The sequence below is a fragment of the Actinosynnema sp. NPDC023587 genome, assembly GCF_040640215.1.
In the GTDB taxonomy this organism is placed as follows: Bacteria; Actinomycetota; Actinomycetes; order Mycobacteriales; family Pseudonocardiaceae; genus Actinosynnema.
In genome coordinates this window covers 1-230,686 of the sequence record NZ_JBFABG010000009.1, presented here as the reverse complement: position 1 = coordinate 230,686, position 230,686 = coordinate 1, and the positions used below count along the sequence as shown (strand labels likewise).

The window sequence follows — 230,686 nt, the reverse complement described above, 5'->3', positions numbered from 1 at the left end:
GTTGTCCGCGACGTCGAGCCGCCGGACCTCCTTGGCCGAGGCGCGCACCTGGTCGTCCCGTTCCATGGGCGTCCCGCCGGTCCCCCGCAACGCCGCTTTGTACTCGCCCTTCACCCGTGCGCGCTCGGCGTCGAGCCGGGTGTAGAGCCCCGCCACGTAGCTCCGCTCCGACCGCAGTTCGTCTTCGTACCCCTGATTTGACACAGGCCCCTCACAGCGTTTAATCTGGGCGTAGGTTCGGCGCGTTCTCCACTGGTTCGTGGAGTGCACGTCGACTTTTTATCGTCCACCCCTTGTCAAGCCCCAGCGTGTTTCCGCTGGTCTGGCGACTTCGGGGGTCCGGCCCACGGGTTTTCCGAAGGGCGACCCGGCCACCTCTCCGACCTCCGTGTCTCCGATGGCCTCCCTCGGCCTCGGGCCGATCCGGTCGAATTCACCTCAACGGGTGCGATCGGACTCCGCGAACCGCTCCGGGCGGGATACTGGCCGCCCCTGCGCGCGGACCACCGACCCGGAGGAGAACCCATGCTCAGCCCGAATCCGGAACTCGTCTGGCAGGGCCGCGTCCACCTGGGCGACGAGCCCGGTGTGTTCGGCGACGCCGGGTACTCCGGCCTGACCGTCGAGTTCCCGGTGACGTTGGCGAAGCTCGACCCGACCGGCCCGGACACCACCGCGCTGGTCGTGGAGACGGAGAACGTCGAGACGTTCACCGGCTACCCCGGCCACGTCCTCACCGCCACCCTCTACGAGGAGGACCCCGGCCGGCCGGACCACTTCGTGCCCACGGTGCTCGCCACCGGGTCGCTGACCGGCGCGGACGGCAACCGCAAGGAGTTGGCGATCGACCTGGCGGGCAAGGCGTCGCCCGCCTTCGTCGGCGTCCGCGTCCGGGTCGACACCGAGGTCCCGCCCGGCCTGTACGACGACTTCGTGGTCGTGCGCCTGTCGAACGGGTCGGCGGGCACCGCGTTCGTCGCCTCGCTCGGCTTCCACGCCTGACCTCCGGTGGTGGTGGGACGACCGACGTGGTGGTGCGCGCCCCACCCCCGCCCGGGAGCCTGCGGCATGTCGCGCGGGCCGAGGCCGTCCCTACCGTTCTCGGCGGGGCCGAACCGGGCCTCGCACCGAGAAGGGGGTCTTCCGTGGTTTCGAAATTCGGCCGGGTGGGCGCGACGGCAATGTCGGCCGCGCTGCTCGCCGGACTGGTCGGCACCGGCGCGGTCGGGGCGGCGCACGCCGCTCCCGCCCGCGAACCGCTGCGCCAGGCCGTCCGCGCGCTGGTCACGACCGGTGTCGCCGGCGCGCAGGTGCGCGTGCACGACCGCGCGGGCGGCTGGGCCGGCACGGCGGGCGTGCGCGAGCTGGGCAGGTCCGACCAGCCGTCGGCGACCGGCCGGTTCCGCGCCGGCAGCACCACCAAGGCGTTCGTCGCGACCGTGGTCCTGCAACTGGTCGGCGAGGGCAGGGTGCGGCTCGACGAGCCGGTGGCCCGCCACCTGCCCCGGTACGGCCTGGACCGGCGGATCACCGTCCGGATGTTGTTGCAGCACACCAGCGGTCTGTTCAACTACACCGGCGACCCCCGGCCGGACGGCACGATCGAGACCGGCATCCCCGCGTTCGGCCGGCAGTGGGCGGACGACCGCTTCCGCACCTACCGGGCCGACGACCTGATCCGGTTCTCGCTGGCCAGGCCCGCGCTGTTCGCGCCCGGCGCGAAGCACTCGTACTCCAACACCAACTACCTGCTGGCCGGGCGGCTCATCGAGGAGCTGACCGGCACGTCGTACGCGACCCAGGTCGAGCGGCGGATCATCCGGTTCCTGCGGCTGCGCGACACCAGCCTGCCCGGCACCCACGCCGGCATCCCCGGCCGGCACGCCCACGGCTACCACGGCTACCGGGTCGACGGCCGGCTGAAGACGGTGGACGTGACCCGGCAGAACCCGTCGTGGGCCTGGGCCGCCGGCGAGATCATCTCCACCACCGAGGACCTCGACCGCTTCCTGGGCGCGCTGCTGGGCGGGCGGCTCCTGCCGGCGCACCTGCTCGCCGAGATGCGCGCCACGCGGCCGGCGTCCGGCAACGACGGCTACGGCCTCGGGCTGGCGGTGCGCGAGTTCGCGCCGGGCTGCTTCGGCATCGGCCACACCGGCGGCGTGCAGGGCTTCACGACCTACATGTACAGCTCGCTCGACGGCGCGAAGCGCATCGTGATGTCGGAGAACCACGGCGTGTACGAGTTCGTCGACCCGGTCGCGAACCAGAAGATCCAGAGCGCCGAGCACGAGGTGGTCGCGACGGCGCTCTGCGGGTGAGCGGGGCGCGCCGGGCCGCCACCTCGTCGGGGAGGGCGGCCCGGCGCGCGACCACCACCGCGCGGTGGCCGGGAACCCGCTGTCGGACACCGGAGCAGGTCGACCCGGCCGAGACCGGGCAGCTCTCCCGCGCGCCGCCGGGGTCACGTGTACCAGGTGGGCTCCGGGATCTCGTCCAGCAGCGCGTACCGGCCGACCTCGGCCCGCTTGTGGGCGATCGGGTCGTGCAGGCTGTGCGTGCGGATGTTGCGCCAGAAGATGTCCAGCCCCACCTGGTTCGCCGTCGCCCGCGCCCCGGTGACCTCGAAGATCCGGGAGCCGATCTCCAGCCCGGTCTCGACCGCCCGCTCCTTGGCCGCCGCGATGACGACGGCCGCCTCACCGCGTTCGCGCCCGGTGACCTCGTCCGGGTGGGCGTTGATCGCCTCGACGAGCCCGGCGGCCCGCTCGGCGAGCGCCTCGGCGGCCCACAGCTTGGCCTGGAGGCCGCCGTAGGTCTCCAGGACGTGGAACTCCTCGGTCGCCGACGCCTTGACGTCGACCCCGTGGGGCCACGCCCGGGTGGTGGACCTGGTGTAGGCGGCGGCCACGGCGAGCGCGCCCCGGGCGATGCCGAGGTAGAGGTTCGTGAACACCAACTGGATCAGCGGCACGTTGAGCGTGTTGTAGACCTTGGGCGTGAACTCCTTGTCGACGTACCCGGCGGCCGAGGCCCACGGCACCCGCACGCCCTCCACCCGCACGCCGCCGCTCTCGGTGAGCCGCTGGCCGAGGTTGTCCCAGCCGTCCTCGAACACGAGGGCGTCCTGCCGCGACGGGACGATCGCGAAGATGTGCTTGTCCGTGCCCTCCAGCACGCCTTCCAGCACGGTCACGTCGGAGACCTTGCTCCCGGTGGAGAACGACTTGCGGCCGGTGTACACCAGGTCGTCGCCGTCCTCGGTGATCACCAGGTCGTTGTCGCGCGGGTTCACCGCGCCGCCGAAGAACCACCGGTCACGGGTGGCCTGCTCCTCCGCCGCGACCACCTGCTCCGGGGTGGCGACCAGCCGGGCCGCCCAGAACCAGAGGTAGTGGTACCCGAGGAGCTGGCCGATCGAGCCGTCCCCGGCGGCGACCTCGCGGATCACCCGGTAGGCCGTCGTCCAGTCCTGCCCGCCGCCGCCGTGCTCCACCGGGCCGAGCAGGGTGACCAGCCCGGAATCCTTGAGCAGCGCCACTTCGGCGTGCGGGGTGGCCCCGGCGCGGTCGCGCGCCACCGCGTCGGCGGCGAGCAGCGCGGCCACCTCGCGGGCGCGGGAGAGCCACTCGTCGGCGGTGGCGGGGGTGGTGCTCCAGGTGTGCTGGGCGGAGGTCGTCACGGTCGGACTCCGATCGGCTCGGGGGTGGCGGCGGATGCGTCGGAGGAGGCTTCGAGGTCGCGGACGATCGGCAGCACGTGCCGGCCGAAGTAGGCGACTTCCTCGTGGTAGTGCAGGAAACCCAGCAGCAGCAGGTCCACGCCCCGGCGGCGGTACTCCACGATCCGGTGCGCGACCTGCTCGGGCGTGCCGATCAGGCGGGAGCGGAAGCCGTCGTTGTACTGGACCAGGTCGTCGAAGGTCGAGTCGGCCCACATGCCCTTGCCGTCGGCGGTGGCACCGCCCGCCTGCCGCACGGCGTCGCGGAACCCGCGCACCGCCCGGACGTCGGCCTTGGCGACGATCTCGCGCAGCGTCTCGCGGGCTTCCGCCTCGGTGTCGCGCGCGATGAGGAAACCGTTGAGCCCGAAGCGGACCCGGCGGCCGTGCGCGGACGCCGCGACCTCCGCGACCTGCTCGGTGACGCCGTCGAAGTCCTTGCCGTTGCTGAAGTACCAGTCCGACACGCGGCCCGCCATGGCGCGCGCGGCGGTGGAGTTGCCGCCCTGGAAGATCTCCGGGTGCGCCCGGCCGGGCACGGCCAGGGGTTTGGGCTTGAGGTCGTAGCCGCGCAGCCGGTAGAAGTCCCCGGCGAACTCGGCGGACTCGTCGGTCCAACTGGCCCGCAGCACGCGGATGAACTCCTCGGAGCGCCGGTACCGCTCGTCGTGCTCCAGCCAGGGTTCACCCAGGGCGGTGAACTCGCCCTTGAACCACCCGCTGACCACGTTCACCGCCGCGCGCCCGCCGGAGATGTGGTCGGCGGTGGCGATGAACTTCGCCAGCACGGCCGGGTGCCACAGGCCCGGGTGCACCGCGGCGATCACCTTCAACCGCTGCGTGGCCAGCAGCAGGGCCAGGCTGAAGCTGGTGGACTCGTGCTGGTGGGAGGCACCGTAGCCGGCCAGGTAGCGCACCTGGCTGAGCGCGTACTCGAAGCCGTTGCGCTCGGCGAGCACGGCGAGCTCGCGGTTGTAGTCGTAGGACCAGTCGGTCCGTTGCTCGATGTCGCTGACGACGAGGCCACCGCTGACGTTGGGCACCCAGTAGGCGAACTTCAGCGGCTCCCGCTCCCGTTCTTCGGGCACGGCGGAACTCCAGGGGGATCGGAACGAGCGCGGACTGTCCGAACAGGACAGGACGGGGTGGGGATCGCGGCCTGTCGGGGACAACAGCGCTGGGTGGTCACGCGGAGGAGGTCCACGTGCCTGCGCCTGGTCAACACGGTCATTCGCGGCACAGTGCCACTCCAACAGGAGCACACCGCCCGGTCAACGCGGAGTAGTCGACTTCTCACAGTGTGAACACACCCGACCACGATGCGTCACACTGGGCGGTTGGGCTCCGTGGTCAGCGCGGGTCGAAGACCACGATCGGGATCACCCGTGCCAGTGCCCGCTCGAACGCGGCGAACCGGGACGGCGCGGCGCGGAAGTGCTCCACCAGCTCGTCGCGCTCCGCGCCCTCGGCGACGCGGGCCCGCACCCGGTGGGTCTCGGTGCCGACCTCCACCGACACCGCCGGGTCGGCCAGCAGGTTGTAGTACCAGGCGGGGTTGGCCGGCAGCCCGCCGTTGCCCGCCGCGACCACCCGACGACCGCCGACCGCGAGGAAGGTCAGCGGGGTGACCCGGTCGATCCCCGACCGCGCGCCGGTGTGGTGCAGCAGGAGCAGGGTGCGCCCGGTGTGGCGACCGCCCACCACTCCCCCGTTGACCCGGAACTCCTCCACCACCCGCAGGTCCCGGTCCCGGCGTTCGTCCGTCACGGCGGCCTCCTCGGGTCCGGGTCGTCCCGACGATCCTGGCACGCCCGCGCGCCCCGGACGTGCGCCGTCCCGGAAACCGGGACCCCCGGCCGGGCGGCCGGCGAGGACGTCGGCGGTCACCCGGGCGCGCCGGTGGTCACCGGGTCACCGCGCGCACGAGGTCGCGCAGCCACCGGTGCGCCGGGTCGGCGTCGAACCGGACGTGCCACAGCAGCGACACCGTCACCTCGGGCGCGGGGAAGGGCAGCTCGAACCGGTGCATCCCCGCGCGCAGGTTCGCGGTGTGCCGGTCCGGCACGGTGGCGACCAGGTCCGACGCGCGGGCCAGCGCCAGCGCCGCGCCGAAGCCGTCCACCACGGTCACCACGTCCCGCCGCCCGGCCGGCCGCAGCGCCTCGTCCACCAGCCCCTCGGTGAGCCCGCGCCGCGACACGTGCACGTGCCGGGCCGCCGCGTAGCGGGCCGTCGTCACCTCGCCGGAGCCGAGCGGGTGCTCACCGCGCACCACGCCGATGAACCGGTCGGTGAACAGGGGCGTGCCGACCACGTCCGATCCCAGGGGCTGGTCCACGACCCCGGTTTCCAAGTCGACGTCCGCGCCCCGCAACACCCCGGCGTCCTTCGGTGCTTTTTGCAGGAACCGCAGCCGCACGCCGGGTGCGGCGGCACCGACCTCGGCCACCAGGGCGGGCCCGAACCGCTCCACGAACCCGTCGCTGGTGCGCAGCGAGAACGTCCGGTCGAGCGTCGGCAGGTCCAGCCGGGGGGCCGGCCTGAGCACCTCCTCGGCCTCCCGGACCAGGCCGCGCACCCGGTCGCGCAGCTCCAGGGCGCGCGGGGTCGGCACCAGGCCCCGGCCGGCCCGCACCAGCAGCGGGTCGCCGGTGGCCCGGCGCAACCGGGCCAGCGCACGGCTCATCGCCGACGGGCTGAGCGCGAGGCGTTCACCGGCCCGCGTGACGCTGCCCTCCGCCAGCAGGACGTCCAGCGTGACCAGCAGGTTCAGATCGGGCCGGGCCATCCGCCCAGGCTCCCACACCTGGCGTCCGGTGCACACGTCGATTGACATCTTTGCGCCTTCCGCCAGGTCACGGTGCTCCCTAACGTCGGTCCCGCACCCCTCCGACCCCGGGAGTCCCCGTGAGAACGACCGCCGCCCCGCCGACCCGCTCCTGGGCACCGGCCGCCCTGGCGCTGTGCGCGCTGCTGCCCGCGCTGGGCATCAGCATCGCCAACGTCGGCCTGCCCGCCATCGCCGCCGACCTCGGCAACTCCTTCGCCGAGGTGCAGTGGGTGGTGATCGCCTACCTGCTGTCCGTCACCACGGCGATCGTGGGCGCGGGCCGGCTCGGCGACCTCACCGGACGGCGTCGCCTGCTGATCGGCGGCACCGCCGTGTTCACGCTCGCCACGCTGCTGTGCGCCCTGGCCCCGAACCTCCCGCTGCTCGTCGCCGCGCGGGCGCTCCAGGGCGTCGGCGCGGCGGCCATGATGGCGCTGACCATGGCCCTGGTCGGCGACACCGTGCCGGCCGAGCGCACCGGGCGGGTCATGGGCCTGCTCGGGACGATGTCCGCGATCGGCACCGCGCTGGGTCCCGCGCTCGGCGGCGTCCTGGTCGCGGGCTTCGGCTGGCGCTCGGTCTTCCTGGTCGGCGTGCCGCTCGGCGTGCTCGCGCTGGTGCTCGTGGTCCGGGCGCTGCCGCACACCGCGCCGGGCACCGCGCTCCGGCGGTTCGACGCGGCGGGCACGGCGCTGCTGGCGCTGACCCTCGGGGCGTACGCGCTGGCGATGACGGTCGACGGCGGCACCTGGGCGCTGGGCGTCGCCGCCGGCGGGCTCGTGCTGTTCGTCCTGGTCGAACGGCGCGCGCCGGCACCGCTGCTGGACCTGTCGCTGCTGCGCGACGCCGCGTTCACCGCGAGCCTCACGACGAACGCGCTGGTGTCCACGGTCATGATGACCACGCTCGTCGTGGGGCCGTTCCACCTGTCCCGGGCGCTGGGGCTGGACCCCGTGCTGGTCGGTCTGGTGATGTCCGCCGGGCCGGTGGTGGCCGCGCTGACCGGGGTGCCGGCGGGTCGCGCCACGGACCGCTTCGGCACCTCGGCGATGGTCGTCGTCGGGCTCGGCGGCGTGCTCGCCGGGGCGGCGGCGCTGGCCCTCACGCCCGTCTCCGCGGGCTTCCCCGGCTACCTGCTGCCGCTCGTCGTGGTCACCGCCGGTTACGCGGTGTTCCAGGCGGCCAACAACACCTCGGTCATGAAGACCGCCGCCGCGAGCCGGCGCGGCCTGGTGTCGGGGGTGCTGAACCTGTCCCGGAACCTGGGGCTCGTCACCGGCGCGTCGGTCATGGGCGCGGTCTTCGCCTCGGCCGCCGGCGACGTGACCACGGCGTCCGCGACGGACGTGGCACGCGCGACCCACTGGACGTTCGCGGTCGCGGCGGTGCTCGTGGCGGGCGGGCTGTCCGCGGTCGTCGGGGTCCGGTGGTGGACGCGGTCCTCCCGGGCGACCCGATCACCGGCCTGAGCGGAGCGCGCGGCCGGGACCGCGCGCGGCGCAGCCCGGAATTGTGGGGTGAACGACCGTCACGGACGCCCGGTGCCCGTCCTAACCTGCACTCACCGGTTCTTCGAGGGCCGGGGGGAACGATCCACAGTTCAGGGGAGGACTACGAGATGCGGTTCAACGACATCGGGCGCAGGGCGGCGACCATCGCCGCGGTCGGCACGATCGCGACGGGTCTGCTCGGCGGTTCGGCGATGGCGGCGGGCGAGCCCGCCGGCGGCGTCGAGGTGCTCGGCAACGCGCCGTCGTGCGTGAAGGTCTGGGTCACCCAGGGCACCATCACGCAGACCGGCCACGCCCGCAACGACTGCGGCCGGTCGCTCAACCTGAAGATCATCTGGGCCTACGGCGCGGATGGCTCGTGCGGCACGGTCGGTGCGGGCGGGACGAGGACCAGCCAGGTGGCCAAGGCCCCGCGCCGGTTCGACGGCGCGAGCACCTGCTGACCCGAGGGGGACGACGGGCCGGCCTCCGTGGAGGCCGGCCCGTCGGCGCGTCCGGACCGGCTCGACGTCTTCGGGCCGGGTGCGGCCGAAGACGAGCGCGGCATCACCCGTCCGCGTGATGTCAGGGATGTATGGCGAGGAACAGGAACGCCGCGAACAGCACCAGGTGGACACTGCCCTGCATCCGGGTCGCCCGACCGGGTACCACGGTGAGGACGCTGACCACGACGGTGAGGCCGAGCAGCACCATCTGCGTCGGCCCGAGACCGAGCAGCAGCGGCCCGTCCAGCCAGATGGACGCGAGCGCGATGGCCGGGATCGTCAACCCGATGCTGGCCATCGCCGAGCCGTAGCCCAGGTTGAGGCTGATCTGGACCCGGTCGTGGCGGGCGGCCCGGCCGGCGGCCAGGGTTTCGGGCAGCAGCACCAGCAGCGCGATGACCACGCCCACGAACGACGGCGGGAACCCGGCCGCCTTCACCGCGGCCTCGATCGCCGGCGACTCCACCTTCGCCAGTCCCACCACGACCACCAGCGCCACCATCAGCAGCCCCACGCTGATCCAGGTCTCCTTGAGCGACGGCGGGGACGCGTGCTGCTCGGCGTCGGGTTCGCCCTCGGCGGTGACCGGGAGGAAGAAGTCCCGGTGCCGCACGGTCTGGGTGAGCACGAACATCCCGTACAGCGCGAGCGAGGCCACCGCCGCGAACGCGAGCTGGGTCGAGGAGAACTCCGGACCGGCCGTGCTCGCGGTGAAGGTCGGCAGCACCAGGCACAGCGTGGCGAGCGTCGTCACCGTGGCCAGGGCCGCGCCGCTGCCCTCCGAGTTGAACAGCGTGACGCCGTAGCGGTACGCGCCGATCAGCAGTGAGAGCCCCACTATGCCGTTGGTGGTGATCATGACCGCGGCGAAGACCGTGTCGCGCGCGAGCGAGGCGGTGTCCGGCCCGCCGGAGATCATCATCGTCACGATCAGCGCGACCTCGATCACGGTGACGGCGACCGCGAGCACCAGGGACCCGAACGGTTCGCCGACGCGGTGCGCGACGACCTCGGCGTGGTGCACCGCCGCCAGCACGGTGCCCGCGAGCACCACCGCGACGATGGTCACCAGCACCGTCCCGAGATCCCGCCCCCAGGCCAGCGCGAGCACCACCGCGCCCAACACCGGAACCACTCGGGTCCAGGACACCTTCCGCAGGCGAGACACAGCGATCATGCGCCAACCCTGACATCTGCGGCCGTTTCGCGCACGTCACGCGCGGTACCACGGACGCGTCGCGCGCGCAGGTCGACGCCGGCGGACCAGCGCCGGGTACGGTGCGGAGATGTCCCCCGGGCATTACGGGCCGGCGGCCGGCCCCCTCGGATCAGGTGGGTCACGGGCAGCCCCTCACCCTTCGAGGAACAGCGCGGCGAGTCGCGGGAGCCGCCGGCGCGCCTCGTCCTCGTCCTCCGGGTCCCACCGCTCCCCCGCCGGCGTCCGCGAGCGGGTCGTGGTGCTCAGCGCCCCGTCCACCACCGCGTCGAACGAGTCGACCTCGCCCCGGACCGCCCGGTAGGCGTCCTTGACCAGGTAGCCCACCGCCTCGTAGCCGATCCAGCCCTTGTTCCCGGTGCCCATGCGGACGACCACGGGCAGGTCCGCGAGCGTGTCGGGGTCCGCCACCGCGCGGGTGAACGTGTCGCGGCCGAGCAGGACGAGGCCGTCGCGGAAGTCCGTGAAGCCGTCGTCACCGCAGCCCCCCTCGATCAGGTAGGCGGCGTTCCACAGCGGGTACCGGTACGCGGAGTCCTTCACCTCGACGTGCGTCACGGCGAACGCCGCGATCTCCTCGGGCGTCAGGCCCACGAGGACGTCGACCAGCGCGCGCGGCAACGGGTCGTCCGCACCGTCGCGGTCGTCCGCCCGGTCGCCGACGGCGGTCCGCGCCCGGTCGATGATCCCCCACCACGTGTCGATTTCCATGTGGACGATCCTACGATCGGAGTAGACCCGGCGGGGGCGCGTCCCGCTCCCCCGCCGCCGAGCCACCGTCCGTCCGTCCTGAGTGGACGGTGCCGCGCCGGTCGGCGGGTCCGGGTCAGAAGGGCAGCGCGAGTGCCCAGTGGATTCGGACGGGGTGCCGGGGCGGGCCGTCCTGCGCGCCGCCGGCGATGCCGGCCGCGACGATCCGGTCGAGGGTGTCCATCCCGTGCACCACGCGGCCGAACACGCTGTACACCGGGGAGATGGCGGCGTGCGAGTGCACCACGAAGAACTCGCTGCCGTTGGTGCCGGGTCCCTGGTTGCCCATCGCGACGGTGCCGCGCGGGTACGTCTCGGCCCCGGTCACCTCGTCGTCGAACCGGTAGCCGGGGCCGCCCTCCTCGGCGCGGTGGATGTCACCGCACTGCAACACGCCCAGGCGGGGCGAATCGGTGAGGCGGAAGCACTGTGTGCCGTGGTAGAAGAGGCTGCGCACGAGGTGCTCGAAGTTGTGCGCGGCGCAGGAGGCGACCGACCGGTCGAGGCGGATCACCACCGTGCCGTAGTTCGTGTGCAGGACGGTGGTCCCGGAGCCCGTGGTCGGCGCGGTGGCGCGGGGCGGGCGGACCGGCTTGGCGGGCGGGTTGTCCGGGGTCGGGGTGAACGCGCAGTGCTTCACCGGTCCGGATGCCGAGGGCCGGGCACCGGCGGTCGGTGTCGCGACGCCGAGGAGTGCGGTCAGCAGGAGGACAACGGGTACGGCATACCTTCCCATGCGCCGAGGCTAGCGCTCCTCGACGGACCGCGGACCGCACGAACGCGGAGCGCCAGCGGGCCGCACGAACACTGTGGTTTATACCACATTCCGACTTTCGTCACAATGTCATGGTCATCACCGGTGGAGGGGGCCAGTTGCACCCTGGCCCCGCGCGCCGACGTGGAGCACGCTTCGAGTACCGCGATGTCCTTGGGGGGACACCGAAAATGTGTCGATTGCGTCCTTCTTCGTCTGCGGTGGGCCAGTTCGTCTATCGAGAGGACAACTGTCGCAATGCCGTCTTCGTCTTCGTCACCATCCTGGTTACGCCGCACGCCGGTCCGCCGGGCGGCGCTCGCGCTGCTCGCCGTCGGCGCGCTGCTGACCGCCGTCACGCCCGCTTCGGCGGACGCGCCGGGCCCGTCGTCCACAGTGGACAAATCCGCCAAGGTCGCCCGACCGGACTCGCCGACCAGCGGCAGGCTGGTGCCCGCGCTGCGCGGTGACGCGGCGCGGGAGGCCACCGGGCCGCTGAACGAGAAGTTCCGGAAGCTCGGCGAAGCCCGCCACGAGCGGCGGGCGGGCGGGCCGGTCGGTGCCACCTCCCTCCCGCCGTGGAGCGGGGCCCTGCACGCCGCCTGGGGCGCGTTCCCGAACGTCAACTCGGACGGCGCGATGGCGACGCACACGCTCAACCCGGGGATCTCGATCCCGTCGGGCAACCCGGACGTGGTGTACGCGCCGACGCTCGACCCCAGCGGCAAGACCTGCATCGAGGTCACCACGTTCTACTGGCAGGGCGGCAACGGCGTCGGTGCCTGGGACTGGTGCGCCGCCTCGCCGGGCTTCGCCGCGGTGGCCTGGATCGACGCCGCGTTCATGAGCACCTACTCGGACACCCACCTCGGGCCGCCCGCCTACACGGTGAAGGACATCCAGACCGACCCGGTCACGAACTCGTGGACGGCGTACCTGTTCAACTACTCCACCGGCTACTGGGACGCGCTCTTCACCAGCGCCGACGCGGGCAAGCTCACCAACCCGGGCGGCGGGTGGAGCATGTTCGAGGTCTACACCGAGTACAACTCGGCCACCGGGGAGGGCTACTACTGCACCGAGACCGCCGGCACCCTGTTCGCCGCCGTCGGGATCTCGATCAACGTCGGCGGCACGTGGAGCCTGCTGACCACCTCCAACTCCTCGGTCACCCCGCCGGGCAGCGTGTCCAGCGCCAGTCTCGGCTGCACCGGCCTGTCGTTCGCGCTGCCGTCGGCCAACGACTACTGGGAAGTGACGAACTGACCTCGGGCGGGTCCTCCCGCCGCAACGGCTGAAGCACGTGCGCGGCTCGGCGGTGGCGTGCCACCGCCGAGCCGCGTGGAGCCGCGCCCCGGTCTCGTACCGGGCCGTGCCGGGCTCCGCACCGGTGCTCACGCGCCGGAACCCGGACCTCTCCGGCACCCGGAGCGGTCAACGCGAAACCGGTCAGGCAGCGCATCACCCCGGACGCGAACCCGCGCCGGGACGGCACGACGCCGTGGCCGATCTCCACCGCGTCGTCCCGCAGCGGCCGGAACAGGCCGATCGACCCGACGACCAGACCGCTGTCGTGTTCGACGACCAGGCGGTGGCCGTACCGGCCGCCGGCTCAACCTCGCCGAGCTGATCGGGCTCGGTGCGGTGCTGGTCGTGGGCTTCCTGCTGGTGCGTGCCGGGGCGCGACGATCGGCGCGGCGTGGCCTTGGCGGACGTCGACGCGGACGCCCTGCGCACGACCGTCGCCCTGGTGACGCAGGAGGTCCACGTGTTCGCGGGCACGCTGGCCGAGGACCTGCGCCTGGCCCGGCCGGACGCCGGCGAGCCGGAGCTGTGGGCGGTGCTGGACACCGTGGGCGCTGCGGAGTGGGTGCGGGCGCTGCCCGACGGGCTGGACGCGGTCGACGGCGACGGCGGGCACGGCCTGACCGTGGTGCAGGCGCAGCAACCGGCCCGGCGGGTGCTGCGGGACCGGACGGCGATCGTGGTGGCCCACCGGCTGACCCAGGCCGGGTCGGCGGACCTGGTCGTGGTGCTGGACCAGGGCCGCGTCGTGGAACAGGGCGCGCACCACGACCTCGTCACGACAGGCGGGCACTACGCCCGGCGGGGGCGCTCCTCGGCGGGACGGGTCGGGGTGACCGCGCCGGCGGTCCGGGTCGTGCACTCGGGGCACGTCGTGCCGGTGTCCTCGGGCACGGACAGCTCCGCGAAGGCCGCACACGCCGTCAGGCGCGCACGGACCGCGCTGTCGTGGTCCCCCAGCGCGCAGTGGGCGCGCGCCAGCCCGTGGTGGGCGCACGCCCGCCGGTACGGGTCGTCCGCGTGCAGGGCGCGGCGGAAGGCGTCCAGGGCGCGTTCCGGGTGGCCGGTGCGCAGGGCCAGCAGCCCCAGTTCGCGGTGCACCTCGGCGCGCAGCTCACCGTCGTCGAGGACGTCGCCGATCGCCGCCGCGTCGTCGAGGAGCGCGCGGGCCTCGGCGTGCCCGCCCCGCTCGGCCAGCACCGAACCCAGGCCGCACAGCGCTTCCGCCTCCTGGCGCGCGCCGCCGAGTCGGCGGAACCGGTCGAGCGCGTCGCGGTAGTGGCCCTCGGCGAGGTCGGTCGCGCCGGTCGCGCGGTGGACGTGACCCAGGTTGAGCGCGTTCGCCGCCTGGCCGTAGCGGCTGCCCAGCTTGTCGGCCACGACCTGGACGCGCCGGCAGTGCGCCAGGGCCCGGCTCGTGTCGCCGGTGCGCAGGGCGAAGCCGGCGACGGCGGTGCAGGCGGTGATCTCGCCGAACGGGTCGTCGACCCGCTCCCGGATTTCGAGCACGCGCTCGCCCTGCGCCAGGGCTTCCCGGTACCGACCGGCGAGGTAGTGGGTGATGGCGATGTTGGTCGAGGTCCGGACCACGCCCACCACGTCGGCCAGGTCCCGGCGCACCGCCAGCGCCTCGCCGTAGACGTCGAGCGCGGCCTCGTAGTCGCGGCTGGTGTGGTGCGCGGTGCCCAGGCTGTTGAGCAGTTCCGCCGCCGCCGCCCGGTCGCCGGTGGCCCGCGCCGAGGCCAGGCCGACCCGGTGGGTGGTGATCCAGTCGTCGACCAGCCCCCGGGTGGACATGTGCCGCCACAGCAGCCGGGGCAGCCGCGCGGCGTGGGTGTGCAGGCCGAGCCCGGCGGCGAACCGCACCGCCGTCACGAGCGCCGCCCACTCCCGCTCCAGCCACCGCGCCGCCGCCTCCCGGTCGGCGAACGGGCCGACCCGCCCGAGCGCGGCCAGGTCGGTCTCCACCGCGTCGACGGCCGCCGCCGCGCGGTCGGCGTACCAGCCGAGCACCCGTCCGGCGGTCGCGGTCCGGTCGCCCGCCAGTTCCGCCGCGTAGATCCGCAGCAGGTCGTGCACGCGGTACCGGTCGACGTCGACCTCCTCCGCGAGGTGCGCACCGACCAGGACCGCCAGGTCGGCGTCCACCGGCCGGCCGACGGACGCGGCGACGACCTCGGGACCGAAATCGGCGGTGGGCAACGAGCTCAGCGCCCGGAACAGCTCCGCCGCGCTCGCCGGCAGCGCCCGGTAGGACCACTGGAACGCCGCGCGCACCGCCGCCGACGCGTCGCCCGGCGGGGACAGCAGGTCCAACCGCCGGGTCACGTCGGCCAACTGCTCGACCACCGCCGCCAGCGGGACGCCGGGCCGGCGCACGGCGCGGTGCGCGGCGATCCGCAACGCCAGGGGCAGCCCGCCGCACAGCCGCGCCAGCCGCACGACGGCCTCCGGCTCGGCGTCCGCGCGGTCGTCGCCGAGCACCCGGCGCACCAGCAGCACCCCGTCCGCCTCCCCCACCGGGCCGACCGCGACGACCCGCGCGCCGCCGTGCACGGCGAGCGCCGCCGGTTCGTTCCGGCTGGTCACGATCACCGCGCAGGCCGGCGAGCCGGGCAGCAGCGGGCGCACCTGGTCCCACGAGGCGGCGTCGTCGAGCACGAGCAGCACCCGGCGCTCGGCCAGCACGGTCCGGAAGAGCGCGGCGCGTTCCGCCTCGTCCTCCGGCACCCGCTGCGCGTCCACGCCGAGCGCGCGCAGGAAGCGGCCCAGCACGACCACCGGCGGCTCCGGCTCCCCGGCGGCGTGCCCGCGCAGGTCGGCGTGCAGGTGGCCGTCGGGGAACCGGTCCGCGACGCGGTGCCCCCACCACAGCGCCAGCGCGGTCTTCCCGACCCCGGGCGGGCCGACCAGCGCGACCACCGGCGCGTCGAGCCGCCGCACCAGGTCGGACCGGCCGACCAGCGCGCCGGCGGCGGGCAGTTGCCGGGGCACCGCCACCGCACCGCCGGCACCGCCGTCGAGCAGCCTGGTGTGCAGCCGCTCCAGCGCCTCGCCGCCGGTCCGCCGCACCGCCGTCGCGGCGTCGGCCCGCCGCCCGGCCCGGTGCAGCGCCAGCACGTGCAGCCGGGCGGGCCGCTCCCGGTCGGGGTGCCCGGCGACCAGCGCGGCCAGCTCGTCGACGACCTCGCGGTGCAACCCGAGCTCCAGATCGGCTTCGAGGCGGTCCTCCAGCGCGGCCAGCCGCTCCTCGACCAGCTCCGCGACGATCCGCGACAACCCCGGGCCCCCGGTCGTGCCCCGCAGCGGTTCGCCGCGCCACAGCTCCAGCGCCGCGCCCAGCACCCGGCGGCGGGCCGCCGGGTCGGGCGTCTCCCGGGCCCGCGCGACGAGCGCCCGGAACCGGTGCACGTCCACCGCGTCCGGGTCGACGGCCAGCCGGCAGCCGCCCTCCACGACGACCTCGGCGACCAGGTCCCGCAGCCGCGCCGCGCCGCCGGCCGGCTCCTCCCCCAGCACGTCGGCGAGCTCCGCGTGCGGGACGCGGCGGCCCGCGTGCAGCGCGAGCACCGCGAGCAGGCAGCGCAGCCGGGGGTCGGGCACGGGCACCGGCACGCCGGAGTCCACCACCTCGACCGGGCCGAGCAGCGCGATCGACAGCCCGCCGAGGCGGTCCGCGCGGTCCTCGGCGAGCAGGTCGCGGTGCAGCCGGCGCAGTTCCGGTCCGGGGTCCGCGCCGGTCTCGTCGGCCAGCCGGGCGCGCGTCGCGAGGTAGTGCTCCAACGCCTCCGCGCGCCGCCCGGTCCGGTGCAGCGCGAGCATGAGCTGTCCGGCGATCCGCTCGTCGAACGGGTGCGCGTCGGCCAGCGCGGACAACGCCGGCAGCACCTCGGCGGACCGGCCCAGGTCGACCAGGAGGTCGATCCGGTCCAGGTCGGCGGCGAGCCGCCGGCGGTGCAGGCCGGTGCGCACGGTGTCCAGCCACGGCGAGTCCAGACCCGCGAACGCGTCGCCCCGCCACAGCCCCAGCGCCCGGTCGAGCAGGTCCAGCGCGGCCGGCCCGTCCGCGTCCGTCGCCCGGCGCACGAGCTCGGTGAACCGGTGCGAGTCGACGCTCTCCGGGTCGGCGTCCAGCACGTAGCCGCCGTGCCGGCGGGTGATCGTGACGCCGGTGTCGGCCGGGAGCGCCTTGCGCAGCCGGTACAGGTAGCCGTAGAGGGTCGTGCGCGCGCTGTGCGGCGCGTGCTCGCCCCACACCCGCTCGACCAGGACTTCCAGCCGCACCACCCGACCGACGTCCACGAGCAGCGCGGCCAGCACGCACAGTTGCCGCGCGTGACCGAGGTCGACGCGCACCCCGTCGACCGTAGCTCCGACGTCCCCCAGCACACCGAAACGCACGTCCATGCGGTCCAACGTCCCAGATCCGGAGCGGGGCACCGCCGAAAACCCGGCTCCGGTAGGCCGTTCGGGGCAGCCGGATTCCAGATTCGCCCCAGATCCGCTCCAGCGGTCCGCTCGGCAAGGGACCGGCACCGTCCTCACAGGACGGTCGCGGGCCTCCGCGTACCCCCACGGGGGTAGTCGGGAGCATCCCGAGGAAGGGCGACCGGACGCCCGGGTTGTCGCTAGCGTGGGCCGGTGCGCTCCCAGTCGATCCTGGTGGACGTGTTGCTGGCCGTCGTGTTCACGTCGCTCATCACGACCACCCTCCTGTCCTACGGCGACCCCGACGCGCTGACCGTCGTCGTCAGCGCGCTCATGGTCGCGCCCATCGCGCTGCGGCAGCGCGCGCCGGTCGTCACGATGTGCGTGATCCTCGCGGCGATGGCCGGGTACCTGCTGTTCGGCCGCGACCTGTACCCCAACGTCGGGGTGGGCGTGCTGGTGGCGATGTTCACGGTGGCGATGCTGCGGCCCCGGTGGGTGGCGGCGGTGATGTTCGCGCTGGCGAACCTCGTGACGGTGCTGCTCTACGCGCACTCGACCCCGTCGCTGACGGCGGCGGACGTGGTGTACTCCTCGGCGCTCCTGCTCGGCGTGTGGGCGCTCGGCGAGAGCACGCGGCGGTGGGGCGACCGGGTCGAGCGACTGGCCGAACGCGCCGCGCAGGCCGCCGCCGACGAGCGGATGCGGATCGCGCGGGAGCTGCACGACGTGGTGGCCCACCACATGTCCGTGGTGTCGCTCCAAGCCGGTGTAGCGCAGTACGTGCTGGACAGCGACCTGGACACGGCGCGCGCGGCGATCGCGACGGTCGGCGACACCAGCCGGGAGGCGTTGACCGAGCTGCGGCGGCTGCTCGACGTGCTGCGCATCGACGGCCACGGCGAGCTCGCCCCGCAACCCGGTCTCGCCGACCTGGCCGGCCTGGTGGAGCGCACCCGGCGGGCGGGCGTGCCGGTCGACGTGGTGGTGACCGGCGAAGCGCGCACCCTGCCGCCGGGACCCGACCTGTGCGCGTACCGCGTGGCGCAGGAGGCGCTGACCAACGTCCTCAAGCACGCCGGACCGGCCACCGCCCGGATGGCGCTCGACTACACCCCCCACACCCTGGCGGTGGAGATCGTGAACACCGGCCGGTCGCCGGCACCGCAGCCCGGCCACACGCCGCACGGCCTCCAGAACATGCGGGAACGGGCCGAGCTGTACGGCGGGACGGTCGTCGCCGGCCCCGTGGACGGGGGCTTCAGCGTGGTCCTGCGGCTGCCCACCGGGCGTGACCGGTGACCACGCGCGTGCTCGTCGCCGACGACCAGCCGCTGATCCGGGCCGGCCTGGTGGCCCTGTTCACCGCCGCGCCCGGCTTCACCGTCGTCGGGCAGGCGGCGAACGGCGAGGAGGCCGTCGCGCTGGCCGCCGAGACCCGGCCCGACGTGATCCTGATGGACGTCCGGATGCCGGTGGTGGACGGCATCGCCGCCACCCGGCGCATCCTGGCGGGCCCCGCCGACCCGCTGCCCCGGGTGGTCGTGCTCACCACGTTCGACCTGCCCGAGTACGTCTGCACGGCGTTCGGCGAAGGCGCGTCGGGGTTCCTGCTCAAGGAGACCCCGCCGGACCGGATCATCTCGGCGGTGCGGGCCATCGCGGCGGGGGACGTCCTGCTCGCCCCCGCCATCACCCGACGCCTGGTCGAGACCTACACCGAGCGGCACCGGGCGACCTCGACCACGCCGTCGCGGCTGGCGGAGCTGACCGCCCGCGAGACGGAGGTGCTGCGGCTGGTCGCGTTCGGCCTGTCGAACCAGGACATCGCCGGCCGGCTGGTCCTCAGCGAGGCCACGGTCAAGACGCACGTCAAGCGCCTGATGTCCAAGCTCCGCCTCACCAGCCGCGCCCAGGCCGTCGTCGCGGCCTACGAGTCGGGCCTGGTGACCCCTCTCGGCCGACGCGACCTGTGACGCCGGCCCGGCCCGGTCAGTACTCGTAGGGCTCGGTGGCCCCCCGGCCCCAGTCCGGGTGCGTGCGGGCTCCGCTGCGGGCCACGCCGTTGAGCATGAGCACGATCGAGACGCCGAGCACGAGGTTGATCAGCGCCGTCGCCAGGCCGGGGCCGCCGAAACCGCCGATGCCCAGCGGCAGGATCACCGCGATCGCGGTCAGCAGCAACCCGATCCAGGTGAAGAACCGGCGCGCCCGGGGGGTGCTGACGATCAGCAGGTTGAGCAGGCCGGTGGCCAGCAGCGCCGCCAGGGCGGCCCCCAGCGCGTAGGTCGCGGTGTTGGCGTTGCCCCACACCCCCTCGCCCTCCGGGGCGAGCACGGCGACGCCCAGCAGGCCGCGCGAGACCAGGATGCCGACGACGGCCAGCAGCGCGGCGACGACGGCGGTGGCGACACCGCCGGCCCACAGCCGGCCCGCGCCGCCCGACGCCGACGACGGGACGGACGTGTCCCAGGCCCCGGTCACCGCGCACCTCCCGCGCCGGGCGCTGAGCCGTTCGGGACGCAGCCCGCTCGCCTGGGCAGCACCGACATCGCGACCATCCCCTCGTGACGGATCTCCGGACGCTGCCGGACAGTGTCGCGCCGACCGGCCTCCGACGCCCGCCGACCACCCCTCGTCCCGTAACCGGAATGGGTGAACACGCCCGACGTGACACCGTCCACGGAGCGGAGGGACCAGGTGCCGCACCGGATTCGGGCGCTGTGCCCGATTCACGAAAGGGTGGAAAAACTTCGGGGTGGTCCGGTCTCGCACGCCCGAGGTGGCCGATCGGGCCGGCGTCCGGAGTGGACGGTGCCGACCGGGCCGCGACCAGCACCGACAGGCCGCACCACGCCGTTCGCGATCATTCGTCCTCAGTGGACTCCGGGAGGTCAGTGACAGGACCTCTGCCGTGAGTGTCTTTTTCCGTCGACCGCGCCGGACGAGTATTCGTACTGCGAAACGGTTGCTTGACCTGTAGGGAGCGAAGAGGCATGGGCAAGTACGATCACCTGTTTGTCGAGAACATGCTGGAGTGCGCCGACGACCTGGTCAACGAGGGGGCCGCGGCCGGTGGCGAGCGCCCGGCCAACATCGGCAACCCGTTCGGGCTGATGCGCGGCATCGACGTCGACCTGAGCAAGGTCCACATGGCCTACAGCTGGATCAACCCGACGACCGAGCAGGTCCACTGGGTGAACGACCACGAGCACACCTACGACGAGGTGCTGATGTGGATGGGCAACGACCCGGACAACATCCACGACCTCGGCGCGGAGCTGTACCTCGACATCGAGGGTGAGCGGCACACGGTCACCACGACCGGTGCGGTGTTCATCCCGGCCGGGGTCCGGCACTGCCCGCTCGGCTTCAACCGGGTCGATCGCTCGTTCTCGTTCATCGCGCTGTCGCTGAACCCGGAGTACGCGTCGGACGAGAACGTGCCGGCGCACTCCTGAGCGGTTCCCCGCGAGTGCGGGCCCGGCGGTTCCTCCGCCGGGCCCGCACTCCCGTCGCGGCGCTGACGCGCCGCCGGTCCGGTGTCCGGACCACGTCGACGTCCGTGGACGCGGAGAACACGGGCACGGGTGCGGGCCGGGCGGGAACACCGCCCGGCCCGCACTCGCGTCAGGGCACGACCGGGCCGCTGCCCGCGCCGGTGGCCCGCACCGCCGAGGAGATCTCGGCCAGGTCGTCCGGCCACAGGTGGAGCGTGGTGGCCGGCAGCCACCCGTCGACCTGGGCGGGGGTGCGCGCCCCGGCGATCGCCGTCGACACGCCCGGCACGGACGTCGTCCAGGCGATCGCGACCGCGCCCACCGGGACGCCGTGCCGCGCGGCGATCGGGCGCAGCGCGTCCTGCAACGCCAGGTTGCGCTCCAGCGCGGGCGACTGGTAGTCCGGGTTGCGCGAGCGCCAGTCGTCGGCGGGCAGGCTCGCGGCGCGTTCGGCGGTGAACGCGCCGGTCAGCAGGCCCGCGCCCATCGGGCTGTAGACCAGCACGCCGGTGCCGTTGCGCGCGCACCACGGGATCACGTCCGCCGCCGCGTCCCGGCGGATCAGCGACAGCGGCGGCTGGAGCGTCTCGACGTGGCCGACCGCCTCGCACCGGTCGAGCAACCCGACGTCCAGGTTGGACACCCCGGCGTGGCGGACCTTGCCCGCCGCCAGCAGTTCCAGCACGGTCCCCCAGGACTCCTCGATCGGCGGGCCGTTCGGGTCCGGGGCGTGGATCTGGTACAGGTCCAGGTGGTCGACGCCCAGCCGGCGCAGCGAGTCGTCGCACTCGCGGCGGATCGACCCGGGGGTGAGGTCCTGGCCCTCGACGCCGTCGTCGTCCCACACCAGGCCGCACTTGGTGAACACCAGCGGGCGGTCGGCCGGCGGCAGCGCGGCCAGCGCGCGGCCCACCACCTCCTCCGCGTGCCCGAAGCCGTACACCGGCGCGGTGTCGATCCAGTTCACGCCGCCGTCGAGGGCCCGGTGGATCGCGGCGACCGACTCGTCGTCGGACTGCGCGCCCCAGCCCATCACGCCGGGGCCGCCGGTCACCCAGCTCCCGAAGCCGACCGCGCTGATCGTCAAGCCGGTGCCGCCCAACTCGCGCGCACCCGTTTCCCGTGCCATCAGGATTCCGTTCGGTAGGGCCGCGTCGCGTCCGGTGGTACCACCGGCAGCACGACGCGGGACAGGGCGGGACCGCCGTGGTGCACGGTCTGCAACGCGCTGATCATCTCCGACGAGGTGCCGGCCGGCTCTCCGGTGTTCGGGTTGCGGTCGAAGTGCGGGAAGTTGCTGCTGGACACCTCGACCCGGATGCGGTGGCCCGGCCGGAAGACCGTGCTGGTCGCGCCCAGGTCGATGCGGTACTCCACCACCTCGCCCGGGGTGACCGGCTTCGGCACCCCGTCCCGGTACCGGGCGCGCAGGATGCCGTCGCTGATGTTCTGCGCGTACCCGCACGGACCGACGTCGACCAGCTTCGCGGTCCAGTCGGTGTCCAGCGCCGTGGTCGCGGCGTGCAGCACGACGCCGATCGGGCCGGTCACGTCCAGCGGCTCGGTCAGCGGCTCGCTGGTGTAGACGAGGACGTCCTCACGCGCCTCGACCGGCCGCTGGTCGTAGACCCCGCCCTGGGTGTGCACGGGGCTGCAACACAGCGCCCCGCCCAGGGTGGGCACCGGGTTGCGCGGGTTGTAGACGTAGCTGTCCGGCGGCTGGTCGCCCGGCGTCTCGCGGGACAGCCGCCCGTCACCGTGCAGCGTGTTGGCCCGGCCGTCGCTGTGCAGGTACCAGTCCTGGTACTCGGTGCCCGGCAGCGGCCACGAGTCCGCGACCCGCCACCGGTTCGCGCCCATGGCGTACAGCAGCACCGACGGGTCGTCCCCGCCCGCGCCGCGCAGCCACCGGTCGAACCACCGGAGCTGCAACCCCTCCACGTCGAGCGCGCCGGCCGTGGACCGACCGCCGAAGTTCATCGAGCCGACCGGGTTGCCCCGGAAGAGCCCCTCGTGCGGCCACGGCCCGACCAGCAGGCGCTGCCGGTCCCCCACCGGGCTCCGCGCCGCCATCCCGGCGTAGTTCGCGAGCGTGCCGCCCAGGAACGTGTCGTACCAGCCGCCCATGTTGAACGCGGCGACGGTCATCTCCGGGTACGCCCGGGAGACGTCCAGCCGCTCCCAGTACTCGTCGTACTCGGGGTGGCGCAACCACTCCCGGTAGTACGGGGCGACGTCGTCCAGGTACGGGTGGTCGGCCAGCGGCAGCACCCGCGCGGTGTCCGGGAACCCGTCGGAGGCGTCGGTCAGCGCCTCGCGCACCGAGGCGGGCGCGGACGGGTCGCGACCGGCGTTGTGCGCGGCCAGCGACAGCGTCCAGCCCAGGCTGAAGCCGAGCTGGAACGCGCCGCCCCGGTACACCCAGCCGTGGTGGTAGCTCGACGCGGTGACGTTCGGCGCGATGGCCTTCAACGCCGGGTGCCCGGACATGGCGGCCTGCCACTGGGTCACCCCGTCGTAGGAGCCGCCGAACATCCCGACGTTGCCGTCGCACCACGGTTGGGCCACCGCCCAGTCCACCGAGTCGTACCCGTCGTCGCGCTCGTGGACGAACGGCGTGAACGTGCCGCCCGACGCACCCCGGCCCCGGGTGTCCTGCATGACGACGGCGTACCCCGCGGACGCCGCGCGCAGGGCGAAGGTGCCGTACATGCCCAGACCTGTGCGGTCGTAGGGGGTGCGGAAGATCAACGTGGGACAGCGCTGCCCCACCGGTCGGTACACGTCGGCGCGCAGCACCGTCCCGTCGCGCAGGGGAACGGCGACGGCGCGGTCCACGGTCAGTGATTCAGTCATTGTCCGCCAGCCAGTGGTCGAGGACGTTGCGGGTGAGGGTGGACAGCCCGTTGTCGTAGCCGTTCGCGGACAGCCCACTGCTGAAGGAGATCGAGCCGGTGGCGAACACCGAGCCGCCTCCGCGCGTCGTGAAGTACACGATGTCCGAGCGCACGTCGGGGTTTTCCGTGGCACCCATGCCGGGGTGCGTGCCGCTGAGCTCCTCCACGGCGAACTGGTAGCCGTCGCCGAGCCCTTCGGAGGTGGCCAGCACGACCGCGTCCGGCGGGCTGCCCAGCGCGGGGTCGTAGCGGTCGATCTCGTTGCCGGCCGCTCCCCCGTTGTCCAGCGACGCGTCGCCGAACACCTGCGGCACGTCGTCCAGCAGCGGTGTCGCCGGGTCGCGGTGGGCGTCCGGGCCGACCCGGTACCAGCCGGACGGCCCGCCGCCCTGGGCGCTGAAGCCGACCCCGAACACCTTCTGCGGCGCGCGGTTGCGCCCGGCCCACAGCCCGCCGCGCTCGCCGGTGGTGGCGTGGTGGTACTCGCCGGGCCGGGCCTGCCAGCTCCGGGTGCCGTTCTCGCCCCGGCGCAGCTCCATCACGTGCGGCAGCTCCGGGTGGAAGGAGACCACCCAGTAGTAGCCGTTGCCGCCCAGGTAGGCGAGGTTGCCGCCGCCGTCCACGTACTGCTCGATCGCGTCGATCATCGGCTCGGAGGCGTACTCCGGGTGCGACCCGGTGAGCACGCCCCGGTAGCGGCGCAGCAGGTCGACGCCCTCGGCGTGCAGGTCGTGGTCGGTGATCACGTCGAACGAGTAGCCCAGCGCGGTCAGCCAGTCGAGGATGTAGAGGTCCGAGGCCAGCATGAACGGCGAGAGGTGGATCCGGAACCCCGGCGCGAGGGTGAGGATCGGCCGCCGCCACGAGGTGTAGCAGACGCCGCTGCCGTCGGTGTGCCGCGCGTAGGCGGAGTGGCCCAGGTCGTAGCGGTGCTCCAGGAACACCGTCCCCGGCGGCACCACCGGCACGTACCCGAGCCCGCGCTCGTTCGAGTACGCCAGGTAGGTGGCGGTGGGCAGCATCAGCGCGAGCCGGCCGGTGGCCACCCCGGCGGGCGGGCGGACCACGAACGGGATGGACTGCTCGCACGAGCCGTCGACCGCCGCGACCCGCAGCGCGTACACGCCGCTGTGCAGGTCGGCGGGCACGGTGAACTCGTGGCTGGGCGTCCAGTCGGCGTCGGCCAGCGCGTCGTCGTGGAAGTGGATCGCGGCGTACCCGCGCGGGTCGACCGCGTAGTGCTCGACGCGCCCGGAGAAGTGCCGGCCGGTCACGCCGCGCACCGGCAGGTTGACCAGCCGCCCGTCCAGGCCCGGCCGCCCGACGCACGGGACCACCAGGCCCGCCGCGGTCTCCCCCGGCTCGAACGCCCAGCGCAGCGACGCGTCGTGGTCCTCGGACACGGCGGCCAGCAGCGCGGCGCGGGTCAGCGGGTGCGGCCAGAAGCCGGGGCGCTCGATCTTGCCGTTGTAGTGGCCGGAGTCCGGGGTGCGGGCCCCGAACAGCAGGTCGCCGTGGTCGGCCGGGGTGAACGCGGCGGTGACGCGTTGTTCGACCACCTGCGGGCGGTCGTCCACCACGATCGGGCTCACCCGGCTGTTGACGCTGGTCACCAGCGGTCGGGTGACCAGGGTGGCGCGCCCGGTCGCCGGGTCGTAGCTCGCCGCCAGGCCGTGCCACAGGTGCGCGGCCAGCGGGGTCTCGGCGCGGACGGCGGTCTCCTGGGTGCCGTCGCCCAGCCAGAGCGTCGGGCGGCCCACCTCGTCCAGGCCGAGCGCGTAGCCGCGCGACCCGTCGTTCCAGCGCGCCAGCACGGCCTGCGGGCCGCCGGTCACGTGCGTCGGGTGGACGTAGGCGGCGACGGTGAACCCGCCCTCGCCGGTGGTCGCGCCGTGCGGGTCGCGGACCGCGATGTGCGAGCCGACCCGGGTGCGCTGGGTGTGGCCCCGGTGGCGGCCGAGCCAGGCGTCGGGAATCCGCTCGACGCGGACGCCGGGGCCGGCCGGGTCGTCCACGGTGTGCCGCAGCCGCAGCAGCTCGGTGGTGTACTCGGCGACGTCCTCGGCGCTGACCATGAACGTGATCGCCTCGCCGGGGGCGGCGCTGACCCGGTCCGCGTAGCCGAGCAGGACCGGCGCGTCCTGCCGCAGCTCCGGGCCGTCCACCGCGTCCACCGGGGGGTCGCCCCAGCCGAACACGTCGAACAGCTCGCGCCGCAGGCACGCCTCGCGCGCCTGCTCCGGTCCGGTGAACACCCGTCGGTCGGCGAGCCGGTAGGTCTCGCCGCGCCGGGCGGGCGGGCGGACCAGCCGCCACTGCCCGCCGGCCGTGTCGTGCACGCACACCCGGTCGGCCGGCGGGCGGGTGTCGAGGAACCGCGCCAGGCGGCTGAGCGGCTCCTGGTGGACCGCCTGGGGATCGCGCAGCCAGGCGGTCACCAGCTCATCGGTGAGCAGCGGGCGGAGCTGCTCGGCGAGGCGCTCGGCGAACCGCGCCCGGATGGCCACAACTGAGGAGTCCATGCTCCGACGTTAGGCAGCGCCGCCGCGCACGGGCAGCCCGTCAGGTCGGCGGCCGTGTCACTGAGCGGAGGTGATCCGCCCCGCTCACCCGGCGGCGGAACTCGCCGGGGCTCATCCCGCACTCCCGCTTGAAGAACCGGCCGAAGTAGGACGGGTTGTCGAAGGACAACCGGTCCGACACCTGGGCCACGGTGAGGTCCGTGTGCGTCAGCAGCCGCTTGGCCTCCACCGCGAGCGCGGCCCGGATGATCTCCGCCGGGCGCTTGCCGGTGGTCCGCTTCACCACGTCCGCCAGGTGCTTGGGGGTGACGCCGATGCGGCTGGCGTAGCCGCGCACGGACTGCTCGTGCGGCAGCTCCTCGCTGACCAGCCGGAGGTAGCGCCGGGCCAGGGCGGTACCCCGGTCCTCCTCCACGGCGCTGGTGCCCGCGTCGCGGTGCAGCCGGCGCATCTCCACCAGCAGGATGTGCAGGTAGGCCTGGAGCACCGACAGGTCCGCGCCGCCGGGCCGGCGGTACTCCCGCTCCAGCGCCGCGATCAGCGACGTGACCGGTGTGATCTGCTCGGCGGCCAGGTGCAGGGCGTGCCCGGTGCCCAGCGGGTCGAGCGCCAGGGACCGGCGCGGTGACACGCGGTCCCCGTACTGGGGCACCAGGAACTCCTCCTGGAACACCATCACGTGCCCCTCCAGGGGCTCGTGGTGCTCCCAGAACTGGACCTGGCCCGGTGCGATGAAGTACAGCGTCACCGGGGCCACCTGGTAGGGCACGAAGTCGATCACGTGCGTGCCCGACCCGCCGGTGACGCAGACCAGCTCGTAGAACTCGTGGCGGTGCGGGTAGGGGGCGTCCGACCAGGGCGAGAGGTCGGCGAACGACCCGATGGCGAACCCCGGCGGACCGTCGGCGATCAGCGGGTCGTCGAAGCGGTGGATCGGCAGGGGCACGGCCTGCACGGAGCCTCCCGGTGTCACTCGTGCGAGCCGGCGGGGCGCGCGGCCCCGTACGCGGCGGGCGAGGTGATGCCGGGGTTGGCGGCCAGCAGGCTGCGGGTGTACTCGTGGCTCGGCGACGCCGCGATCCGCTCCGGCGTGGCCACCTCGATCAGCTTGCCGTCCTTCATCACGCCGACCCGGTCCGCGACGGACAGGATCAGGCTCAGGTTGTGGGTGATGAACAGGAAGCCGAGGTCGTGCTCCCGGCGCAGGTCCAGCAGCAGGTTCATCACCTGCCCCTGCACCGACACGTCCAGCGCCGAGGTGGGCTCGTCGGCCACGATCAGCCGGGGCTCCGGGGCGAGCGCGCGGGCGATGGCCACCCGCTGCCGCTGGCCGCCGGAGATCTGCGCCGGAATCCGGTCGATCACCGCCTTCGGCAGGCCCACTTCGTCCAGCAGGCGCTCGACCCGCTTGCGCAGGGCCGGTCCGCGCAACGTGGTCAGCTCGCGCAGCGGTTCGGCGATGATCCGGCCGATGGTGTGCCGGGGGTCCAGCGAGCTCTGCGGGTCCTGGAACACCAGTTGCACGGTGCGCCGGAACGCGCGGGCCTCGCCTTCCAGACCGCGCGGGGTGTGGAGCTGACCGGCCACGCTGATCGTGCCCTCGGTGGGGTGGTCCAGCGCCGCGACGATCTGGCCGAGCGTGGTCTTGCCGCTGCCGGACTCGCCGACCAGGCCGAAGAACTCGCCCGGCCGGAGGGCCAGGCTCACCCCGTCCACCGCGGCCATCCGCTCGCGCCGGCGCAGGCCCAGCAGGCCGCCGGAACTCCCGCTGCGGGTGACGAACGTGCGCCGCACGTCCTTGATCTCCAGCAGCGGCTCGACCGGCTCGACCGCGGTGACCACCTCGGCCGGGGCGGGCGGCGGCAGCTCCACCGGACCGGCACCGGGGTTCCAGCACGCGACCTCGACCGGACCGATGGCCATCGGCGGCGGCTCTTCGGTCACGCAGCGCTCCACGGTGTGCGCGCAGCGCGGCGCGAACCGGCAGCCGGGCAGCGCCGCCCCGGCCTCCGGCACCGAGCCGGTGATCGCGGGCAGCCCGTCGACGCGGCGCACCCCGACCTGCGGCACGCACTCCACCAGCGCGCGCGTGTAGCGGTGGCGGGGCGAGTCGAGCACCTCGGCCGCCGGGCCCGCCTCGACCAGCCGACCCGCGTACAGCACGGCGATCCGGTCCGCGATCTCCGCGGCGACCCCCATGTCGTGGGTGATGAACACGCACGCCATGCGGTGTTCCCGCTGCACCTTGCGGAACAGCTTGAGGATCTCGGCCTGGGTGGTGACGTCCAGCGCGGTGGTCGGCTCGTCGGCCAGCAGCAGGTCGGGTCCGGCCATCAGCGCCATCGCGATCATCACCCGCTGCTGCATCCCGCCGGAGAGCTGGTGCGGGTACAGGTTCGCGACCCGTCGCGGGTCGCTGAACCCGACCTCGCCCAGCAGTTCCAACGCGCGGGCCAGCGCACCGGCCCGTGCTTCGCCCCGGCGGGTGCCGCCGGGCTCGTGGGCCTCCACGAGTTGTGCGCCGATCCGCTGCGCCGGGTTGAGCGAGTCCAGGGCCTCCTGGAACACCATGCCGATCCGCCGGCCGCGGAACGTGCGCATGTGCGCGGCGCTCAGCCCGGTCAGGTCGACGTCGTCCAGGCGGACCTCGCCGGTGGTGCGCACCGGCGTGACGAACTCCAGCAGCCGGATGACCGACAGGACGGTGACCGTCTTGCCGCTGCCGGACTCGCCGACGACGCACAGGGTCTGCCCGGAGTCGAGGGTGAGGCTGAGCTCGTGGACCAGTTCGGTGTCCACCCCACCGGTGGGCACGGCGACCGAAAGGCGGTCGATCTCCAGTAGCGACATGGGTGTCATCCCTTCCGCCGGCCGGTGCGGCCTGAGAATCCGGTGATTCTGCACACGGATGACCTCGGGGTACAAGGATTCCGGGAAAGTGTGCAGCCAGCGACAAACGTCTGTCCACAGTGGTGGCCGGGTACCGGCCCACTTCGCCTCAGTGACATAAATGCCGACATCGGCGTCTGTGCGGTCTCCGCCGGCCGGGCTACGTTCTCGGCCACCGACCTGCGGAAATCAGGCGCGAGGAGCCGCAATGGAGCGCACCGAATCACGTCGTCTCAGGCACAGGATCGCCGCCCTCGCAGTGGTCGGGCTGGTACTCACCGCCTGCGCCACCCCGAAGGGCAGCACGACCGGCGACGCGGGTCCACCCGCACGCGGGGGAAATCTGACCGTCCGACTGGCCCAGGACCCGGGCTCGCTCGACACGGTGAAGAACTCCAACGCCGGCACCACCTACATCGGTCACGAGGTGTTCGAGCAACTGGTCACCATCGACGCGAACTACCAGCCGCAGCCCGTGCTGGCGGAGTCGTACCGGAAGGCCGACGACGGACTGGGCTTCACCTTCACCCTCCGCAAGGGGATCGTGTTCGCCGACGGAACACCCCTGCGGGCGGCGGACGCCGTGGCGTCGCTGCGCTACTGGGTGGACAACGGCAGCTACGCCGGGTCGCTCAAGCCCGTGCTCAAGGACATCTCCGCGCCCGACGAGAGCACCGTCCAGGTGACGTTGAGCGCGCCGTTCAACCTCGTCGCGCTGATGGCCGCCAGCCACGGCACCGGGATTCGCAAGGAGTCCGACGTCGCCGCCGCCGGGCCGACCGGCATCCCCCGGGAGAAGTCGGTGGGCACCGGGCCGTACAAGGTGAAGACCTGGACGCCGGGCCAGGAGATCGTCCTGGAGCGCAATGACAGGTACCAGGCACCCGAGGGCGAGTCCAGCGGGTACGCCGGGGCCAAGAACGCCTACCTCGACACCCTCACCTACAAGGTCGTGGGCGACTCCGACGCCGTGCTCAACGGCCTCCAGACGGGGCTGCTGGACGTCGCCGAGCCGTCGCACGACCAGTACGACCAGATCAAGCGCAGCGACAACCTCAAGATCGGCGTGGAGGCCGCGGCGAACATCCAGTACATCGCGCTCAACCACAACTCCGGGTCGATCTTCGCCAAGCCGCAGGCCCGGGACGCGATGAACCTGATCGTCGACAAGGCGGCGGTGATGGCGTCGCAGGGCGTGCCCGAGCTGGTGTCCGCGAGCAACGGCGCGTTCGCCACGCAGACCAACAAGGGCATGTACTCCGAGGCCGGCAAGGGCAAGTGGGAGCAGCACGACCCGGAGCGCGCCAAGCAGCTCTTCGCCGAGGCCGGGTTGCGGCCCGGTCAGACCATCCGGATGATCACCACCGACGAGTTCCCGCAGTTCAAGGACGCGCTGGTGCTCGTGCAGAGCCAGTTGCAGAAGATCGGGGTCACGGCGAGCATCGACAGCTACGACTTCGCCACGCTGATGGGGCGCAAGAACAACGAGCCCGACAGCTGGGACGTGCTGGCGCTGATGGACGACGCCAACCCGCCGGTCCCGTCCTACAGCGACAACGTGCAGGGCATGGACAACATGGGCTACCCGCGCGACCAGCTCGCGCCGCTGCTGAGCGACTACAACTCGGCCGACACGCCGGAGGAGCAGAAGCAGGCGATCGACGAGGTCCAGGAGTTCACCTCGCGGAACCTGCCGACCATCACGCTCTACAACGCCAAGTCCTACGTGGCCTTCAGCTCCAAGGTGCGCGGCTACGAGGGCTGGGGCATGGAGTTCGCCGACGTCTGGCTGGCGGGGTAGCCCCGGTGGCGGCCGTCGTCCTGCGCCGGTTGCGCGACCTGCTGGTCGTGCTGTTCGTGGTCGGCACCGTGCTGTTCTTCCTGCTGCGCTCGATTCCCGGCGACCCGGCCCAGGTGCTGCTGGGCACCAAGGCCGCGCCGGAGGCGCTGGACCGGCTGCGCCGGGAGCTCGGGCTGACCGGTCCGCTGCACGAGCAGTACCTGCACTGGCTGGGCAACGTGCTGACGGGCGATTTCGGCACGTCGATCAAGTACCAGCTACCGGTGCCGCAGATGATCGTCGACCACATCGCGCCGACCCTGACCCTGGCCGTCCTCGGCACGGTGATCAGCTTCCTGCTGACCGTGCTGATCGTCACCTGGGTCACCGTGTCGCCGCACAGCGGAGCGGCCCGGTTCGTCAACCGGGTCGCCCAGTTCGGGCTCGCCCTGCCCGAGTTCTGGCTGGCGCTGGTGGCGGTCTTCCTGTTCGCCCTGACCCTGGGCTGGTTCCCGACCAGCGGGTACACCCCGCTGTTCGAGGACCCGGCGACCGCGATCTCCCAGCTCGCGCTGCCGGTGGCGGTGCTCGTGGTGGGCCAGACCGCGTTCCTCACCATCACCATGGAGGAGAGCGTGCTGGGCGAGCTGTCCCAGCTCTACCTGCGCACCGCGCGGGCCAAGGGCGTCGGCGAGCGGCGGATCGTGCTGCGGCACGTGCTGCCCAACTCGATGCTGCCGGTGCTCACCACCGTGGGGTTGAACTTCGCGTCGCTGATCGGCGGCGTGGTGGTGATCGAGAGCATCTTCGTCATCCCCGGTCTCGGCACGATGCTGCTCGGTGCCGTGTACGCCCGGGACTTCCCGCTCATCCAGGGAGGGGTCATGTTCATCGCGTTCCTGTTCGTGCTGGTGAACCTGCTGGTCGACCTCGCCTACGCGCTGGTCGACCCGAAGGTGCGGGTGTCATGACGACGGTGGTGCCGACCGTCCGGGCGTTCGTCCGGCGCAACGCCACGCTGCTGGTCGCGGGCGGGCTGCTGGCCGCGCTCACCCTGCTGGTGCTGGTGCTGCCGCTGTTCCTGCCCGACCCGAACGCGCCCGACCCGGTGCGGCGGCTGCTGCCGCCGTCCGGGGAGCACCCGATGGGCACCGACAAGTACGGCCGGGACCTGTTCGCCCGCTGGGCGTCCGCCGGCCGGGTGTCCATCGGGATGACCGTGCTGATCACGGTGTGCGCGGCCTCGCTGGGCACGTTCATCGGGCTGGTGGCGGGCTACTTCGGCCGCGCCGGCACGGTGATCATGCGGGTCGTGGACGCGTGGATGGCGTTCCCGTCGATCATCCTGGCGATCGTGTTCGCGGTCGTCGTCGGACCGGGGATGCTGAGCGAGCTGCTCGCCGTGACGATCATCTTCACGCCGTACACGGCCCGGATCATCCGCAGCCGCGTGCTCGGCCTGACCACCCGCACCTACGTCAAGGCGGCGCGGGTGTCCGGGATGGGGCCGTGGAAGACCCTGGCCGTGCACATCCTGCCCAACACGCTGCCGCTGGCGGTGGTGCAGTGCGTGCTGCTCTCGGCGGGTGCGATGCTCATCGACGGGTCGCTGAGCTTCCTCGGCCTCGGCATCTCGCCACCCACGGCGACCTGGGGGAACATGGTCGCCGACGGGCGCACCTACCTCCAGGACCACCCGACGATGGTGATGTTCCCCGGTCTGACCATCGCGCTGTTCGTGTTCCTGCTCAACCTCGCCGGCACCAGCCTGCGCGCGTTCGTCGACCCGAGGGCGCGGATGCTGCTCGCGCAGCGGCGGCGGCGATGAGCGGACCACCCGGCCGGCGCGGGTGACCGGCCCGCCGCGCACCCGGCGGCTCCTGCTGTTGCTCGGGGCCCTGTCCACGTTCGGCCCGCTGTCCATCGACCTGTACCTGCCGGCGCTGCCCGCGCTGGCCCGCCAGTTGGGAACCACCGACGACGCCGCGCAGTGGAGCATCTCGGCGTGCATGATCGGGCTGGCCCTGGGTCAGCTCTTCATGGGCCCGTTGAGCGACAAGATCGGCCGCAAGCGGCCGTTGTTCATCGGGGTGGCGACCTACACGGTGGCGTCGCTGCTGTGCGCGACCGCGCCGTCGATCACGGTGTTGATCGTGCTGCGGCTGGTGCAGGGCCTGGCGGGGTCGGCCGGGATGGTGGCGGTCGAGGCGATGGTGCGGGACCTGTACGAGGGTCGGCAGATGGCGCGCATCCTGTCGCTGCTGATGCTGGTCGGCGGGTGCGCGCCGATCGTCGCGCCGGTGCTGGGCGGCCAGTTGCTGCACTTCACCGACTGGCGCGGCCTGTTCGTGCTGCTGGCGGTGATCTCCGCGCTGCTGCTGCTGGCGGTGATCGCGCTGCCGGAGACGCTGCGCCCGGAACTCCGGCACGCGGGCGGCCTGCGCCGCGTGCGCGCCGGGTTCTCGGCGGTGGTCCGCGACCGGATGTTCGTCGGCTGCACGCTGGGCACGAGCATCGGCAGCATCGCGCTGTTCATCTACATCTCGGTCAGCTCCTTCGTGCTCGAAGGCGGCTACGGCGTGAGCCCGCAGGTGTTCTCGCTGATCTTCGCGGTCAACTCGGTGGGCCTGGTGCTGGGCGGGTGGTTCAACTCGCTGCTGCTGCGCCGGTACGCGCCGGAGCGGCTGCTCGTGGCCGAATCGCTGGTCGCGCTCGGGGCCAGCGCGGTGGCCCTGGTCGCGGCCGTGCTGGACGCCCCTCTCACGGTGTTCCTGCCGGCCCTGTTCCTCACCATCCTCAGCGGCGGACTGGCCTCCCCCAACGCCACGGCGCTCGCCCTGACCCGCCACCCGGCCAACGCGGGCACCGCCGCCGCGCTGCTGGGCAGCACGGGTTTCCTGTTCGGTGCGCTGTTCGCGCCGCTGGCGTCGCTGGGCGGGGCCACCGCGATCGCGATGACGTGCGGCATCACCCTCGCCCGCATCGGCTCGTGGCTGGCGTACGCCCTGGTGGCCCGCCCGCAGCGAACCGGCTGAGACCCGGCCCGGCGCACGTGGGCACCCCGGTTCCCGCTGCCCGCTGCTGTCCACTGTGGACCCCTCGGCTCCGGCGCGCGCCCGAGTCGTGCCCACCACGCGCGTCCACGGTCTGCCACGGCCCGGCGACGAAGGTCCGACGCCGGTGAACCGCCCGGCCGGCCCGGTGCGTTGTCGGAGGTGAACGCAGCCGGGACGAAGGGGGACCAGTGTCCGGGAGACTCGCCGAACTGCTGCGCCAGCACCGGGCCAGGACCGGGTTGACGCAGTCCGAGCTGGCGGCGGTGTCGGGGGTCAGCCTGCGGGCGATCAGCGACATCGAGCGCGCCCACGCGATCCGCCCCCAGCAGCGCACGGTCGACGCGCTGGCCGCCGCGCTGGCGCTGCACGGCGAGGCCCTCGACCGGTTCCGGCGCAGCGCCCGCCCGCGCCGGACCGGCCGGTCCGCCGTGCGGGCCCGGCGGACCGCACCGGACGACGCGCCGATCGGCCGCGAACGCGATTCGGCCCGGCTGGGCGCACTGCTGACCGGCGGCGCGGTGGTCGTGCTGCACGGTCCGCGCGGTGTCGGGAAGTCGACCCTGGCCCGGCACGCGGCGCGGCTGTGGCGGGACCGCTTCCCGGACGGGCGGGTGGTCGTCGACCTGCGCGGGTCCGAGGCGGACCCCACGCCCCCGGCGGTGGTGTTCGGGGCGGTGCTGGACGCGCTCGGCGCGCCGCCGCGCAGCGGACCGCGCGGCACCGCCGAACTGGCCCGGCTCTGCCGGCTGCGGCTGCGCGACCGCAAGGTGCTGCTGGTGTTCGAGGACGCCGCCGACGAGGAGCAGGTCCGGCCGCTGCTGGTGCACGGCGCGGGCTCGGCGGTGCTGGTCACCGGCGGGCAGGAGCAGGCGTGGCCCGGCCTCGCGGTCGGGCCGTTGGAGGAGGCCGCGGCGGGCGCGCTGTTCGCCGCGGTCGTCGGTGCCCGCCGGGTCGAGGCCGAACCGCTCGCGGCCCAGCGGATCGTGCGGGCGTGCGGCGGTCTGCCCGTCGCGTTGCGGGTGATCGGGCTGGGCCTGGCCCGCAGCCCCCGCTGGACGCTCGGCGACGCCGCCCGGAAGCTGGACCGGGAACGCGGCCGGCAGGCCCCGTTCGCCGTGGCCTACCGCCGGCTCGGCGGCGAGGCGGCGCTCGCGCTGCGCCGGCTCGCGCTGTCCCCCGTCGCCGAGGTGACCGCCGAGACCGCCGCCGAGGCGACCGGCCTGTCCCCGGCCGCCGCCGAGGGCGCGCTCGACGACCTGGTGGAGACGGGTTTCCTGGACGCCGACCGCCGCCTGCACGACCTGGTCCGGGCGTTCGCCCGGTCCCGGCTGCACGCCGAGGAGGACCCGGGTGCCACGCGGCCGGCCGAGGTCCGCGTGGTGCGGGCGCTGCTGGCCGGGTCGGGCGGGCAGCGGACCCGCGTGCTGCGGGCGGGCATCGACCTCGGGCTGTGCGACGACGTGTCGGCCGCAGTGCGCCGCTGGGACGACGCGCACGCGTGGACCACGGTGTTCGCGCTCGGGGTGCACGCCGCGCGGATGGCCGGTGACCGGCACGCGGAGGCCGCCCACCTCAACCGCATGGGTCGGGCGTGCGCGCTGGAGGACCGGCTCGACACGGCGATCGAGCTGCACGTGCGGGCGCGCGAGGTCGCGGCGGAGGTCGGCGCGCCGGACGAGGAGGCGTCGGCGCTGATCCACCGGGGCGTCGCCGAGCTGCGGGCGGGCCGGCCGGGCCGCGCGCTGTCCTGCGTCGACACCGCGCTCCCGCTGGTGGCGGCCGACGAGGACGACAGCCGCCTCCACCTCGCCCGGTCGCTGCGCGGACGGCTGCTCGACGCCGTGGGCCGGCACGCCGAGGCGGTGACCGCGCACCACGGCGCGGTGGCGAGGCTGCGCGGCGACCTGGGCTGCGACACGCCCTCCTTGGCCATCGCGGCGGCGCGCTGGGGCAACAGCCTGGCCGCACTCGGCCGGTGGCGGGAGGCCTGCGCGGCGTTCCGCGAGTCCGAGCGCCTCTTCCAGGCGTCCGGGATGTCGTTCGACGCGGCGCGCGCCGGCCTGCGGATCGCGTCGGCGCTGCTGCGGCTGGGCCGGCGGGGCGACGCCCAGCGCCGCCTGGAGGAGGTGGACGTCGTGCTGCGCGACGGCCTGTGGCCGCGCCCGGCGAGCCTGCTGCGCGCGCTGGACGAACTCGCCGACGCGGGCGGGAAGCTGTGGGCGCACCGCTTCCGCGAACACGCCGCGACCGCCTACGACCACGGCGGCGACACCACATCCGCGCTCGCCCTCCGCGACACGCCCGCCCGGGAGGCCCCCGCCGAGCGGGCCCCCGCCGACCGCGCGGCGGGCGGATGACGCGGGACCGGGTCACCACTCGGCCGCGGTGACCCCGCACCCCGCCAACGCCTCGGCCACCGCGATGGTCGCGTGGTGCACGCGGGACTTCACCGTGCCGACCGGCACGCCGATCGCGGTCGCCGCCCGCTGCCGGGTCCGGTCCAGGTGGTAGACCTGCCGCAGGGCCTGGTGGTGGGTCGGGGTGAGCCCGGACAGCGCCTGGTCGACCACGCACCGCCGCACCACCTGGTCGGCGAAGTCGGCCGGGCCGGGCAGCAGGTCGAAGTCGTCGTCGCCGAAGGTCAGCGGCCGGACCCGGTCGCGCCGGCTCCAGTCGACGACCAGGTTGCGGGCCACCCGGAACAGCCAGGGGCGGACGGAGTTGCGCTGCGCGGCGAGCGCGGTCTCGTTGCGCCAGGCCCGCAGCACGCACTCCTGCACCACGTCCTCGGCCCGGTGCGGGTCGTTCGGCAGCAGGCCGCGCACGTAGCGCAGCAGCGCCGTCGCGTGCTGGTCGTACACCGCCGCCGCGAAGTCGCCGTCGGCCCGCGTGCGGTCGTCCGTGCTCTGGGACATCGCTGTGGCCTCCCGGCGTCGCGGCTCCGCCCAGTGCACCCACCGCGCGGCGCGGTGGCCACGCGGAACGACCGGCAGAACCGGTTCTGCCGGTCGTCCGGGTCGGCGGGCCCCGGACGTGGGAAGGGGTGGTCGGCGGGCCCGTCTCCGAGACCCGCCGACCACTCCCCCGGGGCGCGCGGTGCCCTGCCACCGCTGCCCGGGAACCGGACCGGCACTCGCACCGGGGGCGGGGAGCGCAGCGGTCCGATCCGTCACCGAGTCCACCAGGGAACGGGCGTCCGGACCAGGCAGGACAACCGGCAGAACCAGCGCCGCCGGGTCGTGCGGGTCGGTGGACCCGGTCGAGGCGGTGGCGACCGGTCCGGTGCGGTCGTGCGGGCCGGCCGACGCGCACGGCCTCAGCCCACGACCACCGGGCCGAGCCGCAGCACCCCGTCGTCCAGGGGGACGCACCGGACTCCCCCGTGGCCGCGCAGCGCCCGGAACGCGCCGGGCGCGATCACGACGTCCATCCACGCGCACGGGTTCGCCGGCCGGTGGGCCTCGAAGCGCACCGGGCCGTCGCCGGTGTCCAGGCTGAACACGTCGTGCCGCGCGAGCCGGTCCACGTCGAACCCGCGCAGCACGATGTTGCGCCGCACGAGCAGCGGATCGGGGGCGGGGGCCAGGCCGAGCCCGGCGGCGACGCCCTCCAGCGCTTCGACGGCGAAGACCGTCACCGCCGCCGACCGGTGGGCGGCGTGGTTGAAGTACCGGTCGCCCACGAGGCCGAGGCGTGCGCGGACCACCACGTGGTCGCGCGCGGCCGGCTCGGGATCGGGTCGGGGCCCGTCGGCCGGCCGGCCCTCGAAGGCGTGCACGGCGGCCACGTGCAGCGCCACGACCTGGGCGGTCAACGCTCGCCGAGCTGCCACTCCGGCCGCACGTAGTGGCAGGTGTACCCGTTCGGGTAGCGCTCCAGGTAGTCCTGGTGCTCGGGCTCGGCCTCCCAGAAGTCGCCCGCCTGGGTCACCTCGGTGACGACCGCGCCCGGCCACTTACCGGAGGCGTCGACGGCCGCGATGGTCTCCTCTGCGGTCTTCTTCTGCTCGTCGGTCTCGTAGAACACCGCGGAGCGGTAGCTCGCGCCGAGGTCGTTGCCCTGGCGGTCGCGGGTCGTCGGGTCGTGGATCTGGAAGAAGAACTCCAGGACCTGCCGGTAGCTCAGCCGAGCCGGGTCGAAGACGATCTCGATGGCCTCGGCGTGGCCGTCGTGGTCGCGGTAGGTGGCGTTGGGCACGTCACCGCCCGTGTAGCCCACCCGGGTGGAGATGACGCCGGGGTGGCGGCGGAACAGGTCTTGCACCCCCCAGAAGCAGCCACCCGCCAGAACGGCCTTCTCGGTCACCGTGGCCATGTTGTCGCTCCACTCCTCAGCCGGTCGGTACGCACTTCCTCGAACGCTCTCACGCCCCGCCATCATCCCGCCGCCGGTGTGATCCACGACCGCCCGGTGCCCGGGGTCGGCGGCGATCGCCGCGACGACGGGTCGCGGGGGCCGGTGGACAATCGCCGGTAGGCCCCGCCGCGTCGCGCCGCGAGATCGTCACCCGATGGTGTCGAAGGCGGTAACGCGCAGGTAGCGGGCGTGCGCGGGCGGGTCGGCGTGGAGTTGCGGCGGCCCGGGTGCCGGGTACGTTCACGGCAGGCGCACCTGCTGCGGAGGGGGACGCGCCGGGCGTTCCGGGACCGCCCGGGGCCCTGTTCCGCGGACCGCCGCCGGGTGTCGCGCGCGGTCCCCGGCTCCCCGGCGCACCGCCCGCGCGGAAAGGTGGACGACCACGTGAGCGACATCAGGAACGTCACCGTGCTGGGGACCGGCGTGCTGGGGTCCCAGATCGCCTTCCAGACCGCCTACAGCGGCTTCGACGTCACCGCCTACGACATCGCCGAGGACGTGCTGGAACAGGCCCGCGAGCGGTTCGCGACCCTCGTCGAGACCTACCGGGAGGAGGTCCCCGGCGCTGCCGACGGCAGGGCCGAGGACGCCCTGACCCGGATCTCCACCACCACCGACCTGGCCGAGGCCGCGCGGGACGCGGACCTGGTGATCGAGGCCGTCCCCGAGCAGCCCGCGATCAAGGAGGACGTCTACCGGCGGCTCGCGGCCCTCGCGCCGGAGCGGGCGGTGTTCGCCACCAACTCCTCCACGCTGCTGCCCAGCGCCCTCAAGGACTTCACCGGGCGGCCGGACCGGTTCCTGGCGCTGCACTTCGCGAACCGGATCTGGCAGTTCAACACCGCCGAGGTGATGGGCACGGCGGACACCGACCCGGCCGTGTTCGAGCAGGTGCTCGCGTTCGCCGCCGACATCGGCATGGTGCCGGTGCCGGTGCGCAGGGAGAAGGCCGGCTACGTGCTGAACTCGCTGCTCGTGCCGTTCCTCAACGCCGCCGCCGAGCTCGCGGCCGGCGGGTACGCGGACCCGCACGACGTGGACAACGTGTGGCGGATCGCGACCGGTGCGCCGATGGGGCCGTTCCAGATCTACGACATCGTCGGCCTCAACACCCCGTACAACATCCTCTCGCACGGCGACGAGAAGGACCGCGCGCTGGCCGCGTGGATGAAGGAGAACTACATCGACCAGGGCAAGCTCGGCGTCGCGGTCGGCGAGGGCTTCTACAAGTACGGAAGCTGACCGGCACAGGGGAAGGGCACCGGATGTACTACAGCAACGGGAACTACGAAGCGTTCGCCCGACCGCGCAAGCCCGAGGGCGTGGACGACAAGTCCGCGTGGTTCGTCGGTGCCGGTCTCGCGTCGCTGGCGGGCGCGGCGTTCCTGATCCGCGACGGGCAGATGGCCGGCGAGCGGATCACCGTCCTGGAACGGCTGGACCTCCCCGGTGGCGCGCTCGACGGGATCAAGGAGCCCAAGAGGGGTTTCGTGATCCGCGGCGGCCGGGAGATGGAGAACCACTTCGAGTGCCTGTGGGACCTCTTCCGCTCCATCCCCTCGCTGGAGGTCGAGGGCGCGAGCGTGCTCGACGAGTTCTACTGGCTCAACAAGGACGACCCGAACAGCTCGTTGCAGCGCGCCACCGTCGAGCAGGGCCGCGACGCGCACACCGACGGCCTGTTCACGTTGAGCGACAAGGCGCAGAAGGAGATCATCAAGATCTTCCTGGCCACCCGCGAGGAGGTGGAGGGCAAGCGGATCGACGAGGTGTTCGGCGAGGACTTCCTCAAGAGCAACTTCTGGCTGTACTGGCGGACCATGTTCGCGTTCGAGGAGTGGCACAGCGCGCTGGAGATGAAGCTGTACCTGCACCGCTTCATCCACCACATCGGCGGGCTGCCGGACTTCTCCGCGCTGAAGTTCACCAAGTACAACCAGTACGAGTCGCTGGTGCTGCCGCTGTACAAGTGGCTGCTGGCGCAGGGCGTGGTGTTCCACTTCGCCACCGAGGTGACCGACGTCGACTTCGACATCACCGCCGGGCGCAAGCAGGCGACCCACCTGCACTGGGTCCGCGACGGCGTGCCGGGCGGGGTCGACCTCGGGGTGGACGACCTGCTGTTCATGACGATCGGGTCGCTCACCGAGAACTCCGAGAACGGCGACCACCACACGCCCGCGCGGCTGAACGAGGGCCCCGCGCCGGCGTGGGACCTGTGGCGGCGGATCGCGGCCAACGACCCGTCGTTCGGGCGGCCGGACGTGTTCGGCTCGCACATCCCGCAGACGAAGTGGGAGTCGGCGACCGTCACCACCGTCGACCGGCGCATCCCGGACTACATCCAGAAGATCTGCAAGCGCGACCCGTTCAGCGGGCGGGTGGTGACCGGCGGCATCGTCACGGCCAAGGACTCCGCCTGGCTGATGAGCTGGACGGTGAACCGGCAGCCGCACTTCAAGCTCCAGAAGCCGGACGAGATCGTGGTCTGGGTGTACTCGCTGTTCGTGGACCGCCCCGGCGACCACGTGCCGAAGACGATGCAGGAGTGCACCGGCGAGGAGATCACCCGGGAGTGGCTCTACCACCTGGGCGTGCCGGTCGCGGACATCCCGGAGCTGGCCGCGACCGGGGCCAAGACGGTGCCGGTGATGATGCCCTACGTCACGTCGTTCTTCATGCCCCGCCGGGCGGGCGACCGGCCGGCCGTCGTGCCGGAGGGGTCGGTGAACTTCGCGTTCATCGGCCAGTTCGCGGAGACCAGCCGGGACTGCATCTTCACCACCGAGTACTCGGTGCGCACGCCGATGGAGGCGGTGTACACGTTGCTGGGCGTGGACCGCGGCGTGCCCGAGGTGTTCGGGTCGACCTACGACGTGCGGTCGCTGCTCGCGGCGACGAGCAGGTTGCGCGACGGCAAGGAGCTGCGCGTGCCCGGTCCCGCCGTCCTGCGGCGGTGGCTGCGCGGGAAGGTGGACGCCACCGAGGTGGGTGAGCTGCTGGCCGAGTTCGGCCTGGTGCCGGAGAAGCCCTGAGCACGGGTACCGCGCGGACCGGTCGCGTCCGCCACGTGGATGAGGAAGAGGGGCAGCGTGTCCGTCAAGTCGAGTTTGGCCGTCGCCGCCGCGCTCGCGGGTGCGGCGGCGGCCGGTGCCGCGCTGCTGTTGCCGCGCGAGGATTCCGAGCCCCTGCCCTACCCGGACAGCGAGCCCGACGCCACCTTCGACGACGCGCAGCGGCTGTCGTCGGTGACGCTGCCCCGGTGCGCCCGGGGCAGCGCGCGGTACCACGTCGGGTCGGCGGAGCCGGGTCCGCTGGTGGCGATGGACTTCACCGCGCCGGACGAGTGCGTGGACGACTTCCTGGCCGCGCTGGGCGTGGCCACCGCGGGGCGGCGGGTGCGCTGGAACCCGGTGACCGCCGGCGGCGCGCCACCGATCGAACCCCCGGCCGGGTCCGGGGCCCCGTGGGAGTTCCTCCCCGGCCAGCGGGTGGAGCTGTGGTCGGTCGAGGTCGGGTCCGGGGCGCGCCGGCGGCACGTCGTCGTCTGCGTGAACCGGTCGACGTTCCCCCAGCAGGTCTGCCTGCGGTCCTACCCCGTCGGGGAGGACGGCCGGCCGGCCGGTCAGGCGAGGGCGGCGACCAGGCCGGTCGCGGCGGCGAGGACCAGGCACAGCGGCGAGTAGACCCGCCGGTCGAGCCGGGCGAACTCGGTGCCCCCGCGCGCCGACGAGACCAGCCCGCCCGCGCCGCGCAGCAGCAGCACCGCGGCGACGCCGGCCGTGCCGACGACGGTCAGCCACGCCGGGCCGGGCGCGCCGACCACCCCGCCGCGCGCGGCCACCAGGTACCCGGCCAGCGCGAGCAGGGCGGCGACCGCGAGGGTCAGCCCCGGCGACGGCAGCCGGTCGGCCGGGACCCCCACGACCCGGCTCGCGAACTCCTCGCGCGACCGCAGCGGCCACGGCGAGAACGCCCACACCACGTGCAACCCGCCGACCGCCACCAGGACCACAGCCGTGAGCAGGGCCACCAGCGTCATCACGAACCTCCCGTGCGCCTGTCCGTACGGCACCGTACGGAACGGTCGCACGCTAACGCACGGTTCCTGAGGACGGCCTCAGCCGGCCTCGATCCGCTCCAGCACCCGGCTGAACGCCCGGCCCAGCACGTCCAGCTCCTCGGCCGAGAGCACGTCGAACAGGTAGCGGCGCACGGTCCGGACGTGCGCGGGCGCGGCGGCCTCGATCGCCGTCCGGCCGGCCGGGGTCAGCCGGACCATCGAGCCGCGCGCGTCCTCGGGGCACCGCTCGCGCGCCACCAGCCCGCGCTTCTCCATCCGCCCGATCTGGTGGGACAGCCTGCTGCGCTCCCAGCCGACCAGCGCGCCCAGCTCCCGTGCGCGCACCAGCCCGTCCGGCGCTTCGGACAGCGGGGCCAGCAGCGAGTAGTCCGCGTTCGACAGCCCCGAGTCGCGGACGAGCTGACGTTCCAGGGCTCCGTGCAGCTCGCGGTTCAGGTCGAGGTAGGCGTGCCACACCCGTGCTTCGCGCTCGTCCAGCCAGCGGGGTTCGTCCACCGGGCCCACGGTAGCAAGTTGTTGATGTGTCATCAATATTTGTTGACACGTCATCATCCGCTCGCTAACTTGATGACGTGTCCACGAACGGAATGCAACTCGGCCTCCTCAGCTTCGCCGACCGCCACCCGGACCCGAGGACCGGCGAGCGGGCGAGCGTCGCCGACGCGCTGGCCCGGCAGTTGGAGCGGATCAAGCTCGCCGACGAGCTCGGCCTGGGCTTCTACGGCCTCGGCGAGCACCACCTGGACAACTTCGCGATCTCGAACCCCGCGACCGTCCTCGCCGCCGCCGCGAGCATCACCCGGGACATCACGCTCAGCAGCGCGGTGACCGTGCTCAGCACCGAGGACCCGGTGCGCGTCTACCAGCAGTTCACCACGCTCGACCAGCTCAGCCGGGGCCGCGCGGAGCTGCTCGCCGGGCGCGGCTCGTTCACCGAGTCCTTCCCGCTGTTCGGCGCGCGGCTGGAGGACTACGACGAGCTGTTCGAGGAGAAGCTCGCGCTGCTGCTCCGGCTCGACCGGGAGGACCCGATCACCTGGTCGGGCAAGTTCCGCGCCCCGCTGGAGAACGCGCACGTCTACCCGCGCCCCTACGGCGAGCGGCTGCGGATCTCGGTCGGCACGGGCGGCAACCCGGAGTCGTCGGTGCGCGCCGGCCTGCTCGGCCTGCCGATCGTGTACGCGGTCATCGGCGGTCAGCCGGAGCGGTTCGGCCCGCTGGTCGACCTCTACCGCCGGGCGGGCGAGGCGGGCGGCCACGCGCCGGAGGACCTGCACGTGACGATGAGCGCCATCGGCCTGATCGCCCGCGACTCCCAGGACGCCAAGGACACCTACTACCCGTACTGGCTGGAGACCATGAAGTACGGCGCACGCGCACGCGGCTGGTCGGTCCCCTCGCGGGCCGACTACGACGAGTGGACGCGCGGCGCGCAGTCGATCTTCGCGGGCAGCCCGGCCGAGGTGGCCGAACGCCTGATCACGGTCGGCCGGCTGACCGGCGCGAACCGGTACGCGATGCACATGGACTGGTCCGGCGTCCCGCACGGGGCGGTGATGACGGCGATCGAGCTGCTGGGCACCGAAGTGCTCCCGGCCGTGCGCGCGGAACTCGGCTGAGCCGCCCGCACCACCCCCCGACCGCCCGCGACCCCTCCGGAAGATCGCCCACGGGCCTCGGCGGACCAGTCGGCCGGCGTCGAGGTCACCGGCCCCTCCCCTGGTCGCGGAACAGGAAACCGGCCACCGCGCGGCCGACCACCTCGGGGTCGTCGCCCGGGTCGCGCGTCAGCGCGCCGGTGTTCCACAGGGTCGCGAAACCGTGCACGACCGACCACGCCGCGACCGCCGCGAGCCCCGGTTCCCCCTCGCCCGCCACCCCGCCCTGGAGCAGCGCGCCCGCCCGCTCCCGCGCGGCGGCCACCGCCGGGTCGTCCGGGTGGTGGAGGTCGGGCCGGAACATCACCTCGAAGTGCGCGCGGTGCTCCACCGCGAACCGCACGTAGGCCGCGCCCAGGTCGACGAAGTCCCCGCCCCCGTCGCGCGTCGCCGACAGCGCGTCGGCCAGCAGCTCGAACCCCTCGGCCGCCAACGCGGTCAGCAGACCGGCCTTGTCGCGGAAGTGGTGCACGGGGCCGGCGTGCGACACCCCCACCCGCCTCGCCAGGTCGCGCAGACCGACGGCGGACGCACCGCGCTCGGTGATCACGTCGACGGCGGCGGCGAGCACGGCGCGGCGCAGATCGCCGTGGTGGTAAGGGCGTCCGGAGGTCACGGCCCCACCCTAGCCGGTATCTAGACATTGACAAGTTCCCGACCGGGGGCGCATCTTGTCACTGTCTAGTTCGCATCGCCCCGGAGGTCGACCGTGGAACCGCTGATCATCCTCGTGACCGTCACGCTCGCCCTCGCCGCCGCGCGCGCCCTCGGCCTGACACGGCTGCCGCCGTGGCCGTTCGCCGTGCGGACGGGCCTGGCCGCGATGTTCACCGCGACCGGGATCGCGCACTTCGCGGGACTGCGCGAGGAGCTCATCGCGATGGTCCCGCCCGCGCTGCCCGCGCCCGCCCTGCTGGTCACCGCGACCGGTGTGCTCGAACTGGCGGGCGCGGTCGGCCTGCTGTGGCACCGCACGGCCCGCCGGGCGGCGATCGGGCTGACCGCGCTGCTGGTCGTGATGTTCCCGGCGAACGTTTACGCGGCGACCACCGGCCTGTCGCGCGCGTTCGGCGACCAGCTCCTCCCCCGCACGATCATGCAACTGGTCTTCCTCGCGGCGACGGTCGCGGTGGTCCTCACCCGCGACACCGCGACCTGCCCTCCCCCACCGCCGGACAGGTCGAGGCCGGCGGGGTGTCCTTCGCCGAGCGGCAGATGCGCCGGGGGAAGTACCACGACCAGCCGGCGTTCCCGTTCGTGCCCGGCGACGACCTCGTCGGCCGGCGGTTCGCCGCGCTGACCACGACCGGCGACCGGGCCGACCACGTGGTGCCGGCGGCGGACCTCGTGCGAGTCGATCTTCCTCGCACATCGGGGCAGCTGCCGGGTGATCAGGTGCCGAAGGCCCGGACCACGGCCGCCATGTCCTCCGCGCCGCCGTGCTCGGCGGCCACCCGGTACTGCTCGTGCAACGCGCGCATGACCCGGTCGTCGGTGCCCGCCTCGCGCATCGCGTCGAGGATCAGCCCGGCGTCCTTGACCGCGCCGTCGATGCCGAACGACGGCGCGAACTCGCCCGCGATCATCGCCCGCCCCTTGGCCTGGGCGTAGGCGCTGTCCGCGGCACCGCCGGCGATGGCGTCCAGGAACGCCGCCGGGTCCAGCCCCAGCCCGCGGCTCAGGGCGACCGCCTGCGCGGTGGCCGCGGTGATCGACAACACCCACGAGTTCGCCGCCAGCTTGAGCCGCTGGCCGTCGCCGGGCTTCTCCCCCGCCCACACCGTGCGCGCGCCGATCGCGTCGAACACCGGGGCCACCCGGTCGCGCAGCGCGGTCGGACCGGCCGCCAGCACGGTCAGCTCGCCCTCCTCGGCGGGTTTGCGGGTGCCGAGCACGGGCGCGTCGACGTACCCGGCCCCGCCCGCGAGCCCGGCGAGGCGCTGCGCGCCGGTCAGCCCGACCGTGCCGCTCTGCACCCACACCACGTCCTCGCCGAGGTCCAGCCCGCCCACCACCTCGGCGGTGGAGTCCGCGTCGAACAGGACCGTCAGCACCACGTCCGCACCCTCGACCGCCGTCGCCGGGTCGGCGGCCACCACCGCGCCGTCCGCCGCCAGCGGCCGGGCCTTGTCCGCGCTGCGGTTCCACACCGCCACGGACAACCCCGCCCGCAGCAGGCTGCGCGCCATCCCCGCACCCATCATCCCGGTGCCCAGCACCGCGACCGACTTCGCCACCCGGTACCCCTTCCCTCTGCCGACCGCAAATCTGCCACCGCGACGGGCGACCCGCATCTTTCGTCTTCACCGGGTCGGACCAATTCCGCCCGCACCCGGGCGGACAGCGCCCGCTACTCCACCCGCCGGCCCTACGGTGGGCCCGAACGCACGCGTGCGGGGGGCGGTATGGACGACACGACAGGTCCACGGGGTCGGGCACCGGTGGTCGCCGGGTGGGCGGTCTTCTTGCTGGGGCTCGCGGTGCCGCTCGTCCTGGGCCGGCTGGTCGGGTTCCGCCGCACCGGCGTGGGCCGGCCGCGCGTCGCGGCGCTCCCGGTGCCGCTGGGCGGCGCGGCGGCGGCGCACCTCGGCGGCCGGGTCCGCGAAGGCGACCACCGCCGGTGGGCGCGCCCGTCGACCGCTCCCCCGCCGGGTCGGCCGTTCGTGCTCTCCCCGGACCCGACCGCCCGCGCGGAGACCCCGGCCGACGATCCCGTCCTGGCCCGGCGACGACGGCTCGGCGAGATCATCCAGGCGCTCGGCGCGGTGCTGGCCGTCGTCGCGCTGTGGCGGCTGGGGTTCGCGGTGTGGCGGCTGGCCCGCCACGACTGGGCGGCCGACTGCCCCCACCTGTACGTGGTCGGGCCGGCGGTGTTCGCCGGGCTGTGCGGCGTGGTCGCGGCCCGGCTGGGCCGCCGGATCAGGCTGCGGGCCGCTCCGCGCGGGTCCGGGTGAGCAGGTGGCCCGCCAGCGCCGCGATCGGGAACATGAGCACGCCGTAGACCGCGGCCGGGACGGCGAGCCGCTCGCTGCCCACCACGGTGACCGCGATCGCGATGGCCGGCGTGCTGTTGTGGATGCCCACCTCGAACGCGGACGCCACCGCCTGCCGGCGCTCGACCCGGAACAGCCGGGGCAGCAGGTACCCGGCGGTGAGGCTGCACGCGCAGAACAGCGCGGCCACCGGACCGGTGTCCACCAGGTAGGTGCCCAGGTTCTCCCGCTCGGCGAGCAGCGCGCCCGCGATCACGGCCACCAGCACCACCGCCGAGACGATCCGCACCGGCCGGTCCGCGCGGTCGGCGAACGCCGCCGACCACCGCCGCACCGCCATCCCCAGCACCACCGGCACCAGCACGATCGCGAAGACCTGGGCGACCTTGCCGAACTCCAGGCCCACCGCGCCGTCGCCGATGGCCGGCCGGAAGTGGTCCAGCGCCAGGTTCACCACCACCGGCAGGGTGACCACGGCCAGCACCGAGTTGACCGCGGTGAGCGTGATGTTGAGCGCCACGTCACCGCGGAACAGGTGGCTGAACAGGTTCGCCGTGGTGCCGCCGGGCGAGGCCGCGAGCAGCACCATGCCCACCGCGAGCACCGGGTCCAGCCCGAACGCCGTCACCAGCCCGACGCAGACCAGCGGGAGCAGCAGGAGCTGGGTGGCCAGGGCGACCGCGACGGCCCGGGGTTCCCGGACCACCCGCGCGAAGTCCGCGACGGTCAGCGACAGGCCCAGCCCGGACATCACGATCGCCGGCGCGACCGGCAGACCGACACTCGTCAACGCGGTGCCCACGGGCCACCCACCTCTCCCGTCGCACCGCGACGGTGAGGGGCGACGGGCGCATCCTCCCCGATGTCCGGTTCGACGGGGAGTAGTCGTTACCGAAGAGCGGTCAGCGGGTGACGGTCAGCGGGTGGCGGTCAGCGTGCGACGGTGAAGCGGCGGCCCTCGTGCGCCGGCTGCTCGATCTCGTCGACCAGCGCGACGGCGTAGTCCTCGGTGCTGATCCAGCTCACGCCCTCGGCGTCGCTGACCAGGTCGTCGACACCGGTCCGGTACCGGCCGGTGCGCTCGCCGGGCTCGATCGTGGCGGCCGGGCTCAACGCGGTCCAGTTCACGTCCGACACGCCGCGCAGGTAGTCCAGGGCGTCGCCGTGCGCGTGCATGATCTGGAGCAGCCAGTCCGGCAGGCCCGGCTCGTCCCAGACCCGGCTGCCGTCGGCGGCGCGCAGGCTGCCCGCGCCGTTGACGACGATCAGCCGGGGCGCGCCGTCGACCGCGCGCAGCGCTTCGACCAGCGCCTTCGCCGCGGGCTCGATGGTGGCCTGGTGGCCGGGGCCGTCGCCGCCGCCGACCGCGCTGACCACCACGTCGTGGCCGGCCAGCAGCTCCGGCAGGCTCGCGGCGTCGAGCACGTCGCCGGCGCGCGCGGTGAGGCCGGCGTCGGTGCGGTCGAGCTTCGCCGGGTCGCGGACGATCGCGGTGGCGGTGTGGCCTCGGCGCAGCGCCTCGTCGAGGATTCGCGAGCCGATGGTGCCGGTGGCTCCGATGAGCGCGATGTGTGCCATGACTGAGCGGTCTCTCCTCAATGGACGGTGGACGCCGTTCGACGCCCGTGGGGCATAGTCAAGCCACCGGCCGGCGGACCGGCGAGGTGGGAGAAGGACACGTCATGGTGAAAAAGCGACACATCCCGGAGGTGCCGTACCGCAACCCGGCGGGCACCGAGCTCGGGATCGAGGTGCTCACGCTGGGCGCGCTGCGCTCCCGCGCGAGCGGCGGGCACGACCTGACCCGCCCCCAGCGGCCGGAGTTCCACCTCCTGATGCTGGTGACCGCCGGCACCGGGACGCACACCGTGGACTTCACGCCCTACCGGCTGCGCCCCGGCAGCGTGGTGTGGGTCCGCCCCGGCCAGGTGCAGCAGTTCCGGTCCTGGGCCCGGCTGGAAGGTCCGCTGCTGCTGTTCCGGCCGGACTTCCCGCCACCGGACGCGGCGAGCCCGTTCGGGCCGTCGCACTGGCAGCTCACCACCGAGAACCGGGTGCTCGCCGGCACCGCCGCCGACCACCTGGCCGTCGAGTACGCCGCGCTCGCGCACGCGCCGCCCGCCGCCGCCGGACGGCTGCTGGCGCACCTGCTGGGCGCGCTGCTGCACCGGCTGTCGTCGGCGTCGGACCCGAGGGGGCCGCGGTACAACGACGCGTTCCTCCGGTTCCGCGAGGCGGTCGAGCGGGATTTCGCCACCCGGCACCGGGTCGCCGACTACGCGCACGCCCTGGGCTACTCGCCGCGCACGCTGACCCGGGCGACGCAGGACGCCGTGGGGATGGGCGCGAAGGAGTTCCTGGACCGCCGGATCGTGCTGGAGGCCCGCCGGCTGCTCGCCCACACCGACCTGGCGGCCGCCGCGATCGGCGCGCGCCTGGGCTTCCCGGACCCGGCGAACTTCGTCAAGTACTTCCGCCACCGCACCGGCACCGCGCCCGGCGGGTTCCGCTCGGACTTCACCGCGTGAGGGAGGGACCCGACCCGCGCGGTGTCGGGGTGGAGACCGGTCCGGCCGCCGGGGCGCGACGGCCGGACCGGGGTCAGATGTCGCCGACCAGCACTTCGGCGGCCTTGATCGCCGCATCCTGGTGCGGCTGGAGCTCCTGCTGGCCCAGGGTGTCGAAGGAGAACGGCTCCCGGAACGGCTCGGTGACGCCCGCCAGCACCTCGATCACGGCGTTCGCGCAGAACGGGACGTAGGCGGCGGCGTACCCGCCCTCGTGCACGCACACGACCCGCCCGTCGCACAGCCCGGCCGCCGCGTCGAGCACCATCCGGGCGATCTCCCGGTACCCGCGCGGGGTGACCATCATCCGGCCCAGGGGGTCCAGCGCGTTGGCGTCGAAGCCCGCCGCGATCACGATCAGGTCGGGCCGGAACCGGTGCAGCGCGGGCAGCACGACCCGGCGGACCGCCTCCAGGTAGCCGCCGTTGCCGGTGCCCGGCGGCAGCGGCAGGTTGAGCGTGTAGCCGAAGCCCGCGCCGGCACCGCGCTCGGTGACGAACCCGGAGTTCGACGGGAACATCCGGTCTTGGTGCAGCGAGAGCGCGAGCACGTCCGGGTCTTCCCAGAACACGGTCTGGGTGCCGTTGCCGTGGTGGACGTCGACGTCCACCACCGCCACCCGCGCCACGTCGTGGGTGCGCCGCGCGGCGCGCACGGCGATGGCGATGTTGGCCAGCATGCAGAAACCCATGCCGGAGTCGGGTACCGCGTGGTGGCCCGGGGGGCGGACCAGGGCGTAGGCGTTGTCCACCTCACCGCCCAGCACGGCTTCCACGGCGCGGATCGCGCCGCCGGTCGCCAGCCGCGCGATGTCCAGCCCGCCGCGCCCGAACGGGGTGCCGCCGTCGCCGCCGTCGCCGCCGGTGTCGTTGGCCTCGGTGAGCCGGGCCAGGTGGCCGGGCGTGTGGACGAGCAGGATCTCCTCGTCGGTGGCGGGGCGTGGTGCGAGGCGGGTCAGCCGGTCGATCAGGCCGGTCGCCACGACCAGTTCGTGCACCCGCCGCTTGGCTTCGGGGTTTTCCAGGTGTCGGTACGGCTGGATTCCACGACGCGGGTCGGCGGGCGCGAGACTCGCGTGGGTACCCGTGTCGTGCCAGCCGTAGAGCTCGTGGTACACGTAACCCGTCGACATGTCCGCGATGGTCCTCGTGCGGCGGTCCCCCGTCTTGTCCGCCAGTGACCGGCCGTTGACTGCCGGCGAACGTGCGCCGGGGACCAAGTCCGGTACGCCGCACGCCAAGATTTATCCGCGCCCGAGCCGAATACTCGGGGGTATGACCCACAGTCCCCATCCGCTCGACCCGTTCACCGCCGACGAGATCTCCCAGGTCAGGGATGTGCTCGTGCGCGCGGGGAAGGTCGGTGAGACCACCCGGTTCCCCAGCGTCCTGCCGGTGGAGCCGGCCAAGGAGGCGGTGCGGGCCCACCGGACGGGTGATGCGGTCACCCGCCGGGCGCGGGCCGTGCTGCTCGACACCGCCACCGGTGTCGCGGCCGAAGCGGTGGTGAACGCGACCGGGGGCGTGCTGGAGTCCTACCGCGAGCTCGAACCGGCCGTGGACGGCCAGCCCGCGATCCTGTTCGAGGAGTACGACCGCAGCGCCGAGCTGGTCAAGGCCGACCCTCGCTGGCAGGCGGCGATGCGCCGGCGCGGCGTCGAGGACTGGTCGCTGACGTTCATCGGCCCGCTCTCGCCCGGTTTCTTCGACGAGCCGCTGTTGCGCGAGCGCCGGGTGCTGCGGGCGCTGACGTTCCTGCGCGACCACGTGGACGACAGCCCGTGGGCGCACCCCGTCGAGGGGCTGCTGTGCGAGGTGGACCTGATCGCCAACGAGGTGCTGGCGGTGACCGACGAGGGCGACATGCCGACGCCGGTCGAGCACGGCAACTACACCGGCGAGCCGGCCCGCACGACGCTCAAGCCGATCTCCATCACCCAGCCCGAGGGCGTGAGCTTCACCGTCGAGGGCAGCGAGGTGAGCTGGGAGGGCTGGCGGCTCCGGATCGGCTTCAACGCCCGCGAGGGCCTCACGCTGCACCGCATCTCGTTCGGCGGGGACCCGGTGCTGCACCGGGCGTCGATGGCCGAGATGGTCGTCCCCTACGGCGATCCCGCGCCGTGGCGCAACTGGATCAGCTACTTCGACGCGGGCGAGTACCTGCTGGGCAAGAACGCGAACTCGCTGCGGCTGGGCTGCGACTGCCTGGGCGTCATCCACTACTTCGACGCCGTCCTCGCGGACGACCACGGGCACCCGGTCGCCATCCCCCAGGCGATCTGCATGCACGAAGAGGACTACGGCGTGCAGTGGAAGCACACCAACATCCTCACCGGCGCGTCGGACGTGCGGCGCTCGCGCCGTCTGGTGGTCTCGTCGTTCAGCACGATCGGCAACTACGACTACGGCTTCTTCTGGTACTTCTACCTCGACGGCACGATCGAGCTGGAGGCCAAGGCGACCGGCGTGGTGTTCTGCGGCGCGGGCGGCGAGAGCCCCTACGGCGCGGAGATCGCACCCGGCCTGATGGCCCCGGTGCACCAGCACCTGTTCTGCGCTCGGTTGGACACCGAGGTCGCGGGCCCGGCGAACACCGTGGAGGAGGTCGACTTCGTCGGCGTCCCGTCCGGGCCGGACAACCCGCGCGGCAACGCGTTCACCACCACGACGACCGTGCTGGACCGCGAGTCGACGGCGGCGCGCCTGGCGGACCCGCTGCGCGGTCGCACGTGGGTGGTCAGCAGTTCCGACGAGGTGAACCGGCTGGGCAAGCCGCGCGCCTACCAGCTCGTGCCCAGGCCCGGCCCGACGCTGCTGGCCCAGCCGGACTCGACGGTGGCGGCGCGCGCCGGGTTCGCCTCGAAGCACCTGTGGGTGACCCGCTTCCACGAGGACGAGCGCTACCCCGCCGGCGAGTACCCGGACCAGCACCCCGGCGGCGCGGGGCTGCCGAAGTGGACCGCGCAGGACCGGCCCCTGGTGGACGAGGACGTGGTGCTCTGGCACGTTTTCGGCCCCACCCACCTGCCCCGCCCGGAGGACTGGCCGGTCATGCCGGTCGATTACAGCGGATTCATGTTCAAGCCGCTCGGATTCCTCGACCGCAATCCCACGCTCGACCTGCCGGATTTCGCGGCGTGCTCGCACTGCCCGCCCGGTGAATGCCGCTGCGCGCACTGAAATCCCCCGGACCGGTCGGCGAACCGGCCCTGAAGCCCCCGATGCGCCGCGCAGGCATCGGGGGCTTCGGGCTTTCCCGGGCCGGTTCCCCGGTCCGTTCGCGGGAACGGACCCGGGCGCGTTCGCGGGAACGGGCGGTGCGGACCGCCCGCCCGAACCGCTCCCGCAGGTCCAGACCATTTCCGTGGAGCGGTCCCACCGCCGGCTGAATCCGGCCACCACGGCCGCCCGGACGGCACCACTCGTGAACGACGTGCAACGGTGCATATGCATGGGCATGTCCGGAGAGTGACTCCGGCGTTACCAAATCGTGCACAGCGGGCGCGCCCCGCCATTGTCCGATCCCTTTCGCGCGGATATCCGGTGAGCCGGCCCCTGACCGGCGGAAAAGCCCGTCGCGACGACCGCGCGACACCGGCCACCGGACTCGTCCTGGAACCTTCCTCGCTTTCCTGGTCGGGCGCTTCAGTATTTCTACGGACCGGTGATCCACTCCGGCCGGACCACGCTGACCCGACCACCCCGACGCGGCGACAGGAAACGGTGGATCCGGTGAGTGTGCTGTCCATCGAGGACGTGACGGTCGACAGGTACGGCCTGACCATCGTGCGGGGCGTGTCGCTCCGGGTGGACGAGGGTTCGGTGACCGTGCTCCTCGGCGCGAACGGCGCGGGCAAGACCACCCTGCTGGAGGGCGTCTCCGGGGCCGTCCCGATCGCCTCCGGCCGCATCCGGCTCGACGGGGAGCCGGTCGAGAAGCTGCGGGCGTGGCGGCGCGCGCGGGCCGGGCTCGCCCACGTCGAGCAGAACCGCACGGTGTTCCGCGAGCTCTCCGTGCTGGACAACCTCCGCGCCGCCTGCCGCCACGACGACACCCCGGACCGGGTCTTCGAGCTGTTCCCCGAGCTGCGCAAGCAGGTGCACGCCCCCGCCGGGCTGCTCTCCGGCGGCGAGCAGCAGATGCTGGTGGTCGGCCGGGCCCTGCTGGGCCGGCCCAGGGTGCTGCTCGTCGACGAGATGTCGCTGGGCCTCGCGCCGATCGTGGTGGACCGGCTGGCCTCCGCCGTGCGCCGGCTCGCCGACGGCGGCGTGGGCGTGCTGCTGGTCGAGCAGTTCGCGGCTCTGGCCCTCGGCATCGCCGACCGGGCCTACGTCATGGCCCGCGGCGCGATCGTGCACTCCGGCGACGGCAGTCGGCTGCGCGCCGACCAGGGCTACCTGCGGGCGCTCTACCTGGGCGACGCGCACACCCAGAGCGGAGTCTGAGAGTGGACCTCTTCCGTCGCCGACCGCACCCCGCGGTGCTCGGCCTGCTGTTCGCCGCCGTCGTGGCCGCCGCCGGAGCCGGGTTCGCGAACAACCACTTCACGTTCCTGCTGACCGGCGCGGCCGTGTCGACCGTGTTCATGCAGAGCTACGGCCTGATCACCGGGCGGGCCGGGGTCATCTCGTTGTGCCAGTTGAGCTTCGCCGCCATCGGGGCCTGGGTGGTCGGCTGGGCGAACGTCGCCGGGGTGCCCGGCGGCTTCGTCGTGTGGCTGCTGCTGGGCGGCGTGGCCGCGACGGCGGCGGGCGTGCTGATCGGCCTGCCCGCGCTGCGCCTGCGCGGGGTGAACCTGGCGGTCGCCACGTTCGCCTTCGCCATGGCGCTCGACGTCGTGTTCACCGGCATCCCCTACCCCGGCCAGGGCGACTACGACTTCGTCCGGCGGCCGGCGGGCTTCACCACCGACAGCGCGTACTTCGTGTTCACCGTCATCGTGGTGGCGCTGCTCTTCCTCGGCCTGCGGTACCTCGACCGCACCCGGGCCGGCGGCGCGCTGGTCGAGATCCGGCACTCGGAGCGGGCCGCCGCCGCGCACGGCATCAGCGTCGCCAGGGGCAAGCTGACCGCGTTCGCGCTCAGCGCGTTCGTCGCCGGTGTCGGCGGCGGGCTCATGGCGGGCCAACTGGGCATCGTGACGGCGGGCAACTTCGCCGCCTTCGCCTCCGTGTCGTTCTTCGCCATCGCCCTGTTCGTCGGCAGCGACAACGTCGAGGGCGCGATCGCGGGTGGCCTGATGGGCGCGCTGTTCCCCGTGCTCCTCGACGCGCTCGGCGTCCCCCAGGACCTCGCCGTCCTGTTCTTCGCCGTCGGCGCGGTGCAGGTGCTGCGCCTGGGCGGCAGCCAGACCGACCTGCTGCGGGCGCGGCGGCGGCGCAGGAAGGTCGCCCGGATGGGATCACTGCCCATCCCCCACGCCAACCCCAAGCCGATCGTGCCGCTGCGGCTGCGCGCCCCGCGCGACACAGCCGACGCCACGCCCGCGCTGGAGGTCCGCGACCTGCGGGTCCGGTTCGGCTCGCTGACCGCCGTCGACGGCGTGAGCCTGGTGGTGCCCCGGGGCCACGTGGTCGGCCTGGTCGGTCCGAACGGCGCGGGCAAGTCCACCCTGATCAACACCGTCACCGGCTTCACCGCCGACTACAGCGGCCAGGTGCTGCTCAACGGCCGCGCGGTGGACGGCCTGGCGGCGCACCGCCGGGCCCGGCTGGGGCTGCGCCGCAGCTTCCAGCAGTCGCGCGTGCCCGAGCAGCTCACCGTCGGCATGTTCGTCCAGGTCGCGGCCGGCCGGTCGCTGTCCGGCGAGGAGGTCGACGAGCAGTTGGCGCTGTTCGAGTGCCCCGCCGCCGACGTGCCGATCGCCGTCGTCGACGTCGCCACCCGCCGGCTGCTGGAGGTCGCCGGGCTGGCCGCCGGCCGGCCGCCGGTGCTACTGCTCGACGAACCCGCCGCCGGGCACTCCGGCGCGGAGACCGAACTGCTGCAACGCCGGCTCGCCGAGATCCCGGAGCGGTTCGACACCGCCGTGCTGCTGGTCGAGCACGACATCGAACTGGTCCGCTCCACCTGCGACTCGGTCGTCGTCGTGGACTTCGGCGAGGTCATCGCCTGCGGTCCGCCCGACGAGGTCCTGGCCGACCCGGCGGTCATCGCCGCCTACCTGGGTTCCGCGACCCGCTGAAACACCCATCACCCCGAAAGGACGAACCCTTGACGAGCAAGCACCTCAAGGCGGGAGCCGTGTTCGCCGCTGCCGCCCTGACGGCGTCTGCGCTGGCCGGCTGTGGCGTCGGCAGCGGTGGCGACACCATCAAGATCGGTGCCGTCGCCGGCCTCACCGGCCAGTTCATCACCGCCGAGGTGCCCAAGACCGCCCAGCGCGTCTTCGACGACGCCAACGAGGCGGGCGGCATCAACGGCAAGAAGATCGAGTACATCGTCAAGGACGACGCGGGCAACGCCCAGCGCACCGCCCAGGTCGCCCGCGAGCTCGCCGACGCCGGTGTGGTGGCGATGGCGGGTTCGGCCAGCTTCACCGACTGCGACGTCAACGACGGGTTCTACCGGCAGTCGAAGATCAGCTCCGTGATGGCCGTCGCGGCCACCCCCAAGTGCTTCCAGAGCCCGAACATCGCGCCGGTCAACGTCGGCCCGTTCACGCTGATGACGGCCGTGCTGCTGCACGCCACGCAGAAGTTGAACGACAAGCGGGTCTGCAACTTCACCGTGGTGCTGCCGGGTTCGGAGGACGCGGTCAAGGAGGCGCTGGCCCGCTGGGAGCAGCTCAGCGGCCAGAAGCTCGTGGTGGACGACCAGACCGTGCAGCAGAGCGGCGACCTCACGCCGTACCTGCTCAAGGCCAAGCAGGAGCGCTGCGACGCGATCCTGTTCAACCCGGCCGAGCAGCTCGTGGTGCCGTGGTTGCAGGCCGCCAAGACCCAGGGCATGGACGACGTCGACTTCCTGCTGCTGGCCCCCGCCTACACCGACAGCGTGGCCAAGGCCGTCGGCGGGCTCGGCCTCAACGTGTACGCGGGCAGCGAGTTCGAGCCGTTCACCTCGGACAGCCTGGCGAACAAGGGCTGGCGCAGCGCCGTGTCGCGCGGCGACGCCCAGCCGACCGCGTTCTCCCAGGGCGGCTACCTGTCCGCGAAGTTCCTGGTCGAGGTGCTCAAGACGATCAAGGGCGAGATCACCCGCGAGTCGGTCGGTGCCGCGCTGCGCGACATGACCCCCATCGAGGACCCGATGCTGGGCACCCCATGGGAGTTCGGTCCCGGCGAGACCCACGCGCCCAACCAGGCATCCAAGATCGTCCGCCTGACCGGTCTGCGGTGGGTCGTGGTCGACGACACGTTCATCACCGTGCCCAACGACTGACCCGGGAGCTGCTGTGCTGCAACTGTCCGCGGCCGTCGCGGGGCTGGTCACCGGCGGGGCGTACGCCCTGATGGGCCTGTCCACCCTGCTCACCTACCGCCTCGTCGCCGTGGTCAACTTCGCGCAGGCCGCCGTGGGTGCCTTCGGGGCGTTCGCCATGGTGGGCCTGCACGAAGCGGGCCTGCCCCTGTTCCCGGCCGTCGCGTGCGGGCTCGTCACGTCCGCCGCGCTGCACGTGGGGCTCGGCGTGGTGATGGTGCGCTGGTTCGCCGAGGCGAGCGAGGGCGTGAAGGCCGCGGTGACCATCGCGACCTTCACCGGGCTCGTCGCGGTGGGCCTGCGGCTGTTCGGCGCGCAGCACCCGCGCAGGTTCCCCAGCCCGTTCGACAGCCCGGCGTTCACGGCGGGCGGCGTGGTGGTGACCTGGACGGCGGTCGTCACGATGGTCCTCGCGGTGCTGTTCGCCGTGCTGCCCACCGTGCTGCTCAAGCGCACGCGGATCGGTCTCCTGCTGCGCGCGCAGTCCGAGCGGCCCACGACCGCCGAGCTGATCGGCATCCGGGTGCCCCGGCTGTCGATGGTGGTCTGGGGCACGGCGGGCGCGGCCAGCGCCCTGGCGATCATGATCGTGGCTCCCCGGCTCGCCGGGGACTTCGGCTCGCAGGCCCTGCTGATCACGCCGGCGCTGGCCGCCGCGCTGGTCGGCGGTTTCCGGAGCTTCGCCTGGACGTTCGTCGGCGGCGTGGCCCTGGGCGTGCTCCAGGGCCTCGCCAGCACCGTCGTCGTCCTCCAGCAGTACCGCGGAGTCCTGCCGTTCCTGGTGATCCTCGTCGTCCTGCTGTGGACGCGCCGCCGGGACCGCTGGGACTCCGCGGCCTGACCGGACCGAAGGGGGTTCCCATGACCCACGTCGACGACCCGCGCCCGCCGACGCCCTCCGGGGCGGCCGGCGGGCCGGCCGGTGCGCGCGAGGGGTGGTTCGACGCCGAACTCCTCTTCGTGCCGCCGGGGTCCCCCACCGGGGCCCGGCTCCGCTCGGTCACCGGGACGGGCGGCGACGGGCCCGGCACGCCCCCAGCCGGGTCACCGACAGCCGGGTCACCGGCCGCCGACGCACCGACCGCCGGGCCCGGCGACGGGTGGTTCGACCCCGGGCTCCCCACCGCTCCCGACCGGTTCCCCGCCGAGGGCCCGCACCCGTTCCTCGCCCGCGCGCTCGCCGAGCGGGCGGTCCGGGCCCTCGCCTCCACCGACCAGAACAGCCGGGAGGGGTAGATGCATCCCACCGCGACCCGCGCGGCGGTGCTGCGCGAGTTCAACGCACCGCTCGACCTGACCGAGGTGCCGCTGCCGGGGGAGCTCCCGCCGGGCTCGGCGATCGTGCGGATCACCAGCACCACGCTGTGCGGCACCGACGCCCACCTGTGGGCCGGTGCGCTGCCCTTCGCCTCCCTGCCGATGATCCTCGGCCACGAGATGACCGGCGAGGTCGTGGCGCTCGGCGCGAACTCCGGCCGGGACGCCTGCGGCAAGCCGGTCGGGATCGGCAGCCGGGTGGTCTGGTCGGAGTCGGTGTGCGGGCACTGCCAGGGCTGCACGGTGCTGCGCGAGCCCGTGCTGTGCGACGACCGGGGCTACGGGTTCGGCCAGCGCTCCGACCGCTGGCCGTACGCGATCGGCGGGCTCTCCGAGTACGTCTACCTCGCGCCGGGCGCGCACCGGATCGTGGTGCCGGCCGACCTGCCGGACACCTGGGCCGCCGCCGCCGGGTGCGCGGTGAAGACGGTGGTGCGCGCGTTCGCCAACGCGGGCGGCGTGCGGCCGGGCTCCACGGTGGCCGTGCAGGGCGCGGGCCCGCTGGGCCTGGTCGCCACCGCGTTCGCCCGCGCGGCGGGCGCGGGCCAGGTGATCACCCTGGGCGGGCCGCCGAACCGGCTGGCGCTGGCCGCGAAGTTCGGCGCGGACGCCACCATCGACGTCACCGACGTGACGGACCCGGACGAGCGCGTCGCCCAGGTCGAGGAGCTGACCGGCGCGCTGGGCGCGGACCTGGTGCTCGACTTCGCCGGCGCGCCCACGGCCAACCGCGAGGGCGTGCTGATGTGCGGCAAGCGCGGCACGCACGTGGTCGTCGGCATCGCGGGCCCGCGCGCCGCGCCGGTGCCGATGGACGTGGTGCTGGGCCGGGAGATCACCGTCGTGGGCTCGCTCAACGGCGACGTGGGCGACCTCGCCCGCGCGCTGCGCTTCCTGTCGGCGTTCGCCGACCGCTTCGAGTGGAACGCCATGTTCTCCCCCGCCGTCGGGCTGTCGGGTGCGGAGCAGGCGATCCGTGACATGGAGTCGATGGCCGCGGTCAAAGCCGTCGTCGACCCCGGACTGGACTAGGAGACAACGCGATGACCGATCCCACCGCGCTGGTGACCGTCGCGACCGGGTACATGGCCGCCAAGCAGTTGTTCGCCGCGAGCGAGCTCGGCGTGTTCAGCGCCCTGGCGTTAGGCCCCGCGACCAGCCTGCAACTCGCCGAACGCGCCGAACTCCCGGAGCGCACCGCGCGCATCCTCGGCGACGCCATGGTCGGCCTCGGCCTGCTGGAGCACCGGGAGGGCAGGTACGCCAACACCCCGGTGACCGAGGCGTACCTGGCCGGGCAGGGCGGGCTGGACCTGCGCCCGCACCTGGCCTTCTGGGACGCGCTGAGCTACCCGCACTGGCTGCACTACACCTCGTCCATGCGCTCCGCCCGGCCCGGCCCGTTCGAGCTGGACGAGGCCAGGATGGGGGTGTTCATGAACGGCGTGCAGACCTACAACGCGCTGCACGCGGTCATGCTGGCGGAGAACTACGACTTCTCCCGGCACCGGCACGTGCTGGACCTGGGCGGGCTGTCCACCGCGTTCCTCGGCGAGGCCGCCAAGCGCAACCCCGACCTCACCGGCGCGTTCGTCAACACCGGGGAGTTCGTCGACCGGGTCCGCGGCTCGCTCGACGCCGGGCTGGAGGGGCGGATCTCCTTCCACGAGGCCGATCCGCTGACCGACGAGGTGCCCGGCCGGTACGACGCGGTGCTGCTGGAGCACGTGGTCCACCGCTTCGACGCCGAGCAGAACAAGACCATCCTGCGGGCCGCGCGCGGTGTCGTGGAGCCCGGCGCGACGCTGCTGGTGCTGGACTTCCTGCTGGACCCGACCGACGGCCGGCGGCTGGACCCGGTCATGGCCGGCGAGTACCTGGTCGTCGACGGCACCGTCGTGCACCCGCAGGACGAGGTGGGCGGCTGGCTGGCCGAGACCGGCTGGCGGTGGGTGGAGACCCGGCCGCTGCCGGGCAGCCCGCGCGTCGTGATCGCGGAGGCCGTGTGATGGTCGCGCTGATCACGGGAGGAGCGGGCGGTATCGGCGGTGCGATCGCCAAGGCGCTGGCCGGGCGCGGGCACCGGGTCGCGGTCGCGGACGTGGACCCGGTGGGGCTGGCCCGCACCGCGGAGGAGTTCGGCGGCCTGGCCGTGGCGATGGACGTCCGCGACCAGTACTCGGTGCGCGACGGGGTCGCCAAGACCGTCGCCGAGCTGGGCCCGATCGACGTGCTGGTGCACGCGGCGGGCGTGGTCGGCGGTGCGGCACCGCTGATGGCGCTGCCGGTCGAGGCGATGGACGCGGTGCTCGCGGTGAACGTGCGCGGCACGTTCCTGATCACCCAGGCGGTCGGCCAGGCGATGATCGCGGCCCGGCGCGGCGGTTCGATCGTGCACATCAGCTCGGCGGGCTCGATGCAGCCGACCGTGGGCCTGGGGCACTACGAGGCCACCAAGGCGGCGCTGAACGCGCTGACCCGCTCGGCGGCGCTGGAGCTCGCGCCGCACGGCATCCGGGTCAACGCGGTCGCGCCGGGCCCGGTGGAGACGCCGCTGACGGCGGCGTCCATGGCGGACCCGGCGGCGCGCGCGCCGTGGCTGGAGCGGATTCCCCTGGGGCGCATCGCCAACACCGACGACCTGGTGCCGACCGTGCTGCTGCTGGCCTCGCTGGAGGCCCGGCACATCACCGGCACCGTGCTGCCGATCGACGGCGGCCAGTTGCTGAGGAGCTGAGATGGCTCCGGTGGACCACACCCGCGCCCCGGTCGTCGGCTACACCGACCGGTTGAACCACCGACCGGGCGACCGCGTCCGCGTGCACGCCAGCGCGAGCACGCCGGACGCGCGGGTGCGGGTGCTGCGGGTCGACCACGACGGCACCGCGCCCGTGCGGACGCCCGTCGACGTCGACCTGCCGGCCTGGGTGTCCGTGCCGCACCAGGACTTCGACCACGGGTCGTACGGGCTGGTGCCGCGCCCGCCGACGCTCGGCGCGGCGGTGTCGTTCGCGGTGTGGGTGTGGCCGACGGCGTTCCCGCCGGACCGGGCGGGGCTGATGAGCCAGGGCGAGGCCGAGGGCGGGCCGCACGCGGAACTGGCGCTGCGCGGGGACGGCACGCCGGAGTTCGCCGTGCGCACGGCGGGCGGGATCGTGCGGGTGGGCGGTCCGGCGCTGCGCCCGCGCCGCTGGTACCTGGTCGTCGGCGGCTACGGCGAGGCGGGCGCGCGGATCGAGGTCCGGCCCCGCGACCGGCTCGCCGACGAGGCCGTCGTGGTGGTCACCGCGCCCCCGACCGGTCCGCTGGTGCGGGGCTCGGCCCCGCTGCTGTTCGCCGCGCGCCGGGTCGGCGGGCGGGTCGGCGGCCACTTCGACGGCAAGCTGGACGGGCCGACGGTGTTCACCGAGCTGCGCACCGAGCTGGACTGGCTGGCCGCCGACACGCGCGCGGCGTGGCACCTGGGCGCGCGGGCGCACTGGGAGCTGTCCCACGACATCGGCGGCGACACGCTGCTGGAGCTGGTCGACGGGCGGCACGGCACGCTGCACAACCAGCCGCTGCGCGGGGTGACCGGGCACGACTGGACCGGCGAGGTGCTCGACTGGCGCTTCGCCGACCGGGGCTACTCGGCGGTGCACTTCCACTCCGACGACCTGGCCGACTGCGGGTGGGACCCGGTGCTGGAGTTCGCGCTGCCCGAGGACCTGCCCGGCGGCTGCTACGCGGTGGAGCTGGAGACGGCGCACGGCGTGGACCGGCTGCCGTTCTTCGTGCGGCCCGCGCGGCCCACCGCGCGGCTGGTGTTCCTGGTGCCGACGTTGAGCTACCTGGCGTACGCGCTGGAGCACGTGCACCTGCCGTTCCCGCCGGAGGACCCGGCGGAGGTCGCGGCCCCGTTCGCGCGGGACAACGACCTGCACAGCCTCTGCGACCGGCACCGCGACGGCAGCGGCACGGCCACCGCGTCGCTGCGCCGGCCGCTGCTGGGCGTGCGGGACGACCACGTGTTCCGGCACGCCGGCGGACCGCACCAGTACAGCGAGGACCTGCACCTCGTGGGCTGGTTGCGGCGGCAGGGCTTCGCGTTCGACGTGCTGACCGACCACGACCTGCACGCCGACGGGCCGGCCGCGCTGGCGGACTACCGGGCCGTGCTCACCGGCAGCCACCCCGAGTACTGGACGGGCGCGATGCTGGACGCCGCCGAGCGGTACCTCGGCAATGGCGGGAACCTCGGCTACCTGGGCGGCAACGGCGCGTACCGGGTCATCTCGATCCACCCGGCCAAACCGCACCTGGCGGAGCTGCGGCGCGGTTGCGCGGGCGTGCGGATGTGGGAGTCCGAGCCGGGCGAGCTGCACCTGTCGACCACCGGCGAGCCGGGCGGGCTGTGGCAGGAGCGCGGCCGGGCACCGCACCGGCTGTTCGGCGTCGGCACCACCGCCGCCGGCCTGCGCGGCGGCGGCGCGTACGAACTGGCGGGTCCGCACCCGCTGCTGGACGGGCTGTCCTCGCCGCTGGGCGGGTTCGGCGCGGTCCAGGGCAGCGCGGCGTCGTTCGAGACCGACGGGATCGACCCGCTGCTGGGCAGCCCGCCGAACGTCGTGCTGCTCGGCCGGGCGGCGCTCGGCGAGGCGTACCTGTCGGCGGACACCGGGCCGACCACCCCGCACCCGCTCGGCGACCCGCTGGACCGCCGCCGCGCCGACCTGACGCTGCTCGCCGCCCCCGGTGGCGGCGAGGTGTTCGCGACCGGCTCGATCGGCTGGTGCGGCGCGCTGTCCCACGACGAGGACGACAACGACGTCTCCCGGCTGACCGCCGCCGTGCTGCGGCGCTTCGGCGCGGGACCGGACCGGGAGGACGACCCCGATGCCGCTGCACCCTGAAGCCCGAGCGGTGATCGACGCGACCGACGCCCAGGGCGGCCTGCTGCCGCTCGACGGGACGTCGCCCGCCGAGATGCGCGCCGCGTTCGCCAAGTCGTGGCAGGTCCCGCCGCACCAGGAGCCGGTGGACGCGGTCGTGGACCGGACCATCCCCGGCCCGGCCGGCGACATCCCGGTGCGGATCTACACCCCGCACGGCGACGGCCCGTTCCCGGCGCTGGTGTGGTTCCACGGCGGCGGCTGGGTGATCGGGTCGCTGGAGGAGAACGACTCGACCTGCCGGGTGCTGTGCAACGCGGTGGGGATGGTGGTGGTCTCCGTGGACTACCGGCTCGCCCCCGAGCACCGCTACCCGGCCGCCGCCGAGGACGCCTACGCGGCGCTGCTCTGGGTCGCCGACCACGGCGCGGAGATCGGCGCGGACGGGCGCATCGCGGTCGGCGGGGAGAGCGCGGGCGGCAACCTGGCCGCCGTGGTGTCGCTGATGGCCCGCGACCACGACGGCCCGGCCATCTCGCTGCAACTGCTCGCCGCACCGGTCACCGCACCGCCCAGCGACCGGCGGTCCTACGTGGACTACGGCGAGGGCCACTTCCTCGACCGGGTGAGCATGGAGTGGTTCTTCACCCAGTACCCGCGCGACCCGTCCGACCTGGACGACCCGTACCTGGCCCCGCTGGCCGCCTCGCACCTGGGCGGGCTGCCCTCGGCGCTGGTGATGACCGCCGAGTTCGACCCGCTGCGCGACGAGGGCGAGGAGTACGCCCACCGGCTGCTCGACGCGGGCGTCCCGGTCACCCTGGTCCGCTACGAGGGCCAGATCCACGGGTTCTTCGCGCTGCTCGTGGACCAGCTCAGCATCTCCGCGACCGCGCACGCGCGCGCCGCCGCCGCGCTGCGCGCCGCCTTCTCCCAGGAGGCTCTCCGGTGACGGGCGGCGGACCGGGCCGAGGCGCTCGCGGGTGAGGTCGCCCCCCGGATGACCCTCCGCGCGGCGGTCGAACCGGCCGGGTCGCGCGAGGCTCCGGCGCGACGGCCGTGCGTCCGGTTGCCGCACGGGCGACCCCGGTCGACTCCCGGCGCGGCCCGGCGCGTGGTGCGGGTGACCTGGTATTGCCCGGGTCAGGTGACACACCGTAGGTTGTGCGCCTACCGAGGGAGACACGATGGACACCACGAAAGTGGCCTCGGCGGTGCGCATCGGCTCCGCCCTGGGCAGCGGTGCCGCCGTGGAGTGGGCCGAGGTGTTCGCCGCCCTCCGCGTGGCGGTGCCCGACATCTGCGCGGTCCAGGTGACCGGCTGGGACCCGGTGTCCAGGGGTTTCGTGGTGATGGCCGAGGACGGCTACCACCGGGCGATCAGCCAGGAGCTCGCGCACGAACTGCCCCGGACGCGGTGGGGCGGGCAGTTGTTCGCCTCCCCGGTGCCGCTGCTGATGGACGACATGCCGCACAACTTCCGCGACTCGCCGCACTACCTGGAGCGGCTGCGCCCGGCCGGCTTCGAGGACGGTCTCTCCGCGACCCTCCGGATGGGCGGCACGCACCAGGTGGTCGGCGTGCTGCACGCGAACGCGTCGGTGCGCGGTGCCTTCGACGAGGAGGCGCGGCGCTTCGTGGCCCAGGTCGGCTCCGCGCTGGCCCGGCGGGTGGACCCGTTGTACTGCCCCACGTTCGACGCGTGGTTCGATCCGGAGTGGACGGCGAGCTGGGTGTACCCCGGGCACGGCGCGGTGACCGGCCGCGCGCCCGCGCCGGTGGCCGACGACCCGGCGCTGCGCGCGCTGGCCGAGTCGTTCTCCGGGCTGGGCGTGCGCACGGTGCCGTTCCTGTGGCCCGCCCGGGACGGCTGGTACCGGGTGCGGCTGCTGCGGGTGGTCGACGGCCCGCGCAACGGCGTGGTGGTGGCGTGCGCGCCGTTCGAGAACCCGTCGGGGCTGACCGCGCGCGAGCTCGACATCGCGACGGGCCTGGTCGCCGGCCTGTCGAACCAGGCGATCGCGGAGAGCCTGGTGGTCAGCCGGCGCACCGTGGAGACCTACGTCGAACGCCTGCTGGCCAAGCTCGACTGCGCGTCACGGGGCGAGGCGGCCGGCATCGCGGCCCGCGCCGGGTTCGTGCGGCCGTCGCCGGACGCCACCGGGGTCGGTTCCCTGGCCAGGCTGACCAGGGGAGCCGACCCGTACTGGGTCTGAGGCCGGTCAGCCGGACGACCCGGTCCCCCTGCGCCATGACGCCGGGTCATGGTCACCTCCCGACCTTCCTTCGGCCAGGTCCACGTCGCGGTGACACCGGCCGTCGCCGGACCCGCCGAGGCCGACGCGGCGCACACCGCGATGACGATCTCGCGCACGGAAACCCTCCCGGGAACGGGCGCGGGGCGACGGCGGCGGTCGGGCGGACAGCCGGTCGGGTGCCCTCAAGGCCGGATGCGGGAGGGCATCGTACGGCCCGGTCGGAAATCCCCTTGCCCGACGGCACGACCGGTGGACACCATCGCCCCGTGACCGACCTGACCCGGCACTACACGGCGGTGTTCGCGGAGGACGACCGCCTGCACCGGACTCCGCACGGGAGGCTGGAGTTCCTGCGCACGCGCGAGCTGGTCCGCCGACACCTCACCGGCCCCGCGCGGGTGCTGGACGTGGGCGGCGGGACCGGCGTGCACGCCCGCTGGCTGGCGGCGGACGGGCACCGCGTGCACCTGGTCGACGTCGTGCCGGCGCACGTCGACACCGCGTCGGCGCTGCCCGGCGTCACCGCCGAGGTCGGCGACGCCCGTGACCTGCCCGTCCAGGACGGCGACGTGGACGTGGTCCTGCTCCTGGGGCCGCTGTACCACCTGGTGTCGGCGGCCGACCGGGCGCGCGCGCTGGCCGAGGCCCGCCGGGTGCTGCGACCGGGAGGGGTGCTCGTCGCGGCGGCCATCAGTCGGTACCTGTCGGCGCTGGAGGCCGGCACCACGGGCGCGCTCACCCCGGACCTGGTCGCCCCGATCGCCGAGGTGATCGCCTGCGGCCGGTACGACGGGCACGTCGGGTTCACCGAGACGCACTGGCACACGGCCGGGGAGCTGCGCGACGAAGTGGCCGCCGCCGGTTTCCGGGACGTGGCGGTCCACGGCGTGGAGGGACCGGCGTGGCCCGCGCTGGACGTGGCCGGTACCGACGGGTTCGACGACCTGGTGGACGCGGCGCTGCGGTGCGCCCGCCTGGTGGAGGACGACCCGCTGCTGATCAACGCGAGCGCGCACTTCCTGGCGTTCGCGCGACGCTGACCCGACAGGGGTGACCCCGACGGCGCTGCCCCTACTGCGCTGACCTTACTGCGCTGCCCCTACTGGGGTGCCACGTCGTGCCGCTCGAACGGCAGCGGCCCGACGTGCGATCGCACGTCGGGCCGCCCGGATCGGTGACTGCGGTCAGCCGTGGTGCATCCAGATGCCCTTGATCTCCGTGTACGCGTCGATCGCGTAAGGCCCCATCTCGCGGCCCCACCCGCTGGAGCGGAAGCCGCCCCACGGGGCCGCCGCGTCCGGGACGCACGGCATGTTCACGAACACCGCGCCCGCGCGGATGCCGTCCGCCAGGCGGTGGGCGGTGCGCAGGTCGTTGCTCCACACCGACGCGGCCAGACCGTACGGCGAGTCGTTGACGCGGTGCAGCAGCTCGTCTTCGTCGTCGTAGTCCAGCACGGCCAGCACCGGGCCGAAGACCTCTTCGCGGGCGATGGTCATGCGGTCCTGCACGCCGCCGAACACGGTGGGCCGGAAGAAGTGGCCCGGACCGTCGCCGCGCTCGCCGCCGGTGACCAGTTCGGCACCCTCGGTGACCGCGCCGCGCACGAACGACTCGACCCGGTCCCGGTGCTCGGAGCTGACCAGCGGGCCGAGGTCGGTGTCCGGGTGCAGGCCCGCGCCCAGGCGCAGGCCGGACGCCGCGGTGGCGAGCTTGGAGGTGAACTCGTCCTGGCGGGCGTGGTCGACGTAGAGGCGGGCGTAGGCGGCGCAGACCTGGCCGCTGTTGAGCAGCCCGCCCGCGACGGTGCCGGCCACCGCGGCGTCGATGTCGGCGTCGCGGGCGATGACGGTGGGCGTCTTGCCGCCCAGCTCCAGCGTGATCCGCTTGAGGTCGGTCGCGGACGCGGCGACGATGTCGCGGCCCACGGAGGTGGAGCCGGTGAACGACACCTTGTCCACGCCGGGGTGGCGGACCAGCGCCTTGCCGGTCTCCGGACCGCCGGTCACCAGGTTCACCACGCCGGGCGGAAAGCCCGCCTCGACGCACAGCTCGACCAGCCGCACGGTGGTCAGCGGGGTCTGCTCGGCGGGCTTGATGACGGTGGTGTTACCGCAGGCCAGAGCCGGTGCGAGCTTCCACGCCATGATCATCAGCGGGAAGTTCCAGGGCGCGATCAGGGCGCACACGCCGACCGGCACGCGGCGGTCGAACTGGAGGGTGTCGGGGAAGCCGACCGACCGCACCGACCCGTCCAGCTTGGTGGTCCAGCCGGCGAAGTACCGGAAGTGCTCGGCCGCGCCGGTCACGCTGACCGCCCGCGCCACGCCCAGCGGCTGGCCCTGGTCGCGGGTCTCCAGCTCGGCGAGCTTCTCGGCGTCGGCCTCGATCAGGTCCGCGAGCCGCCACAGCAGGGTGGCGCGCTCGGTCGCCGGGACGGCGGTCCAGCCGGGCAGGGCTTCACGCGCGGCGGCGACGGCGGCGTCGACGTCCGCCGCGCTCGCGTCGGCGACGACCGCCAACTGCTCACCGGTAGCGGGGTCGGTGGTGGCGAACTCCCCCGCCCCGGCGGTCCACCGGCCGCCGATGTAAAGACCTGTCGCGCGCATGTCGACTCCCCTCACTGGCTGATCACGGCCCAGTGTGGGCTGCCGCGCTCCCGGCGCGCTTGCACGCGGGCGCACGGCGTTTGACCGTCAGCGCGCCCGGTGCTCCACGCTGCGACGCCGGTATTCCGAGGGCGAGAGGCCGTACTCGGTCTTGAACGCGCGGCTGAGGTAGGAGGCGTCCACCAGCCCCCAGCGGGCCCCGATGACGCCGATGGCGAGCTGGTACTTGCCCGGGTCGGCCAGGTCCTGCCCGCAGCGCTCCAGCCGGCGGTGCCGGATCCACCCGGACACCGTCGTGCCGGCCTCGCTGAACAGCTTGTGCAGGTAGCGGGTGGAGATGTGGTGCGCCGTCGCGATGTCGCCGGGCGAGAGCTCCGGGTCCTCCAGGTGCGCCTCCACGTAGGACTTGATCTTGACCAGCATCGCCGCCCGGGACGTCTCGGCGGGCACGTCGGCGTAGTCGACCTGGTCGGCCAGCGCGGTGCCGAGCAGGTCGACCACGTTGCGCGCGAGCCGGACGCTGCCGTGCACCTGGGGGTCGTCGATGTTGCGGGCGAGCTGCACGAGGGTGGTGCTCACTATCCCGCTCACGCCCTGCCCGCCCGCGAACCGGATCGCGGTCAGCCGCTCGACCTGGCCGGAGGGCAGGCACAGCATGGACCTGGGGAACATCAGGACCAGGGTGGACGACACGTCGTCGAACGCCAGCGCGTAGGGCCGGGTGGTGTCGTAGATCGCGAAGTCACCGGGCCGCAGCGCGGCCAGCCGGCCGTCCTGGGTGAGCTTGGCGGTGCCGTGCAGTTGCAGCGAGAGCTTGTAGTAGTCCGGGGCCGCGCGGGAGATGGTGCGCGCGGTCCGTCGCACGGTGTGGGCGTCCGCTGACGCTTCGTACACGGCGACACTGCCCAGGTTCTGACCCCGCAACCGGCCCCGGAACGCCGCGTGCTCGCCGGCCGTGGCCTCCAGGGGCACGAACGTCTGCGACACCGCCGACTGCCAGAGATCGAACTGCTGCGTCGCCGGCACGCCGGCGGTGGTCAGCACGTAGGACATCATTGCCCTCCCGGACCTGCTGTTGCACAGTGGTCTGCGTAACACTGCGTGACAGGCACAGTCGTCTCCATTCGCCCATTCGTCAAGGGCTCGTTGCCGAAGCGTAAATCGGCCAACCGGCCGGTGCACGCTGAGTCAAATGCCGTGCGTCCGTGGTCAACCCTACCGGCGCAGCGGACTGTTACACCTGGAGAGCCGGCACGACAGTCCGTGCAGGCAACGGATCGTATTCGATCCGCTACACGATTCCCGATGCGGAGGTGACCATGGGTGAAGTCGTGTTGGCCGCGAAGATCACGCATGTGCCGTCGATCTGGCTCTCCATCAACCCCGGAAAGCACCACGGCATCCGCAGGCCCGCCGAGGTCGGCCTGGCCGAGGTCGGCCGTCGAGCGCGCGAGCGCGGCGCGGACACCTTCGTGGTGGCCGACTCGCACTGGATGAACAGCATGAGCTTCCACATCAACGGGAAGGCTCGGCACCAGGGCAGCTACGCGTCCCACGAGCTGCCGCACTTCATCCAGGACCTGGAGTACGACTACCCCGGGAACCAGGAGCTCGCCCGGCTGATCGGCGAGGAGATCAACGCCGGCGGCCAGAAGTCCCTGGTCCACGACGTGAAGGACCTCGGCCTGGAGTACGCGACGCTGGTGCCGATGCACTTCATGAACCGCGACGACGACCCGCTCGAAGTGGTCCCGGTGGGGTGCAACATCTACTCGTCGATCGACGAGAACCGGCGGGTCGGCGAGGCGATCGCGCGCGCCGTGCTGCGCAGCGACCGCAAGGTGGCGTTCCTGGCCAGCGGCTCGCTGTCGCACCAGTTCCCGCCGAACGAGATCTCGTCGCAGTACCTGGACAAGATCAGCAACCCGATCAACGAGCAGGCCGACCGGCTGGTGCTCGACCAGTGGACCACGGGCAAGATCCCGGAGTTCCTGGCCGCGCTGCCCGCCTATAACGAGCGGTTCACCGGCGAGGCCGCGATGGCCGACACCGGGATGCTGTTCGGCATCCTCGGCTGGGACAGGTACAACGGTCACGGCGAGCAGTTGTGCGACTACTTCCCCAGCAGCGGCACGGGTCAGGTGATCGTGGACTTCCCGATCCCGGACGGGCTGAAGTCGTGACGCACCCCCTGGGCCTCGCGCCGACCAAGATCATCGCGGTGCACCTGAACTTCCGCAGCCGCGCCGCGGAGCGCGGGCGGTTCCCGGAGGAGCCCTCGTACTTCCTCAAGCCGCCCTCGTCGCTGTCCTGGTCGGGCCGCGACCTGGTCCGGCCGGAGGGCACCGAGCTGTCCGCCTTCGAGGGCGAGATCGCGATCGTGGTCGGCAAGCGCGCGTCGCGGGTCGGCCGGGACGAGGCGGCCGACCACATCGGCGGCATCGCCGCGGCCAACGACTTCGGCGTGCACGACCTGCGGTACGCGGACCGGGGCTCCAACCTGCGGTCCAAGGGCGCGGACGGCTACACGCCGATCGGCCCGGTGCTGCTCGACCCGCGCGAGGTCGACCTGGCCGACCTGCGGCTGCGCACGTGGGTCAACGGCGAGCTGGTGCAGGACGACAACACCGGCGACCTGCTGTTCGACTTCGCGTACCTGATCGCCGACCTGAGCCGCAACATCACGTTGGAGCCGGGCGACATCATCCTCACCGGCACGCCGACCGGCGCGACCGTCGTCTCCCCCGGCGACGTCGTGGAGGTCGCGGTCAACGACACCGAGCGGCTGCGCAACGCGGTCCGCGAGGCCGAGCCGCTGGCCAAGCCCGGCGCGCGGCCGAAGGTCACCCGCGAGGACAGGGCGGCGGCCGTCGGCGGCAGCGTCCCGGCGATCAAGCCGGAGACCGAGGCGGCGTTGCGGTCGGTGTCCACCGCGACGCTGTCCAGCCAACTGCGCAAGCGCGGCCTGCACCACACGTTCCTCACCGGGCTCAAGCCCTCCCGGCCCGACCTGCGGATGGTCGGCACGGCCCACACGCTGCGGTTCCTGCCGCTGCGCGAGGACCAGTTCGCCGAGCGCGGCAACGGCATGAACGCCCAGAAGCGGGCCGTGGAGTCCCTCGGGGACGGCCAGATCCTGGTGATCGACGCCCGCGAGGACCACGGCGCGGGCACGCTCGGCGACATCCTGGCGCTGCGCGCGCTCAAGCGCGGCGCGGCGGGCGTCGTCACGGACGGCTGCCTGCGCGACAGCCCGTCGTTCACCGGCATCGACCTGCCCTCCTACAGCGCGGGCCCGCACGCGGCCGTGCTGGGCCGCAGGCACGTGCCGTGGGAGGTCGGCGTGGACGTGGCGTGCGCGGGCGTCTTGGTGCGGCCGGGCGACGTGCTGGTGGGCGACGCCGAGGGCGTCATCCTGATCCCGCCGGCGCTGGTGGACGAGGTCGCCGCGGACGCCGTGACGATGGAGCGCGAGGAGCGGTTCATCCTGGAGCGGGTCGCCGCCGGTGACGGCGTCGACGGCCTCTACCCGATGGGCCCCGCCAAGCGCGCCGAGTACGAGGAGTGGTCGGGATGACCACCGCCCCAGTCCGGTCCAAGACCCAGTACGCGTACGAGACGTTGCGCGACCGGATCGCGGAGGGCCGGTACGGGCCCGGCGTGCGGCTGGTGTTCGACCGGATCGCGCGGGAGCTGGGCATCAGCCCGGTCCCCGTGCGGGAGGCCGTGCGCCGGTTGCAGGCCGAGGGCTGGGTGGTGTTCGAGCAGAACGTCGGCGCGCAGGTCGCCGAGTTCGACCCGGACGGCTACCGCCACACCATGGAGGCGCTCGCGCTGCTGGAGGGCCGCGCGGTCGCCACCGCGCGGATCACCCGGGCGCTGCTGGACCGCGCCGCCCACCTCAACGACCTGATGGCCGCGTCCCTGGTGGAGTTCGACCCGCTCGGCTTCACCCGGCTCAACCGCGAGTTCCACCTCCTGCTCTGCGGGGCCACGCCCAACCCCCGGTTGCGCGAACTGGTCGACAAGGAGTGGTCGCGGCTGGACATGACCCGGCGCACGACCTTCAGCCTGGTACCCGGCCGGGCCCACGAGTCGGTCGCCGAGCACGCCGAACTGCTGCGCCTCCTGCGCGCCGAGGCACCCGCCGAGGTCGTGGAGCGCTTCGCCCGCGAGCACAAGCTCAACACCCTCCGGGCCGTGGACACCAGGTCCCCGGCCCCGCTCTCAGGGGAGTTCCCGACATGAGGTTCCGTTCCGACCCGGCGCAGATCCGCGGTTCCATCGCCCCCGTCGTCACGCCGTTCACCGCCGAGGGTGCCCTCGACACGGACAGCCTGCGCGCGCTGGTGCGCTGGCAACTGGAGTCCGGTTCGCACGGCGTGTCCATCGGCGGCTCGACCGGCGAGCCCAGCGCGCAGACGATCGAGGAGCGGGTCACCGCCATGCGCGTGGTGGCCGAGGAGCTCGGCGACCGCGTCCCGTTCCTGCCCGGCACCGGCGCGGTGACGCTCCAGCACACGCTGGAGCTGACCGACGAGGCGCAGAAGCTCGGCGCGGACCTCGCGCTGGTCATCACGCCGTACTACAGCCGGCCCACCCAGGAGGGCCTCATCGCGTGGTACGGCGCGGTGGCGAACGAGTTCCCGGACATGCCGATCGTGATCTACAACGTGCCGTCGCGCACCGCCGTGGACATCGCGCCGGACACCGTGGCGAAGCTGCGCCGGGCCCACGACAACATCGTGGGCATCAAGGAGACCACCAAGGACTTCGAGCACTTCTCGCACGTGCTGCACAAGTGCGGCCGTGACTTCCTGATGTGGTCGGGCATCGAGCTGCTGTGCCTGCCGCTGCTGTCGATCGGCGGCATCGGGTTCGTCAGCGCGCTGGCCAACATCGCACCCGCCGCCGTGGCCAGGATGTACGAGCTGTACGTCTCCGGCGACCACGAGGGTGCCATCGACCTCCACTACCGGCTCGCCCCGCTGGTGGAGCTGCTCTTCGTGGAGACCAACCCGGCCCCCGCCAAGCACGTCCTGGCCGACCTGGGCCGGATCTCCAGCGGCTACGTCCGCCCGCCCCTGATCGAGCCGACCCCGGCCGGTCTGGAGAAGATCGCCAAGTTGCGCGCCGAGGCCGCCGACCTGCTCATCCCGTCTGGAGTGACCGCATGACCACCGTGAACAAGCCGGCGGACCTGCCGACCGAACTGCTGCACCACATCGACGGCAAGGACGTCCCGTCGGTCGACGGCTCGACGTTCCCCGTCTCGGACCCGGTCACCGACACCGAGTACGGCACCGTCGCCGCCGGCGGCCCGGCCGACGTCGACAACGCCGTCGCCGCCGCGCAGCGGGCGTTCCACGAGGGCCCGTGGCCCCGGCTGTCCGACCGCGAGCGCGCCAAGGTGCTCAACCGGATCGCCGACGCCATCGAGTCGCGCGCCGACCGGCTGGCCGAGCTGGAGACCTTCGACACCGGCCTGCCGGTGACCCAGGCCAAGGGCCAGGCGCACCGCGCGGCGGAGAACTTCCGCTACTTCGCCGACGTGATCGTGGCGCAGCACGAGGACGCCTACCTGGTCGGCGACAAGCAGGTCAACTACGCGATCCGCCAGCCGGCGGGCGTCGCGGGCCTGATCACGCCGTGGAACACGCCGTTCATGCTGGAGACCTGGAAGCTCGCGCCGTCGCTGGCGTCGGGCTGCACGGTGGTGCTCAAGCCCGCCGAGTGGTCGCCGCTGTCGGCGAGCCTGCTGCCCGGGATCATGGCCGAGGCGGGCGTGCCCGACGGCGTGTTCAACCTGGTGCACGGCATCGGCGAGTCGGCGGGCGCGGCCCTGGTGGCGCACCCGGACGTGCCGCGCCTGTCGTTCACCGGCGAGAGCGGCACCGGCCAGATCATCATGCGCACGGCGGCCGAGAACCTGAAGGAGGTGTCGATGGAGCTGGGCGGCAAGTCGCCCTGCGTGGTCTTCGCCGACGCCGACTTCGACAAGGCCGTCGACGCCGCCGTGTTCGGCGTCTTCTCGCTCAACGGCGAGCGCTGCACCGCCTCCTCGCGGGTGCTGGTGCAGCGGGAGATCTACGACGCCTTCGTGGAGGCCCTCGCGGCCCGCGCGAAGGCCGTGCGGGTGGGCCTGCCGTCCGACCCGGCCACCGAGGTCGGCGCGCTGATCCACCCCGAGCACTACGCGCGGGTGCTGGAGTACGTGGAGATCGGCAAGCAGGAGGCCCGGCTGGTCGCGGGCGGCAGCCGCCCCGACCACCTGGACTCGGGCAACTTCCTGTCCCCCACGGTGTTCGCCGACGTCGCGCCGGACGCCCGGGTCTTCCAGGAGGAGATCTTCGGGCCGGTGGTCTGCGTGACGCCGTTCGACACCGAGGAGGAGGCCGTCGCGCTGGCCAACGCCACCAAGTACGGCCTGGCGGGCTACGTGTGGACCGGGGACCTCAAGCGCGGCCACCGGGTGGCCCGCGCCGTGCAGTCCGGCATGGTCTGGATCAACTCGCACAACGTCCGCGACCTGCGCACGCCGTTCGGCGGCATCAAGGCCAGCGGGGTCGGCCGGGAGGGCGGTGCGCACAGCATCGACTTCTACAGCGACCTGCGCGCGGTGCACGTGGCCGTCGGCGACCTGACCCCGCCGAGGTTCGGAGTTGCCCGACCGTGAACACCCGTTGACCTCGGGCGCACCCACCGGCTCCGGCTATGGGACCGGCGGGTGCCCCGCGGCTAACGTCCGATCATGGGCATGGAGGGCAAGGTCGCGCTGGTGACCGGAGCGGGCTCCGGGATCGGTGCGGCGGCGGCGCGCCGGTTGGACGCCGCCGGGGCGCGGGTGGCCGCGCTGGACGCCGATTCCACGGCGGTGGAGCTGGTGGGCGGCGCGCTGCGGTGCGGCATGGCGGTGCGCGCCGAGGCGTCCGACCCGGCCCAGGCCGAGTCGGCGGTGACCGCGGTGGTCGACCACTTCGGCCGGCTGGACCTGCTCGTCGTGACCACGCCCGCGCTGCCCTGCCCCGGCCCCCGCGTCACCGGGGGCCTCACCACGCTCTCCGTGGACGACGAGGCGTGGCACGGGGTGCTGGCCACCCAGCTCGACGCCGCGTTCTACACCACCCGGGCCGCGTTGCGGGCCATGCGGGCCGGGGTGATCGTGGTGGTCGCGGTCTCCTGCCCGCACCTGCCCCACCAGTCGGCCGCGGCGGCGGGCGTGCGCGGCCTGGTCCGCGCCGTCGCGGCGGACGCCGCGCCCGCCGGTGTGCTGGTCCGCTCCGTCACCGCCCGCTGCACCCCCGATCCCGCCGAGGTCGCCGACACCGTCGCCGCCCTCGCCGTCACCACTGGAGGACCGACATGGGCTCTCGATTCACCGGCCGGGTCGCCCTGATCACCGGCGCGGGCACCGGCATCGGCGCGGCCACCGCGCGGCTGATCGTGGCCGAGGGCGGGAAGGTCGTGCTGACCGGCCGCCGGCCCGCACCGCTGGCCGAGGTCGCCGGCCCCCTGGGCGACGCGGCGGCGGCGCTGCCCGCCGACGCGGCGGACGGCGCGGCGATGGCCGCCGTCGTCGCGGAGGCCACCGAGCGCTTCGGCCGGATCGACGTGGTCGTCGCCAACGCGGGCGGCCACGGGCTCGGCACCGCAGGCGAGACCACCGACGAGGGCTGGCAGCTCGCCCTGGACGCCAACCTGACCAGCGCGTTCGTCACCATCCGGGCCGCGCTGCCCGGCCTGGTCGACGGCGGTGGCGCGGTCGTCCTGGTGTCCTCGCTCGCGGGCCTGTTCGCCGGGCCGGCCGTGGCGGGCTACACCGCCACCAAGCACGCCCTGGTCGGCCTGAGCCGCTCCGTCGCCCGCGACTACGGCAGGCACGGCGTCCGCTCCAACGTGGTGTGCCCCGGCTGGGTGCGCACGGCGATGGCCGACGAGCAGATGGACCGCTTCGGCGAGTCGCGCGGCATCAGCCGGGACGACGCCTACGCGCTGCTGACCGAGAACACCCCGCTCGGCCGTCCCGCCGAAGCGGAGGAGGTGGCGTCCGTGATCGCGTTCCTGGCCTCCTCGGACGCCTCGATCGTGAGCGGCGCGACCGTCACCGCGGACGCGGGCGCGAGCGCCGTCGACCTGCCCACCATCGAACTGGCCTGAGAGGACATCAGATGTCGGAGTGGAAGACCGTCGACGACTTCGCCAAGGGCATCGACGGCAACCGGCTGCCGCGCACCACGGCCCTGGTCGGCCTCACCTGGACCATCCGGCAGGACGAGGGCGGTGAGGTCACGCTGACCTTCACCGACGAGTCGCACGCCGCGTGGACCGCCGGCGCGGCGTCGGGCACCGACCGGTACGAGGCGGTGGAGGGCGCGCCGGGGATCTTCTTCCTGACGCTCATCGACACCAAGACGCCACGCGAGTGCGCCGTGCTGATCGCCGACGTGGAGAGCCGGCGGACGCTGAGCGTCGAGTCGACCATCGCCGAGGAGAAGGTCGACGGCGTCCCGCAGGTCTCGCAGGTCTTCAAGCCCGGCGTGCTGGACACCGGCGACGGCGTCGGCCCGAAGGGCGAGCCGGCCGCCGAGACGCGCGAGCTGATCGGCTTCCGCGCGCTCTACCGGTACAGCCCCAACCACCTCTACGAGCACGTGTACCTGAGCTCGGAGCGCTACGCCTGGCAGTGCCTGGTCGGCGAGCAGCGCGGGCACGGCGACGTGGACCTGGCGACCGCGTACAAGATCGCGGACAACCGGTACGTGTTCACCTTCCGCGAGTTCCGCATCCCGGTCGCGACCACGTGGCTCTACGACATGGACGCGATGCGCACCACCGGCACCTTCTTCGGCCTCAACGGCGAAGGCGAGATCCGCAGCGCGCCCGGCGGCGCGCACATCATCCCCCTCGGCCGGGTCGACTACCCCGGCGAAGACCAGCCCGTCTAAGGATGCCCATGACCGCACTGGAAGTCGTCCGCGCCCACTACGCCGCCTCCGACCGGGGCGACCTGGAGGGGATGCTGGCCCCGCTCGCGCCCGACGCCACCTGGACCGAGGCCGCCGGCTCCACCTACGGCGGCACGTACACCGGCCGGGACGCCATCGTCGCCAACGTGTTCCAGCGGATCGGCGCGGACTGGGCGTCGTTCGACGTCACCGTCGCCGAACTGCTCGACGCGGGCGACACGGTCGTCGCGCTGGGCAGCTACACCGGCGTGCACCGCGCCACCGGCAAGTCCATGACCGCCCGCTTCACCCACGTCTGGCGGGTGGCGGACGGTCGGGTCACCGGATTCGAGCAGGTCGCCGACACCGCGCTGATCGTGGGCGCGGAGTCCTGAGACGGGAGCGGGCCGCCCTCGGCGGGGGTGGCCCGCTCCTCCCGGGGAGTTCCCCCCTCGGACGGGAGCGGGCCGTTCCGGGCCGGTCGGCCCGCTCTCTTTCACCCCTCACAGCACCGACAGGTCGACCTCCCGGGCCATCGCGCGGTAGCCCGCGTCGTTCGGGTGCAGCCGGTCGCCGCTGTCGTAGGCGGGCAGCAGCGCGTCCGGGTCGGCCGGGTCGGCGGTGGCCCGGTCGAAGTCCACCACCGCGTCGAACTCGCCGGACGTGCGAATCCAGGCGTTCACCTCGTCCCGCACCGCCTCGCCCGCCTCGGTGTGGTAGATCGCTCCCTTGTACGGCAGCAGGGTCGCGCCCACGACCCGGACGCCCTTCGCGTGCGCCTGCCGGATCAGGTCGCGGTAGCCCGCGACGAGCTCGGCCGCGGTCACCACCGGGTCGGGCTTGGCGCAGTCGAACGGGAAGTCGCTGAACCCGATGTCGTTGATGCCCTCCAGCAGGATCACCGTGCGCACGTCGGGCTGCCCGAGGGCGTCGCGCGCGAACCGGGCGGTGGCCTTCTCCCCGAAGCACGACGAGTCGTTGAGCACCCGGTTGCCGCCGATCCCGGCGTTGACCACGTTCTTCTTGCCGCGCAACCGTTCCGCGAGCTCGTCCGGGTACCGGTTGTCGGCGTCCGCGGTGCCGCCGGCACCGTCGGTGATGGAGTCCCCGAACGCCACCACCACGTCCCGGCGCGGCGTCCGGTCGACGGTCTCCACCCCGCTGAGGTAGAACCAGGACCCGGACTCCTCGCCGAACGCGGCGGCCGAGCTGTCGGCCCGGTGGTCGCCGGTGGCCCGGTAGCTGGTCGCGGCGGCGAACAGGTGGCCCGTCGCCGGGCCGGTCCGGCCCGCGAAGTAGAGCGTGACGGTGAGCCGCTGCAACGGTTCCACCGGCAGGAAGGCCACGTCGCTGACCAGGTCGCCGCCGGTGCGCACGGTGGTCGAGCGGTGGCCGCCGAACGTCAGGTGCCGCACCGAGCCCGGCCGCACGGCCGCGCCCCCGGCGGACCGGGCGACGGTCGCCCCGGTGACCTTGAGCGGTGTGCTGCCGTAGGCGTTGGACAGGCGGATGCGCACCGCCGGGCCGCCGCCGCTGATCCGCACGACCTGGCGCACGGTGTGGTTGTCGAAGCCCTCCGTCCCCCAGGAAGGACCGAACGCGTCGCTCGGCTCGTGCGGTGACGCGGCCCAGGTCGCCGCCCAGCCGGGGTGCGCGGACGCGGCGGGCGCGAACGTCACCCCCAGCACGGCGGTGAGCAGGACTACCGCGATCTTCTTCATCGAGTGACCCCCGTGATCGATTTCCGACCCCGGTCAACCCGCGTCGCGGCCCGCTTGTTCCCCGGTTCCACCGGGATGGGCGGCCGGTCCGGGCCGCGATGTCGCGGTCGGCCGACGCGGCGGGCAGCGTGATCAGCGGTTGTCGGCCCGGGTGCCCGCCGAGGCACGGGTGCGCGCCGCGTCCGAGGACCGGGCGCGGGTTCGGGGCGCGGGTTCGGGGTCCGGGTTCGGGGTCCGGGTGGAGCCCGCCGCACCCAGGTCGGGGGACGTCGCCGAGGGGCTCGACATCGTGGGCCGGTTGGAAACCCGCGTGGGCCGCTGCGAGCGGGCCCGCGCGCACTGCGAGCAGGCGCTCGCGCGGTACTGCCGGGAGACGCTGGTGCTGTGCCGCCGCCTGGGCCGGACGCCCGCCGGGCCGAGGACGCGGACCGGGTGGAGGCGACCTTGTCCAGCCGCCGCCGAGCCCGGCCCGCCGGTGGCTACCGCTGCCGGGGCACCGACACCACGCCGTCGGGCGCGCGGCGCTCGGGGATCACCCTCGGCCGCCGCCGCCCGGCCGCGAGGCCGTTCCCGATGTGGTGCACCGCCTCCCGCCGCGTCCACCCGTCCACGCCGAGGTGTCCCGCCGCCGCGTCGAGCAGCACCTCCCGCGCCGCGTGCTCGTCCAGGAAGCCCGCGCCGACCAGTTCGCCGAGCCGGCACGCGGCGGTGAACAGCACGTGCGCCCGCGTGCCGGGGCGCGCCGACCGGACCCGCCCGGTCTCCCCGTCCACCACGGCCGCGCGGTAGGCGCGCACCCGGCGCGGGTCGGGCGGGTCGAGCGGCGCGGGCGGGTCGGCGGGTTCGGCGCGCGGTGCGGGCACCGGCGGGGCGAGCGCGGCCACCAGCCAGTCCGGCGCGGGTGCGACCGGCAGGTCGCGCACCACCTGGTACAGCCGCGACCCGCTCGTGGTGTGCCGCAGCGAACCCCGGGCCGCCACGTACCCGCCGGCCGAGCGGGTGTCGACGTGCCGGCCGAGCTTGCCCGCCGTGTTCCGCAAGGGGGTCTCGGGCGCGCGGAAGTACCGGTGCTCTCCCCCGCCCGGCGTGGCGACGGTGTAGGTGTCGCGGGGGTCGTCGGCCCCGTGGGCGCGCGCGAGGTCGGCGAACACGTCCCGCCCGTGCGGCACGCCCTGGTCGAGGTCGACCACGAGGAGCCCGGCGGCCCGGCAGGAGATCCCGATGTTGTAGGGCCGGTGCGACCACCACGCCAGCACCTGGTCCAGGTCGAGCGTCGCCCGGCGGTCCCAGTCCTTGAGCGCGGGCACCTTCCCGAAGGGCCGCAACGGGAACACCGGCCAATTCCGGTCGACCGCCGCGATCGCCGCCGCCAGCCGCGCCTTCGCCACACCCATGGTCGACCCCCTCCGCCGCACGGTCGCGGGGGAAGCGCGCCGCCTCCATTGTCCGTGCGGACGGCCGGGTCGTACAGGTGCGTCCGGGTGTTCAGCCCGTACCGAAGCCCGCGCCGCCGGGGGGTGTGCGGGGTCCGCGTGCGCGTGCGGACCCCGCACAGCCGATCAGCGGACGACTTCCCGGGCCCAGGAAGCGACCGCCGAGTAGTACCGGCCCGCGTTCGGGGCCAGGTTGATCGAGTGCCCGTAGTCCTCCACGACGTGCGTGCGCAGGTGGCGGTAGTAGCGCGATTCCTCGGCGTGCAGCGTGGCGGCGGTGGTGCAGTTGCTGGCCAGCAGACCGCACACCGTGCTGTCGTACCGGCCCGCCACCACCATCACCGGCACGTCGATCAACTTGCTGTAGGGCAGCAGCACCGCGACACCGAGCCCGTCCACCGCCTCGGTCGGCGCGAAGACGTCCTTGCCCCGCTCCTCCGCCGCCCTCAGCCCCGGCGGCAGGACACCCGGCGCGTGGAAGTCCCGGTACCGCGTGCCGGGCGAGGTGGTCAGGTAGCCGAGCGGGTAGGTCAGCCCGAACTTCGGGTCGAGGTTGGCCGGGATCATGCTGCCCAGCACGGTCACCACGCCCGCCGGGTTGGCCCGGTGGGTCAGGCCGGTCACCAGGACGCCGTCGACGTCCCGGTGGGTGCCGGCCGCCAGGATCGCGATCGACGAGCCCAGGGAGTGCCCACCGATGATCACCTTGCGGTAGGCCGGTCCGTAGGCCCCGGACCGCAGGCCCCGCACGACCTGGTGCACGGCCTCGGCCTGGACGAAGCTGGTCAGGGTCAGCCCTGGCGGCTTGGAGCTCGCGCCGGTGCCCAGCCGGTCCACGGCCAGCGTCGCGAACCCGGCCGCGTTCTGCGCGTCGCGGAACGAGTGCGCGCCGTCGTCGTAGTGCCAGTAGGAGCTGTTGTAGGTCGAGCCGGGGATCAGGAGTTGGACGGCGGACGCGCCGCCGGCGGGTGAGCACAGCTCCCCGTGCACGGTCTCCCGGTGCCCGAGGACCGTGACCGGGGCGTACACGTCGCGGCAGGAGGACGCGGCGTCGGCCGGCGGTGCGGTGAGCAGGGTCGAGGCGACGAGCAGCGCCGCCGCGCCGGCGGCGAGTGAGTGGCGCAAGGTGGGGACGACCTCCATCGTTGTTCAGCGGGACACGACGGTCGTCGGTCGCGGTCGGGGTGCCCGCGACCGACCGGCTGACGGGGCGCGGGTCACCGGCACAACGGCCCGGTGGAACGGCGCTCCGGTACGCGGATCGCGAACTCGTCCACCCGACCGCGAATGCGGCACGTCATCCCGGAAGTCGCGGAAGTCGGGTCACTCCCCCGGCCTAAAGCGGCGTCGTCCTCCGACGATCCGCGAGCGATCCGGGACAACGCCCGGTGAGCCGATTCAGTGCGGCCGGCGACCACTTCCCGGGACTTCGGCACGACTTCCGGGCACGCGAAAGCGACCCCGTCACGAGACCGCATTTTCGCGGCGCGACCGAATCGTCCGCGCAGCTCGGCGGCGGTGCGGCAGTTCCGCACCCACCGCGCGAGAACTGCGCGGACCTCACGTTTTCCGATTTCGGCGGTCATCGCGATAGCCTCCAGCCGGATTGACCGCGAGCACTCTATGCTCCGTTCAGACGCCGTGGGGATCGCGCATTGGAGTTAAGTTGCCACACCGGCTGGTGCCGACTCGCGCGGAGCTGTTGGATGTCCGGGTTGCCGAGGGACTGGAGTGCGCCGTGACCGACTTCGACTGGGTGCCCGAGGGCGTCGACACCACCGTCCCCAGCGTGGCCAGGGCGTACGACTTCATGCTCGGTGGCGCGCACAACCTCGCGGTCGACCGCGCGATGGCCACGCGGGCCGCCGAGCTGCTGCCCGCCGCGCCGCGGATCGTCCGGATCAACCGGGCTTTCCTGCGGCGGGTCGTCACCCACCTGGTCGAATCCGGGATCGACCAGTTCCTGGACATCGGCTCCGGCATCCCGACCGCGGGCAACGTCCACGAGGTCGCCCCGGACGCCAAGGTCGTCTACGTGGACAAGGACCCGGTCGCGGTCGCGCACAGCGAGCTGCTGCTGTTCGGCAACGAGAACGCGATCGCGGTGCAGGGCGACCTGCGCGACCCGGCGGGCCTGCTGTCCCGCCCGGAGGTGCTGGGCCTGCTGGACTTCGACCGGCCGGTCGCCGTGCTGATGCTGATGGTCCTGCACTTCGTCCCGGACGAGGACGAGCCGTGGCGACTGGTCGCCCACTACCGCGACCACGTCGCGCCGGGCAGCTACCTGGCCGTCTCGCACGTCACCGACGACCACCAGGCCGAGGCCATGCACGGCGTCGCGCGCACCGCCGCGCAGAGCCGGGACAGCCTGAGCAACCGCTCGTACGACGAGGTGGCCCGGTTCTTCGAGGGGTTCGAGCTCCAGGAACCGGGGCTGACCGGCTGCGGGTTGTGGCGTCCCCAGGGGCGCGGCGACATCTCCCACAACGCCGACGAGAACACCCTCATCTACGCGGGCCTCGGCCTCAAGCCGGCCAGCGGGAGCCGCTGACATGACCGCTGCGCTCCCCCAGGACGCGGCGGGACAGCGCGCCCGCGCGAAGCTCGCGAAGAAGTGGACCTACCTGCTCAGCTCGCGGACGTTCATCCCGCTGAGCACGGCGGAACTGGAACGCCACCTGCTCGGCCTGGTCGAGCGGCTGTGCGCGGCGGTCGGCAGCGAGCCGCTGACCCAGAAGATCGGCCGCGAGGTCGGCGCGGCGCTGGTCGACCTGAACTGCACCGCGCCGGAGGGCCTCCAGTGCTCCGTCGAGGTGGTCGGCAAGGGTTTGCTCGGCATGACCGGGCTCGGCGCGCCGGACCGGTTGCGCGACCGCGTGGTGGACGTGGTCGGCGCGCTCGCCGCCGGGTTCGTGGAGCGCATCCGGGTGGCCACCCTGGAGCAGCAGGAGCAGCTCGGCCGGTCGCTGTACAAGGCGATGCGCCAGGCCCAACTCGACCTGGAGGTCGCCAACGCCCGCCGCGACGTGGTGGAGGGGTACACCTCGACCGGCATCGCGACCACCGACTCGCGGGCGAACCTGGTGCGCGCCAACGGGGCGCTGGCCCGGATCGTGGACCACCCGCAGGCCGAGCTGGTCGACCGGTCGCTGTTCGACCTGGTGCACCCGGACGAGCGGGACGGCCTGCGCGAGGACTTCGCGCAGCTCACCGCCGGCGGCACCACGTCGATCACCCAGCCGCGCAAGCTGGTGCGCGCGGACGGCGAGACCGCCTGGGTGACGCTCACCCTGTCGCCGCTGCGCCGCCACGACGGCGGCGACCAGGTGGTCGTGCTCGCCGAGGACGCGACCGACGTGAACCTGCTGCAAGGCCAGCTCAACCACCAGTCGCTGCACGACGTGCTGACCCGGCTGCCCAACCGGCAGTTCTTCACCAGCAGGCTGGAACAGGCGCTGCGCACCGCCGACCCGGCCACCGGCCTCACCGTGTTCCACCTCGACCTGGACGGCTTCTCGCTGATCACCGGAGGTCTGGGGCGCGAGGTGGGCGACCACCTGCTCAAGGTCGTCGGCGCGCGGCTGGAGGAGGTGGTGGCCGGGGAGAACGCGATGGTGGCGCGGTTCGGCCACGACGAGTTCGCGATCCTGGTCGAGAACACCGGGTGCACGCCGGACGTGGTGACCACGGTGCGGATGATCAACGACAAGCTGTCCGAGCCGTTCGAGTCCCACGGCCACCGGATCGCCTGCACCGCCACGATCGGCGTGGTGCACCGGCCGCCCCGGGACGCGTCGCCGCACGACCTGCTCGACTCCGCCGACCTGACGCTGCGCCGGGCCAAGGGCAACGGCCGGCGGCAGTGGGAGCTGGCCGACCCGACCCGCGACGGGCTGGACCGCCGGATGTTCAGCATGGCCGCGACGATGCACGGCGCGTGGGAGAACGGCGAACTGCGCGTGGAGTACCAGCCGGTGGTGCGGCTGGCCGACGAGCGGATCGTGGCGGCGGAGGTGCTGTTGCGCTGGGACCACCCCCGGCTCGGGGCGGTGCCGCACGAGCAGTGCCTGGCGCTGGCCGAGGACACCGGACTGGTGGTGCCGCTGGGCTCCTGGATGCTGCGGGTGGCGTGCGAGCAGTCCGGCGCGTGGCGGCGGGAGCTGGGCCGGGAGGTGCCGGTGCGGGTGTCGCTGACCCGTGGCCAGGCGGCGGACCCGGAACTCGTCGGCGCGGTGCGGGAATCGCTGGCGGCGGCCGGGCTGCGCCCGGAGTCGCTGTGGCTGGGCGTGCCCGCCGACCTGGTGCTGGGTGACGAGGAGGCGGCCGACAACCTGCGAATCCTGGCCGAGAGCGGGGTGGGCGTCGAGGTGGACGGTTTCACCGCCGCGCCGGCGGACCTGGTGCGGGTGGCGGACTTCCCGGCCCGCGCGGTGCGCCTGTGCCGCCCGCTGACCGATCAGCCCGCGCCGGGGGTGGCGCAGGTGCTGGCGACCCTGCTGGACGTGGTGCGGGAAGCCGGCGTCGGGGTGTCGGTGGCCGGGGTGTCCACACCGGACCAGGCCCGCTGGTGGCGGCGGGCGGGCGCGGAGACCGCGTCCGGTCCGCTGTTCGCGCCCGCCGGACCACCGGACGCGATCACCGGCTGACGCGGTACCGGACCACGTCGTGCGACGGGCGACGGGCGTCGGGCGACGGGCCGCGGGCGGGTGGCGGCGTTCGAACATCTGACCGAATTCCTCGTCCGGAATCCCGCGTTTCGCCCGGATCGGCTACCCGGATGGACTAGATTCGTCCCGTCATGCGACTCATCGGACGGGATCACCCGAGCGGGGTGCTGCGCACCGAGATCGACCGCGCGGCGCGCAGTCACGGCGGCCTGGTCCTGGTCACGGGCGAACCGGGCATCGGCAAGACCACTTTGGTGACCGGCGCGGCCGACCAGGCCCGCCGGCAGGGCGCGCTGGTGCTCGGCGGCTCGTGCTGGGACTCCGACTCCGCGCCCGGCTACTGGCCGTGGGTGCAGGTCGTGCGCGCGCTGCGCCGGGCCGCCGACCCGGACGAGTGGGCGGCGGTCGACCGCGAGCGGCTCGAAGCGCTGCTCGGCGAAGCGCCCGCCGGCCAGGCCCCGGAGAGCTTCCCGCTCTACGACGCGGTGACCTCCGCGCTGGTCGCGGTGTCGCAGCGGCGGCCGGTCGTGGTGGTGCTGGAAGACCTGCACTGGGCCGACGTCGCGTCGGTGAAGCTGCTGGAGTTCGCCGCGCGGCACACCTGGTTCGAACGGGTGCTGCTGGTCGGCACGTACCGCGACGCCGAGGTCGAGGCCGACGGCCACCCGTTGCGGCCGCTGATGACGCCGCTGGTGAGCCGGGCGACGTCGGTGACGTTGACCGGGCTGTCCGCGATCGAGGTCGGCGAGCTGATGTCGGACACCGCCGGCCGCGCGCCGGAGGCCGACCTGGTCGCCGAGGTGCACCGGCGGACCGGCGGCAACCCGTTCTTCGTGGAGCAGACCGCGCGGCTGTGGCAGAGCGGCAGCCCGGTCACGGCGGTCGCGCCCGGCGTGCGGGACGCGTTGCGGCACAGGCTCTCCCTGCTGCCCGGTGCGGTCGGCGGGCTGCTCGGGTCCGCCGCCGTGCTGGGCCGCGAGTTCCACCGCCAGGTCCTCGCCACGACCGCCGCGCTGCCCGTGCCGCACGTGGACCGGCTGCTCGACCAGGCCGTGCAGGCGCGGCTGGTGCGGACGCTCGGCGCGGGCCGGTTCGCCTTCGCGCACGACCTGGTGCGGGAGACCCTGTACGACGCGCTGGAGGACGTGGCCGACCGGCACGCCGCCGTGGTGACGGCGCTGACCGGCGCGCCGGCCGGCCAGGCGCTCCCGGCGGAACTCGCGCGGCACGCCCACCTGGCGGGTGACCGGCTGCCCGAGGAACAGGTGGTGGACCTGCTGGTCGAGGCCGCGCGGGACGCGAACTCCCGGATGGCCGTCGAGGAGTCCTGCGGGCACTACCGGCGCGCGCTGGAGCGGTCGACGTCGCCGCACCGCCGGATCAGCCTGGAGATCGCGCTGGCGAACGAGCTGTTCCACTGCGGTCCGTCGAGCGCGGCGGCCGTGCACTTCGACCGGGCCGTCGACCTGGCCCGCGAACTGGACGCGCCCGAGGCGCTCGCCCGCGTGGCGCTGACCCGGTTCCGCTTCGTCGACGCCACCGAATCCAACCTGGCCCTGGTCCGCGAGGCGCACGCCCGGCTGATCGGGCCGCCGCCCGACGAAGCGGCGGAGGTGCTCGCCCGCGCCCTGAGCACGCGGGTCGCCGAACTCGCCCGCGACGGCCACGACGACGTCGCCCTGGCCGACGGCCTGTGGGCGGTGCACGACACGATGTGGGGCCTGGGCACCGCCGCGCGCCGGCTGGCGCTGACCGGCGAGCTGACCGAACTGGCCCGGCGCAACGCCGACCACGCCTCGGAGAGCTTCGCGACGTCGCTGCGCTGGGTGGCGCTGGTGGAACTGGGCGATCCCCGCTACCTGGACCAGTTGCGGGAGTTCGTGGCGAAGGCGGAACGCCTGAAGGGGCCCCGGCACGAGTTCTCGTCCGCCGTCGACCAGAGCATCGTCGCCGCGTTCCGGGGTCGGTTCGCCGAGGCGGAAACCCTGCTGGGGCAGGTGGAGGGGTTCGGCGCGGAGGACACCAGCGGCTTCCGGATGATGAACGTGCACCTGCGGTGGGCGCTGTACCTGCTGCAAGGCAGGTACGACGAGCTGGACCGGCTCGACCTGGACGGCTACCCGTACCCGGACCTGCTGCGCGGCATCGTCGCGGTCGGCCGGGGCGACCTGGGCGTGGCCCGCGCCGCGGTGGCCTCGCACGACCCGCACGATGACCGGTTCCAGCGCATGTTCGAGCCGCTGTGGCAGCGGTTGCGCGCGCACGTGGCTTACGCGACCGGTGACCGCGCGCTGGCCGCGTCGGTGCGCGCGGAGCTCGCCGACCACCGGGGCCAGTGGCTGGTGTCGATGTACGGCTGCGACCTCAGCGGTCCGGTCGACCTGTGGTTGGGCCTCGCGGACCTGGCGCTGGGCCGGGTGGAGGAGGCGGTGGCCGAACTGACCGCCGCGCACCGCTCGGCGGAGGCGATGGGTGCCCGCCCGTGGGCGGTGGAGGTCCGGCGGTACCTCGCGGAGGCGCTGCGCGCCCGGGGTCTGCCCGCCGACGGCCTGGAGGGGGACGTGGTGCGCGACGCGGCCGTGCTCGGGATGCGCCACCTGGCCGATCGCGGCCCCACCGACGAGTTCCGGCGCGACGGCGAGGTGTGGTCGTTGACCTACCGGGGCAAGGCCGTGCGGGTGCCGGACTCCAAGGGGCTGCGGGACCTGCGCGTGCTGCTGGGCAGTCCGGGCGTCCCGGTGGCGGCGGTGAGCCTGCTCGACCCGGAGGCCGTGCCCTCGGCGCGGTTGGGCGGCGACCCGGTGCTGGACGACGAGGCGAAGGCCGCCTACCGGCGGCGGCTGGCCCGGTTGGACGAGGCGATCGACGGCGCACCCGACGACGTCCGGGCGGCGGCGCTGGACCGGGAGCGCGCGGCGCTGCTGGAGGAGCTGCGCGCGGCGGCTGGGCTCGGCGGCCGGACGCGGCGGCTGGGCGACGAGGCCGAACGCGCCCGCAAGACGGTGACCGCGCGCATCCGGGACGCGCTGCGCAAGCTCGCCGACCGCCACCCCGACCTCGCCGCGCACCTGCGGGACCACGTGTCGACCGGTTCGACGTGCGTGTACTCCGGCTCCGCGCACTTCAAGCTCTGACCGGTGGCGCACCCCCTGCGACGGGCCCACCTGCCGGCGCAGGGGTGACGCCCGGCGCGCTCGACGAGGTCTCCCCGGGCGGAGTCCGGGACGTGGTGGTGGCGGTGTGCCTGGCGGTGGGGATGTCCCGCGCGGAGGCCGAGGTGCGGGTGGGCTCGGGTTGTGGGTCCTCGACGACGCAGCCATTGTGGCCCGGTCGACCCCTCCGGCCTGGCGCACCAGGGGTTCACGACGCGGCTGCCTCGCCGCGCTCGCGCGGGGCGACAACCTCACCCGCCGACAACCCCACCGCGCCCGCGCCACGACGGCCCCCGCCACCAGGTCGCGGCGTCTCGTCGCGTTCGGCCGCCGTCAGGACACTCCACTCAGGACAGCGCCGGAAAGTCGCTGCGCGCCTTGGCCAACACAGGGACGCAACCCAGGTCAGAGGCGAACCCGTGCCCCGGCTTCCGCTGTCCCGCAACGAGAAAGCGCCGGAGGCCGCGCCCGACGAGCGGGCACGGCCGCCGGCTGCGGTCACTTCCGGTTGTACAGCCGGATGGTCAGCGAACCGAACACGATGACGAACCCCGCGCTGTAGCCCAGCGTCCACAGCATCGCCGAGCCGTCGAACCCGCCCGACATCAGCGCGCGCACCGCGTTCACCAGTTGCGTGATCGGGTTGACCTCGACGAACGCCTGCAACCAGCCCGGCATGGTGGCCGGGTTGACGTACACGTTGGACAGGAACGTCAACGGCATCAGCACGAACATGCTCACGCCCATCACCGACTTCTCGCTGCGCATCAGCAGCCCGAACATCGTCCAGACCCAGGAGAACGCGAACGAGAACATCACCAGCACGGCCACGCCGAGCACCACGCCGACGAACCCGCCGTCGGGCCGGAACCCGAGGATGAGCCCGACGATCATGATCGTGATCGACGCGAGCACGTACCGCAGCAGGTCGCCCAGGATGTAGCCGACCAGCGGCGCGGGCCGCCAGACCGCGAGCGTCCGGAACCGGTCGAACACGCCCTTCTCGACGTCGGTGTTCACCGCGACCCCGGTGTACATGGTGATCATCACGACGCTGGTCACCGTGACGCCCGGCAACAGGTACTGGAGGTACTCCCCCGGCGAACCGGCCAGCGCACCGCCGAACAGGTAGGTGAACATCAGGATCATCATGATCGGGAACGCGGTCACGTCGAACAACTGCTCGGGCACGTGCTTGATCTTCAGCACGGCCCGCCAGCCGAAGGTCAGCGACGCGGCCAGCGGTCCCGGCGGTCTCGGCGGGGTCTTGTCCAGCAGCACCTCCGCCAGGTTCTCCACCTTGGGCGCGGCGAGCACGTCGACTTCCTTGGTGACGGTCATGCCGCCGCCTCCTTCTTGTCGGTCAGGGCCAGGAAGACCTCGTCCAGGCTGGGCTGGCCGAGGGAGAAGTTGTCCACGGTGATGCCCTCGCGGGCGAGCTGCCCCAGCGCCTCGGCGGCCTGCTCGGTGGCCCGGCCGGAGAGCCGGGCGGTCAGCGCGAGCGGGTCGGAGTCCAGCAGCACCTCGGCGTCGAACACGCGGGCCAGCAGCGCCCGCGCGTCCTCCCGCCGGTCGGCGTCGCGCAGCCGGACGTGCACCGCGCCGACCCCGACGGACGCCTTGAGCTCACCCTTGGTGCCCTCGGCGATCACCCGACCCCGGTCGATCACCGCGATCCGGGACGCGAGCTGGTCGGCCTCGTCCAGGTACTGCGTGGTCAGCAGCACGGTAGTGCCGTGCGCGACGACCGCGCGGACGATGTCCCACACCTGGTTGCGGCTGCGCGGGTCGAGGCCCGTGGTGGGTTCGTCCAGGAACAGCAGGCGCGGGGTGTTCAGGATGCTGGCGGCGATGTCCAGCCGCCGCCGCATCCCGCCCGAGTAGTGCTTGACCTGCTTGCGGGCGGCTTCGGAGAGCCCGAACGCCTCCAGCATCTGCGCGGCGCGCTCCTTGGTGTGCTTGCGGCTGTGCCCGATGAGCCTGCCGAGCAGGATCAGGTTCTCGGTGCCGGTCAGGTCCTCGTCCACGGACGCGTACTGGCCGGTGAGGCTGACCAGCTTGCGCACCGCGTTCGGGTCGGCGCGCACGTCGTGGCCGAACACCCGCGCCTCCCCGTCGTCGGGGCGGAGCAGGGTGGCCAGCATCCGCACGGTGGTGGTCTTGCCCGCGCCGTTGGGGCCCAGCAGGCCGTAGACGGTGCCGGCGGGCACGGTCAGGTCGACCCCGTCCACCGCGCGGGTGTCGCCGAAGACCTTGACCAGCCCCGAGGTTTCGATCGCGTTCACGGTTCTTCCTCTCTCATGAGACGTAGGGGTGGGCGTGGCGCGCGTCGCGCAGCGCCGCCGCCCACCAGGTGAGCTGGTCGAGCATCGTGGTGGCCGCCCGGCGGCGGGGCTCGGAGTCCAGCGGCTCGTCGTCCAGCAGGTTGATGCCGACGCCGTTGCGCATCGTCATCACGTGCAGTTCGGTGAAGACGGTGCGGAGCTGCTCGACCGCGTACACGCCCTCGGAGCGGTAGCCGTAGGAGACGAACCCCGCGGGCTTGGCGTGCCACTCGTCGTAGGCGTAGTCGATGGCCTGCTTGAGCGAGGCCGGGAAGCTGCGGTTGTACTCGGGCGTGACGACGACGAACCCGTCCGCCCGCGCCACCCGCGCCACGAACCGGCGCATCTCGGCGGTCGGCTGGTCCGGGTAGGACCCGGGGAACTCGAAGTCGACGAGGTCGACCACGTCGACGTCCACGTCGTCCCGGCGTCCGGCCAGCTCGGCGGCCCAGCGCCCGATCCCGTCACCGGCCCGGCCGTGGCGCGTGCTGCCGATGATCACGGCGATGTGCAGCGGCTGCATCCGGCACCTCCTCACACCCCTCAGGCGCGAGACGGCCCGCCAGATCGGATCTGGCGGGCCGTCTGGCAGCCGGGAAGCGGGAAGGGCGGCCCGCGCGGGACCGCCCTTCCGTGGAGTGCCGGCAGCTCAGATGCGGCAGGTGTCCAGCGAGCTCACCAGGATGGCGCGGGCACCGACCCGCCACAACTCGTCCATGATGAACGGCGCGTCGTCGCGCGGGACGAGCGACCGCACGGCCACCCAGCCCTCGCGGGCCAGCGGCGAGACGGTGGGCGACTCGATGCCGGGCACCAGCTTGAAGGCCTCTTCCTGGGTGCTCACCGGGCAGTCGAAGTCGAGGATCACGTAGCGGCGGGCGATCAGCACGCCCTGGAGCCTGCGGTGCAGGATCTCCACCGACCGGACCGCCTCCGGCACGTCGTCGACGGTGACGCCCTGGATGAGCACCGCCTCGGACTTCAGTATCGGCTTGCCGAACGTCTCCAGGCCGGAGGTCTTGAGCGTGATGCCGGTTTCCACCACGTCCGCGATCGCGTCCGCGACGCCGAGCTCGACGGCGGTCTCCACCGCGCCGTCCAGCCGGACGAGCTTGGCCTTGATGCCGTGCTCGGCGAGGTGGTTGTCCACCAGGTTGGGGTAGCTGGTGGCGATCCGCTTGCCCTCCAGCCCGGCCGAGTCGGAAATGCCGCCGGGGCGGGACGCGAAGTAGAACGACGCCTTGCCGAAGCCCAGCGGGAGGATTTCCTTGGCGTTCACCGTGGAATCGAGCAGCAGATCCCGACCGGTGATGCCGACGTCCAGCGAGCCCTCGCCGACGTACACCGCGATGTCCCTCGGGCGCAGGAAAAAGAACTGCACGTCATTCGCCGGGTCGGCCACGATCAGCTCACGCCCGGACCGGTGGACCCGGTACCCCGCCTCGGCCAGCATTTGCGCCGCGGGCGCGCTCAAGGAGCCCTTGTTGGGCAGGGCGAAGCGAAGAGGAGCCATGTCGCGAAGTCTCCCACACCGCGCCGGGAGCCCTGACCTGGGGCCGACGTCCTGTCCCACGGAATGAAACCCGGCCGGTGCGGACCGCGCGACCGATCCCGGCGAACCGGTCGGACCGGTCCGGACGCGCGCCCCGGGCCGGTCGCCCCGGGCGTGCGAAGGCATCGCCTTTCGACTCCCGGGGGCCTTTCCCGGAATAGCCGGGGAGCGACCGGGCGAAAGAATTGCCGCATTCCGCCAATTCACCCGGAGGAAGTACGGCCGCGCCCGGTCGGGCCTTCCGCGAAGAGCGGGGTTCACCCTTGACCGGACGTCCGCACCCGCTGCCGGACATTCTCCGACACGGCCCGACCGGGCTCACTCCCCGCCGCCGCGACGGGTGACGAGCCGGTCCGGTGGCCGGGCACCCGGCGCAGAACCTCGCGCTGGTCGCCGACGCCACCGGGTCGGCGCTGGGCCTGTTCGGCGGGTTCTACGACGACCTGGCGCACGACGACCTGGCCCACGACGTGCGGTGCCTGGACGGCGTGGACGGCACGCCGACCTGCCTCATGCCGCCGGCCTCGTCCACCGGCCGGCCGTTCTCGCGGTCCGGCGGCGGGAACCCCTCGGCGAGGACGCCGATCGACCCCGGGTCGGGTCGATCGGCATCGGGTGGGGTCAGCGGCGGTTCAGGAGCTGCTCGAACGGCACCACGTCGGCGAACTCGTCGACGGGCCCGGCGGGCGCGCGGCCCGCCAGCACGCCCGCCAGCTCGGCCGCCGCGCGGTCGATCCGCTCGGACAGGCCCTGCGGCGAACCCCAGTCGGCGGACGCCGCGTAGATCGCGGTCGGCACGACGGCCGCCCGCAGGTAGGCGAACAGCGGTCGCAGCGCGAAGTCCAGCACCAGCGAGTGCCGTTCGGTGCCGCCGGTCGCGCCGATCAGCACCGGCTTGCCGACCAGCGACTCCGGCTCCAGCACGTCGAAGAACGACTTGAACAGGCCGCTGTAGGAGGCGTTGAACGTCGGCGTGACCACGATCAGCGCGTCCGCGCCGACCACGTCGTCCACGACCGCCTTCAACGACGCGCTGGGGAAGCCGGTGACCAGGTTGTCGGCGATGTCCCGGGCGACGTCGCGCAGGTGCACCGAACGCACGGTGACCGGCGTGCGCGCGCCGACCCCGGCGGCGAGCCGGTCGGCCAGCAGGTGGCTGGAGGACGGCTCGCCGAGACCGGCGGACACCACGGCGAGCGTGGTCATCGCACGGCCGCCGTGAGCAGCGACCCGTGGGTGGGCGCGTCCGGCACGTGGGAGGGGCGGCCCCGGGCGAACTCGGCGCGCAGCACGGGCACGATCTCGCCGAGCTGATCGAGCTGCTCCAGCACGGTCTTCAGCGGCAGTCCGGCGTGGTCCACCAGGAAGAGCTGGCGCTGGTAGTCGCCGAAGTGCTCGCGGAAGGTCAGCGTCTTGTCGACGACCTCCTGCGGGCTGCCCACGGTCAGCGGCGTCTGCTCGGTGAAGTCCTCCAGCGACGGTCCGTGGCCGTAGACGGGGGCGTTGTCGAAGTACGGGCGGAACTCGCGCACCGCGTCCTGCGAGCGGGGGCGGATGAACACCTGGCCGCCCAGTCCGACGATCGCCTGGTCGGCCGCGCCGTGCCCGTAGTGCTCGTAGCGCTCGCGGTAGAGGTTGACCAGGCGGGCGAAGTGCTCCTTGGGCCAGAAGATGTGGTTCGCGAAGAAGCCGTCGCCGTAGTACGCGGCCTGCTCGGCGATCTCCGGGCTGCGGATGGAGCCGTGCCACACGAACGGCGGCACGCCGTCGAGCGGGCGCGGGGTCGCGGTGAAGGACTGCAACGGCGTGCGGTGCTTGCCCTCCCAGTTCACCACGTCCTCCCGCCACAACCGGTGCAGCAGGTGGTAGTTCTCGATCGCCAGGTCGATGCCGTCGCGGATGTCGCGACCGAACCAGGGATATACGGGTCCGGTGTTCCCGCGCCCCATCATCAGGTCGACCCGGCCGTCGGCCAGGTGCTGGAGCATCGCGAAGTCCTCGGCGATCTTCACCGGGTCGTTCGTGGTGATCAGCGTGGTGGCGGTGGACAGGATCAGCCGCTCGGTGCGGGCCGCGACGTAGCCGAGCATCGTGGTGGGCGACGACGGCACGAACGGCGGGTTGTGGTGCTCGCCGGTGGCGAACACGTCCAGGCCCACCTCCTCGGCCTTGAGCGCGATCGCGACCATGGCCTTGATGCGCTCGGCCTCGGTCGGCGTCCGCCCCGTGGTGGGGTCGGGCGTGACGTCCCCGACGGTGAAGACCCCGAACTGCATAGCCGCTCCTCGATCCAAGTAGTTGCGAGTTCAACTACTCGGTGGAACAGTACCCCGGCCGCGACTATTCCGCCGGTGCCAGGTGGCGCGGACCAAGTCGCACCGGGGCGGGCACCACCACCGGGGCGACGAGGTGCGGCGCAGCCGGGGCGAGGGGGTGCGGCGCAGCCGGCAGGTCGTGGCCCGCGCGGGTGGAGCACCTCCCACCCGCCTTGTTAGATGAACATGGCATTCATTAACATGTCGGCGTGACCGTCACCTTCGACGCGCCCGCACGCGACTTCAGCCGCTACCTGACCGCCCGCCTGCTGTCCGTGGCCGGCAGCCTGGTCGCGGTCGTGGCGTTGCCGGTGCTCGTCTACCAGCTCACCGGTTCCGCCGGGTGGACCTCGGCCGTCGCGATGGCGGAAGCGCTGCCCTACCTGGTGTTCGGCCTCCTCGCGGGTGCGGTGGCGGACCGGGTGGACCGGCGGCGGCTGATGGTGGCGATGGACGTCGTGGTGGCGGTCGGCCTCGTGACCGTCCCGCTCGCGTGGTGGCTCGACGCGCTGACCGCGCCGCACGTCGTGCTCGTCGCGTTCCTCGCGCAGACCGCGTTCGTGTTCTTCGACGCCGCGAACTTCGGCGCGCTGCCCTCGTTGGTGGGCAAGGAGAAGCTCACCGCCGCCTACGCCAAGCTGTTCGGCCGGTCCACTGTGGTCGAACTCGTCGTGCCCGGTCTCGCGGGCCTGCTGGTCGCGACCGTCGCGCCGGCCGCGCTGCTCGCGGTCAACGCGGTCACCGCCGTCGGGTCCGCGATGCTGATCCGGGCGATCCGGGGCGCGCTGTCCACCCCGCGCACCGACGCCACGACCCTGGCCGGCGACATCGGTTCCGGGCTGCGCTTCCTGTGGGACCACGACATCATCCGCACCCTGACGCTGATCGGCGCGACGCACTCGGCCGCCGCCGGCGCGTGGGTGGCGGTGCTGGTCCCGTGGGCGGACCGGGTGCTGGGCATCGCCCCGTCCGGCGATCCCCGGCTCGCGGCGCTGTTCAGCTCGTGGGGCGTGGGCGCGCTGCTGGCCTCCCGGCTGCTGCCCGCGCTCACCGCGCGGTGGGGCGGGGCGCGGCTGGCGCTGGGCGCGCTGCCGGTGTCGCTGCTGTGCGCCGGTTCCGCGCTGCTGAGCACGCACTGGGTACCGGCGTGCCTGGCCGCGATCTCCTGGGGCGCGGCGCACTCCACCGTGGTGCTCAACTCGATCACCTACCGCCAGCGGATCTGCCCGCCGGAGCTCCAGTCCCGGGTGAACACCACGGCCCGGATGCTGTCCTGGGGCCTGGGGCAGCCCGCCGGCGCGGCGCTCGCGGGCGGGGCGGCGGTCGTCGCCGGGCCCCGGGCCGGGCTGGCGGCGGGCGCGGGCGTGCTGCTGGTCGGGGTCGCACTGGCCTGGGCGACCCCGACCCTGCGCCGCGCGGCTAACTCCGGTGGTGCGAATTAGGCCATTTCCAGCGGAATCCGTAACCGCCCGGACCGAAATCGAGCGCGACGCCCAGCAGCGAGCCGCCGGCGTCCATTTCCACCGGCCGCACGTCTTCCGCCGAATCGCCCGAATTCCGGTATGATTCGCAGTGCACCGGCCGGGCCAGGGGGTCGAAGGCGACTTCGAGCACGTATTCGCGCACCGGCAGCCGGAATGTCCGCCCGCAGTCGGTGGTGACCGGGTACGGCGGCCGGTTCACCAGCTCGTGCTCGATGACGATGCTGTCGCCCCGGCGCAGCGCCCGGTCGAACAGCAGCTCGGCCACCACCAGCCCGGCGGCGGGCTGGGCGACCAGCCGGCCCACCGTGCAGTGCCGCAACGGGCGCAGCAGCGGCAGCGGGCGATCCCGTTCCTCGACGCGCACGACGACCACCCAGCGGTCCGCGCCGTCGGCCTCGGCGCGCAGGACGTGCCGGGACCGGGTGCCGCGCGCGCCGCGATCCGGGCCGATGGTGACGGAGTCGTGCTGGCTCAGCCTGGTCAGCCGGGCGTCCCAGCTCGTGTCGACCTGCCGGACGGCCCAGTCCACCTCGTCCGGGTCGGACCACAGCGCGGTGCTCGGGGCCGGGTGGTCGGGCACCCGCTTGAGCCACCGGCCGCGCGGCCGGGGCGGGCCGAGCAGACCGGCCAGGTAGCCGGTCGGCAGGGCCAGGATCTCCTCCAGGTGGCCGATGGCGGCCAGTGACGAGCGGCGTTCGGGTCTGCTGCGGCCCGACTGCCAGTAGCTCAACGTCGCCAGGCTGACCTTCACCCCGTGCTGCGCGAGGTGCTCCCGGATGCGCTCCAGCCCCAGCCCGCGCTCCGCGATGGCGGCCCGTAAGGCCCCGGCGAATGTGTCCGTTCTCGCTGTGTCCATAGCAACTCCCCCTTGCTGCTCGCACAACGGTATTGCGCGAACCGCGCCGGGGGAATGGCCTTTTGTCCCCTTTTCATGCCCGGATGCCCGGTGCGGTCGGCCCGCCGACCACGAACAGGGCCAGCGGCACGTCCCCTTCTCCACCCCTGACAAGGGCTTTCACCGCGTCGTCGGCGAATCCGGCGACCGCGCAGCAGCTCAGCCCCAGCGCGGTGGACACCAGGTAGAGGTTCTGCACCGCCACCCCCGCGTCCAGGTGCACCGTGCGGTAATGGCGAGGACCGTATTTCGCCAGCCCGGGTCCCACCCGTCCGGTTAGGACGATCACGGCGCGGGCCCGGCGGGCGAACTCGTCCTGGGCGAACACGCCGGTCAGGTCGGCGGTTCCGGTCGGGCACAAGGCGTGCTGCTCGCGCAGGTACTCGTGCACGTCGCCGTCCAGCACGACGTGCACGCGCAGCGAGGGCAGACCGCCCGCCGTCGGGTTCGTGCCGAGGACGTGCGGGGGCACGCGGCGCTGCACCCCGACCGCGTAGCGCAACAGCGAACCCAGGTGGCGGCGGCTCAACGGCCCATAGGAGTAGCGCGACCGGCGGGACAGCAGCGCCGCCGCGAGCGTCATCGCCGGTTCCTCCGGCTCCGGCAGGGTGATCACAGGAACGGCGGCGGGGCCGGGAGCACCGACCCGGTGTCGCCCCAGCGCGGCAGACCCAGGTAGCGGAACGCGGCGGGCGCGTTCGGCACCAGGCCGGTCGCGCACACCCGCACCACCCGCAGGCCCGCTTCGGCGACGTCCTCGGTGGTCAGGTCCACGGTGGCGATCCGGTTGCCCGCCAGGCCCTCCCGCAGCGCGGCGAGGTCTCCGCGCGGTTGCGGTCTCGTCATCCGCTCCGGGCGGGTGAAGCGGGGCAACAACTCCTCCTGCACCCGGGGGTCCAGCCAGACCTGCACCTGCGCGCCCAGGTCGCGCACCTCGGCGTACCGCTCGCCGACGTCGTCGCGGTAGCGCCGGTCCGCGCGGTGGGGCAGGTACAGGCCGGCCGCGAGGATGCCGGCGTCGATCGAGCGGAACACCCACCCGTCGGCTTCCAGCAGGCCCTGCGTGAAGATCCAGGTGTGCACGGCCTCCAGGACGGCCTTCCCGCACGCCTCCACGGGGTCGAAGCGCGCCGCGCCGCCGCCCGCGACGATGCCGGTGGCCCGGTCCACCACGACCGCGCCGACGCACGAGACCGGGTGCTCGGTGGGCAGCTCCACCAGGTGCACGTCCAGCGGGCAGTCGGCGAGCTCGGCGGCCAGCCCGGGGACCTCGTCCACGGCGATGCCGACCGTCGGCGCGCCCCCGTGCCACCACCGCTCCAGGGCGTCGCGCTCGACGAGTTCGAGCAGCGCGCGGGTGAAAGCGTCCTCCGCGTCGACGCCGGTCGCGATACCGGCGTAGTTCAGGTGGTGCAACCGGGGTTCCGCTCTGCGTTCGCCGGAGTGGTAGTTGAGATACACCCACGATGCGGGAAGGAGGCATATTTCACCCGATTCCTCGCCCTCCACCCAGGCGATCGGCACGTCGTCGGTGAACGGCCGATACGGGAAACCCGGCGCAGCGTGCTGATCCGGTGTGAAGAACGGCAGGTCGGTCGGGCCGAAATGCGGGATTCCGGCCGCTGCCAGCTCGCCGGCGGTCGCCGTGCGCAGACCGGGCGGGACCCGGTTGCCGCAGTAGCGCTCCACCGCCTCGCCGACGGCCGCCGCCCGCGCCGCGTCCACGTCGCCGAAGGTCGTGCCCAGGCTGACCCGGTCGGCGGGCCACGCGCCCAGCCGCCGGGCGTCGGCCACCTCGGCGGTGACGGCGCGGTAGCGGCGCGGCGCGCCGGGCACCGCCCCGACGTCGACCAGCCTGCGCACGATCCCGGTCAGCGGGTCCACCAGCAGCGGCGCGATCACGATGCGATCTCCTCGGGTAGGTCGACGGCCCGGACCTCGCCGGAGCCGGTGGGGTGCCAGGGAATCCGGGCCCGCGCGCGGTGCACGGCCCGGTCGCTGGAGTGCAGCCGGACGGCGCGCACGGGGTCCTCCCCGGTGTGCGGGTTGCGGGCGTGCCTGGGCCAGTGGTGCCCGGCGACCTCCAGGCGCAGCCGTGCGCCCTCGGGCACGGACCAACCGATCGGCGGGAGGTCCAGCGCGACCCGCCGGGGCGCGCCGGGCCGGTGCCGGACCCTGGTGACCGCGTGCGCGAGGTGGATTCCCCGGTGGGACAGGCGGACCACCCAGTCGGCGTCCGGCGCGTCGGCCACCGCGTCGAGCACCACCGCGACCCCGCCGCGCAGTTCGCCGGCGGGCAGCGCGGGGGTGAGCAGGACGCCGCTCGGGTCGTCGGTGATCGGCGCGCCCGGCGGGACGGACCGGAACGGGCGGGCGGGGTCGGCGCGGAACTCGCCCCGGACGACCTCCAGGTCGACCGGGACGGCGGCCCCGGTGTGCCGACGCCAGCCGTCCACGGCGTAGAAGGCCTTGTCCCCCTTGAGGGTGTCCAACGCCCTGGCCCACGCCAGGTAGAGCGCGCCGATCCGCCGACCGGCCAGCGCCACGCCGGGTTCGGCGGCGTCGAGCTCGTGCGCCCACGGGCCGAGGACGAGTCGGGTGGGTCCGCCCCAGCGGCGGGCCAGCCGTTCGGTGTCGGCGGCGAACGGGTCGCGCAGGCCGCCGACCGCGAGCAGCGGCATCGTCAGGCGGGGCACCGCGTTCCACAGCCGCGCGGTGCGCTCGGGGGCGGCCCACAGATCGTCCCAGCCGGTCACCAGGTCGACCACCGGCGTCGCGCCGAGGTCGGTGGACGCCGTGGTCGCCGCGTGCTCGCCCCACCAGCCGGCCCGGCAGGCGAGCCGGGCCGCGCCACCGGGTTCGCGGGCGGTCTCCCCCAGGCCCAGCGCGGGAACGGCGGCCAGCACGCCGACCACGACGTCCGGCCGGGCGATGGCGGCGGTCACCGCGCAGTACGCCGCGTAGGACGAACCGGCGGCGATGATCCGGCGGAAACCCAGGCGCAGCAAGGCGTCCACCACGGCCGCGCCGTCCACGGCCTCGGTGCGGTAGGGCCGGAAGCCACCGGCCGAGCCGTACCGGCCGCGCACGTCGCCCACCGCGCAGGAGAACCCGCGCCGGCTCCACGCCTCGGCTTCGGCCAGGTGGTGGTGCCGCCCGTAGGGGGTGCGGATCAGCACCACCGGCGCGTCCCGGTCGGCGGTGACGAGGGTGTGCGCCAGCCCCGCCACGGTGAAGTCACGGCGCACTGGCGGGCACCGGCAGCACCGGGTGGTCGGCCAGCGCCCCGGTGTCCAGGTCCAGGACGCGCAGCCGGCGGTGCGCCGGGATCGCGCCGGGGGTCAGCGAGTTGCCCGCCACGGGCACGTCGGCGGCCCAGCGGGCGAGGTCCTTCACGGCGAGCGCGGCGACCAGCAGGAACTCGGCCGGGTCCGGGGTCTCGTCGCCGCGCACGGCGTTCTCCCCGGCCCAGTACGCGCGCAGGTGGCGGTGCCCGGAGCCGGCGGCGGCGAGCCGGCGGGCGCGGACGTCCCGGTGGGGCACGCCGATCGGCTCCAGCAGCACGTGCCTGCCCTCGCGGCTGATCCGCTGCCAGCCGATGCCGTGGTCGGCCAGCGCGTCGAGCTCGCGCCACCGGTCCGGTGCCGGGCCGTCGTGCCACGCGCACACCGCCGCCGGGCCCAGCTCCAGCACCTCGGCGAGACCGGCTCCGGCGCGCGGGACGACGGGGTTCGCGCCGGCCCGGCGCAGCGCGTCGACCAGGTCGGCGCTGCGCTCGGCGAGCACGGCGACGGTGCGGCGGCCGACCGGCCAGCCCGCCCGCCCGCCGAGGTGTCCGGCGTGGTCGAAGGCGCTCAGCTCCGCCGGCGCGGGGGCGTCGGCCCCGGTGAGGGCCGCGCGGACGCCGCCGATCGCCTCGTCGGACAGGGCGACGGCGAACAGCTCGCCGGCCGCGTCCCGCAGGGCCGCGCCGGACGGGCCGGTGAACAGCGCCGTGCCGGGCTTCAGGGTTTCCACGCGGACCTCCAGGTGGCCGAAGAAGGGGTCCGGGGCCGCCGGAGCGGCGGCCCCGGAGTGGGTCACTCGTCGTCGCCGCCGTCGAAGGGGTTCTCCACCAGGGCGTTGCTGTGGCTGGCGGAGTTGTGCGGCAGCTCGCGCTCGGTCTCGACGCTCACGAAGATCTGGTCCACGGGACGTGTCCTCTCTCTGGGGTTGCGGTCGGATCGACCTCCACCAACCTAATCCGGAACGACAACCATTTTCAATACCCCGTTGGTGGTGATCCACAACACTTCGCCCGCGACGCCGTAGACCTCCCGGAGGAACGCCGCGTCGACCACATCGGACGGTGCGCCGTCCGCGTGCACGACGCCTTCCCTCAGCGCCACCACGCGATCCGAGTACCGCGCGGCCTGCCCCAGGTCGTGCAGCACCGCCACCACGGTCAGCCCGCGCTCCCGCTGCAACGCCCGGACCAGGTTCAGCACGTCGAACTGGTGCCGGATGTCCAGGTAGGTCGTGGGTTCGTCCAGCAGCAGCACAGGCGCGTCCTGGGCCAGCGCGAGAGCGAGCCGGACGCGCTGCCGCTGGCCGCCGGACAGGCGCTCCAGCGGTGCGTCCGCCCACTGCGCGACCCCGGTGTCGCGCAACGCCGCGCGCACCTGGTCGTCGTCGGACTCGCCGAGCATCCCCAGCGGACCCCTTGCCGCATAACGACCCTGGCGCACGAACTGGCGCACGGTGAGCCCCTGCACGTACGGGGTGGCCTGGGGCAGCAACGCGATCCGGCGCGCGATGTGCCGTCGCGGCAGGGCTTTCAGCGGTCCGCCGTCGAGCAGCACGTCACCGGAGGACGGTTCGAGCAGGCCCGCCAGCACCCGCAGCAGGGTCGTCTTGCCGCTGCCGTTCTCGCCCAGCAGGCTCAGCCACTCCCCCGCGCCCACCGCCAGGTCGACGCCCTTGAGCACCTCGTTCTCGCCGAACCGCACGCGCACGCCGTCGGCGCGCAGCGGTACCCCGTCCCGTGGTGCCGCACCCGGCGGGCCCGCACCCGGCGGTGTCACCCGATACCTCCTGTTCTCCGCGCCACGACGATCAGCACTCCCGCGCCGAGCAACGCCGTGATCGCTCCCGCCGGCACCCGCACCCACTGCCCCACCGCGTCCGCCGCCGCCACCGCCGCCGCACCGGTCAGCGCGGCGGCCGGTACCGCGTCGCGGTGGACCGCGCCGACCAGCCGGCGCGCCACGTGCGGCGCGAGCAGGCCGACGAACGCCGTCGCCCCCATCGCCGCCACCGCCGCCGAGGTCGCCAGCGCGGCCAGGAGCAGCACCGCGCTGCGCCACGGCACGACCGCCAGGCCGACCGCGCGCGCGTGGTCGTCGTCCACCGCCAGCACGTCCAGCACACCGCCGAGCAGCGTCGCGGCCACCACGACCACCAGCAGCACCGGCCACAGCGGCGCGAGGTGCTCCCAGGTGCGGCCGACCAGCGAGCCGAGCAGCCACCGCGACACCGCGCCCGCCAACTGCGGACGCGCGGTCAGCAGCACGAGCGTGGTCCCGACCAGCAGCGCCGACACCACCACGCCGCGCACCGCGACGTCGCCGGAACGGCCGGCCACCACCCACAGCACACCGCCGCCGACCACGCCGCCGAGCAGGGCGGCACCGGCCATCGGCACCGGCTGCGACGCGCCGACCACCGTCGCCAGCACGGCCCCGAGCACCGCGCCCGAACCCACGCCGGTGATCTCCGGCGACGCCAACCGGTTGCGGACCGCCGACTGGAGGATCGTCCCGGCCACGCCCAGGCACGCGCCCGCGCACAACCCGACGAGCACGCGCGGCGCGCGCAGTTCCAGCACGACCATCCGGGCGTGCCAGTCGTCGCCGACCAGCGCCGCGAGCGTCGCCCCCGTCGACCCGACGCTGATCTGGACCACCGCGCACAGCACCACCACGACGACGAGCCCGCCGAGTCGCACCCCGGCCCGGTTCACGCGCGCCTCCGCACCAGCAGCCCGACCGCGACCGCCGCGAGCGCGGTCAACCCGCCCACCGGCAGCTCGACCGGGTAGAGCGCGGTCCGCGCGACGAGGTCCGCGACCACCACGACGAGCGCGCCGACCGCCGCCGTCACCGCGGGCGACGGCCGGCCGAGCCGGGCGGCCAGGCGGGGTGCGAAGAACCCCACCCAGGCCACCGGTCCCGCCGGCCCGACCACCACGGCGACCAGCAGGGAGGCCACGCCGAGCACGGCCATCCGGACCCGGCCGGGGCGCAGGCCCGCCGACATCGCCTCGTCGTCGCCCAGCCGCAGCACGCGCACCCGGGGCAGCACCCAGAGCACCGCCGGCACGGCCAGCAGCAGCCCGACCGCGACCGGCCCGAGGGTGCGCCACGTCGTGCCGGTCAGCGACCCGAGCAGGTAGCGCACCAGCACGCCCTGCTCCCGCGAGTCGGTCACGGCGGTGGCGGCCAGCATCACCGCCTGGCACGCCGACCCGACCGCCGCGCCGATCAGCAGCACCGCCGCCGGACCCCGCGCACCGCGCACCGCCAGCAACGTCAGCCCGCCGCCGACCGCCGCGCCGAGCAGCGCCGGGGTCAGCGGCGCGAACGGCAGCGCGATCCCCCACGCGACGCTCGTGCCCACGGCCGCCGCCGCGCCGCTGGACACGCCCAGCAGCTCGGGCACGGCCAGCGGGTTGCGCAGCGACTCCTGGAGCAGCAGGCCGGCGGTCCCCAGGCACGCCCCGGCGACCGCGCCGAGCACCAGCCGGGGCGCGCGGAGCTGCCAGACCACGACGTGCTCCAGCTCGGTGCCGGTGAACAGCACGACCGGGTGCCCCAGCACCAGCGAGCCGAGGACGGCCACCACGGCGACGGCCGCGAGCAGCCTCAAGCGGGCACCTTCGCGAGCGCTTCGTCCACGACGGTCGCGAGGCTGCGCAGCCCCCGTCCGGAGCCCCACAGCTTGGCGTGCACCTCGTGGACCCGCTCCTGTCGCACGGCCGGGATCTGCTGCCACACCGGGTTGTCCGCGAGCTGGCTGCTCAACGTCCTGTCCTCGGTGGAGAACAGCAGCGAGTACACGAACACCACGTCGGGCTGCCGGGCGAGCAGCTCCTCGACGCTGTAGTTGCTCGCGGTGTCGAGGTCGGTGCCCTTGGCGGGGAACGGGTAGGTGAAGAGCTGCCCGAGCAGGTGGCCCTTGAGCGAGGCCGTGGTGTCGACGCCGACCGCGTCCGCGCTGCCGTACATCAGCAGCACCTTCGTCGACGCCTGCGCGGTGCCGTGGGTGCGGGCGACCGCGTCGGCCAGCCGGCCCCGGAATTCCTCCTCCGCGCGCACGGCCCGGTCGGCGCGCCCGGTGAGCGCGCCCAGCGCCCGCAGGTAGCCGACGGACTCCTCCCACGTGGCGGGATCGGCTGTCCACAGCGGGGCGAACTTCTCGATGGCGGGCCGCAGCGCGTCGTGCACGCCGGGCAGGCCGATCACCAGGTCTGGCTTGAACCCGGCGATGGCCTCGACGTCCTCGCCGCCGAACGTGCCGGGCACCTCGGGCACGGCCCGGCCGGCGTCGCCGAGCAGCGCGGGGTGGCTGATCAGCACCGGGTTGCTGGTGCCGACCGGGGTCAGACCGAGGTCGGCGGCGAGGTCGTCGCACAGGCCGTTGAGGCAGACGATCCGCTCGGCGGGTCCGGTCAGCTCGATCCGCTGCCCGTGCGGGTCGGTGACGCTCAGCGCGTTCGCCAGCGGCGCGGCGGTGCGCACCACCTCGGCGACCCGGGGGGACTCCTGCGCGGGTGCGGACGCGCACGCGCCGAGCAGCGCGGCGGCGACCAGGACGACGGGGGTGGCGAGCTTGGTCATCGGACGTCCTCCAGCCAGGACAGCAGGGTGGCGGCGTCGCGGCGGAACGCCTCGGGCGAGTCGTCGGGCACGAACTCCAGCAGCACGTCGCGGTCGCGCCCGTCCTGGGCGAGCACCGCGAGCAACGGCCGCCAGAGGTCGTCGCGGGCCGCCAGCGGGAGCCGCTCGGTGAACCCGTCCGGGCCCCACGAGAAGGCGTGCACCGCGACCAGCCGGGGCAGCAGCGCGGCGAGCTCGCCCAGGCACTCCGCGACCTCCGGCGACTCGCGCGGCTGCCAGTGCGCGACCAGGTCGACCTCCTCCAGCAGCCGCACGGCCGAGCCGAGCTCGTCGGTCAGCGAGGAGACGTGGTGCTCGGCGGTGACCGCGAGACCGCGCGCGGCGGCCAGGTCGACGCAGCGGCGCAGGTCCTCGGTGATGGCGGCGCGCTCGGCGGGTGCCACGTCGGCGGAGGACTTCACCCCGGCCCACACCCTGATCCGGGGCGCGCCCAGCGCCTCGGCCGCCGCCAGCACGGGCGCGAAGTCGGCCGGGTCGCTGTGGCCGGGCTTGTAGTACGAGCCGTAGGTGCCGACGGCCAGCCCGTGCTCCCGGCACAGCCGGGCGGCGCGGGCCGCGCCGGTCAGGTCGCCGGGCGGCACGTGCACGTCACCGCCCCACTCGACCACCCCCAGCCCGGCGTCGGCGGCGAGGCCGACGACGACGTCGACCGGCCTGTCCCGGAAGGTGACCGAAGCCAATCCTGCGGTGATCATGTGCGCCCTTCACTCGTGCGGGTGAGGGTGCCATACTTACTGAATATGAGAGTCGTTATCAAGCCCAGAACGGGCGACACCGCACCGCCATCCGGCGGACATGGCGAACGTCCCCGTGACCGTTCGGGTTCTGGTGGTCGTCGCCACACCAGCGCGGAGGGGTCCGTGGGCGCACACCAGCCGCCGTGCCCACGAGGGCCGGCTCAAGGCGGGCGCTCCGACCCATCGGGAGCCGCCCACCGCCCGCCCCGGACGCCACCCGGACCAGCGCGTGTCTGCACAGCCGGGTCAGCCGAGGGGCCGTGTTCACGCAGGTCGTGGCAGGAGTCGAGTTCCGGCGACCGGGTCCCGGACGCCCGGCGACGAGACATCCCGGCCACCATCCCCGAACGCCGCGACCGGCAGGGCAGCCGGCCGCGCCGGCGGGCGGCAACAGGGGGCGGCCCGCTGTCGACCGCACCGCCGGCCGACTGCGGGAGACGGCGTCCCGCCGGCTGCGGCGGGAGCCGACCGTCGCAGCCAGCCAGCCGGCGGTGCGGTTCGGGACGGCTCGCGGGGTCAGCCCCGTTCGACCAGGTGCCCCACCACGTCCGGACCCGGGTGGGCGTGGCCGGAACCGTCCCGGCGGGTGTCGACCTCGGGCAGCTCCACCGGCGCGCCGTTCACCGCCGCGCCCGCCGGGCGCGGGCCCACCCACGCCAGCACCAGCCCGTCCTCGCCCTTGAGGAACCGGTGCGCGCGCACCCCGCCGGTCGCCCGGCCCTTCGCCGGGTACTCCGCGAACGGCGTCACCTTCACGCTCTGCCCGGTCGAGGTCACCACCATCGGCTCGCCGTGCTCGTCGTCGTCGGTCCGCACCGCGCCGAAGAACACCGCGCGCGCCTCGCCCGGCAGGGTGATCCCCGCCATGCCGCCGCCCCGCAACCCCTGCGGCCGGACCAGCGACGCGCTGTAGCGCAGCAACGACGCCTCCGACGACACGAACACCAGCGCCTCCTCGGCACTGCCCAGCCAGGTCGCGCCGACCACCTCGTCACCCTCCTTGAGGGTGATCACCTCGAACTCGTCCGACCGCACCGGCCACTCCGGCGCGCACACCTTCACCACGCCCTGCCGGGTGCCCAGCGCCAGCCCCGGCGAGTCCGCGACGGACAGCGGCGCGATGCCGACCACCCGTTCGCCCCGGGTCAGGTCCACCAGCTCGCCGGCCGCCATGCCGCCGCTGAGCGACACCGTGCCGCTCTGCTCCGGCAGCACCGGCAGCGGCAGCACGTCGGTCTTGAACGCCCGCCCCCGGTTGGTCACCAGCAGCACCTGGCCGCGCGCCGTCGTGTGCACCGTCGCCGCCACCGCGTCGTGCTTCACCCGGCCGTTGCGCCGGCGGGCCTCCGAAGCCTCCTCCGACTCGGCGGCCGTGCGCGCCACCAGCCCGGTCGCCGACAGCACCACCTGGCACGGGTCGTCCGCCACCTCCAGCGGCCCGGCCGGCTTCGACGCGGCCAGCACTTCCTTGAGGTCGCCGTCGAGCAGCACCGTGCGGCGCTCCTGCTGGAGGTCCTTGGCCACCTTCGCCAGCTCGCCGGAGACGACCTTCTTCAGCTCGCGGTCGTCGTCGAGGATCTTCGTCAGCTCGGCGATCTCCCCGCGCAACCGGTCCTGCTCGGCCTCCAGCTCGACCGAGTCGTACCGGGTCAGCCGGCGCAGCGGCGTGTCGAGGATGTAGGCCGCCTGCACCTCGGAGAGCGTGAACGTCTTGACCAGGCCGTCCTTGGCGGCCTGGGCGTTCTCGCTGGCCCGGATCAGCTTGATCACCTTGTCGATGTCGAGCAGCGCCTTGAGCAGGCCCTCGACCAGGTGCAACCGGTCCTCGCGCTTGCGCCTGCGGTAGCGCGTGCGGCGGGTGACCACCTCGTACCGGTGCGCCAGGAAGACCTCCAGCAGCGGCTTGAGCCCCAGCGTGCGCGGCTGCCCGTCCACCAGGACCAGGTTGTTGATGCCGAAGGACTGCTCCATGGGCGTCAACCGGTACAGGTCGGCCAGCAGCGCCTGCGGGTTCACGCCCACCTTGCACTCGATGACGACCCGGATGCCGTTCTCCCGGTCGGTGAGGTCTTTGACGTCCGCGATCCCGGTCAGCCGCTTGGACTTGGTCACCTCGTCGGTGATCTTCTCGATGATCTTCTCGGGCCCGACGCCGTAGGGCAGCTCGGTGATCGTGATCGCCTGCCGCCCCCGGCTGCCCTCCAGCAACCCGGTCTCCACCTTCGCGCGCATCCGCACCACGCCTCGGCCCGTCTCGTAGGCCTTGCGCACCTCGTCCAGGCCGAGCAGCACGCCGCCGGTCGGCAGGTCCGGACCGGGGATGAACTCCATCAGCTTGTCCAGCCCCGCGTCGGGGTGCGTCACCAGCCACCGCGCCGCCGCGACCACCTCGCCGAGGTTGTGCGGGATCATGTTCGTCGCCATCCCGACCGCGATCCCGGACGTGCCGTTGACCAGCAGGTTCGGGAACGACGCGGGCAGCACGGACGGTTCCCGCAGCGACCCGTCGTAGTTCGGCCGGAAGTCGACCGTGTCCTCGTCCAGCTCGCCGACCAGCAGCATCGCGGCCGGCGACATGCGGGCCTCGGTGTAGCGGCTCGCGGCCGGGCCGTCGTCCGGCGACCCGAAGTTGCCGTGCCCGTCGACCAGCGGGGCGTTGAGCGAGAAGTCCTGGGCCAGCCGGACCATCGCGTCGTAGATCGCCGTGTCGCCGTGCGGGTGGTACTTGCCCATGCAGTTGTGCACGACCTGGCCGGCCACGACGAACGCGTGCTCGTCGGTGTCGACCTGGATGTCGAAGGTCTCCCGGGCCGCGACCGGCTCGACCGACACCACCGCGCAGCGGGTCATCGGCTCGGCCGGGTCGTCCTCGCGGGCGTGGCGGATGACGTCCACCAGCTCCTCGTGGCGGGTCTTGGTCCAGCGCAGCAGCGCGGCGGCCAGGGCCGCCGCCGGGCGGCCCGCGACCCGGAACCCGGCCGGCCCGCGCCCGGTGCGCAGGCCCGCGTCCGCGAGCACCGCGCGCACCTCGTCGCCGAGGTCGGCGAACCCGATCCCGCGCCCGTCGTGGACGTGCCCGGCGGCGTCGAACAGGCCCGCCAGGAACGGCGTCCAGCGGGCACGGGCGGCGAGCACCGACCGGGGCGTGCGCGCGGTCGCGGCGGCCAGCGCGGCGTCCGGGGCGAAGGTCAGCACGTGGTGGTCCACGCCGTCCTCGCCCTGGTACTTGTCGCGCGACACCGCGAGGTCGCGGGCGATCGCCCAGCCGTGCGCGCTGTCCAGCGGGTCGGCGTCGGTCAGCGCCAGGCGCACCCGGCCGTCCTCGACCACCCCCGCCGCCGCGACCAGGCCCAGCACGTAGTCCGCCACGTCGCCGCCGTCCGCGACCAGGGCCGCGTGCCGGTCCGCGCCGTAGGCCAGGGTGTGCCGGCCCGCCAGGTCGCGGGCGTCGGTCCACTCGTCCGGGCCGGTGCGGAAGCGCTGGCCGGGCGTCACCCGCATGGTGTCGCCGTTCGCCCAGGTCACCCGGACGAGGTCGGACACCGGGTTGCGGTAGGACCGCACGACCTCGACCGGGCGGCCCGAGCCGTCCAGCACCCGGTCACCGACCTCGATCTCCTCGATCGGGCGCAGGCCCTCCGGCGTCGACACCAGCGCGCCGCGCACGAAGCAGTCGCCGACCACGCGGGACGACTTCACGTACGGGCCGGCCGGCCGGTGGCCCTGCTCGTTCATCGAGAACAGGATTCGGCGGTGCACCGGCTTGAGGCCGTCCCGCGCGTCCGGCAGGGCCCGCGAGTGGATCACCGAGTAGGCGTACTCCAGGTAGGAGTCCTCGATCTCGGTGGTCAGCGAGTTGTCGAAGACCCGCGCGCCCGCGCGGTCGAAGGCGGACGGGTCGACCCTGGTCGTGGGGGTCTTGCGGCGTGCCACTGGAATCTCTCCTGCGCTCAGACGTCGATCGCGGACTGGTCGACCCGGGCGGCCGATTCGACGAGCCACGCCCGGCGCGGCTCCACCTTCTCACCCATCAGCAGCTCCAACGCGGCCTCCGCGGCCTCCGCGTCGTGCATGGTGATGCGCCGGACGGACCTGGTCGCCGGGTTCATCGTGGTGTCCCACAACTCCTCGGCGTCCATCTCGCCCAGCCCCTTGAACCGGGGCACCGGCTTGACGATCGTCTTGCCCGCCTTCTCCAGCCGGGCGACGGTCTGCTCCATCTGCCGCTGGGTGAAGGTGAAGCGGGTCTCCGGGTTGCGCCCCCTGGTGACCACCTTGTGCAGCGGCGGCATCGCGGCGTACAGCCGGCCGTCCTCGATCACCGGCCGCATGTACTTGGCGAACAGGGTGATCAGCAGGGTGCGGATGTGCGAGCCGTCGACGTCCGCGTCGGCCATCAGGATCACCCGGCCGTAGCGCATGGTGGTCAGGTCGAAGGTCCGCCCGGTGCCCGCGCCGAGCACCTGCACGATGGAGGCGATCTCGGCGTTGCGCAGCGTGTCGGCGAGGCTGGCCTTCTGCACGTTGAGGATCTTGCCGCGCAGCGGCAGCAGCGCCTGGTACTCCGAGACGCGGGCCATCCGGGCCGAACCCAGCGCGCTGTCGCCCTCCACCAGGAACAGCTCGCTGCGCGCCACGCCCGTGGTGCGGCAGTCGACCAGCTTCGGGGGCATGGCCGCGCCCTCCAGGGCGGTCTTGCGGCGGGCCGCGTCCTTCTGCTGCTTCTGGGTCAACCGGACGCGGGAGGCGTCCACGACCTTCTGGAGGACGACCTTCGCCTCGGACTTGGTGCGGCGGTCCTCGGTCCACGCCTTGAGGTGCTTCTCGACCACGCCGAGCGCGACCTTGGTGATGCCGGTGGTGGACAGCTCGTCCTTGGTCTGGGAGGTGAACTGCGGTTCGGGTATCCGGACGTGCACCACCGCGGTCATGCCCTCCAGCACGTCCTCCAGGGTGGGCGGGTCCTCCTTGGGCTTGAGCAGGCCGCGCGTCTTCGCGATCGCCTCCTGCACGGCCTTGAGCGCGGCGCGCTCGAAGCCGCGCCGGTGGGTGCCGCCGTGCACGTTGCGGATCGTGTTGGTGAAGCACTCCACGGTGCGTTCGTAGCCGGTCCCCCAGCGCAACGCGATCTCGACCTCGGCCTGGCGCTCGACCTTGGAGCGCATCACGCCGTTCTCGTCGGCCGCGTTCTCGTGGTAGACGCCGGTCCCGGTGATCAGCAGGGTGCCGGTCACCGGCCGGTCGTTGGCCGGTGCCAGGAAGTCGACCATGTCGCCCAGGCCGCCGGGGTAGTGGAAGGTCTCCTCGGCGAGCCCGCCCTCGGTGGCGTCGCGCAGCACGTAGGTCACGCCGGGCACCAGGAACGCGGTGTTGCGCAGCTTGGTGCGGACCGCCTCGACGTCCAGCTTCGCGCCGTTCTCGAAGTAGCGGGCGTCGTACCAGTAGCGGATGGAGGTGCCGGTGCGCTTGGTCCGGCCGGTGACCCGGAGGCCCGACTCGCGGGTGAACGCCGCGTTCGGGCCGGGGCCGTCGAAGGTGCCGGGCACGCCGTGGGCGAAGGACATCTCGTGCTTCCTGCCCTCGCGCAGGACCGTCACGTCGAAGCGGTGCGACAGCGCGTTGACCGCCGACGCGCCGACGCCGTGCAGGCCGCCGGAGGTCTTGTAGCCGGAGCCGCCGAACTTGCCGCCGGCGTGCAGCCGGGTCAGCACCAGCTCGACGCCGGACAGGCCGGACTTGGCGTGCGTGCCGGTCGGGATGCCGCGACCGTCGTCGTCGACCTGGACGCTGCTGTCGGCGTGCAGGGTGACCACGACCCTGGTCGCGTGCCCGGCGACGCCCTCGTCCGTCGAGTTGTCCACCACCTCGGTGAACAGGTGGTTGATCCCCCGGCTGTCGGTGGACCCGATGTACATGCCGGGGCGCTTGCGAACCGCTTCCAGACCTTCCAGGTGGGTCAGGTCGTCGGCCCCGTAAAGGATCTCAGCGGTCACCGGGTCGTTCTCCCCAGGTCTTGGCGTGCGTGGAGCGGTTCACGGTAGAGCAGGGTAACTTCCAGGTCCGACAATCGACCGACCAGACGCCGGAGAATCGCGTCGGGGGACTGGTTCGGACCCGGTTCCGCGCAGCCGTCGACGGCGGCGTGCCCTCGACCGTACACGCGCTGTCGACCGGCCGTGACGCGGTGGCGGCGAGTCCGGCCGCCGGACCCCCGGAACGCCTCGGGGCGCTTCGGGGTGTTCCGGCCCACGTCGGTGCGCCGGCGGCGGGCGGGTGGCGGTTCCCGGCCGGATCGTCCACTGTGGACCACGCGGGGCGGGGGCCGGGGGACCGTCTCGATAGGAGGAACGCCGGGTGGGCACGAGCCGGGCGCGGCGTCCGGCGGGACGCGGGCGGGCGGAGTGCGCAGCGGCGGGACGCGGGGTCGGCGGGGGCCGGGCGCGGCGCGCGGGGTGGCGGGGGCCACACGGAGTGGGCGTAACCCGAGGTCGGGTTCTTCACGCCACGCCGCGCCCACCCCGTTTCCCCGTAGAGTGCGGGCGTTCCGAGCAGTCTGCATGGAGGTGATCGGGCACCGTGATGTTCCGACGTGCCACGGCCGTGCCGAAGGAGCCTGTGGTGGCAGCTCCACCACCCGAACCGCCCCCGGTCGAGCGCGAGCCCGCGCCCGCCCCGGCGCAGTTCTCGGCCTCCTTCGCCGGGGCCACGCTGGTCGTGGGACCGCAGTCCGGACCGGGCGCGGCGGCGACCAACCTGGCCCGGGGCCTGCCGGTGGACCGCGGGCGGACGGTGGTCGTGGTGGACCCGCCGCACGGTGACGAGGCCGCGTTCTGGCCGGCCGTGGCGGCGGCGCTCCAGGGGCGCGGCCCGGTCCGGCTGATGTCCTCGCACGCGGGCACCCTGCGCCCGACCGCGCCCGCGCAGTGGCTGGCCGAGCAACTCGGCGTGGAGGTGGTCGCGGCCGACGGCGCGGTGACCGCGGTGCCCGGCGCGGCGTTCGTGGCGGGCACCGGCGGGTACGGGTGCTGGCTGCGGTTCGTGCCCGGTGGCTCGCCGATGCCGATGGGCCGGCGGTTCCCGGTGCCGCACTGGGAGGCGGTGGACCCGAACTCGCCGTGGCCGACCGGCGAGGTGGGCGTGTCCGAGCCGATCCCGGCGGGGCTGTGGCTGCGCGCGCAGCGCGTGCCGTTCGACCCGGCCACCCCGGACGCCCGGCCGATCGTGGGCCTGCCGTGCCGCGACAACGTGCTGACCGTCGTGGTCGGCGGCCCCGGCCAGCCGCCGATCCCGACCGACGAGGTGTGCCGGCTGCTGAGCGGGCTGCCCTCGGCGGCCCGGTCGCGGGTGCGGCTGGTCTGGTACGGCGGCGAGCACCAGGGGCAGGCGGTGGCCGACCAGGTGGGCGAGCCGATCGCGCTGTACACGGGCCTGCCGGTCGGGTCGCTGCGCACCGGCGCGGCGGTCGTGGCGGTCAACCCGCGCGGGCAGCAGACGTGGCGGCCCTACGTGACCGAGGTGGGCTACACGGCGGCCGGCGAGCCGGTGGTGTCCGGCTACCGGGTGCCGGTGCCGGGCCTGGTGGAGCGCGGGCCCGGGGTGTTCGACCTGGGCGGCGGCGTGGTGCTGGAGGTCGTGCCGTCCGGTCTGTGGGTGCGCGACGCGGAGGACGACGGCCCGGAGGTCCGGACGCTGCCGGTGGACCCGGAGTGGGCCCGGCTGACCGTGGGCACGCCCGGCAAGACCACCGCCGGCGCGGTCGCGGTGGCGGGCGCGTCGCTGGTGGAACGCCTGGAGCCGGAGGTCCGCCGGCTGCTCAAGGTGGTGTTCTGCGACCCGACGCCGCTGCCCCGCCCGCCGGTGCCCGAGGAGCAGCCCGCGCCGCCGGCCGCCGACGGGCCCCCCGTGCCGCTGAGCCTCGACGGCCCGCTGTCGCCCGCGCCCGCGCCGGTGTGGGGCGAGCCGGCCGGCGAGGAGGTCGTGCCGCAGGAGCACCGCAGCACCGAGGCGGAGCGCGACGCGCTGCGCCGGATGCTCGGCGAGCGGTACGGCGAGCACGCGGCGGTGGCGTGCCGGCACATCGAGGAGCGCCCGGAGGACCCGGAGGCGTTCGAGGCGGTGGTGACCGACCTGGCGGCGGTGTCGGCGTGCCTCCAGCAGGACGAGGAGGTCGTGGTCGAGGCGCTGCGCTCCGGCCGGCTGGGACGGCTGTGGCCGTACGCGGCGGGGGTCGTGTCGGGGCTGCGGCGGCTGCCGGTGCACCAGGGCGTGACGGTGTGCTGGGGCGAGGCGCGCTCGTTCCGCACCGGCGACGTGCTGGTCGAGCACGGGCTGTTGAGCACGGTGGCCGGGCCGGCGGTGCCGGTGGACGGCCGGGTGGAGTTCGTGATCTGGTCGGTGACCGGGCGGCGGGTGAACGTGGTCGACTCGTTCGGCAGCCTGGTGCAGGAGCGGGTGGTGTTCCCGCCGGGCACGGCGTTCAAGGTGCTGGCGGTGGCCGAGGCCGAGGAGTCCGCGCCGATGCAGGTGATGGTCCAGGAGGTCGTGGGCCGCCACCACGAGTTGCCGCCGGGCGTGCTGGGCAGTCTCGAACGGGCCGCCGTGGCCTTGCGCAACGCGGCCCGCGCCATCGTCTGACCCGACCCCGCCCACCGGCCCGCGCGGGGCCCGGACGACACCGCAAGCGCCGCGACCACCAGCACGGCTCACGCGAGGGTCCGGCCACCGCCGGCACGGCTCACGCGAGGGCCTCGACCACCGCCGGCGCGGTCGGGTCGATCCGGTGCGACAGCCGGTAGGACGCCGCCGCCTCCTCCCGGCGGCCGAGGCGGGCCAGCGCCCAGCCCCGGTAGAACGCGGCGCGGGCCGCCGGCAGGCCGCCCAGCGCGACCCCCTCGGCGAAGGCGTGCACGGCCTCGTCCGGCCGGTCGGCCGCGAGCAGCGCGTCGCCGCGGATCGCCCACGTGCGGGAGTCCTCGGGGCTGAGCGCCACCAGCTCCCCCGTCGCCGCCACCGCCCGGTCCGCGTGCCCGGTCCGCAGGTGGGTCCGCGCGATCGTCTCGTGCAGCGGGTAGGCGAAGTCGTCCCAGGCGAGCCGGTCGAGCGCGGTGCCGGGGCGGACCGACCGCTGCTCGGCCAGCGCCCGGTCGAGCAGGTCCCAGGCAGCGGGCACGTCCCCGCGCAGGAACGGCACGAACGCCAGCGCCCGGTAGTGCGCCTGGCGGAGCAGCGGCTCGTCCGGCGCGGTCGCCTCGACGATCGCGGCGGCCTCGTGCAGCGCGGGCGTCACCGCACCCCGCCGGCCGTTGCGGACCAGCACGAACAGCGCCAGGGCGTGCCGCTCGGCGGTCGGCAGCGCCGAGCGCGCCCCGGCCAGCGCCCACGCCTCCACCCCGGCCGCCGACGGCCGCGACCAGAACAGCACGGCGAGCTGCTTGACCGCGCGCCCCGGCGTCCACGCGGTCGACTCCCCCATGCCCAGCACCTCCGCCGCGTGCCGCTGGTAGCCCAGCCGCAGCAGCAGGTCCGCCGCCACCACCGGGTCGTGCCCGGCCCGCGCCCGGTCCAGCACCCGCCACCACAGCGGCGCGGCGAGATCCGCCGGGAACGCGGCCATGTCCGGGCCCAGCGCGTCCACCCGGCCGTGGCTGGCCGCCGCGAACACCCTGGTCGCCGGGTAGGGGTTGGTGTTGAAGCGGGGCAGCGCGGCGGCGGTGCCCTCCGCGAAGTGCCGGGCCACGGCGTGGGTGACCTCGGCGAGCCGGGACGAGCCGGGGCCGGGCTCGCGCAGCCCCAGCCACACCGGGCAGCGCACCGGCACGCCCGCCGACGCCAGCGCCGCCAGCCGGCGGGCCAGCGCCCTCGGCCCGGGGTCCGGTTCGTAGCGCGGTACGGCGGGCACGCGCCCTCCTCCCGTCGACCCCGACCGCCACCAGGTGCGGTCCCGACGCCCGCGCCGCGCCCAGGCGGTGCCCCGCCGGCGTCCGCGCCGACGGGGCACCGACGGGCTCACACGTTGCGCCGGTACTGCCCGCCCACCTCGAAGAACGCCTCGGTGACCTGGCCCAGCGTGCACACCCGCGCCGCGTCCATCAGCACCGCGAACACGTTCTCGCCGGTCTGCGCGGCCTCCTTGAGCCGGCGCAGCGCGGGCTCGGCCTCCACGGCGTGCGCGGCGGCGAAGGCGCGCGTCCGGTCGACCTGCGAGCGCTTCTCGTCCTCGGTCGCCCGCGCCAGCTCGATCGTCACGTGCTCCCGCTCGCCGTTGTCCGGCAGGAACGTGTTGACGCCGATCAGCGGCAGCGACCCGTCGTGCTTGCGCTGCTCGTAGAGCATCGACTCGTCCTGGATCCGGCCGCGCTGGTAGCCGGTCTCCATCGCGCCCAGCACGCCGCCCCGCTCGGAGAGCCGGTCGAACTCCAGCAGCACCGCTTCCTCGACCAGGTCGGTCAGCTCCTCGACGACGAACGAGCCCTGCAACGGGTTCTCGTTCGACGACAGGCCCCACTCCTTGTTGATGATGAGCTGGATGGCCATCGCCCGGCGCACCGACGACTCGGTCGGCGTGGTGATCGCCTCGTCGTAGGCGTTGGTGTGCAGGGAGTTGCAGTTGTCGTACAGCGCGCACAACGCCTGGAGCGTGGTGCGGATGTCGTTGAAGTCCATCTCCTGCGCGTGCAGCGACCGGCCCGAGGTCTGCACGTGGTACTTGAACTTCTGCGAGCGGTCGTTCGCGCCGTAGCGCTCCCGCATCGCCACCGCCCAGATCCGCCGCGCCACCCGGCCGATCACGCTGTACTCGGCGTCCATCCCGTTGGAGAAGAAGAACGACAGGTTGGGCGCGAAGTCGTCCACGGACATGCCGCGCGCCAGGTACGACTCGACGTAGGTGAACCCGTTGGCCAGGGTGAACGCGAGCTGGCTGATGGGGTTCGCGCCGGCCTCGGCGATGTGGTAGCCGGAGATGGACACCGAGTAGAAGTTGCGGACCTTCTGCCGGATGAACCACTCCTGGATGTCGGCCATCATCCGCAACGAGAACTCGGTGGAGAAGATGCAGGTGTTCTGGCCCTGGTCCTCCTTGAGGATGTCGGCCTGCACCGTGCCGCGCACGTTCGCCAGCGCCCACGCCCTGAGCCCCGCCGCCTCCTCCTCGGTCGGCTCCCGGCCCTCGGCCGCCCGGAAGGCGTCGACCCGCTGGTCGATCACGGTGTTGAGGAAGAACGCCAGGATGGTCGGCGCGGGACCGTTGATGGTCATCGACACCGACGTGGTGGGCGAGGTCAGCTCGAAGCCGTCGTAGAGCGCCTTCATGTCGTCCAGGGTCGCGATGGACACCCCGGACGTGCCGACCTTGCCGTAGACGTCCGGCGGGGTGTCGGGGTCGCGGCCGTAGAGCGTCACCGAGTCGAACGCGGTGGACAGCCGGGTCGCCTCCGACCCCTGGGACAGGTACTTGAAGCGGCGGTTGGTGCGGAACGCGTCGCCCTCGCCGGCGAACATCCGGGCCGGGTCCTCGCCGTCCCGCTTGAACGGGAAGACGCCCGCGGTGTAGGGGAAGTAGCCGGGCAGGTTCTCCTTGCGCAGGAAGCGCAGGAGCGTGCCCCCGTCGTCGTACCGGGGCAGCGCCACCCGGCGGACCTTGTTGCCCGACAGGGTCTCCCGGGTCAACCGGGTGTGGATCTCCCGGTCCCGCACCCGAACCACGAGTTCGTCGCCGCTGTAGTCCTCGACCACGCCCGGCCACGCCTCCAGCAGCTCCGCGGACACCCCGTCCACGTGCTTGTCCGCCTTGGCCAGCAGGTCGGAGATCGCCGCCGTGTCGTGCCCGGCGGCGGCCAGCTCGTCCCGCGCGGCGCGCAGGTGCGCGGCCCGGCGCACCGCGTCCACGTGCGTCTCGGTGGCCCGGTGGTAGCCGCGCACGGTCTCCGCGATCTCCGCCAGGTACCGGGCCTTGGACGCGGGCACGACGGTCGACGCGGCCGTGGAGACCTTGCCGGCCACCGGGAGCAACGCACCCGGCGACACCTCCAGCCCGCGCCGCACGAGTTCGTCGCGCAGGTGCTGGTAGAGCGCCGTCACGCCGTCGTCGTTGAACGTCGCCGCGCTCGTGCCGTAGACCGGCATCTCCTCCCACGAGACGCCGAACGCCTCGCGGTTGCGCACGAGCTGGCGGGCCACGTCCCGGCGCGCGTCCTCCGCGCCCCGGCGCTCGAACTTGTTGATCGCCACCGCGTCCGCGAAGTCCAGCATGTCGATCTTCTCAAGCTGCGACGCCGCGCCGAACTCCGGCGTCATCACGTACAGCGAGTGGTCGACGAACGGCACGATGGCCGCGTCGCCCTGGCCGATGCCGGGCGTCTCCACCACCACGAGGTCGAACCCGGCGGCCTTGCACGCCAGGATCGCGTCGGCCAGGCCGTCGGGCACCTCGCTGCCCGCGCGCCGGGTCGCCAGCGACCGGAAGAACACCCGGTCGCCCTCCAGGCAGTTCATCCGGATGCGGTCGCCGAGCAGCGCGCCGCCACCGCGCCGCCGGGTCGGGTCGATGGCCAGCACGGCGATGCGGAGCTTGTCCTCCTGGTCCAGCCGGAACCGGCGGACCAGCTCGTCGGTCAGCGACGACTTGCCGGAGCCGCCGGTGCCGGTGATGCCCAGCACGGGCACCGGCCGGGCGGCCCGCTCCATCCGGTCCCTCAGGTCCGCGGGCAGCGCCCCGGCCTCGATCAGCGTGATCGCCCGCGCCAGCACGTCCTCCGAGCCGGCGAAGAGGCCGTCCCAGGACGGCGGGGCGGCGGCGGACAGGTCGTGGTCGCACGACTCGATCATCGAGTTGATCATCCGGGCCAGGCCGAGCTGCTGGCCGTCCGCCGGGGAGAAGATCCGCGCCACGCCGCGCGAGTGCAGCAGCTCGATCTCCTCGGGCACGATGACGCCGCCACCGCCGCCGAACACCTTGATGTGCTCCGCGCCGCGCTCGGCGAGCAGTTCGACCAGGTAGCTGAAGTACTCGACGTGCCCGCCCTGGTAGGCGCTGATCGCGATGCCCTGGACGTCCTCCTGCACGGCGGCGGCGACGACCTCGCGCACCGAGCGGTTGTGACCCAGGTGGACGACCTCCGCGCCCTGGGACTGGAGGATGCGGCGCATGATGTTGATCGCCGCGTCGTGGCCGTCGAACAGGCTGGCCGCCGTGACGAAGCGGACCGGGTGCTGGGGGGTGTGCAACGGGGCAACGGCAGACACGACGGCTCCTTCGGCATCGCGGAACTGGCCCCAGATTACTAGGACATCCATCTATCGGAAGTACAAGTGTTGTGTGTGTCGTCTCACGCGGCACGCGGACGACCTCCACGGTGCGGCCGGGGCCCACCGTGCCACGGGCGCGCTCCGGCCGCGCGACCGCCCCCGCGGCCGACCCGATCACCTGGGCGGACGCCCGCGCGGACCGGTCGCCGCGCGACACGCCGGCCCGCGAAAGGGGGACTCTCCCGCACCCGATCCGTCCGTTGTGGAACGATTACCCTCCGCGCTGGTCGATCCGGGGCCGGCGAATTCCGGCAGGCGTTGATCCGTTTGCCAACCCTGGCCGTTCCCCTGTTCGCAGGCGCGTGTAGCTTTCGCTTGAAAGGGGTACGTGACCGCCCATGAGCAGTACACCGATCTACGACGAGCTGGCTGCCATCCTGCTCGCCGACCAACCGGTGAAGCCCGAGGCCAAGCCCGCCGTCGCGGAGCCGGTCGAGGACCCGGCCAAGCCGGTCCGCACCGGCGGTCGGAGGCGCAAGCCCGAACCGGACGCGTGATCGTCGGCCGCGCCGCCGGCCGAGCTGATCTTAAGTCGGCACTGAAGGAATAATGATCGCTGCGGTCGAACGTCTGTTCGACCTCGGCTAGGCTCCGCGTCATGCAGGTGTCGCTGTTCGACAGCGGCGCGGAGCCCCTCGGCCTGCGCCCGCTGACCGGTGTCCGCCGCACCGGCCTGGACGACCGGGCGTGGATCGACGTGCTGCCCGGGTGGCTGACCGGAGCGGACGAGCTGTACCGGCACCTGGCCTCGACGGTGCCGTGGCGCGGTGAGCGCCGGCAGATGTACGAACGCGTGGTGGACGTGCCACGCCTGCTGTGCTTCTACCGCGAGGACGCTCCCCTGCCCCACCCCGTGCTCGACGCCGCCCGCGAGGCGCTCAGCGCGTGGTACGCCGACGAGCTCGGCGAGCCGTTCCGCACGGCCGGCCTCTGCCACTACCGCGACGGGCGCGACAGCGTCGCCTGGCACGGCGACACGATCGGCCGGGGCGGCACCGAGGACACCATGGTCGCGATCGTCTCCGTGGGCGCGCCCCGCGCCCTCGTGCTGCGCCCGCGCGGCGGCGGCGGCGGCGCGACCGTCCGGTACGCCCTGGGCCACGGCGACCTGGTGGTGATGGGCGGCTCCTGCCAGCGGACGTGGGAGCACGCCGTGCCCAAGACCACCCGCCCGGCGGGCCCCCGGATCAGCGTCCAGTTCCGGCCGCGCGGGGTCCGCTGACCGCGTTCGGTAACACCGCGTCGGCCCGCGTTCCCCCTTTTCGGCGGATGTCCTTCACCATTCGGCCGGTAGGCAGTGCGCTGATCACCCGCCTACTGTTCCTCCTCACGCCGTCCCCACCGGCGCGCCCGGACCACTAGTCCCAGGGGAGACCCGTGCGCATTCCCACCGAGCCCATCGGCAGCATTCCCCGACCCGGGGAATTGATTCAGGGCCACCACGACTTCGCCGCCGGGAACATCGACGCGGAGACCCTGCGCGACCTCACCGACCAGGCCGTCGGGGACACCGTCCGGCGGTTCGAGGCCACCGGCTCGCCGGTCGTCTCGGACGGCGAGCAGGCCAAGCCCAGCTTCCTCACCTACCCGGTCTCCGGCATCGCCGACCTGGCCCCGGACGGCCTCGTGGTGCCGTTCTCCGACGGCCACACCCGGCAGCTCCCCCGGCTGACCAGCGGTCCGTTCCGGTACACCGGGCACGCCGTCGACCACCTGCGCGCGGCCCTCGCGCGGACGTCGGTGCCGGTGAAGCAGGCGGTGATCGCACCGTCCGCGCTGAGCCTGCTCTACCCTCCGGACGGCATCGACGGCTACTCCCGCGAGCGGTTCCTGGCCGACCTGCTCGACGAGGCCGAGGCCGACATCCGGGCCTGCCTGGACGGCGGCGCGCACAGCGTGCAGCTCGACTTCACCGAGGCCCGGCTGTCGCTCAAGCTCGACCCCTCCAAGGGCGTGCTGCACGACCTCATCGCGGTGAACAACCAGGTGCTGGACCGGTTCTCCGCACGGGAGCGCACCCGGATCGGCGTGCACACCTGCCCCGGCGGCGACTGGGACTCCACGCACAGCGCCGACGTGGACTACGCCGAGCTGCTGCCCGACCTGTTCACGCTGCGCGCCGGCGCGTTCTACGTGGGACTGGCGGGCGAACCCGACCGGCGGCGGGTGCTCGGCGTGATCCGGGACGCGCTGCCCGAGGACCGCCGGCTGTTCGTCGGCGTGATCGACCCGATCGACCCGGTCGTGGAGACGCCGGAGCAGGTGCGGGACCGGGTGCTGGAGGCCGCCGAGTTCATCCCGGCCGAGGCGCTGGGCACGTGCGACGACTGCGGGTTCGCGCCGTTCGCCGACGACACGTCGACCTCCCGCGAGACCGCGTTCGCCAAGATCGCCGCCCGGGTCGAGGGCACGAGGCTGGCCGGGGAGGTGCTGGGCCGCTGAGCGCGGCCGGGGACCGGCGCGGGACGCCGCCCACTTCGAACGTGCGGGCTATCGGGCAGGTCCGGCCCCGGCACGTGCGTCCGGGCGGCGGGGCGTGGTAGCCAACAGGGGCGTGAAGGAACCCACTCGTCACGGCGCGTCCGCCGGCGCACGCAACCCCGGGAGCTCCCATGGGCATCGTCCGCACCGCGCTCCGCCGATCGCTGAAGCGGATCAAGCACGTCTCCCCCGTCCGGCCGGGCGACGCGCGGGAACCGGTCTCCACCGTCTACGCCGAGGTGGAGGCCGGCTTCGGGCTGCTGGCCGCGCCCGTCGCGCTCCACTCGCCCTCGCCGACCGCGCTCACGGCGTCCTGGGTGCTCGTGCGCGAGACCCTGATCGCGTCCGGGTCCGCCTCGCGGGCCGCCAAGGAGGCCGTGGCCGCCGCCGTGTCGCGGCAGAACGCCTGCCCGTACTGCGTCACCATCCACACCGCGACCCTGGACCGGCTGACCGACGAGCCGCCCGCCGCCGACGAGCCGCCCGCCGCCGACCAGCCGCCCGCCGCCGGCGGGTCGCTCACCGCCGTCGGGGCGTGGGCCGACCGGTCCGGCGCGGAGCGGCCCTTCCCCGCCGCGCACGGGCCCGAACTGCTCGGCGTCGCGGTCGCGTTCCACTACCTCAACCGGGTGGTGAACGTGTTCCTGGACGACTCGCCGCTGCCGAGCGGCGCACCTGTGGTCGCCGAGCGGCTGCTCGGGCGGTTCATGGCCGGCCGGGCTCGGGCAGACCACCCGTCCGGCACGTCGCTGCGGCTGCTGCCCACCGCTCCGCTGCCGCCGGACCTGTCCTGGGCGGCCGGCCACGCGGTGGTCGGGGACGCGCTCGGCCGGGCGGCGGCGGCGTTCGAGGCGGGCGGCGGGCGGGTGCTGTCGGACGCGGCGCGCGAGCTCGTGACCTCGCGGCTCGCCTCCTGGGACGGCACCGCACCGGGACTGGGCCGGGACTGGGTGCGGGACGCCGTGTCCGGGCTGCCCGCCGACGACCGACCGGGGGCGACCCTGGCGCTGCTCGTCGCGTTCGCCTCGTACCAGGTGGACGACGCGGTGGTGGCGGCGTTCGGTGGCGACGACGCGGCGCTGGTGGAGTTGGTGGCGTGGGCGGCGTTCGCCGCCGCGCGGCGGATGGCCGCCTTGACCTCGCGGACCTCCCGGGTGTGAGCGGCGGTTCCCGCCGGCCGCTCCCCCGGCCCGAACCGGCGTGACGCGGAGATTCGCGGCGTGCGGCACGGGCGTGCGACACGGGCGATTTCTTGTGTCGTGCGCAGAACCGGCGTACTGGCCCGACCAGGGTCACAATCAACCGTAACGCCGTTATGCTCGACTCCTCACCCCATCCGCCGGACGCACGGGAGGATCTGTGGCACACACCGGAGTCCGATCGACCGCCGTGGGCGGCACGACCGGTTTGCTGGCAGCGCTGAACACCCGGTGGCACAAGGCGGCGCTCTACGGCTTCATGTTCGTCGTCATCGCCCACTGGGTCGAGCACATCGTCCAGGCGGTGCAGATCTACGCGCTGGGCTGGCCGGTGCCCCGGTCCCAGGGCGTGCTCGGCCTGTGGTTCCCGTGGCTGATCAGCTCCGAGGTCCTGCACTACGGCTTCGCGCTGGTGATGCTGGTCGGCCTGTTCACCCTCCGCAAGGGCTTCACCGGCCGGTCCCGCACCTGGTGGGGCCTCGCGCTCGGATTGCAGTTCTGGCACCACGTCGAACACCTGCTGCTGATCGTGCAGTCGTCCACCGGCGCGTTCCTGCTCGGCCGTCCGGTGCCGACCAGCGTCATCCAGCTCATCGTGCCGCGCGTGGAGCTGCACCTGTTCTACAACTTCGTGGTGTTCGTGCCGATGGTGATCGGGATGGTGCTGCACATGCGCCCCACGCCGGCCGAACGCGAGCAGATGCGGTGCACGTGCGCGGTCCCACGCGCGGTGTGACGTCGTGCACGAGCACGGGGCGGTAGGTCTGCCGCTGGGCTTCACGCTCCTGCGGCTGCTGCTGCTGATCTCGGTGACGGTCGTGGCGGGCTGGGCCCTGGCCCGCCCGTTCACCGCCGGCGGCCCGCTGACCCGGCGGGTCGTCACCGCCGTCGCGGCAGCGGGCGGCCTGGTCGCGCTGCTCGTGGCCGACGCGTCGTGGCTGCCCGGCCCGGCGGCCGTCGCGGTGATCGCGGTCCTGCTGACGCCCCCGGTGCTGCGCGGGGAGGTGCCGGTGCCGGCGCGGGTCGTGCTGGCGGTCGTCGTGCTCGCCGCGACCGCCGCCGCGCTGTGGTTCACCGGCCCGCCGCTGTCCGGCGCGCACATCGTGCTGCTGGCCGGGTTCGCGGGCGTGGGGTGGGCCGCGCTGTGCCCGCCCACGGTCGTGGTGCGGGTGGTCGGCGCGGGCCTGGCCGTCGCCCTGCTGGCCGGCCTGGCCCAGGTGACCCTCGCGGGGCACCTCGCCACCCCGCCCGCCGGTCCGGTGCTGACCCGGGTCGTGGTGGCCGGCGAGCCGGTGGACGTCCTGGTCGCCCCGCACCGGCCGGGCTGGAACGTCGTGCGCGTGCCGGACGCCCCGCTGCGGGTGGGCAACGCCCGCGACGCGCTGGTGGAGGCCGGCCCGCGGCCCGGCACGACCGGCCGGTGGGCGCTGGTGTGGCTCGACCCGGGCCGGGGCTCGCTGTGGCTGGGCCGGGGCGAGGCCCGCGCGACCGTGCCGGTGAACCCCGGCCGCGACCCGTGGACCGGTCCGGACGTGCGCGGGCCGGACGGGACCGAGTACGCCGACGCCGCCCTGGCCGCCCTGCTGGCCGGCAGGCCCGAACCGCCGTGGCCGGCGTTGACCGATGCCGACGTCCGCGCGTTGCGGGCCCAGGTCTCCGCGCTGCCCGGGAAGTTCGCGCTGGTGTCCGACTCGTCGACGCGGTCGGCGCGGGCGGCGGCCGAGGTCCGGGCCGAGGCCGCGCGGCGCGGTCGGGTGATCGTGCCGGACGCGCCCGACGTGCTGGTCGTCGGCGGCGAGGCGACCGGCGGGCGGGTGCACCTCGCGCCCTGGCTGCGCCCACCGGACCTGGACACCCCCGACGGCCGCCGCTACGCCCGGGTGCTCGCCGACGCGTTCCCCGGCACCCGCCCCACCCGGCCCGGTCTGGCCGCCTGGCGCGGCGACGGCGATTAGACGAGTGGTGCGCGCCCCGGTCGCCGGTCAGGCGACGCGGCGCGCGGGCGGCGGTGGCGACCCGACTGGCCGGGCGGCGGCGCTCCGGTCGCGCGGTGCGCGGGCGTCGGGTCCGGGTCCGGCGCGGTCAGAACTCGCCGATCTCGGCGCGCGCCTGGGCGCACTCGGTCCGCAACCCGTTCTCCATCGCGCGGCTGATGTCCTGCAACGACGCCAACTGCGCCGGCGTCAGCACGTCGAAGAGGTGTTCCCGCACGGCCGTGACGTGCCCCGGGGCGGCGGCGGCCAGCACGGCGAAGCCGGGATCGGTGAGCCGGGCGACCGAGCCGCGCCGGTCGGACGCGCACGCCTGGCGCTCGACCCAGCCCTCCTTCTCCAGCTTGGCCACCGCGTGGGAGAGCCGGCTCCGGGACGAGTGGCAGTTCAGGGCCAGCTCGCTCATCCGGAGCGACCGCTCCGGAGCCTCGGACAGCGCGACCAGGATCTCGTAGTACGCCATGGGCATGCCGGCGTCCCGCTGCAACTGCCGGTCCAGGTTCTCGGTGAACTTGGTCACGGCGGTCCTGAAGTCACGCCAAACCCGCTGCTCCTCGGCGCTCAGCCACCGCACGTCGCTCATGGTCCCATCATACGGCCGTTGTTGAGAGTTCAATCAGGATGCGCTATGTTCGGTTGAGAGTTCAACCAGACCGACCGAGAAGGACAACATGACCTCGCAGACTGCGCAGATCCCCGGCTACCTCGTGGGCACCTGGGCCATCGACCCGGTGCACTCGGACGTCTCCTTCGTCGTCCGCCACCTGGGCGTCTCCAAGGTCCGCGGCCACTTCGACACCTTCGAGGGCACCATCGTGACCGCGGCGAACCCGCTGGACTCGACGGTCAACGCCACGATCTCCACCGCGTCCGTCAACACCAAGAACGAGCAGCGCGACGCCCACGTCAAGGGCGAGGACTTCCTCGACGCCGAGAAGTTCCCCGAGCTGACCTTCGCCTCCTCGGCGGTGCGCGCCAACGGCGAGGGCTTCCTGGTCGAGGGTGAGCTGTCCCTGCGCGGCGTCACCCGAGCGGTGACCCTGGAGCTGGAGCTCAACGGCTTCGGCGAGGGCTTCGAGGGCGCGAAGGTCGCGGGCTTCTCCGCCAGCACCGACATCAGCCGCAAGGCGTTCGGCGTGACCGGCGGCCCGGCCGGTGCCGCGGTCGGCGACAAGATCACGATCCTGCTGGAGATCGAGGCCGTGCTCCAGTCCTGAGGCCGCTCCCCGAGGGGGCACCGACGTCGAAGGGCCCGCCGAGCAGTCGGCGGGCCCTTCGTCGTGCGTGGCCGGGGATCACCGAGCGTGCTCGGCGCGAGGGGTCAAGTCCCGGAACGGGTGGACCCCGATATTCCCTTCGGTCGAGCATTTCGGTACTTTTCCGGACACCGCCGTGACTACCGGTGAACGATGAGCCCGCAAGCCCCGGACGAGGATGTGAGCCGGGGGGCGCTTCCGGTCCCCGACCGAAGCAACCCCGACTCGATCCGGACACGGTCCGCTCACGGGTTCTGGACCAGGTGGGTGACCGGAGGCGCACTCATGGCACCATCTGGCGCGGCACGCGCCGGACGCAGGCGAGGAGGGATCGGTGTGAACGCCCAGACCGAACAGGTCGACGACCTTCGACTCGTCGCGTTGCCCACAGCGATCACCGTCGCGGACATGTTCGTGCGCTTCTCCCTGGGCGAGTGGCGGTTGCGCGGCATGCAGGACGAGGCCGCGCAGACCGTGCGGCGGCTCGTCGGCGCGGCCGTCGACGTGGCCGACCCGCGCGCCCCGGGCCTCCTGCTGGTGCGGCTGCGGCTGAGCGGCAGCCACCTGGTGGTCGAGGTCGAGGGCTTCCGGGTGGCCCTGCCGCCGGAGCTGGCCGGCGGGCGGGCCGGACTGGTGGACCTCACGGCCGGCGGCCGGCTCGCGTGGTGCGAGCTGACGCTCCCGTCCGGGATGAACGCCTCCGCCGTCCCCCTCCCCCGCCGCGAACCCCGCCGCTCGCCGGCCGCCGAGAAGCTCGGCGACGAACCGGACGTGGACCCGGAACTCATCCAGCGCATCCTCCACGGGCTCGGCGGCGCGGCGGGGCGGCGTCCCGACTAGGAGGTCGGCGCGCCGCGACCACCCGGCGCGGTCCGCCGGGCGAGCGCGACCAGGGCGAGGCCCAGCAGGGCCATGCCCGCCCACGAGATCGGCGGCAGCCGTTCGTGCAGCACGACCACTCCGAGGACCGCCGCCACGGCCGGCTCGGCGAGGGTGAGCGTGGTCGCCGCGGCGGCGGTGGTGTGCCGCAGGCCGTGACCGAACAGCAGGTAGGCGACGAACGTGGTGAACACCGACAGGTGCACGACGACCGCGATGCCCTCCACGCTGCCCAGCCAGGACACGCCGAGCACGAGGAGGACCGGCAGGGTGATCGCGGAGGCCCCGCCGAACACGGTGCCCACGACGGCCCGCGACGCGTGCCCCCGGGCGATCAGGTGGGCGCAGACGACCGAGTACGCGGCGTAGCACAGGCCCGCGACCAGGGCCAACGCCACTCCGACGAGGTCTACGTGGGCATCGCGCCCGCCGAGGACGAGGACCGCGCACCCGGTGACGGCGGTGAGCGTGACCAGCGGGCGGGCCCGGGTGCCGAGCACGATCGGCGCGGTCGCCAGGGCGACGGCGGTCGCGACCGCCACGCCGGTGCGCGCCACGGCCGGGTAGAACGCGAGCGCGTACCCGGCGACGGTGACCGCGCCGAGCAGGAGCAGCCGGCGGTCGGCGGTGCGCAGCACGGCCCGGGTGCCCCGAGCGGTGCCGAAGAGCAGGCCGCCCCCGAGCACCAGACCCGCCGCGCCGACCGCCGAGGCGGGTGCGGACGCGGGGGCGAGCGAGCTGACGGTGCCGGTGGTGCCCCACAGGAAGCAGGCCGCGAGGATCGGCAGCGGACCTCGGGCGAGACGTGCGCGTACGACAGGGGACGACAAGGGTTCTCCGTTCGCGGAAGTGACGTACGTCGCGAACGGGCGCACCGCGCGGGGGGTTGCGTGCCGGTGCCCGGCACCGGGCCACCGGGGGCTGGGCCGCCGGGGAGGGCCGGGCGGGCCGGGGTGCGCCCGTCAGGCGACCGGCGGCGGGAGAACGACGTGCCAGTGGATGTCCACGACCCGCATCGTAGCCGGGCCGCGGGCCGGTATCCTGGGGATCATGGACATCGGCGTGGCGGATGACCTGCTGCGGCGGTCCCTGTTGGTCTACAAGTTCGCGGTCGACGAGCTCATGACGAAGCTCCGCATCCTCAGCGAGGAGTTCGACCTCGTCCACCAGCACGATCCGATCGAGCACGTCACGCACCGGGTCAAGCGGCTCGACGCGATCCTGGACAAGTTGCGGCGCAAGGGTTTGCCGGCGGATCTGGCGCTGGCGGCGGAGCACCTGGACGACGTCGCCGGGGTGCGCGTGGTCTGCCCGTTCGTGACGGACGTGTACCGGGTGCGGGACATGCTGGCCCGGCAGAGCGACGTGGAGATCCTGAAGACCAAGGACTACATCGCCGCGCCCAAGCCGAACGGGTACCGGAGCCTGCACCTGATCGTGCGCATCCCGGTGTTCCTGTCGGACCGGGTCGAGAAGGTGAAGGTGGAGGTCCAGTTGCGGACCATCGCCATGGACTTCTGGGCCACCCTGGAGCACAAGCTGTTCTACAAGTACGACGACCAGGTGCCGGCCGGGTTCGTGGACGAGCTCACCAGCACGGCGGCCATCGCCGCCGAGCTGGACGCGCGGATGGAACTGCTGCACCTGGCGATCCAGCGCGACTGACCACCACCCGTGCTCTGAGCTGCGGTTTCCCGGCCGGGGGCAGCGGGCGGCCGGCGCGCCGGCGCTAGGCCGGGGGCAGGTCGTCGGTCGAGTCCGGATCGATCCGGCGCTCGGCCTCGGTGATGCCGAGGTCGTTGATGCTCGCCTCCCGGCGGCGCATGAGGCCGTTCGCCGCGAACTCCCAGTTCTCGTTGCCGTAGCTCCTCCACCACCGACCCCCGTCGTCGTGCCACTCGTACTGGAAGCGGACGGCGATCTTGTCGGCCGACCAGGCCCACAGCGACTTGCGCAGGGCGTACCGGTGTTCGCGCTCCCACTTGCGGGTCAGGAAGGCGACGATCTCCGCACGACCGGTGATGAACTCGGACCTGTTGCGCCACAACGAGTCCACTGTGTACGCCGCCGCGACGCGGTGCGGGTCGCGGGTGTTCCAGGCGTCCTGTGCCGCGCGGACCTTGCGGCGGGCGGACTCCTCGTCGAACGGCGGGATCATCGGCGAACCTTTCTCACGGTTGGGTGCGGGTCTTGACGTTAGAAGATCGCCCTAACGGTTGCAAGTGCGTGTTAGCGTTAGATGTGTTGCCCGACGAGCCCCGCCCCGTGCGCCTGATGAACACGATCCGGGCGGACCGGTCCGGCCTGCACGACGACTTGTCGTCCGTCGACGGACTCGTGGCGTGGCTGGGCGGCGACGGTGACGTCGGTGGTGATGGTGACGTCGATGACCGCACCCTTCAGGCATTCCACTCGTTGCGGCTCGCACTCCGGGACCTGGCCGGCGTGGTGACGGAAGACACTCGGGCAATTTCGGCCGCTCGTGATCTCCCCCGGGCCGTTGCCGAGGTGAACTCGGCGGTCCGCCGGGCGGCCCGCTGGCCGCAGTTGGACGTGGTCGGTGACGACCTCGTCCGACGCACCGCCAGCGCGGCCCCGGACGCCGTCCGGGTGCTCGCGGCGACGGCGGCCGAGGCCGTGGAGTTGTTCGGCGGGGAGCGGCGCGCGCTGCTCAGGGCCTGCTACGCGCCGGGCTGCGTGCTCTACTTCGTGAAGGACCACCCCCGGCGGGAATGGTGTTCGCCCGCCTGCGGGAACCGGGTCCGGGCCGCCCGGCACTACCGGCGGGTCACTTCGCGGGACGCCGGCTAACTCTCGGCAAACGACGCCGCCCACCCCTGGTTACGGGGCTGTTGATATTTCTTGGAAAGCCTCCCGGGGAGGCGTGGAAAGCCTTCTTGCGGCTACCCTGTAGACGGATTACCCGTTGACAGAAGTCCATGCCAGGCGAGTGCGAATAATCCTCGCAATAGCCCCCTAGTTACGGAACGTCCTGGTCCAAACCAGGCCGTTCGAGTGAACCGCGGAGATCAATCCAAGAACGTGCGGTTACGCCTCGACAAACCGGGGAATCTATACCCAGCAGATGCTCCGTTTGGCGGTCGCGATGATCCTGGAACGGCCGTCAACGTTGGATCGAAGCCAAATGGCTCATTCCTGCAAAGGACCTTCGATGGACACCGATCAACTCGCGCGTCGATTAGCCGACCTCGTCCGCGACCACCACGTCCCCGGCGCGCAGCTCGCCGTCCACCACCCCGGTGACGGCCTCTGGACCACGTCGGTCGGTCTGGCCGAGGACGCGGCCGTGCCGATCGGCTCGATCACCAAGACCTTCACCGCGACCGTCGCGATGACCCTCGTCTCGGACGGGGACCTCGACCTCGACACCCCGCTCCCCGACGTCGACCACCCCCTGACGCTGCGCCACCTGCTCAGCCACACCGGTGGCCTCCCCTCCGACCCGGACGACATCCGCACCACCTCGCTGCGCCGCCACGCCCTGGAGGCGGGGCGCACGCTCGTCCCCCTGCACAGCCCGGGAGCGGGCTTCTCCTACTCCAACATCGGCTACGTCCTGGTCGGCCACCTGATCGAGGTGGCCACCGGAATGTCCTGGTGGGAAGCCGTGGACGCGGTCCTGCTGCGTCCGTTGGGGTTGCGACCGCACTTCACCGTGGGACCCGAGGAGGACCGCAACGTCGTCGCCGGGCACGCGGTCAACGCGGCGCAGCGCCGGGCGGTGCCGGTGAGCCAGTCGCTCGCCCTCGTGGACGCGCCGGCCGGCGCGCTGGCCGCCAGCGCGACCGACCTGGTGACGTTCGGGCGCATGCTGGCGGGCGCGCCGCCGCACCTCGTGGACGGTGCGGACCTGGCGCTGATGCGCACCCCCGTGCGGCACGCCGAACCCTTCGGGATGGCCGACGGCTGGGGCCTGGGGCTCGCCCTCTACGAGCGCGACGGGGTGGCCTGGGTGGGCCACGACGGCACCGCCGACGGCACCTCGTGCCACCTCCGGATCAATCCGGCGGACGGGACCGTGGTGGCGCTCACCACGAACGGGAGCAGCGGGTTCGCCTTGTGGCGGGATCTCGTGCCGGTATTGGCCGAGGCGGGGCTCCCGGTCGGCGATTACGACGGCCTGGGCGACCTGCGGGACCCGATCGCGCCGCCGGAGGGCTGCACCGGCAGCTTCGTCAACGGCGACGTCGAGTATTCCGTGCAGCCCACGGAGCGAGAAGTGCTCAAGCTCACGGTGGACGGCGAGCCGTTCGCGGATCTGTCCCTGTTCGACGGCCTCGTGTTCGAGATGCGGGATTCCGACACGGGTGATACGAGCCAGACCGGGCGTTTCCTGCGGGACCCGCGTGGGGGCGGGATCCAGTGGATCCAGATCGGTGGCCGGCTGGCTCGCAGGCAGGTCCCGGAAATGGTCTGAAAATCACGTTTCAACGTCCTTCGTCGCGGGTATGCCGCGGCCCGCGCACGAACCCCGGAAAGGCTCTGCTCGCGATGACGTCTGCCCAAAACCTGCCGAGATTGGTGAGCGCACGGGTCGCGTGCGCACCTGACGCGCCGGCGATCGTCTCCGCCGAGGAGACGGTCACCTACCGGCAGTTGGAGGCGCGGGCCAACCAGCTCGCGCACCTGCTGATCGCGAAGGGTGCCCGCGCGGAACGGGTGGTCGCCGTCGCGCTGCCGCGCTCGGTGGACAACGTCATCGCCCGGCTCGCGGTGCTCAAGACCGGGGCCGCCTACCTGCCGGTGGACCCCGCCTACCCGGCGGACCGCATCTCGTTCATGATCGACGACGCCCAGCCGCTGCTGGTGCTGGACGGCCCGCTGGACGTCGCCGGGTGGCCCGACACCGAGCCGGGCGTGGAGATCGCCGCCGACCAGCCCGCCTACGTGATCTACACCTCGGGCTCGACCGGGCGGCCCAAGGGCGTCGTGGTCACGCACCGGGGGCTGCCGGCGTTCTCGGCGGCCGAGGTGGAGCACTTCGACGTGCGGCCGGGCGACCGGGTGCTCCAGTTCTCCTCCCCCAGCTTCGACGCCTCGGTGCTGGAGTTCTGCATGGCGCTGCCCGCCGGGGCCGCGCTGGTCGTGCCGCCGGAGGGGCCGCTGCTGGGCGACCAGCTCGCGGACGTGATCGAGGAGTTCGGCGTGACGCACGCGCTGATCCCGCCGGTCGCGCTGGCGACGGTGCCCCGGCGCTCGCTGCCCCGCTTCCGGACCCTCGTCGTGGGTGGCGACGCGTGTCCGGCGGACCTGGTGGAGCAGTGGGCACCGGGTCGTCGCATGATCAACGCCTACGGGCCCACCGAGTCGACCGTGGTGACGTCGTGGAGCGGGCCGCTGGTGCCCGGCGGGACGCCGCCGATCGGCCGGGCGATCCCCGGCACGGCGGTGCGGGTGCTGGACCCGGAGCTCGCGCTGTGCGACGAGGGCGAGCTGTACGTGACGGGGGTCGGGCTGGCCCGGGGCTACCTGGGGCGGCCGGGGCTGACGGCCGCGCGGTTCGTGGCGGACCCGTTCGGTCCGCCCGGGTCGCGGATGTACCGGACCGGGGACCTGGTGCGCCGGTCCGCGGACGGGTCGATGGAGTTCGTCGGGCGGGCGGACCACCAGGTCAAGATCCGCGGGTTCCGGGTGGAGCCCGGCGAGGTCGAGGCGGTCCTGGCCGGGTTCCCCGGCGTGCGGCAGGTCGTGGTGGTGCCGCGCGACGAGCCCAAGCGGCTGGTCGCGTACGTGGTGGGTGCGGTGGACGGGCTGCGGGAGGGGCTGGCGGCCACGCTGCCCGACTACATGGTGCCCGCCGCGTTCGTGGAGCTCGACGCGTTCCCGCTGACGCCCAACGGGAAGCTGGACCGGGCGGCGCTGCCCGCGCCGGTGGTCGGCGAGCTGCCGGAGGACTTCGTCGCGCCGCGCACGGAGGAGGAGCGGCGGGTCGCGCGGGTGTGGGCGGAGGTGCTGGGCGTCGCGCACGTCGGCGCGCGGGACGACTTCTTCGCGCTGGGCGGTGATTCGATCCTCGCGGTGCGGGCGCTGGGGCGGCTCGGCGGCCTGCCGGTGCGGGCGATGTTCGAGCACCGGACGGTCGAGGCGCTGGCGCTGGAGCTGCCAGTGCACGAGCCGATCCCCCGGATTCCGCGCGGGGACGGAGTGCCGCACGGAGTGCCGCACGGGGTGCCGTTGTCGCCGGCTCAGCGCCGGCTGTTCTCGTTGGACGGCACCGCCGAGCAGAACACCGCGTTCGGGTTGCGGCTGACCGGGCCGCTGGACGAGCAGCGGCTGGCCGACGCGCTGAACGCGCTGGCGCGGCGGCACGACGCCCTGCGCACCACGTTCGACGTCGTCGACGGGGTGCCGGTGCAGATCGTCGCGGCCGAGGGCACGATCCCGCTGGCGGTGGGCGACGAGCGGGACCTCGCGGTGCCGTTCGACCTGCGGCGGGGGCCGTTGACCCGGGCGGTGCTGCTGCCGCGCAAGCTCGACGACCACGTGCTGGTCCTGGTGCAGCACCACATCGTGACCGACGGGTGGTCCGCCGGGCTCCTCGTCGAGGAGCTCGCGGCGCTCTACGCCGGGGACGAACCGGAGCCGGTGACCGCGCAGTACCCGGACTTCGCGGTGTGGGACGCGGCGCGGCCGGTCGGCGACGTGGCGTACTGGCGGGACAAGCTGGCCGGGCTCGAAACCCTGGACCTGCGGACCGACCGGCCGCGCCCGGCGCTGCGGACGTCGTCGGGCGCGGTGCTGCGGCGGCCGTTGCGGGCCGACCTGGTGGAGCGGTTGACCGGGGTGGGGCGGGCGCACGACGCGACGCTGTTCATGACGCTCACCGCCGCGGTGCAGGTTTTGTTGTCGGCGCGCAGCCGGCAGCGCGACATCGCGCTGGGCACGGTGACCTCGGGGCGCGACCACGCCGACCTGGCGCGGGCGGTCGGGTTCTTCGTGCGCACGCTGGTGCTGCGGTCCTGGGTCGACCCCGAGTTGCCGTTCACCGGTTTCCTGGACCACGTCCGGGACACCGTGCTGGACGCGTTCGCGCACGACGACGTGCCGTTCGACCGGGTGGTGGCCGAGCTGGGCCCCGACCCGGACCCCAGTCGCACGCCGCTGGTGCAGGCCGTCGTGGCGTTGCAGCCGCCGCTGGTGCGCGAGGCCGGCTTCGGCGATCTCACGGTGGCCGAGCACGACCTGCCGCGCCCGAACGCGCGGTTCGACCTGGTCGTGGAGTTCTGGCCGCGTGCCGACTCGCTGGCGTTGACCATCGAGTACAACACCGACCTGTTCGACCGCACCACCGTGGAGGTGTTGGCGGACGACCTGGAAACGCTGCTGCACAACGTGGTCGAGGAGCCGGACCGGGAGTTGCGGCGGCTGGTGGCGCTGGACTTCCCGCCCGACGACACGGTGCGCGTGCGCGGTGTGCGGGTCGACCCGGGCGCGGTCGAGGACGCGTTGCGGCGGCACCACGAGGTGGCGGACGCGGCCGTGGTGGCGACGGACCGGCGGCTGGTGGCCTACGTGACGCCGGCGGTGAACTCCGCCGCGCTGCAAGGGTTCCTGGCGCAGGTGCTGCCCGCGCACAGCGTGCCGACGACGTTCGTGGGGCTGGACCGGCTGGATCGGGACAACCTGCCCGCACCGCCCGAGGAGCCCCGGGTCTACGTCGCGCCGCGCACTCCCGTGGAGAGCGTGCTGGCCGGGATCTTCGCCGAGGTGCTGGGCGCGGCGAGAGTCGGCGTGCGGGACAACTTCTTCGCGCTGGGCGGCGATTCCATCCTGGGCATCCAGGTGGTCACCCGCGCCCGGCAGGCCGGGCTGGTGCTGACCTCCCGGGACATCTTCGCGCACCAGACGATCGCGGCGCTGGCCCCCCACGTGACGCGGGACCTGCCGCCGGTCGCCGACCAGGGCGCGGTCACCGGCGACGCGCCGCTCACGCCGATCCAGCGGTGGTTCCTGGGCACCGGTTCGACGTTGTTCGACCAGACGTTGGTGGTGGACTTCGACCACGACGTCGAGCCGGACGCCTTGCGCGCGGCGGTCGACGCGCTGGTCGGGCACCACGACGCGCTGCGGATGCGCTTCGAGGGCGACCGGCAGGTCAACGAGCCGGTCGGCTGGGCGAGTCCGCTGCTGCGGGCGGAGGTGCTCGACGCGCGGTCGGTCCGGCTGGTGGCGCACCACCTCGTCGTGGACGGGGTGTCGTGGCGCATCCTCGCCGAGGACCTGATGACCGCGTACCGGCAGGCGGTCGACGGGAAGACCGTCCACGTCGGGGACAAGACCACCTCGTTCCGGGACTGGGCCCGGAGGCTGCACGAGCACACCACGTCCGGCGGGTTCGCGGCCGAACTCCCGCACTGGACCGCCGTGTCCGGGGAGGGCGTGCCGACCGACCGGGACGGGGCGAACACCTTCGCCACCACGCGCGAGGTGACCGTGCGGCTCACCGAGGCGGAAACCTCGGCGCTGCTGCGCGACGTGCCGGAGGTGTACCGGACCCAGGTCAACGACGTGCTGGTGACCGCGCTGGGGCGGGTGCTCGCGGACTGGACCGGCCGGGACCGGGTGCTGGTCGACCTGGAGGGGCACGGCCGCGAGGAGCTGTTCGACGACGTCGACCTGTCCCGCACGGTCGGCTGGTTCACCACGGTCTTCCCGGTGGCGCTGGACGTGCCCCGGGACTGGGGCACGGCGCTGAAGTCGCTCAAGGAGCAACTGCGCGCGGTGCCGGGGCGCGGCATCGGGTACGGCGCGCTGCGCTACCTGGCGGGCGGGCCGGCGTGCGACCCGGCGGTGAGCTTCAACTACCTGGGCCGCTTCACCGGCCAGCGGGACCTCGACCTGGTGGCCGACCCGGACATGCCGCGCCCGCACCTGCTCGACGTCGTGGGCAAGGTGCAGGACGACCGGCTGGAGTTCTCCTGGTACTACAGCTCGGCCGTGCACGACGACTCGACGGTGGCGCGGCTGGCCGACGCGTACGCGGTGGCGCTGCGGGCGGTCCTGGCGCACTGCGCGGAACCCGGCGCGGGCGGGCGGACCCCGTCGGACTTCCCGCTCACGCGGCTCACCCAGGAGCAGGTGGACCGGATCACCGGCGAGGACGCCTACCCGCTGACACCCATGCAGGCCGGGATGGTGTTCCACGGCCTTGGCGAGCGCGGCGTGTACTTCCAGCAGACCACGTTCGTGGTGGACGGGGTGCCGGACTCGCAGGAGTTCGCGCGGGCGTGGCAACGGGTCGTGGACCGGACGCCCGTGCTGCGCAGCTCGGTGCTGTGGGAGGACGTCCGCGAGCCGTTGCAGGTCGTGCACGCGCGCGCCGAGGTCCCGTTCACGTTCCTGGACTGGAGCGGGCTGGACGAGGCCGAGCGCGCCGGGCGGCTGGCCGCGTTGCTGGCGGCGGACAAGGAAGCCGGGATCGACCTCGGGGTCGCGCCGCTGATGCGGATCGCGATCGTCCGGCTGTCCGCCGGGTCGGTGCGCGTGCTGTGGACGTTCCACCACGTGCTGCTCGACGGGTGGAGCGTGTTCCAGGTGCTGTCCGACGTGCTGGGCGAGCCCGCCGAGCGGCAGCCGTTCCGGGACTACGTGGCGTGGCTCGCGGCGCAGGACGACGAGGCCGCGGAGCGGCACTGGCGGCAGGTGCTCGGCTCGTTCGAGTCCCCCACGCCCCTGCCCGTCGACCGGCCCGCGACCGGGTCCGCGACCTCGTCCGAGCGGCACGCGGTCGAGCTGACCGAGGCCGACTCGGCCCGGCTGTACGAGTTCGCCCGTGCCCACCGCGTCACGCCCAGCGCGATCGTGCAGGGCGCGTGGGCGTTGTTGCTGGCCAGGTCGTCCGGGCAGCGTGACGTGTGCTTCGGCGCGACGGTCTCCGGGCGGCCGGCGGACCTGCCGGGCGTGGACGCGATCACCGGCATCTTCATCAACACCCTGCCGGTGCGGGTCGAGGTCGACGGTGCCCGCCCGGTGGCGGACTGGCTGCGGGAGCTCCAGGCCGCGCAGGCCGAGTCGCGCCGGTTCGAGCACGTGCCGCTGACCCGCTTGCAGGCGTGGAGCGGGGTCGAGGCCGGCACCGGGCTGTTCGACAGCGCGGTGATCTTCGAGAACTACCCGGCCGACCTGGCCGACGGGATGGGGCTGCGGGAGCTGGAGGCGGTCGAGACGACCAGCTTCCCGCTGAGCGCCACCGTCTACCCGGCGGACCGGCTGGGCGTGCTGCTCGGCTACGAGCCCGCGATGTTCGACGCGGACACCGTGGTCCGGTTGGGCGAGCGGCTCACGACCCTGCTGGTCGGCCTGGTCGCCGACCCCGACCAGCCCGTGGCGCGGGTGCCGTGGCTGTCCGACGCCGAGCGCCACCAGGTGCTGGTGGAGTGGAACGGCCAGGGCACCGGTGCGCCGTCCTCGACCATCCCCGGCCTGTTCGCGGCCCAGGCCGCCCGGACGCCGGACGCGGTCGCGGTCACGTTCGAGGGCTCTTCCCTGACCTACCGCCAACTGGACGAGCGCGCGAACCGCCTGGCGCACCACCTCGTCGGGCTCGGCGCGGGTCCGGAGCGGTTGGTCGCCCTCGTGCTGCCCCGCAGTGCCGACCTGGTCGTCGCGGTGCTCGGCGTGCTGAAGTCCGGCGCGGCGTACCTGCCGATCGACCCGTCCTACCCGGCGGACCGGATCGCGGGCACGATCGCGGACGCCCGGCCGGTGGCCGTGCTCGACTCGCTGCCGGAGGTGTCCGGGTACCCCGCCGTGGCACCGGCGGTGCGGCTGACCCCGGACAACGCGGCCTATGTGATCTACACCTCAGGCTCGACCGGGAAGCCGAAGGGCGTGGTGATCCCGCACGGCAACGTCGAGCGCCTGTTCTCGGCCACCGACCACTGGTTCGACTTCGACGAGAACGACGTCTGGACCCTGTTCCACAGCTACGCCTTCGACTTCTCGGTCTGGGAGCTGTGGGGTCCGCTGCTGCACGGCGGACGTCTCGTCGTCGTCCCCTACGACGTCTCCCGCTCACCGAAGGACTTCGCGCGCTTGCTGCGCGACGAGGGCGTCACCGTGCTCAACCAGACGCCCTCCGCCTTCTACCAACTGCTGCCCGAACAGCCCGACCCGCGATACGTGATCTTCGGCGGCGAAGCCCTGGACCTGCACAAAGTCCAGGACTGGCAGGGCAGCGGCGCGTTGATCAACATGTACGGCATCACCGAGACCACCGTGCACGTCACCTACACCGAGGCCGACGGCAGCATCGGCGTCCCCATCCCCGACCTGCGGGTCTACGTGCTCGACGAGGACCTCCAACCGGTGCCGCCCGGGGTCCCCGGCGAGATGTACGTGGCCGGGCCCGGCCTGGCCCGGGGCTACCTCGACCGGCCGGGGCTCACCGCGTCGCGCTTCCTGGCGAACCCCTACGGCACGGCGGGTTCTCGCATGTACCGGACCGGCGACCTCGGCACCTGGCTCAACGGCGGGCTGCACTACCTGGGCCGGGCGGACCAGCAGGTGAAGATCCGCGGCTTCCGGATCGAACTCGGGGAAATCGAAACCGTCCTGGGTGCGCATCCTGCCGTCGCCCAGGTCGTTGTGCTGGAGCAGGAACAGCGTTTGGTGGCGTACTACGTGCCGAACGGGGACGTGCGGGTTTCGGAACTGCGCGGCCACGCTTCGAGTGCGCTGCCCGAACACATGGTTCCCACGGCGTTCGTGGCACTGGATCGACTGCCGCTCAACGCCAACGGCAAGTTGGACCGCGTCGCGCTCCCCGCGCCCGAGCGCGACGCGGTCACCTCCGACCAGTACGTCGCACCCCGCACCGAGACCGAAGAGGCCATCGCCGCCATCTGGGCCGATGAACTGGACGTCGACCGGGTGGGCGTGGAGGACAGCTTCTTCGCGCTGGGCGGCGATTCGATCCGCAGCCTGCGCATCACCTCCCGGACCAAGGCGGCGTTCGCCGTCGAGCTCTCCCCGCGGGACGTGCTGACCGCGCGCACCGTGTCCTCCCTCGCCGACCTGGTTGAAGACCTGGTGCTGGCCGACCTCGAAGCCCTCCTCGACCGGGAAGCGTGAGCCATGACCACCTCCAAGGAAAGCCGCATCTCCGCGCTTCCCGCCCACCTGCGCGAACGCCTGCGCTCCCGGCTCGCCGGGAACGCCGCGCCCGCCGCGACGATCCCCGCCGTGCCGCGCACCGGACCGCTCCCGCTGTCCGCCGGCCAGCAGCGGCTGTGGTTCCTCGACCAGTTCCAGCCCGGTGACACCGAGTACAACAGCGCGCTGGCCCTGCGGTTGGGGGGCGTCCCCGACCTGCCGCGCCTGACCGGCGCGCTGCGCGGCCTGGTGGACCGGCACGAGTCGCTGCGCACGACCTTCGCCGAGGTCGACGGCCAGCCGGTCCAGGTCGTGCACGACGACCTGCGGCTGGAGGTCCCGGTCGTGGACGTCGACGACCTGGCCGGCGCGTTGCGCGCCGAGGTCGAGCGGCCGTTCGAGCTCGCGCGCGGGCCGCTGTTCCGGGCGGTCGTGCTGCGGGTCGCGGCGGACGACCACGTGCTGGTGCTGACCTCCCACCACATCGTCGTCGACGGCTGGTCGCTGGGCGTGCTCGGGGCCGAGCTCGGCGCGCTCTACCGGGGCGAGACCCTGCCGCCGCCCGCGTTGCAGTACGCGGACTACGCGGTGTGGCAGCGGGAGCAGCCGGTCGACGTGGGGTACTGGCGGGATCGGCTGACCGGTGTGCCGCCGCTGGAGCTGCCGACCGACCGGCCGCGCCCCGCCGAGCGGACCACCGCCGGCGCGACGCACGAGTTCACCGTGCCCGCCGGGCTCTCCGACGGGCTCGCCCGGCTGGCCCGCGACCACGAGACCACGCTGTTCACCGCGCTGCTCACCGCGACCCAGGCCCTGCTGGCCCGCTACACCGGGCAGGACGACATCGCGCTGGGCACGGTGACCAGCGGGCGCGGGCGGCCGGAGCTCCAGCAGCTCGTCGGGTTCTTCGTCGGCACGGTCGTCGTCCGGTCCGCTGTGGACACCTCCCGGTCGTTCGAGGAGCTCCTGGAGGCGACCAAGGCCGACGCCCTGGACGCCTTCGCGCACGACGACGTGCCGTTCGACCGGGTGGTCGAAGCCGTCGGCGCACCGCGCGACCCGAGCCGGTCGCCGCTGTTCGACGTCATGGTGGCGATGCAGAACGTCGGCGGCGAGCTGCCCGAGCTCCCCGGCCTGGCGGTGTCCGAGCAGCCGCTGACCCGGCGGCGGGCCAACTTCGACCTCAGCGTCGACTTCACCGGGACCGCCGACGGCGTCCACGCCCTGGTCGAGTACGCGACGGACCTGTTCGACCCGGCCACCGTCGAGCGGTTCGGCCGCCACCTGCTGATCCTGCTGGCCCGCGTGGTCGCGGAGCCGCGCCGGCCGCTGGCCGAGGTGTCGTTGCTGCTCGGCGACGAACCCGACGCGCGCGGCGTCGAGCTCGACGTGCCCGACACCACCTTCCCCGCCCTGTTCCGGGAGCAGGCCGCCCGCACCCCCGGGGCGACCGCCGTGGTCTGCGACGGCGTCCGGCTGACCTTCGCCGAGGTCGAGGCGCGGGCGAACCGGCTGGCCCGGCGGCTGGTCGCGGACGGCGTCCGGCCCGAGCAGGTGGTGGCGATCTCGCTGCCGCGCGGCGTGGACGCGGTGGTCGCGATCCTCGGCGTGATGACGGCGGGCGCGGTCTACCTGCCGGTCGACCCGTCGCTGCCGCAGTCGCGCAGGGCGCACCTGATCGAGGATTCCGGTGCCGTGCGGGTGATCGACGGTCCGGTGGACGTCGACGGGCTGCCCCCGACCCCGCCGCCGGTCGCGCTGCGCTCCGACCACGCGGCCTACGTCATCTACACCTCCGGGTCCACCGGCAAGCCCAAGGGCGTGGTGGTCGAGCACCGCCATTTGGTGAACCTGCTGCACAGCCACCGCGACGACTTCGCCTCCGGGCACCTGCGGGCCGCGCTCACCGCCGTGTTCTCGTTCGACACGTCGTGGGAGGGCCTGGTGCTCATGGCCGACGGCCACGAGCTGCACGTGCTGACCGACGAGGTCCGGCTGGAGCCCGACGCGCTGGTGCGCTACGTGCAGGACCACCGGATCGACTTCCTCGACCTGACGCCGTCCTACGTCCAGCAGCTCCTGCCCGCCGGGCTGCTCGACGGCGCGCACAAGCCGAAGTTCCTGATGCTGGGCGGCGAAGCGCTCGGCGCGTCGCTGTGGCGGGAGCTCGCGAACTCGCCGACCCGCGCGTACAACTTCTACGGCCCGACCGAGACCACGGTCGACGCCGCCTCGGCCCCGGTCACCGGCGACCGGCCGGTGATCGGCCGACCGCTGCGCAACCTGGCGCTGCACGTGCTCGACGTCAACCTCCAGCCGCAGCCCGTGGGCGTGCCCGGCGAGCTGTTCATCACCGGCGCGCAGGTCGCGCGCGGCTACCTCCACCGGCCGGGCCTGACCGCGAGCAGGTTCCTCGCGGACCCGTTCGGTCCGCCGGGGTCGCGCATGTACCGCACCGGCGACCGCGTCCGGTGGGTCGGCGACCAGCTCGAATACCTGGGCCGCACCGACGACCAGGTCAAGATCCGCGGGTTCCGGATCGAGCCGGGCGAGGTCGAGGCGGCGCTGTTGAGCCACCCCGACGTCGCGGAGGCCGCGGTCGTCGCGCGCACCGACAACGGGCACGCCCGGCTGGTCGGGTACGTCGTCACGGCGGGCCCGGTCGAGCTGCGCGAGCACCTGCGCCGGCTGCTGCCCGACTACCAGATCCCGGCCGCGTTCGTGGAGCTGGACCGGATCCCGTTGACGCCCAACGGGAAGCTCGACCGGGCCGCGCTGCCCGCGCCGGCCGCCAGGGGCGACGAGGACTTCGTCGCGCCGGCCACTCCCGCGCAGGCGGAGCTGGCGCGGATCTGGGCCGAGGTGCTGGGTGCCGAGCGGGTTGGCGTGCACGACAACTTCTTCACCCTGGGCGGCGACTCGATCCTGTCCATCCAGGTGGTGTCCCGCGCCCGGCAGGCCGGGTTCCGGCTCACCTCGCGGGACGTGTTCCGGCACCAGACCGTCGCCGAGCTCGCGCTCGTGTCGGCGAGCACGCCGGAAGCCGCGCCGGTGCGCGTGTTCTCCGGTCCCGCGCCGCTCACGCCCATCCAGCGGTGGTTCTTCGCCGAGCACGGGCCGCTGGCGCACTTCACGATGACCCTGCTGGTCGAGCTGGAGCCCGAGGTCGAGGAATCGGTGCTCCGCGAGGCTCTGCGGACCGTCGTCGCGCACCACGACGCCCTGCGGTTGCGGTTCCGCGAGGTCGACGGGCAGTGGACCCAGGACGTCACGGCGGTCGAGGGTGACGTGCTGACCACCGGGTCCGACCTCGACGCCGACGCCGTCGCCGCGCGGCAGCACCTCGACATCGGCGACGGCCCGCTGCTGCGCGCGGTGCTGTTCCCCGGCGAGCGGCCGAAGCTGCTGCTCACCGTGCACCACCTGGCGGTGGACGGCGTCTCGTGGCGGATCTTGTTGGAGGACGTGGAGAAGGCGTACCGGGGTGTCGCGCTGGAGCCCGTCGGCACGTCGTTCACGCAGTGGGCGCACCGGTTGGCCGAGCACGTCGCCTCCGGCGCGCTGGACGACGCGCTGCCGCACTGGCGCGCCGTGCCCGAGCCGGTGTCGCTGCCGGTGGACCGCGACGGTCCCAACACCGCGGCGTCGGCGCGGACCGTGTCGGTGCGGCTGGACCGCGAGACCACCGACGCCGTGCTGCACCAGGTGCCGCCGGTGTACCGGACGCAGGTCAACGACGTGCTGCTGAGCGCGTTGGGCCGGGTGCTCGCCGAGTGGACCGGGCGGGACGCGGTCGCGGTCGCGCTGGAGGGCCACGGGCGCGAGGAGCTGTTCGACGCCGACCTGTCCCGCACGGTCGGCTGGTTCACCACCCAGTTCCCGGTCGTGCTGCCGACCACCGACGAGTGGGGCAGCACGCTCAAGGCCGTCAAGGAAGCCCTGCGGGCCGTGCCGCACAAGGGGTTGAGCTACGAAGCGCTCGACGTCGGCACCGGCCTGCCGCCGATCTCCTTCAACTACCACGGCCGGTTCGAGGTCGCGGACGGCGGTTTCTTCCGCGCGCGGCAGGACGCGGCCGGTGCCGACCTCGCCCCCGACCGGCCCCGCAGCCACCTGCTGGACGTGACGGGCCTGGTCGAGCACGGCGAGCTCCGACTGACCTGGGAGTACTCGGAGAACGTGCACGACGGCGACACCGTGCGGCGGCTGGCCGAACGGGTGCTGGAGGCGTTGCGGGAGATCGTGGCGCACTGCGCGTCGCCGGGTGCGGGCGGGCACACCCCGTCGGACTTCCCGCTGGCCCGGCTCACCCAGGAGCAGGTGGACCGGATCGCCGGGCCGGACGTCGAGGACGTCTACCGGCTCACCCCGTTGCAGGCCGGCATGGTCTTCCACAGCCTGGTCGAGCCCGGCGCGTACGTCGACCGGATGCGCCTGGTGCTGGACGGCGTCACCGACGCGGGCGCGCTGTTCGAGGCGTGGCAACGGGTCGTGGACCGCACGCCGGTCCTGCGCAGCAGCGTCGTGTGGGACGGGGTGGACGAGCCGGTGCAGGTGGTGCACCGCCACGTCGTGCTCCCCCGGGACGGGGAGATCGACCTCGGTGTCGCGCCGCTGCTGCGCGTGCGGGTCACGCCGCTGGGCGAGGACCGCGTGGAACTGGCGTGGTCGTCGCACCACGTGATCCTGGACGGCTGGAGCACCGGGCAGGTGTTCAGCGAGGTGCTGGAGCACTACCGGGCCATCACGTCGGGGCAGCCCGCCCGGCTGCCCGCGCGCCGCCCGTTCCGCGACTACCTGCGCTGGCTCGCCGACCAGGAGGGCACCGAGGCCCACTGGCGCGCCGTGCTGTCCGATGTGGACGGACCGACCGCGCTGCCGTTCGACCGGCCGCCCGCCGAGGCGCACCGGGCCGAGGCGTCCGAGTCGGTGCGGATCACCGCCGACCTGGGCGACGCGCCGCAGCGCGCGGGCCTGACCGTCAACACGGTGGTGCAGGGCGCGTGGGCGGTGCTGCTGGCCCGGGTGTCCGGCGAGCGCGACGTCGTGTTCGGCAGCACCGTGTCCGGCCGGCCGGCGGAACTGCCCGGGGTCGAGACCATGGTGGGGATGCTCATCAACACCGTCCCGACCAGGGTGTCGGTCGACACGGCCGCGCGGGTCGGGGCCTGGCTGCGGGACCTCCAGGCCGTGCAGGGGGAAGCCCGCCGCTACGACCACACCTCGCTGGCCGAGATCCAGTCGTGGGCCGGCACGCGGCTGTTCGACAGCGTCATCGTGTTCGAGAACTACCCGTTCGACCAGGCCGGCGACGGGCCGCGCGTGGTCGAGATCGACGCGGTGGACAACACCACGCTGCCGCTGACGCTCACCGCGTCGGTGACCGACCGGCTCAACCTGGAGCTGGCCTACGACCCGGACCTGTTCGACCGCGCCACGGCCGAGCGGCTCGCCGGCTGGCTGGGTGACCTGGTCGCGGCGATCGCACGGGACACCGACGCCCGGATCGCCGACCTGCCGTGGTTGTCCCCCGAGGACGAGAACCGGGTCCTGGTGGCCTGGAACAGGACCGGGCTGGACACGCCGGACGCGCTCTACCCGCAGGTGTTCGCCGAGCAGGCGCGCCGGACGCCGGACGCGACCGCGCTGGTGTTCCAGGGCGAGGCGTACACGTTCGCCCGGCTCGACGCCCGCGCGAACCGCCTGGCCCACCACCTGGTCGAGCGCGGCGCGGGCCCGGAGCGCACGGTGGCCGTGCGGCTGCCCCGGTCCGCCGACCTCGTGGTGGCGGTCCTGGCGGTGCTCAAGGCCGGTGCGGTGTACCTGCCGATCGACCCCGAGCTGCCCGCCGAGCGGATCGACTTCCTGCTGGCCGACGCGAAACCGGCGCTGGTGCTCGACGCGCTGCCGGACCTGACCGGCTCGCCGGACACCGCTCCCCCGGTCGTGCTCCGGCCGGAGCACGCGGCGTACGTGATCTACACCTCCGGTTCCACCGGCAAGCCCAAGGGCGTCGTGGTGGAGCACGGCCAACTGGCGAACCTGTTCTACGCCAACCGGCACGACCTGATGGCCGCGCCGACCCGGTTCGCCGTCACCGCCACGTTCTCGTTCGACACGTCGTGGGAAGGGCTGCTGTTCCTGGCCGCCGGCAACGAACTGCACGTCATCGACGACGAACTGCGCCTGGACCCGGCCGCGCTGGTCGACTACGTCACGACCCACGGCATCGGCACGGTCGACCTCACGCCGACCTACGCGCACCGGCTGATCGCCGCCGGGCTGCTGGCGTCCGGCGTCCGCCAGGTGCTGGTCGGCGGCGAGGCGGTGGACGCCGCGCTGTGGCGGCACATCGCCGACTCCCCCGTGACGGGCTTCAACTACTACGGCCCCACCGAGACCGCGGTCGACGCGGTGGCCACCGAGATCCTCGGCGACCGGCCGATGATCGGCCGCCCGCTGCACAACGTCCGGGCCTACGTCCTGGACGGCGACCTCCGGCCGGTGCCCCCGGGCGTGGTCGGTGAGCTGTTCGTCGCGGGCGCGCAGGTGGCGCGCGGCTACCTGGGGCGCGCGGGGCTCACCGCCCAGCGATTCCTGCCCGACCCGTTCGGCGCGGCCGGCCGGCGGATGTACCGGACCGGCGACCGGGTGCGGTGGGTCGACGGGCGGCTGGAGTACCTGGGCCGCGCCGACGACCAGGTGAAGATCCGCGGGTTCCGGATCGAGCCGGGCGAGGTGGAAGCCGCCCTGCGGACCGTGCCGGGCGTGCGGGACTCCGTCGTCGTGGTGCGCGACAACCGGCTCATCGGCTACGTCACCGGCACCCCCGGGAGCGACCCGCGCGCCGTGCTGGGCGCGGTGCTGCCCGACTACCTGGTGCCGGCGGCGGTGGTCGAGCTCGACACCTTCCCGCTGTCCCCCAGCGGGAAGGTCGACCGCCGGGCGCTGCCCGCGCCCGAGTTCTCGGGCGAGTTCACCCCGCCGCGCACCGACGCGGAACGGACCGTCGCCGCCGTGTGGGCCGAGGTGCTCGGCCTGTCGAGGGTCGGCGCGGACGACAACTTCTTCGCGCTCGGCGGCGATTCGATCCTCAGCATCAACGTGACGTCCCGGCTGCGCGCGGCGTTCGGTGCCCAGTTGTCGCCCCGGGCGCTGTTCCAGCACCCGACGGTGTCCGGGCTGGCCACCGCGATCTCCGGCGAGTCGCCGGTGGAGGCGATCCCCGCCGTGCCGAGGGACTCTTCGGCGTGGCCGCAGTCCCCCGCCCAGCGGCGGCTGTGGTTCCTCGACCAGTTCGAGCCCGGCGGCACGGAGTACGTGACGCCGACCGCGCTGCGGCTGCGGGGCCGGCTGGACGTCGAGGCGCTGCGGCGCGCGGTGAGCGGCCTGGTCGCCCGGCACGAATCGCTGCGCACCACGTTCGACCAGGACGTGCAGGTGGTCAACGCGCCCTTCGCGATCGCCCTGGCGGTCGAGCACGGGCCGTGGGAGGCGGTGCTCCGGGAGGAAGCGGGTACGCCGTTCGACCTGCGGCGCGGTCCGCTCGTCCGGGCGCGGCTGGTGCGCGTCGGCGACGACGACCACGTGTTCGTGCTGACCCTGCACCACATCATCACCGACGGCTGGTCGACCGGCGTGCTGATGCGCGACCTCGCCGCCCTGTACGCGGGCGACGAGCCGCCGCCGGCGGCGGTGCAGTACGTCGACTTCACCGAGTGGCGGCAGGACCCGCCGATCGACTACTGGACGTCGCGGCTGGCCGGCGTCCCGCCGCTGGAGCTGCCGACCGACCGGCCGAGGCCGGCGGTGCGCACCGGCGCGGGCGCGATGCACTCGTTCACGGTGCCGGCCGAGGTCGCCGACGCCCTGCGGACCCTGGCCCGGCGGCACGGCGACACCCTGTTCACGACGCTGGTGGCGGCGTGCCAGGTGCTGCTGGCCCGGTACACCGGTCAGGACGACATCGCGGTCGGCACGGCCGTGTCCGGCCGGGGCCGGGCCGAGCTGGACGACGTGGTCGGCCTGTTCGTCAACACCGTCGTCCTGCGGTCCACCGTGGACACCCGGCGGACGTTCACCGAGTTCCTGGACGAGGTCCGGGCCACCGTGCGGGACGGTTTCGCCCACCAGGACGTCCCCTTCGAACGGGTCGTCGAGGCGGTCCGGCCGGATCGCGACCCGAGCCGCAACGCCCTGTTCGACGTGATGGTCCTGGTCCAGAACACCGGGACCGACGTGCCGGAGCTGCCCGGTCTGCGGGCGGCCGAGCTGCCGTTGCCGCTGTCCACCGCGACCTGCGACCTGACCTTCGAGTTCGGCGAGGCCGACGGGGAGCTGCACGGCGCGGTCGAGTACAGCACGGACCTGTTCGACGCCGGCACGGTCGACCGGCTGGCCCGGCACCTGGTGGTGCTGCTGGCCGAGGTCACCGCCGACCCGGACCGCCCGACCGCCGGCATCCCGCTGGTGCTCGGCGACGAGCCCGACGGTCGCGGCGTGCGGCGGCCGGTGCCCGACACCACGTTCCCGGCGCTGTTCGAGGCGCAGGCCGCGCGCACGCCGGACACGACCGCGCTGGTCCACGGCGACACCCGGCTGACCTACGCCGAGGTGGACGAGCGCGCGAACCGCCTCGCCCACCACCTGATCGCGCACGGCGCGGGCCCGGAGCGCACGGTCGCGGTGATGCTGCCCCGGTCGGCCGCCGTGGTCGTGGCGATCCTGGCCGTGCACAAGGCGGGCGCGGTCTACCTGCCGGTCGACCGGGACCTCCCGCGCGACCGCGTCGACTTCCTGCTGGGCGACGCCGAGCCGGCGCTGGTCCTGGACTCGTGGCCGGACCTGGCCGGGTACCCGGACGGCCGTCCCGACGTCGTGGTCCGACCGGACCACGCGGCGTACGTGATCTACACCTCCGGTTCCACCGGCCGGCCCAAGGGCGTCGTGGTGGAGCACCGGCAACTGGTGAACCTGCTGCACAACCACCGCCACGACTTCGCGGGCGAACCGCTGCGCGTGGCCCTGTCGGCGGTGTTCTCGTTCGACACCTCCTGGGAAGGCCCGCTGCTCATGGCGGACGGGCACGAGCTGCACGTGCTGCCCGACGAGGTCCGGCTGGAGCCCACCGCCCTGGTGGACTACGTGCGCGAGCACCGGATCGACTTCCTGGACCTGACGCCGTCCTACGTGCGGCAGCTCCTGCCCGCCGGGCTCCTCGACGGCGAGCACGCGCCGAAGGTGCTGATGCTCGGCGGCGAAGCGCTGCCCGACTCCCTGTGGCAGGAGCTGGCCGACGCGCCCACCCGGTCCTACAACTTCTACGGCCCCACCGAAACCACGGTCGACGCCGTCTCCACGCCCGTGGTGGGCGACCGGCCCCTGATCGGGCGTCCGCTGGCCAACCTGGTCGCCTACGTGCTGGACGACCAGCTCCAGCCGACGCCGACCGGCGTGCCGGGCGGGCTGTACCTGGCCGGCGCGCAGGTGGCGCGCGGCTACCTGAACCGGCCCGGCCTCACCGCCTCCCGGTTCCTGGCCGACCCGTTCGGCGAGCCCGGTGCCCGGATGTACCGCACCGGCGACCGCGTCCGGTGGGTCGGCGACCAGCTCGACTACCTCGGCCGCGACGACGACCAGGTGAAGGTGCGCGGGTTCCGGATCGAGCTCGGCGAGGTCGAGACCGCGTTGCAGCACCACCCCGACGTCGCGCAGGCCGTCGTGGTGGCCCGGGAGCACAACGGGCACAACAGGCTCGTCGCGTACACCGTCGGCACGGCGGCGGACCTCGCCGCGTGGCTCAAGGACCGGCTGCCGGACTACCTGGTGCCGTCGGCCTTCGTGCCGCTGGAAGCCATCCCGATGACGCCGAGCGGCAAGGTGGACCGCCGGGCGCTGCCCGCGCCGACGTTCACCGACGCCGGGTACGTCGCACCGGCGGACGGCACCGCGACCGAGCTGGCCGCGATCTGGGCCGAGGTGCTCGGGGTGGCGCGGGTCGGCGCGCGGGACAACTTCTTCGCGCTGGGCGGCGACTCGATCCTGAGCATGCAGGTCGTCTCGCGAGCACGGCAGGCCGGCCTGAAGCTGACCTCCAAGGACATCTTCCTGCGGCAGACCGTCGCCGACCTGGCGCTCGCGGTCACCGAGGACACCGGCGGCACGCACCACACGCCCACCGGGCCGGCCCCGCTGACCCCCGTCCAGCGGTGGTTCTTCGCCGAGCACGGACCGCTGGCGCACTTCACCATGTCCGTGCTCACCGAGCTGGACCACGTGGACGTCCCGGCGCTGCGCACCGCCCTGCGGAAGGTCGTGGCCCACCACGACGCGCTGCGCACCCGGTTCACCCAGGTCGACGGGCAGTGGTGGCAGGAGGTCTCCGACACCGCGCACGACGTCCTGCACGTCGAGTCCACCCTGGACCACGAGGCGGCGGCCGACGCCGCGCGGGCCGGGCTGGACCTGCGGCGGGGGCCGTTGTTCCGGGCCGTGCTGTTCCCGGACGGCAAGCTGTTCCTGACCGCGCACCACCTGGTCGTCGACGCGGTGTCGTGGCGGATCGTCCTGGACGACCTGGCCACCGCCTACCGGGGCGGCGACCTCGGGCCCAAGCCCACCGCGTTCACCACCTGGGCGCACCGGCTGGACGCGCACGTCCGCGAAGGCGCGTTCGACCGGTCGCTGCCGCACTGGGTGGCGACGCGGACCGACGAGCCGGTCCCCACCACGGCGGGCAGTGCGCGCAGCGTCACCGTGCGGCTGGGCAAGGCGGACACCGACGCCCTGCTGCACCGGGTGCCCGACGCGTACCGCACGCAGGTCAACGACGTGCTGCTGACCGCGCTGACGTCGGCGTTCGCCGGTCGTGCCCTGGTCACTCTGGAGGGCCACGGCCGCGAGGAGCTGTTCGACCTCGACCTGTCCCGCACGGTCGGCTGGTTCACCGCCCAGTTCCCCGTGGAGCTGGAGATCCCGGCCGGTGACTGGGGTGACGCGCTCAAGGCGGTCAAGGAGCGCCTCCGGGCGGTCCCGGACCGCGGGCTGAGCTACGAGGCCCTGCGGTACGCCGATCGCGGGCTGGCCGGCCGACTGCCCGGCGTGTGCTTCAACTACCTCGGGCAGTTCGAGTCCGGCTCGATCAGCGAGGGCGAGCACGGTCGCGACGTGCCGGACACCCTGGTCCGACCGCACCTGCTGGACATCACCGCCGCCGTGGCGGACGGAGAACTCGCGCTCGACTGGGAGTACTCCACCGAGACCCACGACGAGTCGGCGGTGCGGGCGCTGGCGGACCGGATGGTGGACGCGCTGCGCGGGATCGTGGCGCACTGCGCGTCGGCCGGTGCGTGGGGTCGCACGCCGTCGGACTTCCCGCTGGCCCGGCTCGACCAGGCGCAGGTGGACCGGGTCGCGCGTCCCGACGTGGAGGACGTCTACCCGCTCACGCCGTTGCAGGCGGGCATGCTGTTCCACAGCCTCGTGGACGACAGCACCGCGTACTTCAACCAGCTCCGCGTCCGACTGTCCAACGTCGACTCCCCGGAGCGGTTGGCGCGGGCGTGGCAGCGGGTGGTCGACCGCACGCCGATCCTGCGCACGGCCGTGGTGTGGGAGGGCGTGGACGAGCCGGTGCAGGTCGTCCACCGCGATGTCGTCCTGCCGGTCGAGTACGCGCCGGTCACCGACGAACTCGTCGCCCGCGACGCGGGAACGGGCCTGGACCTGACCCGTGCGCCGCTGATGCGGTTGACGGTCGGGCGGGTGTCCGAGCACGAGGTCGACCTGCTGTGGACGTCGCACCACCTGCTGCTCGACGGCTGGAGCACCGCGCAGGTCTTCGGCGAGGTGCTGGCCGAGTACGCGGGTGGCACCCCGGTCGCGCGGCGGCCGTTCCGGGACTACCTGGAGTGGCTGGCCGCCCAGGACCCGGTGGCGGCCGAGGACCACTGGCGCGGCGTGCTCGGCGGGGTCGCCGACCGCACCCCCCTGCCCTACGACCGCCCGCCGGCCGAGGCGCACCGGGCCGAGTCCACGGCGCGCGTCGGCTTGGACCTGCCCGCCGCGCGGCTCGCGGAAGTGGCCCGCACCAACGGGTTGACCGTGAACACGCTCGTGCAGGGCGCGTGGGCGTTGTTGCTGGCCCGGATGTCCGGTGAGCGCGATGTCGTGTTCGGCACCACGGTGTCCGGGCGGCCGGCCGAGCTGCCGGGCGTGGAGGACATGGTCGGCATGTTCATCAACACCGTGCCCACCAGGGTGTCGGTGGACCCCCGGGACGACGTGCTGTCGTGGCTGCGCCGGTTGCAGGAGTCGCAGACGGAGTCGCGGCGGTTCGACTTCGTGTCCTTGGCGCAGGTGCAGTCCTGGTTCGGCGGACCGTTGTTCGACAGCCTGCTGGCGTTCGAGAACTACCCCGTGGAGGCGGCCTCCGACGACGCCCCCCAGGTCGGCGAGGTCGACGGGCTGGACACGACGACGTTCCCGTTGACCGTCCGGGCGCACGTCGACGACGAACTGCACGTCGAACTCACCTACGACCCCCGCCTGTTCGACGGCTCCACCGTCGAGCGGCTCGGCGAGCGGTTGGGCCGGCTGCTGACCGGGCTCGGCGACGACCCACACCGGACGGTCGGCGAACTGCCGTGGCTGTCCGCCGAGGAACGGCACCAGGTGCTGGTCGAGTGGAACGGGAAGGGCACCGGCGAGACCACCTCGACCATCCCCGCCCTGTTCGCCGCCCAGGCCGCCCGCACCCCGGACGGTGTCGCGGTCACCTTCCAGGACACCGCGCTGACCTACCGCGAGCTCGACGAGCGCGCGAACCGGTTGGCCCACCACCTGATCGCCCTGGGCGCGGGGCCGGAGCGGTTCGTGGCCCTCGTGCTGCCCCGCAGCGCCGACCTGGTCGTCGCGGTGCTGGCCGTGCTGAAGTCCGGCGCGGCGTACCTGCCGATCGACCCGTCCTACCCGCAGGACCGGATCGTCGGCATGATCGACGACGCCCGGCCGGTCGTCGTGCTCGACTCGCTGCCCGACGTCTCCGCACACCCCTCGGTGGCACCGGAAACGGCGCTGCTCCCGGAACACCCGGCGTACGTGATCTTCACGTCGGGCTCGACCGGGAAGCCGAAGGGCGTGGTGATCCCGCACGGCAACGTCGAGCGCCTGTTCTCGGCCACCGACCACTGGTTCGGCTTCGACGAGAACGACGTCTGGACCCTCTTCCACAGCTACGCCTTCGACTTCTCCGTCTGGGAGCTGTGGGGTCCGCTGCTGCACGGCGGACGTCTCGTGGTGGTGCCCTACGACATCTCGCGGTCGCCGGCCGATTTCGCCCGGCTCCTGCGTGACGAGGGCGTCACCGTGCTCAACCAGACGCCTTCCGCCTTCTACCAACTGCTGCCCGAACAGCCCGACGCCCGGTTCGTCATCTTCGGCGGCGAGGCGTTGGACCTGGCCAAGGTCGCGGACTGGCAGGGCAGCGGCGCGCTGATCAACATGTACGGCATCACCGAGACCACCGTGCACGTCACCTACACCGAAGCCGACGGCAGCATCGGCGTCCCCATCCCCGACCTGCGGGTCTACGTGCTCGACGAGGACCTCCAACCGGTGCCGCCCGGGGTCCCCGGCGAGATGCACGTGGCCGGGCCCGGCCTGGCCCGGGGCTACCTCAACCGGCCGGGGCTCACCGCGTCGCGGTTCGTCGCGGACCCGTTCGGCGAGCCCGGATCGCGGATGTACCGCACCGGTGACCTGGCGCGCTGGGCGGACGGCCGCCTGCACTACCTGGGCCGCGCCGACCACCAGGTGAAGGTCCGGGGGTTCCGGATCGAGCTCGGCGAGATCGAGGCGGTGCTGGCGGGGTTCCCGTCGGTGCGCCAGGTCGCCGTGGTGGTCCGGGACGAGCGGCTGGTGGCCTACGTGGTCGCCGACCAGGTTTCGGTGGCGGAGCTGCGGGACCACGCGGCCCGGTCGCTGCCGGAGCACATGGTGCCGAGCGCGTACGTCGCGCTGGACCGGTTGCCGCTCAACGCCAACGGCAAGCTCGACCGCGCGGCGCTGCCCGCCCCGGAGCGCGCGGCGTCGGTCGGTGACGGGTACGTGGCCCCGCGCACGGAGGCCGAACGGCTGGTCGCCGGCGTGTGGGAGGACGTGCTGGGGCTGGCGCGGGTCGGCGCGGAGGACAACTTCTTCGCGCTGGGCGGCGATTCGATCCTCAGCATCCGGGTGGCCTCGCGGCTGCGCGAGTCGTTCGACCTCTCGCCCCGCACGCTGTTCGACCACCCCACCGTCGCCGGGCTGGCCGCCGCGTTGACCGGGGGCGCGCTCGCGCCGATCCCGCGCGCCACCGGTGACCTCCGGTTGTCGTTCGCGCAGCAGCGCTTGTGGTTCCTCGACCAGTTCTCGCCGGGCGGCACGGAGTACGTGACGCCGTTCGCGGTGCGGTTGGGCGGCGACCTCGACGTGGCGCGGCTGGAGCGGGCGCTGACCGCGCTGGTCGCGCGGCACGAGTCGCTGCGCACGACGTTCCCCGCCGTGGACGGGCTGCCCGTGCAGGTGGTGCACCCGCCGCACGAGGTGCGCCTCCCGGTCCTGGACGCGATGCCGGAGATCGAGCCGTTCGACCTCGGCGCGGGCCCGCTGTTCCGGCCGGCGCTGGTGCGGACCGGGCCGGCCGAGCACGTGCTCGCGCTGACGATGCACCACATCGTCACCGACGGCTGGTCGGGCGGTGTCGTGATGACCGACCTGGCCGGGCTGTACTCGGGCGGGACGCTGCCCGAACTGCCGGTGCGGTACGCGGACTTCGCGGCGTGGCAGCGGGACCTGCCGCTGGACGAGCACCTCTCGTACTGGCGCGACCAGTTGGCCGGGGTGCCCGCGCTGGAGCTGCCGACCGACCGCCCGCGTCCGCCGGTGCACACGAACGCGGGCGCGCAGGTGGAGTTCTCCGTGCCCGGTCGGGTCGCGGACGCCCTGCGCGACCTCGCCCGGCGCAACGACAGCACGCTGTTCATGGCGCTGATCGCGGCCTGCCAGGTGTTGTTCCACCGCTGGTCGGGTCAGGACGACTTCGCCATCGGCACGGTCGCGGCGGGCCGGGAGCGGCCCGAGTTCGACCGGATGGTCGGGTTCTTCGTCAACACGCTGACGCTGCGGGCCCGGATCGACCCGCGGACGTCCTTCGCCGAGTTCCTCGGGGCGGTGCGGGGCACCGTGCTGGACGCGTTCGCGCACCAGGACGTGCCGTTCGAACGCGTGGTGGACGCGGTGCAGCCGGACCGCGACACCAGCCGCACGCCGTTGTTCCAGGCCGTGGTGGCGTTGCAGAACGCGCCGCAGGCGGCCGGGTTCGCCGATCTGGCGGCCTCCGACGTCGACCAGCCGGTGGTGTCCACCGGGTTCGACGTGACGGTCGAGTTCACCGAGCTCGACGACGGCGGGCTCGCCGGGTCGATCGAGTACAACACCGACCTGTTCGACGCGGTGACCGCCGCCCGGCTGGCCCTGCACCTGGGCGTGCTGCTGGACGGCATCGCCACCGACGCGCGGCGTCCGCTGTGGGCCCTGCCGGTGCTGCCGCCCGTCGAGCGAGCGGCCGTGGAGCGGTTCGGGTCCGGCGGTGACCCGGTGCCGTTCGAGTCCTTCGCGGACCTGGTCGAAGCGCAGGTCGGGCGCACGCCCGACGCCGTCGCGCTGGCCGGCGCGGAGGAGCTGTCCTACGCGGAGCTCAACGCGGCGGCGAACCGGTTGGCCCACCACCTGATCGCGCGGGGGGCGGGACCGGAGCGGATCGTCGCGGTCCGGCTCCCCCGGTCGACCGCCCTGGTGGTGGCCGAGCTGGCGGTGCTCAAGGCCGGTGCGGCGTTCCTGCCGGTCGACCCGGCCTACCCGGCGGAGCGGACCGCGTTCATGCTCGACGACGCGAAGCCGCTGCTGGTGCTGGACGGGCCGGTCGACGTCGAGGGCCTGCCCGACACCGACCCGGGGGTGGCGGTCCACCCCGACCACCCGGCGTACGTGATCTACACGTCGGGTTCGACCGGGCGGCCCAAGGGCGTCGTGGTGTCCCACCGGGGCATCGCCACGTTCTCGGCCGCCGAGGTGGAGCACCTCGACGTGCGGCCGGGCGACCGGGTGCTCCAGTTCTCCTCCCCCAGCTTCGACGCCTCGGTGCTGGAGCTGTGCATGGCGCTGCCCGCCGGGGCCGCACTGGTCGTGCCGCCGGAAGGGCCGCTGCTGGGCGACCAGCTCGCGGACGTGATCGCCGGGCAGCGCGTGACGCACGCGCTCATCCCGCCGGTCGCGCTGGCGACGCTGCCGGACGTGGCGCTGCCGGAGTTCCGGACGCTGGTCGTGGGCGGTGACGCGTGTTCGGCGGACCTGGTGGCCCGGTGGGCTCCCGGGCGGCGGATGGTCAACGCCTACGGGCCCACCGAGTCGACCGTGGTGACGTCGTGGAGCTCGGCGCTGACCCCCGGCGGCGCACCGCCGATCGGGCGGCCGATCCCCGGCACCCGCACCCACGTGCTCGACGCGGCGTTGCAGCCGGTGCCCATCGGCGTGCCCGGTGAGCTGTACGTGGCGGGCGTCGGCCTGGCGCGCGGCTACCTCGACCGGCCCGGCCTGACCGCGACGCGGTTCGTGGCGAACCCGTTCGACGGCGGCCGGATGTACCGGACCGGCGACGTCGTGCGGTGGAACCGCGACGGCGAGCTGGAGTTCGTCGGGCGGGCGGACGAGCAGGTCAAGATCCGCGGGTTCCGCATCGAGCTCGGGGAGATCGAGACGGCCCTCCTGCGGCACCCGGACGTGCGGGAGGCCGTGGTGGTCGCGCGGGCCGACGGGGCCGGCCACAAGCGGTTGGTGGCCTACGTGGTCGGCCGGGTGGAGAAGCTGCGGGACTTCCTCGGCGAGTCGCTGCCCGACTACCTGGTGCCGTCGGTGTTCGCGCCGGTGGACGCGATCCCGGTCAGCCCCAACGGGAAGGTGGACCGGGCCCGGCTGCCGGAACCGGACTTCTCGGCGCTGTCGACGGCCGGGTACGTGCCGCCGGCGGGCCCGGTGGAGGAGTCGCTGGCCGCCGTGTGGGCGGACGTGCTGGGCGTGCCGAAGGTCGGTTCGGCCGACAACTTCTTCGGCCTGGGCGGCGATTCGATCCTGAGCATGCAGGTGGTCGCCCGCGCCCGCCAGGCCGGGCTCCGGTTCACCACCAAGGAGCTGTTCCAGCACCAGACGGTCGCGCAGCTCGCGCCCGTGGTGCGGGTGGAGGAGTCCGCCGGCGACCAGGCGGCGGTGGTCGGCGCGGTGCCGTTGACGCCGATCCAGCACTGGTTCCTGCACTCCGGGCGGCGCAACCCGAACCACTTCAACCAGTCGCACTTCGTCGAGCTCGACCCCGCGGTCGACGTCGACCGGTTGCGGCGGGCGCTGACCGCCCTGCTCACCCAGCACGACGCGCTGCGGATGCGGTTCACCACCGTCGACGGCGAGTGGCGGCAGGAGAACGCGGACGTCTCGGCGGTGGACGCCCTGACCGTGGTGTCCGATGTGGACGACCAGGAGGCGTACGCGGACCAGGTGCACGCCGGGCTGGACATCGTGGAGGGCCCGCTGTTCAGGGCGGTGCTGTTCGCCGACGCGGACCACCCCCGGCTGCTGCTGGTCGCCCACCACCTCGTGGTGGACGGCGTGTCCTGGCGAATCCTGCTCGACGACCTGGAGACCGCCTACCACGGCCGGGACCTGGGTGCCAAGACGACGTCGTTCCAGTCCTGGGCGCGCCGGCTCACGGCGCACGTCGAAGAAGGCGGGTTCGACGCCGAGGTCGCGTACTGGGACAAGCCGTTGCCGGAGCAGGAGAAGTCGTCCGCCGCGACGGAGGTGGAGACCGTCGAGCTGTCCGAGAGCGACACCGAAGCGCTGCTGCGCGGCGCTCCCGCCGCCTACCGGACGCGCATCAACGACGTGCTGCTCGCGGCGTTGGCGTGGTCGCTGTCGCGGTGGACCGGGTCGTCCAAGGTGTCCGTCGACCTCGAAGGCCACGGCCGCGAGGACCTGTTCGACGACGTGGACCTCTCGCGCACGGTCGGTTGGTTCACCACGGTCTTCCCGGTGGAGCTCGAAGTGCCCGACGGCGACTGGCGGTCACGGGTCAAGGCCGTGCGGCGGCAGTTGCGGTCCGTGCCGGCCAACGGGATCGGCTACGGCGCGCTGCGCCAGCACGGCCGGGTCACCGGCGGCGGCGTGCCCGCGGTGGCGTTCAACTACCTGGGCCAGTTCGACTCCGGCTCGGAGGAATCGGGACTGTACCGCGCGGTGCTGCCCTCCATCGGGCACGAGCACGACCCGGCGGACCAGGGCGAGCACCTGATCGACGTGGTCGGCGAGGCCGGCGGCGGTCGGCTCGGGTTCTCCTGGTACTACCACCCGGACGTGCACGCGCCCGACGTGGTGCGGCGGGTCGTGGCCGATTTCGGGCTCGCGCTGCGGGCGATCGCCGAGGACTGCCGGGGTGCGGTGTGACCGTCTCGCTGGCCCGCAACCGGAACTACACCCTGCTGTGGGGCGGCCAGGCCCTCGCCGAGGTCGGGTTCTCCGCCTCGATGATCGCCTTGCCGCTGCTGGCGCTGGCGATCACCGGCTCGCCGATCCTGTCCGGCCTGGTGCTGGCCGTGGACGCCACCGCGCAGTTGATCACCGGCGTGCCGGCGGGCGCGCTGGTGGACCGGCTGGACCGGCGGAAGATCATGCTGGCGTGCGAGGCGGCGCAGGCGCTCGCCCTGGCCTCGCTGGTGGTCGCGCTGATCGTGGCCGCGCCCTCGTTCTGGCACATGGCGGCGGTGGCGGCGGTGCTCGGCGTGTGCCGGGCGCTGTTCGAACCCGCCGAGGACGCGTGCCTGCCGCGCTTGGTGCCCGACGAGCAGTTGGCCACCGCCGTGGCGATGAACGCGGCGCGGTCGTCGTTGGGCCAGATGGCGGGCACCGCGCTCGGCGGCGTGCTGTTCGCCGTGCTGCGGTGGCTGCCGTTCCTGCTCGACCTCATCACGCACTGCCTGGCGTTCGTGGCGCTGGTGTTTCTGCGGGTGCCGCCCAGGGAACCCGTCGTCAACCGGCGGCACTTCGTCCGGGAGATGGGCGACGGGCTGAGGTGGGTGTGGCAGCGGCGGGAGATCCGGGTCACGGCGCTCTGCGCGGTCGTGCTGAACCTCTTCTTCACCGCGTTCTACCTCGTGGTCATCGTGCTGGCGCAGGCGCGCGGGGTGTCTTCCGGCGCGATCGGCGTGATGGCCGCGATGCTCGGCGTCGGCGGTGTGGTGGGTGCGCTGATGGCACCGTGGCTGCACCGCGCGCTGGGGTCCTACGTCTCGATCGCGTCGGTGTTCTGGGTGTTGACGTTGCTGACACCGGTCGCGTACTTCGTGTCCGACGGATTCGTGATGGGCGGGCTGTTCGCGCTCATGACGTTGTTGGCTCCCACCGCCAACACCACGATCTCGACGCACCAGTTGCTGCTCACCCCCGACGAGTTGCGCGGGCGGATGAGCGGGGTGCTGTCGGTCGTGGTGGGGGCGGCGGGCGCGCTGGGACCCGCCCTGGGCGGGTTGCTCACCGAATTCCTCTCCGCGGACCGGGCCGTCCTGGTCTGCGCGGTGGGGATCGCCGTGGTTACCGCGTTCGTGACGGTCAGTCCGACCTTGCGGCGCTACTCAGTTGATCAGGAAGGTGTTCCCGATGAGGTCTGACATCGCCTACCAGGTGCTGGTGAACGACGAGGGCCAGTACTCGCTGTGGCCGGCGCACCAGCCGGTCCCGGCGGGCTGGGTCGCGGACGGCAAGACCGGCACCCTGGACGAGTGCTCCGCCCACGTCGACGAGGTGTGGACCGACATGCGGCCGAAGTCCCTGCGGGACGCGATGTCGGGCTGACGCGTGACGACCCGTGCCGGGCGGTTCGCCCGGCACGGGTCGGGTGTTCGGGGGGTGCGGTCCGCCCCCGCACCCCGAAGTCCGCTCAGCCCGCGCTCGCGGACTTGATCAGCGGCACGTCCCGCGAGAGCTCCCGGAACCCGACGCCGTAGTACAGCCCGCGCGCCATCGGGTGCCCCGGTGCGCCCAGGCAGGCGACCGTCGCGTGGGTGGCCCCGGCGGCCCGCGCCAGGTGCATCCCGTGCAGGAGCATCGCCGTCGCCACCCCCCGACGCCGGTAGCCGGGGTGCGTCCCGACCGGCTCGAACTCGACGGTCCGGTTCACCTCGTCCAGCCACATGATCGTCGAGGACGCCATGGTCCCGTCCGGTGCCTCGACCAGGACGTGCAGGTCGCCCCGGTACCCGGCGGTCGCCCGGACGCCCTGGTAGGACTCGGCGGTGTACGCCGAGTGGACCCACGCGTCCCGGTGGGCCCGCACCACGGCCTCGGGCCCGACCTCGTCGGCGGTGCGGAACCGGAACCCGGCCGGCAGCACCGGCCGGTCCACGTCGAGGAGGTCGCGCTCGGTGAGCTGGGTCCACGACCCGGTGTCGCCGAGCGCCCCGGGGTCGGTCCGGTAGCCGTGCGCCGCCCACCGCCGCAGGGCGGGTTCGTCGGCGGCACCCGGCAGCACCGTGCGCTCGACGCCCGCCGCCGTGCGGTCGTACCAGTCGACCACCTCGTCGACCAGTCCGGCGTGGTCGGGGTGGACCTGGTACGCCAGGTACGCCTCGGTGATCTCCTTCACCGACCCGTCGCGCCGCCGCACCCGGCGCGGGAGCCGGGCCCAGCCCCACGCCACCAGCTCCCCGCCGGCGAACCACAGCCGACGCCGCCAGCTCGCACCCTCCTCGGCGTGCCCCCGGCCCCAGTTCCAGGCCAGCTCGCCGAACGACGCGTCGCTGTTCACCAGCTCCGGGCGGGTGGCGGTGACCCGCTGCGCCAGCCCCTGCATGAGCTGCACGTCAGCGGCGGTCACCAGGTCGACTTCGGTCATGGTGCGTCACTGTGTCAGGGCTCCGCGTAGCCGTCGACCCGATTTCCGGCGGGCTCGACCGGGACACCGCCCACTCCCGGCCAGGCCCCGGATGTGCGGCCATCGCGGCAGCGCCTCGCGACGCTCGGTTCCGGACTGGTGGACCTGTGCGCAGGCCCATTCGTCGAGCGGGGTGCGGTCGAAGCGTTCGACCTCGCCGTTGGTCTGGGATCGGTGGGCGCGGGTGCGTTTGTGGGTGATGCCGTCGGCGGTGAGGGTGTCGACGTGGACCAGGTCGCCGGGCGCGGCGTGTTCGTAGCGGTGCACCGGCGCGGCGGTGGCCCGGTCCAGGTGCGCCAGGCGGGCCGGGCCCCAGCGGCGGGCCGGCCGGACTTCACGGTCCGGCGTTCGCGGCGGGTGGGCAGGCGACGTGGGCTGTGGTGGGGGCGGCTGGAGCGGTCGACCAGACCCGCCTCCCCCATTCCGACGTCATCCGACTCCGTGCCGGACCGCCCACGACCTCCCGGGGCAGTACACCTAGACCGGCAGCGGCTCGGTGATCTCCCAGCCCGCGTCGACGGCGGCGACGAGCAGTTCGACCTGGGTCGGCGAATGCACCGCGGCCCACCCGCGCAGCGCTCCGAGGAATTCCGTCAAATCGCGTTGCGCTTTTCTCAGCATTCCCGGCAACGCCTTCCGCGCGAAGTCCACCGACGGCCCGGCGCGCCCCTCCCCCGGCCAGACCCGCACCACGTCGCCACCCGCGTACTCGACCCACGGTCCCGGCCCGAGGTCGACCTCCCCGCGGTACAGCGCCGCCAGCCACGTGCGCCACGCGAACAGGTCCGAGCGCGGTCCCGGTTCGACGCACGTGTCCTCGTCGCGCAGCAGCAGGCCACCGGGCGCGTAGAGGACGTCGAAGCCGATCAGCTCGTGCACGGCCTCGTCGGGGGTGCCGGCACCGCGCCCGCCGGCGGCGAGGTACAGGGCGCGCAACGCGCTGCCCACGTCCTGCCGGTCCGCGTTCCCGTCGAGGTGCAACCAGCTCCCGCCGGGCGCGGCGACCGGCCCGGCGGCGAAACCCCCGCCGGGCGGGTCGACGCGGATGACCGGGGAGAAGGACGGCACCGCACCGAGGCTAGCGCCGGAACCGCCTTCGCGGAGTGCTCCGCCGGGGCGATCACGGATGGCGAGTGGCCGAGTCCTCACCGTTTTCGGCGGGTTTACCGGCTTGCCACACCTGGTATTCGCGTAAACCGTAGAGCAGTGGCAGGTGACCCGATTCCCGGGCCACGTGGAATGTTTCACCGAACACGACGGTGTGGTCGCCGACCGGCTCGGTGCGGCTCACCCGGCAGTCCGCCACCGCGTGCGCGTCCTCCACCAGGTGCGGTCCGGCCGCGCCGGCCTCCTGCCGCCACGGGATCAGGTCGAAGCGGTCCGGTGCGCCGGAGGCGAACAGCTCGGCCACCGGGCGGGCGTTGCCGTGCAGGAAGTTCACCGCGAACGCGCCGGTGGCCAGCACGGCCCCCAGCGTGGGGCTGCCGTTGCGCAGGCACACCAGCAGGGTCGGCGGCGAGAGCGTCACGCTGCACACCGACGACACCGTCATGCCGCGCGGCGATCCGTCCGGCGCGGTCGTGGTGATGATCGCGACGCCGGTCGGGAAGTGGGACATCAGGGCGCGGAAGTCGGCGACCGGGGTGGCCGGCACCGACCGGGTCACGGCGCACCGCCGGGCAGGTCCGGGACGAGCACCCTGGGCGCGGCGGCGGTGACGCGCGCGCGGCGCTCGATCAGCGACAGCAGGGGGCCGGTCATCGCCGTGGTCACCAGGGCCATCACCACCAGGGCCAGGAAGAGCTGCACGGACAGCAGTCCGGCGCTGTACCCGGCCTGGAGCACCACGATCTCGGTGAGGCCCCGGGTGTTCAGCAGCACGGCGACGGTGAGCGACGTGCGGCGGTCCTGGCCGCCGAGCCGCGCGCCCAGGTAGCCCCCGCCGACCTTGCCGACGACGGCGAGCGCCACGGCGAGCAGGATGGCCACCCACGGCACGGCCGCGCGCGGCGCGTTCGCCACGCCGATGCCGGCGACCACGAAGAAGACCGGCACCAGCAGCCGCCCGAGCTGCGTCACCGGCCGCACGACGGTCGTCCACGGACCGGCGGGCAGGGCCAGGCCGACCACGAAGGAGCCGAACACGGCGGTCAGGCCCCAGTGCTCGAACTCGAAGGCGAACAGCAGGGCCAGGGCGGCGACCACGAGGCCGGTGGAGCGGGGGAAGCGCTCGGCGGCGGCCATCGGGGCCCGGCCGCGCAGCAGGACGCGGCCGAGCACGGTCACCGCGATCCCGATCACGAGCAGCAGGAGGGACATCAGCACGCCACCGGAGATGCCGAGCGCGATCACCAGGAGCACCCAGGCAGCGGAGTCGGTCACGACGGCGGCGGCCATCGAGAGCTTGCCCGCCGGGCTGTCCACCATCCGCCGGTCTTCCAGGATGCGCGCCAGCACCGGCACGGCGGTCACGCTCAGCGCCACCGCGATCATCAGCACCAGGGCGGGGGCGGGTGCGGTGCCGCGCACGTCGGGGTCGGCGGCCAGCAGCACCCAGGCGGCCATCCCCAGGCCCGCGAGCAGCGCCGGCACGAACGAGCCGACGGTCACCCAGCCCACGGCCTTCGCGCCGAGCCCGGCCTTGCCGTGCCGCAACTCGTGCGCCACGCCGACCAGGAACAGCACCAGACCGATCTGGCCGAGCGTCTTGAGCAGGCCGACGACGTCGGCGGGCAGCACCTGCGCGAGACCGGCCGGTCCGCCCACCGCGATCACGGCGGGGACGACCAGGATGCCGGCCAGGATCTCGCCGACCACTTCGGGCTGTCGCGTGGCACGGGCCGCGACCCGGCCCAGGAACGCGGCGAGCAGGACCACCGCAAGGACCGCCGCGACGTGTCCGACCAGCAGGAAGAGGTCGCTCATGCCCGCGCCCCCGGTCGTCCGGTGCGGGGCTGATGCCTGCTCATGGACAGCGCTCGGCTGCCCTCGAAGTTCTGCGTGCGGTAGGGCACGGCGGTTCCTTCCTGCTCGGGTGGTCTCTACTGCTCCGTCGGGTGTCCGACGAGGTTGAAGAACACGTCGTCCAGGGTCGGTCGGCGCAGCGAGAAGTCGGCCACCTCGACTCCGGCATCCCGAAGTGCCACCGCGGCTGTGGCGATACCGTCCATACCGTCTTTCAATTGCAGCTTGACCAGTCCCCTGGCCGTGTCCGTGGTCGGCGCGTCGATCGCGAGGGGGCCGAGCACCGCCAGCGCGTCCGCCACCCGGTCGGGCAGCGCGACGGCGACCTCCAGCCGCTCCTGGCCGACCTTGCGCTTGAGCTCGTCGGGGGTGCCGTCCGCGATGACCTGCCCGGCCGCGATGACGACGATCTGATCGGCCAGGTAGTCGGCCTCCTCCAGGTACTGGGTGGTCAGCAGCACGGTCACGCCCTCGGCGACCAGCCCGCGCACGGTGTTCCACAGCGATTGGCGGCTGGCCGGGTCCAGGCCGGTGGTCGGCTCGTCCAGGAACAGCACCTGCGGGTTGCCGACCAGGCAGCTCGCCAGGTCCAGCCGGCGGCGCATCCCGCCGGAGTAGGTGCCCACCGGGCGGTCGGCCGCCGCGACCAGGTCGAAGCGCTCCAGCAGCTCCCCCGCCCGCCGGCGGGCACCGGCACCGCCCAGGTGCAGCAGCCGGCCCAGCAGCACCAGGTTCTCCCGGCCGGTCAGCAGCTCGTCCACCGCGGCGTTCTGACCGGCCAGGCCGATCCGGCGGCGCACCTCGCGGGGGTGCTCCACGACGTCGAACCCGGCCACCCGCGCGGTGCCGCCGTCCGGCACCAGCAGCGTCGCCAGCACCCGCACGGCGGTGGTCTTGCCCGCGCCGTTGGGCCCCAGCACGCCGAGCACCGACCCGGACCGCACGGACAGGTCGATGCCGCGCAGCGCCTCGGTCTTGTCGTAGGTCTTGCGCAGGCCGGAGACCTCGATCGCGAGGTCCATCAGCGCGCCTTGCTCTCGTGGGCCTCGCGGAGGCTGCGCGGGCGCATGTCGGTCCAGTTGTCCTCCACGTAGGACAGCGCCGCGTCCCGGGTCGTCTCCTCCAGGGCCGCGGTCCACCCGGCGGGCACGCGGGCGAACGCCGGCCACAGGCAGTGCTGGCCTTCGTCGTTCACCAGCACGAGAAACCGGCCGTCCTGGTCGTCAAAGGGGTTCGTCACTCTCGGTTCTCCGTACCCTCGCGGTGGATGGGGGCCCAGTCGGCCCATGCTTTCCGCGCGCGCTGACCGCGCGCTGACGGATCGGTGATGGTCAGCGGCGCTCCGGCACGAGCTCGACCGGCAGGCTGCTGTAGCCGTGGACGAAGTTGGAGAACAGCCGGGTCCCCGGACCGGGCACCCGGATCTCGGCGACGAGGTCGCGCAGGCCCTCCAGCACCGAGCCGACGTGGGCGCGGCCCAGGAACGCGCCGAGGCAGAAGTGCGGGCCGAAGCCGAACGCGATGTGCCGGTTCGGGGTGCGGCCGAGGTCGAACCGGGTGGGGTCGGGGAAGACGTCCTCGTCGAAGTTCGCCGAGCTGTTCCACATCGTCACCACGTCGCCCTCGCGGATGGTCCGGCCGCCGAGCTCGACCTCCGCCACCGCGCGCCGGCCGAAGTGCATGGCGGGCGTGGTCCAGCGGAGCACCTCCTCGGTGGCCGACTCGACGTCCACCTCACCGGACTTGAGCCTGCGCCACTGCTCGGGGTGCTCGGCCAGGGCGAGGATCGCGCCGATGGACGACATCCGGCTGGACTCGTCCGCGCCGAGGATGAGGCTGTAGGAGTTGAACACCACCTCGTCCTCGGCCAGCGGTGCGCCGTCGATCAGGCCGTTGGCCAGCGCGGAGAGCACGTCGTCGCCGGGGTTGCGCCGGCGCTGGTCGGCCAGGCCGGTGAAGTAGAGCAGGATCTCGTTGCGCGCCAACCACTCGTCCATCTCCGACTCCGCCGAGCTCAGCCGGCTCAGCGTGCGGTTGTTCCAGTCCACCAGGCGCGGCCGGTCGGCGGTGGGCACGTCCATCAGGTCGCCGATGGTGTTGATCGGGATGTGGTCGGCGACGTCGGTGGCGAAGTCGCACGCGCCGCGCGTGAGCACGTCCTCCAGCAGGCTGTAGGTGCGCCGGCGGACCTGCTGCGCGACCACCTCCAGCAGGCGGGGCGAGAACGACTTGAGCATCAGGTTGCGCACCGCGCGGTGCCGTGCGCCGTCGGTGACGGCCAGCATCTTGCCGGACGCGGAGTCGTTGCCCTGCAACAACGTGGTCAGCACGTTGCCGCGTTCGGAGGTGAGCCGCTTGTTGTCCTTGTAGGCGGCGACGCAGTCGGCGTGGCGGGACACGGCCCAGAAGCCCGGCTGGTCGCCGCGCGGCTCGTTCCAGTGCACGGGGCTCTCGGCGCGCAGGCGTTGCCACAGCGCGGTCAGGTCGACGTCCAGGAACGTCTGCGGGTCGGCGAGGTCGACGGTGGCCAGGTCGGCGGTCATGTCGGCGCGTCCTTCGGGGTCAGGCGTTGCGGTAGCGGCGGACGCTGAGGTAGGAGGTGAGCAGGAACACCGCGCCCAGCGACACCACGATCACCAGGTGGTTGTGCCCGCCGGCCGGGCTGCCGGCACCGGTCGCCTGGTTGCCCCACAGCTCCCGGCAGGCGGAGATGACCGAGCTGACCGGGTTCCACTGGGCGATCGGCTGGATCCAGCCGGGCAGCTTGTCCACCGAGAGGAAGCCGTTGGACAGGAACGAGAACACGACCGCGACCAGGCCGCCGACGGATTCGATGGTCTCCAGGTTGTCCGAGGCCATGCCGAGCAGCACGCCCACCCACAGCACGGTGAAGATGAACACCGCCACGAGCGCGAACCCGGCCAGCGTGGGCAGCACCCCGGTGTGCGAGCGCCACCCGAACAGCACGCCGAACGCGACCACGATCGCCAGGCCGATCAGGCTGATGGCCAGGTCGGCGAGGGTGTGCCCGACCAGCACCGCCGGGCGCGAGATCGGCAGCGACCGGAACCGGTCCACCAGGCCGCCCTGCACGTCCAGCGCGACCGCGATCGCGGTCGGGCCGACGCTGGCCAGGCCGACCTGCATCACCACGCCCGCGAAGATGAACTCGATGTAGTTGTCGCTGCCCGGGATCTGGATCGCGTTGGAGAACAGGTAGCCCAGCGCGATCATGGTGATCAGCGGGTTGAGCGTGATGCCGACCAGCCGGCCGGGGTTGCGGCGCAGCCGCCGCATCCGCCGGCCCGCGATCGCGAGCACCTCGGTGACCGGCGCGAACGGTGTCTGCGCGGTCGGGACGTCGAGCGTGGTCACGGTCGTGCCTCCCCGATGTGGTTGCCCTGCACCCGGCGGAGCTCTTCCGCGACCGCCGCGCCGATCAGCGCCTGCGGTTCGGGGTGCATCATGTACTCGTGCCCGCACGGCACGCGGTGCGTGCGGACCTCGCCGGTGACGTGCGCGGTCCACGAGGAGGCCAGTTCCGCGACCTCCTCGGCCGCCCGGTCCGCCACCGCCGTGAACAGCACCAGGTCACCGTCGAACGCGCTCGGCGTGAAGGTCTCCATGATCCGGCCGTGGTTGCGCACCACGGCCAGCATCGCCAGGAGCCGCTGCTCGCCCAGCTCGGCCAGCGGGTGCCGGTCGCGGCGCAGCACCTCGACCACGTCACCGGGCGCGAGGTCGCGGCCGGTGAACTCGGCGCGGTCGTGGCCGATGACCTCCATGACGCGCAGCAGCAGCTCGTTGTCGCTGACGTCGTCGTCCTCGGTGCCGGGCCGGTGCGGGTAGCCGTCGAGGTTCGCGACCAGCGCGACCCGTTCCCCGGCGCGTTGCAGCCGCACGGCCAGCTCGTGCGCCAGCACGCCGCCGAACGACCAGCCCAGCAGGTGGTAGGGCCCCTCGGGCTGGACCTGCCGCAGGTAGCCCAGGTACTCCTCGGCGACCTCGCCGATGCTCGCCGGGAGCGGCGCGAGCCGACCGACGCTGGGCGACTGGATGCCGTAGATCGGCACGTCCGGGTCGATCGCGCGGGCCAGCCCGACGTAGGGCAGGCTCGACCCGAGACCGCTGTGCAGCACGAACAGCGGCGGGCGCGCGCCGTCCGGCCGGATCGGCAGCACCACGGCGAACGGGTCGAGCGGGTCCTCGCCGTGCTCCAGCGCCCGCACCTCGTCGAACACCCGGGCCACCGCCGACGCCCCGGCCGCCGGCGCGGACAGCTCCTCGGCCACGCCCGCCAGCCCTTCGGCGGTCTTGTGCACGAAGACGTCGGCGATGGCGAACCGCAGCCCGGCCTTGCGGGCCCGGCTGACCACGCCCGTGGCGAGCAGCGAATGCCCGCCCAGCTCGAAGAAGTCGTCGTCCACCCGCACCTCGGGCAGCCCGAGCACGTCCGCGAACACGTCGCACAGCAGCCTCTCGGCGGCGGTGCGGGGCGCTCGGGACGGGGCGCGGTCGGCGGACTCCGGCGCGGGCAGCGCCGCCCGGTCCACCTGCCCGTCCGCGTCCAGCGGGAAGGCGTCCAGCGCGACGAACGCCGACGGCACGAGGTGGTCGGGCAGCGTCCCGCCGAGCCTGCGCCGCACCACCGCCGGTGCCGGCACGTCCGCGCCGACCAGGTACCCGACCAGGCGACCGGCGGCGGCCACCACCACGGCGTCGGAGACGCCCGGCACGGCCCTCAGCGCGGCCTCGACCTCGGCCGGCTCGACCCGGTGGCCCCGGACCTTGACCTGGTGGTCGCGCCGGCCCGGGAACTCGACCTCGCCGTCGCCGACCCAGCGCGCGACGTCACCGGTGCGGTACACCCACTCCCCCGCCGCGCCGAACGGGTCGGCCACGATCCGGTCGGCCTGCGCCGGGGTGTGTCCGAGGTGGCCCCGGACCGCGCTGTCACCGCCGAGGTACAGCTCGCCCGGCACGCCCGGCGGCACCGGCCGCAGCGCGTGGTCGAGCACGTAGACCTTGGTCCTGCCGATCGGGCCACCGTCCGCTCCGGACGCACCCGACCAGGTCACGGGTCCGTGCGGGTCGCGCACGTCCGCCGTGAGCCCGCGCAGGGTCGCGGCCGACGCCGCGTCGAGCGGCTCACCGCCCGCGATGACGACCCGCAGCCGCCGCAACGCGTCCGGCGCGGCCTGCACCACCGAGCGCACCAGGCTCGGCCCGGCCCGCAGGACGGTCGCCCGGTGGTCCACCAGCAGCGCGCCCAGCGCCGCCGGATCGCGGACCACGTCCCGGTCCGCCACGACGAGCGCCGCCCCGGACACCAGGGGCACGAAGACCTGCGGGTCGGCGACGTCGGGGGCGGGGACCGCCAGCAGCCGGTCGTGCGGGCTCATCGCCAGCCGCAGCCGCAGGTCCTCGACCAGGGCGCGCAGCTCGCGGTGGGTGACCACCACACCGGCCGAGGGGATCACGTACGCCGGGTGCCCGGCCCGCAGCGGCGCGAGCCGGTCCTTGTCGGTCAGCTCCGCCGCACCGCCCCGGGCGCGCAGGAGCTCGACCACCTCCGGCGAGTCGAGCAGCAGGAGTTCGCCGGGCAGCCCGCCGGCCACGTCCGACGTGGTGACGGTGAGCACGGGCCCGGTGTCGGCCACGGTCGCCGCGACCAGGTCGGCCGGGTGCCCCGGGTCGACGGGCCGCAGCGCCGCGCCGGACTTGAGCACCGCGAGGGTCGCCACCACCAGGTCCGCCGACCCCGGCACGGCGAGCGCGACGACCCGGTCCGGGCCCGCGCCGCGCCGGATCAGCTCCCGGGCGAGCCGGTTCACCCGCGCGCCGAGCCGGCGGTAGGTGACCTCGCCGTCCGGGCCGACCAGCGCGGTCGCGCCGGGCACCTGCCGGGTCCGGTCGGCGATCAGGTCGGGCACCAGCGCCCGTCCGGCCGCGCGGCCGGGGTCGTTCCACTCCACCAGGACCCGGTGGCGCTCCCGCTCGCCCAGCACGTCGATGTCGCTCAGCGGCGCGTCCGGGTCGGCCACCACGGCGGCCAGCACCCGCACCAGCCGCGCCGCCATGCTGTCCGCGGTGGACTTGCGGAACAGGTCGGTGCGGTAGGCCAGCACGCCGTCCACGCCCGCCGGGACGCCGTCGAGGTGCCGCTCCACCAGGTCGAAGGTCAGGTCGAACTTCGACCGGCTCGCCTTCATCGGCTCGACCGCGGTGTGCAGGCCGGACAGCCCGCCGGCCGCCTGGTCGTCGTGCTGGAACGCCAGCATCACCTGGAACAGCGGGTGCCGGGACAGCGACCGGGTGGGGTTGAGCGCCTCGACCAGGTACTCGAACGGGAGGTCTTGGTGCGCGTACGCGGCCAGGTCGGCCTCCCGCACCCGCCGGACGAGCTCCCGGAAGGTCGGGTCGCCGCCGGTGTCGGTGCGCAGCACCAGGGTGTTGACGAAGAAACCGACCATCTCGTGCAGCGCCTCGTCGGTGCGCCCGGCGATCGGGCTGCCCAGCGGGATGTCCGTGCCCGCGCCGAGCTTGGTCAGCAGCGTGGAGACCGCCGCCTGCACGAGCATGAACACGCTCGCGCCGGTGTCCCGCGCCAGGGCGACGAGTCCGGCGTGCAGCTCCGGCGGCACGGCGAACTGGTGCACGTCGCCGTCGTGGTCGCTGACCGCCGCGCGGGGGAAGTCGGTCGGCAGGTCGAGTTCTTCCGGCAGGTCCGCCAACGCCCGCGTCCAGTGCGCCAACTGGGCGGTCAGGACGCTGTCCGGGTCGTCCTCGCCGCCGAGCCACTCCCGCTGCCACACCGCGTAGTCGGCGTACTGCACCGGCAGCGGCTCCCAGGCCGGGGCCTTGCCGGTGCGGCGGGCGTCGTAGGCGGCGGCCAGGTCACGGCCCAGCGGCGCGCTGGACCAGCCGTCGAACGCGATGTGGTGGAACACCAGCAGCAGCACGTGCTCCTGCTCGCCCACCGCGTAGAGGCGGGCCCGCACAGCGGGTTCCGCGGCCAGGTCGAAACCGCGGTCGACCTCCTCGGCCAGCGTCCGCGCGAGGTCGTCGGTGCGGTCGACCCGGAGCACCCGGCCGCGCGCGGGCAGGACCCGCTGGTACGGCACGCCGTCCACGTCCGGGAACACCGTGCGCAGGATCTCGTTGCGCGCCACCACGTCGTCCACGGCCGCGCCGAGGGCGGACAGGTCGAGCTCGCCCTTGAGCCGCACCGCCAGCGGGATGTTGTAGGTGCCGGTCGAGCCCTCCTCCAGCTTGTTGAGGAACCACAGCCGCCGCTGGGCGAACGACAGGGGGAGGCCCTCGTCGCCGGCGCGTTCCACGGGGCGCAGCGCGGGCCGGGCCGCCGCCGCGCCCGCCACGAGCCTGGCCAGGCCGGCGACCGTGCGGGCCTCGAACAGCGCCCGCACCGGCAGCTCCACGTCCAGCACCGTGCGCACCCGGCTGACCACGCGGGTGGCCAGCAGCGAGTGCCCGCCCAGGGCGAAGAAGTCGTCCTCGACGCCGACCTCCGGCGCGTCGAGCACGTCGGCGAACACGCCGCACAGGATCTCCTCGACCGGGGTGCGCGGCCCGCGCCCCCGGGTGGTGGCGAGGTCCGGTTCCGGCAGCGCCTTGCGGTCGACCTTCCCGTTGGGGGTCAGCGGGAGCGCGTCGAGCACGACCACCGCCGCCGGGACCATGTAGTCGGGCAGCGACTCGCCGAGCGCCTCCCGCACGGCGTGCGGGTCCAGCACCGCGCCGGGTGCGGCCACGACGTAGCCGACCAGGCGCTGGTGGCCGCCGTGGTCGCCGCCGACCGAGACCGCCGCGTCACCGACCTCGGGCACGGTCCGCAGCGCGGCTTCCACCTCGCCGAGTTCGATCCGGTGGCCCCGGATCTTCACCTGGTGGTCGCGGCGCTCCAGGAACTCCAGCCGGCCGTCCGGGCGCAGCACCACGCGGTCGCCGGTGCGGTACATCCGCGCGCCCGGCTCGCCGTAGGGGTCGGCCGTGAAGGTGGCCGAGGTCTTCGCCCGGTCGTTGAGGTAGCCCCGGCCGACGCCCGTGCCGCCCACGTACATCTCGCCGGGCACCCCGACGGGCATCGGGCGCAGGTCGTCGCCCAGCACGTACAGGCGGGTGTTGCGCACCGGGCGGCCGATCGGGACGCGCGCGTCGCCCAGCTCGTCACCGGGCCGGAGGACCGCGTGCGTCACGTCGTCCGAGCACTCGGTGGGGCCGTAGGCGTTGACCAGCGGGATTCCCGGGTAGCGCGCGAACCACCGGTGGCACAGGTCCGGCGGCAGCGCCTCGCCGGTGACCACGAGCCACCGCAGGCCGGGCAGCGCCGGCGTCTCCCCGGTGACGTCCCACGCGTCGAGCGCGGCGCGCAGCAGCGACGGCACGACCTCCAGGACCGTCACGCCCTCGTCGGGGACCGTGGCGAACAGGGCGTTCGGGTCGACGGCGGTGTCCCGCCCGGTGACCCGGACCCGGCCGCCCACCACCAGCGCGGTCAGCATCTGCCACACCGAGATGTCGAAGGTGACCGGCGCGTTGTGCACGACGGTGTCCACTTCGGACACGCCGAGGTCGTCCACCTTGCACCACAGGTGGTTCACCATGCCCCGGCGGTGCACCATCGCACCCTTGGGCTTGCCGGTCGAGCCCGACGTGAAGATCACGTAGGCCAGGTCGTCCGGCTCACCGAGCGCGGGGGCGAGCTCGGTGTCGGCGGCGTCGTCCAGCAGGACGACGTCGAGGCCGTCGGCCACCTCGCGGGCGAGGTCGAGGTGCGCCCGGTCGACCGCGACCGCGCGGGCCCCGCTGTCGGCGAGCAGCGCGGCGATCCGCGCCACCGGTGCCCGCACGTCCAGCGGCACGTACCCGCCGCCCGCGCCGAGCACGCCCAGCACGGCGGTGACGAAGCCGGTGCCGGGTGCGGCGAGCACGGCGGTGAGCCCGTCGCCGGGGACGCGGCGGGAGAACGCCGAGGCCCGCGCGACGAGTCCGGCGTAGGTGAGCGACGAGTCGTCGTCCACGACCGCGACCGCGTCCGGCCGGAGCGCGGCCAGCGACCGGATGCGCTCCACGACGCCCTCGTACGCCTGCGGGCGCACCGGACCGGTGCCGATCCGCAGGACCTCGGCGCGCTCGTCCGCGTCCAGCACGTCCACCCGGCTCAGCCGGGCCGCCGGGTCGGCCACCACGGTCCGCAGGAAGTCCACCAGCCGCCGCGCGAGCCGCCGCGCGGACGCCTCGGTGAACAGCTCGGTGCTGTACTCCAGCACGCCGCGCATCCCGGCCGGCACGCCGTCGGCGTAGCGCTCCTCCAGCAGCACGGTGAAGTCGAACTTCGCCCGCTGCGACCGCACCGGCTCCAGCCGCCCGGTCAGGCCGGGCAGGGCCAGCGGGACGTCGTCGCTGGTCTGGAGCGCGAGCATGACCTGGAACAGCGGCTGCTTGTTCAGCGACCGCTCCGGGTTCAGCTTGTCCACCAGGTGCTCGAAGGGCACGTCCTGGTGCTGGTAGGCGGCCAGGTTGGTGTCCCGCACCCGGTGCAGCAGCTCCTGGAAGCTCGGGTCGCCGCCGGTGTCGGTGCGCAGCACCAGCGTGTTGACGAAGAACCCGATCAGGTCGGCCAGCTCGTCGTCGGTGCGGCCGGCGGTGGGCGTGCCCAGCGGGATGTCCGTGCCCGCGCCCAGCTTCGTCAGCAGCGCCGACAACGCGGCCTGGAACACCATGAACACGCTCGCCCCGCAGTCCCGGGCCAGCGCCACGACCGCGCGGTACAGCTCGGCGTCGATCTCGAACGGCAGCTCGTCGCCGTCGTAGTTCGCGACCGCCGGGCGGGGGAAGTCGGTCGGCAGGTCCAGTTCCTCGGGCACCCCGGCCAGCGCCGTCGTCCAGTACCCGAGCTGGCGGGAGAGCAGGCTCTCCGCGTCGTGCTCGTCGCCGAGCAGCTCCCGCTGCCACAGCGCGTAGTCCGCGTACTGCACGGCCGGCGGGGTCCAGTCGGGTCGGCGTCCGGAGACGCGCGCCCGGTAGGCCGCGGTGAGGTCGCGCACCATCGGCGCGATGGACCAGCCGTCGAACGCGATGTGGTGGAACACCAGCAGCAGCACGTGTTCGGCGGGCGCGACGCCGTAGAGGTGCGCGCGCACCACGGGTTCGACGGCGAGGTCGAATCCGCGGTCCGCCTCCACGGTCAGCACGGCGGGCAGGTCGGCTTCGGGCAGCCTGGTCAGCGGCAGCGCCGGGTAGTCCGCCGGCACCTCCACGACCTGCTGGTACGGCTCGCCCCCGGCGTCGGGGAACACCGAGCGCAGCACCTCGTGGCGGCCCACCAGGTCCCGCAGCGCACCGCGCAGCGCGGGCACGTCGAGGTCACCGCTGAGCCGCAGCGCCATCGGCACGTTGTAGGTGCCGGTGACGCCGTCCTCGAACTCGTCCAGAAACCACAACCGGGTCTGCGCGAACGACAGCGGCACGCGCTCGCCGCGCGCGGCGGGCACCAGCGGCGGGCGGGCGTCGGACGCGCCGGCCACCTGCTCGGCGACGCCGGCGACCGTGCGGGCCTCGAACAGCGCCCGGATCGGCAGCTCCACGCCCAGCGCGGCCCGCGACCGGCTGATCACCTTCGTGGCCAGCAGGGAGTGCCCGCCCAGCGCGAAGAAGTCGTCGTCGATGCCGACCTGCGGCAGTTGCAGCACGTCCGCGAAGACCCCGCACAGGATCTCCTCGACGGGGTTGCGCGGGCTCCGGCCGCGGGTCTGCCCGGCGTAGTCCGGCGCGGGCAGCGCCTTGCGGTCCAGCTTGCGCTGCGGGGTCAGCGGGAACTCGTCGAGCACCACCAGCGCGGAGGGCACCATGTAGTCCGGCAGCGCCTCGGCCAGCACCTCCCGCAGACCGGCCGGGACGGCCGTGCCGTCCTGCCCGGTGACCAGGTAGGCGACCAGCTTGCGGTCCTCGCCGTCGTCCTCGCGGACGACCGCCGCCGCCAGCAGCACGTCGGGGTGCGACAGCAACGCGGACTCGACCTCGCCGAGCTCGATCCGGAAGCCCCGCAGCTGCACCTGGTCGTCGGCCCGGCCCAGGTAGTCGAGCTGCCCGTCGGGCAGCCACCGCACCAGGTCGCCGGTGCGGTACATCCGCTCGCCGGGCTCGCCGTGCGGGTCCGCGACGAACCGCTCCGAGGTCAGGCCGGGCCGGTTGAGGTAGCCGCGCGCCAGGCCGCCGCCCACGTACAGCTCGCCGGTCACGCCCTCGGGCACCGGGTGCAGCAGCGAATCCAGCACGTACACCCGGTGCGCGGCGGTCGGCACGCCGATCGGCGGCTTCGGGCCGGGGGTCAGCGGGCCGCCCACGGTCGCGGCCAGCACGGACTCGGTGGGCCCGTAGCCGTTGAACATCCGGTGGGTGGCCGACCAGCGGGCCACCACCTCGGGCGGGCACGCCTCGCCCGCCACCACCAGGGTCAGGTCGTCGGGCAGCTTGGTGCCCTCGGGCAGCCCGCCCGCCACCACCGGCGGCACCCCGGCCAGGTTCACGCCGTTGTCGTTGATCAGGTCGATCAGCGCCTGGCCGGGGCCGCGCGCGTCCTCGCCCGCGACGACGACCGTGCCGCCGCCGCACAGCGCGAGCCCCATCTCCCACACCGTCGCGTCGAAGCTGTAGGACGCGAACTGCAAGACCCTGGTGTCCGGGGTGACCTCGAACTTGTCGATCAGGCTGAGCACCATCGCGACGAACCCGGCGTGGTCCACCACGACGCCCTTGGGCTTGCCGGTCGACCCGGAGGTGTAGATCACGTACGACGGGTGGTGCGGGCGCAGCGGCGCGAGCCGGTGCGCGTCGGTCAGGTCGCTGTCGGGGTAGCCGGAGAAGTCGATCCCGTCGACGGCCAGCACCTCGACGTCGACGTCGAGCGTGGCCGCGACCTCGGTGGTGGACAGCAGCACGGCGGGCCCGGCGTCGGCCACCATGTAGGCCACCCGGTCGGCCGGGTACTTGGCGTCGATCGGGAGGTAGCACGCGCCCGCCTTGAGCACGCCGAGCACCGCCACGAGCATCTCCAGCGAGCGCGGCATCGCCAGCGCCACGATGGTCTCCGGCCCCACGCCCCGCGCGACGAGCAGCCGGGCGAGCCGGTTGGCGCGGGCGTTGAGCTCGCCGTAGGACATCGGCACGTCCTGGAACACGGCGGCGGTCGCGTCGGGTGCGGCGGCCACCCGCGCCTCGAACAGGTCGGTGACCGCGACGTCCGGGACGTCGGCGATCCGGCCGGCCCAGTCGTCCAGGATTCGCGAGCGCTCGGCCGGGGCCAGCAGGTCGACCTGGGCGACGCGGACGTCCGGCTGCTCGGTCATGGTGTGCAGCAGGCGGACGAACCGGTCCACGACGGACCGGATCTCGGGCTCGCCGAAGAGGTCCGCCCGGTACTGGGCGAGCAGCCGGAGCCTCGGGCCGGGGTAGACCGACAGCCCGAAGGGGTACTCGGCGACCAGCCGGCCCTCCGCGCCGACCAGCCGGACGCCGGGGATCAGCCCGGACAGGCCGTCGGTGTCCACCGGGTAGTTGTGGAAGCTGACCACGGTGTCGAACAGCTCGCCGACGCCCGCCACCTGCTGCACCTCGGCCAGGCCCAGGTGGTGGTGCGCGGCCAGGTCGAGCTGCTCGTCCTGGAGGCGGGCCAGCAGCCGCGCGACGGGGACCGCCGGGTCGAGCCGGACCCGCACCGGCAGCGTGTTGAGGAACAGGCCGACCATCGACTCCATGCCGGGCAGGTCGACCGGCCGGCCGGAGTGCACCGCGCCGAACACCACGTCGTCCCGGCCGGTCAGCCGGCCCAGCAGGATCGCCCACGCGCCCTGCACGACGGTGTTCAGGGTGAGCCCCCGGGCCCGCGCCCAGCGGGACAGGACGTCGGTGAACGCGGCGGGCAGGTCGACGGTGATCGACGCGGGCGGCTCGGTGACCCGGGGCCGTTCGGCCGGGCCGATGCGGGTGGGCTCGTCGAGACCGGCCAGCGCGGTCCGCCACGCCTCGCGGGACGCCTCGTCGTCCTGGCGCGCCAACCACTCCAGGTAGCCGCGCGAGGGCGGGACCGGCGGCAGCGCGGCGAGGTCCGCGCCGTTCGCGGTGAGCGTGAACAGCTCCCGCGCGACGATCGGCATGGACCAGCCGTCCACCAGGATGTGGTGCACCGCCCAGATCAGCCGGAACCGGTCGGTGCCGGTGCGCACGACGGTGAACCGGACCAGCGGCGGGTCGGCCATGTCGTAGCGGCGCACCCAGTCCTCGTCGGTGAGCCGGCGCAGTTCGCGCGCCAGGTCGGCGGGCTCCAGGCCGGTGAGGTCGATCTCCTCCCACGGCAGGGCGGCGCTGACCGGGACCACCTGCACGGCCTCGCCGGAGGGCCGCGAGTGGAACGACGCGCGCAGGTTCGGGTGCCGGTGCAGCAGCGCTTCCGCCGCCCGCCGGAACGCTCCGACGTCCAGGGCACCCTCGACGTCGACGACCACCTGGAGGGTGTAGACGTCCGCGCCGTCCCGGTCGAACTCGGCCTGGAACAGCATGCCCTTCTGCAACGGCGAGAGCGGCAGCACGTCCTGCACCGCGCCGGTCTCCCGCTCGATCGCCGCGATCTCGCCCTGGGTCAGCGCGACCAGGTCGAAGTCCGACGGGCTGTGCCCGCCCGCGCCGGGCAGCGCGGCGTGCCCGACGAACGCCTCCAGCGCCCGGAACCAGGTCCGCGCGAGGTCGGCGACGTCGCCGTCGGAGAGCGGGCCGTCGGCCCACAGCCAGTCCGCGACCAGGTTCGGCCCGCCGGGGCCGTCCTCGGTGACCGGGGTGACCGCGAGGACGTGCCGCAGCGGCATGTCGGGGCTGACGCCGGTGCCGACCACGGAGGAGCCGGCGTCCAGCGTCCAGTCCCCCGCCACCCCGCCGGCGGCGAAGCGGCCGAGGTAGTTGAACCCGATCTGCGGCGTGGCCCCGCGGGCGAGCGCGCCGACCGTCTGCGGGTTGAGGTAGCGCAGCAGCCCGAAGCCGATGCCCCGGTCGGGCAGCGCGCGCAGTTGTTCCTTGACGCGCTTGACGGCCGTGCCGACACTGCCACCGCCGGCCCACAGGTCGGCGCGGTCCAGCTCGCCCGGGTCCAGCCGCAGCGGGAACGCGCTGGTGAACCAGCCGACCGTGCGGGAGAGGTCGACGTCGTCCACGACCTGTTCGCGGCCGTGGCCCTCGACCTCCACCAGCACGGCCGAGTCGGTCGCGCCGGGCCGGGTGTGCTTGCGCCGCCAGTCGGCGACGGCGACCGCCAGGGCCGCCAGCAGCACGTCGTTGATCTCCGCGTGGAACGCGGCGGGCACGGTGGTGAGCAGCGCGGCGGTCACCTCGGTCGGCAGCACCAGCCGCAGCGACCGGGCGGTGCCGTAGGTGTCCAGCTCCGGGTCCAGCGGGCGGCTGCCCAGGAGCTGGTCGGGCCGCGACTGCGCGACCCACAGCGGCAGCTCGGTGACCCGCGCGGCGGAGCGGGCGTGCTCGGCGAGCACCTTGGCCCAGCGCCGGTAGGAGGTGCCCACGGGCTGGAGCGGGCGGCCCGCCACGGCGTCGACGAGGTCGGGCACGATGATCCGCCACGACACGCCGTCCACCACGAGGTGGTGCGCGACCAGGACGAGCCGGGCGGTCGTGCCGGAGTCGACCAGCACCGCCTGGAGCACGCGGCCCTCCTCCGGGGCGAGCCCGGCGCGGGCGCGCGCGACCTCCTCGGCGACGACCTCGGCCACGTCGTCCACCTCGGCCAGCGGCACGCGGCGGACCAGCGTGGTCGCGCGGATCGCGCCCACCGGCAGGGTTTCCAGCGACCACAGGCCCGGCAGCGGCACGCTCAGCCGGGTGCGCAGGGCGTCGTGGTGGTCCAGCACGTGCTGGAGCGCGCCCGCGAGCTTGACCAGGTCCAGTCCGGTCGGCACGTGCAGCACGACGTGCTGGCTGTACTGGCGGGTGCGCGGCGCGAGGTCCACCAGGTCCTCGCGGAGCTGGTGGGCGATCGGGGTCAGCTCGACCTCGCCCACCCCGTCGTCCGCGACGGCGGCGGTCCCGGCGGCGTCCCCGGCGACGACCGCGATGGCGGCGGGCGTGCGGTGCCTCATCACCTCGCGCGAGGTGAACACGACCCCGGCGCGGCGGGCCCGGCTGACCACCTGGATGGAGCTGATGCTGTCGCCGCCGAGCGCGAAGAAGTCGTCGTCCACGCCGATCTCGCGCAGACCCAGCACCTCGGCCATGACCTCGCACAGCACGCGCTCGCGGGGCGACCGCGCGGCACGCGCCGGCGTGCCCGCCGTCTCCGGCTCCGGCAGCGCCGCGCGGTCGAGCTTGCCGTGCGCGGTCAGCGGCAGCGCGTCGAGCTCCACGAACGCGGAGGGCACCAGGTAGTCCGGCAGCAGCTCGCCGAGGCGGGCCCGCAGGTCCACCCGGCCCTGGAGCACGACGTAGCCGACCAGGCGCTTCGCGCCGCCCTCGCCGACCACGCGCACCGCCGCGCCGGTCACCTCGGGCACGCCGAGCAGGGCGGCTTCGACCTCGCCGAGCTCGATCCGGTGGCCGCGCACCTTCACCTGGTGGTCGCGGCGTTCGAGGAATTCCAACTGGCTGTCCTCCCGGCGCACCACGCGGTCTCCGGTGCGGTACATGCGGCCCCCGGTGAACGGGTCCGCGACGAACGTGGCGGAGGTGCGCGCCGGGTCGCCCAGGTAGCCCCGGCCGACGCCCGCGCCGCTCACGTACAGCTCGCCGGGGACACCGGTCGGCACCGGGCCGAGGTCGTCACCCAGCACGTACAGGCTGGTGTTGCGGACCGCGCGCCCGATCGGCACGTGGCCGGCCGCGGCGTCGTCGACCGCGACGAACGCGTGCGTCACGTCGTCGGAGCACTCGGTGGGGCCGTAGGCGTTGACCAGCGGCACGCTCGGGAAGCGCGCGTACCAGCGCAGGCACAGGTCCGGCGGCAGCGCCTCGCCGGTGACGACGAGCAGGCGCAGCGACGGGAGCTCCGGCCGCGCGCCGAGGACGTCCCACGCGTCCAAGGCCGCGCGCAGCAGCGACGGCACGACCTCCAGGACGGTGATCCGCTCGTCGGCGACCAGGCCGAGCAGCAGATCCGGGTCGGCGGCGGTGTCCCTGCCGACCGCCCGCACCCGCCCGCCCGCGACCAGTGGCGCGAGCATCTGCCACACCGAGATGTCGAAGGTCGGCGGCGCGTTCTGCACCAGGCTGTCCGCGTCGGTGAGGCCGAGGTCCTCGACCTTGGCCAGCAGGTGGTTGACCATGCCGGCGCGGTGCACCATCGCACCCTTGGGCCGGCCGGTCGAGCCGGAGGTGAAGATCACGTACGCGAGGTCGTCCGGCGTGCCCCGGACCGGCGTGAGGGAGGTGTCCTCGGCGTCGTCGAGCACCACGTGGGCGATGTCCAGCCCGACGGCGAGCGCGCGGTGCGCGGCGTCGACCACGACGAGCCCGATCCCGTTGTCGCGCACCAGTTCGGCGGTGCGGGCCAGCGGGGCGCGGGTGTCCAGCGGCACGTAGGCACCGCCCGCGCCGAGCACGCCCAGCACCGCCGTGACGAACCCGGCACCCGGCGCGGCCAGCACGCCGACCAGCGACGCGGGCAGCTTGCGGGACAGCGCGCTCGCGCGGGCGACCAGGGTCGCGTAGGTGACGTCGAAGTCGTCCTCCACCACGGCGATCGCGTCGGGACGTGCCGCGGCGAGCCCCCGGACCCGCTCGACCACGTCGGTGAACGCGTCCGGGCGGGTGTCGCCGATCGTCGCGCCCAGCCACCGGGCGCGCTCCCCCGGCGTGAGAACTTCCAGTTCCGCCAGTGGTTCTCCGTCGCCGGCGTGCGCGAAGCGGTCCAGGAACGCGGTGAACCGCGCGAGGTGGGCCTCGGCCTCGGCCTCGGTGTACAGCTCGGGGTTGCCGTTGAGGTGGACCTCCAGACCGCCGTCCGGGGCGTCCACCACGGTCAGCATCAGGTCTTCGACGAGGCCCGTCGACAGGTTGTTCACCTCGACGGCGCACTCCCCGAGCCGGAAGGCGGTCCGCTGCGGCAGGATGTTGACGAACGGGCCGAACGGGCGGCGGTCGTCGCTGGACAGGCCCATCGCGCGGCGGATGCGGCTCACCCGGTAGCGCTGGTGCTTGAGCACCTGCATGAGCTCGCGCGAGGTGCGCCGGAGCAGGTCGGCGCGGGTGTCGCCGGGTCGGACGGAGACCCGCAGCGGCAGGTAGTTGGCGACCATGCCGGGCACCGCCCGCATCGTCGCGCCCAGCCGGGCGGTCGCGGGCACGGTGAGCAGCACGTCGCGGACGCCGGTCAGGCGCTGGGTGTACACGGCGACGGCGGACAGCACGACCGCCGGCCAGGTCGACGCGGAACGGCCGGCCAGGTCGCGCAGCGCCCGCGCGGTGGCGGCGGGCAGCACGCCCGTGCGGCGCAGGAAGCCGTGCACCTCGGGGCCGCCGGAGGTGCGGGTGGACAGGCTGACCAGGTCCGGTGCGGAGTCGAACCGGCGCGCCCAGAAGGCCTTGTCCTTGGCGGCGGCGGGCGAGGTCTCGTAGGCGTGCTCACCGGCCAGCAACTCGCTCAGCGGCGGGATCGGCGTGCCCCCGGCCCCGCCGTACAGCTCGGCGAGCCGACGCCAGAACACCACCTGGCTGTACCCGTCGCACAACAGGTGGTGGATGCGCATGTAGAACAGGTGCCGGTCCTCGGCGACCCGCACCACCGCGAACCGGAACAGCGGGAACTCGTCCAGCGCGAACGGCGTGGCGAGGTCGGCGGCCATCCAGTCGGCCGCCTCCCCGGCGGTCAGCTCCAGCCGGGTCAGCGGCAGCTCCACCAGCGGTGCCACCACCTGCGCGGGCGCGCCGTCGACCTCGGTGCAGCGGGCGCGGGTGCACTCGGCCTCGTCGACCAGGCCGCGCGCGGCGGCGATCAGCGCCGGGACGTCCAGCGGGCCGCGGATGTCCAGGTAGCCCGCGGAGTTGTAAGCCACGCCGCGCCCGTTGAGCTTCTCGTCGAACCAGATCTCGGCCTGTCCGGCGGAAAGGGGCAACGCGTCGGTCATGGCATTCTCCTCGCAAGCGTCGCGGGGGCCTGCTCGCCGAGCAGGTCCGCGCCGTAGGTGTCCGCGATCCACTGGTCGTGGTAGACGGTGTCCAGGTAGCGCTCACCCAGGTCCGGCGCGATCGCGACCGCCGTCAGGTCGTCGTCCTGCCGGGCCAGCCACGCGGTCGCACCGGACAGCACCGTGCCGGTCGAGCCGCCGAACAGGAAACCCTCGCGCAGCAGGGCCCGGCACGCCCGGACCGTGTCCGCCTCGGCGACGTGCAGCACGTCGTCCACGTAGGACCGGTCGAGCAGCGGCGGGCGCACGCTGGTGCCCAGGCCCGGCAGCATCCGGGGCTGGGCGGGCGTGCCGAAGGTGACCGAGCCGATGCTGTCGATCGCCACGATCCGCACCGACGGCTTGTTCTCCCGGAAGTACCGGGCGCAGCCCATCAGCGTGCCGGTGCTGCCCGCGCCGATGAACACCACGTCGACGCCGGGGAAGCTCTTGAGGATCTCCGGCCCGGTGGTCTGGTAGTGCGCGGCCCAGTTGCCGGGGTTGGCGTACTGGTTGAGCCACAGGTGGTCGGCGTTCTCCGCGACCAGCCGCTCGACGAACCGGATGCGCGCGCCGAGGAACCCGTCCAGCGGGTCCGGTTCGGTGATCACGTGCACCTCCGCGCCCAGCGCGGCCATCAGCCGCCGGGTCGGGAGGTTGCAGCGGGTGTCGGTGACGCAGAGGAACTTCAGCCCGCGACTGGCCGCCACCAGGGCCAGCGCCACACCGAGGTTGCCCGACGAGCTCTCCACCAGGGTGGTGCCCGCGTGCAGCGCGCCGGAGCGCACCGCCGCCGACACCATCTCGTTGGCGGCCTTGAGCTTGATCGAGCCGGCGAAGTTGAACCCCTCGCACTTGAGGTACAGCGGGCGGCCGGTGAGCCGCCGGAGGTCGACGTAGAGGTCGTCCACGTTGAACTCCTGGGGCGTGGATATCACTGGCATGAGCCGACTCCTAGGCGAGGTCCGCGGTCAGGCGGCTCAACGCTTGCCGTAGCGGTGAAGGTCGTAGAAGAAGTCCTCCACGACGGCGAGTCCGCCCGCCCGCGACACCTCGTCGTAGACGTGCTTGCCGACCGCCAGGTCGAGGACGCCCAGCCCGAACGGCGAGAACACCAGCGGCTGGTCGGCCGGGGGCCGGACCGCGCCGGTCATCACGTCGTACAAGGTGCCGGACAGGAAGTCGCGGTTGCCGGTGACCTGCTCGGCCAGGTGCGGCGAGGTGTTCGCCTTGAGGCAGTGCTCCACGTCGTCCACCACGTTGGTGGCGGCGAGGATCACCTCGGGCGAGAGGTCGCGCAGCGACACGTTCAGCACCAGCGGGTTGTGCTCGAACCAGGCCGGGTCGGTGACGTGCGGCGCGCCCGCGATGGTCGCGAACACGATCAGGTCGCTGTCGCGGACCAGGCTCTCCGCGCTGTCGTGGACCTTCGTCGTGCCGCCGGCGGTCTCGTCCACGTAGGACTGGAAGCCGTGCGCGGAGTCCGCGCTCAGGTCGTGGATGCCGACCTCGTCGAACGCCCACCCGGTGGTGTGCAGGTAGGTGTGGATGTAGCGGGCGATCAGCCCGGTGCCGACGAACCCGACCCGGGTCGGCCGGCCCCGGTCGCGGGAGAGCCAGTCGGCCGCCAGCGCGGCGGACGCGGCGGTGCGGACCGCGCTGACGATGGAGCTCTCCAGGCAGGCCAGCGGGTAGCCGGTGCGCTGGTCGTTGAGGATCAGCACGGCGGACGCGCGGGGCAGGCCCTCGGCGACGTTCGCGGGGAAGCTGGAGATCCACTTGACGCCGTGCACGCCGATGTCGCCGCCGACCGATGCGGGCAGCGCGATGATCCGCGACGCCGGGTCGTGCGGAAAGCGCAGGAAATAGGACGGCGGATTGACCGTGTCACCCTCGCCGTGCACCCGGTAGGCCGCCTCGATCAGTTCGAGGACATGCTTCTCCCGGCCTTGCAGAACCTGGTGGACCTGCGCACCGGAAATCACCGCGAAAGCAGGAGTCACGTCCGCGCCCCTTCACTAGACAGCCGCTGCCCGATCGGGTCGCGGTCCCGCAGAAGATGCTGGCGAACCCGGCTGACGAGCCGCTGACACGGGGCTGACGGCGGGCCGCGAGCGGCCGGGAGACCACACCGGACCGGGTTTATCCGAGGAATGGGACGGGCCCGGTTCGGCAGTAGAGAAAATATAGACGGACCTCTCGCGCGACCTCGGAAAAACGGTGTGCAGACCTCTGGAACACCGCGAGAGGACATTGCCGGTTTCACCGGACCGTACGCGGCGTTTCACCGCGACCGATTCGACCGGATCAGTCCCGGGGTGGTTCCAGGACACCGACGACCCGCGCGGTGCGCGTCCACCGGCCGCCTCCCGAGGGCGACCGGTGCGGCTGCCGCGCCGGGCATGACGCCGTGCGCCGCCCTCGGCTGTGGCGGCCCTGGACCCCGGCCTGGCGATGTGTGGAAGTACGTAATAGAGTACTGGTTCATTATGAACCACGTAGACAACGAGGGTCGGCTCTATGCACCCGCCGTCCGCGCCGCCATGGTCCACTTCACCCACGACGGGGACACGCTCCCGTTCGAGTCCGCCGCCGCCCTCCGCACCGCCGCCAACGCCGTCGAACGCCTCCGCGCCCGTGGCTCCGAGAGTCGCGGCGGGCTGAGCTCCGGCGCGCTCGACCTGCTCATCCGGCTCAGCGTGGCCGGAGCCGAGGGGATCGCGATCGGCGACCTCGCCACGTCCGCCGGGGTCAGCCCGCGCAACGCCACCGGGTTGCTCGACACGCTGGAGCGCGACGGGCTGGCGGCCCGGCAGCCGCACGAGAGCGACCGCCGGTCGGTGCGCGCCAAGATCACACCGACCGGCGGGCAGTGGGTGGACGCCTTCCGGCGGCCCTCCGAGGTGGCGATGGGAGCGCTGTTCCGCGGCTTCGACGCCGACGAGCTGGCCCTCCTGCGCCACCTGTGCCTCAAGGTCGCCGCCAACGCCGACACCCTGGGCTGACCCGCGTCGTGGTGCGGGCCGAGCAGACCGGTGCCGCACCCGGCCGCACCGGCACCCGCTAGGCCCCGACGGTCACCCGGAACGGGTCCTCGCGGTCCAGCTTCCCGGTGAACAGGCCCTGGAACAGGTTGAGCTTCTGCATGTTCGACGTGCCCTCGATGAACTCCAGACCGCGCGCGTCGCGCACCAGCTTGTCCAGCACCGGGTGGTCGAAGCGGGCTCCCACGCCGAAGTAGCCGCACGCCTCGCGGGTCGCGTCCAGCGCCAGTTGCGCGGCCCGCGCCTTGGCCGCCGACGCCAGGTAGCCGTCGCTGGTCCGGGCGTCGACGGCGCGGGCCGCCAGGTGCACCAGGGCCCGCGCGGCCTCGATGCGACGACCCAGCAGGTCCAGCCGGTCCTGTTCGTCGCGGCGCGGTGAGGTCCGGTTCGCGACGACGTACTCGTGCGCCGCGCGCGCGATGCCCAGGGCGATCGCCGCGACGCCGGGGCGCAGCAGGTTGAACGTCTGCACGAACGCCCACATCCCCCGCCTCGACGGGGACAGGTGGCGGCCGACGAAGCGCTCCGCCGGCACGTGCACGTCGTCCAGCGTGATCGCGCTGATCCGCGCGCCGCGCAACCCGATGGATTCCAGCGCCTCGGCCCGGAAGCCCTCGGCCGGGGTCTCCACGAGCACCGCGTTGATGCCCAGCGGACCCGAGCCGACCCGCGCGAACACCACGCCGAGCTGGGCGCGGCACGCGTTGCCCACGTACCGCTTCTCCCCGGACAGCACGCCGCCGCCCTCGACCGGGGTCAGGGTGGTGGTGAGCGCGCCCGCGTCGGAGCCCCGGTCGGGTTCGGTCAGCGCGAAGAACGTCCACAGCGGCGCTTCCAGCATCCGCCCGTAGAACCACTCCTTCTGCGCCTCGTCGGCCAGCAGGTCCACCAGCACGCCGGCCAGCAGCGGTCCGGGCGAGGCGACCAGCATGCCCACGTCGGCGCAGGCCAGCTCCTCCATGATGATGGCCCGCTCCAGCGCGAGCGTGCCGTAGAACCGGTTGCCGCCGATCGGGATCGGCATGTTGCCGTACTCCGGCGGGATGCCCATGGTCGACAGGTAGCGCACCGCCGGCAGGTCGAAGTGCCGCCGGATCAGCTCCGGGTCGCGGTCCAGCGCGAGGCCGAGCCGGCGGAAGTCCGCGCCCCACTCGCGCACCTGGTCGCGCAGCGCCACCAGGCGGCCGTCCAGGGCGGTCACGACTCGGCCCGCACGTACGCCTCGGCCACCAGCTCGGACACGTGCGCCGCCTGGCCGGGACCGCCGGTCAGGTAGCCGCTCGCGCCCAGCAGGTTCACCAGCAGGCGGTCGGCCGCGGTGACCCGGGTGTGCAGGTGGGCCAGGACGACCTCGGGCAGGTCGCCCGCGCCGGCTCCGGTCAGCACCGCGCGCACCTCCAGGTGCTCGATCAGCCCGTCCGCGACCGCCGACTTCACCATCTGCTGCTGGAGCACGGTGGTCGAGCCGGTCCGCCGGCCGTTGAGGTAGCGCATGCAGGTCTCCCGCAGCGCCTCGGACAGCCCCAGCCGCAGCCACACCAGGCCCAGCGACCAGGACGCCCGCTGGTCCGCGTGCACGTCCGCGCCGCGCGACCCGGTGCCGTGCCGCAGCAGCACCACCGTGCCGCCGGGGAGGTCGATCGAGTCCACCGCGGACTCCTCGTCCGCCGAGCGCGCCGCCGTCACGCCGTCCAGCCACACCCGGTGCGCGCCCGCGGCGACCTCCTGCGGCACGACCGCGTGCCCACCGGGCCCGCACGGCAGCAGGCCGGGCAGCACCAGCGCGCGCAGCACGGTCAGTGCCGGGGCCAGGCCCTCGTCGCGCGCCGCGCGGTGGCACCGCGCCAGGTGGTCCGCGCCCGCGCGGACGGACGTCGTCACGGCGTCCCACCCACCGACGCCACACCGAGGTCCCCGGTCGCCGGGTCGTGCTCGACCAGCAGCACGCGGTCCGCCGACTCGGCCAGGCCGTCCCACAGCGCCGTGCACGGGTAGCCCGCCCGCGCGGAGCGGACCGCCCCGCCGGCCGCGATCCCGCTGGACAGCACCACGTCCGGGTCGACGCCCGCGCCCACCACCACGGACCTCGGCCCGCCGTCCGGGACGAGGTCCGCGAGCACCGACGCCAGCGCGGCGGGCAGGTCCCGTTCGGGCACGCCCGCCCGGTGCACCAGGGCGAGCGGCGTCGCACCGGCCTCCAGCAGCAGCGCCACGCCGGCGTCGCCGGCCGGCCGGTGCGCCACGTCGTAGGGCAGCGTGGCCTGGTCGGCGATCACCACCAGCGCCCGCCGGAAGCCGTGCCGGGCGGCGTAGTCGCGGGCGAGCCGGATCGCCGCGAACGGCGCGCACACGCCGACGTCGGACACCGAGAAGCACAGCGGGTTGCCGGGCAGCGCCTCGGACAGGTACGTGGCGGCGGCCAGCCGGCAGTCCAGGTCCGGGGTGGCGTGCGCGACGATCGCCACGTCCACCGGCCCGGCCAGCGGCTCCAGCCGCTCGTGCAGCGCGCGGGTGAGCGCGGTGAACGTGGTGCCGGAGGTCAGCAGGTCCGGCCGCAGCGCCACGTCGTGGCCCGCGGTCAGGTCGGTGAAGTGGCGCAGGGAGAAGTCGTCGTCCAGTCGCCCGTCCGGCACGCCGACCGCGCGCACCACCCCGGCCAGGCCGAGGGTGGTGGCGGGCGCGCCCGACCGGGAGACCGGTGCCGTGGTCCGGTACATGGCCTAGCGGTCCATCTCCGCCGCGACGAAGTCGGCCAGCGAGCGGACCGTCTCGAAGTGCGCCATCTCCAGGTTGTCCGTGTCGAACTCGACTTCGAGCGCCTCTTCGAGCTGCATCAGCAGCTCGAAGACCCCGGTCGAGTCCAGGCCGAGTTCGTCGAACAACCGCGACCGCTCGGTCAGCTCCGGCAGGTCGTAGTCCAGCACCTGGGCCAGGACGCCGGTGATGGCGTCGACGATCCGCTCGTGGGAGGCGACGACGGTGGATTCGCTCATGATGCGCTTCCTTCGGTGGTGGCGGTGGCGGTGGCGGCGGTGACGGCGAGTTCGGGGAGGTGCTGGTGGCGCAACAGGTCCTCGGTCTCGTCGCGCGAGCGCACGAGGTGGGCCCGACCGGCGTGGACCAGCACTTCCGCCGGGTAGCCGTGGCTGAGGAACAGCACCGGGGACGCGGTCGGCCCGTAGGCCCCGGACCGCTCGACGCCCACCAGGTCGCCGGGGCGCACGGGCGGCAACCGGACTTTCTTGCCGAGCGTGTCGTTGGGGGTGCACAGCGGGCCGGTGACGTGCCAGCTCTCCGAGGCGGGCTCGTCCACCCGGTTCAGCACGCGCATCGGGAAGTTCCGCTTCACGAACGACCCGATGCCCACCGCCGCCATGTGGTGGTTGGTGCCGCCGTCCGCGACGGCGAACCGCTCCCCCATGGACTCCTTCACGTACCGGACGCGCACGACGTAGGTGCCGCAGGTCGCGGTGAGGTAGCGGCCGAGCTCCATCACCAGCCGCGTGCCGGGGTGCCGGTCGGCGAACTCGGCCAGGACCGGGTTGACCCGCGCGGCCAGCAGTTCCAGGTCCAGGTCGCGCTCGCCGTCGAAGTACGCCACGCCCAGCCCGCCGCCGATGTCCACCAGCTCCAGCGGGATGCCCAGGTGCGCGGCCAACCGGTCGGCGAGCTCGAAGATCCGCTCGGTGTTCTCCGCGATCGCCTCCTCGGAGAGGATCCGGGTGCCCATGTACACCTGCACGCCGAGGAACCTGGTGTGCGGGTGGCGCGCCACCAGGTCGTCGGCGGCGAAGAGCTGCTGCTCGTCCATGCCGAACTGGCGCGGCTTGCCGCCCATGGTCAGGCCGGAGCCCTTGACCGAGAAGCTCGGGTTCACCCGCAGCGCCACCGGCGCGCGCTCGCCCCGCTCGGCGGCGAGCCGGTCGATCAGCGCCAGCTCGCCCAGGGACTCGCAGACGATCGCGTAGATGCCGTGGTCCAGGCAGGCGCGCAGCTCCTCTTCGCTCTTGCCCGGCCCGAGGAAGATGATGTCGGCCGGCTCCACGCCCGCGCGCAGCGCGGTGACCAGCTCGACCAGCGACGACACCTCGGCCCGCGCGCCGCGCGAGTGCAGCACGGACAGCACGCCGATGTTCGGGTTCGACTTCATCGAGAAGAAGAACTCCAGGCGCGGGTGCAGCCGGGCTTTCAGCTCGTCCACGCGGGACGCCAGCTCGTCGCCGTCGTAGAGGTACAGCGGGGTGCCGTACCGCTCGGCGATCTCGGTGATGCCGATGCCCTGGACCTCGAACTCAGCGGTCACGGCCGTGCCTCCAATCGGGCGGTGATCTCGTCGTCCACGGCCGCGATCCGTTCGTCGGACGGGCCCACGAGCAGGCCGTAGAGCCTGCCGTCGAACGGCGTGGCGGCGCGGTGGCCGGCGTTCACCGTGGCGAAGTTGTTGACCAGCAGGCCGGTGCCGCCGGGGCGGTCCAGCAGCAGGCCGTCGAGCAGCGCGCGGACCTCGGCGAAGGGCAGCTTCCGGGTCAGCCGCACCGGGTAGTGCCGGGCGAGCGCGATCCGGTCCGGGCCGACGAACCGGTCCTGGACGCGGGCCTGGTAGGTGGACATGTTGTTGCGCGCGTTGATCTCCAGCACCGGGTACAGCCCCTCGTCCGGGTCGACCATCGCGTCCACGCCGACCACGCCGAAGTAGCCGTCGGCGGCGAGTTTCCCGCCCAGCCGGTGGGCGGTGCCGGTGAGCTCGGCGACCTGCCCCGGGGACAGCCGCGCGGGCATCCGGTGTCCTTTGTGGACACCGCCTTCGGTGTGCAGCTCCTTGACGAAGTCGAACCGCACGCCGCCGTCGCGGGCGACGGTGAACTGGTAGTTGAGGTCGGCGCGCTTGGCCACCCACTCCTCGACGACGAACGCCACCCGGGGCTGCCCGGACTTCTCGACCGCCTTGGCGATCAGGCCGAGCAGCCGATCCGCCCGGCGGTCGCTCTCCAGCACCGCGATGCCCTTGCCGGAGACGCCGAACGCCTCCTTCACGACCACCTTGCGGCCGGCGGCGACGAGGGCGCGGGCACCGTCGAACGCCGCGCGCAGCTCGGCCACGCTCTCGCACGCCCAGCCCGCCGGCTGGCGGAGGCCGAGCTCGTCGGCGGCGCGCCGGCTGTAGACCTTGCTGTTGACCGCTTTGCAGGTCGCCGCGTCCGGTGCCGCCAGCGGCATCCCGGAGGCCGCCGCGAGGGCCTCCTCCACGTCGGACACCCCGTGGGCGGCCAGCCGGACGCCCCGGGCGGCCAGCTCGCGCAGCCGCGCGAGCAGCGCCGGGTCGGCGAGGGCGTCGGCGGTGACCGTGCGCCCCGGGTCGGAGTCCGCGACCACGTGCACGGTCGGCAGGTCGATGCCCAGGCCGCGCAGGTGGTCGAGGAAGTCCGGGTCGGGCGCGGCCTTGAGGACCACGTGGTCGTCGCCGGACGCGAGCAGGAGCGCGAACTCGTCCATGTGGTTGACCACGGCCGCGCCGCCGGCGGCGGAGAGCCGGGGCAGGGTGTGTTCGCCGAGCGCCCAGCGCTCCTCGACCTCGAAGTTGCCCAGGAAGGCCAGCGGGCCGCCGGCGGCACCGAGCAGCGCGGTCTTGAGCTCGCGGGTGAAGTCGTCCACGTCAGTGCTCCAAGACCATCGCGGCGAAGGTCTGACCGAGCCCGGCGGCGGTCATCAGGTACTTGTCGCCCGGCTTGAGCAGGCCCAGTTCGCTCACCGTCTGGAAGTTGATGAACGGGTCCGCGCAGAAGCAGTGCCCGGTGGCGGGCAGGTTGTCCAGGAAGAACTTGTCGTTGGGCAGGCCCAGGTTCTTCGCGGCGACGGTCCACGACACCCGGTTGACGTTGTGCGGCAGCACCAGGTCGATGTCCGGGATGCCGATGCCCGCCTCCTCGGCCGCCGCGCCGACGACCTCGGCCAGCGCGTCCTGGTAGATCCTGCGGGCGTGCTTGGCGATCTCCGGGGTGAGGTCGATGACGCCGTCGGTGCGGCCGTGGATGCGGCTGGCGTACCCGCGCACGGTGTCCCGGTCCCCGTCCGGCGCGACCAGGACCGCGGCCATGCCCTCGCCCATGATCGAGGTGTCCTGGACCCACTGGGTGAACGGCGTGAACGTCTTGTCGCCGGCCAGGATCAGGGCCAGCGCGTCGGGGTCGCCGTCGGCGGCGAGCAGGGTGCCCGCGACGTCCATCGCCAGCAGCCCGGTGGCGCAGCCGTGGTCGGCGACGGCGAGCGTCGTGGCGCGCCGCAGGCCGAGCGCCTCGCGGACCTCGTGCACCGGGCTGGCCGGGTAGGGCACGGTGGTGCGCATCCCCTTGGCCCGGATCACGTACCGGACCCGGTCCTCCTGGCCGCGCAGCCCGTCGAGCTTCTCGGCGGCGGCGAGCAGCAGCTCGGCCTCGGACAGCGGGGACTTGCAGATCCGGTCCAGGCCGTAGAGCCGGGTGAACCTGCGCACCTGCTGGTCGTCGAGACCCAGCGACTCCTTCAGGTCCGCGACGGCCACCGTCTCCGGCAGGTGACTCGACACCGCCACCAACGCCGTCATGTGCGACCTCCTCGCTCCGGCCTTCTCCTGGTTGCGGGACAAGGTTCGCGAGGACCGCTGACACCGGGCTGACGAGGCGCTGACCGGTGGTTTCGCTATAGAAAGAAGATAGAACCCCGGGGGGTTCGCGGCGGCCCGCCGAGCACGCGCGTCCGGGGTTCCGGACCGGCCCGCGACGGGGCACGGGTCATCGGCCCCGCGCCTCCCGGACGTGCGCGGCGCGGAGCGTGAGGGGCGTGGCGGGTGCGGTCAGGTCGAGGCGCTGCGGGAGGTGGGGGCGGCGGGTGGTTCGGGGCCGGAGTCACGGGGCCACCAGCGGCTCGGGCGGGGCAGGAAGTTCGCCAGCTCCGGGAAGTCGGTGGGGCGTTCGGTCATCCAGTTCCAGTAGCGCGGGATGGTGCGCGCGTACTCGCAGTAGTACCGGCGCAGGGCGTCGATCAGCAGGCGCAGCGTGTTCGGGTGGATCGAGCCCGGCCGCCACACCAGCAGCAGGCGGCTGCGCAGCGGTTCGGTCATCGCCACCAGGCTCACGTCCGCCGTGGACCCGGTCGGCGTTGCCAGGGCCGCCACGCCCGCGTCGCGGACCCAGCTCATCGCCTCCGCGTGGCCGCCCGCGTAGTGCAGCACCTCGGGCGTCGGGTGGTCGAGCTTGCGGAACAGGTGCTCTTCCACCGGGTGGAACCAGTGGCCCGGCACGTGCTGCACCCAGCTCAGCGACACCATGTGCCTTCGGCTCACCGCAGTCCGGCGGGCCAGCGCGTGGTCGCGGGGCAGCGCCAGCCAGATCGGCTCGCGGACGATGATCTCCTTGGCCAGCGACGGGTCCAGGTCCCGGACGCCGTCCACGGCCTCCGGGCTGGGCACCAGCGCGGCGGTCAGCTCGCCCCGGCTCACCGCGTCGACGCCGAACGCCGGGTCGAGGGTGACCGTCTGCACCTCGACCGAGGGCAGTGACGACTGGAGCGCGCGGCGCAGCGCCACCGGGGTCCACTCGGCGTTGCCGATGCGCAGGATGCCGGAGGACAGCGAGGACGCCTCGGCGACCACCGCGTCCGCCCTGGTGGCCAGGTCCGCGAGCATCGGGATCAACCGCTCGCCCAGCGGGGTCGGCGTGATGCCGAAGGCCGAGCGCACGAACAGGTCGCCGCCGACCGCCTTCTCGATCCGCCGCAACTGGGCGGTGAGGCTCGGCTGCGGCAACGACAGCCTGGCCGCCGCCTTCGAGATGCTGCCGGCCTCCGCGAGGGTCATGACCACCCGCGCGTGCCGAATCTCCAGGTGCATGGTTGTCCAACCCCTTCGCGTCGGTTCTCGGGGTTCACGCGTGGAGCCTCGGGCGACCGTGCGGAACGGTATTCACCACAGCCTATCGGCGTTGCCGGGCAGCCGTTACAACGTACCTCACCTCGTCGGACGCGTGCGGCGTCGCCGTCGCCGTCCCATTCTTTGCCGGCGCGCCGACGGGAATGGGGAATCGCGTCGAGGATGTCCGCGACACCGGCCCGACGGCCGGCACCGGCAATGCCGGGACCGTTGCGGGACAGCGACTTCGACCGGTCGGCCGGCGGATCGGGGGGCCTGCACCAGTGCCGCCCCCGAGAACTCGTCCGTAGGGTCTCCGGCGCGGGTACTCACCCGATTGGTCACGTGGGGAGCTAGAACGTGAAAATGTCTCCGAACCAAGACTCGGACGACGTGGTGCGCTTGCATTCGGTCCGCAAGGTTTACGGCAATGAGCGCAACGGCGTCGTCGCGCTCGACGGCATCACCCTCGGTATCGCGCGCGGGACCTTCACCGCCGTGATGGGCCCGTCGGGCTCCGGCAAGAGCACCGCCCTGCACTGCGCCGCCGGCCTGGACCGCCCCACGTCCGGCTCGGTCGTCCTCGACGGGCAGGACATCACCGGCCTGGGCGAACGCGCGCTCACCGAACTGCGCCGCGAGCGGATCGGCTTCGTCTTCCAGTCCTTCAACCTGCTCCCCGCGCTGACCGTCGTCGAGAACGTCCAGCTCCCGCTGCGCCTGGCGGGTCGGCGCGCCACCCGGGCCGACGTGGACGACGTCATCGCCCGGGTGGGGCTGTCCGACCGGAGGGGCCACCGGCCCGGCGAGCTGTCCGGCGGCCAGCAGCAGCGGGTGGCGATCGCCCGCGCGCTGATCACCCGCCCCGCCGTGGTCTTCGGCGACGAACCCACCGGCGCGCTGGACACCCGGACCGCGCTGGAGGTCCTGGCGCTGCTGCGGCAGGCCGTCCGGGACGTCGGCCAGTCCGTGGTGATCGTGACCCACGACCCGGTCGCCGCCGCGCACGCCGACCGCGTGGTGTTCCTCGCCGACGGCAGGATCGCGGGCGAGCTCACCTCGCCGACCGCCCACGCGGTGAGCGAGCGGATGACCCAGTTGGGTGCCTGGGCCGACGTGCCCGCGGCCGACCTGGCGGGCGGCGTCCGCTGATGCTCGGCCTCGCGCTGCGCACGCTCCGGTTCCGCCTCGGCGGGTTCGCGGCGTCCTTCACCGCCCTGTTCCTCGGTGCCGCGATCGTCATGGCGTGCGGTGGGCTGATGGAATCCGGCATCCGCGACGCCATCGCGCCGCAGCGGCTCGCCGGCGCGCCCCTGCTGCTGGCCGGCGACCCGGCCCACCTGGAGCGCTCGCCGGTCCCGGAGGCGCTGGCGGGCCGGGCCGACGCCGTGCCGGGCGTGGACCGGGCCGTGCCGGACGTGTCGATCCCGGTGGCGCTGCCCGGTGGCGACGCGACCGGCCACCTGTGGTCGGCCCTCGCGCTCACGCCGTACCGGTTGACCACCGGGCGGGCTCCGGAGAGCGCCGACGAGGTCGTGCTCGACGCGAAGTCCGGCGCGGCCCCGGGCTCGGTCATCGGGCTCGGTGTCGCCGGGCAGGAGCGGCAGTACCGGGTGGTCGGCCTGCTGAGCGGCCCGGTCGACGCCGGCACCGCGTACTTCGCCGACGACGAGGGCCGCCGGCTGTACGGCAGGCCCGGCCGGGTCGACCTGGTCGGCGTGCTGCTCGAACCGGGCGCGTCGGTGGACGCCGTCCGCGACGCGCTGGCCGGCGCGGTCGGCGGCCGGGACGTCGTGGTCCTCGCGGGCGACGAGCGCGGGGCGGTCGAGTTCCCCGACGCCCGGGGCGGCGGCGAGGACGTGATCGCGCTGTCCGCGGTGTTCGGCGGGCTGGCGATCATGGTGGCGATGTTCGTCGTGGCGGGCACCCTCGGGCTGTCCGTGCAGCAGCGGCACCGGGAGATGGCGCTGCTGCGGGCGATCGGGGCGACGCCGGGCCAACTGCGCCGGCTGGTGCTCGGCGAGACGGCGTTCGTCGCGCTGCTCGCCACGCTGCTGGGGTGGCCGCTGAGCGGGTACCTCGGGCAGTGGCTGCTGAGCCGGCTCGGGGCGGCCGGGGTCGCGCCCGCGCACCTGGCCTTCCGGCAGGGCTGGGTGCCGATCGCGGTCGGCGCGGGCATCTCGCTGCTCGGCGGGCTGGTCGCGGCGTTCGTCGCCGGGCGGGGCGCGGCGATCACCAAACCCACCGAGGCGCTGGTGGAGGCGAGCCTCCAGACCCGCTGGTTCTCCGTGCCGCGACTGGTCTTCGCGCTGGTGTGCCTGGGCGGCGGCGTCGCCCTGAGCATCATCACCGCGCTGGTGATGTCCGGGCCGGTGGCCGCGTCCACCGCCGGCCCCACGGCGATGCTCTGGGCGTCGGGCCTGGCGCTGCTCTCCCCCGCCGCCGCCAAGGTGCTCATCGCCCTGCTGCGGTGGCCGGTCCGGGCGCTCGCCGGGCTCGCCGGCTACCTGGCGGTGCTCAACGCGGGCGCGCGGCGGGTGCGGGTGGCCGGCGCGATCACACCGGTCATGCTGGCCACCGGCCTGGCCACCGCGCTGATCTACTTGCAGACCACCCAGGAGGGCGGTGCCGGCGGGTTCGCCGACGCCCTGCGCGCCGACGCGGTGATCAGCAGTTCGTCCGGGTCGCTGCCCGCCGAGCTGGTCGCCGAGGCGGCCCGGCTGCCCGGTGTGGAGGCGGCGTCCGCGCTGGTGGACACCGAGGCGTTCTTCCCCGGGCACGGTGACGGCGACGACGAGATCACCGTGCTCGGCGTGACGCCGGGCGCGGTCGAGCAGACGTTGGCCGTGACCGTCGACCGGGGTTCGGTGGCCGACCTGCGCGGCGACGCCGTGGCGCTGCCGAAGAAGTGGGCCGACGAGCTGGGCACCGCCGTGGGCGACACGGTGGAGCTGCGGCTCGGCGACGGCCGGTCCGTGCGGGTCGAGGTGGTCGCGGTGCACACCGGCGGCTACGAGTCCGCGTTGATGCCCGTCGATTTGGTGCTCGACCACGTCAACGGCGGGCAGCTCGGCCAGGTGCTGGTCAAGGGCAGTGCGGGCGCGCTGACCGCGCTGACCGACAAGTACCCGGACCTGCGGGTGCTGGACCCGGCCGAGGCGTCCTCGGCCGGTGGCGGCGGCGAGCAGACCGGCGCGTGGGTGAACTACCTGCTGGTCGGGATGATCCTGGCGTACGCGGTGATCTCGCTGGTGAACACCCTGGTGATCGCGACCGGCGAACGGCGGCGGGAATTCGCCCTGCAACGCCTGATCGGGGCCACGCACGGGCAGATCCTGCGGATGGTCGGCGTCGAGGCGGTGGTGGTGTCGCTGGGCGGCATCCTGCTCGGCGGGATCGTGTCGCTGGTGACGCTGATCCCGTTCGCGCTGGCCGTGGACGGCTCGTGGTGGCCCAGCGGTCCGATCGGGATCTACCTGGTGATCGTCGGCGCGGTGACCGGCCTGACCCTGCTGTCCACCCTGCTGTCCACGGCGCACGTACTGCGCACCCCGCCCGTGGAAGCGGCGGCGACGCTCAGCTGAGCCGCACGTCGGCACCCGTCCCGGCCGACTCGACCAGCGCCTCGCCCACCCGGGCGGCGCGCTTCGAGTCGGCCAGGGACACCAGCGGGGTGGTCCCGGTGCGCACCGCCTCGCGGAACGCCGTGGCCTGGTGCTCGTACGGGTCGGCGGCGGGCAGGAGCTCGTCGCGGGTGCCGTCGAGGGTCGCGACGGTGATCACGCACTCCTCGCCGGAACCGGCCCAGGCGTTGCGGACCGCGAGGGAGCCGCGCGTGCCCTGGAGCTCGTAGCGGGAGCGCGGGCCGTAGTCGAAGCTGTAGTCGATCAACGCGGCGCGCCCCGCGCCGAAGTCCAGTGTGGCGGTGCCGGTGGTGTCGACGGTCGCGCCGGCCTCGGAGTGGAAGCGGGCGCGGACGCTGTCCGGGGTCCGGCCGAACGCCCACAGCGCCACGTCGAACCCGTAGCAGCCGATGTCCCAGGTCGCGCCGCCGCCCAGCGCCGGGTCGTACTGGATGCCCCCGGGTGTCACGGGGTGCGCGAACGCGGCGCGCACCACGCGCAGTTCGCCGATCTCGCCACCGGCCAGGAGTTCGGCGACGCGACGCTGCTGCGGGTGGAAGCGGTACATGTACGCCTCCACCACCGTGCGGTCGCCCGCCGCCTCCGCGACGCGGTCGACGTCGGCGGCGGACAGCGCCATCGGCTTCTCGCACAGCACGTGCTTGCCGGCGGCGAGCGCGCGCAACGTCCACGGGACGTGCTCGGTGTTGGGCAGGGCGATGTAGACGACGTCCACGTCGTCGTCGGCCAGCAGCGCGTCGAAACCGTCGTGGACGCGCGCGCCGAACGGCTCGGCGAACCGCGTCGACGCCTCGACGCGACCGGCCCGGCCCGCGACCGCCGTGACGGCGTTGCCGGGCGTGCGGTGGATCGCCGGGGCCACCTGCCCGCTGATCGACGCCGTCGAACCGAGCACACCCCAGCGCAGATCGGTCACGTCGCCCCCTCGCGGTCGAGGTCAGCGTAGTGACCCGAACCCCGGCGGGCACCTCCGCAGCCGTTCAGCCGCAGCCGTTCAGCCGCAGCCGCCCGCGTGGCCGGCGTCCGAGGACGGGGGGTGCGCGACCGGCTCGGGCAGCGCGCCCGCCGGGGCGAGCTTCGACCGGACGTGCGCGACGAACTCCGGCAACCGGTCCACGCCCCAGAAGCGGGTGAACCGGTGCACGAAGAACGGCACGCCGAACACCCCGTCGCGGCACACGTCCACCAGCAGTTCCACGCCCCGCGCGCGCAAGTCCGGGTCGTCGGCCGCGCCGGAGACCTCGGCGGCGTCCAGCCCCAGCCGGGCGGCGATGTCCGCGACGGTGGCCCGGTCGCAGATGTCCCGGCCGTGCTGCCACCGCGCGGCGCACACCTCGGCGACGTACTCGCGCCCCAGCCCCTCCCGCAGCGCGACCAGGTACCCCAGGTGCGGCACCTCCCACACCGGCTCCCGGTCCACCGGCCAGGTCACCGACAGCCCGCGCGCGGCGGCGAGCCGGGCCACGTCCTGGAGGACGTAGAGGTGCTTGGCGCGGGACATGGCCACGTACGGGAACGCCTCGCCGCGCGCCCGCAGCTCCCGGTCGGTGCCCTCGTCCGGTTCCCAGAACGGGGCCCAGTCGATCGCGTCGGCGACGTCGGGCGCGTCGCGCAACAGGTCGTGGAACGCCAGCCAGGAATACGGGCTGCGCAGGGAGAAGTAGAACTTCGGGTGCTTGGCCACCTCAGATCACCAGGCCGCCGTCGACGCCGAAGACCTGGCCGGTGACGTAGGACGCCCGGTCCGACACCAGGAACGCCACCAGGTCGGCGACCTCCTCGGGTTTCCCGAAGCGCCCCAACGGGATCTGCGCGGTCATCTTCGCCGCGAACTCCTCGCCCAGGCCCGCGACCATGTCGGTCTCGATGAAGCCGGGCGCGACCGCGTTGACCCGGATGCCGTACTTGCCGACCTCCTTGGACAGCGCCTTGCTGAACCCGATGATCCCCGCCTTGGACGCGGAGTAGTTGGTCTGCGCGGCGTTGCCGTGGACGCCCGCCACCGACGACAGGGTGACCACCGCGCCCGCCTTGCGCTTCATCATGGCGAAGGCGGCGGCCTTGCACAGGTGGTAGGTGCCGTCGAGGTTGACGCGCAGCACGCGCTGCCAGTCCTCCTCCTTCAGCAGCACCAACGGGTTGTCCCGGACGATGCCCGCGCACGACACGACGGCGTGCAGCGGCCCGAGCTCCTTCTCCGCGTCCTTGACGAACCGGTCCACCTCGCGCTTCTCGGCGACGTCCACCCGTGCGACGTGGACGGCGGCCCCGGCCTCGGCGGCCTCCTTCGCCACCACGCCGGCGGCGTCCTCGTTGGCCTGGTAGCAGAACGCCACGTCGTACCCGTCCTGGGCCAGCCGGGTCACCACCCGGTGCCCGATGCCCCGGGACCCGCCCGTGACCAGTGCGACGCGCCTCATGCCACTCCCTCCGGGCGCAGCACCTCGACGCCGCGCCGCGCCATCGTGAACGAACCGATCTCCAGCACCCTGCGGCCGGCGACCAGGCTGTGGCCGGCGAGGATCGCGGCGTCCGCGACCTCGCGGACCAGCTCCACGTGGTGTTCCACGACGTCGCCGGGGAACACCTCCCCGTGCAGCACCGCGTCCCGGATGCCGGTGATCAGCTCCACCTTGTCCGCCAGCACGTCCGGGTTCGGGTTCTGCCAGCGGGTCAGCAGCACGGCGGACTGGGCCCACGACTCCAGCAGCAGCCCGACCGGGTACGCCTCCTCGGTCCCGTCCGCGTAGCAGGGTTCCCGCCCGCTCACCGCCTTGAGCACCACGATGCTCCGGCCCGGGTCCACCTCGACCACCCGGTCGACCAGCAGCACCGGGTGGCGGTGCGGGATGATCCGCCGGATCGCGGCCAGGCCGGTCACGCCGCACCGCCGAGGCGGAGCTTGAACTCGGCGACCGGGCCGTCGGCGGTCGACACCTCGGCCACGCAGCGCACCTGGTCCTCCTCGCGGGTCAGCGTCGTCTTGACGACCAGGTCGTCGCCGGGGAACACCGGGCGCAGGAACTTCGCCCGGTCCAGCGCCGTCACGCGCAACCCGGGCTCCCGCTCGCGCAGCGCGGCCCGCACGTGCTCGACCACGAACAGGCCCGGCAGGATCGGGAACCCGGGGTAGTGCCCGGCGAACACGGGGTCGGCCGGGTCGACGCGGACCCGGGTGGTGGACACCGCGGTCATGGCAGCTCCAGGACCGTGCAGCCGACCGTGCCGTCCGGTTCGACGCCGGTCACCAGGGCGTGCCCGGAGCGGCCGGTCGCGACCGCCGCCGCCAGCAGGAAGCTCGCCGCCGCTGCGGAGGTGTCGCCGACCAGCGGCGCGCAGCGCAGCCACTCGGGCGTGCGGCCCAGGGCCGCCACGACCGCCGCGTCCGCACCGGCGTCCGCCGCGACGAACGCGATGTCGGCACCGGTCACCCCGGCCTCGTCGAGCGCCGAGCGCACGCACGTCGTCAACGCGGCGTCCGCGCCGCCGGGCTCGGGGAAGCCGCGGAACCGGGTCGCGACCGGCCGGGCCAGCACCGGCCGGCCGGCGGTCGCGGCGGCGTGCTCGGACTCCAGCAGGAACACCGCGCCGCCCTCGCCCAGCGGTGCGGCGGAACCGTCGCCGCCGCGCCACTCCAGCCACGCGCGCTGCGTCGAGTACTCCTCGGCCGCGCCGACCAGCACGCGGTCGCAGTGGCCGCCGCGCAGCAGCCGCGTGGCGTAGCTCAGCGCGAGCAGGCCGGTCAGCGCGCCGCCGGCGATGGTCGTGTTGGGGCCCTTGATCTTGTGCCAGATCGCGCTCTGCCCGGCGGCGCGGTTCATCACCGTGTTGGGGAACAGCGCCGGGTCGACGTGGTAGGGCTTCTCGCCGGTCAGCGCGTCCCGGGTGAAGTCCATGATCGACTGGACGCTGCCGGACCCGGTGCCCAGCACGACGCCGACCCGGTCGGGTCGTGCCAGCAGCTCCGGTCCGCACTCCTCCAGCAGCCGCCCGACCGTGCCGACGGCCAACGCCGTCACCCGGTCCATCGACCGGGTCCCCTTGCGCCCCAAAGACTCCCGGGCGCTGAAGTCGGGCACCAGGGCGGCCGACGGGAACGGCCCGTCGGACGGGGCGAGCGCCGAAGCACCCGCCCGGACGCCCTCGGCGAACGCCTCCGCGCCCACCCCGAAGGGCGAGATCGCCGACCACGCCGAGAAGACGAGCGCGTCCACCGCGGGGTCGGCGGTGGCGGTCTCCGCCGCAGCGGTCACGACGCACCCCGGCCCGACAGCGACCCGGCCTTGCCGGTGATCGCGCCGATGAGCCGGTCGTCGAAGTTCACCAGGCTCCAGTCCTTGCGGTTCTCGATGACCGCCCAACCGTGGGTGATCTTCCCGGTGGCGGTCCGCACGAGCTCGCCCTCGCGCAGCACGTAGCAGTCCATCCGCGCGGTGAAGGTGAACTTCTTGAAGACCTCCTCCACGGTGAACACCGTGTAGAGCGTCTCCTCCATGTTCGCCTCGTCGGTGAACGTGATGCGCGAGTGCGGCACCACCGGGATCCAGTTCTGCTCGTCCAGCAACGTCTTGATGGACGCGCCCCGGTCCTGCACGAAGAGGTCCAGGACCTCCTCCATCTGGCGCAGGTAGCCCGACATCTGCACGCGCTCGGTGAAGTGGCAGTAGAAGTACGGGATCCGCCACGCCCACGCGAACGCGTTGCGCCCGGCGGTGAGCAGGTCCAGCGGGTCGGCGTCGCCGACCGCGATCGGCTCGACGTCCTGCGGCGCGGCCCCACCGATCTTCTCCACCACGTGCGGCGCGAGCTCGGCCGGCACCGGCTCGGCGTCGAAGCCGTGCGGGTCGAGCCGGAACGCCACCGAGACCTTGGACTTGACCGCCTTCACGGTCTTGCCGTCCCGCTGCACGGTCAGCTCGACGAGCAGCTTCAGCGGCCCCTCGCCCCCGCCGACCCGCGCGACGGTCGCCTGGGCCAGGTCGTCGATGTGGAACGCGGTGAGGATCTTGGTGTCCAGGTCGACGAGGTCGGTGCACAGCCCGAACCTCTCGTAGAGCTGCCCGGCCGGGAACCCGCTCTGCCGCAGGTGGTCCAGCACGGCCTCCTCGACCAGGTAGTTGACGTGCTTGAAGCCGATCCAGGTGCAGATGTTGGAGCCCTCGTAGCGGGGCCGCAGCGAAACGGAGGTGGTCGTCACGTCAACTCCAGGCTTTCCTCGAAGAAGTCGCGGACCAGGGCCGCGAGCCGGTCGGGCTGTTCGGTCATCGGGAAGTGGCCGCACCCGTCGAGGAGCTCGAACCGGGCGCGGGGCAGCGCTTGGGCCAGCGCGCGGCCGTCCTCGGGGCGGGCGGCGACGTCGTCCGCGCCGCTCACCACCAGCACCGGCGCGTCGATCGCGCCGACGTCCAGGAACGGGGTGCGCAAGTAGGTCTCGAACCACCGCGTCCAGCCGTAGGGCCCGACCTGGTCGCGCAGCGACCGGGCCAGCCACTCGCGGCGGGCCGGCGGGAAGCGGCCGGTCTCGCCGACCCGCAGCGCCTCGCCGAACGTGCGGTGGAAGTCGTTGAGGTAGTAGGAGATCGTGGGCCAGTCGAACCCGGCCGGGTCCGGCCGGTAGAACGGGCACAGCAGCACGGTCGGGCGCGGGCGGACCCGGCCGTCGGCGTACGCCTCGACCAGCAGCATCGCCGCCATCGAGTGCGCCACCACGACGTCGTGGTCGTCGCGCACCGCGTCCACGACGTGCCGGCCGGGGTCGGGCCGGTGCGCCCACGCCGGGTCGGCCATGCCGTGCCAGGGCAGGTCCGGCGCGGTGGTGGCGAACCGGCCGCGCAGCGCGGCGGTGACCGGGTCCCACACCGCCGCCTTGCCCGCCAGGCCGTGCAGGACGAGCGCCCCCCGTCCCATCAGGGCGCATCCCGGTACCGGCCGAGGATGAGCACGGCGTTGTTGCCCGCGAACGCCAGCGCGTTGTTCTGCACCACGTCCAGGCTCGCCGGCCGGGCCGCGTTGGGCACGCAGTCCACACCGCACTCGGGGTCGGTCTCGTGGTGGTTGATCGTGGGCGGGATGAAGCCCTCCTGGATCGCCAGCGCGCACGCCGCCGACGCCAGCGCGCTCGCCGCGCCCATCGAGTGGCCGAGCATCGACTTGATCGACACCACCGGCGGCGGCACGTCGAACACCTGCCGGATCGCGCCGGACTCGGTGACGTCGTTGGCCTTCGTGCCGGTGCCGTGCGCGGAGATGAAGTCGACGTCCGCCGGCTTCACGCCCGCGCTGCGGTGGGCGAGCTCGATGCACCGGGCCAGCGAGTCGCGGTCGGGGGCCACCGGGTGGTTGGCGTCGCAGTTGAGGCCGTAGCCGAGCACCTCGGCGTAGATCCGCGCGCCTCGGGCCAGCGCCGACTCCAGCGACTCCATCACCAGGATGCCCGCGCCCTCGCCGGTCAGGATGCCCTTGCGGTCCTTCTCGAACGGCTGGCAGACCTCCGGCGCGATGGTGCCCAGCCGGTAGAAGCCGGTGAACGTCTTGCGGCACACGGCGTCCGCGCCGCCGCACAGCGCCACCTCGACCTCGCCCTCGCGGATGGCGTCGAAGCCGTAGCCGATGGCGTAGTTGCCCGCCGCGCACGCGGTCGGGATGGTGACCGCCTCGACGTCGGTCAGCGCCAGCTCGCGCACGATGCTGGAGGACAGCCGGCCGGCCGTGGAGCGGCGGGCCACGACGGGGTCCCACGACTCCGGGCCGTCCCGGAGCTGGTCGGCGACCAGGTTGTCCAGGTCGCGCGACTCGGCGTCGGTCGTGCCCACCGACACCAGCGCGCGCTTGCCGCGCAGCTCGGCCAGGTCCAGCGCCGCGTCGGCGACCGCCATCCGGGCGGCGGCGGCGGAGAACTGGCTCGCCCGGCCCAGCTCGGCCGGGTCGACCCGCTCCAGCCACGCCGCCGGGTCGAAGTCGGCGACCTCGCAGCCGTTGGCGTGGCTGAACCCCGTCGTGTCGAACGAGGTGATCGGCTTCACGCCGCTGCGGCCCTCGCGCAGGCCGGCCAGGAACTCGGTGACGCCGATGCCGATGCTGGTGACCACGCCCAGTCCCGTGACCACCACCCGGCGCGGCTGCCGCCCTCCGTCGCGCATCGCGTCCTCCCGGTGCCCGTGCCGCGGTCTACTTGGCGGCCTGGGCTTCGGCGACGACGGCGATGACGCCTTCGAGGTTGACCATGCGGGTCAGCTCGGCCTGGTCGATCTCGACGCCGAAGGTGCGCTCCAGGGCGGACAGGATCTCGATCGCGCCCAGCGAATCGGCGTCGTGGTCCTCCTTGAACAGGCTGGTGTCGGTCATCTCCTCGGGGTCGATTTCGAGGATTTCGGACACGATCTCCTTGATCTTCGCCTTGCCGTCCGCGTCGACGCTCACCGAACTGGTCACCTTGGGCCTCCAAGCACACGGGATTCCGCTTCGTTTCCCAGCGTGCTTTCGGCGGCTATATCCGGCCTATGCGGGGACCTATACGGCGATGCGCCGGGGTCCCTGGAGCAGCGGGTCGGCGGTGAGGATCGCCAGGTGCACCTCGCGCAGCAGCGAGCCGGGGTCGATGCCGAGCTCGTCGGCCAGCATCCGGCGGCCCTCCTCGTACAGGCTGAGCGCGTCGGCCTGCCGGTCGCAGCGGTAGAAGGTGGTCATGAGCTGGGCGCGGAACCGCTCCTGGAGCGGGTGCTGGTGCACCAGCCGGGTCAGCTCGGGCAGCAGCGACGCGTGCCGGCCCAGGGCGAGGTCGGCCTCGATCCGGCTCTCCAGGGCCGCGATCCGGCCCTCCTCCAGGCGAGGTGCCTCGGCGTCGGACAGGTGCTCGGACACGCCGGTGAGCGCCGGCCCGCGCCACAGCCGCAACGCGCCGCGGAGCAGCCGGGCGGCGTCCTCGAAGCGGTTCGCGGCGAGCGCGGCCTGACCCTGCGCGGCCTGGTCCTCGAATTCCCTCAGGTCGAACGAGCAGGACGTGGGCCGCAATTCGTAGCCGCGCGAGCGGCGGGTGATGCCGACTTCCCGGCGCAGCGTTTTCCGCAGCCGCGAGACGTAGGTGTAGATCTGCGCGTTGTAGGTCGCGGGCGGGTGCTGCCCCCACAGGAAGTCGCTCATCTGCGCGTCGGACACCGCGCCGTTGTCGGCGAGCAGCAGCGCCGTCAGCACGGTGCGCGGCTTCGAGCCGTCCAGCGGCACCTCGGCACCGTCGTGGTGGACTTCGACCGGCCCCAGGATCCGGAACTCCAGCACTTCGCTTCCCCTCCTACAGCAAGACCTGGTCGTGGACGAGGATCGCCTGGTAAAGCCGGCGCATCGCGCGGCCGGGCTCCAGCCCCAGTTCGCTGGCCAGGCGACGGCGGGTGTGGTGGAACACGTCCAGCGCCTCGGTCTGCCGGCCGTTGCGGTAGAGCGCGACCATGAGCTGCTCGCTGAACCGCTCGCGCTCCGGGTACTCGGCGGCGAGCTGCTTGAGCTCGGAGACCACGCCGCGGTCCTCCCCGTTGGCGAGCTTGGCCGCGATGAGGTCCTCGCGGGCGCTGAGCCGGCGCTCGTCCAGCCGGGCCGCCTCGATCCGGAACCGCAGTCCGTCGCTCACGTCGAACAGCGCCGGCCCGCGCCACAGCCGCAGCGCCCGCTCCAGCAGTTCGATCGCCTCGTCGGGCCGGGTGTGCACCCGGTCGGAGCCCCGGTCGGCGAGGTCGCGGAACAGGTGCGCGTCCACCGCGTCGCCGGGCACGTCCAGCAGGTAGCCGCTGCTCACCGTGCGCAACAGCTCGTCGCCGGGCCGGTCGGTGAACTGCTCCAGGAGTTTCCGCAGGCGCACCACATTGGCCTGGAGCGCGTTGCGCGCGTTTCCCATCTGTTTACCGGCCCATAATTCCTCGACCAACTGGTCGAACGGGACCGGCGTTCCCGGGGAAAGCGCCAGCAGCGCCAGGAGGGTGCGCACCTGGCGGGCCGCCACCCCCATCCGACGATCTGCCTGGGCGAGCGCGACAGCACCGAGAATCTGCACCTGCATGGTCATGACCCCCAGCCACTGGACGATGCGGAGCACGCTTCACCGGGGGCGTTCAACCCCGAAATCCCCCGGCTAAAGCGTTGACATGTTGCCCAGCTCGGCGCGATGGGGGGAAATATCATTTGAACCACTCGGGACGCACTCGCGCGGTATGCGGCCGAACGGCGCAGCGCGCGCCGCCGGGTGCCGGCCCGGCGCGGGGGCGGCCTGGGCGCGGCGGCGGCCCCCGATACGCACGGCCACCGCCGTTCGGCCGTACCGGTGACGGTCGCCGGTTCCGCACCGGAGTGCTTCCGCACCGGCTCCGACAAGCGCTCTTGTGCGCGGTCGGGGTGGCCGGGGGCGCGGGGCGGCGGTGGCCGGGCGGTTCCGGCGGCGGGCGGGTGACCACGCCTTCGGCGACCCGAACGTCACGCTCGGCACCGCGTCTCGACAGGCTCGCCGGGGTGCCCGCCCGCCCGGTCGCGCGACGCGGAAGTATAGCTGCGGTATAGCACCCGCCCGCACCGTTCCCCTGGGGTGAACCCGGCGTTCGGCGAGGTATCACGCGCTGTTCCGACGAGCCCCGGCGGACACTCGCGGAAAATGTCCGCAGAACTCTTCGACATCCCGCAACGAGCTTGCTCCCACAAATACCCCGGGGTACCGACAACCGGGTTGCCCCCGATCGTTCACCGGGCATTTCCGGACCGCTACGGGAACTCGAACCCGCTCCCGGCGGAAAATCCCGCACCGCCACCCGACCGGGGCCCGGGGAAAGTTCCGACCGCCCCGAAAACCGATCGCGGTGACCGGGATCACGATGCCGTCGGACGGGCTTTGGCGTACCCCTCGCCGAGCGGGTGCGGAGCGATCAGCGAGACTTGACGCCATGACCGCCGACGCGCCCGACGACGACAGGACCAGCTTCGCCGACCTCGGGCTCCGCCCCGAGCTGCTGCGGGCGCTCTCCGGACTCGGCTACGAAGAACCCACTCCCATCCAGCGGGAGGCCATCCCACCGCTCAACAACGGTCGCGACCTGCTCGGCCAGGCCGCCACCGGTACCGGCAAGACCGCCGCGTTCGCCCTGCCCGTGCTGGAGCGCATGGCCGAGGGCGGGCGCACCGAACGCGCGCCGTTCGCCCTGGTGCTGGTGCCCACCCGGGAACTCGCCGTGCAGGTGTCCGAGGCGGTGCACCGGTACGGCCGGGAGCTCGGCGCGCGGGTGCTGCCCATCTACGGCGGCCAGCCGATCGGGCGGCAGCTACGCGTGCTGGAGCAGGGCGTGGACGTCGTGGTCGCCACCCCCGGCCGGGCGGTGGACCACCTCAACCGCGGCACGCTCAAGCTGGAGCACCTGAAGGTCGTCGTCCTCGACGAGGCCGACGAGATGCTCGACATGGGCTTCGCGGAGGACCTGGACGCGATCCTGTCCGAGGCCCCGGCCCAGCGGCAGACCGTGCTGTTCTCGGCCACCATGCCGGGGCGCATCGACCGGCTGGCCCGCACGCACCTCACCGACCCGGTGCGGATCACCATCAGCCGGGAGCAGGCCGAGCCCGGCGAGGCACCCCTCGTGCGGCAGAGCGCCTACGTGGTGCCGCGCGCCCACAAGCCGGCCGCGCTGGGCCGCGTGCTCGACATCGAAGCGCCGACCGCGGCGATCGTGTTCTGCCGCACCCGCGACGAGGTGGACCAGCTCACCGAGACCCTCAACGGGCGCGGCTACCGGGCCGAGTCGCTGCACGGCGGCATCAGCCAGGAGCAGCGCGACCGGGTGATGGCCCGGCTGCGCAACGGCACCGCCGACCTGCTCGTCGCCACCGACGTCGCCGCGCGCGGCCTGGACGTCGAGCAGCTCACGCACGTCGTCAACTACAACGTGCCCTCCGCGCCGGAGTCCTACGTGCACCGCATCGGCCGGGTCGGCCGCGCGGGCCGCGAGGGCGTGGCCATCACGCTGGCCGAGCCGCGCGAGCACGGGATGCTCAAGACCATCGAGCGGGTCACCAAGCAGCGGATCCAGATGGAGAAGGTGCCCACCGTCGCCGACCTGCGGGCCCGGCGGCTGGAGCTGACCCGCGCGGCGCTGCACGAGAGCCTGCTGGAGGACGACCTGGAGGGCTTCCGGGTCGTGGTGGAGACGCTGGCCGACGAGTTCGACGTCATGGAGGTCGCCCTCGCGGCGGTCAAGCTGGCGCACGAGGCCAGCGGCGCGGCGGCCGACGAGGAGGAGATCCCGGAGGTCGCCCCGCGCGGCGACCGCCGCCCGGCGACCGGCGAGCCGCGCCGGGAGCGCAAGCCGCGCCGGCCGACCGCCGGCATGACCCGCCTGTTCGTCGGCGCGGGCCGCAGCGCGGGCATCCGACCGCAGGACCTGGTCGGCGCGATCGCCGGCGAGGCCCGGCTCAACGGCCGGGAGATCGGCGCGATCGAGATCGCCGACCGGTTCTCCCTGGTCGAGGTGCCCGAGGCGTCGGCGCAGCAGGTGATCGCGGCACTGCGCGGCGCGGCCATCAAGGGCCGCAAGGTGACCGTGCGGCGGGAGCGCGAAGAGCTCCGCTAGTCCGCCGCGCACGGGGCCGAGGTGCCCTCGCGCACCGGCCCGCTCGGGGCTGCGGGTGCACGACCCGTAGCCCCGACCTGGCCGGCGGGACGTCGACCGGGCACCGGCGGGCACCGGCTCACCGCGCCGGTCGAGGCGGGCCGGCACCGGGTCCGCCGACCGGGTGGTCGACGGGCACGTCGAGGTCGACCCCGCGCCACAGCGCGCGGGTCGCGGACACGTCGACCTCCTCGCCCCACCACCGCACACCGCTCCAGCCGGGGTCCCCGGTGCGCGCGAAGTCGACCCACGACCCGAGCACGCGCCGGGACAGCGCGTGCTCGGCGGGTCCGGGCGGGCCGCCGAGCAGGAAGTCCGCGCCGGCCAGGGTGCCGAAGGCGAACGGCACGTCGCCGGCGTGCCACGCGGGCGGGCGGCTGAACCGGGCCAGGGGTGCGCCGTGCGCCTCGGCCAGCCGGGTGGTGGGCTCGGCCACCACGTAGTCGCCCAGCAGCGCGAGGTAGGCGTCCACCGCGGTCGGGCAGAGCTCGCGGTAGTCGGCGACGACGTGCGGCGGCAACCCGAAGTCCCGGCCGAACGCGGTGTACTCGTCGTCCGTGCGCACCGGCGCGATCGTGCCGACCCGGTCGAACAGCCGGTACTCGGCGGTGGTGTGGCACAGCAGCGCGGGCACGCCGGCCGGCGGCACCGGCAGCCGGTCGGCGACCGGGCCGAACAGCACCGGGTCGTAGCCCAGCGGCCCGGACCGCTGCGCGCGGGCCAGCGCGTCGGCCGACGCCACCGACGACGCCGGCGTCGTCGGGTCGATCCACCGCGCGACCCGGCGGGCGAACCCCCCGGTGTAGCAGCGGTTCGGGACGCTGTGCGCGATCACCCGGCGCACCCCGGCCGACGCGGCGGCCAGGAACAGCGCGGAGCCCGCGCCCGCCGACTGGCCGGCGGGCGGTGATGGCGTCCGGGTCGCCGCCGAACGCGGTGATCTCCTCGCGCACCCAGTGCAGCGCGGCGAGCTGGTCGAGCAGGCCGCGGTTGTCCGGGTGGCCGTCGACGTGCCCGAAACCCTCGAAACCCAGGCGGTAGTTGCAGGTCACCACGACCAGCCCCGCGCGGGCCAGCGCCGCGCCGTCGTAGTCGGGCTGTGCGGACGAGCCGTAGGTGTACGCGCCGCCGTGCAGGTAGAGCAGCACCGGGTTGCCCTCGGCACCGCGCGGGGTCCACACGTTGAGGGTGAGCACGTCCTCGTCGCCGGGCCGCCACACGGGCGCGCCGGGCAGTTCGGCCGACTGCGGCGGGATCGGCCCGAACTCCCGGCACGGGCCCGCGAAGTCCGCGCGGACCGGCGCGGCGAACCGGCGCGGGCCGAAGGGCGGCTCCGCGTACCGGATGCCGAGGAACACGTCGACGCCGGCGTCGCCCGCGCCGCGCTCCAGCGCCCTGCCGAGAAAACGGCCGCGTCGGGTCACGGCCGTCTACTCTGCCACGATGGGTGACCCGTTGATCTCGCGAGAGGACGCCGCCGAGGCGTTGGGGATGGTGGCCCGCGCCGCCGGCAGGTACCTGGACGCGCTGCCGCACCTGCCGGTGCGGGACCTGTCGCAGGCGCACCTGGTGAAGGAGCTCGACGGGCCGCTGCCCGAGGACGGCGACGGCACCCTGACCGCCGTCGCGGACCTGCTGCGGATCGGGACCCGCGCGGCGACGCACTCGTCCGGGCCCCGGTTCTTCCACTTCGTGGTGGGCGGGTCGACGCCGGCCGCGCAGGCGGGCGACTGGGTCACCTCGCTGCTCGACCAGGCCGCCGGGCTGTGGCTGACCTCGCCGCTGGCCACCCAGGCCGAGACCACCGTCCTGCGGTGGCTCAAGGAGCTGTTCGGCCTGCCGCCGGGCTACGGCGGGGTGCTCACACCGAGCGCGACCTTCGCGAACCTGACCGGGCTGGCGTGCGCGCGGCAGTGGTGGGCGGCGCGGCACGGCGCGGACGTGACCGCCGACGGGCTGGTGGGGCTGCCCCGGATGCCGGTGCTCTCCAGCGGGTACGTGCACGCCAGCAGCCGCAAGGCGTTGCAGTTGCTGGGTTTGGGGCGCGACCACGTCCGGACGCTCACCCGCGACGACGCGGGCCGGCTGGACCTGGCGGCGTTGGACCGCGAACTCGCGGTGTCGGGGCCGGCGGTGGTGATCGCGAACGCGGGCGAGGTCAACGCGGGCGATTTCGACCCGGTGGACGAGATGGCCGACCTGGCGGCGGCGCACGGCGCGTGGCTGCACGTCGACGGCGCGTTCGGGCTGTTCGCCGCGCTGTCACCGAGGACGTCGCACCTGGTGCGCGGCATCGAGCGGGCCGATTCGCTCGCGGCCGACGGCCACAAGTGGCTCAACGTGCCCTACGAGAGCGGGTTCGCCTTCGTCAAGGACCCGTCGGCGCTGGGCCGGGCGTTCGGCGGGTGGAACGCCCCCTACCTGCCCGAGCCCGACGACGAGCTCGTCAACTACAACAACCTGGGCCCGGAGTCGTCGCGGCGGGCGCGGGCGCTGCCGATCTGGACCACGCTGCGCGCCTACGGGCGCACCGGCCACCAGGCGATGGTGGAGCGGCACCGGGACCTGGCGGTGCGGCTGGGCGACGTCGTGGAGCGCTCCGACGACCTGGAGCTGCTGGCACCGGCCACCCTCTTCGTGGTGTGCTTCCGGTACCGGCCGCCGGGCGTGCCGGAGGACCGGCTGGACGAGCTGAACCGGCGGCTGGGCGAGGAACTGCTGGCGGACGGGCGGGTGTACGTGGGCACGACGGTCTACCGGGGCCGGGTCGCGCTGCGGCCGGCGATCGTGAACTGGCGGACCACCACCGAGGACGTCGACCTGCTCGCGTCGGTGGTGCGGGAGATCGGGGCGCGGCTGTCCGGTCGGTAGCATCCGGGGCCGTGCGCAACGCGATCACCGACGTGCCCGGTGTGCTGGTGGGACACGCCACCCGGATCGGCGGCGGCGCGCTGACCGGCACCACCGCCGTGCTGTTCCCGCCGGACACCTGGGCCACCGTGGACGTCCGGGGCGGTGGGCCGGCCACCCGGGACACCGCCGCGCTGGACCCCCGGTACGGCGGGCGGGTGGTGCGCGGTGCCGTGCTGACCGGCGGCAGCGCCTACGGCCTGGCCGCCGCCGACGGCGCGGCCCGCGAACTCGGCGAACCGGTGCCCGCCGCCGCCCTGTTCGACCTGGGGCGCGGCGGGGAGTTCCACGCCCACCCCACCGCCGGGCTGGGCGCGGAAGCGGTGCGCGCGGCCGGGCCGGTGGTGGCGCAGGGCAACGTCGGCGCGGGCACGGGCGCGCTCAACGCGTCGCTGAAGGGCGGTATCGGCACGGCGAGCGCCGAGCTGGGCGGCGGGGTCGTGGTCGGCGCGGTCGCGGCGCTCAACGCGGCCGGCCGGTCGGTGGACCCGGCCACCGGGCTGCCGTTCGCCGCCGCGCTCGGCGTGGCGGGCGAGTTCCCGGCACCCGGCGGCGACGACCTGACCCGGCCGCTGCCGCCGTTCCGGCACCCGTTCAACACGGTGATCGGCGTCGTCGCCACCAACGCCCGGTTGCCCGCGCTGTTCGCGCTGGCCAACGCCGCGCAGGACGGGCTGGCGCTGGCCGTGCGGCCGGCCCACGGGCTGCCGGACGGCGACGCGGTGTTCGCCGCGTCCACCGGGACGCACGACGCGCCCGCCGACCTGGTGCTCGCGGCGGCGCGGCGGGTGTTCGCGCGGGCACTGGGGCACGCCCTGCTGGCCGCCGAGTCCGTGACCACGCCGTGGGGCCGGCTCACCGCCTACCGCGAGCACTACCCGCGCACCGCCGCCGGCTACCCGACCGGGCAGCGCGGGACCTGACGCGGGCCACGCGGCACGAGGTCGCACCGGCACCCGGGGCGGTTCGCGCCGTTCCCGGCCGAGGGCGTGCGGTCGCCACCGGTGGTCAGGTCCGGTGGGCGCGGACCTGACCGGGGTCGCGGACGCGGTCGGCGTGCGGGACCGCGATGTAGCCGGACAGGTCGAGCACGCCGCCGGTGGCGGTGTCGAGCTCCCGGGCGAACGCCACGATGTCGCGGTCGACGCGGTCCATCAGCCACGCCAGCAGCACCACGACGACATCCGCCAGCACACCCACCTGGAACGGCATGTCGTCGCGCTTGCCGGTCGTCACGGCGTGCGCGAAATCGGTCATCCCGCGCTCGGTCAGCTCCTGCGGCCCGGTCTCGATCGCGCGTCTCATGGAGTCCACGACCAGCGGCACCACCACCGCCCACGTGGCGCGCGGCGCGATCTCGCAGATCAGCCCTCCGCACAGCGCGGTGGTCCACAGCGCACCGGGGTCGCCGGCGCGCACCGCGCCCACCGCGAGGTGCGGCAGCAGGGCCGCGCCCCGCTCCCACTCCCCCTTCGCGACCAGCAGCTCCACCGCGTGCCGGTAGTGCTCCAACGCCGCCGCGTGATCACCGCCTCGGGTCAGCACCCGGCCCAGCTCGTCCAGGCACGCCGCCACGTCGAGCGGGCCGCCCAGCCGTTCGGCCAGCGCGACGGCCACCTCCGCGCAGTGCCGCGCGGTCTCCAGCTCGCCCAGGTCGCGGTGGCACGCGCCGAGCTCGCGCAGCGCGGCCAGCTCGGCCGGGCCGTCGCCCTCGGCGCGGAACAGCTCCACCGCGCGCACCCCGGCGTCGACCGCCGCCACCAGGTCACCGGCCGCGTGGCGGCGCACGCACTCCTCGAACGTGACCGCCGCCCGGCGCGGCCGGTCCTCCGGTTCCCCGGCGAGGTCGGGCCCCTCCACCGCGTACCGCACCGGTGTCGCGTGGTCGTCGCTCAGCTCACCCAGCACGCCGATCGCCTCCATCAGCCGAGCTCCGCCGCAGTTCGCGCGGAACGCGGCCTGCGCTTCCGGCGCGGCCTGCCGCGCCTCCTCCGGTCTGCCCCGGTCTGCCCGGTCCGCCGCGCCGGGCACGGCGGCACGTCCGCCCGGTCCCGACGCGCGGCACCCTCTCCCACGCACCGTTCGAAGTCCGCGAGCGCCTCCGGGTATTCCCCGCGCTCCTCGTGCCGCCGCGCCGTAGGTGGCGGACCGGTCGCGCCGCTCGTCCAGTTGTCCGTCGACCGTGCCCACGTGCAGGTAAGCCCGCTCGATCCCGCCGGGTGCACCGGCCCGGACGAACTCCCGCAGGCCGGTCGTGAACGCGGTCAGCCGCCACCGCGCGGGCTCGGGCAGGTCGAACCGCCGGCGCAGCACCGCGCGCACCAGGCCCGCCTCGAAGCGGAACCGGATTCCGTGCGGAGCACCAAGGTCCACTGGCTCACAACCCTTGCGGCGACGACCCCACCGGATGGTGGTGGCGTGCGGAAACTACGCCACTTGCGCCGTCGTTCGACCCAACATCTCAAGGCTGCGCGAGGTTGTTACCACTGCGGGACGTTCGCCCGCCCGTCGACGGTTGACAACCGGCGCGTGCCGGAGGCCCGGGTGGTCGGCCGCCGACCTCGGCGCGCGGCATCGCCGGCACCTCCGGGGGCGCGGTCTCCGGCGAGCAGCGTGGAGCCCGTGCACACCGACGTCGTCGGTCACCGGCTCCCGGCTCGCCGCGACGAAGCGCACGCGGCGGGCCATCTCGCCCACCGTCCAGCCGGCGGCAGGGTCGCCGCGCCCCGTCCAGCAGCCCGGCAGCGGCCGGCAGGAACGCGCCGGTGCACACCGACGTGACCCGCCGGGCCGTGGCCGCGTGCCGCCGCAGCTCCCCCACACCGCCCACCCTCCCCACCGACACGGGTGGCGGCAACGGCGCGACCTTCGATTCCCGCCACGTTACGGTCGGGTCCGTGCTGAGGATCGAGATCGACGGCGTACCGCCCACCCCGGACCAGCTCGCGCCCGCCGTGCTGGCCAACTACGGCCACTTCACCGCCATGCAGGTCCGCGACCGCCGCGTCCGGGGCCTGGCGCGGCACCTGCGCCGGCTGGACGCGGCCCACCGCGAGCTCTACGGCACCGGCCTGGACGGCGACCGGGTGCGCGCGCTGGTATCGCACGCGCTGGCCGACGACGTCCGCGACGCCTCCGTCCGCGTCGTCGTGTTCGGCACCGCCGACCCGGCCGTGCTGATCGCGGTCCGCGACCCGGCGTCCCCGCCCGCCGGCCCCCAGCGGCTGATGTCGGTCGACTACCGCCGGCCGCTGCCGCACGTGAAGCACCTCGGCGGGTTCGGCCAGGCCCACCACCGCAACCGCGCGACCGCCGCCGGCTACGACGAAGCGCTCCTCACCACCCCCGACGGGGTGGTCGTCGAGGGTGCCATCACCAACATCGCGTTCCTCGACGGTGACGAGGTCGTGTGGCCCGAGGCGGACTGGCTGCACGGCATCACCATGCAGATCCTGGAACACGAGCTGCCGTCGCGGCGGGCCGTGGTGCGGCTGGCGGACCTGGGGTCCTACCGGGGTGCGTTCCTGACCAACTCGATCGGCGTGGTCGCGGTGTCCGGTGTGGACGACGTGGAGTACGAAGTGGACACCGGGGCCGTCGACCGGGTGCGGGCCGCGTACGACGCCGTGCCGTGGGACGCGTTTGAGTAGATCCCCCGATGTACGGCGGTGGGCAGTAGGAGACCGTAGGGCGGTGATCGACACCCGCAAAGGCGCGCTCCCGGTGGTCGCGCAGCTCGTAGCTGTGCTGGTGGGCACGCTCCTGGTCGTCTACACCGCCGGCTGGCTGGTGATGTTCGGTTTCTGGGTGGGCAGCAGGATCGTGGTGCTGGCCGGCCTCGTCCCCGCCTTCGGGTTGTACTACCTGATCGGCACGGTCACCAAGGAGGCGAGCCCGCTCACCCGGACGCCCGGGTGGCGCGTGCTGTGGGCCGCGCTGGTCTCGGTCGTGGGCTTGATCGGGGTCGTGTTCTACTCCAGCGCCCTGGACTCGTGGCAGCCGCACGGCCCGACGTGGCTGCTCTACGGCGGTTTCGGCCTGCCGGCGGTGGTGGTGGCGGCGATGCTCGCGCGGGGTGCGCTGCTCCCGCTGGGCACGGCGGTGGTCGCCGTGGCGCTGATCGCCGTGGCCGACGCGGGACCGGCCTGGCAGGCACCGGACACCGCGAAGACGCGCACGAAGGCGCTCGGGGTCACCCCGTACACCGTCGAGCGGGCGGGGTACGGCGCGCCGGTGATCCGGGTGGCGGACGGCCAGGCCGTCGCGGAGTACGCGGCGACCGGTCCGGACGCGCCGCTGGGCGAGCACCCCAAGCTGGTGACCCGCCACGTCGAGCCCGCTTCCTGGAGCGACGACCCGACCTACCGGGAAGATCCGGAGAACCACCTCTGGGTACGACGCCACGGGGAGACCGAGGTCACCGCGATCGTGCCGAAGAACGCCGACAAGGAGACCGCGCGGGAGTTCGCGCAGGCCGCCGGGCCGGCGACCGACGACGAGGTCATGCGGCTCGTGCCGGCACCGGACCGGCCGGTGCTGCACGTGGTCGACCGGTTCGCCGACACCATGCGCCGGCTCGCCGAGGGTCGCGGCTCCGAGAACTGAGCACGGCGGAGCGGACCGCCACCACGCCGGGAACGCCGACCGGGAAGACCACGCCGAAATAGCGGAGCCCGCCCGGCCGGCGGACCGGTCAGACCGCGGGCGGCCGGTCCTCGTAGGGCGTGGACAGCACGACCGTCGTCCGGGTCGACACGTTCGCCGCCTCCCGGATCTGCCGCAACAGCTCCTCCAGCGCCGTCGGCGAGGCCACCCGGACGCGCAGGACGTACGAGGCGTCCCCCGCGACCGAGTAGCACGCCTCGACCTGCGGCAGGTGCTCCAGCCGCTTCGGGTAGTCGTCCGGAGCCGCCGGGTCGATCGGGGTCAGCGAGATGAACGCGGTCAGCGGCAGGCCGATCTCGTCGCCGTCCAGCCGCGCCGCGTAGCCGCGCACCACGCCGCGCTGCTCCAGCCGGCGCACCCGCTGGTGCACGGCCGACACGCTCAGGCCCACCCGCTCGGCGAGGTCGGTGAAGCTGCACCGGCCCTCGGCGGCCAGCTCGCGCAGGATCGCCCGGTCTATCGGCTCCAGGTTGGTCACGCGGGCAGCACCACCAGTTCGTGGGGACGGTTGTTGACGGCCTCGACACCGCCGTCGGTGGCGATCACGATGTCCTCGATGCGGGCACCCCAGCGGCCGGGCAGGTAGATGCCGGGCTCGACGCTGAACGCCATGCCGGCCTCCAGCACCAGGTCGTTGCCGCCCACGATGTAGGGCTCCTCGTGCACGTCCAGCCCGATGCCGTGGCCGGTGCGGTGCACGAAGTACTCGCCGAAGCCGGCGTCCGCGATGACCTCGCGCGCGGCGGCGTCGATCGACTCGCACGTGACGCCCGGCCGGACCGCCGCCACGGCCGCCTTCTGCGCCGCCTCCAGCACCGCGTAGGTGTCCCAGACGTCCTTGTCGCGCGGCTCGCCCAGCACGTAGGTGCGGGTGGAGTCGGAGTTGTAGCCCTCGGCCACCGGGCCGCCGATGTCGACCACGACCACGTCCCCGGCCTCGACCACCCGGTCGGACAGGCTGTGGTGCGGCGACGCGCCGTTCGGGCCGGAGCCGACGATCACGAACTCGGCCAGCTCGTGGCCCTCGGCGACGATCGCGGCGGCGATGTCCGCGCCCACCTCGGCCTCGGTGCGGCCCGGCCGCAGCCACTCGCCGATCCGCGCGTGCACCCGGTCGATCGCCGCGCCCGCCTTGCGCAGCGCCTCGACCTCGGAGGCGTCCTTGCGCATCCGCAGCTCCCGCAGGACCGGGCCGGCCAGCACCTGCTCGCCGCCGATCGCGTCGCGCAGCCGCAGGTTGTGCAGCGCGGGCATCATGTCCGCCACCGCGACCCGGTCGGTGCCCTTGAGCGCCCGGCGCACCAGCGCGTACGGGTCCTCGCCGTCGACCCAGGTGGCCACCTCGACGCCGAGTTCGCCGGTCGGCACGGCCGCGTAGCCCGGCTGCTCCAGCTTCGGCACGACGAGCACCGGCGTGCCGCCGACCGGGAGCACCAGGCAGGTGAGCCGCTCGAACGACGAACCGCCCGCCCCGATCAGGTAGCGCAGGTCCGAACCGGGGGTGATGAGCAGGGCGTCCACACCGGCGACGGTCGCCGCGGTGGCGGCCTTGTCCAGTCGTGCGCGGAGGGCGTCCACGTCAATGGGTCCAACATGGGTCGACATGTCTGGTCAGCCTAGTCCTGCCGGGCCCGCCACGTGCCAGTACACCCGATCACCACGCGCCGCGAACGCCCGCGCACCCACCGTGCGCGCGACCGGTGTCGCACCCGTCTGGCAAGCTGTCCGGGGTGAGCAGCCCGCTCGTCCTCATGGACGCCGCCAGCCTGTACTTCCGGGCTTTCTACGCGTTGCCCGAATCGATGACCGCGCCGGACGGCACGCCGGTGAACGCGGTGCGCGGCTTCGTCGACACCATCACCAAGGTCGTCACCGATCGCGGCGCGGGCAGGCTGGTCGCCTGCCTGGACGCGGACTGGCGGCCCGGGTTCCGGGTGGCCGCGCTGCCGTCGTACAAGGCGCACCGGGTGGCCTCCGGGGGTGCCGCCGGCGAGGAGGAGGTGCCGGACGCGCTGACCCCGCAGGTGCCGGTCATCCTCGACGTGCTGGACGCGGTCGGCATCGCCACCGCCGAGGCGGTCGGCTACGAGGCGGACGACGTCATCGGCACCCTCGCCGCGCGGGAGACCGCCGACCCGGTCGAGGTCATCACCGGCGACCGCGACCTGTTCCAGGTGGTCCGCGACGAGCCCACCCCGGTCCGCGTGCTCTACCTGGGTCGCGGCTGGGCGAAGGCGGAACTCCTCGGACCGGCGGAGATCGCCGCGAAGTACGCCCTGCCCGAGCGGGACGCGGGCCGCGCGTACGCGGGGATGGCGGTGCTGCGCGGGGACCCGTCGGACGGCCTGCCCGGCGTCGCGGGCATCGGCGAGAAGACCGCCGCCAAGCTGATCACCGAGTTCGGCTCGCTGGAGGCGGTGCTGGCGGCCGTGCACGACGGCAAGGACCGCAAGCTCACCACCCGCGCCCGCACGGCCCTGATCAACGCCCAGGACTACCTGGCCGTCGCGCCGACGGTGGTGAACGTCGCCACCGACGCCGAGATCGTCCAGGACCGCCCCGACCCCGTGCCCGCCGCACCGGTTGACCCGGACCGGGTCGCCCACCTGGGCCGGCGCTGGGGCCTGGGCAGTTCGCTCCCGAGGCTCCTGGCCGCCCTGGAACGCCGGAACGCCTGACCCGCGCCCAGGGCGCGCTAGAAGAACGTGCCGCACCAGGGGGCCCGGTCGACCGCGAAGAGCGCGTCGGCCCGGCCCGGGGCGTCGGCCGAGTCCGACGTGAGGTGGCCGGTGATCGCGAGCGCCGCGAACGACACGTCACCCAGGTACGCCGCCGCCAGCACGTCCACGTCGACCACGAAGTCCGGCTCGTCCGACGTCCGGGAAGCCCCCGCCGGAGTGATCCGGTACGCACCGTCGTTCTCCGGCAGGAACCGGTCCCGCACACCGACCACCACGGGCTCGCCCGCCCGGTAGGTCCGCGCCGCGAGCGCCGCCTCGACGTCCAGCAGGCGCAACCACGTCTCGTCGCCCTCCACCGACCGCAGCGCCCGCCGGTCGGTCAGCAGCCACTCCACCGGCTCGTCCAGCGGCCGGCCCTCGGCGGCCACCTCGTGCACCAGGTCGACGCCCAGCAGGAACCGCCACAGGTCCGCCCACGCGCGCGGCGTCTCCGCCCACAGGTCCCGCACGGTCAGCACGGTCGGCCTCTCGCGGCCGATCTCGAACGAGCCCTCGGCCACCTGGTAGATCACGAACCCGTCGTCGCCGGCCGGCCCCGACGCCACGGCGAACTTGAGGTTGTCCTCCTTCAGCACCCGCTGCACCATGAGGGTCCACCAGCCGGGCCACCGGCCGATCGTCCCGGGCCGCTCCGGCGACAGCCGGTCGAACAGCGCGCGGCACAGCGGGAGGGCCCGCTCCGCGTCCACCAGGCGCACCCGGCCCTCGACCGGCACCCGCGACCGCGTCTCCCGGCGCTTGATCCGCACCTCGCGGTAGCGCGTCGCCACCCCGTAGCCGAACCGGCCGTAGATCGCGCTCTCCGAGGCCCGCAGCGACGACGCCACGTCCCCCGCGTCCCGCATCGCGCGCAACTGGACCCGCTGCAACGCGGTCAGCACGCCGCGCCGCGTCCAGTCCGCCCGCACACCGACCCGGCTGACCGCGGACATCGGCACCACCGCACCGCCCGGCACCGCCAGCGAGGACGGGAAGCACTGCACCGTGCCCACCATCTCGTCGCCCGCGAACGCGCCCAGCGCCTGCCCGTCCTGGTAGGTCGCCCGAACGGTCTTCCACTCCTCGTCCGTCGGCGGGCGGGCGTGGAGGGTGTCCCTGAACAGGGTGCTCGCGGTGCGGAAGTGGGCGTCGTCGAGGACGCGGATGTCGGGATCGGTCACCGCCTGATGGTGCCTGGCCCGACGCCGGATCGCGACCGGGTTTCGCCCGACCCGGAGAACGGACGAGGCCACCCCGTCCGGGATGGCCTCGTGACAGTGCCGCTCAGGTGCCTCAGCCCGTGGGCTGCCCCACCTCGTACTCGCCGTCGGCGGTCTTCACGGTGATCTTCACGTCCTTGTCCTTGCCGCCGATCTTCACCTTGCAGGTGAAGGTGCGGTTCGGCTCCACCGGGTTCTCCCCGGCGCAGGTCGCGCTCTCCACGTCGGAGATCTTGTAGTCGTCCTTGAGGATCGTCACGATCCCGGACTGGACGGCCGCGTTGTCGAAGACCTTCTTCTTGAAGAAGCCGGGCGTGACGAAACCGGTGATGCCGACCGCCGCGACCACCAGCACGACCAGGCCGACGACCACCCAGAGCACCGCGCCGGACTTCTTCGCGGGCGGCTGGGGACCGTAGCCGGGCTGGCCGTACGGGTTCTGCTGCTGCCCGAACTGGCCCGGCTGCTGGCCCCACTGCTGCTGCGCCGGGTCCGCCTGGCCGTACGGGTTCTGCTGCTGCGGCTGACCGTAGGGGTTCTGCTGCTGCTGTTGCTGCTGGGTCGGGTCGTACCCGCCCGGGTACTGCTGGGTGTACTGCTGCTGCTGGGGCTGCTGCCCCCACTGCTGCTGGGGCTGCTGCTGCGACGGGTCCGGCTGCCCGTAACCGGGCTGCTGAGCGGGGAAACCACCCGACGGCGTGCCGGGGTACCCACCACCGCCGTAGGGCTGCTGGCCCCACTGCTGCTGCGGGTCGTTCCCTCCGGACGGTCCGTACGGACTGGTCATGCTCGGCCTCCGACGGTCGGTCTGGAAAAGATGTGTCAAGTCTTGCGGGCGCGATCAAACCACAGGAGAGCGGGGCGCACCCAGCCACCCCGCAAAGCTTTCTCAGACCGTGGCCATCGCCACCACTCCCCGGCGCAGGGCGTCGACGGCCTTGCGGGCGGTCGCACCGACCGGGTCACCGCCACCCACCACGTCCCTGATCTGGTCCAGGAAGTCGATCACCTGCCGGCACCAGCGCACGAAGTCGCCCGCGCCCAGCTCGGTGCCGCTCGCCTCGGAGGCGCTCAGCACCTTCTCCAGCGATTCGCCGCGCGCCCACCGGAGGACCGGCCAGGCGAAACCCGGGTCGGGCTGCCGGGTCCGGTCGAGCTTGTGCCGCCGCTCGTCGTCCTCCAGCTCCGCCCACAGCCGCGCGGTGGCCGTCATCGCGTCGGTCACTTTGCCCGGCGGCAACCTGGTCTCCAGCGGGCCGTCCCGACGCGCCTCGTAGACCAGCGACGACACCACGGCCGCCAGCTCGGCCGGGTCGAGGCCGCGCCACACGCCGTGCCGCAGGCACTCGGCCGCGAGCAGGTCCGATTCGGAGTACAGCCTGGTCAGCCGCTTGCCGTGCTCGGTGACCTCCTCGCCCGGCCCGGACTCCCGCTCGTGCAGGTAGCCGCGCTCGCGGAGCAGGCCGCGAATCCGGTCGAACTCGCGGGCCAGCGAGTGCGTGGTGGCCGCGACCTTGCGCTCCACCTGCTCGGTCTCGGCCAGCAGCCGGTGGTACCGCTCGCCCCACCGGGCGTGGTCCTCGCGCTTCTCGCACCCGTGGCACGGGTGGGCCCGCAGCGCCCGGCGCAGCGTCGCCAGCTCCGCGTCGTCGTCCGCCGTCGACCGCCGCTTGCGCAGCGAGGGCGCGACGATCCCGGTGTTGCGCAGCGAGGACGCCAGGTCGCGCCGGGACTTCGGCGACCGGGTGTCGACCTGGCGGGGCAGCTTCACCTGGCCCAGCACCTCGACCGGCGACGGGAAGTCCGCCGACGACAGCCGGCCCGCCCACCGGTCCTCGGTCACCACCAGGGGCCGCGCTTCGCCCAGCGGCTCCAGGCCCGGGTCGATGACCACCGCGAGCCCCGACCGCCGACCGGACGGCACCGCGATCACGTCGCCCTTGCGCAGCCGCTCCAGCGACGCCGCCGCCTCCGCCCGCCGCGCGGACGAGTTCTGCCGGACCAGCGCCTTCTCCCGGTCGGCGACCCGGCGGCGCAGCGCCGCGTACTCGGTGAAGTCGCCCAGGTGGCAGCTCATCGCCTCGGCGTACCCGCCCAGCGCCTCCTTGTTGCGGTCGATCCGCCGGGCCAGCCCGACCACCGAGCGGTCGGCCTGGAACTGCGCGAAGGACTGCTCCAGGATGTCGCGGGCGGCCACCGCGCCGAGCTGGTTCACCAGGTTGACGGCCATGTTGTAGCCGGGCCGGAACGAGGACCGCAGCGGGTAGGTCCGGGTGGAGGCCAGGCCGGCCACCGCCTTCGGGTCGACACCCGGCTGCCACACCACCACGGCGTGGCCCTCGACGTCGATCCCGCGCCGCCCGGCACGCCCGGTGAGCTGCGTGTACTCCCCCGGCGTCAGGTCGACGTGCGCCTCGCCGTTGTACTTGACGAGCTTCTCCAGCACGACCGTCCGGGCGGGCATGTTGATGCCCAGCGCCAGCGTCTCGGTCGCGAACACCACCTTCACCAGACCCCGGACGAACAGCTCCTCGACGGTCTCCTTGAACGCCGGCAGCAGCCCCGCGTGGTGGCTCGCGATGCCCCGCTCCAGGGCCTCCCGCCACTCCCAGTAGCCCAGCACCGTCAGGTCGCCCTGCGGCAGGTCGCGGGTCTTGGAGTCGATGACCTCGCGGACCTGCTCGGCCTCGGCCTCGGTGTTGAGCCGCAGCCCGGCCCGCACGCACTGGCCGACCGCCGCGTCGCAGCCCGCCCGGCTGAACACGAAGTCGATCGCGGGCAGCAGGCCCGCGCCGTCCAGCCGCTGCACGACGTCCACCCGCGACGGCGGCTTGAACCCCGACCCGCGCGGCGGGCGGCCCTTGTTGTTCTTGTTCCGGCTCCACGGCACGTGGTAGCGCGACAGGTCCTCGGCGTGCCGCAGGAGCTGCGGGTTGATCCGGGCGACACCGTCGGTCCCCTCGCCCGCGAACAGGTCGAGCATCCGGCCGCCGGCCAGCATGTGCTGCCACAGCGGCACCGGCCGGTGCTCGTCCACCACGACCGCGGTGTCGCCGCGCACCTCCACCAGCCACTCGCCGAACTCCTCGGCGTTGCTGACCGTCGCGGACAGGCCGACCAGCCGCACCGACTCCGGCAGGTGCAGGATCACCTCTTCCCACACCGGGCCGCGGAACCGGTCGGCCAGGTAGTGCACCTCGTCCATCACCACGTACGCGAGGCTGCCCAGCGTGGAGGAGCCCGCGTAGAGCATGTTGCGCAGCACCTCGGTGGTCATCACGACCACGGGCGCGTTGCCGTTGACCGACGTGTCGCCGGTCAGCAGGCCCACCTTGCCCTCGCCGTAGCGGGCCACCAGGTCGGCGTACTTCTGGTTCGACAACGCCTTGATCGGCGTGGTGTAGAAGCACTTGCGGCCCTCGGACAGGGCCAGGTGCACGGCGAACTCGCCGACGACGGTCTTGCCCGCGCCGGTCGGCGCGCACACCAGCACGCCGTGCCCGTCCTCCAGGGCCTCGCACGCGCGCTGCTGGAACGGGTCGAGCTCGAAGGAGAGCACGGAGAGGAAGTCGGTCAGCTTGGGCCGGGTGGTGCGGCGGCGGAAGTCCGCGTAGGCGTCGGCCGGAGACCGCGAAGCGCTTGACACCCTCCCAGGCTGTCACATGGGACCGACAAAAGCGCTCCTGATCCGCGCCGACCCGCCCGGCGGCGGCCCCGGACTAGCGCGCGGTCAGCGCCGTGACCGCCCGTAACGCCCCTGACCTGCACTCGACCTCCAGCGGCAGGGCGTGCAGGCGCTCGCCGTCGGCGTACCCCACCCAGCCGGGCCCGGACAGGGCCACCGACTTGGCGCGCAGCGTGCGCACCGCCGGGTGGTCGACGTGCCGGCCGGTGCGCAGCGTCGGCAGCACCCGCAGCAGCGTGCGGCGCGGGGCGGCGGAGACGACGGTGATGTCGAACAGCCCGTCGGCGACGTCGGCGTCCGGGCAGATCGGGATGCCGCCACCGTAGCTGGTGGTGTTGCCGACCGCGACCAGCAGCGCGTCCAGCTCCAGCCGCTCGTCGTCGGTCTCGACGACCAGGTGCGCCGGCCGCAGCGCGGCCAGCTCGGCGAGGATCGCCAGGTCGTAGCGGCGGGGTCCGGCGGGCCGGCGCATCCCGTTGGCGCGTTCGTTGACCGCCGAGTCGAAACCCGCGCACAGGACGGTCGCGAACCAGGTCCCGTCGCGGAGCCTGCCGAGGTCGAGCGGGCGGGTCGCGCCGGCGCGCAGGGCGTCGACCACGTGGTCCACCGAGGTCGTGCCCAGGGCGGTGGCGAAGTCGTTGCCGGTGCCCGCCGGGACCACGGCGAGCGCGGTGGGCGTGCCGGCGCACGCCTGGACGCCCAGGTGCGCCCCTCCGTCACCGCCGAGCACCACCAGGACGTCCACGCCGTCGTGCACGGCGCGGCGGGCCAGTGCGGCGGTGCCCGGGGCGGAAGAGGCGACGTGCAGGTCCAGCGAGTCGACCGCGGTGCGCAGCCGGGCGGCCACCGTGCCCGCCACCCGCGCGGCGCGCCCGCCACCCGAACCCGGGCACACCAGCAGGGCGGCGCGGGTCACGGGGCGGGCCGGGACATGGCGGGAGTCCTCCGGGGGTCCGGTGCGTCCCGGCATCCTGGCACGCGGCCCCGGTGGAGATCCACGGTCGGGAACGACGCGATCCGGCGGCGGGTTACCCACCCCCGCCGGACGTCCTCCCGGTCAGGTCGCGTCGTCGTAGCGGACCCGGTGCGGTTCCTTCTGCGTCACGGGCTCGTTCACGGTCTCGTTCGCGGTCTCCTCGACCTGCGAGGGCCGGTAGTCGAACGGTGCTGCCTCGTCGTCGTCCAGCTCGTCCAGACCCTCGGCCTTGCGCTTGCGGGCCGCCCTGCGGTCGTGCACGCGGGCGATCTGGATGGCGAGCTCGAACAGCAGCGTCAGCGCGGTGGCCAGCGCGATCATCGAGACGGGGTCGGCACCCGGCGTGGCGATGGCCGCGAAGACGAACAGGGCGAACACGATGCCGCGCCGCCACTTGCACAGCTTCGCGTAGCTGACCGCGCCGACCTGGTTCAGCATCACCACGATCAGGGGCAGCTCGAAGCTCACGCCGAAGATGAGCAGCAGCGCCAGCACGAAGTCGATGTAGTCGCCGGCGGACAGGGCCGTGAGGAACTGGCCGTCGCCGAAGCTCACCAGCACCACGAGCCCCTGCGGGACGACGTAGAACGCGAGCGCCGCGCCGATCACGAACAGCAGGGAGGCGATCCCGACGAAGATCAGCGCGAACTTGCGCTCTTTCGCGTACAGGCCGGGCGCGATGAACCGCCACACCTGGTGGAGCCAGAGCGGTGCGGTGACCGCCATGCCCGCCGCGGCACCCACCTTGAGCTGGATCAGGAAGCCCTCGAAGACCTTGGTCTGGAGGAGTTGACACGTCCCCTGGTTGAACCGGTCGCCCTCGGGGATCTCGCAGTAGGGCGAGGTCACGATGTCGCCGAGGCTCGGCAGGCCGAAGATGCGCCAGCCCCACCAGAAGAAGCCGAAGATCGCCCCGAAGGCGATGATCAGCAGGGCCAACCCCAGCCGGTGGCGGAGGTCGTACAGGTGGTCCTTCAGCGACATGGTGCCGTCGGGGTTGCCCCGTCGACTCGTCAGCCTGCGGCGCGCGCGCCGCTCCGACCACCACCGGACGGGCTTTGCCCCCACGGTGCGGACCGTCCTTCTGGTCTAGTTCTGCTTGTTGTGGAGGTTCTGCGCCGACTGCTCGATCGGCTGCGCGACCTGCGGCTGCACGGGCTGCGGCTGGGCGGTCGGCGGCTGGACGACCTGCGGCTGCGCGGGCGGCAACTGCTGGGGCGCGGGCTGCTGGACGGCCGTGTTCGGCTGCGCGGCGGGCGGCTGGTCCTCGTCGTCGCGCAGGCCCTTGGTCTCGGCCTTGAGGATCTTGGCCGACTTGCCGAGCGAACGCGCCATGTCGGGCAGCTTCTTCGCACCGAACAGCAAGATGATCACCACGGCGATGATGATCAGCTCAGTAGCTCCGAGGTTACCCACGGTAGTCCTCCTTCATCCCCCGGTCCACCGATGGTACGCGGGGTTCGCCCTCACGGGCCCGGTCCGGACGCCGTTCGGCGAAGGCCACCCCGAGCGCGGCGAACCGCGCCCGCAGCAATCCGACACCGTTGCCGACCTTGTCGCCTACCAGGATGCTTGCGGCGCGGAAGCGGCGCAAGGCTCCGACGACTTTGACCAGGACGACGATCAAAAACACCATCCCGACCAGCAACAACACCAGGCTCGGCAAGTACGGCACCCCCTCACCGTATCGGTCCTAGGTTGCCGGGAGGTGATCCGCCCGGCGCAACGCCGCCTCGGCCTGCCGGGCCACCGCCTCGGCCAGTTCGGCGGGCCGCTCGACGCGCACCTCACCACCCAGGCCGAGCAGCAGCCGCACCATCCACGGGGTGTCCGCGTACCTCATCAGCACCCGCGCGCGGCCCTCGGCCAGCTCGGTCAAACCGTCCACCGGGTAGTACTCGGCCACCCAGCGCGCGTCGGGCTCCAGCACCAGGACGGCGGTGCGCTGGGACGGGTCGGGGCGGAACAACCCCTCGGACGTGTCCGTCGGCTCGGCGTGCGGCGGCGGGCTCGCGGCCTCGTCCAGCACGTCGACGCCGTCCACCCGGTCCAACCGGAACAGCCGAACGCCGTCCGCGAGCCGGCACCAGGCTTCGAGGTAGCTTCGGCCTTCCACCAGCAGCAGCCGCATCGGGTCGACCACCCGGTCGGTCACCTCGTCGCGCGAGGGCGTGTAGTAGCGCAGCCGCAACGCCCGGCCGCGCAGCACGCCGGCGGACACCGCGTCCCGGACGAGCGCGGTCTCCGGGCCCTCCCGCACGGCCAGCCCGACCGCGACCCCGGCGGGCTGCGCCTGGCCCACGGCGGCCTCGATCTTGGCCACCGCGCGGCGCACCGCCGCCTTGTCCGCCACGCCGGGCGTCTCGGCCAGCGCGCGCAGGGCCACCAGCAGCGCGGTGGCCTCGGCGGCGGTCAGCCGCAGCGGGCGGCTCATGCCGGCGTCGAACGTGACGGTGACCGTCTCGCCCTCGAACGACAGGTCGATCAGGTCGCCCGGCCCGTACCCGGGCAGGCCGCACATCCACAGCAGTTCCAGGTCCTTGCGCAACTGGCGCGGCGTGACCTCGAAGTCGGCCGCCGCCTCGTCGATCGGGATGCCGGGCCGGGCGAGCAGGTAGGGCACCAGGGCGAGCAGCCGGGGCAGCCGGTCCGCCGAGGAGTTCGAGGCGGTCACGCCCGCACCCCCGCCCCGCGCAGCGCGCCGACCAGCTTCTCCCGCACCGTCTTGGCCAGCACCTCGGGCTCCAGCACCAGCACGTCGGGCCCGAACCCGGCGATCCAGTTCGCCGCCGAGTCGGGGAACCTCAGGTCGATCTCCAGCAGGTCGCCGGGCTCGCCGTCGTACTCCCGCTCCCCCACCGGCCGGGCCCGCCGCCGCACCCCCTGCGCCTTGCCCCGCGCCACCCACAGCGTGGCCGTGGCGACGTTCTGGGTGGTCGGCTCGCTGCGGGCCACGAAGCTGAGCAGGTCGACCGCGTCCGGCCGCTGCACCGCACCGGCCTTGCCCAGCGCGGCGACCTCGCCGACGATCCGCGACAGCCGGAAGCAGCGCGGCGCGCGCCGGTCCCGGTCGTGCCCGACGAGGTACCACCGGCCGCGCCAGGCCACCACGCCCCACGGCTCCACGGTGCGCCGCCGCACCTCGACCGGCACCGGCCGGCGGTAGTCGAACTCGACCACCCGACCCTGCTGCACGGCCGCGAGCAGCGGCGGAAACGCGGGTTCGCTGGTGCGCACCTTCGGCTCGACCGCCACGTGCACGTCCTGGTCGACGTCGACCCCCGCCGCGCGCAGCTTGATCAGCGCGCCGTGCGCGGCACCGGTGAACTGCGGCGAGTCCCACAACCGCGCGGCCAGCGCGACCGCCGCCGCCTCGTCGGGTTCGAGGTCGATGTCGCCGAGCTCGTAGTCCCGCCGGGCGATCCGGTAGCCGTCCGGGCCGTCCACCCCGGAGTTGCGGCCGATCTCCAGCGGCACGCCGAGGTCGCGCAGCTCGGTCTTGTCGCGTTCGAACATGCGGAAGAACGCCTCGTCGGTCACGGCGTCGGCATAGCCGGGGACGATGGCGCGGATGCGTTCGGCGCTCAGGTACTGCCGGGTGGAGAGCAGGCACAGCACGAGGTTGACGAGCCGTTCGGCGCGGGCGATGGCCACCGGAGAACCCTAACCCCGCCCGACCACCCCGCGACGCCCATCCCCACCCGAACCCGACCCAATGGTCCATTCGGCCTCTTGCGCAACCGGGTTCCACCGCGCGGCCGACCCTCGTGGGGCGGCCCGGCCCCCACGAGGCGGCCGGCTCTCACGAGACCGCCCGGCCCGAAGGGGGTGGCCCGCCCACCGAGCCACCCCCGTCCGAGCCACCCCCGTTCGGGTCACCCCGTCCAGGTCACCGGTCCGCCGCGCCCCGTCCGGATCAGCCGCCGATCGCGGCCAGACCGGCCTTGGCGTACTTCTCGTCCTGGTCGCCGCTCGGCGCGCCGCCGACCCCGATCCCGGCCACCGGGGTGCCGTCCGACACCACCGGCAGTCCACCGGCCAGGAACAACGTCCCCGGCATGTCGCGCAGCGTCGCCCCGGCCCCGGTCACCCGGCCGGCCAGCGCGGAGGTCGGCGCGTTGAACGAGGCCGACGTGAACGCCTTCCGCTTCGCCGACTCCTCGGTCTGCGGCCCCGCACCGTCGCCGTGCAGCAGCACCACCAGGTCACCACCCCGGTCCACCACCGCGACGGTCACCCGCTGACCGTCCTTCTCCGCCGCGTCCAACGCCCCCTGCGCCGCGCGCACTGCGGCGTCCACGGTCAGCACCTTCTCGCTGCGCACCTGCACCCCGCCACGCCCGCGCTCCTGCGGCTGCTCGGCCAGGGCGTACCCGCCGGCACCCGCCACACCCAGTGCCACCAGCACACCCACCACGGTCTTCTTCATCGCACTCTCCCTCGAAGTCGGCGACACCAGGATCACCGCCGCCCCACCCCCGTGACCTGGTGTGATGGGTTGAACCGAGGTTCAACCCATCGGTTGACCCCAGACCGGTGCGGCCGGCCTACGGTGAGCGCCGTGTGGCTGCACCGGGCGATGCACGCGGGCTTCTACGTGCTGTTGGCGGCGTCGGCGGCGCGGTACCTCGCGTACCACGGCGTCGACGCCGTCGTGCTGGGCGCGGCGGTCTGCCTCGGCGCGGCCTACCCGGCGGGCGTGCGGTGGACGAGGGCGCTCCCGGCGGTCCTGGTCGTGTGGCTGGTGCTGGTGTGGCTCGCACCGAGCTTCGGCTGGTGCGCCATCCCGCTGTTCTTCCAGTGCCTGCGCCAGCTACGACCGCGACTCGCGGTGCCGATCGCGGGCGTGCTCACCCTCGCCGTGGTGCTCGCCCAGCTCAGGCTCGCGGACGCGGTGGAACCGAGCCTGGTGCTGGGCCCGATCGGGGTCGCGGTGATCACCGGCGCGGTGTTCTTCGACCGGCGGCGGCTGATCCACGAGGCCGGCGTGCTGGCCGAGCGGCAGCGCCTGGCCCGCGAGATCCACGACACCCTCGCCCAGGGCCTGTCCAGCATCGCGTTGCTGCTGGAGCTCGGCGACACCCGGCGCGCCGCCGACGTGGCCAAGGAGAACCTGGCCGAGGCGCGCCGGTTCGTGCGCGACCTGTCGCCGCTCCAGGGCCGGTCGCTGGAGGACGCGTTGCGCGGCCTGTGCGACCGGGTGGAGGTGCACGGCGAGCCGTACCCGCTGACCGTGCAGACCGAAGTGGCACTGCTGCGGGTCGCGCAGGGCGCGTTGGCGAACGTCCGGGAGCACGCCGGGGCGCACACTGTGGTGGTGACCCTCTCGTACCTGGGCGACGCGGTGACGCTCGACGTCTGCGACGACGGCCGTGGCTTCGACCCGCGAGCCGTGACGCCGGGCGAGGGCCGGGGGTTCGGGCTGACGTCCATCCGGAGCCGCGTCGCCGAACTCGGCGGCACGCTGTCCGTGGAGAGCACGCCGGGCGAGGGCACGGCCCTCGCCGTCACGGTGCCGACGTGACCGGCCCCGACCCCACCGCGCCCAACCCTGCCGGACTCAACCCTGCCGCGCCCAACCTCGCCATGCCCGACCCCAACCCGACCACGCCCGACCTGACCGGGACTGGCGCGGCCGGGCCCGGGGTGAGCGGGCCGGATGCCGGGCTGCGGGTGCTGGTCGTGGACGACCACCCGGTGGTCCGGTTCGGCCTGACCGGGCTGCTGCAACGCGACTTCGCGGTGGTGGCCGAGGCCGCAACCGGCGAGGACGCGGTCCAGCACGCCGCCGCGCTCCGGCCCGACGTGGTGCTGATGGACCTCCAGCTCGGCCTGGGCATCGACGGGGTGGAGGCGACCCGGCAGATCCGCGCGTTGCCCGACCCGCCCGAGGTCGTGGTGCTGACCACCTACGACTCGGACGCCGACGTGGTGCGGGCGGTCGAGGCGGGCGCGACCGGCTACCTGCTCAAGGACGCGCCGCCGGACCAGCTCGCCGACGCGGTCCGGCGCGCGGCGCGCGGTCAGACCGTGCTGTCCCCCGACATCGCCCGCCGCCTGCTGCGCACGGTCCGCGACCCCGCGCCCGCGCTGAGCGGGCGGGAGGTCGAGATCCTGAACCGCCTGGCGCGCGGCCTGTCGAACCGCGAGATCGCGAAAGCCCTCTTCATCAGCCAGGCCACCGTGAAGACGCACCTGGTGCGGATCTTCGACAAGCTCGGCGTGGAGACCCGGACGGCGGCCGTGACCACCGCCGTCGAACGCCGGCTGATCCGCCTCACTCGCCCATGAGCATCCCCTCGGGGACGTCGAGCTGGAGCCAGATGGGTGTCCACGCCGAACCGAGCTCGACGTAGCGCCGCAGCTCCGCGACACCGGACAGCCACCCCGTCCACGCGCCGTACGGCGTCTTGCCGTCCATGAACCCGCTCTGCACGAACGTCAGCCGGGTCTTGCCGCCCGACCCCTCCAGCTCCCAGGCGGTGGCGAGGCCGCCGCCCCAGTCGATGGTCATCCGCTCGCCCTCGACCAGGTCCACGACCTTGCCCGGTTCGGGGTTGGCGTCGAAGCCGCCCATGGCCACCCGGCCGCCCTCCCACGGCTCGATGTCGATCTTCGCGCCGAACCAGCGGGAGTACTCCTCGGCGTCGGTCAGCGCCCGGTAGACCGTCTCGCGCGGGCCGTCGATCTCCACCGAGGCCCGCATCTCCGAGGTGGTGAAGTCGCAGCGCGGTGTCAGCGGCCGGCCGTCGACGTGCTCGACCAGGTTGGCCAGCGCCAGGCACCAGAAGGTGTACAGGTGGCCGAGCACGCCCCGTTCGGCCACGGCCGACTCCCAGCCCGGGAAGTGGCTCTGCGACACCGTGACGATCGTGGTGTCGCCGTCGCCCTCGCTGTCGGGGGCCAGGCTGATCCCGACCGCCGTGGCCTCGCCGCCGACGTGCCAGGTGAACCTGATGGACGTGTCGTCCACGTGCTCCAGCTCCTGGTGCGGCGCGTCCCCTTCGGGGGTGTGGCGGCCCCAGAACTGGTAGCGGTCCGGCAGCTCCACCGCGACGTGCTCGGCCAGCCACGCGCCGAGCTCGTCCGGCGCGGTCAGCGCTCGGCGGACACGCGAGACCGGTGCGGTCACGCGGGCGTGGATCTTCACGGTCTCACTCATGGTCGTCTTCCTCCGTCTGGGTCGGGTAGCACGCCACGGCCAGCCGGAAGGCGTCGCCTTCCGCCCCGCCGTAGCGGCTGAACAGGTCTTGCAGGGTCGTGCGCAGCTCGTCGAAGAACTCCTGGCGAAGCTCGGGCCGCACCCGGATGTCGCCGGACACGCCCAGCGACGGCAGCTCGGGTCGGTTGCGGTCGAGCGCGGCGATGTCCGACTGGACCTGTTCCACGAGGTCCAGCAGGTACCCCAGGCCGAGCTCGTCCTGGGCGCGGCGCAGCCCCAGCCGCCCGACCAGGCCCGGCGACAGCCAGTACGCGCGGGCCGTGGCCTGGTAGACGCCCTCGGTGATGCCGCGCACCCGACGCTCCGACACCAGGACCGCCAGACCGGCTTCGACCAGGCGCTTCACGTGGTAGTAGACCCGCTGCGGGGTCTGGTTGAGCTGCCCCGCGACCTCGGTGCACGAGTGCGGCTCGGCCAACCGCCGCAGCACCTCGATGCGCTGCGGCTTGAGCAGGGCCTCGGCCTGCTCGATCTGCTCCAGGTACAGGACGTCTCTCATCGCAAAAACAATCTTGAACGTACAAATCCATTTTGTCAATGGGGTAAGCGGCAGACCGCCGCGCTCACCGGCGAGCCGTGCCACACCGCGCCCGACCACCGGCAGGACGGGAGAAGGCTCGTCACGAGGTGTGAACCTCGTGACGAGCCTTCCCGGTCTGCCAGGGTCTAGATGTAGTGACTAATTAGGTTGTTGACGGCGTGTCGGGTTGAAGACGGGAGGACCTCCGGGCGGAGTGGATGTGTCTGACGCATCCCATCGGCACAC

173 protein-coding genes and 6 pseudogenes (1 of these 179 cut by a window edge) are annotated in these 230,686 nt (G+C 73.7%); 75 read left to right on the top strand and 104 right to left on the bottom strand.

Annotation, left to right across the window (positions count from 1 at the left end; translation table 11 throughout):
- Positions 1-204: the beginning of an RNA polymerase recycling motor ATPase HelR gene (helR, locus tag AB0G01_RS23970; RefSeq protein ID WP_360949066.1), read on the bottom strand. The gene continues 1,989 nt to the left of window position 1, outside the view; only the first 204 of its 2,193 coding nucleotides appear in the window; it begins with the start codon at positions 202-204; the stop codon falls past the left edge of the window.
- A gap of 321 nt (positions 205-525) precedes the next feature.
- Here helR and AB0G01_RS23965 point away from each other — a divergent pair, with 321 nt between their 5' ends.
- Positions 526-1,002 carry a hypothetical protein gene (locus AB0G01_RS23965; RefSeq protein WP_360949064.1) on the top strand — a complete coding sequence of 159 codons (477 nt, stop codon included), beginning with the start codon at positions 526-528 and terminating at the stop codon, positions 1,000-1,002.
- A 164-nt stretch (positions 1,003-1,166) separates the two neighbouring features.
- Positions 1,167-2,321 carry a serine hydrolase domain-containing protein gene (locus AB0G01_RS23960; RefSeq protein WP_360949062.1) on the top strand — a complete coding sequence of 385 codons (1,155 nt, stop codon included), beginning with the start codon at positions 1,167-1,169 and terminating at the stop codon, positions 2,319-2,321.
- A gap of 143 nt (positions 2,322-2,464) precedes the next feature.
- Here AB0G01_RS23960 and AB0G01_RS23955 read toward each other — a convergent pair whose 3' ends face one another.
- From AB0G01_RS23955 to AB0G01_RS23940, 4 genes are all read right to left on the bottom strand, one after another.
- Entirely contained in the window at positions 2,465-3,682 is a 1,218-nt protein-coding gene (locus AB0G01_RS23955; RefSeq protein WP_360949060.1) for an acyl-CoA dehydrogenase family protein, read from the bottom strand.
- A complete protein-coding gene (gene sfnG, locus AB0G01_RS23950) occupies positions 3,679-4,809 on the bottom strand; it encodes a dimethylsulfone monooxygenase SfnG (RefSeq protein ID WP_360949058.1) in 1,131 nt (376 codons plus the stop codon). The genes AB0G01_RS23955 and sfnG overlap by 4 nt, the downstream gene beginning before the upstream one ends.
- 262 nt (positions 4,810-5,071) lie before the next feature.
- Positions 5,072-5,488, bottom strand: coding sequence for a nitroreductase/quinone reductase family protein (locus tag AB0G01_RS23945; RefSeq protein ID WP_360949056.1), 417 nt, complete (start codon positions 5,486-5,488; stop codon positions 5,072-5,074).
- A gap of 136 nt (positions 5,489-5,624) precedes the next feature.
- Positions 5,625-6,557 carry a LysR family transcriptional regulator gene (locus AB0G01_RS23940; protein WP_360949054.1) on the bottom strand — a complete coding sequence of 311 codons (933 nt, stop codon included), beginning with the start codon at positions 6,555-6,557 and terminating at the stop codon, positions 5,625-5,627.
- A gap of 71 nt (positions 6,558-6,628) precedes the next feature.
- On the opposite strand from AB0G01_RS23940, the gene AB0G01_RS23935 reads away from it, so the two are divergent.
- Both AB0G01_RS23935 and AB0G01_RS23930 read left to right on the top strand, forming a co-directional pair.
- Positions 6,629-8,020: an MFS transporter gene (locus AB0G01_RS23935; RefSeq protein WP_360949052.1), complete on the top strand. Its 1,392-nt coding sequence runs from the start codon at positions 6,629-6,631 to the stop codon at positions 8,018-8,020.
- 149 nt (positions 8,021-8,169) lie between these two features.
- Positions 8,170-8,505 (top strand): hypothetical protein, encoded by a 336-nt coding sequence (locus tag AB0G01_RS23930; RefSeq protein WP_360949050.1) that lies wholly within the window; start codon positions 8,170-8,172, stop codon positions 8,503-8,505.
- Between the two features lie 121 nt (positions 8,506-8,626).
- Here AB0G01_RS23930 and AB0G01_RS23925 read toward each other — a convergent pair whose 3' ends face one another.
- The 3 genes from AB0G01_RS23925 to AB0G01_RS23915 all read right to left on the bottom strand — a co-directional run bounded on the left by AB0G01_RS23925 (position 8,627) and on the right by AB0G01_RS23915 (position 11,249).
- Entirely contained in the window at positions 8,627-9,724 is a 1,098-nt protein-coding gene (locus AB0G01_RS23925) for an ionic transporter y4hA (protein WP_360949048.1), read from the bottom strand.
- A gap of 174 nt (positions 9,725-9,898) precedes the next feature.
- Positions 9,899-10,474, bottom strand: coding sequence for a DUF4240 domain-containing protein (locus AB0G01_RS23920; protein WP_360949046.1), 576 nt, complete (start codon positions 10,472-10,474; stop codon positions 9,899-9,901).
- Between the two features lie 115 nt (positions 10,475-10,589).
- A complete protein-coding gene (locus tag AB0G01_RS23915; protein ID WP_360949044.1) occupies positions 10,590-11,249 on the bottom strand; it encodes a peptidylprolyl isomerase in 660 nt (219 codons plus the stop codon).
- 276 nt (positions 11,250-11,525) lie between these two features.
- On the opposite strand from AB0G01_RS23915, the gene AB0G01_RS23910 reads away from it, so the two are divergent.
- A complete protein-coding gene (locus tag AB0G01_RS23910; RefSeq protein WP_360949042.1) occupies positions 11,526-12,533 on the top strand; it encodes a hypothetical protein in 1,008 nt (335 codons plus the stop codon).
- 430 nt (positions 12,534-12,963) lie between these two features.
- Positions 12,964-13,371 (top strand): annotated as a pseudogene (locus tag AB0G01_RS23905) (ABC transporter ATP-binding protein); the annotation flags it as partial.
- Here the strand turns inward: AB0G01_RS23905 and AB0G01_RS23900 are convergent.
- Positions 13,365-16,979 carry a BTAD domain-containing putative transcriptional regulator gene (locus AB0G01_RS23900; protein ID WP_360949040.1) on the bottom strand — a complete coding sequence of 1,205 codons (3,615 nt, stop codon included), beginning with the start codon at positions 16,977-16,979 and terminating at the stop codon, positions 13,365-13,367. The pseudogene AB0G01_RS23905 and the gene AB0G01_RS23900 overlap by 7 nt on opposite strands.
- 234 nt (positions 16,980-17,213) lie before the next feature.
- Here AB0G01_RS23900 and AB0G01_RS23895 point away from each other — a divergent pair, with 234 nt between their 5' ends.
- Positions 17,214-18,302: a histidine kinase gene (locus AB0G01_RS23895; protein ID WP_360949038.1), complete on the top strand. Its 1,089-nt coding sequence runs from the start codon at positions 17,214-17,216 to the stop codon at positions 18,300-18,302.
- Positions 18,299-18,976 (top strand): response regulator transcription factor, encoded by a 678-nt coding sequence (locus AB0G01_RS23890; protein ID WP_360949036.1) that lies wholly within the window; start codon positions 18,299-18,301, stop codon positions 18,974-18,976. Before AB0G01_RS23895 ends, AB0G01_RS23890 begins: the two co-directional genes overlap by 4 nt.
- Positions 18,977-18,992: 16 nt before the next feature.
- Here AB0G01_RS23890 and AB0G01_RS23885 read toward each other — a convergent pair whose 3' ends face one another.
- The gene (locus AB0G01_RS23885; protein ID WP_360949034.1) at positions 18,993-19,484 is read right to left on the bottom strand and encodes a DUF6069 family protein; all 492 of its coding nucleotides are present in this window, start codon (positions 19,482-19,484) and stop codon (positions 18,993-18,995) included.
- A 512-nt stretch (positions 19,485-19,996) separates the two neighbouring features.
- Here AB0G01_RS23885 and AB0G01_RS23880 point away from each other — a divergent pair.
- The gene (locus AB0G01_RS23880; protein WP_360949032.1) at positions 19,997-20,461 is read left to right on the top strand and encodes a hypothetical protein; all 465 of its coding nucleotides are present in this window, start codon (positions 19,997-19,999) and stop codon (positions 20,459-20,461) included.
- 169 nt (positions 20,462-20,630) lie between these two features.
- On the opposite strand, the gene AB0G01_RS23875 is transcribed toward AB0G01_RS23880, so the two are convergent.
- From AB0G01_RS23875 to AB0G01_RS23855, 5 genes are read right to left on the bottom strand one after another with little or no spacing between them, the layout of a single operon-like run.
- Positions 20,631-21,629 (bottom strand): aldo/keto reductase, encoded by a 999-nt coding sequence (locus tag AB0G01_RS23875; protein WP_360949029.1) that lies wholly within the window; start codon positions 21,627-21,629, stop codon positions 20,631-20,633.
- Positions 21,629-23,356: a CocE/NonD family hydrolase gene (locus tag AB0G01_RS23870; protein ID WP_360949026.1), complete on the bottom strand. Its 1,728-nt coding sequence runs from the start codon at positions 23,354-23,356 to the stop codon at positions 21,629-21,631. Before AB0G01_RS23870 ends, AB0G01_RS23875 begins: the two co-directional genes overlap by 1 nt.
- Positions 23,349-25,919, bottom strand: coding sequence for a N,N-dimethylformamidase beta subunit family domain-containing protein (locus AB0G01_RS23865; RefSeq protein ID WP_360949024.1), 2,571 nt, complete (start codon positions 25,917-25,919; stop codon positions 23,349-23,351). The genes AB0G01_RS23870 and AB0G01_RS23865 overlap by 8 nt, the downstream gene beginning before the upstream one ends.
- Before the next feature lie 40 nt (positions 25,920-25,959).
- Positions 25,960-26,874 (bottom strand): helix-turn-helix transcriptional regulator, encoded by a 915-nt coding sequence (locus AB0G01_RS23860; RefSeq protein WP_360949022.1) that lies wholly within the window; start codon positions 26,872-26,874, stop codon positions 25,960-25,962.
- Positions 26,875-26,888: 14 nt separating this feature from the next.
- Complete coding sequence (locus tag AB0G01_RS23855) at positions 26,889-28,769, bottom strand: ABC transporter ATP-binding protein (protein ID WP_360949020.1); 1,881 nt, start codon at positions 28,767-28,769, stop codon at positions 26,889-26,891.
- Between the two features lie 247 nt (positions 28,770-29,016).
- Between AB0G01_RS23855 and AB0G01_RS23850 the strand changes: the two genes are divergently transcribed.
- From AB0G01_RS23850 to AB0G01_RS23830, 5 genes are all read left to right on the top strand, one after another.
- Positions 29,017-30,609 carry an ABC transporter substrate-binding protein gene (locus AB0G01_RS23850; protein WP_360949018.1) on the top strand — a complete coding sequence of 531 codons (1,593 nt, stop codon included), beginning with the start codon at positions 29,017-29,019 and terminating at the stop codon, positions 30,607-30,609.
- Positions 30,610-30,614: 5 nt separating this feature from the next.
- Positions 30,615-31,559 (top strand): ABC transporter permease, encoded by a 945-nt coding sequence (locus AB0G01_RS23845; protein WP_360949016.1) that lies wholly within the window; start codon positions 30,615-30,617, stop codon positions 31,557-31,559.
- On the top strand, positions 31,556-32,416 hold the full coding sequence (locus AB0G01_RS23840; protein ID WP_360949014.1) for an ABC transporter permease: 861 nt from the start codon (positions 31,556-31,558) through the stop codon (positions 32,414-32,416). Before AB0G01_RS23845 ends, AB0G01_RS23840 begins: the two co-directional genes overlap by 4 nt.
- Positions 32,417-32,438: 22 nt before the next feature.
- Entirely contained in the window at positions 32,439-33,623 is a 1,185-nt protein-coding gene (locus AB0G01_RS23835) for a multidrug effflux MFS transporter (protein ID WP_360949012.1), read from the top strand.
- 209 nt (positions 33,624-33,832) lie between these two features.
- Positions 33,833-36,001 carry a helix-turn-helix domain-containing protein gene (locus AB0G01_RS23830; protein ID WP_360949010.1) on the top strand — a complete coding sequence of 723 codons (2,169 nt, stop codon included), beginning with the start codon at positions 33,833-33,835 and terminating at the stop codon, positions 35,999-36,001.
- Positions 36,002-36,013: 12 nt separating this feature from the next.
- On the opposite strand, the gene AB0G01_RS23825 is transcribed toward AB0G01_RS23830, so the two are convergent.
- The 3 genes from AB0G01_RS23825 to msrA all read right to left on the bottom strand — a co-directional run bounded on the left by AB0G01_RS23825 (position 36,014) and on the right by msrA (position 37,958).
- Positions 36,014-36,559 carry a sigma-70 family RNA polymerase sigma factor gene (locus tag AB0G01_RS23825; RefSeq protein WP_360949008.1) on the bottom strand — a complete coding sequence of 182 codons (546 nt, stop codon included), beginning with the start codon at positions 36,557-36,559 and terminating at the stop codon, positions 36,014-36,016.
- A 401-nt stretch (positions 36,560-36,960) separates the two neighbouring features.
- Positions 36,961-37,476 carry an MOSC domain-containing protein gene (locus tag AB0G01_RS23820; protein WP_360949006.1) on the bottom strand — a complete coding sequence of 172 codons (516 nt, stop codon included), beginning with the start codon at positions 37,474-37,476 and terminating at the stop codon, positions 36,961-36,963.
- Positions 37,455-37,958, bottom strand: a complete 504-nt coding sequence (gene msrA, locus AB0G01_RS23815; protein ID WP_360949004.1) for a peptide-methionine (S)-S-oxide reductase MsrA — start codon at positions 37,956-37,958, stop codon at positions 37,455-37,457. Before msrA ends, AB0G01_RS23820 begins: the two co-directional genes overlap by 22 nt.
- A gap of 426 nt (positions 37,959-38,384) precedes the next feature.
- Here msrA and AB0G01_RS23810 point away from each other — a divergent pair, with 426 nt between their 5' ends.
- Genes AB0G01_RS23810 through AB0G01_RS23800 form a run of 3 tightly spaced genes read left to right on the top strand, consistent with a single transcriptional unit; the run spans position 38,385 to position 41,686 of the window.
- Positions 38,385-39,242, top strand: coding sequence for a 3-hydroxyacyl-CoA dehydrogenase (locus AB0G01_RS23810; protein WP_360949002.1), 858 nt, complete (start codon positions 38,385-38,387; stop codon positions 39,240-39,242).
- A 23-nt stretch (positions 39,243-39,265) separates the two neighbouring features.
- A complete protein-coding gene (locus AB0G01_RS23805; protein ID WP_360949000.1) occupies positions 39,266-41,035 on the top strand; it encodes an oleate hydratase in 1,770 nt (589 codons plus the stop codon).
- Positions 41,036-41,092: 57 nt separating this feature from the next.
- Entirely contained in the window at positions 41,093-41,686 is a 594-nt protein-coding gene (locus AB0G01_RS23800) for a hypothetical protein (RefSeq protein ID WP_360948998.1), read from the top strand.
- Here AB0G01_RS23800 and AB0G01_RS23795 read toward each other — a convergent pair.
- Both AB0G01_RS23795 and AB0G01_RS23790 read right to left on the bottom strand, forming a co-directional pair.
- Positions 41,626-42,075, bottom strand: coding sequence for a DUF3995 domain-containing protein (locus tag AB0G01_RS23795; protein ID WP_360948996.1), 450 nt, complete (start codon positions 42,073-42,075; stop codon positions 41,626-41,628). The two genes, AB0G01_RS23800 and AB0G01_RS23795, sit on opposite strands and share 61 nt — an antisense overlap.
- A gap of 45 nt (positions 42,076-42,120) precedes the next feature.
- The gene (locus AB0G01_RS23790; RefSeq protein WP_360948994.1) at positions 42,121-42,579 is read right to left on the bottom strand and encodes a MarR family transcriptional regulator; all 459 of its coding nucleotides are present in this window, start codon (positions 42,577-42,579) and stop codon (positions 42,121-42,123) included.
- A gap of 92 nt (positions 42,580-42,671) precedes the next feature.
- Here AB0G01_RS23790 and AB0G01_RS23785 point away from each other — a divergent pair, with 92 nt between their 5' ends.
- Positions 42,672-43,703 carry an LLM class flavin-dependent oxidoreductase gene (locus AB0G01_RS23785; protein ID WP_360949181.1) on the top strand — a complete coding sequence of 344 codons (1,032 nt, stop codon included), beginning with the start codon at positions 42,672-42,674 and terminating at the stop codon, positions 43,701-43,703.
- A gap of 85 nt (positions 43,704-43,788) precedes the next feature.
- Here AB0G01_RS23785 and AB0G01_RS23780 read toward each other — a convergent pair whose 3' ends face one another.
- Entirely contained in the window at positions 43,789-44,358 is a 570-nt protein-coding gene (locus AB0G01_RS23780; protein WP_360948992.1) for a TetR/AcrR family transcriptional regulator, read from the bottom strand.
- Between the two features lie 93 nt (positions 44,359-44,451).
- Here AB0G01_RS23780 and AB0G01_RS23775 point away from each other — a divergent pair.
- Positions 44,452-44,880 (top strand): annotated as a pseudogene (locus tag AB0G01_RS23775) (DoxX family membrane protein); the annotation flags it as partial.
- Between the two features lie 8 nt (positions 44,881-44,888).
- Positions 44,889-45,098 (top strand): annotated as a pseudogene (locus AB0G01_RS23770) (NADPH:quinone reductase); the annotation flags it as partial.
- Between the two features lie 35 nt (positions 45,099-45,133).
- Here AB0G01_RS23770 and AB0G01_RS23765 read toward each other — a convergent pair.
- Entirely contained in the window at positions 45,134-45,979 is an 846-nt protein-coding gene (locus tag AB0G01_RS23765; RefSeq protein WP_360948990.1) for an NAD(P)-dependent oxidoreductase, read from the bottom strand.
- Between the two features lie 168 nt (positions 45,980-46,147).
- Between AB0G01_RS23765 and AB0G01_RS23760 the strand changes: the two genes are divergently transcribed.
- On the top strand, positions 46,148-46,696 hold the full coding sequence (locus AB0G01_RS23760; protein WP_360948988.1) for a hypothetical protein: 549 nt from the start codon (positions 46,148-46,150) through the stop codon (positions 46,694-46,696).
- On the opposite strand, the gene AB0G01_RS23755 is transcribed toward AB0G01_RS23760, so the two are convergent.
- On the bottom strand, positions 46,662-47,537 hold the full coding sequence (locus AB0G01_RS23755) for a bile acid:sodium symporter family protein (protein WP_360948986.1): 876 nt from the start codon (positions 47,535-47,537) through the stop codon (positions 46,662-46,664). The genes AB0G01_RS23760 and AB0G01_RS23755 overlap by 35 nt on opposite strands.
- Before the next feature lie 128 nt (positions 47,538-47,665).
- Positions 47,666-48,313 carry an NAD(P)H-binding protein gene (locus AB0G01_RS23750; protein WP_360948984.1) on the bottom strand — a complete coding sequence of 216 codons (648 nt, stop codon included), beginning with the start codon at positions 48,311-48,313 and terminating at the stop codon, positions 47,666-47,668.
- A gap of 104 nt (positions 48,314-48,417) precedes the next feature.
- Here AB0G01_RS23750 and AB0G01_RS23745 point away from each other — a divergent pair, with 104 nt between their 5' ends.
- Positions 48,418-49,263, top strand: a complete 846-nt coding sequence (locus AB0G01_RS23745) for a helix-turn-helix transcriptional regulator (RefSeq protein ID WP_360948982.1) — start codon at positions 48,418-48,420, stop codon at positions 49,261-49,263.
- 73 nt (positions 49,264-49,336) lie between these two features.
- Here AB0G01_RS23745 and AB0G01_RS23740 read toward each other — a convergent pair whose 3' ends face one another.
- A complete protein-coding gene (locus tag AB0G01_RS23740; RefSeq protein ID WP_360948980.1) occupies positions 49,337-50,434 on the bottom strand; it encodes a class II histone deacetylase in 1,098 nt (365 codons plus the stop codon).
- A 142-nt stretch (positions 50,435-50,576) separates the two neighbouring features.
- Here AB0G01_RS23740 and AB0G01_RS23735 point away from each other — a divergent pair, with 142 nt between their 5' ends.
- The 13 genes from AB0G01_RS23735 to AB0G01_RS23675 all read left to right on the top strand — a co-directional run bounded on the left by AB0G01_RS23735 (position 50,577) and on the right by AB0G01_RS23675 (position 66,210).
- The gene (locus AB0G01_RS23735; protein ID WP_360948978.1) at positions 50,577-52,481 is read left to right on the top strand and encodes a primary-amine oxidase; all 1,905 of its coding nucleotides are present in this window, start codon (positions 50,577-50,579) and stop codon (positions 52,479-52,481) included.
- Positions 52,482-53,033: 552 nt separating this feature from the next.
- Complete coding sequence (locus AB0G01_RS23730) at positions 53,034-53,747, top strand: ABC transporter ATP-binding protein (RefSeq protein ID WP_360948976.1); 714 nt, start codon at positions 53,034-53,036, stop codon at positions 53,745-53,747.
- 2 nt (positions 53,748-53,749) lie between these two features.
- Complete coding sequence (locus tag AB0G01_RS23725) at positions 53,750-55,486, top strand: ATP-binding cassette domain-containing protein (RefSeq protein WP_360948974.1); 1,737 nt, start codon at positions 53,750-53,752, stop codon at positions 55,484-55,486.
- Positions 55,487-55,515: 29 nt separating this feature from the next.
- Positions 55,516-56,685 carry an ABC transporter substrate-binding protein gene (locus AB0G01_RS23720; protein ID WP_360948972.1) on the top strand — a complete coding sequence of 390 codons (1,170 nt, stop codon included), beginning with the start codon at positions 55,516-55,518 and terminating at the stop codon, positions 56,683-56,685.
- Between the two features lie 13 nt (positions 56,686-56,698).
- Positions 56,699-57,565, top strand: a complete 867-nt coding sequence (locus AB0G01_RS23715) for a branched-chain amino acid ABC transporter permease (RefSeq protein WP_360948970.1) — start codon at positions 56,699-56,701, stop codon at positions 57,563-57,565.
- Positions 57,566-57,585: 20 nt separating this feature from the next.
- The gene (locus AB0G01_RS23710) at positions 57,586-57,960 is read left to right on the top strand and encodes a hypothetical protein (RefSeq protein WP_360948969.1); all 375 of its coding nucleotides are present in this window, start codon (positions 57,586-57,588) and stop codon (positions 57,958-57,960) included.
- Positions 57,961-59,073: a zinc-binding dehydrogenase gene (locus AB0G01_RS23705; protein ID WP_360948967.1), complete on the top strand. Its 1,113-nt coding sequence runs from the start codon at positions 57,961-57,963 to the stop codon at positions 59,071-59,073.
- 11 nt (positions 59,074-59,084) lie between these two features.
- The gene (locus AB0G01_RS23700) at positions 59,085-60,050 is read left to right on the top strand and encodes a methyltransferase (RefSeq protein ID WP_360948965.1); all 966 of its coding nucleotides are present in this window, start codon (positions 59,085-59,087) and stop codon (positions 60,048-60,050) included.
- Complete coding sequence (locus tag AB0G01_RS23695; RefSeq protein WP_360948963.1) at positions 60,050-60,778, top strand: SDR family oxidoreductase; 729 nt, start codon at positions 60,050-60,052, stop codon at positions 60,776-60,778. The genes AB0G01_RS23700 and AB0G01_RS23695 overlap by 1 nt, the downstream gene beginning before the upstream one ends.
- A gap of 1 nt (position 60,779) precedes the next feature.
- Positions 60,780-62,933, top strand: a complete 2,154-nt coding sequence (locus AB0G01_RS23690; protein ID WP_360948961.1) for a N,N-dimethylformamidase beta subunit family domain-containing protein — start codon at positions 60,780-60,782, stop codon at positions 62,931-62,933.
- Complete coding sequence (locus tag AB0G01_RS23685; RefSeq protein WP_360948959.1) at positions 62,917-63,864, top strand: alpha/beta hydrolase; 948 nt, start codon at positions 62,917-62,919, stop codon at positions 63,862-63,864. Before AB0G01_RS23690 ends, AB0G01_RS23685 begins: the two co-directional genes overlap by 17 nt.
- Before the next feature lie 235 nt (positions 63,865-64,099).
- Complete coding sequence (locus AB0G01_RS23680) at positions 64,100-65,128, top strand: LuxR C-terminal-related transcriptional regulator (protein WP_360948958.1); 1,029 nt, start codon at positions 64,100-64,102, stop codon at positions 65,126-65,128.
- 308 nt (positions 65,129-65,436) lie between these two features.
- Positions 65,437-66,210 carry a class I SAM-dependent methyltransferase gene (locus AB0G01_RS23675; RefSeq protein ID WP_360948956.1) on the top strand — a complete coding sequence of 258 codons (774 nt, stop codon included), beginning with the start codon at positions 65,437-65,439 and terminating at the stop codon, positions 66,208-66,210.
- A 144-nt stretch (positions 66,211-66,354) separates the two neighbouring features.
- On the opposite strand, the gene AB0G01_RS23670 is transcribed toward AB0G01_RS23675, so the two are convergent.
- Both AB0G01_RS23670 and AB0G01_RS23665 read right to left on the bottom strand, forming a co-directional pair.
- Positions 66,355-67,779, bottom strand: a complete 1,425-nt coding sequence (locus AB0G01_RS23670) for an aldehyde dehydrogenase family protein (protein WP_360948954.1) — start codon at positions 67,777-67,779, stop codon at positions 66,355-66,357.
- Positions 67,780-67,866: 87 nt separating this feature from the next.
- Complete coding sequence (locus AB0G01_RS23665; protein ID WP_360948952.1) at positions 67,867-68,832, bottom strand: helix-turn-helix domain-containing protein; 966 nt, start codon at positions 68,830-68,832, stop codon at positions 67,867-67,869.
- A gap of 266 nt (positions 68,833-69,098) precedes the next feature.
- Here AB0G01_RS23665 and hpaD point away from each other — a divergent pair, with 266 nt between their 5' ends.
- The 9 genes from hpaD (at position 69,099) to AB0G01_RS23620 (ending at position 77,119) form a co-directional block, all read left to right on the top strand.
- Positions 69,099-69,962, top strand: a complete 864-nt coding sequence (hpaD, locus tag AB0G01_RS23660; protein ID WP_360948950.1) for a 3,4-dihydroxyphenylacetate 2,3-dioxygenase — start codon at positions 69,099-69,101, stop codon at positions 69,960-69,962.
- Positions 69,959-71,356 (top strand): fumarylacetoacetate hydrolase family protein, encoded by a 1,398-nt coding sequence (locus tag AB0G01_RS23655; RefSeq protein WP_360948948.1) that lies wholly within the window; start codon positions 69,959-69,961, stop codon positions 71,354-71,356. Before hpaD ends, AB0G01_RS23655 begins: the two co-directional genes overlap by 4 nt.
- Positions 71,353-72,027 carry a GntR family transcriptional regulator gene (locus tag AB0G01_RS23650; RefSeq protein ID WP_360948946.1) on the top strand — a complete coding sequence of 225 codons (675 nt, stop codon included), beginning with the start codon at positions 71,353-71,355 and terminating at the stop codon, positions 72,025-72,027. The genes AB0G01_RS23655 and AB0G01_RS23650 overlap by 4 nt, the downstream gene beginning before the upstream one ends.
- Positions 72,024-72,956 (top strand): 4-hydroxy-tetrahydrodipicolinate synthase, encoded by a 933-nt coding sequence (gene dapA / locus AB0G01_RS23645; protein WP_360948944.1) that lies wholly within the window; start codon positions 72,024-72,026, stop codon positions 72,954-72,956. The genes AB0G01_RS23650 and dapA overlap by 4 nt, the downstream gene beginning before the upstream one ends.
- Positions 72,953-74,455, top strand: a complete 1,503-nt coding sequence (gene hpaE, locus AB0G01_RS23640) for a 5-carboxymethyl-2-hydroxymuconate semialdehyde dehydrogenase (protein WP_360948942.1) — start codon at positions 72,953-72,955, stop codon at positions 74,453-74,455. Before dapA ends, hpaE begins: the two co-directional genes overlap by 4 nt.
- A gap of 75 nt (positions 74,456-74,530) precedes the next feature.
- Positions 74,531-75,175: an SDR family NAD(P)-dependent oxidoreductase gene (locus AB0G01_RS23635; RefSeq protein WP_360948940.1), complete on the top strand. Its 645-nt coding sequence runs from the start codon at positions 74,531-74,533 to the stop codon at positions 75,173-75,175.
- Positions 75,142-75,936: an SDR family oxidoreductase gene (locus AB0G01_RS23630; protein WP_360948938.1), complete on the top strand. Its 795-nt coding sequence runs from the start codon at positions 75,142-75,144 to the stop codon at positions 75,934-75,936. The genes AB0G01_RS23635 and AB0G01_RS23630 overlap by 34 nt, the downstream gene beginning before the upstream one ends.
- Positions 75,937-75,947: 11 nt before the next feature.
- On the top strand, positions 75,948-76,724 hold the full coding sequence (locus tag AB0G01_RS23625; protein WP_360948936.1) for a molybdenum cofactor biosynthesis F family protein: 777 nt from the start codon (positions 75,948-75,950) through the stop codon (positions 76,722-76,724).
- Between the two features lie 8 nt (positions 76,725-76,732).
- Positions 76,733-77,119 carry a nuclear transport factor 2 family protein gene (locus tag AB0G01_RS23620; RefSeq protein ID WP_360948934.1) on the top strand — a complete coding sequence of 129 codons (387 nt, stop codon included), beginning with the start codon at positions 76,733-76,735 and terminating at the stop codon, positions 77,117-77,119.
- Positions 77,120-77,227: 108 nt separating this feature from the next.
- Here AB0G01_RS23620 and AB0G01_RS23615 read toward each other — a convergent pair whose 3' ends face one another.
- The 3 genes from AB0G01_RS23615 to AB0G01_RS23605 all read right to left on the bottom strand — a co-directional run bounded on the left by AB0G01_RS23615 (position 77,228) and on the right by AB0G01_RS23605 (position 81,003).
- Positions 77,228-78,445 carry an SGNH/GDSL hydrolase family protein gene (locus AB0G01_RS23615; RefSeq protein WP_360948932.1) on the bottom strand — a complete coding sequence of 406 codons (1,218 nt, stop codon included), beginning with the start codon at positions 78,443-78,445 and terminating at the stop codon, positions 77,228-77,230.
- A gap of 479 nt (positions 78,446-78,924) precedes the next feature.
- A complete protein-coding gene (locus AB0G01_RS23610; protein ID WP_360948930.1) occupies positions 78,925-79,839 on the bottom strand; it encodes a bifunctional DNA primase/polymerase in 915 nt (304 codons plus the stop codon).
- Positions 79,840-80,004: 165 nt separating this feature from the next.
- Positions 80,005-81,003: an alpha/beta fold hydrolase gene (locus AB0G01_RS23605; RefSeq protein WP_360948928.1), complete on the bottom strand. Its 999-nt coding sequence runs from the start codon at positions 81,001-81,003 to the stop codon at positions 80,005-80,007.
- Between the two features lie 613 nt (positions 81,004-81,616).
- On the opposite strand from AB0G01_RS23605, the gene AB0G01_RS23600 reads away from it, so the two are divergent.
- The 3 genes from AB0G01_RS23600 to AB0G01_RS23590 all read left to right on the top strand — a co-directional run bounded on the left by AB0G01_RS23600 (position 81,617) and on the right by AB0G01_RS23590 (position 87,679).
- The gene (locus tag AB0G01_RS23600; protein ID WP_360948926.1) at positions 81,617-82,429 is read left to right on the top strand and encodes an SAM-dependent methyltransferase; all 813 of its coding nucleotides are present in this window, start codon (positions 81,617-81,619) and stop codon (positions 82,427-82,429) included.
- 1 nt (position 82,430) lies between these two features.
- On the top strand, positions 82,431-84,524 hold the full coding sequence (locus tag AB0G01_RS23595) for an EAL domain-containing protein (protein ID WP_360948924.1): 2,094 nt from the start codon (positions 82,431-82,433) through the stop codon (positions 84,522-84,524).
- Between the two features lie 152 nt (positions 84,525-84,676).
- Positions 84,677-87,679, top strand: coding sequence for an AAA family ATPase (locus AB0G01_RS23590; protein WP_360948922.1), 3,003 nt, complete (start codon positions 84,677-84,679; stop codon positions 87,677-87,679).
- Between the two features lie 516 nt (positions 87,680-88,195).
- Here AB0G01_RS23590 and AB0G01_RS23585 read toward each other — a convergent pair.
- The 6 genes from AB0G01_RS23585 to AB0G01_RS23560 form a co-directional block, all read right to left on the bottom strand.
- Positions 88,196-89,038, bottom strand: a complete 843-nt coding sequence (locus AB0G01_RS23585) for an ABC transporter permease (RefSeq protein ID WP_360948920.1) — start codon at positions 89,036-89,038, stop codon at positions 88,196-88,198.
- Entirely contained in the window at positions 89,035-89,982 is a 948-nt protein-coding gene (locus AB0G01_RS23580; protein ID WP_360948918.1) for an ATP-binding cassette domain-containing protein, read from the bottom strand. Before AB0G01_RS23580 ends, AB0G01_RS23585 begins: the two co-directional genes overlap by 4 nt.
- A gap of 13 nt (positions 89,983-89,995) precedes the next feature.
- Positions 89,996-90,544 (bottom strand): NADPH-dependent FMN reductase, encoded by a 549-nt coding sequence (locus AB0G01_RS23575; RefSeq protein WP_360948916.1) that lies wholly within the window; start codon positions 90,542-90,544, stop codon positions 89,996-89,998.
- 126 nt (positions 90,545-90,670) lie between these two features.
- Positions 90,671-91,534, bottom strand: a complete 864-nt coding sequence (hisG, locus tag AB0G01_RS23570; protein WP_360948914.1) for an ATP phosphoribosyltransferase — start codon at positions 91,532-91,534, stop codon at positions 90,671-90,673.
- Between the two features lie 660 nt (positions 91,535-92,194).
- The gene (locus tag AB0G01_RS23565; protein WP_360948912.1) at positions 92,195-92,779 is read right to left on the bottom strand and encodes an FMN reductase; all 585 of its coding nucleotides are present in this window, start codon (positions 92,777-92,779) and stop codon (positions 92,195-92,197) included.
- Entirely contained in the window at positions 92,776-93,849 is a 1,074-nt protein-coding gene (locus tag AB0G01_RS23560) for an LLM class flavin-dependent oxidoreductase (protein ID WP_360948910.1), read from the bottom strand. The genes AB0G01_RS23565 and AB0G01_RS23560 overlap by 4 nt, the downstream gene beginning before the upstream one ends.
- A 248-nt stretch (positions 93,850-94,097) precedes the next feature.
- On the opposite strand from AB0G01_RS23560, the gene AB0G01_RS23555 reads away from it, so the two are divergent.
- Positions 94,098-95,330 (top strand): MFS transporter, encoded by a 1,233-nt coding sequence (locus tag AB0G01_RS23555; RefSeq protein WP_360948908.1) that lies wholly within the window; start codon positions 94,098-94,100, stop codon positions 95,328-95,330.
- On the opposite strand, the gene AB0G01_RS23550 is transcribed toward AB0G01_RS23555, so the two are convergent.
- From AB0G01_RS23550 to AB0G01_RS23490, 13 genes are all read right to left on the bottom strand, one after another.
- Positions 95,308-96,228, bottom strand: coding sequence for an XRE family transcriptional regulator (locus tag AB0G01_RS23550; protein ID WP_360948906.1), 921 nt, complete (start codon positions 96,226-96,228; stop codon positions 95,308-95,310). The two genes, AB0G01_RS23555 and AB0G01_RS23550, sit on opposite strands and share 23 nt — an antisense overlap.
- Before the next feature lie 73 nt (positions 96,229-96,301).
- Entirely contained in the window at positions 96,302-96,850 is a 549-nt protein-coding gene (locus AB0G01_RS23545; protein WP_360948904.1) for a nitroreductase family protein, read from the bottom strand.
- Between the two features lie 29 nt (positions 96,851-96,879).
- On the bottom strand, positions 96,880-98,169 hold the full coding sequence (locus tag AB0G01_RS23540) for a YcaO-like family protein (protein ID WP_360948902.1): 1,290 nt from the start codon (positions 98,167-98,169) through the stop codon (positions 96,880-96,882).
- Positions 98,166-99,515: a CocE/NonD family hydrolase gene (locus tag AB0G01_RS23535; RefSeq protein WP_360948900.1), complete on the bottom strand. Its 1,350-nt coding sequence runs from the start codon at positions 99,513-99,515 to the stop codon at positions 98,166-98,168. The genes AB0G01_RS23540 and AB0G01_RS23535 overlap by 4 nt, the downstream gene beginning before the upstream one ends.
- Entirely contained in the window at positions 99,505-100,350 is an 846-nt protein-coding gene (locus AB0G01_RS23530; RefSeq protein ID WP_360948898.1) for a hypothetical protein, read from the bottom strand. The genes AB0G01_RS23535 and AB0G01_RS23530 overlap by 11 nt, the downstream gene beginning before the upstream one ends.
- A complete protein-coding gene (gene amiA / locus AB0G01_RS23525; RefSeq protein WP_360948896.1) occupies positions 100,347-100,457 on the bottom strand; it encodes a streptamidine family RiPP in 111 nt (36 codons plus the stop codon). The genes AB0G01_RS23530 and amiA overlap by 4 nt, the downstream gene beginning before the upstream one ends.
- Positions 100,458-100,505: 48 nt before the next feature.
- Positions 100,506-101,330, bottom strand: a complete 825-nt coding sequence (locus AB0G01_RS23520) for an ABC transporter ATP-binding protein (RefSeq protein WP_360948894.1) — start codon at positions 101,328-101,330, stop codon at positions 100,506-100,508.
- Positions 101,327-102,268: an iron chelate uptake ABC transporter family permease subunit gene (locus AB0G01_RS23515; RefSeq protein ID WP_360948892.1), complete on the bottom strand. Its 942-nt coding sequence runs from the start codon at positions 102,266-102,268 to the stop codon at positions 101,327-101,329. The genes AB0G01_RS23520 and AB0G01_RS23515 overlap by 4 nt, the downstream gene beginning before the upstream one ends.
- On the bottom strand, positions 102,265-103,173 hold the full coding sequence (locus AB0G01_RS23510) for an iron ABC transporter permease (RefSeq protein ID WP_360948890.1): 909 nt from the start codon (positions 103,171-103,173) through the stop codon (positions 102,265-102,267). Before AB0G01_RS23510 ends, AB0G01_RS23515 begins: the two co-directional genes overlap by 4 nt.
- Positions 103,170-104,144 carry an ABC transporter substrate-binding protein gene (locus tag AB0G01_RS23505; protein ID WP_360948888.1) on the bottom strand — a complete coding sequence of 325 codons (975 nt, stop codon included), beginning with the start codon at positions 104,142-104,144 and terminating at the stop codon, positions 103,170-103,172. Before AB0G01_RS23505 ends, AB0G01_RS23510 begins: the two co-directional genes overlap by 4 nt.
- A complete protein-coding gene (locus tag AB0G01_RS23500; RefSeq protein ID WP_360948886.1) occupies positions 104,141-104,899 on the bottom strand; it encodes a TIM barrel protein in 759 nt (252 codons plus the stop codon). The genes AB0G01_RS23505 and AB0G01_RS23500 overlap by 4 nt, the downstream gene beginning before the upstream one ends.
- Before the next feature lie 558 nt (positions 104,900-105,457).
- A complete protein-coding gene (locus AB0G01_RS23495; RefSeq protein WP_360948884.1) occupies positions 105,458-108,874 on the bottom strand; it encodes a DNA topoisomerase (ATP-hydrolyzing) in 3,417 nt (1,138 codons plus the stop codon).
- A 17-nt stretch (positions 108,875-108,891) separates the two neighbouring features.
- Entirely contained in the window at positions 108,892-110,934 is a 2,043-nt protein-coding gene (locus AB0G01_RS23490) for a DNA topoisomerase IV subunit B (protein WP_360948882.1), read from the bottom strand.
- 625 nt (positions 110,935-111,559) lie between these two features.
- On the opposite strand from AB0G01_RS23490, the gene AB0G01_RS23485 reads away from it, so the two are divergent.
- A complete protein-coding gene (locus AB0G01_RS23485) occupies positions 111,560-113,575 on the top strand; it encodes a hypothetical protein (RefSeq protein WP_360948880.1) in 2,016 nt (671 codons plus the stop codon).
- Between the two features lie 100 nt (positions 113,576-113,675).
- Here the strand turns inward: AB0G01_RS23485 and AB0G01_RS23480 are convergent, their stop codons facing one another.
- Together AB0G01_RS23480 and icmF are read right to left on the bottom strand one after the other, a co-directional pair.
- Positions 113,676-114,839: a tetratricopeptide repeat protein gene (locus AB0G01_RS23480; RefSeq protein ID WP_360948878.1), complete on the bottom strand. Its 1,164-nt coding sequence runs from the start codon at positions 114,837-114,839 to the stop codon at positions 113,676-113,678.
- Between the two features lie 107 nt (positions 114,840-114,946).
- On the bottom strand, positions 114,947-118,183 hold the full coding sequence (gene icmF / locus AB0G01_RS23475) for a fused isobutyryl-CoA mutase/GTPase IcmF (protein ID WP_360948876.1): 3,237 nt from the start codon (positions 118,181-118,183) through the stop codon (positions 114,947-114,949).
- A 401-nt stretch (positions 118,184-118,584) separates the two neighbouring features.
- On the opposite strand from icmF, the gene AB0G01_RS23470 reads away from it, so the two are divergent.
- The 6 genes from AB0G01_RS23470 (at position 118,585) to AB0G01_RS23445 (ending at position 123,881) form a co-directional block, all read left to right on the top strand.
- On the top strand, positions 118,585-118,743 hold the full coding sequence (locus tag AB0G01_RS23470) for a hypothetical protein (RefSeq protein WP_360948874.1): 159 nt from the start codon (positions 118,585-118,587) through the stop codon (positions 118,741-118,743).
- Between the two features lie 101 nt (positions 118,744-118,844).
- Positions 118,845-119,468, top strand: coding sequence for an alpha-ketoglutarate-dependent dioxygenase AlkB (locus tag AB0G01_RS23465; RefSeq protein WP_360948872.1), 624 nt, complete (start codon positions 118,845-118,847; stop codon positions 119,466-119,468).
- Between the two features lie 155 nt (positions 119,469-119,623).
- The gene (locus tag AB0G01_RS23460) at positions 119,624-120,688 is read left to right on the top strand and encodes a cobalamin-independent methionine synthase II family protein (RefSeq protein ID WP_360948870.1); all 1,065 of its coding nucleotides are present in this window, start codon (positions 119,624-119,626) and stop codon (positions 120,686-120,688) included.
- 170 nt (positions 120,689-120,858) lie between these two features.
- A complete protein-coding gene (locus tag AB0G01_RS23455; protein ID WP_360948868.1) occupies positions 120,859-121,887 on the top strand; it encodes a carboxymuconolactone decarboxylase family protein in 1,029 nt (342 codons plus the stop codon).
- A gap of 199 nt (positions 121,888-122,086) precedes the next feature.
- A complete protein-coding gene (locus tag AB0G01_RS23450; protein WP_360948866.1) occupies positions 122,087-122,662 on the top strand; it encodes a hypothetical protein in 576 nt (191 codons plus the stop codon).
- 4 nt (positions 122,663-122,666) lie between these two features.
- Entirely contained in the window at positions 122,667-123,881 is a 1,215-nt protein-coding gene (locus AB0G01_RS23445) for a DUF6239 family natural product biosynthesis protein (protein WP_360948864.1), read from the top strand.
- 127 nt (positions 123,882-124,008) lie between these two features.
- Here AB0G01_RS23445 and AB0G01_RS23440 read toward each other — a convergent pair whose 3' ends face one another.
- The gene (locus AB0G01_RS23440) at positions 124,009-124,500 is read right to left on the bottom strand and encodes a MarR family transcriptional regulator (protein WP_360948862.1); all 492 of its coding nucleotides are present in this window, start codon (positions 124,498-124,500) and stop codon (positions 124,009-124,011) included.
- An 88-nt stretch (positions 124,501-124,588) separates the two neighbouring features.
- Between AB0G01_RS23440 and AB0G01_RS23435 the strand changes: the two genes are divergently transcribed.
- Positions 124,589-125,134, top strand: a complete 546-nt coding sequence (locus AB0G01_RS23435) for a YceI family protein (RefSeq protein ID WP_360948860.1) — start codon at positions 124,589-124,591, stop codon at positions 125,132-125,134.
- A 375-nt stretch (positions 125,135-125,509) separates the two neighbouring features.
- On the top strand, positions 125,510-126,013 hold the full coding sequence (locus AB0G01_RS23430) for an ATP-binding protein (RefSeq protein ID WP_360948858.1): 504 nt from the start codon (positions 125,510-125,512) through the stop codon (positions 126,011-126,013).
- Here AB0G01_RS23430 and AB0G01_RS23425 read toward each other — a convergent pair.
- Entirely contained in the window at positions 126,010-126,882 is an 873-nt protein-coding gene (locus tag AB0G01_RS23425; protein ID WP_360948856.1) for an EamA family transporter, read from the bottom strand. The two genes, AB0G01_RS23430 and AB0G01_RS23425, sit on opposite strands and share 4 nt — an antisense overlap.
- A gap of 220 nt (positions 126,883-127,102) precedes the next feature.
- On the opposite strand from AB0G01_RS23425, the gene AB0G01_RS23420 reads away from it, so the two are divergent.
- Positions 127,103-127,717 (top strand): GTP pyrophosphokinase family protein, encoded by a 615-nt coding sequence (locus AB0G01_RS23420; RefSeq protein WP_360948854.1) that lies wholly within the window; start codon positions 127,103-127,105, stop codon positions 127,715-127,717.
- Positions 127,718-127,781: 64 nt separating this feature from the next.
- Here the strand turns inward: AB0G01_RS23420 and AB0G01_RS23415 are convergent, their stop codons facing one another.
- Complete coding sequence (locus AB0G01_RS23415; protein WP_360948852.1) at positions 127,782-128,210, bottom strand: nuclear transport factor 2 family protein; 429 nt, start codon at positions 128,208-128,210, stop codon at positions 127,782-127,784.
- Between the two features lie 83 nt (positions 128,211-128,293).
- Between AB0G01_RS23415 and AB0G01_RS23410 the strand changes: the two genes are divergently transcribed.
- The 6 genes from AB0G01_RS23410 to AB0G01_RS23385 all read left to right on the top strand — a co-directional run bounded on the left by AB0G01_RS23410 (position 128,294) and on the right by AB0G01_RS23385 (position 158,101).
- Positions 128,294-128,863, top strand: coding sequence for an ABATE domain-containing protein (locus tag AB0G01_RS23410; protein WP_360949179.1), 570 nt, complete (start codon positions 128,294-128,296; stop codon positions 128,861-128,863).
- A gap of 361 nt (positions 128,864-129,224) precedes the next feature.
- A complete protein-coding gene (locus AB0G01_RS23405) occupies positions 129,225-130,490 on the top strand; it encodes a serine hydrolase domain-containing protein (RefSeq protein ID WP_360948850.1) in 1,266 nt (421 codons plus the stop codon).
- Positions 130,491-130,594: 104 nt separating this feature from the next.
- The gene (locus tag AB0G01_RS23400) at positions 130,595-138,145 is read left to right on the top strand and encodes an amino acid adenylation domain-containing protein (protein WP_360948848.1); all 7,551 of its coding nucleotides are present in this window, start codon (positions 130,595-130,597) and stop codon (positions 138,143-138,145) included.
- Positions 138,146-138,148: 3 nt separating this feature from the next.
- Positions 138,149-156,697, top strand: a complete 18,549-nt coding sequence (locus AB0G01_RS23395; protein ID WP_360948846.1) for a non-ribosomal peptide synthase/polyketide synthase — start codon at positions 138,149-138,151, stop codon at positions 156,695-156,697.
- The gene (locus AB0G01_RS23390) at positions 156,694-157,917 is read left to right on the top strand and encodes an MFS transporter (RefSeq protein ID WP_360948844.1); all 1,224 of its coding nucleotides are present in this window, start codon (positions 156,694-156,696) and stop codon (positions 157,915-157,917) included. The genes AB0G01_RS23395 and AB0G01_RS23390 overlap by 4 nt, the downstream gene beginning before the upstream one ends.
- On the top strand, positions 157,907-158,101 hold the full coding sequence (locus tag AB0G01_RS23385) for an MbtH family NRPS accessory protein (protein ID WP_360948842.1): 195 nt from the start codon (positions 157,907-157,909) through the stop codon (positions 158,099-158,101). The genes AB0G01_RS23390 and AB0G01_RS23385 overlap by 11 nt, the downstream gene beginning before the upstream one ends.
- 85 nt (positions 158,102-158,186) lie before the next feature.
- Here the strand turns inward: AB0G01_RS23385 and AB0G01_RS23380 are convergent, their stop codons facing one another.
- From AB0G01_RS23380 to sbnB, 12 genes and pseudogenes are all read right to left on the bottom strand, one after another.
- A complete protein-coding gene (locus AB0G01_RS23380) occupies positions 158,187-159,140 on the bottom strand; it encodes a GNAT family N-acetyltransferase (protein WP_360948840.1) in 954 nt (317 codons plus the stop codon).
- A gap of 114 nt (positions 159,141-159,254) precedes the next feature.
- A pseudogene (locus AB0G01_RS23375) lies at positions 159,255-159,598 on the bottom strand (hypothetical protein); the annotation flags it as partial.
- A 58-nt stretch (positions 159,599-159,656) separates the two neighbouring features.
- Positions 159,657-160,247, bottom strand: coding sequence for a hypothetical protein (locus AB0G01_RS23370; protein ID WP_360948838.1), 591 nt, complete (start codon positions 160,245-160,247; stop codon positions 159,657-159,659).
- Between the two features lie 52 nt (positions 160,248-160,299).
- Positions 160,300-160,845: a flavin reductase family protein gene (locus AB0G01_RS23365; protein ID WP_360948836.1), complete on the bottom strand. Its 546-nt coding sequence runs from the start codon at positions 160,843-160,845 to the stop codon at positions 160,300-160,302.
- On the bottom strand, positions 160,842-162,104 hold the full coding sequence (locus AB0G01_RS23360) for a cation:proton antiporter (RefSeq protein ID WP_360948834.1): 1,263 nt from the start codon (positions 162,102-162,104) through the stop codon (positions 160,842-160,844). The genes AB0G01_RS23365 and AB0G01_RS23360 overlap by 4 nt, the downstream gene beginning before the upstream one ends.
- 116 nt (positions 162,105-162,220) lie before the next feature.
- Positions 162,221-163,165, bottom strand: a complete 945-nt coding sequence (locus tag AB0G01_RS23355; protein ID WP_360948832.1) for an ATP-binding cassette domain-containing protein — start codon at positions 163,163-163,165, stop codon at positions 162,221-162,223.
- A complete protein-coding gene (locus AB0G01_RS23350; protein ID WP_360948830.1) occupies positions 163,165-163,383 on the bottom strand; it encodes an MbtH family protein in 219 nt (72 codons plus the stop codon). The genes AB0G01_RS23355 and AB0G01_RS23350 overlap by 1 nt, the downstream gene beginning before the upstream one ends.
- Before the next feature lie 91 nt (positions 163,384-163,474).
- The gene (locus tag AB0G01_RS23345) at positions 163,475-164,686 is read right to left on the bottom strand and encodes a cytochrome P450 (protein ID WP_360948828.1); all 1,212 of its coding nucleotides are present in this window, start codon (positions 164,684-164,686) and stop codon (positions 163,475-163,477) included.
- Between the two features lie 19 nt (positions 164,687-164,705).
- Positions 164,706-165,518, bottom strand: a complete 813-nt coding sequence (locus tag AB0G01_RS23340) for an ABC transporter permease (RefSeq protein ID WP_360948826.1) — start codon at positions 165,516-165,518, stop codon at positions 164,706-164,708.
- Positions 165,515-180,280: an amino acid adenylation domain-containing protein gene (locus AB0G01_RS23335; RefSeq protein WP_360948824.1), complete on the bottom strand. Its 14,766-nt coding sequence runs from the start codon at positions 180,278-180,280 to the stop codon at positions 165,515-165,517. Before AB0G01_RS23335 ends, AB0G01_RS23340 begins: the two co-directional genes overlap by 4 nt.
- Positions 180,277-181,263, bottom strand: a complete 987-nt coding sequence (sbnA, locus tag AB0G01_RS23330) for a 2,3-diaminopropionate biosynthesis protein SbnA (protein WP_360948822.1) — start codon at positions 181,261-181,263, stop codon at positions 180,277-180,279. Before sbnA ends, AB0G01_RS23335 begins: the two co-directional genes overlap by 4 nt.
- Before the next feature lie 36 nt (positions 181,264-181,299).
- Positions 181,300-182,322: a 2,3-diaminopropionate biosynthesis protein SbnB gene (gene sbnB / locus AB0G01_RS23325; RefSeq protein WP_360948820.1), complete on the bottom strand. Its 1,023-nt coding sequence runs from the start codon at positions 182,320-182,322 to the stop codon at positions 181,300-181,302.
- A 486-nt stretch (positions 182,323-182,808) separates the two neighbouring features.
- Here sbnB and AB0G01_RS23320 point away from each other — a divergent pair, with 486 nt between their 5' ends.
- Positions 182,809-183,324: a MarR family transcriptional regulator gene (locus AB0G01_RS23320; RefSeq protein WP_360948818.1), complete on the top strand. Its 516-nt coding sequence runs from the start codon at positions 182,809-182,811 to the stop codon at positions 183,322-183,324.
- A 58-nt stretch (positions 183,325-183,382) separates the two neighbouring features.
- Here the strand turns inward: AB0G01_RS23320 and AB0G01_RS23315 are convergent, their stop codons facing one another.
- The 8 genes from AB0G01_RS23315 to AB0G01_RS23280 all read right to left on the bottom strand — a co-directional run bounded on the left by AB0G01_RS23315 (position 183,383) and on the right by AB0G01_RS23280 (position 191,227).
- The gene (locus AB0G01_RS23315) at positions 183,383-184,564 is read right to left on the bottom strand and encodes an acyl-CoA dehydrogenase family protein (RefSeq protein ID WP_360948816.1); all 1,182 of its coding nucleotides are present in this window, start codon (positions 184,562-184,564) and stop codon (positions 183,383-183,385) included.
- Complete coding sequence (locus tag AB0G01_RS23310; RefSeq protein WP_360948814.1) at positions 184,561-185,244, bottom strand: DUF2786 domain-containing protein; 684 nt, start codon at positions 185,242-185,244, stop codon at positions 184,561-184,563. Before AB0G01_RS23310 ends, AB0G01_RS23315 begins: the two co-directional genes overlap by 4 nt.
- The gene (locus tag AB0G01_RS23305; RefSeq protein WP_360948812.1) at positions 185,241-186,080 is read right to left on the bottom strand and encodes a hypothetical protein; all 840 of its coding nucleotides are present in this window, start codon (positions 186,078-186,080) and stop codon (positions 185,241-185,243) included. Before AB0G01_RS23305 ends, AB0G01_RS23310 begins: the two co-directional genes overlap by 4 nt.
- A gap of 3 nt (positions 186,081-186,083) precedes the next feature.
- On the bottom strand, positions 186,084-186,356 hold the full coding sequence (locus tag AB0G01_RS23300; RefSeq protein WP_360948810.1) for an acyl carrier protein: 273 nt from the start codon (positions 186,354-186,356) through the stop codon (positions 186,084-186,086).
- A complete protein-coding gene (locus AB0G01_RS23295) occupies positions 186,353-187,666 on the bottom strand; it encodes a type III PLP-dependent enzyme (protein WP_360948808.1) in 1,314 nt (437 codons plus the stop codon). Before AB0G01_RS23295 ends, AB0G01_RS23300 begins: the two co-directional genes overlap by 4 nt.
- Positions 187,663-189,015: an ATP-grasp domain-containing protein gene (locus AB0G01_RS23290; RefSeq protein ID WP_360948806.1), complete on the bottom strand. Its 1,353-nt coding sequence runs from the start codon at positions 189,013-189,015 to the stop codon at positions 187,663-187,665. The genes AB0G01_RS23295 and AB0G01_RS23290 overlap by 4 nt, the downstream gene beginning before the upstream one ends.
- A 1-nt stretch (position 189,016) precedes the next feature.
- Complete coding sequence (locus tag AB0G01_RS23285; protein ID WP_360948804.1) at positions 189,017-189,943, bottom strand: 3-oxoacyl-[acyl-carrier-protein] synthase III C-terminal domain-containing protein; 927 nt, start codon at positions 189,941-189,943, stop codon at positions 189,017-189,019.
- Positions 189,944-190,192: 249 nt separating this feature from the next.
- Positions 190,193-191,227, bottom strand: a complete 1,035-nt coding sequence (locus tag AB0G01_RS23280; RefSeq protein WP_360948802.1) for a LysR family transcriptional regulator — start codon at positions 191,225-191,227, stop codon at positions 190,193-190,195.
- 384 nt (positions 191,228-191,611) lie between these two features.
- Here AB0G01_RS23280 and AB0G01_RS23275 point away from each other — a divergent pair, with 384 nt between their 5' ends.
- Together AB0G01_RS23275 and AB0G01_RS23270 are read left to right on the top strand one after the other, a co-directional pair.
- Positions 191,612-192,397 (top strand): ABC transporter ATP-binding protein, encoded by a 786-nt coding sequence (locus AB0G01_RS23275; RefSeq protein ID WP_360948800.1) that lies wholly within the window; start codon positions 191,612-191,614, stop codon positions 192,395-192,397.
- Entirely contained in the window at positions 192,397-194,829 is a 2,433-nt protein-coding gene (locus tag AB0G01_RS23270; RefSeq protein WP_360948798.1) for an FtsX-like permease family protein, read from the top strand. The genes AB0G01_RS23275 and AB0G01_RS23270 overlap by 1 nt, the downstream gene beginning before the upstream one ends.
- Here AB0G01_RS23270 and AB0G01_RS23265 read toward each other — a convergent pair.
- The 12 genes from AB0G01_RS23265 to AB0G01_RS23210 all read right to left on the bottom strand — a co-directional run bounded on the left by AB0G01_RS23265 (position 194,822) and on the right by AB0G01_RS23210 (position 203,971).
- Positions 194,822-195,805, bottom strand: a complete 984-nt coding sequence (locus AB0G01_RS23265; protein ID WP_360948796.1) for a Gfo/Idh/MocA family oxidoreductase — start codon at positions 195,803-195,805, stop codon at positions 194,822-194,824. The two genes, AB0G01_RS23270 and AB0G01_RS23265, sit on opposite strands and share 8 nt — an antisense overlap.
- 78 nt (positions 195,806-195,883) lie before the next feature.
- Positions 195,884-196,573, bottom strand: coding sequence for a DsbA family protein (locus AB0G01_RS23260; RefSeq protein ID WP_360948794.1), 690 nt, complete (start codon positions 196,571-196,573; stop codon positions 195,884-195,886).
- A gap of 1 nt (position 196,574) precedes the next feature.
- Positions 196,575-197,309: a 3-oxoacyl-[acyl-carrier-protein] reductase gene (gene fabG / locus AB0G01_RS23255; protein WP_360948792.1), complete on the bottom strand. Its 735-nt coding sequence runs from the start codon at positions 197,307-197,309 to the stop codon at positions 196,575-196,577.
- Positions 197,306-197,770 carry a 3-hydroxyacyl-ACP dehydratase gene (locus AB0G01_RS23250; RefSeq protein WP_360948790.1) on the bottom strand — a complete coding sequence of 155 codons (465 nt, stop codon included), beginning with the start codon at positions 197,768-197,770 and terminating at the stop codon, positions 197,306-197,308. Before AB0G01_RS23250 ends, fabG begins: the two co-directional genes overlap by 4 nt.
- Positions 197,767-198,084: a hypothetical protein gene (locus AB0G01_RS23245; protein ID WP_360948788.1), complete on the bottom strand. Its 318-nt coding sequence runs from the start codon at positions 198,082-198,084 to the stop codon at positions 197,767-197,769. The genes AB0G01_RS23250 and AB0G01_RS23245 overlap by 4 nt, the downstream gene beginning before the upstream one ends.
- Positions 198,081-199,142, bottom strand: a complete 1,062-nt coding sequence (locus tag AB0G01_RS23240) for a beta-ketoacyl synthase N-terminal-like domain-containing protein (protein ID WP_360948786.1) — start codon at positions 199,140-199,142, stop codon at positions 198,081-198,083. Before AB0G01_RS23240 ends, AB0G01_RS23245 begins: the two co-directional genes overlap by 4 nt.
- Positions 199,139-200,086, bottom strand: a complete 948-nt coding sequence (locus tag AB0G01_RS23235; protein WP_360948784.1) for a hypothetical protein — start codon at positions 200,084-200,086, stop codon at positions 199,139-199,141. The genes AB0G01_RS23240 and AB0G01_RS23235 overlap by 4 nt, the downstream gene beginning before the upstream one ends.
- Positions 200,083-200,796, bottom strand: a complete 714-nt coding sequence (locus AB0G01_RS23230) for an alpha/beta hydrolase (protein WP_360948782.1) — start codon at positions 200,794-200,796, stop codon at positions 200,083-200,085. The genes AB0G01_RS23235 and AB0G01_RS23230 overlap by 4 nt, the downstream gene beginning before the upstream one ends.
- Positions 200,796-202,028 carry a beta-ketoacyl-[acyl-carrier-protein] synthase family protein gene (locus tag AB0G01_RS23225; protein WP_360948780.1) on the bottom strand — a complete coding sequence of 411 codons (1,233 nt, stop codon included), beginning with the start codon at positions 202,026-202,028 and terminating at the stop codon, positions 200,796-200,798. The genes AB0G01_RS23230 and AB0G01_RS23225 overlap by 1 nt, the downstream gene beginning before the upstream one ends.
- A 28-nt stretch (positions 202,029-202,056) precedes the next feature.
- A complete protein-coding gene (locus tag AB0G01_RS23220; protein ID WP_360948778.1) occupies positions 202,057-202,320 on the bottom strand; it encodes an acyl carrier protein in 264 nt (87 codons plus the stop codon).
- Between the two features lie 78 nt (positions 202,321-202,398).
- The gene (locus AB0G01_RS23215; protein ID WP_360948776.1) at positions 202,399-203,163 is read right to left on the bottom strand and encodes an AfsR/SARP family transcriptional regulator; all 765 of its coding nucleotides are present in this window, start codon (positions 203,161-203,163) and stop codon (positions 202,399-202,401) included.
- Between the two features lie 13 nt (positions 203,164-203,176).
- A complete protein-coding gene (locus tag AB0G01_RS23210) occupies positions 203,177-203,971 on the bottom strand; it encodes an AfsR/SARP family transcriptional regulator (RefSeq protein WP_360948774.1) in 795 nt (264 codons plus the stop codon).
- Positions 203,972-204,806: 835 nt separating this feature from the next.
- Between AB0G01_RS23210 and AB0G01_RS23205 the strand changes: the two genes are divergently transcribed.
- Complete coding sequence (locus AB0G01_RS23205) at positions 204,807-206,483, top strand: DEAD/DEAH box helicase (protein WP_360948772.1); 1,677 nt, start codon at positions 204,807-204,809, stop codon at positions 206,481-206,483.
- A 118-nt stretch (positions 206,484-206,601) separates the two neighbouring features.
- On the opposite strand, the gene AB0G01_RS23200 is transcribed toward AB0G01_RS23205, so the two are convergent.
- Positions 206,602-207,357, bottom strand: a complete 756-nt coding sequence (locus AB0G01_RS23200; RefSeq protein ID WP_360948770.1) for a hypothetical protein — start codon at positions 207,355-207,357, stop codon at positions 206,602-206,604.
- An 82-nt stretch (positions 207,358-207,439) separates the two neighbouring features.
- Positions 207,440-207,946, bottom strand: a pseudogene (locus tag AB0G01_RS23195) (carboxylesterase family protein); the annotation flags it as partial.
- Between the two features lie 19 nt (positions 207,947-207,965).
- On the opposite strand from AB0G01_RS23195, the gene AB0G01_RS23190 reads away from it, so the two are divergent.
- Together AB0G01_RS23190 and AB0G01_RS23185 are read left to right on the top strand one after the other, a co-directional pair.
- Positions 207,966-209,393: a pyridoxal-dependent decarboxylase gene (locus AB0G01_RS23190; protein ID WP_360948768.1), complete on the top strand. Its 1,428-nt coding sequence runs from the start codon at positions 207,966-207,968 to the stop codon at positions 209,391-209,393.
- Positions 209,394-209,404: 11 nt separating this feature from the next.
- A complete protein-coding gene (locus AB0G01_RS23185) occupies positions 209,405-210,355 on the top strand; it encodes a P1 family peptidase (protein ID WP_360948766.1) in 951 nt (316 codons plus the stop codon).
- An 85-nt stretch (positions 210,356-210,440) separates the two neighbouring features.
- On the opposite strand, the gene AB0G01_RS23180 is transcribed toward AB0G01_RS23185, so the two are convergent.
- Both AB0G01_RS23180 and AB0G01_RS23175 read right to left on the bottom strand, forming a co-directional pair.
- On the bottom strand, positions 210,441-211,805 hold the full coding sequence (locus AB0G01_RS23180) for a tetratricopeptide repeat protein (RefSeq protein ID WP_360948764.1): 1,365 nt from the start codon (positions 211,803-211,805) through the stop codon (positions 210,441-210,443).
- A 346-nt stretch (positions 211,806-212,151) separates the two neighbouring features.
- Positions 212,152-212,253 (bottom strand): annotated as a pseudogene (locus tag AB0G01_RS23175) (AraC family transcriptional regulator); the annotation flags it as partial.
- Positions 212,254-212,329: 76 nt separating this feature from the next.
- On the opposite strand from AB0G01_RS23175, the gene AB0G01_RS23170 reads away from it, so the two are divergent.
- A complete protein-coding gene (locus AB0G01_RS23170; protein ID WP_360948762.1) occupies positions 212,330-213,082 on the top strand; it encodes an aminotransferase class IV in 753 nt (250 codons plus the stop codon).
- Between the two features lie 43 nt (positions 213,083-213,125).
- Positions 213,126-214,037, top strand: a complete 912-nt coding sequence (locus AB0G01_RS23165; protein WP_360948760.1) for a hypothetical protein — start codon at positions 213,126-213,128, stop codon at positions 214,035-214,037.
- A gap of 88 nt (positions 214,038-214,125) precedes the next feature.
- Here the strand turns inward: AB0G01_RS23165 and AB0G01_RS23160 are convergent, their stop codons facing one another.
- Both AB0G01_RS23160 and AB0G01_RS23155 read right to left on the bottom strand, forming a co-directional pair.
- On the bottom strand, positions 214,126-214,575 hold the full coding sequence (locus AB0G01_RS23160) for an Lrp/AsnC family transcriptional regulator (RefSeq protein ID WP_360948758.1): 450 nt from the start codon (positions 214,573-214,575) through the stop codon (positions 214,126-214,128).
- Positions 214,572-215,702 carry a Xaa-Pro peptidase family protein gene (locus AB0G01_RS23155; RefSeq protein WP_360948756.1) on the bottom strand — a complete coding sequence of 377 codons (1,131 nt, stop codon included), beginning with the start codon at positions 215,700-215,702 and terminating at the stop codon, positions 214,572-214,574. Before AB0G01_RS23155 ends, AB0G01_RS23160 begins: the two co-directional genes overlap by 4 nt.
- 125 nt (positions 215,703-215,827) lie before the next feature.
- On the opposite strand from AB0G01_RS23155, the gene AB0G01_RS23150 reads away from it, so the two are divergent.
- Positions 215,828-216,775, top strand: a complete 948-nt coding sequence (locus tag AB0G01_RS23150) for a 5'-3' exonuclease (protein WP_360948754.1) — start codon at positions 215,828-215,830, stop codon at positions 216,773-216,775.
- 17 nt (positions 216,776-216,792) lie between these two features.
- Here the strand turns inward: AB0G01_RS23150 and AB0G01_RS23145 are convergent, their stop codons facing one another.
- From AB0G01_RS23145 to AB0G01_RS23100, 10 genes are all read right to left on the bottom strand, one after another.
- Entirely contained in the window at positions 216,793-217,998 is a 1,206-nt protein-coding gene (locus AB0G01_RS23145; protein WP_360948752.1) for a GNAT family N-acetyltransferase, read from the bottom strand.
- A 112-nt stretch (positions 217,999-218,110) separates the two neighbouring features.
- Positions 218,111-218,824 (bottom strand): DUF4333 domain-containing protein, encoded by a 714-nt coding sequence (locus AB0G01_RS23140; protein ID WP_360948750.1) that lies wholly within the window; start codon positions 218,822-218,824, stop codon positions 218,111-218,113.
- Positions 218,825-218,926: 102 nt separating this feature from the next.
- Positions 218,927-221,683 carry a DEAD/DEAH box helicase gene (locus AB0G01_RS23135; protein ID WP_360948748.1) on the bottom strand — a complete coding sequence of 919 codons (2,757 nt, stop codon included), beginning with the start codon at positions 221,681-221,683 and terminating at the stop codon, positions 218,927-218,929.
- Positions 221,684-221,756: 73 nt separating this feature from the next.
- Positions 221,757-222,638: a YegS/Rv2252/BmrU family lipid kinase gene (locus AB0G01_RS23130; RefSeq protein ID WP_360948746.1), complete on the bottom strand. Its 882-nt coding sequence runs from the start codon at positions 222,636-222,638 to the stop codon at positions 221,757-221,759.
- A gap of 141 nt (positions 222,639-222,779) precedes the next feature.
- On the bottom strand, positions 222,780-223,766 hold the full coding sequence (gene tatC / locus AB0G01_RS23125) for a twin-arginine translocase subunit TatC (protein WP_360948744.1): 987 nt from the start codon (positions 223,764-223,766) through the stop codon (positions 222,780-222,782).
- A 21-nt stretch (positions 223,767-223,787) separates the two neighbouring features.
- Positions 223,788-224,114, bottom strand: a complete 327-nt coding sequence (gene tatA, locus AB0G01_RS23120; RefSeq protein ID WP_360948742.1) for a Sec-independent protein translocase subunit TatA — start codon at positions 224,112-224,114, stop codon at positions 223,788-223,790.
- On the bottom strand, positions 224,107-224,373 hold the full coding sequence (locus AB0G01_RS23115; RefSeq protein ID WP_360948740.1) for a bacteriophage holin: 267 nt from the start codon (positions 224,371-224,373) through the stop codon (positions 224,107-224,109). The genes tatA and AB0G01_RS23115 overlap by 8 nt, the downstream gene beginning before the upstream one ends.
- Positions 224,374-224,391: 18 nt before the next feature.
- Positions 224,392-225,372, bottom strand: coding sequence for a YafY family protein (locus AB0G01_RS23110; RefSeq protein ID WP_360948738.1), 981 nt, complete (start codon positions 225,370-225,372; stop codon positions 224,392-224,394).
- Positions 225,369-226,352: a WYL domain-containing protein gene (locus AB0G01_RS23105; RefSeq protein ID WP_360948736.1), complete on the bottom strand. Its 984-nt coding sequence runs from the start codon at positions 226,350-226,352 to the stop codon at positions 225,369-225,371. The genes AB0G01_RS23110 and AB0G01_RS23105 overlap by 4 nt, the downstream gene beginning before the upstream one ends.
- A gap of 262 nt (positions 226,353-226,614) precedes the next feature.
- Complete coding sequence (locus AB0G01_RS23100; RefSeq protein WP_360948734.1) at positions 226,615-227,127, bottom strand: heme-binding protein; 513 nt, start codon at positions 227,125-227,127, stop codon at positions 226,615-226,617.
- Positions 227,128-227,259: 132 nt separating this feature from the next.
- Between AB0G01_RS23100 and AB0G01_RS23095 the strand changes: the two genes are divergently transcribed.
- Positions 227,260-228,222, top strand: a complete 963-nt coding sequence (locus tag AB0G01_RS23095) for a sensor histidine kinase (RefSeq protein ID WP_360948732.1) — start codon at positions 227,260-227,262, stop codon at positions 228,220-228,222.
- Positions 228,219-228,989, top strand: a complete 771-nt coding sequence (locus tag AB0G01_RS23090; RefSeq protein ID WP_360948730.1) for a response regulator transcription factor — start codon at positions 228,219-228,221, stop codon at positions 228,987-228,989. Before AB0G01_RS23095 ends, AB0G01_RS23090 begins: the two co-directional genes overlap by 4 nt.
- Here the strand turns inward: AB0G01_RS23090 and AB0G01_RS23085 are convergent.
- Both AB0G01_RS23085 and AB0G01_RS23080 read right to left on the bottom strand, forming a co-directional pair.
- Positions 228,976-229,860 (bottom strand): SRPBCC domain-containing protein, encoded by an 885-nt coding sequence (locus tag AB0G01_RS23085; protein WP_360948728.1) that lies wholly within the window; start codon positions 229,858-229,860, stop codon positions 228,976-228,978. The genes AB0G01_RS23090 and AB0G01_RS23085 overlap by 14 nt on opposite strands.
- Entirely contained in the window at positions 229,853-230,419 is a 567-nt protein-coding gene (locus AB0G01_RS23080) for a helix-turn-helix domain-containing protein (RefSeq protein WP_360948726.1), read from the bottom strand. Before AB0G01_RS23080 ends, AB0G01_RS23085 begins: the two co-directional genes overlap by 8 nt.
- Positions 230,420-230,686: the final 267 nt, after the last annotated feature.

Bases quoted from the DNA above. Each gene is read 5' to 3' on its own strand.
- AB0G01_RS23465 (WP_360948872.1), top strand. From the start codon at position 118,845: ATGCAGGTGTCGCTGTTCGACAGCGGCGCGGAGCCCCTCGGCCTGCGC.
- AB0G01_RS23380 (WP_360948840.1), bottom strand. From the start codon at position 159,140: ATGACCGAAGTCGACCTGGTGACCGCCGCTGACGTGCAGCTCATGCAG.
- AB0G01_RS23405 (WP_360948850.1), top strand. From the start codon at position 129,225: ATGGACACCGATCAACTCGCGCGTCGATTAGCCGACCTCGTCCGCGAC.
- AB0G01_RS23880 (WP_360949032.1), top strand. From the start codon at position 19,997: ATGGGCAAGTACGATCACCTGTTTGTCGAGAACATGCTGGAGTGCGCC.
- AB0G01_RS23900 (WP_360949040.1), bottom strand. From the start codon at position 16,979: ATGGACGTGCGTTTCGGTGTGCTGGGGGACGTCGGAGCTACGGTCGAC.
- AB0G01_RS23230 (WP_360948782.1), bottom strand. From the start codon at position 200,796: ATGGGACGGGGGGCGCTCGTCCTGCACGGCCTGGCGGGCAAGGCGGCG.
- sbnA (WP_360948822.1), bottom strand. From the start codon at position 181,263: ATGCCAGTGATATCCACGCCCCAGGAGTTCAACGTGGACGACCTCTAC.
- AB0G01_RS23100 (WP_360948734.1), bottom strand. From the start codon at position 227,127: ATGAAGAAGACCGTGGTGGGTGTGCTGGTGGCACTGGGTGTGGCGGGT.
- AB0G01_RS23280 (WP_360948802.1), bottom strand. From the start codon at position 191,227: ATGCACCTGGAGATTCGGCACGCGCGGGTGGTCATGACCCTCGCGGAG.
- AB0G01_RS23615 (WP_360948932.1), bottom strand. From the start codon at position 78,445: ATGAAGAAGATCGCGGTAGTCCTGCTCACCGCCGTGCTGGGGGTGACG.
- AB0G01_RS23085 (WP_360948728.1), bottom strand. From the start codon at position 229,860: ATGAGTGAGACCGTGAAGATCCACGCCCGCGTGACCGCACCGGTCTCG.
- AB0G01_RS23910 (WP_360949042.1), top strand. From the start codon at position 11,526: ATGCCGTCTTCGTCTTCGTCACCATCCTGGTTACGCCGCACGCCGGTC.
- AB0G01_RS23300 (WP_360948810.1), bottom strand. From the start codon at position 186,356: ATGAGCGAATCCACCGTCGTCGCCTCCCACGAGCGGATCGTCGACGCC.
- msrA (WP_360949004.1), bottom strand. From the start codon at position 37,958: ATGGCCACGGTGACCGAGAAGGCCGTTCTGGCGGGTGGCTGCTTCTGG.
- AB0G01_RS23080 (WP_360948726.1), bottom strand. From the start codon at position 230,419: ATGAGAGACGTCCTGTACCTGGAGCAGATCGAGCAGGCCGAGGCCCTG.
- AB0G01_RS23840 (WP_360949014.1), top strand. From the start codon at position 31,556: ATGACGACGGTGGTGCCGACCGTCCGGGCGTTCGTCCGGCGCAACGCC.
- AB0G01_RS23735 (WP_360948978.1), top strand. From the start codon at position 50,577: ATGACCCACAGTCCCCATCCGCTCGACCCGTTCACCGCCGACGAGATC.
- AB0G01_RS23710 (WP_360948969.1), top strand. From the start codon at position 57,586: ATGACCCACGTCGACGACCCGCGCCCGCCGACGCCCTCCGGGGCGGCC.
- AB0G01_RS23155 (WP_360948756.1), bottom strand. From the start codon at position 215,702: ATGTCGACCCATGTTGGACCCATTGACGTGGACGCCCTCCGCGCACGA.
- AB0G01_RS23865 (WP_360949024.1), bottom strand. From the start codon at position 25,919: ATGGACTCCTCAGTTGTGGCCATCCGGGCGCGGTTCGCCGAGCGCCTC.
- AB0G01_RS23420 (WP_360948854.1), top strand. From the start codon at position 127,103: ATGGACATCGGCGTGGCGGATGACCTGCTGCGGCGGTCCCTGTTGGTC.
- AB0G01_RS23275 (WP_360948800.1), top strand. From the start codon at position 191,612: ATGTCTCCGAACCAAGACTCGGACGACGTGGTGCGCTTGCATTCGGTC.
- AB0G01_RS23245 (WP_360948788.1), bottom strand. From the start codon at position 198,084: ATGACCGCGGTGTCCACCACCCGGGTCCGCGTCGACCCGGCCGACCCC.
- AB0G01_RS23470 (WP_360948874.1), top strand. From the start codon at position 118,585: ATGAGCAGTACACCGATCTACGACGAGCTGGCTGCCATCCTGCTCGCC.
- AB0G01_RS23625 (WP_360948936.1), top strand. From the start codon at position 75,948: ATGTCGGAGTGGAAGACCGTCGACGACTTCGCCAAGGGCATCGACGGC.
- AB0G01_RS23440 (WP_360948862.1), bottom strand. From the start codon at position 124,500: ATGAGCGACGTGCGGTGGCTGAGCGCCGAGGAGCAGCGGGTTTGGCGT.
- AB0G01_RS23455 (WP_360948868.1), top strand. From the start codon at position 120,859: ATGGGCATCGTCCGCACCGCGCTCCGCCGATCGCTGAAGCGGATCAAG.
- AB0G01_RS23620 (WP_360948934.1), top strand. From the start codon at position 76,733: ATGACCGCACTGGAAGTCGTCCGCGCCCACTACGCCGCCTCCGACCGG.
- AB0G01_RS23415 (WP_360948852.1), bottom strand. From the start codon at position 128,210: ATGATCCCGCCGTTCGACGAGGAGTCCGCCCGCCGCAAGGTCCGCGCG.
- AB0G01_RS23850 (WP_360949018.1), top strand. From the start codon at position 29,017: ATGGAGCGCACCGAATCACGTCGTCTCAGGCACAGGATCGCCGCCCTC.
- AB0G01_RS23590 (WP_360948922.1), top strand. From the start codon at position 84,677: ATGCGACTCATCGGACGGGATCACCCGAGCGGGGTGCTGCGCACCGAG.
- AB0G01_RS23385 (WP_360948842.1), top strand. From the start codon at position 157,907: ATGAGGTCTGACATCGCCTACCAGGTGCTGGTGAACGACGAGGGCCAG.
- AB0G01_RS23700 (WP_360948965.1), top strand. From the start codon at position 59,085: ATGACCGATCCCACCGCGCTGGTGACCGTCGCGACCGGGTACATGGCC.
- AB0G01_RS23855 (WP_360949020.1), bottom strand. From the start codon at position 28,769: ATGTCGCTACTGGAGATCGACCGCCTTTCGGTCGCCGTGCCCACCGGT.
- AB0G01_RS23875 (WP_360949029.1), bottom strand. From the start codon at position 21,629: ATGGCACGGGAAACGGGTGCGCGCGAGTTGGGCGGCACCGGCTTGACG.
- AB0G01_RS23925 (WP_360949048.1), bottom strand. From the start codon at position 9,724: ATGATCGCTGTGTCTCGCCTGCGGAAGGTGTCCTGGACCCGAGTGGTT.
- AB0G01_RS23575 (WP_360948916.1), bottom strand. From the start codon at position 90,544: ATGCAGCCGCTGCACATCGCCGTGATCATCGGCAGCACGCGCCACGGC.
- AB0G01_RS23695 (WP_360948963.1), top strand. From the start codon at position 60,050: ATGGTCGCGCTGATCACGGGAGGAGCGGGCGGTATCGGCGGTGCGATC.
- AB0G01_RS23595 (WP_360948924.1), top strand. From the start codon at position 82,431: ATGACCGCTGCGCTCCCCCAGGACGCGGCGGGACAGCGCGCCCGCGCG.
- AB0G01_RS23915 (WP_360949044.1), bottom strand. From the start codon at position 11,249: ATGGGAAGGTATGCCGTACCCGTTGTCCTCCTGCTGACCGCACTCCTC.
- AB0G01_RS23285 (WP_360948804.1), bottom strand. From the start codon at position 189,943: ATGACGGCGTTGGTGGCGGTGTCGAGTCACCTGCCGGAGACGGTGGCC.
- AB0G01_RS23205 (WP_360948772.1), top strand. From the start codon at position 204,807: ATGACCGCCGACGCGCCCGACGACGACAGGACCAGCTTCGCCGACCTC.
- AB0G01_RS23500 (WP_360948886.1), bottom strand. From the start codon at position 104,899: ATGATCACCGCAGGATTGGCTTCGGTCACCTTCCGGGACAGGCCGGTC.
- dapA (WP_360948944.1), top strand. From the start codon at position 72,024: ATGAGGTTCCGTTCCGACCCGGCGCAGATCCGCGGTTCCATCGCCCCC.
- AB0G01_RS23345 (WP_360948828.1), bottom strand. From the start codon at position 164,686: ATGACCGCCGACCTGGCCACCGTCGACCTCGCCGACCCGCAGACGTTC.
- AB0G01_RS23395 (WP_360948846.1), top strand. From the start codon at position 138,149: ATGACCACCTCCAAGGAAAGCCGCATCTCCGCGCTTCCCGCCCACCTG.
- AB0G01_RS23785 (WP_360949181.1), top strand. From the start codon at position 42,672: ATGCAACTCGGCCTCCTCAGCTTCGCCGACCGCCACCCGGACCCGAGG.
- hpaE (WP_360948942.1), top strand. From the start codon at position 72,953: ATGACCACCGTGAACAAGCCGGCGGACCTGCCGACCGAACTGCTGCAC.
- AB0G01_RS23635 (WP_360948940.1), top strand. From the start codon at position 74,531: ATGGGCATGGAGGGCAAGGTCGCGCTGGTGACCGGAGCGGGCTCCGGG.
- AB0G01_RS23670 (WP_360948954.1), bottom strand. From the start codon at position 67,779: ATGCGCGCGACAGGTCTTTACATCGGCGGCCGGTGGACCGCCGGGGCG.
- AB0G01_RS23140 (WP_360948750.1), bottom strand. From the start codon at position 218,824: ATGACCAGTCCGTACGGACCGTCCGGAGGGAACGACCCGCAGCAGCAG.
- AB0G01_RS23705 (WP_360948967.1), top strand. From the start codon at position 57,961: ATGCATCCCACCGCGACCCGCGCGGCGGTGCTGCGCGAGTTCAACGCA.
- hpaD (WP_360948950.1), top strand. From the start codon at position 69,099: ATGGGTGAAGTCGTGTTGGCCGCGAAGATCACGCATGTGCCGTCGATC.
- AB0G01_RS23435 (WP_360948860.1), top strand. From the start codon at position 124,589: ATGACCTCGCAGACTGCGCAGATCCCCGGCTACCTCGTGGGCACCTGG.
- AB0G01_RS23930 (WP_360949050.1), top strand. From the start codon at position 8,170: ATGCGGTTCAACGACATCGGGCGCAGGGCGGCGACCATCGCCGCGGTC.
- AB0G01_RS23190 (WP_360948768.1), top strand. From the start codon at position 207,966: ATGGGTGACCCGTTGATCTCGCGAGAGGACGCCGCCGAGGCGTTGGGG.
- AB0G01_RS23740 (WP_360948980.1), bottom strand. From the start codon at position 50,434: ATGTCGACGGGTTACGTGTACCACGAGCTCTACGGCTGGCACGACACG.
- AB0G01_RS23685 (WP_360948959.1), top strand. From the start codon at position 62,917: ATGCCGCTGCACCCTGAAGCCCGAGCGGTGATCGACGCGACCGACGCC.
- AB0G01_RS23225 (WP_360948780.1), bottom strand. From the start codon at position 202,028: ATGCGCGACGGAGGGCGGCAGCCGCGCCGGGTGGTGGTCACGGGACTG.
- AB0G01_RS23585 (WP_360948920.1), bottom strand. From the start codon at position 89,038: ATGACCGTCACCAAGGAAGTCGACGTGCTCGCCGCGCCCAAGGTGGAG.
- fabG (WP_360948792.1), bottom strand. From the start codon at position 197,309: ATGAGGCGCGTCGCACTGGTCACGGGCGGGTCCCGGGGCATCGGGCAC.
- AB0G01_RS23920 (WP_360949046.1), bottom strand. From the start codon at position 10,474: ATGGAAATCGACACGTGGTGGGGGATCATCGACCGGGCGCGGACCGCC.
- AB0G01_RS23560 (WP_360948910.1), bottom strand. From the start codon at position 93,849: ATGCAGTTCGGGGTCTTCACCGTCGGGGACGTCACGCCCGACCCCACC.
- AB0G01_RS23665 (WP_360948952.1), bottom strand. From the start codon at position 68,832: ATGTCCTACGTGCTGACCACCGCCGGCGTGCCGGCGACGCAGCAGTTC.
- AB0G01_RS23305 (WP_360948812.1), bottom strand. From the start codon at position 186,080: ATGTACCGGACCACGGCACCGGTCTCCCGGTCGGGCGCGCCCGCCACC.
- AB0G01_RS23335 (WP_360948824.1), bottom strand. From the start codon at position 180,280: ATGACCGACGCGTTGCCCCTTTCCGCCGGACAGGCCGAGATCTGGTTC.
- AB0G01_RS23545 (WP_360948904.1), bottom strand. From the start codon at position 96,850: ATGACGCTCGCGGCGGCGCTGCTGTCCCGCCGGTCGCGCTACTCCTAT.
- AB0G01_RS23650 (WP_360948946.1), top strand. From the start codon at position 71,353: ATGACCACCGCCCCAGTCCGGTCCAAGACCCAGTACGCGTACGAGACG.
- AB0G01_RS23355 (WP_360948832.1), bottom strand. From the start codon at position 163,165: ATGGACCTCGCGATCGAGGTCTCCGGCCTGCGCAAGACCTACGACAAG.
- AB0G01_RS23870 (WP_360949026.1), bottom strand. From the start codon at position 23,356: ATGACTGAATCACTGACCGTGGACCGCGCCGTCGCCGTTCCCCTGCGC.
- AB0G01_RS23940 (WP_360949054.1), bottom strand. From the start codon at position 6,557: ATGTCAATCGACGTGTGCACCGGACGCCAGGTGTGGGAGCCTGGGCGG.
- AB0G01_RS23630 (WP_360948938.1), top strand. From the start codon at position 75,142: ATGGGCTCTCGATTCACCGGCCGGGTCGCCCTGATCACCGGCGCGGGC.
- AB0G01_RS23805 (WP_360949000.1), top strand. From the start codon at position 39,266: ATGTACTACAGCAACGGGAACTACGAAGCGTTCGCCCGACCGCGCAAG.
- AB0G01_RS23550 (WP_360948906.1), bottom strand. From the start codon at position 96,228: ATGGACACAGCGAGAACGGACACATTCGCCGGGGCCTTACGGGCCGCC.
- AB0G01_RS23360 (WP_360948834.1), bottom strand. From the start codon at position 162,104: ATGAGCGACCTCTTCCTGCTGGTCGGACACGTCGCGGCGGTCCTTGCG.
- AB0G01_RS23270 (WP_360948798.1), top strand. From the start codon at position 192,397: ATGCTCGGCCTCGCGCTGCGCACGCTCCGGTTCCGCCTCGGCGGGTTC.
- AB0G01_RS23610 (WP_360948930.1), bottom strand. From the start codon at position 79,839: ATGGGTGTGGCGAAGGCGCGGCTGGCGGCGGCGATCGCGGCGGTCGAC.
- AB0G01_RS23965 (WP_360949064.1), top strand. From the start codon at position 526: ATGCTCAGCCCGAATCCGGAACTCGTCTGGCAGGGCCGCGTCCACCTG.
- AB0G01_RS23505 (WP_360948888.1), bottom strand. From the start codon at position 104,144: ATGACCAAGCTCGCCACCCCCGTCGTCCTGGTCGCCGCCGCGCTGCTC.
- AB0G01_RS23825 (WP_360949008.1), bottom strand. From the start codon at position 36,559: ATGTCCCAGAGCACGGACGACCGCACGCGGGCCGACGGCGACTTCGCG.
- AB0G01_RS23320 (WP_360948818.1), top strand. From the start codon at position 182,809: ATGAACCACGTAGACAACGAGGGTCGGCTCTATGCACCCGCCGTCCGC.
- AB0G01_RS23750 (WP_360948984.1), bottom strand. From the start codon at position 48,313: ATGGCACACATCGCGCTCATCGGAGCCACCGGCACCATCGGCTCGCGA.
- AB0G01_RS23565 (WP_360948912.1), bottom strand. From the start codon at position 92,779: ATGACCACGCTCGCCGTGGTGTCCGCCGGTCTCGGCGAGCCGTCCTCC.
- AB0G01_RS23680 (WP_360948958.1), top strand. From the start codon at position 64,100: ATGGACACCACGAAAGTGGCCTCGGCGGTGCGCATCGGCTCCGCCCTG.
- AB0G01_RS23760 (WP_360948988.1), top strand. From the start codon at position 46,148: ATGGACGACACGACAGGTCCACGGGGTCGGGCACCGGTGGTCGCCGGG.
- AB0G01_RS23745 (WP_360948982.1), top strand. From the start codon at position 48,418: ATGGTGAAAAAGCGACACATCCCGGAGGTGCCGTACCGCAACCCGGCG.
- AB0G01_RS23690 (WP_360948961.1), top strand. From the start codon at position 60,780: ATGGCTCCGGTGGACCACACCCGCGCCCCGGTCGTCGGCTACACCGAC.
- hisG (WP_360948914.1), bottom strand. From the start codon at position 91,534: ATGGCTCCTCTTCGCTTCGCCCTGCCCAACAAGGGCTCCTTGAGCGCG.